Source organism: Pseudomonas sp. ARP3 (assembly GCF_001029595.1).
Lineage (GTDB): Bacteria > Pseudomonadota > Gammaproteobacteria > Pseudomonadales > Pseudomonadaceae > Aquipseudomonas > Aquipseudomonas rhodesiae.
Genome location: NZ_LEKF01000007.1, coordinates 57,460 through 224,145 on the forward strand (window position 1 = coordinate 57,460; position 166,686 = coordinate 224,145).

Consider the following 166,686-nt stretch of genomic DNA (forward strand, 5'->3'; position numbering starts at 1 on the left):
GGGCCTTGAGTTCCTGAAGGTACAGCAAGCCATCCACATTCAACCCGGTTTCTTCTTCCAGTTCGCGTTCGGCGGCGCCCACCGGGCGTTCGTCGCGTTCGACCTTGCCGCCGGGCAAGGCCCATTTTGATCGGGCTTTGCGCACGAAGAGGATATGCCCCTCGTGTTCACAAATGACCGTTGCCCGGATTTTCATGGTCTGTGCCTCATAAGAACCAACTGTCACAAAAGTGTAATGCAATTGTCATGCTAAGTGGTTATGGCGCGTGGCCGTGGGTATGTGGATACTGCCCGATTGATCAGAACGCACGAGGTAAACCATGACGACCGTACGCTGGGGCATGATCGGCTGTGGCAGTGTCACTGAAGTAAAGAGTGGACCCGCCTTTTACAAAGCGCCAGGTTCGGCCCTGGTCGCGGTGATGGGGCGCCGTGAGGAGGCCGTGCGCGATTATGCGGCACGTCATCAGATTGACCGCTTCTACACCGATGCCCAGGCGCTGATCAACGACCCCGACGTGGACGCCGTGTACATTGCCACGCCCCCCGACAGCCACTTGGAATACAGCCTGATGGTAGCCGCCGCCGGCAAGCACTGCTGCGTCGAAAAACCCATGGCCCTGAATGCCGAGCAAAGCGCGCTGATGCAACGCACCTTCGAGCGCGCCGGGCTGCACCTGTTTGTGTCCTACTACCGGCGTTCCCTGCCGCGTTTCCAGCAGGTGCGGCAGTGGCTACAGGAGGGGCGTATTGGTGAGCTGCGTCACCTCACCTGGACCCTATGCAAGCCACCGGGTGCCGAGGATGCCAGCGCCGCCAACTGGCGCACCGATCCGCTGATCGCCGGCGGTGGCTACTTTGCCGACCTGGCCAGCCATGGGTTTGATCTGTTTCAGTACCTGGCTGGGGATATCGTCGAAGTGTCCGGTTTTACCGCGCGTCAGGCCGGGCGCTATGCAGCGGAAGATGCTGTGACGGCCTGCTGGACTTTCGACTCGGGCGCGCTGGGCATGGGCTGCTGGAACTTTGTCGCGGATCGCAAGGAAGACCGGGTCGAACTGATCGGCAGTCGTGGGCGCATTGTGTTCTCGGTGTTCGAGGAGCAACCGCTGCGCCTGGAAGGCGAATTCAACGAAGTGCTGGACGTGCCGTGCCACGCGCATATCCAGTGGCACCATGTGCTGGCCATGAATGCCCATATTCGCGGCGAGGCCGAGCACCCTTCGTTGGCCATCGAGGCGCTGAAGACCGATCGAATCCTGGATAAGGTGTTGCAACGTAACCCCAATCACCCTGGCTGAACGCGGTACACCTGGTTTTTTTCAAGGAATCGGTAGATGAAATACTGGATGTTGATTTGGCTGGTGCTCTCCACGGGCGCATCGGCGGCACCGCGTGATCAAGGCACGCCGGGGCAGTTTGATTTTTATGTGCTGTCGTTATCGTGGTCGCCGACGTTTTGCCTGACCCACCCGGACAACGAACAGTGCTCGGGCAAGGGCTATGGTTTTGTGCTGCACGGGCTGTGGCCGCAATACGCAAGGGGCGGTTGGCCGGCGTCGTGTGCGCCGCAGTCGCAACTGAGCCGTGAGGCGCTGGACAAGGGTGCCACGTTGTTTCCGACCCTTGCGCTGCTCAAGCACGAATGGGCCAAGCATGGCACCTGCAGCGGCCTGGAACCGTTGGCGTATCTGGACAAAACCGACGCGGCATTAGGGGCAGTGGTGATCCCCGAGCAATTGCAGCCCTTCAACACGCCGCCGACGCTGCAGGCCCGCGATATCGAGGCGCTGTTTCGCGAAAGCAATCCACGCATGGGTAATCACGGGCTGGCAGTGATTTGCAAAGGTAAGGTGCTGTCGGAGGTGCGCGTGTGCCTGACCAAGGACCTGGCCTTCGCCGGCTGCCCACGCAGTGTGAAAAGCCAATGTCGCGGGGGCGATATCCGCATTCCGGCGCAACGCTAGAATGTCTAGGGTTCACTGGCTGGAAGTGATACAGGCGCTAAACTTTCAAAGACTGCCTTCAGGCAAAAGGAACATCGCTTGGACACTGACTTTGAAAGTAAGACAACCTTTCAGGGACTGACCTTCAAGTTGTATCGCGCAGAGGGTAGCGCACTACTGGCATTCGACTTGGCGCCAGACCTCGCTACCCGTGATTTTGTCGGCTTCAGCATCGAAGTGCGCTACCCCGGTGCCGACCACTGGGGTGCACTGCACAATCGCCTGCATTTCGACTACCCACCCACGCCGGAGCGGCCGCGCAGCTTTGCTTCAACCGAGGCGCCGTTCCAGAAATTCCGCTGGATTCACGTGCCCAGCCAGATCCTGCCGGGTGTGTATCGGTACCGGGTCACCGCCTGCTACATGGGCGCCGACGGCGCGTTGCGCAAGGGCGTGGCGGTGGAAAACCAGATTTGCCTTGAGGCCCAGACGATCAGTGGTTTCCTGAATGTCGGGTTTACCCGCGGTTTCGCCTCGTCCCAAGCCTACGGTGATCGGTTCGACAATGAGACCCGCATCCTGCCGCCGGCAGGGGCCGCCCCCAGGGCGTATCTGGATCTGGATATGGCGCCCTTCGAAGCCCATTACCAATGGCTGGGTTTCGAGGCGCGACGATTGATTTTGCAAGTTCTGGATCAGGTCGCCAACGACCCGCAGTTAACCCTCGATGCGCTGATCTACGAAAGCAAAGAACCCGACATCCTGCGCCGCCTGGAGCAACTCGGCCCGCGCCTGCGCGCGATCATTGACGACCACGGCGAGCAGGGCGCCGCCGACAGCTGTGAAAGCCTCAGCGCTGCGCGCCTCGCCAGCGCGGGGGCCCAGGTCAAGCGCCTGCATTTTTCCAGCCAGCAACACCATAAGGTGTTGATCGTAAGGCGTGACGGGCGGGCGATACGGGTGCTCGGCGGCTCCACCAACTTTGCGCTGCGTGGCTTGTATATCCAGGCCAACAACGTGTTGCTGTTCGACGATGAGCGCGTGGCCGGCAAGTTCTCCGAGGTATTCGAAGCTTACTGGGCCGCGCCCATGGCCTTTCGCAAGAACCCGCTGTCGCAACGCTGGTGGGTGGTGCGCGACCGGCCGGGCTCCAAGGTCTCGCTGTGTTTTGCGCCCCACGCCGACAGTGGCTTGTCCCTGGACGCGATTGCCGCCAGCATTGAGCAGGCCAGCAGTTCGGTACTGTACTCGGTGGTGTTTCTCAACCTGATCAGCGGCAATGTGCGCCATTCGCTGGATGAGTTGATGCAGCGCGCGCTGTTCTCCTACGGTGTTGCCCAGCGTAAGGGCCAGTTGGCTGTGCGTAAGCCGGATGGCTCAGTGGGCCTGCTGCCGTTCGCTTATCTGGCCAGCAATGCCCCGGCACCGTTCAAGGCCGAGTGGTCAGGCAATGCCGGGAACATGGTGCACAGCAAGTTCGTGGTCACGGATTTCAATGGCGTAAATCCCACGGTGTACACCGGTTCTTCCAACCTCGCCGAGGGAGGGGAGAAAAACAACGGCGACCACCTGATCCGCATCGAAGACCGCAGGATCGCCGTGGCCTACGCGGTTGAAGCGTTGCGCCTGTTCGACCATTTCCACTTCCGAGTCAATGCCAGTCAACCTGGCGCGCTGGATACCTTGCGCCTGGCCAAACCACCGGCACCCGGGGACAAACCCTGGTTCGATGCCTATTACCGCACCGGTCATGTGAAGATGCGGGACCGTGAGTTATTCGTGAAATAGCGCTTTACGGGGGGCATTTTCTTCAATACCAGAGGCGTTCGTCCCTTTACCGTGACGTTATCTTCACTGTCACAGGGATTCGTCATGAGCTTGATTCTTTCCATGGCCGCTTTCGCGCTGGCCACCTCCATCACCCCCGGCCCGGTCAATGTGGTGGCGCTCAGTTCGGGCGCGCGCTTCGGTTTTGCCGCCAGCCAGAAACATGTATTCGGCGCCGCCGTGGGCTTTACCGTGCTGTTGGTGCTGATTGGCCTGGGCCTGCATGAGGTGCTGCTGCGCTGGCCGATCCTGACTCAGCTGATTCAGTGGGGCGGGGTGGCCTTCCTGCTGTACATGGCTTGGAAACTGGCGGTGGATGATGGGCGCTTGGACGCCCAAGGCCGCGCAACCGCGCCATCGATGCTCTACGGCGCAATCATGCAATGGCTCAACCCCAAAGCCTGGCTGGCTTGTGTTGCGGGGATGGGGTTGTTTGTGGCGGACGGCGCCAGGGCGCAGGTCTGGGTGTTTGCCGGCCTCTATCTGGTGATCTGCTACCTGTCGGTGGCGTGCTGGGCCTACGCTGGCACCTTTTTGCGCCGCTACCTGAGCAACCCCCAGGGCGTGCGGGTGTTTAACCGTTCAATGGCCGCGTTGCTGGTGGCCAGTGTGGGTTATTTGCTGATGGCTTGAGGCGGTCGCGGTATTGCCCCGGCGTGGCGGCGAAGTGCTGCTTGAACGCGCGCTGGAAATGCGCCTGGTCGGCAAACCCGGCGGCCAGGGCCACATCGGCGATCAGCTCGCCCTGGCGCAATTGGGCGCGGGCAAACTGGATGCGTTGGTTAACCAAAAAGGCATGGGGCGTCAGCCCGTAATACTGCTTGAACGCACGGATCAAGTAAGAAGGCGACAGCTCGGCCGCCTGGCAGATATCTTCGAGCTTCAACGCTTGAGTGCAGTGTTCCCGGATGTATTCGGCTGCCCGTTCCAGCTTGTGGTTCACCTCACGCACCGGCGTCGGCGACGGGTTCAGGCGTTGCTGCACGTCGCTGAAGTAACTCACCAGCGCGCTCTGCTTTTGCAGGTGTTCGGCCTGCTCATCCACCACGATGCGGTACAGCTCCAGCAAGCCACGGTACAGCAGTGGGTCGCGGGTATACGGTGTGTCGAATGGCCGGTAGCCCTGATCGGTGCTGAAACCCAACTGATATTGCAGTTCGGTGAGCCAGGGCGTGTCGATATACAGCATCTGGTAGGACCACTGCTCGTTGGCGATGGGGTTGCAGGCATGGACATCGCCGGGGTTCATCAACACCACGGTGCCAGCGCTGATTTCAAACGTGTCGGCACCGTAGTGGTAATAGCTGCGTCCGGTGGTGATCGCACCTATGGAAAAGTGCTCGTGGGCGTGCCGTGCATAAGTGACTTTGCGCCCGTCGGCGATGGTACGCGCTTCGATAAACGCCAGCGCTGGGTCGCGCCAGAAAACAGGGGCGGTCGCGGTGGTCATGGGCAGGGCTCCTGGCGCAGATCGAGTGAGCAACTTTATATCAAAGCGCCGACTGTTCAAGCGTCAGTCTGCCTTGAGCGCCATTTCCAGCAAAAAGTCGGCCCACGGGTCGGTGCCGCTTGCGGCTTCAAGCAGCGTCAGTGGTCGCTTGGCTTTTTCGCGCAAGGCCAGGCCATCGTGCAATGGGTGCTCCAGGATAACGTCGGCCACTGCATGGCTGCGCGGTGAGTCCAGCGTGCGTGGCACGCGTCTGCCCAGGCTATCCAGTGGCGGCACTTCGGGCGCCTGGGGCAGGTTATTGCCGAGCGGGGTGAGGAGCAAATCAGTGGTCGCTGTCGACGACCCTGGGTCCTGTGGCCACGCACCCTGTGCATAGGCTGCCCAGTCGAAGTGGCTGGCGGTGTCGACGCCCTGCGGCAATTGCCGGGCATCGAGGTCGAGGCGAGGGCGTATAAGCAGTTGCCTGGGGAAGCATTCGTAGACATACGTGGTGCTGACATAGGTGACGGCCATCAGCACACCGAATCGTCCCACTTGGGCGGCGGCACTGCTTGAGGCGCTGGGGCGGCTGAGCTGGAAAAATCGCACCTGACCGTATTCCAGCGCCTCTCGGCGCGGCAGGGTCAGTTGCGACAACCCAAAACAGATGGACTCGCGATAAGCCGCCTTGAGCTGTTGCAACTTGTGATCGAAGGCTTGGAAAAATACCTGGCTGACCGACCCCAGCAAATGAAAGCGCTTGGCCATCTGTCGATATTTGACGGCTGGCTGGGACGAGTGCCAATGCTGGGAGGTGGCGTCCAGGTCGCCGGCCATATGCAGATCGGTGAACGAATATTTAGGGCCGGTATGGATACCTTCGAAGCGCTTGTCTTCAGAAAATGGCGAGTCAAGCGGCAGCCACATCAGGATGCGCGCCTCCAGCCAGCCGTTGTCGGGATACACGCGGCGCAGGTCGTTCAGGGCGGTCTGGCGCAGCCATACCACGGGTTCGGCGAACGCTTCCAGGGTGCTGCGCAGGCGTGTCCGCTGGGCATTGATCGCATCGACCGCGTTTTTCACGGACTGTGTGCCATAGCGCCGTTGAGGCGCCAGCACGCCGTTGACCACGGCCCACTCCAGCACCGCCGTGGTGGCCTGAGGGCTGTCAAGAAAGGTCTGCCAGCGATCTTCGGGTGGCAGGTACGCGAGGGCCATGATCTGCGCGTGGGTGAATTGACGGGACGAGCCCGGCAGGCTTTTTTCCAGGTACATAACGTACTGACAGAACAGCGTCCAGGTATGTGAGCCCAGGTAGGGCTCGTCTTCGGGGATGTCGCGCACCAGCAACTGCGGGCCTTTTTCACTGAGGATCAAGTGCGCCGCCAGGGCCGCCGTGGGTCTGTCCAACACGCCCATAGCGGTTTCGATGTCCCGGCGCACGAACGGTATGGACTCGCCCCAATAGAAGTCGCCGTGCCAGTCCAGCACCTGGATACCCGTGGGATGTGCCTCGAACCTTGGGTCCAGGCTCAGGATCAGCGCGGCCAGTATCAGCGCGTTGCGGCTGCCGCTTTCGCCCCGTTCGCTGGCGTGGCCGCCATGCCAGTGCAGGGTGTTGGACAGCACTTCGCCCAGTTGTTGGGCCAGGGGCGATGCGAGCAGGCACGGGATCAGGTAATCGGCTTCGGCTCTGACGTCAGCCACAGTCTTGCCGGTCAGGAGGGGCTGGCTCAGGTATTCGAACAGCGTGTCGGGCCGGCCCTGCATAAAGTCGAGGCTGAGCGCGACGAGCTGTTCACGCTCCTGCGGGGACAGGGTCCAGGCCGAAGGGCGCGCGTCGCGCGGCTTGAGTGCACGCCAATACGATCCCTGGCTTGACCGTTGTGGCAGGCTGACCTCCAGGCGTTGCAGCACCCGCCGAGCATCCGCCAGGCTTTGCGGCACACGAAAACCGTACAACCGCAACGCCTGCTGCACGCTCACCGTGTCGTTGGTGCGCAACTGGCCACCCGTTCGGGCGGCCAGCGGCCGCAATTGCGATACCCGCTCCAGCAGGTGGTCATGCTCGGCCACGGCATCGTTCAGGGACTTCCAGACGCCGTCCAAGTCGCGGGCCTCGATGTTGCCGGATTCGCTCAGCAGCACGTGGCTGGCGGGATCGATGCGCAGGCGGCTACGCAGGGCCAGAAAGGCCGGATCGTCGGTCACCAGGCGTAAGTGGCGGTAGGCACTCTTCACTGTGGCCCGGAGCGCGTCCGGGTCGCCACTGATCACCTGGTCCAGGCCGTCGGGCCCTTGTAACAGGCCGCTGCCGATCATTTGCGTCAGCACGGTACGCAGGCGGTGGCGGTCATTCATCATGCCCACATAATGGCGAAAGCGTCTGAGTGTTGCCGCGGTGCGCACAGCCTTGAGCACCACCGGTTGCGCGGGCGTCGGCCATTGGCGCAAGCGCTGGATCAACGCACCGATATGTGCGGGCCCTTGCACAGGTTCGAAGCCGTAGGCCGTCAGGGCGTCGGTGAGGTCGACGGAGTGATCGGGGTAGATGCGCACCCCCAGTTGCGAACCCAGCAGCACCAACCGTTCCCAATGTGGCGTCGGTGAGGGCAGCAGCGTGCGTTGTTCCTGGGCCGTATCGCGCTCGGTCACACAGATCAACTGGCGCGCGAAATCATAGTGGGCCTGGGCATCGACGAGGTGGTGCTCATCCAGGATCAAGTACAACAGCAGCGCGGCTTCCTTGACGCTTTTGGCCAGCGTCGAGTGGGAGGTCAGGTCGACGCGGGTGTGGCTGAGCTCGGAAGGTGTTCCGTCACATTGCTCCAGGGCAGTGGCCAATCGCTGAAAATCGAGCCGCTGTTGCGTCAGTTCCGCGTGGATGATCGATTTGCTGCGGCCGTTATCGTCAAACGCCGGGAAGGCTTGCAGCGCACGCAATTCCTCAATGATCGCCAGTGCCGCGAGGCGATTGGTTGGCATAGGGTAGCCATGGAACGCCAGTACGAGGTTCAGCGTCAGTGTGGTGATGCCGTCATTCGATTTGGTGCCGATGTATGGCATGCCCAGCGCGAGCGGGTCGAGCAGTTGGCTGATGAAAATGATGGGTTTGGCCAACGTCCACCATTTGGACGTGCCTGCCAGGGTAAACACCTTGGGCACGCCGTGTGCGGTGACGTGAAGGTTGCTGTCATGTACCCGCAGCGTGCTCAGCACCATGCCTTCTGTAGTGGCCCAGGCGATAAAGTCCTTGCTGTTGACGGCCTTGCTGAACGCCGCGCTCCACTGACCCAGCAGGGATGGTTCGGGGATGGGTACCGGCGTGGTTGCGGCGGGCAAGGCTGCGTCTGTCGTGCCGGAGAGCAGGCTGATCAACCGCGCGATCAAGGCGGCGTCGCCGCTGGGGTGTGTGTGGGGCTCAAGCGGCGTGGCGCTGGAGGGACCGACGGTGACTGACATCGCAATGCCATCGTGCGGGTCGGCCCCGCTCAGGGCCAGGCTGGGGAAATCGTCCATGAAGAGGGCTCCGGGTGGCTAAACCCGGATCATCCCTCCGTTGGCGGTCGCTTCAGTAGCAGGGCTTTCCGCACCGGTTGTGGTGTGGTTCCGCCAGGGCAGTCAGGGAGCGCTATGCGTCGGGCAGTCGTCGGGCGCCGCCAGAAACGCGGCTTTGAGCAATTGCTGGGTATAGGCATGTTGTGGATCGGCAAAGATCGCCTGCGCATCACCTTGCTCCACCACTTGGCCCTGCTTGATCACCATCAATTGGTGACTCAGCGCCTTGACTACCGCCAAGTCGTGGCTGATGAACAGGTAGGTGAGGTTGTACTTGGCTTGCAGGTTGCGCAGCAGCTCCACCACTTGGCGCTGCACCGTGCGGTCGAGGGCCGAGGTGGGCTCGTCGAGCAGGATCAAGCGCGGCTTGAGCACCAACGCGCGGGCAATGGCGATGCGCTGGCGCTGACCACCGGAGAATTCGTGGGGGTAGCGATGGCGCGAGTCGGGGTCCAGGCCGACTTCCTTGAGCGCCGCGATAATCGCCGCTTCCTGCTCGGCCGGGGTGCCCATCTTATGGATGCGCAATCCTTCGCCGACGATCTCGCTGACGCACATGCGTGGGCTCAGGCTGCCGAACGGGTCCTGGAACACTACCTGCATTTCCCGGCGCAGCGGGCGCACCTGCTGCTGGTTGAGGGCGTCCATTTGCTGGCCTTCGAAACGAATGCCGCCGCGGCTGCCGATCAAGCGCAGAATCGCCAGGCCCAGGGTGGATTTGCCCGAGCCGCTTTCGCCGACGATGCCCAGGGTTTGGCCCTGGGGCAGGCTGAAGTGGATGCCGTCCACCGCTTTGACGTAATCGACGGTGCTGCGCAAAAAGCCCTTCTTGATGGGGAACCACACTTTGAGGTCATCCACCACCAGCAACGGCGGCCCGACGGCATTGGTCGCCGGCCCGCCGCTGGGCTCGGCGGCCAGCAGTTCCTGGGTATAGGGGTGCTGCGGGGCCTGGAACAGCGTCTGGCAATCGGCCTGCTCAACGATGCAACCTTGCTGCATCACGCACACGCGATGAGCGATGCGTCGCACCAGGTTCAGGTCGTGGCTGATCAGCAGCAAGGCCATGCCCAGGCGCGCCTGGAGTTCCTTGAGCAGTTCGAGGATTTTCAACTGCACGGTGACGTCCAGAGCGGTGGTGGGCTCGTCGGCGATCAGCAGTTCCGGCTCGTTGGCCAGGGCCATGGCGATCATCACGCGCTGCCGCTGGCCGCCGGACAATTCATGGGGCAGGGCCTTGAGGCGCTTGTGCGGTTCAGGGATGCCCACCAGCTCCAGCAGCTCCAGGGTGCGCTGAGTGGCGACCTTGCCGGTGAGGCCCTTGTGCAGGCCAAGGACTTCGTTGATCTGCTTTTCGATGCTGTGCAGTGGGTTCAGCGAGGTCATCGGCTCTTGGAAAATCATCGCGATGCGGTTACCGCGAATGTGCCGCAGGGGCTTTTCCTTGAGGGTCAACAGGTCCTGCCCCGCGTACTGGATGGTGCCGGACGGATGCCGCGCCAGCGGGTAGGGCAGCAGGCGCAGGATCGAGTGGGCGGTCACCGATTTGCCGGAACCGCTTTCGCCCACCAGCGCGAGGGTTTCGCCGCGTTTGATATCGAAGCTGACGTTGCTCACCACCCGGTGATGATGCTCGCCGGTCACAAACTCGACGCTGAGGTCGCGGATTTCGATCAGATTGTCCTGATTCATCTCATTTCCTCGGGTCGAAGGCATCGCGAGCGGACTCGCCGATAAACACCAGCAAACTCAACATGATCGCCAGCACGGCAAAGGCACTCATGCCCAGCCACGGCGCTTGCAGGTTGGATTTGCCCTGGGCCACCAGTTCGCCCAGGGACGGCGAGCCGGCGGGCAGGCCAAAGCCGAGGAAGTCCAGGGCGGTAAGGGTGCCGATGGCGCCGGTGAGAATGAACGGCATAAAGGTCATGGTCGAAACCATGGCATTGGGCAGGATGTGGCGGAACATGATTGCGCCGTTCTGCATACCCAAGGCCCGCGCCGCACGCACGTATTCCAGGTTGCGCCCGCGCAGGAACTCGGCGCGCACCACATCCACCAGGCTCATCCACGAAAACAGCAGCATGATCCCCAGCAGCCACCAGAAGTTAGGCTGCACGAAACTGGCGAGAATGATCAGCAGGTACAGCACCGGCAACCCCGACCAGATCTCCAGAAAGCGTTGCCCGGCCAGATCGACCCAGCCGCCGTAGAAGCCCTGCAACGCGCCAGCGATCACGCCGATGATCGAACTGAGCACGGTCAGCGTCAGCGCGAACAGCACCGACACGCGAAAGCCGTAGATCACCCGCGCCAGCACATCGCGCCCCTGGTCGTCAGTGCCCAGCAGGTTGACGCTTGAGGGCGGAGCCGGCGCCGGCACCTTGAGGTCGTAATTGATGCTCTGGTAGCTGAACGGAATCGGCGCCCACAACGTCCAGGCGTCCTTGGCCTTGAGCAGTTCCTGGATATACGGGCTCTTGTAGTTGGCCTCCAGAGGGAACTCGCCGCCGAACGTGGTCTCCGGGTAACGCTTGAGCGCAGGGAAATACCAGCCGCCGTCGTAATGCACGGCCAAGGGCTTGTCGTTGGCGATCAGCTCGGCGCCCAGGCTGAGCACAAATAGAATCAAGAACAGCCACAGCGACCACCAGCCACGCTTGTTGGCCTTGAAGCGTTCGAACCGACGGCGATTGAGGGGGGACAGGTTCATCTCAATGCTCCCGGCTGGCAAAGTCGATACGCGGATCGACCAGGGTATAGGTGAGGTCGCCGATCAGCTTCACGATCAACCCCAGCAGGGTGAAGATAAACAGCGTGCCGAACACCACCGGATAATCGCGGTTGATGGCGGCTTCGAAGCTCATCAGGCCCAGGCCATCGAGGGAGAAAATCACTTCCACCAGCAACGAGCCGGTGAAGAAAATCCCGATAAACGCCGAGGGGAACCCAGCGATCACCAGCAGCATCGCGTTGCGGAATACGTGGCCGTAGAGCACGCGGTGATTGGTCAGCCCCTTGGCTTTGGCGGTGATCACATACTGCTTGTTGATCTCGTCGAGGAAGCTGTTTTTGGTGAGCAGGGTCATGGTGGCGAAGTTGCCGATCACCAGCGCCGTGATCGGCAACGCCAGGTGCCAGAAATAATCGAGGATCTTGCCGCCCCAGCTCAGCTCGTCGAAGTTGTTGGACGTCAGCCCGCGCAACGGGAACCAGTCGAAATAGCTGCCGCCGGCGAACACCACGATCAGCAGGATCGCAAACAGAAACGCCGGGATCGCGTAGCCGACGATGATCGCCGAGCTGGTCCACACATCGAAATGGCTGCCGTGCCGCGTGGCTTTGGCGATCCCCAGCGGGATCGACACCAGGTACATGATCAGCGTGCTCCATAAACCGAGGGAGATGGACACCGGCAGTTTTTCCTTGATCAGGTCGATGACCTTGGCGTCGCGGAAAAAGCTGTCGCCGAAATCCAGGCGCGCGTAGTTCTTGACCATGATCCACAAGCGTTCCGGCGCCGATTTGTCGAAGCCGTACATCTTCTCGATTTCCTTGACCAGCGCCGGGTCCAGGCCCTGGGCGCCGCGGTAGCTGGAGCCGGCCACGGAGACTTCGGCACCGCCGCCGGCAATTCGGCTGGTGGCGCCTTCGAAGCCTTCGAGCTTGGCGATCATCTGCTCCACCGGGCCACCGGGAGCCGCCTGGATGATGACGAAGTTGATCAGCAGAATTCCGAACAGCGTCGGGATAATCAGCAACAGGCGGCGAACAATATAGGCCAGCATTCAATCGCCTCCGCTTGCCGAGTCGGCGCTGGGGGTGGTGTTGTCGAGGGTTACCGGTTGGACCTCGGGTTTGGCCCACCAGGTGGCGGTGCCGACGTCGTAGCGCGGCGGTGTTTTTGGATGGCCGAGGTGGTCCCAGTACGCCACGCGGAAGGTTTTGATGTGCCAGTTGGGGATCACGTAGTAACCGAACTGCAGCACCCGATCCAGGGCCTTGGCATGGGCCACCAGGCTTTTGCGCGAATCGGCGTCGATCAACGCTTCCACCAGTTGGTCGATGGCCGGGTCCTTGAGGCCCATGTAGTTACGGCTGCCAGGCTTGTCCGCGCTGGATGACTTCCAGAACTCGCGTTGTTCGTTCCCCGGCGAGGTCGATTGCGGGAAGCTGCCCACCAACATGTCGAAGTCTCGCGAGCGCAGGCGGTTGATGTATTGCGACACATCGACGCGACGAATCACCAGGTCGATACCGAGGTCCGCCAGGTTGCGTTTGAATGGCAACAGCACGCGCTCGAACTCGGTCTGGGCCAGCAGGAACTCAATGGTCACCGGTTTGCCTTGGGCGTCGACCATCTTGTCGTCGACGATGCGCCAACCGGCCTCTTGCAATAGCTGATAGGCCTCGCGTTGCTGTGCGCGGATCATGCCGCTGCCGTCGGTCTTGGCCGGTTCGAAGGCTTGGGTAAAGACTTCGGGAGGGATTTTGTCCCGCAACGGCTCAAGGATGGCCAGTTCATCCGGGCCCGGCAGGCCGGTGGCGGCCATTTCCGAGTTTTCAAAATAACTACGGGTGCGGGTGTAGGCGCCGTTGAACAGCTGTTTGTTGCTCCATTCAAAATCCAGCAGCAGGCTGATGGCCTTGCGCACCCGCACATCTTGGAACATCGGTCTGCGCGTATTGAACACAAAGCCCTGCATGCCGGTTGGGTTGCCGTTGGGGATCTCTTCCTTGATCAGCCGGCCCTGGGTGACCGCCGGAATGTTGTAAGCGTTGGCCCAGTTCTTGGCACTCATCTCTTGCCAATAGTCGAACTGCCCGGCCTTCAGCGCTTCCAGTGCCACCGTGTTGTCGCGGTAATAGTCGGTGACACGGTAATCGAAGTTGTAAAAGCCCTTGGCCACCGGCAGGTCCTTGGCCCAATAGTCCTTGACCCGCTCGTAGCGAATCATGCGTCCGGCCTTGACCTCGGCGACCTTGTACGGTCCGCTGCCCAGGGGTATTTCCAGGTTGCCCCGGGAAAAGTCGCGAGTAGCCCACCAGTGCTTGGGCAATACCGGTAGTTGGCCGAGGATCAGCGGTAATTCGCGGTTATTGGTCCGTTTGAACTTGAACAGCACCCGCAGCGGGTCTTCGGCCACCACGTCGTCGACATCGGCGTAGTAGGTGCGGTAGATCGGTGCGCCGTCCTTGATCAGGGTCTGGAAGGTAAACACCACGTCTTCGGCACGGATAGGGTGGCCATCATGGAAGCGCGCTTCGGGGCGCAGGTAGAAGCGTACCCAGCTGTTGTCCGGGGCTTTTTCGATCTTGCCGGCCACCAGGCCGTACTCGGTGATCGGTTCGTCCAGGCTTTGCATGGCCAGGGTGTCGTAGATCAGGCTGATATTGTCGGCGGGCACGCCCTTGCTGATGTACGGGTTGAGACTGTCGAAGCCGCCCATGCTCGATTCGCGGAAAGTGCCGCCCTTGGGCGCATCCGGGTTCACGTAATCGAAGTGTTTGAAATCGTGGGGGTATTTCGGCGGTTCGTTATACAGCGTCAACGCATGTTGTGGCGCGGCGTGGGCCGCGGTGCACAGCAACAGGCTGACGAGTGCAGTACGCAAATACATCATTGGGCTTTCTCCGAAGCTTTCAGCCACCACGCGCTCAGACCCAGGCTATAGGGCGGCGTGGTGACAAAGGCGAACCGGTTGCGGTAGGCCAGGCGATGATAGTTGAGGTACCAGTTGGGAATGCTGTAGTGCTGCCACAGCAGCACCCGGTCCAGGGCGCGCCCCGCGGCCAGTTGTTCTTCGCGGGTCTGGGCCGCCAGCAGCTGTTCCAGCAGATGGTCGACCACCGGGTTGGCGATGCCCGCGTAGTTCTTGCTGCCCTTGATCGCGGCTTGGCTGGAGTGGAAGTACTGCCATTGCTCCAGGCCCGGGCTGAGGGTCTGGTTGAGGGTGATCAGGATCATGTCGAAGTCAAACTGATCCAGGCGTTGCTTGTATTGCGCACGGTCGACGGTACGCAGGCGCGCATCGACGCCGATGCTGATCAGGTTCTCGACGTAGGGCTGCAGAATCCGCTCCAGGTTCGGGTTGACCAGCAGGATCTCGAAGCGTAGCGGCTGCCCGTCCTTGTTCAGCAGACGCTGCCCCGACAATGTCCACCCAGCTTCACCGAGCAGGGCCAGGGCATGGCGCAAGGTCTCGCGCGGGATACCGCGTCCGTCGGTTTGGGGCAGGCTGAAGGCTTGGGTGAACAGGTTAGGCGGCAGTTGATCGCGATAGGGCGACAGCATCAGCCATTCATGCCCGACCGGCAGGCCGGTCGCGGCGAACTCGCTGTTAGGGTAGTAACTCAAGGTGCGTTTATAGGCGTTGCTGAACAGCGTGCGGTTGGTCCACTCGAAGTCGAACATCAGGCCCAGGGCTTCGCGCACTTTGATCTGGCTGAAGGTCGGGCGCCGCGTGTTCATGAACAGGCCTTGGCTCTGGGTCGGGATCTGGTGGGCAATCTGTGCCTTGATCACCTCACCACGGTTGACTGCCGGGAAGTTGTATCCATTGGCCCAGTTTTTGGCCTGGTGTTCGATATAAATGTCGAACTCGCCGGCCTTGAAGGCTTCGAAGGCCACGTCGCTGTCGCGGTAGAACTCTACGTCGACCTTGTCGTAGTTGTAGAACCCCCGGTTGACCGGCAGATCCTTGCCCCAGTAGTCCTTGACCCGTTCGAACACCAGTTGCCGGCCCGGCGTGACCTTGCTGATACGGTACGGGCCACTGCCCAGCGGCGGCTCGAAGGTGGTGGCCTTGAAATCGCGATTTTTCCAATAGTGCTGGGGCAGCACCGGTAACTCCCCCAGGCGCAGGATCAGCAACGGGTTGCCGGCGCGCTTGAACACAAAGCGGATTCGATGGGGGTTGAGCACATCCACACGCGCCACTTCCTGCAGATTGGTGCGGTATTGCGGGTGGCCTTCGGTCAGCAGGGTGCGATAGGAAAACGCCACATCGTCGGCGGTGATCGGCTTGCCGTCATGGAAGCGCGCTTGCGGACGCAGATTGAACACCACCCAACTGCGGTCATCGCTGTATTCCACCGACTGCGCAATCAGGCCGTAGCTGGATGTGGGTTCATCGCCGGACGGCGCATATTCGCCAGTGCCGACCATCAGCGGCTCGTTCAGCTCATTGATGCCGTATTGCGAGAAGTTGGGCGTGGAAACCGGGCTTGAGCCCTTGAAAGTATAGGGGTTGAGAGTATCGAAGGTGCCAAACCCCATCACCCGCAAAGTGCCGCCTTTAGGCGCCGCAGGGTTTACCCAGTCGAAGTGGGTGAATTTGGCCGGGTACTTGAGCGTGCCGAACTGCGCATAACCGTGGCTTTCGGTAATCGTCGCGTTCGCAGCGAAGCTCAAGGCCAGACTTATTAGTAGAAGGAGGGGACGCTTCAAGTCAGAGATCCGATCCAGGCGGCTTGGGCTTTATGGTCGGTACAGTAACAGCTTGTTCCGGTTGGAAAAAGGCAGTCGCAAACACTGGAGAGCAATGTGGGAGGGGGCTTGCCCCCGATGACAGTGTGCCAGTCACCAGATTCACTGGCTGACACACTAATATCGGGGGCAAGCCCCCTCCCACATGGTTTCTGCGGCGTTCTTCAGGCGTTAGCGCGGCCCAGACACCACCAGCATTTGCCCTGGCTTCAGTGCCTGGCCGGTGCGCGGGTTCCAGCGCTTGAGATGCTGCATCTCGACGTTGAAGCGCTTGGCGACGATGTACAGCGAATCACCTTTCTTGACCTTGTACTGCACCGGTTTCTTGCTGTCGGCCTTGGCCACCACCTTGCGGGTGTCCTGCATCACCAGGGTCTGGCCGACTTTTAGGGCCTGGCCGTTGAGCTGGTTCCAGCGCTGCAGGTCGTGCACATCGACTTTATTGGCTTTGGCGATCAGCGTCAGGTTATCGCCACTGCGCACTTTATAGGTGCGGGTGCGGCCGGCCACCCGCGCGGTCTCGACTTCGTCGAATACCTGTTTTTTCGGACGCATCGCCAGCAATTCTTCAGGCTTCATCGTCGACAGGGTGCTGGTGAGCAGTTGCGCCTTGGAACTGGGCACCAGCAAATGCTGCGGCCCGTCCAGGGTGGTTCGTTGTTTCAACGCCGGGTTGAGCTGGAACAGCTCGTCTTCGTCGATTTCAGCCAGCGCGGCGACCCGGGACAGGTCCATGCTTTGCTTGACTTCCACCACTTCGAAGTACGGCGTGTTGGCAATCGGGTTCAGGTTGACGCCGTAGGCTTCGGGCGCCAGCACCACTTGGGACAGCGCCAGGAACTTGGGCACGTAGTCCTTGGTTTCCTGGGGCAGCGGCAGGTTCCAGTAATCGGTTGGCAGGCCGAGCTTTTCGTTGCGTTCGATGGCGCGGCTGACGGTGCCTTCGCCGGCGTTATACGCGGCAAGGGCCAGCAGCCAATCGCCGTTGAACATGTCGTGCAGACGGGTCAGGTAGTCCAAGGCGGCGGTGGTGGAGGCGGTGATGTCGCGACGGCCGTCGTAGGCGCGGGTTTGGCGCAGGTTGAAGTAGCGCCCGGTGGAGGGGATGAACTGCCACAGGCCGACCGCGTCACTGCGCGAATAGGCCATTGGGTTGTAGGCACTTTCGATCACTGGCAGCAGTGCCAGCTCCAGGGGCATGTTGCGTTCTTCAAGACGTTCGACAATGTAATGAATGTAGAGGCTGCCGCGCTCACCGGCGTTTTCGAGAAAGGAAGGGTTGCTCGCGAACCACAGACGCTGTTGCTCGATGCGCGGGTTGACGCCTACACCCTCCTGCAATTGGAAGCCTCGGCGCATGCGCTCCCAGACGTCCTGGGGTACTTCAGGGCTGGGCTTCTCGGAGAGCCAGATAGGTTTCTGTTTGATTTTGGCGGCAAGATTGGGTTTGGGTTGCACGGTGGATTGTGCGGCGAAATTCGTCGATTGGCAGCCCGCCAGTGTGGCGGACACGGCCACCGCCACAGCTTGAGCCAGGCGGGTCAATGCGTCTGAATGGTTGGATTTACGAATAGATGACGACATTGGCTGGAAGTAAGTTCCGGGCAAAAATGTCGGGCGATTCTAGAAAGCACTTAGGTTCCGGTCAACCATTCAGAAATTGCGTATCAGATTGCATCGACTTAGAACTTATCTTTCCATGCCCTCAAGCTGGCAAACACCTCGGCCCCAGAGCGGTTGTCGCGTCCGTTCCGTTCGTCCGCTTTTTGTTTAACGGATGTTTCAGCGGTGCGCAAAAAGGGGTTTGTACGCTTTTCCAGGGCCAGATTGGACGGCAGCGTCATTTCATTGCGAGACCGTAGCTGGCGCACATGCTCCACTCGTTCGGCAATGTCGGTGTTGTCCGGCTCCACCGCCGCGGCAAACTTGAGGTTGCTCTGGGTGTACTCATGAGTGCAATACACCTGCGTGTCGTCGGGCAAGGCGGCCAGGCGTTGTAGCGAGGCGTGCATTTGCTCGGGGGTGCCTTCGAACAGACGCCCGCAACCGGCGGCAAACAGGGTATCGCCACAGAACAGCACGCCCTCATGGTAGTAGGCGATATGGCCGAGGGTATGGCCGGGTACGGTATATACGTCGAAATCCCAGCCCAGCACGCTGACGCGGTCGTTGTCGCGCAAAGCCACATCCCGCGCCGGGATGTTTTCATCTGCCGGGCCGTAGACGGTGGCCTCTGTTGCACTTTTCAAACGCTCGACACCGCCGACATGGTCGTGGTGGTGGTGAGTGATGAGGATATCGGTGAGGGACCAACCTGGATGCTGCTGCAACCAAGCCAGTACCGGCGCGGCATCGCCGGGGTCGACCACCGCGCAGCGCTGGGTGCCGGGGTCTTGTAACAACCAGATGTAGTTATCGGTGAAGGCGGGCAGGGCACTGATCTGTATCATTCTTCGATTCGCCAAGCTGAACACATTGGTGCATCTTAGAACGTCTAGGCAAGTTGGAGAATGCAATGACTGATAAAGCGTTCGCCCAGGCCGATCCTGAGTGGCTGGCTCTGATCAGCGCGGCCCGTGAATGGTTGTCCGGACCGGTCGGGCAATTTTTGCTGGATGAAGAGCGGCGCATGCTCGAAGACGAGTTGGGCCGGTTTTTCGGTGGTTATCTGGTGCATTACGGCCCCTCGGCCCAAACACCGCCCGCCGCGCCGCAGGTGCAGCGCAATGTGCGTCTTGGCGCGCCATTGCCGGGCGTGGAAATTGTCTGCGAGGAACAAGCCTGGCCGTTGAGCGAGCACGCCGCCGATGTGGTGGTGTTGCAGCATGGCCTGGATTTCTGCCTGTCACCCCATGGCTTGCTGCGCGAAGCGGCGAGCAGCGTCCGCCCTGGCGGGCATCTGCTGATTGTCGGCATCAACCCCTGGAGCAGTTGGGGCCTGCGCCATGTGTTCGCTCACGATGCCCTGCGCCAGGCGCGCTGCATCTCCCCCTCGCGGGTGGGGGACTGGCTCAACCTGCTGGGCTTCGCGCTGGAGAAACGCCGCTTCGGGTGCTATCGTCCGCCGCTTGCCTCGGCCAAGTGGCAGGCTCGCCTGGCGGGCTGGGAGCGCAGGGCGGGTGCCTGGCAGTTGTCGGGCGGCGGCTTCTATTTATTGGTGGCGCGCAAGATCGCGGTCGGGTTGCGACCGGTACGCCAGGCGCGACGCGAACCCCTAGGCAAGCTGGTGCCAATGCCGATGGCCAAGGTCAACCGCAAGCAAAGCCAATCGTAAAATTTCTTTTGATTTCAGACCGAGCAACCGATGACCGATAGCGTAGAACTCTTCACCGATGGCGCCTGCAAAGGCAATCCCGGCCCAGGCGGCTGGGGCGCCTTACTGGTTTGCAAGGGTGTCGAGAAGGAATTGTGGGGCGGCGAAGCCAACACCACCAACAACCGCATGGAACTGATGGGCGCCATTCGTGGCCTCGAAGAACTCAAGCGTCGCTGCAACGTGTTGCTGGTGACCGACTCGCAGTACGTGATGAAGGGCATCAACGAGTGGATGGTCAACTGGAAGAAGCGCGGTTGGAAAACCGCCGCTAAGGAGCCAGTAAAAAATGCTGACTTGTGGCAATTGCTCGATGAGCAATGCAATCGCCATGACATCACCTGGAAATGGGTGCGCGGGCACATCGGCCATCCTGGTAACGAACGCGCCGACCAACTGGCCAACCGGGGTGTCGATGAAGTGCGTGGCTACAAGCAGGGCTGATGCCGGTCGACATGTTAATATCGCGCGCTTTGAACCACCCCACACCGTTGAGAGCTGAACCCTGATGGCCATTCGATCTGTTGTACTCGATACCGAAACCACCGGCATGCCGGTGACCGACGGCCACCGGATCATTGAAATCGGCTGCGTCGAACTGATGGGGCGCCGCCTTACCGGTCGTCATTTTCACGTCTACCTGCAACCGGATCGCGACAGCGACGAAGGCGCGATTGCCGTTCACGGCATCACCGACGAATTCCTCAAAGGCAAACCGCGTTTTGCCGAAGTGGCCGATGAATTTTTCGAATTCATCAACGGCGCCCAGTTGATCATCCATAACGCGGCGTTCGACGTAGGCTTCATCAATAACGAGTTCGCCCTGATGGGGCAGACCGACCGCGCTGACATCTCCCAGCACTGTTCGATCCTCGACACCCTGATGATGGCCCGTGAACGGCATCCGGGGCAGCGCAACAGCCTGGATGCCCTGTGCAAACGCTATGGCGTCGACAACTCCGGCCGTGAACTCCACGGCGCCTTGCTCGACTCGGAAATCCTCGCCGACGTTTACCTGACCATGACCGGCGGGCAGACCAGCCTGTCCCTGGCCGGTAACGCGTCCGATGGCGCCGGCTCGGCCGAAGGTTCAGGCAATCGCCCTTCGGAGATTCGCCGCCTGCCAGCCGACCGCAAGCCCACTACCATCATTCGCGCCAGCGAGCAGGACCTGGCAGAGCACGCGGCACGCCTGGAAGCCATTGCCAAGTCGGCCGGGGCGCCGGCGTTGTGGACCCAACTGACCCAACAGTAATGCGCAAGGGGGCCTCGCTCCCTTCCATCGCTGGCCGTCAAAATCTTCATTCGCCACATCCGCTCCCAGCTTCTACCCTTGAGTGCATAGCCCTCAGGACTACAAGCTCTCATGTACAAAGACCTGAAATTCCCCGTCCTTATCGTGCATCGCGACATCAAGGCCGACACCGTTGCCGGTGACCGGGTAAGGGGGATTGCCCAGGAGTTGGAACAAGAGGGCTTCAGTATCTTCTCCGCCGTGGACTACGCCGAAGGTCGGCTGGTGGCGTCTACCCATCACGGGCTGGCGTGCATGCTGATCGCCGCCGAAGGTGCCGGTGAAAACACCCATCTGCTGCAAAACATGGTGGAGCTGATCCGTCTGGCCAGGTTGCGTGCGCCGAACTTGCCGATCTTCGCCTTGGGTGAGCAGGTCACTCTGGAGAACGCCCCGGCCGATGCCATGAGCGAACTCAACCAATTGCGTGGCATTCTCTATCTGTTCGAAGACACCGTGCCGTTCCTGGCCCGGCAAGTGGCCCGTGCGGCGCGCACCTACCTGGATGGCTTGTTGCCGCCGTTTTTCAAGGCGCTGGTGCAGCACACCGCCGACTCCAATTATTCCTGGCACACCCCCGGCCATGGCGGCGGCGTGGCCTATCGCAAAAGCCCGGTGGGGCAGGCGTTCCATCAATTTTTCGGGGAAAACACCCTGCGCTCGGACTTGTCGGTCTCGGTGCCCGAACTCGGGTCGTTGCTGGACCACACCGGCCCTCTGGCCGAAGCCGAGGCCCGTGCTGCGCGCAATTTCGGCGCCGACCATACCTTTTTCGTGATCAACGGCACCTCCACCGCCAACAAGATCGTCTGGCATTCCATGGTCGGTCGCGATGATCTGGTGCTGGTGGATCGCAATTGCCATAAATCGGTACTGCATTCGATCATCATGACCGGCGCCATTCCCCTGTACCTGTGCCCGGAGCGCAATGAGCTGGGGATCATCGGCCCCATCCCGCTCAGCGAGTTCAGCCCCGAGTCGATCCGCGCCAAGATCGATGCCAGCCCGTTGACCCGAGGTCGGCCACCCAAGGTGAAGTTGGCGGTGGTGACCAATTCCACTTACGACGGCCTGTGTTACAACGCCGAACTGATCAAGCAGCAACTGGGCAGCAGCGTCGAGGTGCTGCATTTCGATGAAGCCTGGTACGCCTATGCGGCGTTTCACGAGTTCTTCGCCGGACGTTACGGCATGGGCACCTCGCGCACCGTAGACAGCCCGCTGGTGTTCACCACCCATTCCACCCACAAGTTGCTGGCGGCCTTCAGCCAGGCGTCGATGATCCATGTACAGGACGGCGGTGCGCGCCAGCTGGACCGCGATCGATTCAACGAAGCGTTCATGATGCATATCTCCACCTCGCCGCAATACAGCATCATCGCCTCGCTGGATGTCGCCTCGGCCATGATGGAAGGCCCGGCCGGCCGCTCGCTGTTGCAGGAAATGTTCGATGAGGCCCTGAGTTTCCGCCGGGCCCTGGCCAATCTGCGTCAGCATCTGCCGGCCGAGGATTGGTGGTTTTCCATCTGGCAACCGCCCTCGGTGGCCGGCATCGACCGTGTTGCCACGGCGGATTGGCTGTTGCATCCAGAAGATGACTGGCATGGCTTCGGCGACGTGGCCGAAGACTACGTATTGCTCGATCCGATCAAAGTCACCCTGGTTATGCCCGGTCTCACGGCCGGCGGTGCGTTGAGCGATTGCGGGATTCCCGCCGCAGTGGTCAGCAAGTTCCTCTGGGAGCGTGGGCTGGTAGTGGAAAAGACTGGGCTGTATTCCTTCCTCGTGCTGTTTTCCATGGGCATCACCAAAGGCAAATGGAGTACCTTGCTCACCGAGTTGCTGGAGTTCAAACGCAACTACGACGCCAATGTCAGCCTGGCCAGTTGCCTGCCTTCGGTATTTGCCCAGGGGCCGGTGCGTTATCAGGGGCTGGGGTTGCGCGACCTCTGCAACCAATTGCACAGTTGCTACCGCAGCAACGCCACGGCCAAGCATCTCAAGCGCATGTACACGGTGTTGCCGGAGATCGCCATGAAACCAGCCGACGCCTACGACCAGTTGGTCCGGGGCGAAGTCGAGGCCGTTTCCATCGATGCCTTGCCAGGGCGCGTCGCAGCGGTGATGCTGGTGCCGTACCCGCCGGGCATCCCATTGATCATGCCGGGCGAACGCTTTACCGAGTCCACCCGGTCGATCATCGACTACCTGGCATTTGCCCGCACGTTCGATAGCAGTTTCCCTGGGTTTGTCGCGGATGTTCACGGGTTACAACACGAAGACGGCGGCAGTGGTCGTTGTTACACCGTCGATTGCATCAAAGGTTAAGGATGTCTATGCAAGCTGTAACGAACCCGAAGTATCCAGGGCTCAGTGTGCGGGTCGCCGATGCAGGCTTTGACGCTTATGTCTGGGGCAATGATTTCAGCTTCGAAGTCAGTGGCTATGGCGTGCCGCAGATGGGTAAGCGGGTCGATCAATGGCCGGTGGAGCGCATCCTGCCGTACCGCAAGTGCTATGGCATCGACCCGGAGGAGTTCGCCAGTTTCCGCGACGCCCCCGACAGCGCCATCTTTATGGCCTACCTGGATGACGAGCCGGTGGGGCACATCGTCGTCAGCACCAATTGGAACGGCTTTGCCCATGTCGACGAGCTGGCGGTGGCGCTGCAAGCACGCCGGCACGGGGTGGCCAAGGCGCTCCTGGATGTGGCGCAGTTCTGGAGCCGCAAGAAAAGCCTGCCGGGCATGGTGCTGGAAACCCAGAACAACAACCTCGGCGCGTGCCGCCTGTATGAGCGCTGCGGCTATGTGATGGGCGGGATCGACCACCTGCGCTATCGCGGCATCGACCCGCAGACCCGCGAAGTGGCGATTTTCTGGTATCGGCTGTTCAAAAGCGAAGTCGACAAGGCTTAGTCAGCCCAGCAGGGCTTGGGCCTTGTGCGTGACGATCTCCAGCAACGCATTCAAGGCCGGGGAGGGCGTGGCGTCCTTGAGTGTCAACGCATACAGACTGACCATGATCGGCGGCGACACCGGGCACGCGTCCAACCCGGCCTCCCGGGCGCCGTATGCGGTGAAGGGGTCGACGATCGCCAAGCCTTCACCCGCCTCTACCATGCTGCGCATCATCTGATAGGTCTGGACCCGCGTCTGCACCACGGGCAACGGGCGCAGGGCTTGCAGCTTGGCGTCCAGCAGACGACTGAGCGGGTCTTGCCCTTCAAGGCCAATCATTGACTGGCCGGCCAGTTCCTGCAGTGCGATGTATTTCTGCTTGGGCTTGAGCCAGCCATGGGGCGCGAGCAGTTGCAGCTTGCCTTGGGCCAGCACGCTGCATTGGATCTGCGGGTGCTCGGGGTCGTGCAGGCTCAGGCCGACTTCGGCCTCGCGCAGCAACAGGCTTTTGACGATCTCCCGCGTCGGCTGGCTGGACAGATTGCACGGCGTGTCCTGAAAACGCCGGCGCAATGCGGCAATGCTTTGCGGCAGTAGTTGATTGGCCAGGGGCGGAGTGCACAGGGCGCGCAGGGTGGGTGCGTGATGGAGTTTGAGGCGGCTGGCCAGGCGTTGCACCGGCTCCAGGGCTTCGTAGAGCAAGGCGATGTCGGCTTGCAACTCCAGGGTTTCGCGCGTGGCCTGTAGGCGCCCGCGCACGCTGGCAAACAACATGAAGCCCAGTTGATGCTCGGCATCCTTGAGCGTTGCGTCCACATCGCCCACGGGGAGTTGCAACCACTCGGCGGCCGTGCCGAGGTGTCCGGTCTGCAAAATGGCCTGAATCACTTCGATATGACGTAAACGCATCGCCGGAGTCTATGTGCAGCGCCGTGGGGTTTCAATGGCGCGGGCCTCGATGCGCAAAAAAGACTGCGCGGGTCGCTCACACCTATGGCTTTCGGCCATGACCCCACTAGAATGGCGCGTCCGAAAATCGATGACCAAAGCCGCCAACGGCACTTACAACAAAAACAGGTCGGGTCTCACATGCCAATCCCCTCGCGCTTTTTTGGGGTAACGGCCAAGCAACTCCTGGTGCTTCTGACCGTGGGGTGCACGGCTGCTTATCTCTTGAGTAATCACGACGAACCCTTGCCGGAGAGTCTGGCGCTGGAAACCTTTATCCGTTCCCAGGAGCAGGTGAGCGAGCAGGTGGGGGCGGTGCTGGGCATTGCCCTGGTGCGTCAGGTGCAGGCGTATCCGGCTTATGGCGCGCCGGGTTACACGCGTTCACTGTATGCGGTCGAAGGGGAGCGAGGGCAATTGATGGTCACGCTCAAACAGGTCGAGGGTGAAGCTGATGCCGAAGTGACGGAGATCCGCCGACCGTGATCGCCCAGCCCAGTCAATGCCATCAATGGCCAGGACTGAGCAGGCAGAAACGGCGCGATCTTAAGAAGCGAGGGTGGTTTGCGACTCGCGGACCAGAATCGTCCCCGATTGAATCAGTTTGAATTCGTCGCCTTCCAGTTTTTCTACACGATCGCCAATGGCCAGCTTGTAGGTGGTGGTAGGCGCCGAGCCAGCCAGGTCGCCTTGGGCCGGGTTGGATTCCTGGAACTCATGCACCGAATACACGCGTCCTTCTGCATCTCTGGCATGGAACTGTCCGACAAGTACTGCTGCCATCTGTTTAGAACCTCTGGAGATAAACACTCGATTTACGGTTGTGTAGACCGTCAGGGAGCGGGGTAGTTTACCTATAAGAAAAAAATACTATTCGTAGGCTTTCTCAGAAGCTTCCTACGCTGTGTGGCGCCATACAAACCTCTAGAAACACTGCAAAACCTGCTGGTTAACGCGCGGCGAAGACTCTATAACTACAAGCTCCTTTAGTCAGACGTCGGGAAACCTCAATGAGCAAGGTCTACACGATTGCCGTCCTGGTTGGCAGCTTGAGAAAAGACTCCATCAACCGCAAAGTCGCGTTGGCGTTGGCCGAACTGGCCCCTGCCAATCTGAAGTTGAACATCGTGGAAATCGGCGATCTGCCGCTCTACAACGAGGACATCGATGGTGCTTCACCGCCGGCAGCCTACAGCACTTTCCGTCAGCAGGTGAGTTCATCCGACGCGGTGCTGTTCGTGACCCCCGAATACAACCGCTCAGTGCCGGCGCCGTTGAAGAACGCGATTGACGTGGGTTCGCGCCCTTACGGTAAAAGCGCCTGGAGCGGCAAGCCAGGGGCGATTATCAGTGTGTCGCCGGGGGCGATTGGCGGGTTTGGCGCCAACCACCATTTGCGCCAGTCGTTGGTGTTCCTGGATGTGTGGTGCATGCAGCAGCCGGAAGCCTACCTGGGCGGCGCGGGCAGCGTGTTTGACGACAGCGGCAAGGTGTCGGAAAAGACCAAGCCATTCTTGCAGGCGTTTATCGATGCCTACGGCCAGTGGGTAGAAAAACAGCGGGGCTGAATTACGCGCCTGAGGGGTGTGCGGGATTGCTCCCACACGCCCCTACAGATACGGCTTATCGTAGCCAGTTGGTGCGCGCCAACTCGATCACCTCATCGCCACGCCCGCTCATCACCGCCTTGAGCATGTACAGGCTGAACCCTTTGGCCTGTTCCAGCTTGATGCTGGGCGGCATCACCAGTTCCTGGGTCGCGGTGACCACATCCACCAGCACCGGGCCATCATGGGCCAGGGCACGGCGCAACGCCGGCTCCAGGTCTTCGGATTGCTCCACGCGAATACCGAGAATGCCCATGGCATTGGACATGGCGGCAAAGTCCGGGTTTTTGAGATCGGTGCCGGCCTCCAGGTAACCGGCGGCCTTCATCTCCATGGCGACAAACCCCAGCGACGCGTTATCGAACACGATGACTTTGACCGGCAGCTTCAATTGCGCCAGTGAAATGAAATCCCCCATCAACATGGCAAAGCCACCGTCGCCGGACATTGAGATCACTTGGCGTGCAGGGAACGCTGCCTGTGCGCCGATGGCCTGGGGCATGGCATTGGCCATTGAGCCGTGGTTGAACGAGCCGATCAGGCGGCGCTTGCCGTTCATCTTCAGGTAACGCGCGGCCCACACGGTGGGCGAACCGACGTCAGCGGTGAAGATGGCATCGTCGTCCGCCAGTTCGCTGAGCAGGCGTGCGACGTATTGCGGGTGAATCGGCCGATTGGCTTTGGACGGCTGCGCCAGATCGTCCAGACCCTGGCGGGCTTTTGCATAGTGCTTCAACGACGTGTCGAGAAAGCTGCGGTCGGTTTTGCGGGTCAGGTGCGGCAGCAGGGCGTCCAGGGTCTCGCTGACGTCGGCGGCGATGCCCAAGTCCAGGGTGGCGCGTCGGCCGAGGGCCTGGGGGTCGCGGTCGATCTGGATGATCGTAGCGTCAGTGGGGTAGAACTGGCGATAGGGGAAGTCGGTGCCGAGCATGATCAGCGTGTCGCAGTCGAGCATGGCGTGGTAGCCGGAGCTGAAGCCGATCAGGCCGGTCATGCCCACGTCGAACGGGTTGTCCCACTCCACATGCTCCTTGCCCCGCAACGCATGCACCACCGGCGCACCGAGGGTGTCGGCCAGGGCGACGACTTGGTCGTGGGCGCCGGCGCAGCCACTGCCGCACAGCAGGGTGACTTTCTGGCTGCTTTGCAGGATCTCGACCAGGCGTTGCAGGTCCTGCTCCGCCGGCAAGGTGCGCGGCGCGTGCAGGGCGGGCCAGGGTTTGAGCTTGTCCTCGACTTCCAGCAGCGACACATCCCCCGGAATCACCACCACCGCCACGCCGCGATTGAGAATCGCCGAACGCATGGCGCGGTGCAGCACTTGGGGCATCTGCTCAGGGTTGCTGACCAGCTCGATAAAGTGGCTGCATTCCTTGAACAGCTCTTGGGGATGGGTTTCCTGGAAGTAATTCAGGCCGATCTCGGACGATGGGATCTGCGCGGCAATCGCCAGCACCGGTACGTGGTTGCGATGGCAGTCGAACAGACCGTTAATCAAATGCAGGTTGCCCGGCCCGCAACTGCCGGCGCATACGGTCAGCTCCCCGGTGGCGGCCGCTTCGGCGCCCGCAGCGAACGCGGCCACTTCTTCGTGACGTACGTGCATCCACTCAATGCTGTCCATGCTGCGCAAGGCGTCGGTCAGCCCATTGAGGCTGTCACCGGTCAAACCCCAGATGCGCTTGATGCCCGCCTTTTCCAGGGTGGTCGCCAATTGCTGGGCCAGGTTGATTTTCGCCATGAAGAACTCCAATCGTCAGTGAGGTTAAAAGCTGCTGATCAATAGGGGACAGTTCGATCACGGCGAATGCTCCGCCTTTAATGTGAAGATTGCGTCATGCTTGCGCGGTACTGCCGAGTGCGCCGAGCGATAAACCACTGATCACGCACCAGCGCCAGGCACGGTGCAACCTTGGGCTTGGGCTGGTGGCCGCGGCTCAGGCGGCGCATCTGGTCGCGTACCACGGCCAGGGTGGCGAGGGCGGCAAGCGGCTTGCGCTGCCACTGGATCGGTTTGAGTTGCGGGTTGGGGTCGCGGCCTTCGCGCCAGTGCTTGAGCAGCTGCGGCTCCAGGGTCAGCGCGGTGGCGATGCCCGCCATGGCGATGCCGCTGTCGAGCACTTGCTGCACGATGGGCAGGCGACGAATGCCGCCGGTCACCATCAACGGCATGGTGGCGATGCTTGCCAGTTCCTTGGCAAATTCCAGGAAGTACGCTTCGCGCGCCAGGGTACGCCCATCCCGCGCTTCGCCCTGCATGGCCGGCGCTTCATAGCTGCCGCCGGACAATTCGAGCAAGTCGATGGGCAGCGGGTTGAGCATCTCCACCACGGCGCGCGCATCCGCCGCATCGAAGCCGCCGCGCTGGAAGTCCGCCGAGTTGAGCTTGACTGCCACGCAGAACGACGGGCTGACACTGGCGCGCACGGCGTGGATCACTTCCAGCAGCAGGCGTGCGCGGTTTTCCAGGGAGCCACCCCAGCGGTCGGTGCGGTGGTTGCTCAGAGGCGAGAGAAATTGGCTGATCAGGTAACCGTGTGCGCCGTGGATCTGCACGCCGCTGAACCCGGCTTTCTCAGCCAGGCGCGCGCTGGTGGCGAAGCGCTGGATCACGTCCTGGATATCCTCCTCGGTCATGGCCCGAGGGGTGGCGAACATCTTCGAGAAACTGCCCAAGTCCATCGCGATGGCCGACGGCGCCAGGGCTTGCTGGCCGAGGTTGGCCATGGTCTGGCGGCCCGGGTGGCTGAGTTGAACCCAGAAATGCACGCCCTTGGCCCGTGCCACATCGGCCCACTCGCGGAAGCTGTCCAGGTGTTCTTCGTTTTCCAGCGCGACGCCGCCAGGGCCGGTCATGGCGCGGCGATCAATCATCACGTTGCCGGTCAGCAACAGGCCCGGCTCGCCGTCCGCCCAGGCTTTGTACAGTTGCTTGAGCGCACGGGAGGGTGCTTGGTTGAGATCGGCCATGTTTTCTTCCATCGCGGCTTTGGCGATGCGGTTGGCGATGATTTGGCCGTTGGGCAGGTGCAAGGGTTCAAACGGTGACATGGGTTGACTCCTGAGCGGGGGAGGCCTCAGGCTAAGCTTAAAGTTAACTTTAATGTCAAGCAGGCATCGCAATGAATATCGGAGAACTGGCAAAACAGAGTGGATTAGCCGCGTCGCGCATTCGTTTTTACGAAGCCGAAGGGCTGATCAGCCAGGTCGGGCGTCAGGCCAACGGCTATCGGCGCTATGCACCGGAAGCCTTACAGACCTTGCAGTTGATTCAGAGCGCGCAACAGGCCGGGTTTACCTTGCAGGAGCTCAAGGCACTGATGCCGGCGCCGGGGGAACACAAGCGCGAAGAGTTGATCGAGGCGCTGGAACGCAAGGTGCAACAGATCGAAGAGATGCAGGCCCATTTGGCCCACAGCAAGACGCAGTTGTTGGGGGTGATCGAAGCGGTACGGGCGCAGCCGGAAGGCGTGCCGTGTTCGATGGGGCAGAAGCAGGTGCTGGCGTCGATCAACCTCAACCGATAAAAAAGCCCTGGCATGCCAGGGCTTTTTTATGTGCGCCAACTCAGCGGCGACGGAACAGCGGCAGCGGCTCGTCAGTGGCGGCCTGGTAGGTCACTGAGAAGTCCTTGAGGCTTTCCAGCGCTTCGTACGGGTCTTTGTCGGCGCGCAAGGCGAAGGCATCGAAGCCGCAACGGTGCAGGTAGAACAGCTGATCGCGCAGTACATCGCCAATCGCTCGCAGTTCGCCCTTGTAACCGTAGCGGTCACGCAGCAGGCGGGCGTTGGAGTAGTTGCGGCCATCGGTGAAGGCCGGGAAATTCAGGGCGATGACCTGGAAGTGTTGCACGTCCGCGCCGATCTCTTCGGCTTCTTCATCGGCGTCCAGCCATACGCCCAGGCCGCCGTCGCGAGCCTTGAGGGCGTGGCCGTGTTCGCGCCACAGCGCCAATGGCACGATCAGGTCGTCGCAGTTGGAAATGCCGTCGAAGCTCGCGTCCTTGGGCAGCAGGTGCCAGGTTTCGTCGACGACTTCGTTGTTCTTAATGATTCGCTGCATAGACGCGCTCCTTGAACAGGTCGATGCCGATACGCTGATAGGTGTCGATGAAACGCTCATCTTCGGTGCGCTGTTCGATGTATACGTCGATCAGTTTGCCGATCACGTCAGGCATGGCTTCCTGGGCGAAGGACGGGCCGAGGATCTTGCCCAGGCTCGCATCGCGGCTGGCGCTGCCACCCAGGGACACTTGGTAGAATTCTTCGCCTTTCTTGTCCACGCCCAGGATGCCGATATGGCCGACGTGGTGGTGACCACAGGCGTTCATACAGCCGGAGATGTTCAGGTCAAGCTCACCGATGTCGAACAGGTAGTCCAGGTCGTCGAAACGGCGCTGGATCGATTCGGCGATTGGGATCGACTTGGCGTTGGCCAGGGAGCAGAAATCCCCGCCCGGGCAGCAGATGATGTCAGTCAGCAGGCCGATGTTCGGCGTGGCGAAACCGCTCTCGCGTAGCTCGCCCCACAGGGTGAACAATTGGCTCTGCTCAACGTCCGCCAGGATGATGTTCTGCTCGTGGGAGGTGCGCAGCTGGCCGAAGCTGTAGCGCTCGGCCAGGTCGGCAACGGCGTCCAGCTGTTTGTCGGTGATGTCGCCTGGGGCCACGCCGGTCGGCTTGAGCGACAGGGTCACGGCCACATAGCCTGGCTTCTTGTGCGCCAGGGTGTTGCGGGTACGCCAGCGGGCGAAGCCAGGATGCTGCTCGTCGAGGGCGGCGAGTTCGGCGTCCTGATTGCTCAGGGCCTTGTACTCGGGGTCGACGAAATGTTTGGCGACGCGGTGCACTTCGGCGTCGGTCAAGGTGGTCTGGCCGCCGCGCAGGTGTTCCATCTCGGCGTCGACCTTTTGGGCGAACACCTCAGGGGTCAGCGCCTTGACCAGGATCTTGATCCGGGCCTTGTACTTGTTGTCGCGACGGCCGTAGCGGTTGTAGACGCGCAGGATGGCGTCCAGGTAGCTCAACAGGTCCCGCCACGGCAGGAACTCGTTGATAAACGCGCCGACGACCGGGGTACGGCCCAGTCCGCCACCCACCAGTACGCGGAAACCCAGCTCGCCAGCGGCGTTGTACACCGGCTCCAGGCCGATATCGTGAACTTCGATGGCGGCACGGTCCGAGGTCGAGCCATTGACGGCGATCTTGAACTTGCGCGGCAGGTAGGCGAATTCGGGGTGGAAGGTGGTCCACTGGCGAATGATTTCACACCAGGGGCGCGGGTCGATCAGCTCATCGGCGGCTACCCCGGCGAACTGGTCAGTAGTGACGTTGCGCAAGCAGTTACCGCTGGTCTGAATCGCGTGCATCTGCACGGTGGCCAGTTCCGCCAGGATGTCCGGAACATCTTCCAGGGCCGGCCAGTTGAACTGAACGTTCTGGCGGGTACTGATGTGGGCATAGCCTTTGTCATAGTCGCGGGCAATCTTGGCCATCATGCGGGTCTGGCGCGAGGTCAGTTGGCCGTAAGGCACGGCCACGCGGAGCATCGGCGCAAAGCGCTGAACATAAAGGCCATTTTGCAGGCGCAGAGGGCGGAACTCTTCTTCGCTCAGTTCACCTGCCAGATAGCGTCGGGTCTGATCACGGAACTGCTTGACGCGGTCCTCGATGATGCGCTGATCGTATTCGTCGTATACGTACATATAGGTCCTGTTCTCGGCAAATCTGCGCGCACGGCCGCGCACTCCCAACGGAGCCGGCGCACGATACCAGTTTGCGTTTATGCGCAAAAGTGATGTTTGAGTATATGCACATAACCAAAATGACTAATGAGACGGGTTATCACGATATCCATATTTGTCATGCGGGCAATCATCGACTTTACTGTCGTCGAGTCTTAATGCAATCACCTATAAAACCGACAAGAGGCGATGCGATGAGCAATCCTACAAAAGCCCGTAAACCCGACAGCACCGTGGATGCCTGGGCCATTCTGTTCCTGATCATCCTGGTGGTTGGCACTGCGGTATTCTGGGTCAGCCACCAATAAACCCTGTTGATTGAGCCTCGATTGTCGGGCGCATCGCCTTTATCCTAGGCGGCTTATTTTCAAGGCTCAAATCACCATGTTGAAGGTTTTGCTGGCGTGTGTGTACTTGCTGGGTTCTGCGTATGCGGCGACGGCTCAAGCCACGTCCGTGGTGTTCCTCAACCCTGGCAAGTCGACGGAAACCTTCTGGGTCGATTACGCGCAATTCATGCAGGCCGCCGCCAAGGATCTCGGCCTGGAGTTGCGCGTGCGTTATGCCGAGCGCGAAATCCAGAACACCCTCGTGCAGGCCCGTGAGGCACTGCAAGGCGACAAGCGCCCGGATTATCTAGTGCTGGTCAACGAGCAGTACGTCGCCCCGCAGATCATGCGTATGGCCCAGGGCAGTGGGGTCAAGCTGCTGCTGGTGAATAACGCGCTGACCGCCAGTCAAGCACAATGGCTGGAGGCTCAGACCGATGTCGATGAGATCGGCACCCTGGTAGCCGAAGACGATACCGCCGGCTACTTGATGCTCATCGACTTGCTGCGCCAGCACGGCCCCGTCGCGCCGGGACATACCCTCGATCTGCTGGCCTTCTCCGGCGCCCAGCACACCCCGGCCGCACAGTTGCGCGAGCAAGGCTTGCACCGTGCGCTGGCCGAGCATCCCGAAGTACGTCTGCGTCAGTTGGTCTACGGCGAGTGGAGCCGCGAACGTGCGTTTGAGCAAGCTACGCAGTTGTTCAAGCGTTATCCGCGCACGGCCTTGGTGTGGTCGGCTAACGACGAGATGGCGTTGGGCGCCATGCGCGCCCTTCAGAACAGCGGACGAACACCAGGCAAGGATGTGCTGTTCAGCGCTGTCAATAGCTCACCGCAAATCCTTCGGGCGCGCCTGGACGGGCGACTGAGCACGCTGGTGGCCGGGCATTTCACCCTGGGTGGATGGGCGATGGTGCTGATCCATGACGATGCCAACGGCGTCGACATCCGCGCCCACGGCGGGCTTGAGCGTCAGAAAGCACTGTTCCAGTTGATCGACGCGCAGCAGGCGCAACGCTTGCTGCGGCCTGTGCCTGCGGTGGATTTTCGTGCGCTGTCCGCCCAGGGCAAACCGGCGTCCTACCGTTACCCGTTCAGCCTGCAATGGCTGCTGCGTTAAACACCGGCCAGGTGCAGCACCAGCTTGACGATACCGAACAGGGTCAAGGCAAATACCACCGTGAACAGGATGCCCAGGACCACAAAGTGGCTGGGCTTGCCGTGGGTGAAGTCACGGGCGCGGTTCTTACCGCTTTGTACGCCAAAAGCGGCGGCCACCACGCTGTGCAGCATTTGCCAGAAGGTCGGCGGTTTGTGCTCGTCCATAGGTCCCTCGACACTCAGTGTGTGAGGGACAGCATAGACAATCGGCCAAATTTGAAAGCACGCCAGGTTTAGCTGTCGTAGCCCAGGTTCGGCGCCAGCCAGCGTTCGGTCACGGTCAGATCCTGGCCCTTGCGTGCGGTATAGCTGGCGACTTGGTCTTTATCGATCTTGCCCACGGCAAAGTATTGCGCCTGGGGATGGGCGAAATACCAGCCGCTGACGGCCGCTGCCGGGAACATCGCATAGTGCTCGGTAAGGAACACACCGCTGCGCCCGGCGTGCATTTCGCGGGCTTCGGGGTCCAACAGTTGGAACAGTTGGGCTTTCTCGGTGTGGTCCGGGCACGCAGGGTAGCCGGGGGCAGGGCGGATGCCGCTGTACTGCTCTTTGATCAGCGCCTCGTTGTCCAGTTGTTCATCCTTGGCGTAACCCCAGTGCTCCTTGCGCACCTGCTGGTGCAGCCACTCGGCGCAGGCTTCGGCCAAGCGGTCGGCGAGGGCTTTGACCATGATTGAGTTGTAGTCGTCGCCTGCGTCCTGGTACGCCTTGGCCACTTCTTCGGCGCCGATGCCAGCGGTAGTAATAAAGCCACCGATGTAGTCGGTCACGCCGCTGTTCTTGGGGGCGACGAAGTCGGCCAGGGAGAAGTTCGGCTTGCCGTCGGTCTTGATGATCTGTTGGCGCAGGTGATGCAGCTTGGCGAGGGGCTGACCATCGTCGCCGTAGACCTCCAGGTCATCCTCGTCGACCTGGTTGGCCGGCCAGAAACCGAACACCGCACGGGCGCTGATGAGTTTTTCGTTGATCAACTTATCGAGCATGGCCTGGGCATCGGCGTACAGCGCGGTCGCCGCTTCGCCCACCACTTCATCGGTGAGGATGCGCGGGAATTTGCCCGCCAGGTCCCAGGAAATAAAGAACGGCGTCCAGTCGATGTATTCGGCCAGCACCCTCAGGTCGATATTGTCCAGGACCTTGGCGCCAGTGAAAGTCGGCGTCACTGGGGTGTAGTTGGCCCAGTCGAACTGCGGCTTCTTGGCGATGGCGGCCGCGTAGCTCAGGCGCTCGGTGCGCGCACTGCGGTTGGAGGTGCGTTCGCGCACTTCGATGTAGTCCTGGCGGGTTTTCTCGACAAAACCAGCCTTCAATTCCTTGGACAGCAGTTGCGTAGCCACGCCCACGGCGCGAGAGGCGTCGGTCACATAGATCACTGCATCGTTGCTGTACTTGGGTTCGATCTTCACCGCCGTGTGTGCCTTGGAGGTGGTGGCGCCGCCGATCATCAGCGGCAGGTGGAAGTCCTGGCGCTGCATTTCGCGCGCCACATGCACCATCTCGTCCAGGGACGGCGTGATCAGCCCCGACAGCCCGATGATGTCGCACTTCTGTTCCTTGGCCACTTGCAGGATTTTCTCCGCCGGCACCATCACACCCAGGTCGACGATGTCATAGCCGTTGCAACCCAATACCACACCGACAATGTTCTTGCCGATGTCGTGCACGTCGCCTTTGACGGTAGCCATCAGGATTTTGCCCTTGGCTTCCGGCTTATCGCCTTTTTCCAGCTCGATAAAGGGGATCAAGTGGGCCACGGCCTGTTTCATCACCCGGGCGGATTTCACCACCTGGGGCAGGAACATTTTGCCGGCGCCGAACAGGTCGCCGACGATGTTCATGCCGGACATCAGCGGGCCCTCGATCACTTCGATCGGGCGCGCGAACGACAGCCGCGATTCCTCGGTGTCTTCGACGATATGGGTGGTGATGCCCTTGACCAGCGCATGCTCCAGACGCTTGTTGACGTCCCAGCCGCGCCATTCTTCGGTCTCGGCTTCCTTGACGCTCCCGTCGCCCTTGTATTTGTCGGCAATGGCAAGGAGGGCGTCGGTGCCGTCCGGGGTGCGGTTAAGGACCACGTCTTCCACCGCGTCGCGCAGCTCGGCGGGGATCTGATCGTAGATCTCCAACTGGCCGGCGTTGACGATGCCCATGGTCAAGCCATTGCGGATCGCATGCAGCAGGAACACCGAGTGGATCGCCTCGCGCACCGGGTTGTTGCCGCGGAACGAAAACGACACGTTGGACACACCGCCGGAACTCAGCGCATACGGCAACTCATCGCGGATGTAGGCGCAGGCGTTGATAAAGTCGACCGCGTAGTTGTTGTGCTCCTCGATACCGGTGGCGACCGCAAAGATGTTCGGGTCGAAGATGATGTCTTCCGGCGGGAAACCCACTTCATTGACCAGAATGTCGTAGGAGCGTTTGCAGATTTCTTTCTTGCGCGCTTCGGTGTCGGCCTGGCCGGCCTCGTCGAACGCCATCACCACCACCGCCGCGCCGTAGCGCTTGCACAGTTTGGCGTGGTGGATGAACTGCTCGACGCCTTCCTTCATGCTGATGGAGTTGACGATGCCCTTGCCCTGGATGCACTTGAGGCCGGCCTCGATCACTTCCCACTTGGAGGAGTCGATCATGATCGGGACGCGGGAAATGTCCGGCTCGCCGGCAATCAGATTGAGGAAGGTCACCATGGCCTTCTTCGAATCGAGCATGCCCTCGTCCATGTTGATGTCGATCACCTGGGCGCCGGCTTCCACCTGCTGCAGGGCGACTTCCAGGGCTTCGGTGTAGTTGTCCTCACGGATCAGCCGGGCGAACTTGGCGGAACCGGTGATGTTGGTGCGTTCGCCGACGTTGACGAACAGCGAGTTGCGATCGATGGTGAACGGCTCCAGCCCCGACAGGCGGCATGCCTTGGGAATGTCCGGGATCACGCGCGGCGCATAACCGGCCACGGCCTTGGCGATGGCTTCGATATGGCCCGGCGTGGTGCCGCAGCAACCGCCGACGATATTGAGAAAGCCGCTCTGGGCGAATTCTTCGATGACCTTGGCGGTCTGCGCCGGCAACTCGTCGTACTCGCCGAATTCGTTGGGCAGGCCGGCGTTGGGGTGCGCGGACACATGGGTGTTGGCCTTGTTGGACAACTCTTCCAGGTACGGGCGCAGTTCGCTGGCCCCGAGGGCGCAGTTCAGGCCCACGGAAATCGGCTTGGCGTGGGCTACCGAGTTCCAGAACGCTTCGGTGGTCTGGCCCGACAGAGTCCGGCCGGAAGCGTCGGTGATGGTGCCGGATATCATGATCGGCAGCTCAAGGCCCAGTTCCTCGAACACCCCTTGCACGGCGAAGATCGCGGCTTTGGCGTTGAGGGTGTCGAAGATGGTTTCGATCAGAATCAGGTCGGCGCCGCCTTCGATCAAGCCCTTGGTGGCCTCGGTGTAGTTCTCCACCAGTTCATCGAAGGTTACGTTGCGGTAGCCGGGGTTGTTCACGTCGGGCGACAGCGAGCACGTGCGGCTGGTCGGGCCCAGTACACCGGCGACAAAACGCGGCTTGTCCGGGTTCTCGGCGGTCTTGGCATCGGCAATCTTGCGCGCCAGGCGTGCGCCTTCGACGTTCAGCTCATAGGCCAGTTCTTCCATGCCGTAGTCGGCCATGGAAATCCGCGTGGCATTGAAGGTGTTGGTTTCGAGGATGTCGGCGCCGGCATCCAGATAAGCCTTTTCGATCCCGCCGATCACGTCGGGGCGGGTGATCACCAGCAGGTCGTTGTTGCCCTTGACGTCGCTGGGCCAGTCGGCGAAACGTTTGCCACGGTAGTCGTGTTCTTCCAGTTTATAGCTCTGGATCATCGTGCCCATGCCGCCGTCGAGGATCAGGATGCGTTCCTTGAGGGCGTGGTGAAGAGCTTGCAGACGAGCGCTACGATCGGACATGGGACTACTCTGGTCAGGCATTACGGAGGGCGTGGATCATAGCAAACCTGTGCGGATTTGGAGCATGCCTGGGTTTTGCATGAATATCGTTCATGTTGCCAGCAGGCATGGCCCGGTAGAATCACCGGCAATTTTTCAGCGTACCCCTTGAATCGGGACCGATCCATGTTACTTCGTTCACTCGTCTGCGCCGCATTGGCCTTGCTCGCCAGCACCGTCCACGCCCAGAGTCCCGTTCCGGCAATCTCCTACACCCGCGATATCCAACCGATTTTCACCGAGAAGTGCGTGGCCTGCCATGCGTGCTACGACTCCGCCTGCCAGTTGAACCTGGGCAGTGGCGAAGGTGCGGCGCGGGGCGCGAGCAAAGTACCGGTCTACGATGGCGAACGCAGCCAGGCAACTAAGCCGACCCGTTTGTTCTATGACGCCTTCGGCAAAGCCGCCTGGCAGCGCGAAGGGTTCAGTTCGGTGCTGGATGCCCAGGGCAGTCAGGCTGCCTTGATGGCGCGCATGCTGGAGCTGGGACATCGTCGTACGCCCTTGCACCCCAATGGCAAGCTGCCCGACGACATTGTGCTGGGCCTCAATCGTGAAAACATGTGCCCCTTGCCGGGGGAGTTCGACGCCTATGCCGGCGCCCATCCCAATGAAGGCATGCCGCTGGCGGTCACCGGGCTGACCGACCAGCAATACCAGACACTGCAACGCTGGCTGGCCTCCGGGGCGCCCATCGACGAGCAAGGCGTGGCACCCAGTGCCCGCGAAGCGGCGCAGGTGCTGCAATGGGAAAACCTGCTCAACGCCCCCGGCGCCCGCGAAAGCCTGGTGGCGCGCTGGCTGTTCGAGCACCTGTTTATCGCCCATCTGTACTTCGAGGGCGGTGAGCCGGGGCATTTCTTTCAGTGGGTGCGCTCGCGCACGCCCAGCGGCCAACCGATTGACCTGATCAACACCCGTCGCCCCAACGACGACCCGGGCACGCGGATTTACTACCGTTTGTGGCCGATCCAGGGCGTGATCGTGCATAAAACCCACATCACCTATCCGCTCAGTGCGCAGAAAATGGCGCGGATCAAAGCCTTGTTTTATGGCAGCGACTGGCAGGTCAGCGCGTTACCGGGCTACGGCCCAGGGCGGCGTGCCAACCCGTTCGAGACCTTTGAGGCGATCCCGGCCCAGGCGCGCTATCAGTTCATGTTGGATAACGCCGAATACTTCGTGCGTACCTTTATTCGCGGGCCGGTGTGCCGTGGGCAGATCGCCACGGACGTGATCCGCGATAACTTCTGGGCTTTGTTCCAGGCCCCGGACCATGACCTGTACATCACCGATGCGCGCTATCGCGGCCAAGCCACACCGTTGCTGGCGATGCCGGGGCAGAACGATGACGTGGGCAGCGTGCTTAGCCTGTGGCTCAAATACCGCGACAAACGCAACCAGTACGAAGCCCTGCGCCGCGACAACTACGCAGACCTGCCGGCGCCCAGTTGGTCGACCCTGTGGGCCGGCAATGACAACGCGCTGTTGAGCATCTTCCGGCACTTCGACAGTGCGTCGGTCAATAAGGGCCTGATCGGCGAGGTGCCGCAGACGATGTGGCTGTTCGATTACCCGTTGCTGGAGCGCACCTATTACCAGTTGGTGGTCAATTTCGATGTGTTCGGCAACGTCTCGCACCAAGCCCAGACTCGCCTGTATTTCGACCTGATCCGCAATGGCGCCGAGCAGAACTTCCTGCGCTTGATGCCGGCGGACTCACGCGAGGACTACCTCGACGACTGGTACCAGAACAGCGGCAAGCTCAAGCTGTGGCTGGACTACGAAGCCATCGACGACGATAAGCCCACTGGCCTGCACCTGGCTAAGAAGGACCCGAAACGCGATTTCGCCCAGCAGTTGCTCGCCCGCTACGGCGACTTGAACGTCAGCCCCGACCCGATCAACCGTTGTACCGGTGCGTACTGCTCGCGTGAGGGCATCGATCCGGCGCTGCAGGACGTCGACCAGGCCCTGAGCCGCCTTGCATCGCGCCCGGCGGCTGGGCTCAAAGTGATCAATCAATTGCCCGAAGCCACGATGCTGCGCGTGGAAACCCCAAGCGGCAAACGTGAGGTCTACAGCCTGTTGCGCAACCGTGCCCACAGTAACGTAGCGTTCCTGCTAGGGGAGGCGTACCGCTACCAGCCGGGGCTGGACACGCTGACGGTCTACCCTGGGGTGATGAGCAGCTACCCGAACTTTATGTTCAATATTCCCGCCGGAGACGTGCCGGAGTTCGTCTCCCGCATGGAGCAGGCCCAGGACGCCGAGAGCTTTGAGAAGATCGTCGATCGCTGGGGCGTGCGTCGCAGCCATCCGCAGTTCTGGGCGTATTTTCACGACCTGTCGCGCTACCTCCACGAGACCACTCCACTGGAAGAGGGCGTGCTGGACATGAATCGTTATCAAAACCTCTGACCTGCGTGACCGGCTTTTCCGACAAAAATACTGGGACTTTGTAACTCTGTAATGATTTGGCGTAAACTGCCGGCAAGCCTGTGAGGAGTTTCCATGACTGCCATAACCATTACCGACGCCGCCCACGATTACCTGGCCGACCTGCTGTCCAAGCAGAACACCCCAGGCATCGGCATCCGCGTCTTTATCACCCAGCCCGGCACCCAATACGCCGAGACGTGCATTGCCTACTGCAAGCCCGGTGAAGAGAAACCTGAAGACACTGCCCTGGGGCTGAAAAGCTTCACCGCATACATCGATAGCTTCAGCGAAGCGTTTCTCGACGACGCGGTGGTGGACTACGCCACCGACCGTATGGGCGGCCAGTTGACCATCAAGGCGCCGAACGCCAAGGTGCCGAACGTCAACGCCGACAGCCCGGTGAACGAGCGCATCAACTACTACTTGCAAACCGAGATCAACCCAGGACTGGCCAGCCACGGCGGTCAGGTGAGCCTGATCGACGTGGTCGAAGATGGCATCGCTGTGTTGAAGTTCGGCGGCGGCTGCCAAGGCTGCGGCCAGGCCGACGTAACCTTGAAGGAAGGCATCGAGCGCACCTTGCTGGAGCGTATACCGGAGCTCAAGGGTGTGCGTGACGTGACCGACCATACGCAGAAAGAAAACGCCTACTACTGAGTAAGGCGTTCGCTGCGAACAAAAAAACGGCGCCCCGTGAGCGCCGTTTTTTTTTGATTTAAATTCAGTTGGTTGAGATATTTATCTCATAAATCAGATTAAGTGATGAAAAGGCTTGCCTAAGATTGTAGTGAGTCAGCGTGGCCTTCAACTACTGGAAGTCCCTATCGGGGGCAAGCCCCCTCCCACAGTAGACCGCGTTCACTGGACGCTGCGAGGTTGCTTCATGTGGGAGGGGGCTTGCCCCCGATAGCGCCGGATCAGCAACTAAGCCGCCAACTGATACGCCTCTATAAAAATAAACTAAATCAAAAGCTTATATCTAATTGATAAAGTTATTTATAAAGTTCGATAAAGGTGCGCATGCCCCGCCCGATACAACGAGGATTCACTGAAACCGTCACTGGCCAACACCCGACCCACTAAAATCAACGCCGTGCGCCGAAACCCTTTGGCGACGACTTTCTCGGCAATATCCCCCAGCGTCCCTGTCACCCAATCCTGATCCGGCCAGGTTGCGCGATGCACCACGGCGATCGGGCAATCCGCACCGTAGTGTGGAAGCAGTTCGGCGACGATCTTTTCCAGATGGTTGACCCCCAGGTGAATCGCCATGGTGGTGCCATGTCGAGCCAGGCTGGCGAAGTCTTCGCCGGCGGGCATGGGGGTCTTGTCGGCGTAGCGCGTCAGGATCACGCTCTGGGCGATGTCCGGCAGGGTCAGTTCGGTTTCCAGCAAGGCCGCGCAAGCGGCAACGGCGGTGACGCCGGGGATGATCTGGAATGGGATGCCCAACGCACGCAAGCAGCGAATCTGCTCGCCAATGGCGCCATACAGGCTCGGGTCGCCGGAGTGGACTCGCGCCACATCGAAGCCATTGGCGTGGGCGGTCTGGATCAACTCAATGATCTGCTCCAGGTGCAGCTCAGCGCTGTTGACCACCTGTGAGGCCTGATGACCCTCCAGCACCGCCGCGGGCACCAGTGACCCCGCGTAGATAATCACCGGGCAACTGCGGATCAACCGCTGGCCTTTGACAGTGATCAATTCCGGGTCGCCGGGGCCAGCGCCGATAAAGTAGACGGTCATGGAGCGTTCCTGTGAAAAAACGGACGAGCATGAAGATTGTTCATGATCGGGGAAGGCGATTATCGGGTTTTTAACCCGTGCAGGCCAACGCCACCGTGGCATGGGCGTTTTTGCGGCGGGTGATCAGCAGTCTTGCAGGGGCTGCGTCGAGCTGTTCGGCCGCTGCCAGCGCGGCGCTTTCGGCAATGCCGTAACAGCCGGTGTGGGCAAAAGCCACGGCAGATTTGTGGCTCAGCCGACCTTCATATGCCGCCAGGTGCTGGGCGTTAAAGCAGCACAAGGGCAGGTCCAAGGCTGTGGCCAACGCCAGCAGCCCTGGTTCAGCGTGTTTCAGATCGATACTCGCCAGTGCAGTGAGCTGCCGGCGCTCGACGCCTGCTTCGGCCAATGCCTCATCCAGCAGCGCCAACAGGCTGTGAACCTCACAACCTCGCTGGCAGCCCAGACCGGCGACGAGGCTCATGCCGCGTAATGACTGTCGCGGTTACGCCGGAACAACCACGCGCTGATCAGGCCCAACGCCAGCCAGAACGCCATGTTGGTCAGCTGTGAAGCAATTTTGAACTGCGCTTCCAGCGCCTCCGGCGCCAGCATCGAATGCACTGCCGGCTGTGGCGCGCCAATCACATGGGGCACTACCAGGATCGCCACGCCCAGGACCTTGAGCAGCGCGTTGCGACCGAACACCAGCAGGGCGATACCGGCCGCGGTGGACGCGGCGGTGCCGATCCACCAGGTCTGACGCAGCGCCAGGTCAGCCGCTGCGGTGCCCGGCAGTTCCGGCGGCAGGCCCAGGGTGGGTGCCAGCACGAAAGTCGCATAACCGGCCAAGCCCCACAGCAGGCCCTGAGCCGTGCGGGTCGGGGCGCGCAGGGTGTAGAGACCGGCCAGCATCAAGGCAAAACCGACGGCCACCACCAGGTTGCCGGCGGTGGTCGACAGCACGCGCTGCCAGCCATCTTCCGGCTCCCAGGCTTCTGCGTCGTGGGTGTGCGCGGCGGTGCCGGCGGCGTGTTCATGGGCTGCCGGTGCCTGCTCGAAGGTCTCGGCCTGCAAAATCAGCGGAGCCACCCAGAAGCTTTGCAGCAGGGTCAGCAGCAGGGCGGCCAGCAGGCCGGTGAATCCTGCGGTTTGCGCAATACGCTTAATCATCTCGGCAGGTCTCAGTGGCACGGGAACGCGGCGCTGTGGCGGGTATCGTGGGCGGCGTTATGCACCGCCTCGATGTGGGAAAAGCCGGCGAAGTACACCAGGCACGCGCCGAGGATCGACGCACCGATGGCGGCGGTCAGGCGTTGGCTCAGGGTAGTGGTGCCGCTGGTGGCGGGCGAAGTGCTGCTGATGATCGACATGGCGCGTCCCTTTCAGGTGTCTGGGGTGGGGACGTGCGCATAAAAACCCCGCGAGCCGGACCCGCAGGGTTTGAACAGCGCCCGCCCACCGCGGGTTTGTTATCTGATTTTTTCGGGCCGGTCTCCGGGCTTGCGAGGGGGCTCTGCCAAGAACCCTTAAAGCGTCGCCTTCCCATGCTCAAGCACAGTGGCCGTGACGCTTCGCTCGCTTACCGTTGCGGGGGCAGCACCGGACTGACCATCGCAAGATGGCGCACCGGTTTCCCGTTTCACCCTGTGAAGGGCACCCGAAACAAGGCCTGTAGGAAAGCATGCAGAGCAGCGGTAGTCAAATTCACCATCCCCCTGTAGCCTTGCACCTTCGAGGTTCTTCGGCCCAGGTCGAAGCTAAGAAGGGAACGCGGTCCAAGCCGCGGCTGCCCCCGCAACTGTGAAGGGTTCAGTTGACTGCCACGCCACTGCCATCAGGCGGGAAGGCGCAGTCAGCGCCGGTCTTGCGACCCGAACGCCCCAAGCCAGGAGACCTGCCTCGTCACCGATTTTTTAATTCAACCGGGCGGGGTGATCCGGTGACGAAATCCGCTGCTGCGCGCCTGCGCAGGGCCTATCGTCCCGTATGCCCGCCCCCAAGGGCATCCGATGAAAACACTGGCCAAACTTCCCGTCACAATCGTTACCGGCTTCCTCGGCTCGGGCAAAACCACGTTGCTGCGCCATATGCTCGACAACGCTCAGGGCCGTCGCATTGCGGTGATCGTCAACGAGTTCGGTGAGTTGGGCATCGACGGCGAGATCCTCAAACAGTGCTCCATCGGCTGCACCGAGGAAGAAGCCAACGGCCGCGTGTATGAGCTGGCCAACGGCTGCCTGTGCTGCACCGTGCAGGAAGAGTTCTTTCCGGTGATGCGCGAATTGGTGGCGCGCCGTGGCGACCTCGACCATATCCTGATCGAAACCTCGGGCCTGGCCCTGCCAAAACCCTTGGTCCAAGCCTTCCAGTGGCCGGAAATCCGCAGCGCCTGCACGGTTGACGCGGTAATCACCGTGGTCGACAGCCCAGCCGTGGCCGCCGGCACTTTCGCTGCGTTCCCGGATCAGGTCGACGCCCAGCGCAAGCTCGACCCGAACCTGGACCACGAATCGCCGCTGCACGAACTATTTGCCGACCAACTGGCCAGCGCCGACCTGGTGATCCTCAACAAGTGCGACCTGATCAGCCCCGATGACCTGGCCCGTGTGCGCCTGGAAGTCGCCGAAGAACTGCCGCCGGCGGTGAAGATCGTCGAAGCCAGCAGCGGTCGCTTGCCCCTGGAGGTGCTGATCGGCCTGGGCGCAGGCTCTGAGGAACACATCGACGCGCGTCACAGCCATCACGACCACCACCACGAAGGTGAAGACGATCACGACCACGACGCGTTCGACTCCATCTCCATCGATCTGCCACAGGCAGATGAAGCGCTGCTGCTCGACGCCCTGACGCAATTGGTGGTGCAGCACGGCATCCTGCGCGTCAAAGGTTTTGCCGCTATCCCCAACAAACCGATGCGCCTGCTGATTCAGGGCGTGGGCACCCGTTTCGACAAACACTTCGACCGCGCCTGGACGGCCGACGAGCCGCGCACCACGCGCCTGGTGCTGATCGGTCAGGACCTGGACGCCGCCGGCCTCGAAGCGCAACTGCGCGCCGCGCTCAGCGTTTAACCCATGCACCTGCTCAGGACTCAGCCCGGCGGTTTTGTCGCGGACGACAATATCGCCGACCTTGGCCAGACGCCCGCCGAACTGGTGGTCCTGTGCAGCGGCGATTCCAGCTTGGCGCTACTGGCCGAAGCAGCCCGGCAACTGCCCGACGACTACCCCAGTCTGCGCCTGGCCAACCCCATGCAGGTGCAGAACCATGCCTCGGTGGACCTGTACGTCGACGAGGTGCTGCGCCACGCGAAAGTCATTCTGATTTCGCTGCACGGCGGTATCGGTTACTGGCGCTATGGCGTCGAGCGCCTGGTGGAGCTGGCCGAGCGTGGGGTGACGTTGATTCTGGTGCCGGGGGATGATCGCCCGGACCCGGAACTCAGCGGCCTGAGCACGGTTAACGCCGAACAGCGCGACCGCCTGTGGCAGTTCCTGCGCCAGGGCGGGTTGGGCAATGCGCTGGGTTTCTATCGCTGCCTGGCCAGCGCTCACCTGGGCCGTGACTATGTCTGGGCCGAGCCGCACACCTTGCCGCGCACGGCGATTTATCACCCGCGCCACGCCAACCCGCGCTTGAGCGATTGGCAGGCGGATTGGCGCGCCGAGCGGCCGGTGGCGGCGGTGCTGTTCTATCGCTCCCATCTGCAGGCGGCCAATACCTGCTTTATCGATGTGTTCTGCCAGCGTCTGCAGGCGGCGGGGCTTAACCCGTTGCCGATGGCGGTGGCGAGTTTGAAAGAGCCTGGCTGCCTGACGGTGGTCGAGGATCTGCTGGACGAGGTCGGCGCGGCGGTCATTCTCAACACCACCGGCTTTGCTCAATCCAGTCCGGAGGCGCCGCATTTACGCCCGTTTCGGCGCAATATCCCGGTGATCCAGGCGATCTGCGCCCAGGACAACCAGCCCGGCTGGGAGGCCAGCGAACAGGGCCTGGGGCCCCGTGACCTGGCCATGCACATTGCCTTGCCGGAGCTGGACGGGCGCATCATCAGCCGGCCGATCAGCTTCAAGGATTTGGCCTGGCGCAGCGAGCGCAGCCAGTCCGACGTGGTGTGCTATCGCGCCGCGCCCGAGCGCATGGATTTCGTCGCCGAACTGGCGCGGCGCTGGGTCGAGCTGGCGCGGGTGCCGAATGGGGAAAAACGCATCGCCCTGGTGCTGGCCAACTACCCGACCCGTGACGGTCGCATCGGCAACGGCGTCGGCCTGGACACTCCGGCGGCGGCGCTGAATATCCTGCGCGCGCTGCAAACCGAGGGCTATCCGCTGCCGGATCGACTGCCCGACAGCGGCACGGCGTTGATCCATGAACTGCTCGGTGGCGTGACCAACGACCTCGACAGCCTGGACCTGCGCCCTTGCCACCAGAGCCTGGGCCTGGACGAGTACGAGGCGTTGTTCTTGCGCTTGCCCGAAGCCAACCGCCAAGCCGTGTTGCAGCGTTGGGGCGCGCCGCAGCAAGACCCGATGTGCCGCGATGGCCGCCTGATGATTGCCGGCTTGCGCCTGGGCCTGACCTTTGTCGGTATCCAGCCGGCGCGCGGCTATCAGGTGGACGCCAGCGCGGTGTACCACGACCCGGACCTGGTGCCGCCCCATGGCTACCTGGCGTTCTACTTCTGGTTGCGCCATACCTATGGCGCCCATGGCGTGATCCACGTCGGCAAGCACGGCAACCTGGAATGGCTGCCGGGCAAGGGCGTGGGCCTCTCGGAGCACTGCTGGCCGGATGCGTTGCTGGGGCCGCTGCCGAACATCTATCCGTTTATCGTCAACGACCCGGGCGAGGGCGCCCAGGCCAAACGTCGTACCCAGGCGGTGATCATCGATCACCTGATGCCACCGCTGACCCGCGCCGAAACCTACGGTCCGCTGCGCGACCTGGAGCTGCTGGCGGACGAGTATTACGAAGCGCAATTGCTCGACCCACGCCGCGCCCGCGAGTTGCAGAAAGACATTCTCAAACTGGTGCGCGAAACCCGCATCGACCAGGAACTGCAGCTGGACGGCGATGCCGATGCCGCGATTTGGCTACCGCGCCTGGACACCTACTTGTGCGACCTCAAGGAATCTCAGATTCGCGACGGCCTGCACATCTTCGGCGAATCGCCCCAGGGCCGTTTGCGCATCGACACATTGCTGGCCTTGCTGCGCATTCCGCGCGGCGACGGGCGTGGCGCGCAATCGAGCCTGCTGCGCGTGTTGGCCAAGGCCTTCGCGCTGGGCTTCGACCCGCTGGACTGCGCCCTGGCCGAACCCTGGACCGGCCGGCGCCCCGAGGTGTTGCAAGGCATTGATAGTCAGCCTTGGCGCACCGCTGGCGATACCCGCGAGCGCCTGGAGCTGTATGCGGCGCAGTTGATTGAGCAAGCCTTGAACGGTCCGCTGGCGGTATTGCAGGCACCGGGCTGGGAAGAGGTGAGTGCAGTGATCGACAACCTGCGCAGTGTCGTCGCGCCGCGCCTGGACGCCTGCGGCCCGGCGGAAATGCGCGGCTTGCTGGATGCGCTGAGCGGTCGCTTCGTGCCGGCGGGGCCCAGCGGTGCGCCGAGTCGCGGGCGCCTGGATGTGCTGCCCACCGGGCGCAATTTCTTCAGCGTGGATGTGCGCAACCTGCCCACCACCACGGCCTGGCGTATCGGCTTCCAGTCGGCCAATCTGATTCTGGAGCGGCACTTGCAGGATCATGGCGATCACCTGCGTCAGCTCGGCCTGTCGGTATGGGGCACCGCCACGATGCGTACCGGCGGCGACGATATCGCCCAGGCCATGGCGCTCATGGGCGTGCGCCCGGTCTGGGCCACCGGCAGCCAGCGGGTGGACGACTTCGAGATCCTGCCGATCAGCCTGCTGGATCGCCCGCGCGTCGATGTGACCTTGCGCGTGTCGGGATTCTTCCGTGATGCCTTCGCCAACCTGATCCGCCTGTTCGACGCGGCGGTGCAGGCGGTGGCAGCGCTGGACGAACCGGACGATATGAACCCGCTTGCCGCCAAGGTGCGCAGCGAGCGCGAGGCATTGCGTCAATCCGGGCTGGACGACGACGCGGCAGCGAAACAGGCCGGTTGGCGCATCTTCGGTGCCAAGCCGGGGGCCTATGGCGCTGGGGTGCAGGGCGCGATTGATGGGCGTTTGTGGCAAAGCCGTGCGGACCTCGCCGAGGTCTACCTGAACTGGGGTGGCTACGCCTATGGCGGGTCCGACGAGGGCACCGCCGCCCGTGAGCAGTTTGCCCAGCGCCTGAGCCAGGTGCAGGCGGTGGTGCAGAATCAGGACAATCGCGAACACGACCTGCTTGATTCCAACGACTATTACCAGTTCCAGGGCGGCATGCTCGCCGCCGTGGAAACCCTGAGCGGCGACAAAGCCGCCAGCTACCACGGTGACCACAGCCAGCCGGACCTGCCGAAGATTCGCACCTTGAAGGAAGAGCTGAACCGGGTGATCCGCGCCCGCGCCGCCAACCCCAAGTGGATCGAAGGGGTGAAGCGTCACGGCTATAAAGGCGCGTTCGAGATGGCGGCCACCGTGGACAATCTGTTCGCCTTCGACGCCACCACGGCGCTGATTGACGATCATCAATATGCCTTGCTCGCCGATGCCTACCTGCTCGACCCCGACACCCGGGCGTTCGTGCAGCAACACAACCCCGACGCATTGCGCGACATGACCGAGCGCATGCTCGAAGCCCAGCAGCGCGGCCTCTGGCAGGCGCCAGGTGCTTACCGTGACGCCTTGGAAAACCTGTTGCTGGATATAGAAGAAGACAGTCAATGACCGATATTCCCCATTTCCCGCTGTCCGCCGTGGTCGGCGCCGATGACCTGAAACTGGCGCTGTGTCTGGCGGCTATCGATCCCAAGATCGGCGGCGTGCTGATCGAAGGTCCGCGCGGCATGGCCAAGTCCACCCTGGCCCGTGGCCTGGCCGATCTGTTGGCCAGCGGTCAATTCGTGACGTTGCCGCTGGGGGCCACCGAAGAACGCTTGGTGGGCACTCTGGATCTGGACGCCGCGCTGGGCGAGGGGCGTGCGCAGTTTTCCCCGGGCGTGCTGGCCAAGGCCGATGGCGGTGTGCTGTATGTGGATGAAGTGAATTTGCTGCCCGATCATCTGGTGGATCTGCTGCTGGACGTGGCCGCCAGTGGCACCAACCTGATCGAGCGCGACGGCATTTCCCACCGCCATTCGGCGCGCTTTGTACTGGTTGGCACCATGAACCCGGAGGAGGGCGAGTTGCGCCCTCAACTGCTGGACCGCTTCGGCTTCAATGTGGCGTTAAGCGGGCAGACCTTGCCGGTCGAGCGCGGGCAGATCCTCCGGCGCCGCCTGGATTTCGACAGCGATCCCGCCGCCTTTTGCACCGAGTGGGCCGAACAGCAGGCAGCGTTGCGCGAGCGCTGCACTCAGGCGCGGGCGCGGTTGGACAGTATCGAGCTGGATGATCAGGCCCTGGCGCAGATTACCGAGCGCTGCTTTGCCGCCGGTGTCGATGGTTTGCGTGCTGACCTGGTCTGGCTGCGCGGCGCCCGGGCCCATGCGGCGTGGCGGGGCGCGGATGAGATTGCCGAAGAGGACATCGAAGCCGTCGCGGAACTTGCCTTGCGCCATCGTCGCCAGGAGCCATCTCCACCGGCCAGCCCACCCAGCCAGGCACAGTCGCCGAAGCCTTCGGACAGCTCGCCCGCTCAAGGCCAATGGGGCGATATGCCCGCGCCGGCCCTGCCTACCGGCACTCGCCGAGACGTGCCCACCTGGCCAAAAAAGCCCTAGGCATCCGCCCCCGACCTGACGCGGGGACGGATGCCCGCCCCAAGGTCGGGCGACTGGACAATGGCAGGCAAGGCAAGGCGCGCAGTGCCCGGCAGGGTTCGATCAACTGGCCCGGTACTTTGCTCGGCGGCCGGCCGCATTCCCGTGAAGACCTGTGCTACCACCTGCGCAGCCGCGCGGCCCACGAGTTGTGGCTGGTGATCGTCGATGCGTCGGCGTCCACCCGGCGGCATCGTGCATTAACCGACGCTAAGGGGTTGCTCGCCCAGCTCTTTGACGACGCCTACCGGCAACGCGCACGCATGGCCTTGTTGACCGCCAGCGGCCAGGCGCCGAAGTGGCAGGTTCAAGGGTTGAAAGCTGCCAGAAGCCTGACCGGCTGGCTGGATCAGCTGGGTGCGGGCGGTGGCACGCCGTTGCTGGCGGCACTGACCGAGGCGCAGCATTGGATGGTGGCGCGACGCAAGCGGTATCCGGCTGAGCAGCAGCGTGTGTTGGTGATTACGGATGGGCGGCTCAAGGACATCGGCGGGTTGCCGTTATTGGCGTGTGCGGGGTTGCTGGTGGATATCGAGCGCGGGCCGATCAGGCTGGGGCGGGCCCAGGAGTTGGCGGCTGGGTTGCAGTTGGATTACCGGCATATCGATGAGGTGTAGTGGCGGTACCACCGCCATCGGGGGCGAGCCCCCTCCCACATTTGATCGAGTACACCCTTTGGAATGCGGTCAGTGTGGGAGGGGGCTTGCCCCCGATGACGCACTCACATACACCACACCCGCCATCAACCAGCCCCCGGCACATTCGGCCAAAGATCGGCCACCAGAAACAAGCGCTCGGCTTCCTCCCAATCCCCGCCGTTCTGCACCATGCGCACGAGCAACTGCGCAGGCGCCAGCGGATCAAGGTCGGCCAGCCACGCCCGCAGCTGTTCCTCACTCCACACTTCATCCGCCGGGTAATGCGCCGGCGCCAGCCAGGCATGGCGGGGCAGGGGTTGCCAGCGTCCGGGCGCGCTGACCGCGACAAAATCCCGCCAGTCGCGCTGATGCAACCAACGCCCGCGCAGGTGCTGAGGGTGCGCGCCCGTCGGTGGTTCGGCCAGGCCGGGCCAGGGGTAGAGCAAATACCCGCCCAGCCACAAGTGCGCGTCGAACTGCTGAATATCCAGCGCCGCCAAAGCTTCGCGGCTCTCGGCCCGTGCTGAAATCGGCAGTTGATGCTGGGCCAGGTGCGCCAGTTTGCGGTCGAGGCGGTCGTGACAGCCGGGGCCCAGCCATTGCGCGGTGTCCTGGCCGTTGCCGTGCTGCGGGCCGAGATAGAGCTTGATCGCCAATTCCAGGTGATGCACGCCGTCGCGGTCGCGCAGCAGCATGTCCAGTTCACCGAGGGTATGCCCGGCGCGGCGGATCGGCAGGTTGGCGGCCAGCAGTTCCACGCCCGGCGCATGCTGCACGGCAAATTGCCACAAGCGTTCGTAGTACAGCCCCAAGCGCCGCGTGCGCGACAGGCTCAACCAGTGCTGCAAGGTCCGGCTGTCTTGGTCGAGGCTGCGCAGCCAGTGGGCGAGCCGATCCGGTGCTTGCACCCAGTCACTGCCGGCCAGCGGGTGACGCTGCGGCCAGGGCGCGCGGGCTAGCATCGGCGGGGCGAGGATCACCCACGCCAAGTCGCGCACCTCCGGGTGGCGCAGTTGGCGGGGCAGGTTGAGTAGATCGGGGAACACAGTCATGTGTCCGAGCATAGCCGTTTAACCGCGCAGAAGGGGGCTGAGAACCGTTGTCATCAAGGCTTCGCGGCGACAAAGGATTTTGCCTGGCGCGGCCTTTCGCCCATAATCGGGGTTTTTCGCCACACCCCAATCCCGCAGGAGCCCCATGGAGCAATTTCGCAATATCGGCATTATCGGTCGCCTGGGCAGTACCCAGGTGCTGGACACCGTCCGCCGGCTTAAGAAGTTTCTGCTCGAGCGCCACCTGCATGTGATCCTCGAAGACACCATCGCCGAAATCCTTCCCGGCCACGGCCTGCAGACTTCGTCACGCAAGATGCTCGGCGAAGTCTGTGACATGGTGATTGTGGTCGGCGGCGACGGTAGCCTGCTGGGCGCGGCCCGGGCGCTGGCGCGGCATAACGTGCCGGTGCTGGGGATCAACCGGGGCAGTCTGGGGTTTCTCACCGATATCCGCCCCGATGAGCTGGAAGTCGAAGTGGCCAAGGTGCTCGACGGCCAATACCTGGTGGAAAACCGTTTCCTGCTGCAAGCCGAAGTGCGTCGCCATGGCGAAGCCATCGGTCAGGGTGATGCGCTCAACGATGTGGTGCTGCACCCTGGCAAGTCCACACGCATGATCGAATTCGAGTTGTATATCGACGGCCAGTTCGTGTGCAGCCAGAAAGCCGACGGCCTGATCGTCGCCACGCCCACCGGCTCCACCGCGTATGCGCTGTCCGCCGGCGGCCCGATCATGCACCCCAAGCTCGATGCCATTGTGATCGTGCCGATGTATCCCCATATGTTGTCCAGCCGACCGATTGTGGTCGATGGCAACAGTGAGCTGAAAATCGTGGTGTCCAAAGACATGCAGATCTACCCGCAAGTCTCCTGCGACGGGCAGAACCATTTCACCTGCGCCCCCGGTGACACCATCACCGTGAGCAAAAAGGCACAGAAGTTGCGCTTGATCCACCCGCTGGATCACAACTACTACGAAGTGTGCCGCACCAAGTTGGGCTGGGGCAGCCGCTTGGGGGGTGGAGGCGACTGATGCTCGATCCCGCGCGTAGCTACGACCTGATTGGAGACGTGCACGGATGCGCGCATACCCTTGAGCACTTGCTCGACCAGATGGGTTATCACAAGCAGGCCGGCACCTGGCGCCATCCGTCGCGCATGGCGGTGTTCCTCGGCGATATCATCGACCGTGGCCCACGCATCCGCGAAGCGCTGCATATCGTCCACGACATGGCCGAAGCCGGCCAGGCGCTGTGCATCATGGGCAATCACGAGTTCAATGCCCTGGGCTGGGCCACGCCGGCGCCGCCGGGCAGTGGCAAGCAGTACGTGCGCGAGCACACCCCACGGCATGAGCGCTTGATCCACGAAACCCTGACCCAGTTCGAGCAGCATCCGGCCGACTGGCACGACTTCCTCGGCTGGTTCTACGACATGCCGCTGTTTGTCGATGCCGGGCGTTTCCGCGTGGTGCATGCGTGCTGGGACGACAGCTTTATCCAGCCGCTGCGCGCCACATTCCCGGATGGTTGCATCGACCCGCACTTCCTGCAGGCCGCCGCCGTGCCTGGCAGTTTTGCCTGCAATGCCTTTGACCGCCTGTTGCGCGGCACCGATATGCGCCTGCCCGACGGCCTGACGCTGACCGGCGGCGACGGCCTGACGCGCTCGTTCTTCCGCACCAAGTTCTGGGAAGACGACCCCAAGACCTACGGCGACATCGTGTTCCAACCCGATGCGCTGCCCGAGCCGGTGGCGCGCACGCCGTTATCGCCCCATGAAAAGAACTCCCTGCTGCGCTATGGCGCCGACGAGCCGTTGCTGTTCGTCGGCCACTACTGGCGCAGTGGCAAACCGGCGCCGATTCGCCCCAACTTGGCCTGTCTGGATTACAGCGCGGTGCTGTATGGCAAGTTGGTGGCCTATCGATTGGACCAGGAAACTCGCTTGGACCCGCATAAGTTCGTGTGGGTCGATGTCGAGCGGCCGGAGGTGATCCTATGAGTACCGTGGCTGTATTACGATTGCCGCTGAGCGTCGACCTGGGTGGTTTCGTCAAATTGCTGCAACGCATGCAAGTGCCCCATCGCGTCAGCGAAGAGGCCGGTGAGCAAGTGTTATGGGTGCCGGAAAGCATCAGCGATGACGTGCGCGTGTTGTATCAACGCTTCCCGGCCGGCGATCCAGACCAGCAGTTGGACATTCCCGAACAGGCTCCCGTGACCCGTCCCGGTTTCCTCCAGCAGGTGCGGCATAGCCCAGTGACCGCGTTGGTGCTGCTGGCGAGCTTGGTGGTGGGGGCGCTGACTCTGCTGGGCGACAACCTGCAGGCCATGAGCTGGCTGAGCTTTCTGCCGTTCCGAGTACTGGGCGACTACATTCAGTTCACCCCTTTGGCCGACAGCCTGGCATCGGGGCAGTGGTGGCGGTTGGTCACGCCGATGCTGTTGCACTTCGGCATTCTGCACCTGGCCATGAATGGCATGTGGTACTGGGAACTGGGCCGGCGCATCGAAGCGCGCCAGGGCAGTATCAACCTGCTTGGGCTGACTCTGCTGTTCAGCCTGGTTTCCAACTACGCGCAATACGCCTACGGCGGCCCGGGCCTGTTCGGCGGGTTGTCCGGCGTGTTGTATGGCCTGCTCGGGCATTGCTGGATCTATCAACTGTTGTCGCCCAACCCGGCCTATCGCCTGCCCCGTGGGGTGCTGGCGATGATGCTGGTGTGGCTGGTGTTGTGCCTGTCGGGGTTGGTCTCGATGATCGGCTTCGGCGAAATCGCCAACGCGGCCCATGTGGGCGGGCTTGTGATCGGTTGCTTCACCGGCCTGCTGGGCGGGCTCTATAGCCGTCGTAAAACGCCAATTAATTAAAGGAAGAGTCTCCATGTCCTCTTTTGCTGAAATGATCGAAAACATCACCCCGGACATCTACCAGAGCCTCAAGCTCGCGGTGGAAATCGGCAAGTGGTCCGACGGCCGCAAACTCACCGCCGAGCAGCGCGAGTTGTCGTTGCAGGCGATGATCGCCTGGGAGATCCAGAACCTGCCGGAAGACCAGCGCACCGGCTACATGGGCCCGCAGGAATGCCAGTCGAAGTCGACCACCGTGCCGAATATCCTGTTCAAGTCGGACGCGATCCATTGATTGAAATCGGTCGCGGTGCAGTCAGCAAAATGTCGGCGAAACTCGGTGAGCCGACCGTTCAATATGCGTTTCGTCTGGGCGATACCGAAGTGCCGGTCAACCCGTTGATTGGCACCCACGTGCGCCTGGAATACCTCGGCGCCATTCATTGCAGCCATTGCGGGCGCAAGACCAAGACCAGTTTCAGCCAAGGTTATTGCTACCCGTGCATGACCAAACTGGCCCAGTGCGACCTGTGCATCATGAGCCCCGAGCGCTGCCATTACGACGCTGGCACTTGCCGCGATCCGAGCTGGGGCGAGCAGTTCTGCATGACCGACCACGTGGTGTACCTGGCCAATTCCTCCGGGATCAAGGTCGGCATCACCCGCGCCACCCAGCTGCCGACGCGTTGGCTCGATCAGGGCGCCAGTCAAGCGTTACCGATCATGCGCGTGGCCACGCGCCAGCAGTCCGGTTTTGTCGAAGACTTGTTTCGCAGCCAGGTGGCCGATAAGACCAATTGGCGGGCATTGCTCAAGGGCGACGCGGTCAGCGTGAACCTCAAGCAAGTGCGTGACGAGTTGTTCGCCGCCTGTGCCGAGGGCTTGCAGGGGTTGCAGGAACGCTTTGGCCTACAGGCCATCCAAACCATTGCCGACATCGAACCGATTGAAATCCGCTACCCGGTCGAGCAGTATCCGGCCAAGATTGTCAGCTTCAACCTGGACAAGAACCCAATTGCCGAAGGCACGCTGCTGGGGATCAAAGGCCAATACCTGATCTTCGACACAGGCGTTATCAATATTCGCAAGTACACGGCCTACCAGCTCGCCGTGCATCAGTAGAAGGATGCCCACCATGCGCACCGAACAACCCAAGATGATCTACCTCAAGGACTATCAGGCGCCGGACTACCTGATCGACGAGACGCACCTGACCTTCGAGTTGTTCGAGGACCACAGCCTGGTCCACGCGCAGTTGGTGATGCGCCGCAATCCCGAGCGCGGCGCCGGCCTGCCGCCGCTGGTGTTGGATGGGCAGCAACTGGAGCTGCTGAGCGTCAACCTGGGCGACAAGGAACTGACCGAGGCTGACTACCAGTTGACCGACAGCCACCTGACCCTGCACCCGACCCACGACAGCTTCACGCTCGACACCAGCGTGCGCATCCACCCGGAAACCAATACCGCGTTGGAAGGCCTGTACAAATCCGGCGGCATGTTCTGCACCCAATGCGAAGCCGAGGGCTTTCGTAAGATCACCTATTACCTCGACCGCCCGGACGTGATGAGCCGGTTCACCACCACGGTGATCGCCGAACAGCACAGCTACCCGGTGCTGCTCTCCAACGGCAACCCGATCGCCAGCGGCCCCGGTGAAGACGGCCGTCACTGGGCGACCTGGGAAGACCCATTCAAGAAACCTGCGTACCTGTTCGCCCTGGTGGCCGGCGACCTGTGGTGCGTCGAAGACAGCTTCACCACCATGACCCAGCGTGAAGTGGCGCTGCGCATCTACGTCGAGCCGGAAAACATCGACAAGTGCCAGCACGCCATGACCAGCCTGAAAAAATCCATGCGCTGGGACGAAGAAACCTACGGCCGCGAGTACGACCTCGACATCTTTATGATCGTGGCGGTCAATGACTTCAACATGGGCGCCATGGAGAACAAGGGCCTCAATATCTTCAACTCCAGCGCCGTGCTGGCCCGCGCCGAGACCGCTACCGACGCCGCGCACCAGCGGGTCGAAGCGATTGTCGCCCACGAGTATTTCCACAACTGGTCGGGCAACCGCGTGACCTGCCGCGACTGGTTCCAGCTGTCGCTCAAGGAAGGTTTCACGGTGTTCCGTGACTCGGGCTTCTCCGCCGATATGAACTCGGCCACGGTCAAGCGCATCCAGGATGTGGCCTACCTGCGTACTCACCAGTTCGCCGAAGACGCCGGCCCCATGGCTCACGCCGTGCGCCCGGACAGCTTTATCGAAATCTCCAACTTCTACACCCTGACCGTGTATGAAAAGGGTTCGGAAGTAGTCGGCATGATCCACACCTTGCTCGGGGCCGAAGGCTTCCGTAAGGGCAGCGACCTGTACTTCGAACGCCACGACGGCCAGGCCGTGACCTGCGATGACTTCATCAAGGCCATGGAAGACGCCAACAACGTGGATCTCAGCCAGTTCAAACGCTGGTACAGCCAGGCCGGCACGCCGCGCCTGGCGGTGAGCGAGTCCTACGATGCTGCCGCCCACACCTACAGCCTGACGTTCCGCCAGAGCTGCCCGCCGACTCCGGACAAGATGGAAAAACTTCCCTTCGTGATCCCGGTGGCACTGGGCTTGCTGGACGGCGAGGGCGCCGACCTGCCGCTGCGCCTGGCAGGCGAGGCCGCAGCCGCTGGCACCTCCCGCGTGCTGTCGGTGACGCAAGCCGAGCAGACCTTCACCTTCGTCGATATCCCAGAGCAGCCATTGCCGTCGCTGCTGCGCGGCTTCTCGGCGCCGGTGAAGCTGAGCTTCCCCTACAGCCGTGATCAGCTGATGTTCCTGATGCAGCACGACAGCGACGGCTTCAACCGTTGGGATGCCGGGCAGCAACTGTCGGTGCAGGTGTTGCAGGAGCTGATCGGCCAGCATCAGGCCGGTCAGCCGCTGCAGTTGGATCAGCGTCTGATTGACGCGCTGCGCACGGTGCTGACGGACGAAACCCTCGACCAGGCCATGGTCGCGGAAATGCTCTCGTTGCCGAGCGAAGCCTATCTCACCGAGATCAGCGACGTGGCGGACGTGGACGCCATCCATGCCGCCCGCGAATTTGCGCGCAAGCAGCTGGCCGACCACTTGTTCGACACCCTGTGGCTGCGTTATCAGGCCAATCGCGAATTGTCGCGCCAGACCCCTTATGTGGCCTCGGCCGAACACTTTGCGCGACGTGCCTTGCAGAACATTGCGCTGTCCTACCTGATGCTCAGCGCCAAGTCCGAAGTGCTGGCGGCGACCCTGGAACAGTTCGACGCCTGCGACAACATGACTGAGCGGCTGACGGCGCTGGCGGTGCTGGTCAACTCGCCGTTCGAGGCGGAAAAAGCCCAGGCGCTGGCGGTGTTCGCCGAGAACTTCAAGGACAACCCGCTGGTCATGGACCAGTGGTTCAGCGTGCAGGCGGGCAGCACACTGCCGGGCGGCCTGGCGCGGGTCAAGGCGTTGATGGAGCACCCGGCGTTCACGATCAAGAACCCGAACAAGGTGCGTGCGCTGATCGGCGCCTTTGCCGGGCAGAACCTGATCAACTTCCACGCCGCGGACGGTTCCGGTTACCGCTTCCTGGCGGACCTGGTGATCCAGTTGAACGTCCTCAACCCTCAAATCGCGTCGCGCCAATTGGCACCGCTGACCCGCTGGCGCAAGTACGACAGCGCGCGCCAGGCGCTGATGAAGGCCGAGCTGGAGCGCATCCTCGCGTCCGGCGAGTTGTCCAGCGATGTGTACGAAGTGGTCAGCAAGAGCCTGGCGTAAGGGACCGGTGCGTTGTCATCCCCGTTCGCTCACCCCTTACTGAGATGAGCGGGCTTTTTTTGTGGTGAGCGGGCTTGCCCCGCGCCGGGCTGCGAAGCAGCCCTATCAAAACACCGCAACACCTCAGCAAACCGCAGGCATTTGCTACTGACAAGTTCTGTCAGTAGCAGGTGCTAAACTGCGGCATCTTTTCCCCCTGAGCCATCAACGTGTCCCGCACCACTCGTTTACTGACCTTGCTGCAGGCCCTGCGTGGGCGCAAGCGCCCGGTCACGGCGGCCGCGCTGGCGGCGCAGCTGGAGGTGTCCGAGCGCACGCTGTACCGCGACATCGCTGAGTTGACCGCGCTGGGCGCGCCGATTTTCGGCGAGGCCGGGGTAGGGTACGTGTTGCGCAGCGGCCTGTTCTTGCCGCCCTTGATGCTCAACGCCGAGGAAACCGAGGCGATCGTGCTGGGTTTGCGCTATGTGGATCAGCGTGGCGATGACGTGCTCAGTCGTGCCGCCGCCAACGCCTTGGCGAAAATCGCCGATGTGCTGGACCCTGCCGCTCAAGAAGCCTTGCGCAACCCGACCCTGTTGCCGGGTCCGCCGGGGTTCGGCTATCCGGAAAACCGCGTGCCGCTCAATGTGTTTCGCGAGGCGATCAGCCAGCAGAGCAAGCTGCACATCGATTACGCGGACGCCAGTCAAACCCAAAGCCAGCGCCTGATCTGGCCGCTGGCCCTGGGCTTTCTGAATGAGGTGCGGGTGGTCGTCGCCTGGTGCGAGTTACGCGGCGCCTATCGCACTTTTCGCACCGACCGCGTGGCCAGCGCCGACGCCCGTGGAGAACGCTATCCGGGCCGCCGCAGTGACTGGTTGCGGGCCTGGCGCAAGCTGATGGAACAGGATGACAGCGGCCGTTTCACTCCTGACAAAAACTGACACAACGCTGGCTTAGCATGGCCTTACAAAATCAACCGACAGGAGTTGTGCCATGCCCCTTAACGAACTGGCCCCGGCCATCGCCACCTATATCGAAGCGATCAATAGCCGCGACATCTCGGTGGTGGCCCAATGTTTTGCCGAAGACGCCAACGTGTTCGATGAAGGCCAGCATCAGGTCGGCACCGCCGCCATTGCGCGCTGGATGGAGGACACGGCCCAGCGCTACCAGCCGCGGGTCGAAGTGCTTAAGGTGCAGCATCGCACGGGTAAGGTGCTGGTCAGCAACGTGGTAACCGGTAATTTTCCGGGCAGCCCGCTGGAGTTGCGCTACACCTTTCGCTTGAATGAGCAGGGAAAGATTTCACGCCTGGATATTTCCGTGTAGGTCATACTGGCGGGCATGACTTTCGACTCGCCTCTAGCGGCCTACCAACACGCCATCACCCAGCAGGGCTTTGTGACCGACGCCGCCCAGCGCCGCGCGGTCGAGGCCCTGCAAGCCTGCCATCAGGCCCTGCATCAGGGCTGCGCGCCGATCAACGGGGTTTACTTATGGGGCCCGGTGGGGCGCGGTAAAACCTGGCTGATGGACCAGTTCTATCAAAGCCTGCGTGTCCCCGCGCGGCGCCAGCATTTTCATCACTTTATGGGCTGGGTGCATCAGCGTCTGTTCCAATTGAGTGGCACACCCGACCCGTTGCAGGCTCTGGCGCATGAGCTGAGTCGTGAGGTGCGAGTGCTGTGCTTCGATGAATTGTTCGTCAACGATATCGGCGATGCGATCATCCTGGGCCGTTTGTTCCAGGTCATGTTCGAGGCGGGTGTGGTGATGGTCTGCACCTCCAACCAGCCGCCCGATCAGTTGTATGCCGAGGGTTTCAACCGCGAGCGCTTCCTGCCGGGCATCGCCGCACTCAAGCGGCATATGCAGGTGTTGGCGGTGGACGGTGACGAGGATCACCGTCTGCACCCCGGAATCGGCCTGCAGCGTTACTGGGTCAACCAGCCGGAGGCGTTGGCCGAGGTATTTGGGCGTCTGGCCGAAGGGCAGCCGGTGGTCAGTGGGCCGATTGACGTCGGGCATCGCCGCATCGTCGCGGCGCGCGCCAGCGACCTTGTGCTGTGGTGCCGTTACGCCGATCTGTGTGAACAACCCTTGGCGGCGATGGACTTTATGCTGCTGTGCGATCGCTACCGCGCGATCCTGCTCGGCGAAGTCCCTGAGTTGAGCGCCCGCAAGCGGCCTGGCCGGATTGCCCGTGGCACCGAAGATGCGGCCCAGCGCGTGCTGGCCGGTGATCGCGAACTGCCGGCGTTGTCGGTGCACGATGACAGCGTGCGGCGTTTTATCGCCCTGGTGGATGAATGCTACGACCGCAAGGTGCCGCTGTTCATCGAGGCCCGCGTCCCGTTGGAGCGCCTTTACACCGAGGGCTACCTGGAATTTCCGTTCCGTCGAACCTTGAGTCGCTTACGGGAAATGCAGCTACAGCGTTTCGGCGCGACCCCGTAGGAAAAGCCACCGAAACCGTCCGGCAGACGCTTTTGATGGGTAAAACCTTCGCGCTTTCATGCGCGGATTTGTAGTTAATCTCCTTCATCTGCGGCTGACGCCGTGCGTACAATCGTGCCTCTCAAAGGGAGCTGATTCCCTTGTTGTTGCTATCGAGGACGGAAATGGACACCCCTGACATCCTGGTGCTGCAAGCCAGCTACACCAATCCCGTGCATGCCGAGGCGATCGCCACGTTACTCAACCATTACGCTGAAGACCCCATGGGTGGCGGCCATGGCCTGCCCGCTGACTTGCTGGAGCAACTGCCGGCGGAACTGGCCAAGCGGCCCCATGCATTCAGCGTGCTGGCATTTGTCGGCGGCGAGCCCGCAGGGTTGATCAACTGTTTTGAAGGGTTCTCCACGTTTGCCTGCCGACCGTTGGTCAATGTGCATGATGTGGCGGTGATGGAGCGTTTTCGCGGGTTGGGGTTGAGTCAGAAAATGCTGCAGAAGGTCGAGGAAATCGCCCGCCAGCGTGGCTGCTGCAAGATCACCCTGGAAGTACTTGAAGGCAATGCCGTGGCGCAGGCGGCTTATCGCAAGTTCGGCTTTGATGATGCGGTGTTTGATCCGGCCCATGGCCGCATGCTTTTTTGGAATAAACCGCTGTAATAAAAAAGGCGCCATTGAATGGCGCCAAGTTAACCATTGCCAAAGGAGCGAAATGACAAAGGGAGCTGCGGATTAACACCCGATTAAATTAACCCTTGGGTTGCTGTTCAATGCCAGATTGTTCGACAGGCGTGTTCTTCAAGTCTCTACCGTCAGCAGCTGCGGTTTGCTGTTGCAGAGGGCCGTGAGTCTGCTCCTGAATAAAGGCGAAGTTGTTGTAGAACTCCTTCGAGCGCTCTGAACCGCCCTCGGCAAAGGCTGCGGCGGAGGTCAACGTCATCAGGCTGGCGAGGATTAGGGTGGAAAGTTTCATGGTGGTGTTCCCATTAAGTGTGATCGGTATTCGCTCGCTCCCTGATCGAATGGATGGGGCAACTATGGGGGCGGGTCATTAAGTGGGAATTAACCTGAGGCACACCCGAAGTTAACTTTTTTTATTAACTTCGGGTGTCGAGATTAAAGCTTCCAGTCCAGGGCCAAGGTAACCGCGCGGGGGTCGCCCCAGTACACGCCGTTATAGAAACCGACGCGTTCGTAGTACTTCTGATCGAATAGATTGTTGATGTTCAACGATGCCGATAGATGCTCGTCGACTTGGTAGCGCGACATCAGGTTGACCACGGTGTAAGCCTGCTGCGTGATCTTGTCGCGGGTAGTGATCAGCTCGCCGTCGGCATTCCGTTCCCCCGTGGGCCGATTACCGAAATCGTAAATGTCGCTCTGCCAATTCACCGCGCCGCCCACGGTAAGCTTGCGCCATGCGCCTGGCAGGCGATAAGCGCTGGACACCTTCAGCAGGTTCAGGGGCTGGCCGGTGTTGTTGCGTGTGCCCGCGCCGTTCACCGAGTGGCTGTAGGTGTAACCCGCCGTAAGGTTCCAGTCCGGCATGATCTCGCCGGCAACCTCCAGCTCGAAGCCGTTGACCTTGTTGCCTTTGCCGCCGGACTTATAGTACTCCTCGCCGGTGGCCGGGTTCGGCGCCACCGAGTAGTCGCGTTCCGCGACGTTGTCCTGGGTGCTCCAGAAGTACGCGGCGGCCAGGTTCACGCGCTCATTGAGCACGCTGCCCTTGAGGCCGACTTCATAGTTGCTGCCCACCACCGGCTCCAGGTATTTCTTGTTGGCATCCCGCAGGCTTTGCGGTTTGAAGATATCGGTGTAGCTCGCGTAGACGGTGTACTCCGGCGTCAAGTCATAGAGCAGCCCGGCGTAGGGCGTCCACATATCGTTGTGGGTCTGGCGGGTCTTGTCGTTGGCGGTCAGTTGGTTGTTGGCATCGTAGCTCGGGGCCGCGCTTTCCAACTCCCAACTGCCGTAGCGACTGCCCAGTACGGCGTGCAGGCGCTCGGTCAGGCTCAGGCGGGTGGCCAGGTAACCGGCCTTTTGCTGTTTGCTGCTGTGTTCGCCCTTGAGGTCGGTGACCGTGTCGGTGAACTTGGGGATGCCGCCCATGTATTTCCAATCTTCAATGGTGTAGTAGCTGTCATCCAGGCGGCTGCGCATAAACGGCGACACGTCGCGTTGGGCCGCTTCGCCGTAGCCCATCATCAGTGCATGTTCGCGCCCCAGCAGCGCATAACTGCCGGCCAGATTCAGGTCAACGGCTTCCATTCTCGAAGTGCCGCGCATATGGCTGGCCCAGGCGCTCATGCCGCTGCGGTCGTCGTTGGGGAAGCCCGCGCCGCCGTAGTACACCTTGCCGTCCGTGTCGCTTTGCCGATGGGTATAGGCGGCTTTCAGGTGCCAGTCGCCTGCCAGGCGATGATCCAGGGTCGCGAAAGTGGTTTTGTCGGTCAGCGGCCAGGAGCTCCAGTGCGCCGCCATATTGGTCGAGCGCGGCAGCCTGGCCTTTTCGCCCCGGCTGTTCCAGTATGGTACGGTGCCCCAGGAGGTGCCTTGAACCTGCTTGTCCTGGTAATCGAACCCCACGGCCAGCACGGTATCGTCTGACAGGTCACCTTCAAGAATGCCGTAGCCGACCGAGCGCTGCAGCGCATAGTTATCTCGGAACGACTGGCTGTCGCGGTAAGCCAGCACCGTGCGCCCGCGTAGCCGACCGTCGAACGCCAGCGGACCGCCGACGTCCAGGTAGCTGTAGTAATTGTCATGGCTGGCACCGCTGACGCCGGTTTTTGCCTGCCATTGGGCGGTAGGGCGCTTGCGCACCATGTTCACGGTGGCCGAAGGATCGCCCGCACCGGTGGTCAAGCCCGTCGCACCGCGCACCACTTCGATACGGTCGTAGATGATGGTGTCGGCGTCGGACTTCATATAGCCGAACGTATTGAGCATTCCGTCGATCTGGAAATTGCTGATGCCATAGCCACGGGAAGAATAGGCCACGCGTTCGGAGTCGTTGTGCTGCACGTTGATGCCGGTGGTCTGGCGCAGCACGTCGGTCAAGGTATTGAGGTTGAAGTCGTCCATCTGCTGGCGGGTGATTACCGAGATCGACTGCGGAGTGTCCTTGACGGACAGGTTCAGGCGCGTGGCGGTGTTCATCGAACCGGTTGTGTAGGACCCGGTGTGCTCGGTGGTGGCGCCGAGGCCATCCGCGGTGATGCTGGTGGCTTGCAACTCCAGCGGTGTTGGGTCGCTATCGGTTTCAGCCAGCAAGTCAGGACTCAGCAACAGGCCAAACACGCTGAGCGAAAAGGACATGGAACGGGTGAAGGGCGCGATCATCGCGGAAGACTCCTTGTCGTCTTTGCGGCCTTTTCGGTATGAAAAGGCCATGGCTCAAAGACGAAAGGAGCAGGGCAACTTTAGGCTTAAACGAGAATGATTGTTATCTTTCTGTTACAAGGCCGGTGTTTCCTGTAGCACCACTTCGGTGGTGGCGGCTTTCTTCGGCTTGATGAGGCTGAAGTCGATCAGCGGCTTTTGCTGGCGCTGATAGGGGTCGCCAATCAGCAGCGGGCGCGGTTTGAAGCTGTCACTCACCAGGCTTTTGCTGCGGTCCAGCTCAGTGGAGCTCAACCCGGCCAGATCGGCCCAGGTGTGAATCAACTGTGAGCTGCTGTAGGGCCGCTGCAGGTCGCCGGCAAAATTCCAGCTGTGGCTTTCGCGCCATTTCGGCGAGGCGTAGGCCATGAACGGAATGGTGTACATCGGCGCCGTCGGCTTGCCTTCATTGCGGCCCAAAGTGCTGTGGCCGGCGGAGTCGAATACGTCTTCGCCATGGTCCGACAGGTACAGCAGGAAGCCGTTGGGGTCGGTCTTGGCGTAGTCCTTGATCAGGCTCGACACCACGAAGTCGTTGTACAGCACCGCATTGTCGTAGCTGTTGTAGGTCGGCAACTGATCGTCGCTGATGCTCGCAGGCACACCTTCACGGTCGGTGAACTTGTCGAAGCTGGGCGGGTAACGGTACTGGTAGCTCATGTGCGTGCCCAGCAGGTGCACCACGATGAACTTGCGCTCGGCCGGATCGGCCAGGGCCTTGGAAAACGGTGCCAATACATCGCCGTCGTACTGACGGGCGTTCTGGTTGCGGTTGTTGTTCAGGTACACCTGCTCGTCGGCCTGTTCGGAAAAGGTCGTGAGCATGGTGTTGCGCTTGGTCATGGTCTGCTGGTTGGTGATCCAGTAAGTCTTGTAGCCGGCCTGTTTCATCATGCTGACGATGGATGGCGTCTTGAGGTACAGGTCGGGGTTTTCTTCGTCGGCGAAGGTCAGGACCTGCTGCAACGCCTCGATGGTGTAGGGGCGTGGGGTGATGACATTGTCGAACACGGCCAATTGGTCGCGCAGCTTGTCCAGCTCTGGTGTGGTTGCGCGTGGATAGCCGTACAGGCTCATGCGCTGGCGGTTGGTCGATTCGCCGATGACGAGCACCAGTGTCGACGGCTGGCCGGCGGCGGCGTCCTTGAGGTTGGTCAGCGGCGGGATCTGGCTGGCGCTGTGCAGCATGCCCTGCATGTTGTCCAGTTGTTCGGTGTAACGGCGGTAGGCCACGATCATCTGCCAAGGTACGGCCGGCTCGATGCGGGTTTCGAAGCGGTCGATGCCGTCGGCCAAGGTCTCGCTACGGGCAATCTGCTTGACCAGCGGGTAGCCGACAATGGCCACCAGGATCGCGGTTGCCGCCAGTAACGCCTGGCCGCGCGGCAGGTAGACCGGGCGCACGCGGGTCCATAGGAAGATGGCTAAGGCAGTGTGGGCAATGAACGCCAGTACGATCCACCAGGCGAAGTACTGGGTGAGGTATTCACCGGCTTCGGAGATGTTCGACTCGAACATGATAAAGATGACGCTCTGGGAAAATTCCTGCTGATAAACGAAGAAATATCCCAGGCTGGCCATGGAACAGGCCCACAGCACCACGCCGATCACGGCGGCGAGTACACGGGTCTGGCGTGGAAAGACCAGCATCGGCGCGAGCCACAGGGCGCTCATGAAAAAGGCTTGGCGAAACCCGCTGAAACCCGAGGTGCCGCTGAGTTGGATCAGCAGTTGGGTAATACCCGAGAAATACCAGAAAAACAGGAACAGCCAGCCAAGGCCAGCCCAATCAAAGCCTTTCGCAGACTTAGTGCTGCGTTTGAACATTGCCATCCGGCGCTCCAACCCAAGAGTTTTCCAGTTGACGCGCAGGGCTGCACGCAACACCGGCCACCCTGGTTTTAAGGGGCGGCCTTTGGGGGCGGGAGTATCGGGATGGGCGTGTGAAAACTTTGTGAGATTTTTGTAGGGGTTATCTTACAAAGCGGTGACAGGGCTCAGCAGAGTGCAGGTTGCGCGCCGGCCGGCTGATCCAGTTGAGCCTGGATGATGTACGAGCGCAGGCGCATGACTTCCTGCTGCAATTGTTCGCGCTCGTCTTTCAACTGACGCAACTCATCGCGACGGATATTGACGTAGAGAGTCTGGGGAGGGCGGGTCATCTGTGCTGTGCTCATTGCTTGCCTCGCAAATAGCCGGTGTGTCGCGGTGTGCCAGAACGCTTGAGTCGAGGTTCTCGGCATCAGTCGGAAGCAATTCTGAATTCTTTTTCACAGCAATGGAACTTTTTTATTTTTGGTGGTCGTGTGACTTTTGCCGCGGTGATGGTGAAACGATGGCATCTTTTTTGGCATGAAACTACACCGATCCGCTCTGGACTAACCCTCATTAGCCTCATTGCGCTATAAACTATGTCACACATTTTTTAGTAGTTAGGAGCATCAGCACATGCAACTGGGGATTATCGGACTAGGCCGCATGGGCGGGAATATTGCACGGCGCCTGATGCTCAATGGGCATACCACCGTTGTTTACGACCGTAACGAAGCATTTGTCAAAGGCTTGAGCGAAGAGGGCGCCACCGGCGTCGCCGACCTCAAAGCCCTGGTCGCCGGGCTGCAGCAGCCTCGCGCCGTGTGGGTCATGTTGCCGGCGGGCGACCCCACCGAGAACACCATTCAAGAACTCAGTGAACTGCTGGACAGCGGCGACGTAATCATCGATGGCGGCAACACCAACTACAAGGATGACGTACGCCGCGCCAAGGCCCTGGCGAAAAAAGGTCTGCACTATGTCGACGTCGGCACTTCCGGCGGTGTCTGGGGCCTGGAACGCGGCTATTGCATGATGATTGGCGGCGATACCGAAACCGTGCAGCGTCTGGACCCGATCTTCGCCAGCCTGGCGCCAGGCCTGGGCACCATTCCGCGCACCAAGGACCGTTCCGCCGCCGCCGACCCGCGCGCCGAACACGGTTATATCCACGCTGGGCCGGCCGGTTCCGGGCACTTCGTCAAGATGATCCATAACGGCATCGAATACGGAATGATGCAGGCGTTCGCCGAGGGTTTCGACATTCTCAAAACCAAGAACTCGGAGAACTTGCCCGAAGATCAGCGTTTCGACCTGAATGTGGCCGATATCGCCGAAGTGTGGCGCCGTGGCAGCGTGGTGTCGTCGTGGTTGCTGGACTTGACCGCCGATGCCCTGGCCACCGACCCGAAACTCGACGGCTATTCCGGCTCCGTGGCCGACAGTGGCGAAGGCCGCTGGACTATCGAAGCGGCCATGGAACAAGCCGTGCCGGTGCCGGTGCTGTCCACCTCGTTGTTCGCCCGTTTCCGCTCGCGCCAGCAGAGCACTTACGGTGACAAGATGCTGTCGGCGATGCGCTTCGGCTTCGGTGGTCACGTGGAGACTTCCAAAAAATGACGGCTAACGGCAAAAAACTGAAGGCCGAACCCGCTCCACCTACCACTTTGTTCCTGTTTGGTGCCCATGGCGACTTGGTCAAGCGCCTGCTGATGCCGGCGCTGTACAACCTCAGTCGCGACGGGTTGCTGGGCGACGGCTTGCGCATCGTCGGGGTGGATCACAACGCCATCAGCGATGCCGACTTCGCCAAGAAACTCGAAGATTTCATTCGCACCGAAGCCGCGAGCAAGGTCAAAGGCAATGCCGAGAACGCGCTGGACCCGCAGTTGTGGGCTCAGTTGGCCAAAGGCATCAGCTACGTCGAGGGCGACTTCCTCGACGACAGCACCTACACCGACATCGGCAAGAAAATCGCCGAGAGCGGCACCGGCAATGCGGTGTTCTATTTGGCCACCGCGCCGCGTTTTTTCAGCGAGGTGGTGCAGCGGTTGGGCAGCGCCGGCTTGTTGACGGAAACTGACCACGGTTTCCGTCGCGTGGTCATCGAAAAACCGTTCGGTTCCGATCTGGCCACCGCCGAAGCGTTGAACGCGTGCCTGCTCAAGGTGATGAGCGAGAAGCAGATCTACCGCATCGACCATTACCTGGGCAAAGAAACGGTACAGAACATCCTGATCAGCCGTTTCTCCAACGTGCTGTTCGAAGCGTTCTGGAACAATCACTACATCGATCACGTGCAAATCACCGCCGCCGAAACCGTCGGCGTGGAGACGCGGGGTAACTTCTTCGAAAAAACTGGCACGTTGCGGGATATGGTGCCCAACCACCTGTTCCAGCTGTTGGCCATGGTCGCCATGGAGCCGCCAGCGGCGTTCGGCGCCGACGCGGTGCGCGGGGAAAAGGCCAAGGTGATTGGCGCGGTGCGCCCCTGGTCCCTGGAAGATGCACGGGCCAACTCGGTACGGGGCCAGTACACCGCTGGCGAGATCGGCGGCAAGGCATTGCCGGGTTACCGCGAAGAGGCCAACGTCGCGCCGGACAGCAGCACCGAGACCTTCGTGGCGCTCAAGGTGATGATCGACAACTGGCGCTGGGTCGGCGTGCCGTTCTACCTGCGCACCGGCAAGCGCATGAGTGTGCGCGATACCGAAATCGTGATCTGCTTCAAGCCGGCCCCCTATGCGCAGTTCCGCGATACCGACGTGGATGAACTCAAGCCTACCTACCTGAAAATCCAGATCCAGCCGAATGAAGGCATGTGGTTCGACCTGTTGGCGAAAAAGCCTGGGCCGACCCTGGATATGGCCAATATCCAATTGGGTTTCGCCTACAAGGACTTTTTCCAGATGCAACCGTCGACGGGGTACGAAACCCTGATCTACGACTGCATGACCGGCGACCAGACCTTGTTTCAGCGCGCCGACAACATTGAGAACGGCTGGCGCGCGGTGCAGCCATTCCTCGATGCGTGGAAGGAAGATGATGGCATCCAGACTTACAAGGCAGGTGAAGATGGTCCGGCGGCGGCTGACACGCTGCTGGCCCGGGATGGTCGTACCTGGCACACACTCGGATGAGTGATGCCGCGATCCAACCCATCCGTTTTATCCTCAGCGACGTGGATGGCACGTTGCTGCATCCCGACCACAGCCTCAGCCAACGCACGGCCGATGCGGTTCGTGCCTTGCGTGACGCCGGTGTGCTGTTCAGCCTGGCCAGCGGGCGACCGCCCAAGGCCATGTTGCACCTGATTGAAACGTTCGGTATCGATGTTCCGGTGGCGGGCTTCAATGGCGGTACGTTGATCCATCCGGACGGCAGGGTTTTGATGGCTCACCACCTGCCTGCTGAAGCCGCGCTGATCGCCTTGGCGCTGTTTTCGGCCGAGTCGGAGGTGGAAGTCTGGATGTTTGCCGATGGCGATTGGCTGCGCCGTGGTTCGCCCGGCCCGATGGAACCGCGGGAAACCGCTGGGCTGGGTTATGGGCCGCAGGTGGTGGAGAGTTTTGAACCCTATCTGGATCGGGTCGACAAGATTGTCGCTGCCAGCCTTAACACGCAACTGCTGGTTGAACTGGAGGCGCGTTTGCACCCCAAGGTCGAGGGGCTGGCGCAGGTTTCGCGGTCGCAGCCGGTTTATCTGGATGTGACGGCCATGCTGGCCAATAAAGGCGAGGCGTTAAAAACGTTGGCCGAGCATCTGGGCGTGGCGCTTGAGCACACTGCGGCCATCGGTGATGGCGGCAATGACCCGGCGATGTTTGAGGTGGCCGGGCTGGCGATTGCCATGGGCCAGGCGGAAGAAACCGTCAAACGTCGCGCCAATGTAGTGACGGGCACTAATATTGACGACGGTGCCGCAGAAGCTTTCGAGCGGTTTATTCTGCCGTCACACTCAATACGCTAAGTTCAACGGCACAACTTACGATCACGGTTTGTATGGATCGAAAGTTGTGCCGTCGATTTATTTACTTAGGCATTGCCCAGGATTGTAACTGATAGCCGCTTTTATCCAGTTCGGCACGCGCCTGCAACAGCAGGTTTTCCAATTGCGCGGGATCGGTGTAGGCACTCGACGAGAGTTGCTTGCGGCCGATGCGGTTGTTGGTGCGGTCGACGACGCTGAGGCTGAGGGCGCCATTGCCATCGTGCCAGGCCACGCACTGAAAGGGCTGGAAGGCACGGTCTGCGATCAAAAGAGCTTCGTTGATGCGGAGCGGGGCGTTCATTGGGGTCTCTCTCTAAATGCCCAATCAAATGAGTGCCGTCGGTTGGGCGAGCCAGGCGGCGAGTTACTTGTACTGATGCGCGATGGCGGGGTGCGGGTCACATGTTAGAGCAACAAATTTCAACTTTCCGTGATTGAGGTCATGTAAGCGCCTGTTTTGAAAGCTGATTGAAAGTTTCCACAGTCGGCAACTTTTTAATCGCTGAAGCAAGAAGATGGCTTTTTGCCCCGACTTATAGCGAAACGGTACAAGGCGCGCGTCAATATCTTGCTAGGGTTAGCACCAGTCGTTACAACTGGTTGTTTCTAAATAACTTTAACGATTTTTGACGCCAAGGATCAGTCATGGGTGTGCCTCTCGTCCAACGCCGTTTGCTTGTGGTCGATCCGTGCGATGACTGCCATGGACTGTTGCCCGGGCTGCGTACGGCGGGGTGGGAAGTGGACAGCTGTGCGCTGGAGGACGTGGGGGATCGCTCCTGCGATGTCGGCCTGCTGCGCTTGCAGCCCGAACACCTGAAGAGGCCCGAAGCGGTCAAGGAGCTGATCGGCCGCAGCGGCACTGAATGGATTGCCGTGCTCAGCCAGGATGTACTGCGCTTGCAGAATGTCGGCGACTTCGTTTGCGAGTGGTTTTTCGACTTCCATACGTTGCCGTTCGACGTCTCGCGGGTGCAGGTCACTCTGGGACGCGCATTCGGCATGGCGCGCTTGCGCGGTAAAGGCCACACACCGGTGGATGAGGGGCATGAACTGCTGGGCGATAGCCGGCCCATTCGTGAACTGCGCAAACTCTTATCCAAGCTGGCGCCCACGGAGTCCCCCGTCTTGATTCGCGGTGACAGCGGCACTGGCAAGGAGCTAGTGGCCAAAACCCTGCATCGTCAGTCCCAGCGCCATGCCAAGCCTTTCGTGGCGATCAACTGCGGTGCCATCCCTGAACACCTGATCCAGTCCGAACTGTTCGGCCATGAGAAAGGTGCGTTTACCGGCGCGCACCAGCGCAAGATCGGGCGTATCGAAGCGGCAAACGGCGGCACGCTGTTTCTCGATGAAATCGGCGACCTGCCGATGGAGCTGCAGGCCAACCTGCTGCGGTTTTTGCAGGAGAAGCACATCGAGCGCGTCGGCGGCAGCCAGCCGATCCCGGTGGATGTGCGTGTGCTGGCGGCGACCCACGTCAATCTTGAAGCGGCGGTGGCCAAGGGCGCCTTCCGCGAGGATTTGTACTACCGCCTCAATGTGCTGCAGGTGGTCACCGCGCCGTTGCGCGAGCGCCATGGTGACGTGGCGATGTTGGCCAACCACTTTGCGCGTTTCTACAGCCAGGAAACCGGACGCCGCCCGCGCAGTTTCAGCGAAGATGCCCTGGCGGCCATGGCGCAGCATCCGTGGCCCGGCAATGTGCGCGAGTTGGCCAACCGCGTGCGCCGTGGCCTGGTGCTCGCCGAAGGGCGCCAGATCGAAGCCGTTGATCTGGGATTGCAGAGCGAGCAGGCAATCGCGCCACCCTTGGCTACACTCGAAGACTACAAGCACCGCGCCGAACGTCAGGCGCTGTGCGATGTGCTCAACCGTCATAGCGACAACTTGAGTGTCGCTGCCCGTGTGCTTGGCGTGTCCCGGCCTACGTTCTATCGGTTGCTGCACAAACACCAGATCCGCTAGGGCGGGTAAACCGAAAAGCCCCGCAACGACCCTTATCGTTGCGGGGCTTTTCCTTGTGCGTCTGGTTAGAAGTAGTACGGGAATTTCAGGCTGAAGGTGAAGTCCGGCGCGTCGTCGGTCATACCGATCGCCAGGTTCGGCACGATCGTCAGGTTATCCGAGGCGGCAATGGTCATGCCCACGTTGAAGTAGCCGGCGTTGGCATCGCTGGAGACCACCGATTGCCAGTCCCCGCCATTGGGTTTGAGGCGACTTTTACGCTGGACCAGGTCAGACACCGAAAACGACATGCTCATTTTCTCATTCAGCGCGAACGCTACGCCCATGCCGACCTGGAAGCTGTCACCCAGGCTGACCTTGCCGCCGACCTTCTGGTTGACGTCGCTGCTGATGTCGTCGAACGAATCTTCGAAGTTGTGGGTGTAGGACAACGAGCCAAACAGCACGGCCGGATCGAAGGTCTTGACCAGGGAGATGCCCGGCGTGATCGACCAGACCCCGTTGCCGGTGGGCAGGCTTTCAGGTACGAACAAGTTGTCGTTGCCGGGTTGGTTGATGAGCTTGATGCCGAACGGTTCCTTGCCCGTCGGCGCCTTGACCCGTACCGACACCACCGCATCCGGCAGGGTGGGGGTCTCGTCGAGGAACTTGTAGGCCACACCGAAGTTGACGTCGCCGATGGTCGGGTCGCGGGTCACCGATGCTTCCGATGTTGCCGTGCCGTTGTTGCCTGCACCGGCCGATTGGTACGTCGATTCGCGGTACACCACCGGCACGTTAACGTCGAACTGCCAGCGGTTGTCGAGGTTGTAGCGGCCGGTGAGGTCCAGGGTCCAGTTGTCCGACTTGATGCGGTCGAGGTTGATATTGCCGAGGAAAATCGAGTCCAGGGCCAGGAACCCATTGAGGGTCAGTTGGCGCGCGTCGTAGCGAGCGTAGGTCACGCCGGTTTCGAAGCTGAACTTGCCATTGCCGAAGAAGCCACTAGCTTCGTTATAAAGGTTGCTGACACTTTGCGCAGGCGCCGAGTCGTCCTTGAGGGACTGCCCATAGGAACTGCCGCCGCCCGCGCCACCGGAGGCCGCAGCGGCGCCAGTGCCGGCCACGGTGGTGCCGCCTTTCTGGAAGTCGGCGGGGGATTTGGCCAGGCGTTTGGGCGCCGGCGTCGCCGGTTGGTCTTCGACCTGACGCACTCGCTGTTCCAGCACCGCCAGGGCCTTTTGCTGCACTTCGTAACGTTGCTTGAGTTCCAGGAGTTCTTGCTTGAGTGTTTCGATATCGGCATCTGGCGCGGCATACAACACGGATGCGGGCAAGAGCGTACTTAAACAGACCACCGCACGAAGCGATAACGATCGATGCATGAAATAAGCCGTCCTTTTTTAATGCGTAAGTGTCGAGGGTCAGCGTAGTTCAATAACCGAGCGTACGTAGGCCTTTGAGTTGGTCCAGGTTGCAATTCAACGCCGGGTTGTTCAGCCCGTTATTGCCCATCACGACGTTAAGTTGAGTCATGTTGTTGACGAAGTTGGTATTGCCGGTCAAGACAGTACCTTGCAGCACCGTGCCGCCGCCAATCTGCTGCAGGCTGTTGCCTTGGTTATGGTTGGCCTGGATCGCCATTTGCAGTCCGCCGTTATTGGCCGACACGCTCACTTTGCCGGCCGCGCTGTCACCGGTCACGGTGCCGCCGGCCACCAGCACTTGCCCCGATTGCGCGAGATTGGCCGGCGCCAGGCCGTCCTGACTCACGGTGATCCCGACATTGTTGTTCGCGGTGTTGCCATCGCCGGCTGCGCGCACGCTTTGCGTCACACCCTGGCCGCTGCCCAGACCGGCGCCGCCGACGACATTGCCGGTACCGGTGCTCTGGCCGGTGCCGCTGCCCGCCGAGCCGGTGGTCTGCACATAAAATTGCGGGGTGATCGTGGTTTTATCGACCTGCATGCTGGCCTTGCCGGTGATGCTGTCGCCCGTGGCGTTGGTCCAGGTGCTGCTCATCACGATACCGAAGCTGATGATGCGCCCCGGCATTACATAACGACCGCGCAGGTCGGCCATTTCCGAGTCTTTCAATTCGATCGGTTTGAAACCCGATGACGCATAAGCGGGCATTGCGGCTGCCAGCCACACAACTGTCAGCCAACGGGAAGTGTTCATCTTCTGCTCCTGGAGCATCCTGGTCCCTTATGGCGCTTCTTATTAAAAGAAGTCGCTCTGGATAAAACCGAAATCCATCAATTCGGCGTCGCCCACGGGCCTGAACTCATTCAACTGGTTCTTGGCGGTCAGGGGGGTAGGGGGCGCGAGCAAGGCGTTGGTCTTGTCGTAACCTTCACCCAGTACGGCGAATACGATGCCATTCCAGCCTTTGACGAAGTCGTCGCGGGTGTAGCGCTTATGGCCCAGCACCGGGTCGCCGATGTAGACCCAGTCTTTGTCGGCACGCTGCATCACCACGAAGTGCTTGTAACCACGGATTTCCAGCAGCACCACGACCGGAATCTTCACGGTCAGCAGGGATTCCGGCGAGATCTTGTAGCCCCGCGCCCGCATGCCGATGCTTTCCAGGTAGCGCTTCATGTCCAGCATGGAAAAGCCCTGGGTGCGCACCAGGTCCTGATCGGCGTTGATCAGCATGCCTTTGATCACATGGTCTTCGTCGACGTCCAGCCAATAGCCCTGACGCAGGATGGTGGCGAGGGCGGCGGCGCCGCAGCTGAAATCGGTTTTCTGTTCCACCAGGTTGGCGAACCGGCGCTCGCGGATACTCTCGACCTTCTTGTAGATCACTGCACCGCCAGGCATGGCGGAGATCGCCATGGTGCCTGCCCAGGTCGGGCCGGTGAGGAGCATCAGCAGGGTGAGGGTCGCGAGGCGCATGATCGAAGGCCGGATGGACACTGGAATAGGAAAGGGCCTTGTTGCCAAGGCCCCATTGGATCAGAAGCGCACGCCGCTGGCGCAGACGGTGCAACCTTGACCGATTGCCAGGCTGTTGCTGCCCTGGTTGCCGGAGCCGGATTGCAGGTTCACGCCCATGTTGCCGGAGTTGCGGTTGACCGAGTTGTCCAGGCTGGCGTTGTTGGACACATACTGAGGCTTGCCGCCATAGCCATAACCGTGGCTGGTGGCGGCAGCGTTGAGGTAGCTGTTACCGAGGGAGTTTTGCTCGGTATTGGCGGCAGCTGCGATGTTTTTGCCGTCGGCAGTGACGATCGCCAGGTTGTTTTTACCCTGGTTGCCCTGACCCGCTTGACCGTTGTAACCCACGTTGCCGGAGTTACCGTTGATGGCGTTATCCAGAGACGCGTTGTTCTGGGTGCCTTTGTTGACGTAGGTGTTCAGCACGCTGTTCTGATTCACGTCGACCACACCGAACACGGTGGCCGCATCGCCTTTGGCGCTGGAGATAGCGGCAGAGTTGTCAGCCTGGTTAGCGCTGCCAGCTTGCACGTTGACACCCGCGTTACCGCTGTTGCCGTTGACCGCATTATCGGCAGAGGCGTTATTTTCGGTCTTGGTGTCGTCAAACTTGTTGCCGGCGCTGTTTTGAACGTCAGTGACCACAGCGGCAATAGTGCCGGTAGGTTGAGGCGCAGGGTGCCAGCCACCTGCTTGAGCAGCAGCAGCCATGAGCGCGGCGAGAGCGAAAACCAGAGGTTTCAGAGCCATTTGAGGTTTCATGGTGTTTCTCCTTGCTTCTATTAGTTGGTTAAGTGTTGGTACGGTCTTGCGAGTACTACCAAGTCGTTACTTGATAGTGATGCCCAGGGTGTTAGCCAATCGGTTCCCCACCCCGGCACTCTGGTTCACCTGAATCACTCCTCGGCTGCCTGTGAAGGCCTGGTCGCTGGTAACGACCAGGCGGCTGCCAGTGGTGGGGGTGAGCCCTGAGTCGGTTAATTGCGTCGTGTTCTGTTGCAACAAGACGCTGTCGTCGATGCTTTGCGGGCCAGGGTTGACGCTGATCCGCACGGCGTTGACGGTTTGGTTGTTGGCCCCGGCCGCCTGGTTGACGCCCAACATGCCGTTGCCATTGGTAAAAGAAGCGCCCTGAATCGCAGCCTTGGCGTTCAGAGACGGATCGACCTGACCGTCGAGCCGTTGGATATTCACGGTGGTGGCCTGGCCGCCGAGCGTGACGGCACGGTTATTGGCCTGTTGCTGCTGATTGCCCGCCGCTTGGTTGATCGAAAAGTTACCGCGGTAGTCTTTGCCGCTGTTGTTGATCACAGCGTTGTTGTCGGCCATGGCCGAGGCACTGCCCAGCAGGGCGAGCAAGAGCAAGGTACGGTTCATTATTTGCCCCCCATCATGTTGCCGAGGTTATTCAGAGGGGCCATGCCGCGTTGGATCGAGTCACTGATCTGTCCGCCCATGCTGCTGCCGCTGCCATGCCCGGCGGTGGCGCCGGTGCCGAGGGTCGACATGCTGTTCTGCGTGGCATGCACGCCGGTCAACGTGCTATCGATCTGGCTGGCGCGGGCGAAACTTGAACCGCTGCTGACACCGCTGATAGCCAGGTCACTGAGCTCGCCGGTGGCGCCAAGAACCTCTTGGGTGGGATTGGCATTGGCGGTGGTGGGGTAGGGGTCTTTACCGAAAGCGGCGCGACCGTACATGTGTGCCTGTACGTTGCGGCCCGTCACGATCACACCATCACCGGCAAAGGCTGGTGCACTGATGCCGAGGCTGAGTACACAGCTGGTCAGCAGTACCTTCATCGAGTGTTGTGTGAGTGTGTTCACGGCGGCATGTCCTTATTCTCAGCACTGACCCTAAACAGTGCTATGAGGAATAGAGCAGATGCCGTGCCGCTTTTTGAATTGTCTTGATATTCAATGGTTTGTGAATAACTAGAGGCGCGTCGACGCTGCCGGTGTCTCAGCGCTGAAACACCTGCCCTTCAAGCGCGTGTAGCCCGCTGTGCCACAAACGATTCACCCCTGTGTATCAGCGGCGTAACACCGCACATGACAAAAGCATGAACCCACGCTGTACAAGGGCTTCAGGGCAGGCAGGTGTTTCAAAAATGGACACTGCGGGCGCGAACAGGCCCGCACGAATCGGCCGGGCTCAGCCTTTAGGGTTTTTACGCGGGATGGAATTGAGAACGGGGTTGCCGTCCTGGTTCTGCGTCAGATAGACCGGCAGTACCTTTGGCAGCGAGGGGATGAGGTTGTTGACCTCGGTGAGGTTGTAGATGCCGCCTATTCGAATCGCCCCGGTGCTGGCGTCGGCCAGCATCACCGGTTTGCTCAAGTAGCGGTTGATCAGCGGTAACGCGTCGACCAAGGCCAGGTTATCGAGGATCAGCTTGCCCTGGCGCCAGGCCAGTGCGCTGTCATTCGGGCTGAACGGCCTCACGCGCGGAGTGGCATCGCCCGCTTGGTAGCTGGCCTGCATGCCCGGAGTCAGGGGCACGCTACCATGCGTGGCATCGCTGGCGATCTGCACCGAGCCTTCGAGCAGCATCACGCGGACCTGATCGCCATATTTCCATACATTGAATTGGGTGCCTGTCACGCGCACCTGGCCTTCACCGGCGCGCACCACAAACGGATGGGTGCTGTCGTGGCTGACATTGAAAAACGCCTCGCCTTTCTTCAGCGTGACCCGGCGCTGATCCTTGTAGTTGCTATAGACCAGTTCGGTGCCCAGGTTCAGCTCTACCTGGCTGCCATCGCTCAAGGTCACCTGACGCAAGCCCTGGGTCGCCTCGAAACGTTCATAGGAATTGGGCAGCCACCCGGCCTGCCACCCGGTGAACGCCGCCAGCGGCAGGGCCGCCAGGCATAGCGCCGCCGCCACGGCATAACGACGTACGCGGCTGCGCGATTTGAACGCCAATACCGGTGCGGTGGGCGCGGTGCGCGGCAAGTGATCGGCGACGTCCCAGATTTCCAGCATCGCGGCGTATTCAAAGGCATGCAGGGGATGGGCGTCATGCCATTGTTGAAAAGCCTGACGTTCAGCCGGTGTGCAATCACCTGCATGCATGCGCATGCACCAGTGCGCTGCGGCATCGGTGATGGTGTCGTATTCGGCTTCTGAAACAGACTTTTCGGTCATTTACGCATCCTGATTTCCCACATTCTAACCTCCGCGGGCCGATGGGGAGAACAGCCATCATGGCGATTGCACATCAATTGGAACTTATTCTTATTTGCCAGTACCTAAAAATTTCAGGACACGCGTCCGTTATTCCCACTATGGAGTTCCGTTATGTTGAAGAAAACCTTAGTCGCCCTGTGTGCAACCTCCGCGCTGCTCAGTGCCGGTGCCGCCCTGGCCGATAAGCCGGGCGCAGGCTGGATCACCATCGAAAAGGCCATTGAAGTGGCCAAGACCAAGGCCGGCTACGTTGAAGTCTATGCCGCCGAAGCCGACGATAACGGCTACTGGGAAGTCAAAGGGCGCAAGTCTGACGGCACCGTGTATGAAGCGCGCATCGACGGCGCCTCGGGCAATATCCTGCGTGACCAGAAAGACTGACGTCTCGCGCCGGGAGCCGGTTCAGGCTCCCGCATCCAATTCCCTGCCGAGCTGGCTGATCAGGTAAGTCACCGAATCGGCGTTGGCCAAAATCGTATCGATTCGCCTGTTGGCGTCACTCATAAACACCGCCCGCGCATCGTCCAGGGTTCGCGTCCCGGTAGTACTCAACACCTTGTCCTTTTGCGGCGAAGTCCCACGACTGGCTCCAAAGTCTTCCCATTGCTGGGTGAACTCGTCCCACGTTCTGAACAGCATGGTGGCCGGGGTGAGTGTGGAGAGCGCGGTATCGCGCAAGTCGGCCAGATCCGTGTGCATTCGCCTGGCGCCACTGACGTTGAGGTTAATCAGGTCGTGGAACGGCCGCATGCTGTCGAGGTACGCCAGGTCTTCGGTCAAGGACTTGAGGTGGGTGATCTCGTGAATCAACGTGGTGGCGCGGGCATGGGCAGAGATGTTGAAGGGTGTCGTGAGGCGATTCTGATAGATGTCCAGCGGCGGATCGAAAAAGCGGTCGACCAGGTAGATTTTCTGTTCCCGGTCCTCGGGTAGCACAAAAGCGAAAGTGTTTTGCGGGCTGTAGCGATGGGTGCCGCAGACGAAGCGCTGGGAGTCCGGGCCGACCAGGGTATGGTTGATCAGCTCATCGAGCACTTCGTCGACGCGTCGCTCAATTCGTTGCACCTGCTCGCCGGTCAGCGTAACCACGCCGAACAACTCACTGAAGAACCGTCCCAGCCGGCTGCCGGGTTCGCGCAGCGGTGCAAAGTGCAGCAGGTTGCGTTTGCACGTCACCGCGTAATAGGTCGCGACGTTGAGCGCTTCGTCGATGCACTGGGCCTTCCAGCTCGACAGGGCGGCAATTTCGCGCATGCCCACCGCCTCGATATTGATAGCGTCGCGCTCCGCCGCCCAGGTTTGCATTTTGCCCGCGTAGCGGCTCAGGGTTTTGCCGTAGCGCGGGTGATGGCGGTCCAGGTCCAGGGTCCATTCGCCCTGGGCGTTGGCTCGCACATAAGGGCCGTGCTGCTCGTCGCGGCTCAGGCGCCAGCGTTCCCCGGCTTTTCTCACCGAATACACCTTTCCCGCCAATGGCACGAAATGCGTGCGCGTGTCGTTGTCGGTGTACACGAAGGGTGGCGCGCTGCGCTCCAGGTCGCTCAGGGCAACCTGGTGATTTTCGAAGGCTTGCAGGGCGGTTCGCCCAGGTGCGGTCAGGTCCAGCTCGTCCAGGCTGGCGGCCACGGGGGCAGGGGCATCTAGCCAGTCGTCAAAGGGCAGCGGTTGTTCGCTGGGTGGAGTTGGCGGCAGCCACTGGTCCAGCGCTTTGCGTAAAGAGGCAAGCTCGGCCACGCCCGCGACAAAGGTTTTGAGCGAGTGCTGCCAGCGGTGTTCCTGTAAGTCCTCGGCCGATGTTTTGAACAGTTGGTAGCTGCGCCACACCGTCAGCGGGTAGGTCAGTTTGCCCGCCATAAATTGCAGGCTCTTGGGAATGCCCTTGCTCAACAGGCTGGTCACCGCGTCCCAATGGGTCTTGCCTGACGCGCAAAACTGGCCGGCCAGCATCTGCAGCAGCATCTGGGTATTGTCGTCGAACAGTCGGTTGAGCAGATTGCCGGCGATGGGCGAGTCACCCAGGCGGATGTCCGAGAGATCCGGGCGCCAGCGCTCACTCAGCAGATTGCGGTAAGTGGCTTGATGGGGCGCTTGCAACTGCCCGATCACCCATTCCTGTAGCGCCCCGGGGCTGGTGAATTCGTGCAGGAGCGCCGCCTCGCTGGGGAACTCTTTCAACAAATGTTTAGGGCTGTACGGTGCATACAGCACCAACGGCCCGGACGCGCCGGGCTTGGGGCCGATCAGGTAACAGCCCAATGCCTTGGCCTGACTGGCGCCGGCGGTGGCGATCAGCTCCAGCGGGCGGATCATCGCCGTGACCCCATGCACCGCTGCGCGGGCCACGGCGTCGGGCATGTCGAAGACTTGCCGGATAAAGCCCCAGGCCGTGGCGGACAGCCGTTCAGTGAGGGTTTGTTCATGGGCGTACTGCAACAATTGCCACGGCAGCTGCCGGCAGAATAGGCGGCGCCGCTCACGCGCGTCGTCGCTCTGCCCCTGGAGCAGGCCGCTCAACACTTGGCGGTACAGCGTTTTCAAATCCAGTTGTCGCACCAATTGCACGATGGCCGCGCCGTCGAGTGTCTCCGGCAGTGGGATGCTGGTGCGCGAGCGCGGGCGGATCGTCTCGGCGCGCAGATCGGGCAGGTGCCGCAACGCGAAGTCCGTCAGGGTCTGGGTGTGGCCTTCGAGGTCGATACGTCCGGGAATCAGCACGTTATCCGGGTTGTACACCTGGCCTGGGAACCGCGCGCCGAGCAGGGTTGAGAGGGTACTGAAGATGTGTTCGCGCATCGGCACGATGCTGTGCAGATAGTCCCGTTCGTCAGGCGCACTGACGCGATATTGCTCAAGCAGCTCGGCCTGCAGGATCTGTTCGTGGGGCCGCGCCATGCCCAGCCAGACTGGCAGCGCTTGTTGGTGGATCAGGGCGCGCGCCAGGGTGATCGACCTGGGCAGATTGGACGGGGTTTGACGCCGGATCAGGCGGTCCATGCAGTCCTGGAAGCGCGTGGCGCTGAGCCCCATCGCCAGCACCTGGTCGATTTCGTCGCGGGTGAAGTCGCTGTAGCTCTGCTGACGGTTGTGCAGCAGGTGTTCGTCGATTCGCTGCAAGGGCCCCAGGCGACAGGCATGGTGAGGGATGCGCCGCGACACCGGCAGGTTCTCCAGCAGGGGCAGACGCTGCACGGGGTTTTGCAAGCGCTGTTCGAGCTTGTCGCGCAGGGCCTGGATCGACGCAAACGCCTCATAGCCACCCCGTGGGGTCCACAGCAGGGCGGTGCCCGAGTGGATGGGGTCGATGCCACCGCGCTCGGTCAGTACAAAGGCATTGGCCAGGGGCTGAGGCTCGGTAGCGGTGCCCAGGAACAGGCTCAGGCTGAACGCATCCGGAATAAACCCATTCAGGCCATGGCGGGTCAGCCGGCTCATGCCGTCGGCATTGAGGGCGCTATCGAGTAACGCCAGGGCAGGGGGCGGCAGGCTATGGTCCAGGCGCCTCAATTCGGTTTCGCCGCGCAGCCCCTGCAACATGCCCTGGCTCAGGTGCGCCCGGTTATTCTCCAGCAGCAAGTGGGGCAGGGTACGCAGGTCCCGTTGCGCGAACGTGCTGAGCACCTGTTCGATGACGGCGTTGAAACTGTCGATGGTCAGGTTGTGCAACTGGTAGGCCACGCCGGCGCTCTGTTCTGTGTAGAACCAGGTCAGGGCCGACTCGGTGAGCCGATCGGCTTGCCCGGCCAGACGCGCGATAAAGTACTCGACCATGCTCAATGACCTATGGGGCGCACGCTCTTCGCGCTCTGCGGCGGGGGTGGCATAGGTGTTGATATAGACGTGCTCGGCCTTGAGATCGAGCAGACGCTTGGCCAATTCGGTGTCCAGTGCATGGGCGACCAGGCTGCGCAAGGTCGGCTGCCGGTTACGTTCCAGCGCCATGGCCGCGTCCACCGCCTGCAAACGTTCCAGGTGCACCTTTGCCTTCTCCGATTGCACGGTAGTAGGGCGGCCATTGCCGCTGGTGATGGGGTGAAGGGTCCAGCGCCCATCGGCCTCCTGCTCCAGCAGCCGCGTGTCGAGCATGCTGCGCACGTCCAGAGCAGTGTCGAGCAGCGCGGCCAGGTCGATCACGCCGTTGCTGCGCCGATAGAGCCCCAAGGCATAGTCCAGATTGTCGGACTGCTTGGTGACAATGTCCTCGATCATTGCCTGGAACACATCGCCCGCGATGGGCTTGCCGGTCACTTGGATATGTTCCATGCCCACGAACGCACTGCGTTCATCTACCGACAGAAAGTGCAGCAGTTCGTCCTCGTGGCCCGCCGTTCTGAGCATCTGCAACAAGGCATCTTTGAGGTCGCTCAGGTTTTTGAGTACCTGCAACCCCCGCGATTGGGTGTAGAGGTAGGCCTGGCTATCGCTGATCATCAGCGTGCTGGCCAGCTCCACATAGTGTTGGAACGGGGCATGCACACGGACCTTTTCTATTCTCAGATGGCTGGCATAGGCGCTACGCGCCGCCTGGTCGGGAAGGAACAGCGCACGCAGGTCCAGGCTTTCCTGGCTGGACAGGACCAGGCCCTGCTGCTTGAACAACAGATCGGCGCGAAACTTGTCGCTCATGACCCGGGCAAAAAAACGCAGGCGCGACTGACCGCGGTTGAAATCTTCATTCCAGTAGGTTTGCAGCAGGCTGTTCAACAGCTTCGAGAGGATGCCGCTGGTCTGTTCGACCACACTGTCCCAGCGCTGGTGGTCCTGGGCCCTCTGTTGCGCGGTGTGTGCGCTGTCGTCATGGCCCACATTGAAATACGTGTGAGTCTGGTTCGCCGGCCAGGCTTGCTTGACGTAAAACTGCAGCAGCGCATCGCGCAATGACTCGGAGGCCACCCAGCGACTCTCCTCCACAGGCGTGGGCTGGGTAAAAAAATTCACCCGCGTGTCGCGCTGGTCCAGGCCCGGAAAGTACGAGCGGGCCATGATGCCCAGCAGGGTGTCGAGCATGCCGCGCAGGTCGGGGAGCTTGCGCAGTTCCTCCAGCATCGCAGAGACGTTGTGTTGCTGGCCGGCCAGGATGGTTTGTTCCTGGTCTTGCATCACCGCGCCTGGAATCACCGCGCCCGTTGTCTTCAGCGGTTCTGTGCTGGGCAAGCCGTCGCGTTCCACAATCGCCAGAAATTGCAGGAGTTCGGCGCGCCGGCTTGGCTGCGTCAGGCGTTCATCCACCTCATGGAGCAGCGCGGCGCGGCTGTCGAACAGTTCCAGGCCGCCGTAGGGGGTAAACAGCACGGCTTTGTGGTCATCGGGTGTCGGACTCATCATGAACACACCCGCCAGGGGCACGGGGGCGTGGTCGGGCCGGTTGACCGACAAGCGTTCGACGTGCATCGGGTAACGCTGCACGCTGGGGTCGATACGCGCGGTGTGGGTGGCGTAGTACAGCGTGTGCAGCCAATCGAGGTCCCTGACCGAGAACCCGAGCGCGCGCTCGCGGGGCGTGGGGGTCTTGCGTTTGACGTTTTGCAGGAACTCATCGAAGAAATACGGGGGCGTGAGGTTCGCCATGGTGCGCTCTCCAGCAAGGCGGCGGGATAAGGCTTCACGGTAGGCGGCGCGGCGGCGCGGATGGCGGTAGATAACTGGGGGCGCCCGTTGACAGCAGGCACATGGGGCGTTGTTTAATCGGAGGGCTGGATTCTTGTTGTCTCTTCCAATTATAAAATCGGAGCTACAGATGTCTGCCCAGTCCCCGATCGTCGACAGTCCCCATACCCTTATCGGCTTCACCGAACTGGTGGCGTTGCTGCACAGGGTGTTCGTCCAGCACGGCACGTCGCCGGAAGTGGCCGCGATCCTTGCGCACAATTGCGCCAGTGCCGAACGCGACGGCGCCCATAGCCACGGCATCTTCCGTATCCCCGGTTACCTCAGCACCCTGGCCAGCGGCTGGGTCGACGGCAAGGCCATTCCGGTGGTCACGGACGTGGCGTCCGGGTTTGTGCGGGTGGATGCCGGCAATGGGTTCGCCCAGCCGGCACTGGCGGCGGCCCGGCCACTGCTGGTGAGCAAGGCGCGCAGTGCCGGCATCGCCTTGCTGGCGATTCACAATTCCCATCACTTCGCGGCGCTGTGGCCGGACGTTGAGCCGTTCGCCGAAGAGGGGTTGGTGGCGCTGAGCGTGGTCAACAGCATGACCTGCGTGGTGCCCCACGGCGCCGATCGCCCGTTGTTCGGCACCAACCCTATTGCGTTCGCGGCGCCGCGCGCCGACGGCCCGCCGATTGTCTTCGACCTGGCCACCAGCGCCATCGCCCATGGCGACGTGCAGATCGCTGCGCGCAAGGGCGAACGTTTGCCGCCTGGCATGGGGGTGGACAGCCTCGGTCAGCCCACCACCGATCCCAAGGCCGTGCTGGAGGGCGGTGCGCTGTTGCCGTTCGGCGGGCACAAGGGCTCGGCCCTGTCGATGATGGTCGAGCTGCTGGCGGCTGCCCTGACCGGCGGGCACTTTTCCTTCGAATTCAACTGGGCCGATCACCCTGGCGCGCGTACGCCGTGGACCGGGCAACTGTTGATTGTTATCGACCCGAGCAAAACCGCCGGGCAAAGCTTTGCCGAGCGCAGCCAGGAACTGGTGCGGCAGATGCATGCCGTAGGGTTGCGGCGGTTACCGGGGGATCGGCGCCATCGCACACGGGCGAAGTCGCTGGGGCAGGGGGTTGAAGTGGAACTTCAGGCGTTGAATCAGTTGCGTGACTGGGCCAACTGACATTGAAACGCCGCTGCGTGGCAGCGGCGCGACGGGCGACGTTTAGTTGCGACGACCCAGCAACAGGCCAACCACCAGGCCAAAGCCCGCCGAGATGGCGACGGTCTGCCACGGGTGGCCACCAATATAGGTTTCGGTCGCGTCGACCATCGGTTGGGTGCGCTCACGTACGTTGGTCACGGAGTCCATGGCTTGTTTGAGCTTTAGGGCGACCTGCTCACGCAGGGTCTCTCCTTCTTCGCCCACCAGGTTGGCGCTGCTCTTGAGCAACTTGTCGGACTCTTCGATCAGCGCGGCGAGCTCACTGAAAGCTTGGTCCTTGATTTGGTCGGCGGCGGTTTGCGCGGCGGTTTTGCGGGCCATGGGGTGACTCCTTGCAAGTGAATGTAACAGTGAACAATGGAGTACCCGGCGCCCTTAAAAGTTGCTTTTTTTTTGCTGGGGCGCAGTGCCGGGCAAAATCCGAATCAGGAAATTTCGACCTACAGTGTAAGATGCCACCTATTTGTGCAGCAGGTAATTCAACATGAGCTTCAATCTCGCCAACAAGACCCTCGCCGAACGCGCCGAGCTGGAAGATGAAAAGTCGCGCCTCTACGACCTGTGGCAAACCAATCTGGGCAAGGCCAAGGGCGAAGCCGCGCGGTTGTTCGGCGAGCGCGCCAAGCGCAAGGGCAAATGGGCCGAGTGGGTCCGTGCGGAACTGGACGGCATGTCGCCGCCGGAGTTTTCCAACATGGTGCGCAGCGAAGTCAACAAACTGATGGCGGCGGCTAAGTAAAGCTCGCCACAATCGCTTCGCGGACTTTCAGCAACATCGGATCGAGCTGAGCCTGGGTGCGCCATCCCAGTTCCACCGGGTAGCGCGGCAGCGCCAACGGGCAGGTCAGCACGCGCAGGCCGGTCATCTCGGCGATGGCCTGCGCCGCATGCCCGGGGATGGTGGCAACGGCCTGGCTGCCCTTGAGCAAAAACGGCAGCGCGGCGAAGTGGCTGGTGGAGGCGCACACATGGCGGCTCAGCCCCTGCGCCGCCAGCCCCTCGTCGGTGATCCCGATAAACCCGCCGGACGACACCAGCACATGGGCGCGGCGCACAAACTCGTCCAGGTCGATGCCTTGCTGTCCGGGCGCCAGGCTGTCCGGGTCCACCAGGCAGCGGTAATCCCCTTCGCCCAACACCTGTCGGCTCAACCGGCCCTGGGCAAAACCGCCGGCGGTGATTGCCAGGTCCAGTGTGCGGTCGAGCAGCGCGCCGGCGACAATCTGGCTATGGGTCTGGCGAAAGATCACGCGCAATTGCGGCAGGCGTTGTGCGATCTGCGTCATCAACCGACGACCGTAGGCGATTTCAAAGTCATCGGACAAACCCACCACCACCGAACGCCCCTGGTACTGCTGATTGACCGGGTCGACCATGGCGAGGCTCTGGCGGCAACGGTCCAGCGCTTCACTGATCACTGGTTTGAGTTGATTGGCCCGCAACGTCGGCGCCAGGCCGCGGCCGGTGCGCACAAACAACGGGTCGCCGTACACCTGGCGCAAGCGCCGCAGCCCAGCGCTGATGGCCGATTGGGTCACGCCCAGGCGCAAGGCGGCGCGGCTGGCGCTGGACTCGTCATGGAGTGCTTCGAAGGTTTTGAGCAGGTTCAGATCGACCTGGGCGATATTCATTTGGCTCATATCATTCAGTACTGAAGTGGGCTTTATTCATGATCCGGGCTGGCAGGAGAATGGGCAACCCCCAGCCAATCATCGGAGTGAACGTTATGCCTATTTCTACCGTCGCGGCCTTGCAAATCGGCTCCCTACCGGGCGGCAAGGCCGACACCCTGGAACAGATCCTCGGTTATGAAGACCAGATCCGCCGCAGCGGCGCGCAATTGGTAGTGATGCCCGAGGCGCTGCTCGGTGGCTACCCCAAAGGCGAAGGGTTCGGCACGCAACTGGGTTATCGCCTGCCAGAAGGCCGCGAAGCCTTTGCCCGTTACTTTGCCAATGCCATCGATGTACCTGGCGCGGAAACCGACGCCCTGGCCGGGTTGTCGGCGCGCACGGGCGCCAGCCTGGTGCTGGGCGTGATCGAGCGCAGCGGCAATACCTTGTACTGCACGGTGCTGTATTTCGAACCCGCCGGCGGCCTGGTGGCCAAGCACCGCAAACTGATGCCTACCGGCACTGAGCGGCTGATCTGGGGCAAGGGCGATGGCTCCACCTTGCCGGTGATCGATGCCGCGGTGGGCCGTATCGGCGGCGCGGTGTGCTGGGAAAACATGATGCCGCTGCTGCGCACCGCGATGTACGCCAAGGGCGTGGAAGTCTGGTGCGCGCCCACCGTGGACGAGCGCGAGATGTGGCAGGTGAGCATGCGCCATGTAGCCCATGAAGGCCGCTGCTTCGTGGTCAGCGCCTGCCAGGTGCAGGCGTCGCCCGAAGCCCTTGGCGTGGAGATTGCCAACTGGCCTTCGGACCGCCCGTTGATCGCAGGCGGCAGCGTGATTGTCGGCCCCATGGGCGACATCCTGGCCGGGCCGCTGGTGGGCGAAGCGGGGCTGCTGACGGCGCAGATCGATACCGACGACCTGGTGCGCGCGCGGTATGACTACGACGTGGTGGGGCATTACGCACGGCCGGATGTGTTCGAGCTGGTGGTGGATGAACGCGCCAAACCCGGCGTGCGCTATATCACGGACTGAAGCAGTGGCGGGAAGGCTGGGGGGCTCGTCCCGATGGCGCAGAGCCAGCCAGTCGATATGTTGACTGCGCCACTGCCATCGGGAGCAAGCCCCCTCTCACAGGGGGGGCTGTGTGCGTCCAAATTTGCCCATGGGCCAACATGTGGGAGGGGGCTTGCCCCCGATGGCGGGGTATCGGTCGGTTGCGCAGGCTTTACCACGTCGCGCCGTTAGGCATGTCCAACGTACCCCGGTCAACGAAGCGCATGGTGCCGAACAGCCCCCCGGCCAGTTTGCCCCGCAGCACATAGGGCAGGTTGTTCAAACTCTGGGTCTGGCTCAGGCCCAGGGTTTGACGCAACACCGAAAATGCCGAGACGCTGACCGGCACCGTCAGAACGGTCTCGGAGAAGCGTGGGATGCTGCCGGCCTGGTCGCTCACACCTGAGGCCAACGGTCGGCCGTTGACTTCCAGATCGAGAGCCACACCGTTGTAGTCAATCGCCGTTTCGTTGGGGTTCTGCACCCGCAGTTTGACGGCGAAGCGCACTTCCAGGTCCTGGCTTTGCAGCGGTTCGATGCCCACCACGTTGATGTTCACCGGGTCGCGGTTCGGAAACAGCGCGCAGGCGCTCAGGGTCAGTAGCAGCAGCGATAGCACCATGAGCTTGCGCATGTGAGGTCTCCTAGTTCGTGACGTCCGGGTCTTGCATCACCTTGAGGGTAGAGGACTCCGGATCGAATTCATCTTCTTCCAGCTCTATGAACTCTTCGGGCAGGAAAATGTTCAGCAGGATGGCACAGAACGCTCCTACGGTGATCGGCGACTCGAAGATGTTATGCAGCGCCTTGGGCAACTCGCGCAGCACTTCCGGCACGGCGGCGACGCCCAGGCCCATGCCCAGGGAAATCGCCACGATCAGTACGTTGCGCCGGTGCAGGCCGGCTTCGGCGAGGATCTTGATACCGGCCACCGCCACGGTGCCGAACATGATCAGCGTGGCGCCGCCCAGCACCGGTTTGGGCATCAGTTGCAGCACCGCGCCGATCATGGGGAACAGCCCCAGCAGCACCAGCAGGCCGGCGATGAAGTACGCCACATAGCGGCTGGCCACGCCGGTCAGTTGGATCACCCCATTGTTCTGGGCAAAGGTCACCATCGGCAGGCTGTTGAACGTGGCGGCCATCGCCGAGTTGAGGCCGTCGGCCAGCAGGCCGGACTTGATGCGTTTGATATACAGCGGGCCCTTTACCGGCTGCTGGGAAATCATCGAGTTGGCGGTCAGGTCGCCGGCGGCTTCCAACGGCGAAATCAGGAAGATCACCGCCACTGGAATAAACGCCACCCAGTCGAACGAAAACCCGTACTTGAACGGCACCGGTACGCTGATCAACGGCACCTGGGGCAGCGCTGCCATATCGACGCGGCCCAGCCACCAGGCCACCACAAAGCCCAGGGTCAGCCCGATCACGATCGAACCCAGGCGCAGGAACGGGTTATTGAAGCGGTTGAGCACCACGATGGTCAGCAACACCAGGGCCGCCAGGCCCATATTGCCGGCCGCGCCGAGGTCGCTGGCGCCGAAGCCGCCGGCCATGTCGGTGACGGCCACCTTGATCAAGGACAGGCCCATCAAGGTGATGATGGTGCCGGTCACCACCGGGGTGATGAGTTTGCGCAGTTTGCCGATGAACTGGCTGAGCACCACTTCGATAAACGCTGCAAAGAAGCAGATGCCGAAGATCGTCGAGAGAATTTCATCGGTGCCGCCGCCGCGGGCCTTGACCATAAAACCGGCGCTGAGAATCACGCTGATAAACGAAAAACTGGTGCCTTGCAGGCACAGCAAGCCCGAGCCGATGGGGCCGAACGTACGCGCCTGGACAAAGGTGCCCAGGCCCGAGACGAACAGCGCCATGCTCACCAAGTACGGCACTTCGCTTTCCAGGCCGAGTACGCCGCCGACGATCAGGGTCGGGGTGATGATGCCGACAAAACTGGCCAGCACATGCTGCAGCGCAGCGAAGATCGCCGCACTGAAGTGCGGACGGTCTTCCAGGCCGTAGATCAGGTCGGATTTATAGCGGGGGCGGGGGGCTTGAGCGTCAGACAAAATATGGGCTCGGGTCGGAAAAGGGAGGCGCAGGATGCCAGAAAGCGCCGATGCTCAGAAGTGTAAAAAAATATTTATAAGCGCCCTGCATAAAATCCGAATCCTTGCCGATACTGCTTACAGGCCCACCTATTAAAAACAACAGTGGCGTCCAAGGTCAGGCAGCGCGTTGCCGCTGATTGATCGTTTCGCGGCAGGGATTGCGCGCAGGCACTCACTTCGGGAACACGTCTATGTCGCTTCGTCATTTGAATATCGCCCCTCGCGCTTCGCTGGGTTTCGCCTTTATTGCGTTGTTAGTGGTGCTGTTGGGTGGGTTCGCGGCCAACCGTATGACCTTGATTCGTCAAGCATCGGTGGACATGAACACCAATCAACTGCCCAGTGTGACGTTCCTGGGGCAGGTGACCGAGAACGTGTTGCGCATGCGCATTCTGTCATTTCGCGTATTGGTCAACCGCGAACCTGCGGCGCTCAAGGAAGCCGAAACCCGCATTGGAGTGTTGGTCGACAAGGCCAAAACGGCCCAGGCCGCCTACGCGGCTTTGCCTGCAGGGCCGGATGAAGCGGCGCTGTTCAAGACGTTCTCCAGCACGCTGGACACCTATCTGAAAGCCCAGGCCGATATGCTCAGCCTGTCCCGGGACGGCAAGGTCGAAGAAATGCGCACCCTGATCAACACCCGGATCAAGGACGGCACCGACCAGATGGGCGAGCAACTGAACAAACTGATTGCGATGAACGGCGCGGCGGCCAAGCAAGCCAATGATGTAGCGGGCCAGAGCTATAACAGCGCCATCACCGGCATCGTGGTGGTGTCGGTCGCCGCCGCACTGTTGACGGTGCTGCTGGCCTGGCTGTTGACCCGCAGCATCGTCACGCCGCTGCGCAAAGCCGTGCAGGTGGCCGAGACCATCGCCGGCGGCAACCTCAGCAGCGTGATCGAGGACGACGGCAGGGACGAGCCGGCACGCCTGCTCGGCGCGTTGTCCACCATGCAGACCAACCTGCGCCAGACCATCCGCCATATCGCCGGTTCGGCCACTCAATTGGCCTCGGCGGCTGAAGAGTTGAGCGCGGTCACCGAAGAAGCCTCCCGCGGCCTGCAGCAACAGAACGACGAAATCGACCAGGCCGCCACGGCGGTCAATGAGATGACCGCCGCGGTGGAAGAAGTGGCGCGCAACGCGGTTTCTACTTCCGAAGCCTCGCGCCAGTCCAACCAGGCTGCGCGCGAAGGCCGCGATCGCGTGGTGCAAACCGTCGACGCGATCCAGACCATGACCCACGACGTGCAAAGCACCGCTGTGATGATCGAAGGTCTGGCCACCCAGGGGCGTGACATCGGTAAGGTGCTCGACGTGATCCGCGCGATTGCCGAGCAGACCAACCTGCTGGCCCTTAACGCCGCGATCGAAGCGGCCCGCGCCGGTGAGGCCGGGCGCGGTTTTGCGGTGGTGGCTGACGAAGTTCGGGCCTTGGCCCATCGCACCGCGCAGTCGACCCAGGAGATCGAGAAAATGGTCGCCGGCATCCAGAATGGCACCGGCGAGGCCGTGCAATCGATGCAGCAGAGCAATCAACGCACCCAGGACACCCTGGAAATGGCCCGCGCCGCCGGTGTTGCGCTGGAGCAGATCACCCAGTCCATCAGCCTGATCAACGAGCGCAATCTGGTAATCGCCAGCGCTTCGGAAGAACAGGCCCAGGTGTCCCGCGAAGTGGACCGCAACCTGGTCAATATCCGCGACCTGGCGTCGCAGTCCACCTCCGGCGCCAACCAGACCAGCGCCGCCAGCCATGAACTGTCGCGCCTGGCCGTGGACTTGAACGCGATGGTGGCCAAGTTCGTGATCTGACGCCGCTCTGTGGGAGGTGGCAAGCCCCCTCTCACAGGTGATCTGTGTTTGCCTTCGGTGTGGCTATTGCTTCCAGGCGGTCGGGTTGACCAGGTTTTTCGGCTTCTCGCCCGCCAGAGCGGCCAACAGATTATCCACCGCACAGGTGGCCATGGCCTCGCGCGTTTCGTGGGTCGCCGAGCCGATGTGGGGCGTGGCTACTACGTTGTTCAGCCGCAGCAGCGGCGAGCTGTGATCCAGCGGTTCCTTCTCGAACACATCCAGCCCCGCCGCGCGGATCGTGCGTTGCTGCAACGCCTCGATCAGCGCCGCTTCGTCCACCACTTTGCCGCGGGAAATATTGATAAAGATCGTGTCCGGGCCCATCAACGCGAACTGCTCGGCGCCGATCAGCTTTTCGGTCTCGGCGGTCAGCGGCAGGGTCAGGCAGACAAAATCGGCCTGTTGCAGCAAGTCTTCAAGGCTGCGGTACTGCGCGCCGAAGCGCTCTTCGACCCGTGGCTTGGGCGAGTGGCTGTGGTAGAGCACCGGCATGCCGAAGCCGAAATGCCCGCGCTGGGCCAGGGCTTCGCCGATGCGGCCCATGCCGATGATGCCAAGGGTCTTGCCGTGCACATCGCTGCCGAAATGCGCCGGGCCAATGTTCTTATGCCATTGCCCGGCGCGGACCATATCGGCCAGTTCCACCACGCGGCGGGCACTGGCCAGGATCAGCGCGAAGCCGGTGTCGGCGGTGGTTTCGGTGAGTACGTCCGGGGTGTTGCTGAGCAGGATGCCGCGTCGGGTGAGGTAGTCGATGTCGTAGTTGTCGACCCCCACCGAAACGCTGGCCACCGCTTCCAGTTGCGGCGCCAGGTCCAGCAACTGCGCGTCCAGGCGCAGGCTGGCACCGAGCAGGCCATTGGCGTTCGGCAGGGCGTCGCGCAGCTTGGCCAGGCCGGTGTCATCCAGAGCTTCGATCAGTGTGACGTCCACCTGCTCGTGCAGGCGCGCCATCAGCGGCGCGGAGAGTTTTTTGTACAGCACCACAGACTTTTTCATTGGGCTTTTACCTTCAATTCAAGGGGTGGCAATGGCGCGCGTTGACGGTCGCTGGCGCCGGGCTTGAGGAAAATCGTCAGTACCACCGACAGCATCAGCGCGCCGCTCATCAACAGGTACGAGGCGCCGGGCGAGCCGGTGCTGCTGTTGAGGTAACCCACCAGGTACGAGCCGCCGAACGAGCCGAGGGCGCCCATGCTGTTGATCAGCGCCATGGCGCCGCCGGCGACGTTGGCCGGCAGGATTTCCGGCACGATAGCGAAGAACGGACCGTAAGGCGCATACATGCACGCCCCGGCAATTACCAGCAGGGTGTAGGACCACCAGAAATGTTCGGCACCGAGCACGTAGGAGGCATAGAAGGCAATGGAGGCGATCAGCAGCGGTGGCCACACAAAGCGTTTACGTTTTTGCAGCTTGTCCGAGCCCCAGCTCACCAGCAGCATGCCGATCACCGCCGCCAGGTAAGGCAATGCCGACAGCCAGCCGGCCTCGACCATGTCCATCTGCAGACCTTTTTTGAGGATCGACGGCAGCCACAGCACAAACCCGTACACCCCGATGCTCCAGCAAAAGAACTGCAAGGCCAGGATGATCACCTTGGGCGAGCGGAAGGCTTCGGCGTAATTCTTCACTGCCTTGATGCCGACCTGTTCGGCGGCCAGGGCAGTTTCCAGTTCCTGCTTTTGCCCGTCGCTCAGCCAGTTGGCGTCCTTGGGACGTTCATCGGCCAGCTTCCACCAGATAAACGCCCACAGCACCGCCGGCAGGCCCTCGATGATAAACATCCAGCGCCAGCTGAAATGTTGAACCAGGTAGCCCGACACCACCGACATCCACAACATGGTCACCGGGTTGCCGAGGATCAGAAAGGTATTGGCCCGCGAGCGTTCGGCGCGGGTGAACCAGTGGCACAGGTACACCAGCATTGCCGGCATCACCGCCGCTTCCACCACGCCGAGCAGAAAGCGGATGGCGATCAGCATATAGGCGTTGGACACCACGCCGGTGAGGGTGGCAAGGCCGCCCCACAGGATCAGGCTGACAAAAATCAGTTTCTTGACGCTGCGCTTTTGCGCATAGATCGCCCCCGGCACCTGGAAGAAAAAGTAGCCGAGGAAGAACAGCGCTCCCAGCAGTGACGACATGCCGGGGGTGATCATCAGGTCTTCGGCCATCCCGGAGGCGGCGGCGAAGCCGTAGTTGGCGCGGTCCAGGTACGCCAGGCTGTAGGTGATAAACACGATAGGCATGATGTACCACCAGCGGCGGGTGGCGAGTTTCACGGTTTCCATGGGCTTGCTCCTGAGCTTGTTGTAGTTGTGGCAACAGGTCGTTGGGGGTCAGGCGACGGATCGACCGAGCAGTTCGGCGCGGGTGGGCAGGCCTTCCATGTCGCCGCGACTTTGCACGGCGCGGCTGCCGACCCAATTGCCGCGACGCACGGCTTCGGGGAAGCTGAGTTTTTCCAGCAGGGCACTGATCATGCCCACGGCAAAACCGTCGCCGGCACCCACGGTGTCGACGACTTTTTCCACCGGCACGGCGGCGATAAAGCCCTGGTCCAGCTGGGTGCGGTAGTAGGCACCGTCCGCACCGAGCTTGATCGCCACGGCTTCGGCACCCTGGTCGAGGTAGAACGCGGCAATGTCGGCCGGGTCATCGAAACCGGTGAGCAGACGACCTTCGCCCAGGCCCGGCAAAACCCAGTCGGCCAGGCCGGCGAGGGCGTTGATCTCGGCAATCATCTGCGCCTGGCTGGCCCACAGCGACGGGCGCAGGTTGGGATCGAACGACACGCTGTGCCCGGCTTGGCGCATTTGCGTCATTAGCGCGCGGGACAGCTCGCCGGTGGCTGCGGATAACGCTGGCGGGATCCCGGTGGCATGCAGATGGCGGGCCTGTAGCAGCGCGGGGCCGATGTCGGCGACGGACAGATGGCTGGCGGCGGAGCCCTTGCGGAAATATTCCACCTGGGGATCGGCACCGGCTTCTTCGCGGGATTTGAATTGAAACCCGGTGGGGTGCAGCGGGTCGACGGCCACGTGCCGGCAGTCCAAGCCTTCGCGGCTGAGGGTATCCACCACAAAGCGGCCCAGGGAATCGTCGCCCACCCGGCTCAGCCAGGCCACGTTGAAGCCCAGCCGCGACAGGCCGATGGCGACGTTGCTGTCGGCCCCGGCGATGCGTTTGTGAAACTGGCTGACCTGGGCCAGGTCGCCGGTCTGTTCGGCGACGAACATCGCCATGGTTTCTCCAAACGACAACACATCGATCTCAGACATGGGCGTTCTCCGCGAGAGGTTGGCCAAGCACGGCGAGGCTGGCGACCTGACGTGCGGTGACATCGAGCAGGTCGTCGCCGTGCAGCGGAAATTCCACTGCCCGTGTAATGCCTTGAGTCATGTGGGAGAGCAGTTGTTCCCACTGATGCAAATCGGTGGCGCCAGGCGGCAGCGCCACCAGCTTGCCGTCCGCGCGACGGCTCACGGCCTTGCAGTGCAGGTAGTCCACATGCCGGCCCAGCAGGCGCGCGGCGGTGAGGGCGGACTGGTCCTGCCATTGCCAGTTGCCGATATCGAAGGTCATTTTGATTGGCAGACCCAAGCGTTCGACTTCGCTGAAAAAGCGTTGCATGGGTTCGATACGGCCGCCGTGCAAGGTCTGGTCGTTTTCCACCAGCAAGCGCACCGGATGACGCCGCAGCAGTGCGTGCAGGCTTTCCAGGTCGTTAGTGTCGGTGAAGTAGCCCAAGGAGACTTTCAGCCAGCGCGCGCCGAAGGCCTGGGCGCGATCCAGCGTCGCGCTCAGTTCAGCATTCGGCTGGGCGCGACCGGCGACCCACAGTTCCAGCGGCGATGAAAACACCGCTTCCAGGCCCTGTGCCGCGACGGCCTGGGCCAGCTCAGCGGGTTGCTCGACGGTCAGCAGTTCTTCACGCCACTCGATGCGCTGGGCACCGGCCTGGGCCAGTAATTGGACGAAACTCAACTGGCCTTGCTGGCGCACCAGCTCAGCGCCGTAGCTGGAGAGGCTGATGGAAACGGGGTATGTGTGCATTGTTTTTGTCCCTCTGAAACCGGTTTCATTTTTGTTCAAAAAAACACTCATCCCTGCCGGCGCGTGGTGGAGCCGCGGATGATGAGTTGGGGCAGGAAATCCAGGGTGCGGGTCGGCTCGGTGTCGCCGCGCAAGCGCTTGAGCAGGCAGTCGAACGCGCTGGCGCCGATGGCCTCGGTGGGTTGGGCGAGGGCGGTGATGCCGTTGCCTACCAGCGGGTACCAGTCCAGGTCATCCAGGGCGATCAGGCCGATGTCGTCAAATAGGTGGCAGCGCAAATTCTTGAGCGCGCGGGTGCAGGCCAGCGCGGCAACGCCGTTGGCGCAGAACAACGCCTTGGGGCCCGGCGTGGCGAGAAAATTGCGCAGGTGGGTTTCAAGGGCGTCGTCCAGCTCCAGCACGGCGCCACTCAACGCCGGGCGGCGAGCGATCTCGGCTTTGAAACTGGCCAGGCGCTCCAGGCGCGAGCTGGTGCCGTCGGTGGCTTCGCTGACCAGCAGCAAGTCGCGGTAGCCCTGTTGTTCCAGGTGTTCCACCGCCATGCGCACCGCCGCCGGGTTGTCCAGCCCCACCAGGTCGCTGTGCAGCGGCTCGACCTTGCGGTCCACCAGCACCAGGGGCATTTCCCGTTGCAATTCCAGCAGTTGGTCGAGGTGATGGCCGAGGGTGTTCACGATCAGGCCTTCGATGTTGTACGAGCGTAGGGCCGCCAGGTGCTGGCGTTCCTGTTCATCGTCGCGGCCGGTGTTGCACACCACCAGGCTGTAGCCGTGCTGGCGGCAGGCGGTTTCGACGCCGTGCATCACCGCAATGGAATAGGGGTTACGGATATCCGCCACCAGCATACCGATCAGGCGCGTGCGGCCACGTTTAAGGCCACGGGCCATCTGGTTGGGACGGTAACCGAGTTGTTCGATGGCTTGCTCGATGCGCAGGGCGATCGCATCGGAGAGCAGGGCGCGGTCTTCGCCGATAAAACGCGAGACGCTGGCTTTGGACACGCCGGCGTGCCGGGCAACATCAAGCATGGTCACGCGGCTGCGTTGGGCGGCGGAAAAAGTGTTCACGGTCATCGACCTTCTATTTTTATTGGAATGACTGAAACCGGTTTCAGGAAACCACTAAAGTACGAAAGTCGTCAAGAAGTTGTAGGACACCGTCGGATGGCCGGCGTGCTCACACCCACACACTCAGCCAAGTCGCACTCAACAATAACAACGCCATGCCACGGTTGAGCCGCTGCATCGCCAGCCCCGAACCGAGCACCCGCGCAGAACCAGCGCCCAGTAAGGCCCAGACACCGAGGCAGGGGATCGAGATCAGAAAAAACACCAGAGACAGGTAGATCACCTGGCTCTGGCGCTCAACGCCATTACCGGCGAACACGCTGACCACCGCCAGGGCCATCATCCAGGTTTTGGGGTTGACCACTTGCAGGCCGGCGGCGCCCATCAGGCCCAAGGGTTTCTGGCTGGCGTCCACTTCGACCCCTTGGGGCGGTGCGCGGTAAATTTTCCAGGCCAGGTAGCTCAGCCACGCCACCCCGGCCCATTGCATGACGGCTTGCAGCTTGGGGGCCTGTGTCAGCGACTGGCCGACCCCCGAACCCACCACCAGCACAAGCCCCGCCGCGCCGGCGCATGCGCCGAGAATGATCGGCAGCGCGGCTTTGATGCCGTAACGGGCGCTGTTGCTCAGCACCAGGATATTGGTGGGCCCTGGGGTGATTGACGCGACAAAGGCAAACAGCATGAACGGCAGCAAGGTGGACAACATGGCGAGTGACTCCGATAAACCCGATAAAGGCATCGATGTTCACCAGTTGGGGCGTTATCTGTCTGGAAGAATTGTGCAGCGCTTGCGGTACGCCGCCGGTGTCAGGCCATAGGCGCGCACAAACCAGCGGCCCAGGTGGCTTTGGTCGGCAAAGCCCAGGGTAATCGCCACATCGGCCGGCAGTTCACCCTTGGCCAACAAGTGCCGCGCACGCGCCAGGCGCAGTTGTACCAGGTAAGCATGGGGCGGCAGGCCGAACGCGCTCTTGAAGGCGCGGCTCAAGCGAAAGCGGTCAACGCCGCAGGCCAGTGCCAGCTCGTCCATGCCCACGTCGTGGTGCAGATGGGCATGCAGGTATTCCCGGGCCTTGTGTGCCACCCATGGCAGGCGCGGGTCCTCGCCATAGCGTCGGCGCCAGTGCAATTGGCCGGTGAGGCGTTCGAGCAATTGATCCATAGCGCGCTGACGCACGATGCGCAGTTCGCCGCTATGCAGGGTGCGGAAGGCCTGGCTGGTGGCGAGGGCCAGGCGCGGATCGTCGGCCAAGGTGCTGGCAAACCCCAGCTGGCTGTTGATCGGTGCTTCTTCGAACACCGCGCTGACTTCCCGTGTCAGCCATTGCGGGTCGAGGTAGAGCATGTGGTAGGTGAACCCGTCCGCCGTGGGCGCGTCGCCGTCATGCAGCTCGCCGGGCTCCACCAGGAACACCTGGCCCGGCACGCTGTTGTGACGGGCGCGGCGGCAATTGAATTGCTGCACGCCTTGCTCGGTGACGCCGATCAAGTAGCTGTCATGCCAGTGGGGGTCATAGGCGTGGCCCTCGAAATGCGCGCGCAGCGTTTCGATGCCGGTGTCGGCGTCCTGGGCCAGGTCGATCCAATTGTGCGCGGCCATATCCCCCTCGGCGACGATAAAACCCCATTAGCGCCCCTCGCGGTGTGAGCGTCTAGAAGGTTTGTGCAGCCTAGCCGAAGAGGCCGGCGGCGATGTTGATCGAAAACCCCAGGATCGCCGTGTTGAACAAGAAACCGATCAGCGATTGCCCCAACACCACTTTGCGCATGGCTCGGGTCGCCACGCCCACGTCGGAGGTTTGTACGGCCACGCCGATGGTGAAGGAGAAGTACAGAAAGTCCCAGTAGTTGGGCGTGAGCAAGCCCTCGGCAAAGCGCAACGCCGGCTCCTTGCCGGTCCAGGTGTAATACAGGCGGGCGTAATGCACGCTGAAAATCACCCCGATCAGCAACCACGAGCCGATCACTGTCAACCCGGTAAACCCGTAGTGCAGCAGGCGCTCCGAGGTGGCCAGGTCTTTGCTGCCTACCAGCTCGAACGTGATGGTGGCCAGACTGGCGATGGCGGCGATGCACACCGTGAACAGCACCAGCCCGGCGTTCTCGTCCTCAACCTCGGCGATGCGCTTGACGTCCTCGGCCTTGGCTCGGCTGGTCAACCACAGCATCAGCAGCAGGTAGGTCCACACCCCGGCGTTCCAGCCAATCAGGATTTTGCTGACCAGGCTGTCGGCTGGCGCCAGGATGCCTACGGCAAGGCCAAGGACGGCGGCGGCGGAGAGACGCGGATGGGTGCGGGCAAGGAAGGGCATGGCGCTCACGATTCGGGGGAATAGTGAGCAACATAGGTTGAGCAGCTGCAGGCTGCAAGCTTCAAGCGGCAAGCTGAAGCAAGGGCGCTCTGGCTGGCCGCTTGAAGCTGACAGTCAGCGACTGCGCTTGCGCACCAGCTTCATCACCACCACAAAGAACACCGGCACAAACACCACCGCCAATGTCGCAGTGATCATGCCGCCGATCACCCCTGTACCAATCGCCTGCTGGCTCGCCGAGCTGGCCCCGGTGGCAATCGCCAGCGGCACCACGCCGAGGATGAAGGCCAGCGAGGTCATGATGATCGGCCGCAACCGCAGGCGCGCGGCCTTGAGGGTGGCGTCGATCAGGTCTTCGCCCTGGTCATACAGGTCCTTGGCGAATTCGATGATCAGGATCGCGTTCTTCGCCGACAGGCCGATGATGGTGATCAGGCCCACCTTGAAAAACACATCGTTGGGCATGCCGCGCAAGCTCACCGCCAGTACCGCGCCGAGCACGCCCAGCGGCACGACCAGCAATACCGAGGTCGGGATCGACCAGCTTTCATACAGCGCCGCCAGGCACAGGAACACGATCAGCAGCGACAGCCCCAGCAGTATCGGCGCTTGTGAGCCGGACAGGCGTTCCTGCAGCGACAGGCCGGTCCATTCCTGGCCCAGGCCCGCCGGGAGTTGGCCGACCAGGCGCTGGATCTCGGTCATCGCTTCACCGGTGCTGTAGCCTGGCGCCGCCTCGCCGGAAATCGCGATGGCCGGGTAGCCGTTGTAGCGCGTCAACTGCGCCGGGCCTTGGGTCCATTTGGCCTGCACGAAGGCGGACAGTGGCACCATCTTGCCGGCGTCGTTGCGTACGTGGATCTTCAGCAGGTCCTCGACCTGGCTGCGCCGGTCGCCTTCGGCTTGCACCACTACGCGCTGCATGCGGCCTTGGTTGGGGAAGTCGTTGACATAGGCCGAGCCAATCGCCGACGACAGCACATTGCCCACCTCGGCGAAGGACACCCCCAGCGCGTTGGCTTGTTTGCGGTCGACTTCCAACTGCACTTGGGGCGCCTCGGCCAGGGCGCTTTCGCGCACATTGGCCAGGATCGGGCTTTTCTCCGCCAGGGCCAGCAGTTCGGTGCGCGCCGCCATCAATGCCGCATGGCCGACGCCGCCGCGATCCTGCAGGCGGAACTCGAAACCGCTGGAGGTGCCCAGGCCATCCACGGGCGGCGGCAGGACCGAGTAGGCAATCGCATCTTTAAGCTCGCTGAACGCGCCATTGGCACGCTCGGCAATCGCGGCGGCGGCATCCTCGCTGCTGCGCTCCGACCAGTCCTTGAGCGTGGTAAACGCCAGCGCTGCGTTCTGCCCGGAGCCGGAGAAACTGAAGCCCATAATCATGGTGGTGTCGCCCACCCCCGGCTCGCCGGCGTTGTGCGCTTCGATCTGCTCGGCCACCTGCACCGTGCGGTTCTTGCTGGCGCCCGGCGGCAGTTGGATATCGGTGATGGTGTAACCCTGGTCTTCCACCGGTAGGAACGAGGAGGGCAGCCGCGTGAACAACAGCCCCAGGCCCACCAGCAGCACCAGATAGATCAGCAGGTAACGGCCGCTACGCTTGAGGGCGTAGGCCACCCAGCCGGTATAGCGCTCGGTGAGCCGCTCGAAACGCTGGTTGAACCAACCGAAGAAGCCGCCTTTGGCATGGTGCTCGCCCTTGGCGATCGGCTTGAGCAAGGTGGCGCACAGGGCCGGGGTCAAGGTCAGGGCGAGAAACGCCGAGAACAGAATCGAGGTGGCCATCGCCAGTGAAAACTGCTGGTAGATCACCCCCACGGACCCGGCCATGAACGCCATCGGCAGGAACACCGCCACCAGCACCAGGGTAATGCCGATGATCGCGCCGGTGATCTGCCCCATGGCCTTGCGCGTCGCTTCCTTGGGCGGCAGGCCCTCGGTGACCATGATCCGTTCGACGTTCTCCACCACCACGATGGCGTCGTCCACCAGGATACCGATGGCCAACACCATGCCGAACATGGTCAGCACGTTGATGGAGAAACCCAGCAGCAACATGGTGGCGAAGGTGCCCATCAGCGCGATCGGCACCACCAGGGTCGGGATCAGCGTGTAGCGCACGTTCTGCAGGAACAGGAACATCACCGCGAACACCAGCGCCATGGCCTCCAGCAGGGTGTAGACCACCTTGGTGATCGAGACTTTGACGAAAGGCGAGGTGTCGTACGGGATCTTGTATTCCACATTGGCCGGGAAATAGCGCGACAGCTCGTCCATCTTCGCCCGCACCAGGGTCGCGGTATTCAGCGCATTGGCGCCCGGTGACAGTTGCACACTCACGGCGGTGGAGGGCTTGCCGTTCAGGCGCGTGGAGAACTGGTATTCCTGGCTGCCGATTTCCACCCGCGCCACATCGCCGATGCGCACGGTGGAACCGTCCGGGTTGGCCTTGAGCACGATGTCGGCGAATTCCGCCGGGGTCGACAACTGGCCTTTGACCAGGATCGCGGCGGTGATTTCCTGGGTATTGGTGCCCGGCAAGTCACCGATGCTGCCGGCCGAGACCTGGGCGTTCTGCGCAGCAATGGCGGCATTCACGTCGGCAGGGGTGAGGTTGAAACCGATCAGCTTCTGCGGGTCGATCCAGATGCGCATGGCGCGCTCGGCCCCGTACAGCTGGGCCTTGCCCACCCCGTCCAGGCGCTTGAGTTCGTTCATCACGTTGCGCGCCAGGTAATCGCTGAGCGCAACGTCATCGAGCTTGCCGTCGTTGGAGGTGAGGGTCACCAGCAGCAGGAAGCCCGCGGAGACTTTTTCCACCTGCAGGCCCTGCTGAGTCACGGCCTGGGGCAAGCGCGGCTCCACGGCTTTGAGGCGGTTCTGCACATCCACCTGGGCCATCTCCGGGTTGGTGCCGGGTTGGAAGGTGGCCGTGATCGTCGCCGACCCCAGGCTGCTCTGGGACTCGAAATACAACAGGTGATCGGCGCCGTTGAGTTCCTGCTCGATCAGGCTTACGACGCTCTCATCCAGGGTCTGCGCCGAGGCACCGGGGTACACCGCGTAAATTTCGACTTTCGGCGGCGCAACGTTCGGGTATTGCGCCACTGGCAGCTGGGGGATGGCCAACAGGCCGGCCAACAGAATGAACAGCGCTACCACCCAGGCGAAGATCGGGCGGTCGATAAAGAACTGCGGCATGCTCAGGAATCCTTGTTGGTCAGCTTGGCTGGGCTGTCGTCCACCTGGACTTTCTCACCGGGCCGCGCGTGTTGCAGGCCTTCCACGATGATGCGGTCACCGGGTTTGAGGCCTTGGCTGACCACCCAGCGATCACCGATCACCGCGCCCAGCTCCACCGGTTGCTGGCTGACGGTCTGTTCGGCGTCCAGCAGTAGCACCATGGGGACGCCGGCGCTGTCGCGGGTGATGGCGCGCTGCGGCACGCTCAGGCCCTGGGTATCGACCGCTTGCTCCAGGCGTACGCGCACGAAGCTGCCGGGCAGCAGGTCGAGGTCCGGGTTGGGGAACTCGCTGCGCAGAACGATTTGCCCGGTGCCTGGGTCGACGCTGATTTCAGCGAACAGTAATTTGCCTGGCAGCGGGTAGAGGCTGCCGTCGTCCTGGATCAACGTGGCCTTGGCCTGGTCCTGACCGACCTGCTTCAGGCTGCCGGCGCGGAAGGCGCGGCGCAGGTCGTTCAGCTCGCGGGTGGATTGGGTGAGGTCGGCGTGGATCGGGTCCAGTTGCTGGATGATCGCCAGCGGTGTGGCCTCGTTCTGGCCGACCAGGGCGCCTTCGGTGACCAACGCCCGGCCGATGCGCCCTGAAATCGGCGCGGTGACGGTGGCGTAGCCGAGGTTGAGCTTGGCGCGTTCAACGGCGGCTTTATTGGCGGCGACTTCGGCGTTGGTCTGGCGCACGGCGGCGCGGGCGTTGTCGTAGTCCTGGCCGCTGATGGCGTTGCCTTCCACCAACTGGCTGTAGCGCTGCTCTTGCAGGCGCGCCTGGAACGCGTTGGCCTCGGCCTTGCTCAGGTTGGCCTTGGCGCTGTCCAGGTCGGCCTTGAAAGGGGCCGGGTCGATGCGAAACAACACGTCGCCCTGTTTGACGTCATGGCCTTCCTTGAACACCCGCTGCAGCACCACGCCGGCTACCCGCGCGCGCACTTCGGCAATGCGTGGCGCGGCGATGCGCCCGCTCAATTCGCTGCTGATGGACAGGGGCTTGGCTTGCAAGGTCTCGATGCGAACCTTGGCCAGGGGCATTTCCGGCGCTTCGACGGCCGACTGGTCACAGGCACTCAGTGCCAGCGTCAGGGCCAGCAGGCAAAACGGCGCAAACAGATTCTTCGACATGCTCTTATCCCAATAATGACTGGCGCATCCTAAAGTCACCGGCGCCTCGGTGCTGTGAAGCTGTGTAGCAGGTGTGTGAAGAAATGTAAGGTGCGGCGCGCGAGGCACCGAGGGCGTATATCCTTGCACAATCTTGCAACACTCAGTATCCAATGCCGGAGGGCGTTTGCACCCTCCGGCATTGGGTGTGTGTACGACACATCACTGTATTTTCTGGAAACACCTTCATGCCCAACATCCTCCTGGTCGAAGACGACGCCGCGCTCTCCGAGCTGATTGCCAGCTACCTGGAGCGCAACGGCTACCACGTCAACGTGCTCAGCCGTGGCGATCTGGTGCAGGAACGCGCGCGTCGTGATCCCCCGGACCTGGTAATCCTCGACCTGATGCTGCCCGGGCTTGATGGCCTGCAGGTGTGCCGCCTGCTGCGCGCCGACTCGGCCTGTCTGCCGATCCTGATGCTCACCGCCCGCGACGACAGCCACGATCAGGTACTTGGCCTGGAAATGGGCGCCGATGACTATGTCACCAAACCCTGCGAACCCCGCGTGCTGTTGGCACGTGTGCGCACCTTGTTGCGCCGCAGCAGTTTGTCCGAACCCCAGGTGGCCAACGATCAGATCCTGATGGGCAACCTGTGCATCGACCTGTCGGAGCGCACCGTGACCTGGCGCGACCAGGCCGTGGAGCTGTCCAGCGGCGAATACAACCTGCTGGTGGTGCTGGCGCGGCACGCCGGCGAAGTGCTCAGCCGCGACCAGATCCTGCAACGCCTGCGCGGTATCGAGTTCAACGGCACCGATCGCTCGGTGGACGTGGCCATCTCCAAACTGCGGCGCAAGTTCGACGACCATGCCGGCGAAGCGCGCAAGATCAAAACGGTATGGGGCAAGGGTTACTTGTTCAGCCGTTCCGAGTGGGAATGCTGACCCATGCTGCGCGTGCTGATTCGCCTCTTTCTGATCACTATCGTCACCTATAGCGCTGCGATCTACCTGATTCCCAAGCTGGTGATCCAGCTGTTTGAACACCGCTACCTGAATTACAACATCGAGCAGACCCGCGGCCAGCAACACCTGATCGTCAAGCAATACCAGCGCGCGCCGGTGGAGCGCTGGTCCCAGGTAACCGAGCAACTGGGGCGGGAGTTCGCGCCGCTGCATGTGCAACTGCTGCTGCGTCAGGATGCCAGTTATACCCTCGAAGAAGCGCGCTTGCTGGAGCAGGGCAAACCGGTGGTGCGCCTGGGCGAGTGGGGCTGGATGGAAGAGATCAGCTCGCCGATCAACGATCAGTTTGTGGTCAAGCTGACCATCCCGCCGGACCCGCTGGACATGAACTTGCTGTACTGGGCCATCAACGTGTTGATTGTCGCCGCGCTGCTGGTGTGCCTGCTGACCTGGCTGCGCCCGCACTGGCGCGACCTTGAGCGCTTGAAAAGCACCGCCGCGCAGTTGGGCCAGGGCAATCTGACAGAGCGCACGGGAATCTCGGCCCGTTCCAGTATCGGCAGCCTGGCCGCGGTGTTCGACACCATGGCCGACGACATCGAGCACCTGCTCAACCAGCAGCGCGACCTGCTCAACGCGGTCTCCCATGAACTGCGCACCCCCCTCACGCGTCTGGACTTCGGCCTGGCCCTGGCACTGTCCGAAGACCTGCCCCATGCCAGCCGCGAACGTCTGCAGGGCCTGGTGGCGCATATCCGTGAGCTGGACGAGTTGGTGCTGGAGTTGTTGTCCTACAGCCGTTTGCAGAACCCGTCGCAACTGCCGGAGCGGGTGGACGTGGTGCTCGATGAATTTATCGACAGCGTGCTAGGCAGCGTCGATGACGAACTGGAAAACCCCGAGATCGTGATCGATGTGGCGCTCGATTGTGCCGTCGAGCGCTTCAGTCTCGACCCACGCCTCACCGCCCGCGCGTTGCAGAACCTGCTGCGCAACGCCACGCGCTACTGCGAAAAACGCATCCAGGTGGGCGTCAAGGTATGCCCCAAGGGCTGTGAGATCTGGGTAGACGATGACGGCATCGGCATTCCGCTGGAGCAGCGCGAGCGCATCTTCGAACCCTTCTACCGTCTCGACCGCAGCCGCGACCGTGCCACTGGCGGCTTTGGTCTGGGCCTGGCGATCAGCCGGCGTGCGCTGGAGGCTCAGGGCGGGACGTTGACCGCCCAGGCTTCACCGCTGGGCGGCGCGCGGTTTCGGGTGTGGTTGCCCAGCAGCGCGAGCTGATCGGCCTGCAAGCAGGCGGGCAAAAGAGCATACTGTGGCCCCGTTTTACCCGAGGAGAGATTGACCATGACCGCCGTTCACGCGTCTGCTCAACTAGGTTTCTCAACCCAGGCCGCCACTTACGCCCAGGGGCGGCCGGATTACCCCCGCCAGCTCACGGGCTGGCTCAGCGAGACGCTGGGGGTTACCGGCCAGTCGACGGTGGTCGACCTAGGCGCCGGCACCGGCAAGTTCACCCGCTTGCTCAGTAGCCTGGCGCCGACGCTTATCGCCGTGGAACCCGTGGCGCAGATGGGCGAGCAACTGCTCAAGGCATTGCCCGGTGTACGTCTGGTTTCCGGTACCGCCGACGCCATGCCCCTGGACACTGCAAGTGCCGACGTCGTCGTGTGCGCGCAGGCCTTCCACTGGTTCGCCACACAGGCGGCATTGGCGCAAGTTCACCGTGTTCTCAAGCCCGATGGGCGCCTGGGCCTGGTGTGGAATGTGCGCGACGAGTCGGTGGACTGGGTGGCGGCGATCACCGAGATCATCACGCCTTATGAAGGCGACACACCACGGTTCCATACCGGCCGTTGGCGTGATGCCTTTCGCGGCGAGTATTTTTCCATGCCCGAACTGACCTGTTTTGCCTACCAGCACGTAGGCAGCCCCCAGGAAGTGATCATTGATCGCTTCCTCTCGGTGAGTTTCATTGCGGCGCTGCCGGACCCGCAAAAGGCCAGCGTCACCGCGCAACTGCGCACCCTGATCGACACCCATCCCGACCTGCGCGGGCGTGAGACCGTAGCGTTTCCTTACCAGACGCAGGCTTGCGTGTGTCACCGGCTGGCGTAAAAGGCATAAAGTCAGATCATATTGGTATAAGTGGTTATAAGAAAAATCGCTATCCTGCGGCCAGTAATTTATATGGCCGCAGGTAGCTGTTAATGGAAGTGGGTAACTTTGGTTTTGTCATTGCCGGCCTGATCGTGGGTTTTATCGTCGGTATGACCGGCGTCGGCGGCGGTTCGTTGATGACGCCGATCCTGTTGTGGTTCGGTATCAACCCGGCCACGGCCGTGGGCACCGACCTGCTGTACGCCGCTATTACCAAGTCCGGCGGCGTGCTGGTGCACAGCAAGAACAAGAACATCGACTGGACCATCACCGGCTGGCTCACCCTCGGCAGTGTGCCCGCCGTGCTCCTGACCCTGTGGTTCCTGGCCACCCTGCACACCGACCCCAGCGCAATGAACGCGGTGATCAAGCAGGCCCTCGGCGTGGTGCTGCTGCTGACCGCTTTGGCGATTCTGTTCAAGAAAACCCTGTTGGCTTTCGCCCAGCGTCATGCCGGCGACAGCTACCACATGAACCCGCGCAACCTGAATGCCTTGACCGTGCTTACCGGCGCGATCCTCGGCACCATGGTCGCCCTGACCTCCATTGGCGCCGGCGCCCTGGGCACCGTGGCGCTGTTTATCCTCTATCCGTTCCTGGCCACGCGCCGGCTGGTGGGCACCGAAATCGCCCACGCCGTGCCGCTGACCCTGGTGGCGGGCCTGGGTCATGCCGGTATGGGCAATATGGACTGGCACCTGCTGGGCTTTCTGCTGATGGGCTCGCTGCCGGGGATTTATATCGGCAGCCACATGACCGGCAAGATCCCGGACGGTGTATTGCGCCCGTGCCTGGCGGTTATGTTGATGGCCGTCGGTTACAAATTGGCGTTCTGAGGTGGGAGGGGCAAGCGCCTCCCACAGGGTTCGCCCCATTCTGTTTTAGTCTTTCGCCGGGCCATTGCCGATCTGCCAAACGAACGGCGGTTCGGTGCCATTGATCACCCAATCCCCCACGATCCGCGCCTTGTAGATCACCGGGTTGTGCGAGGACACGGTCCGCGCATTGCGCCAATGCCGGTCCAAACCCTTGCCTTGGCGCACATCCGAAGCCCCCAGCGCATTAAACAGTTCGCTGGTGGCCCGTTGAATCAATTCCGACACCACCACCTGCGCCGTGGCCGATTCGATTTCGGCCGCCACATTGGCCTCGCGCTCGGCCACTTCATCCCCGCCGAACCGCGCCAGGTACGCTCGTTGCGCCGGCTCCGCAGCCTTCAACGCGCTGGCTTCGGCGGCATACACCAGGGCGGCGACTTCGCCCACCACCTGCTGAATCTGCGCGTCCTGGCTGACATGGGCGGCATTGCCGTGGCTGTAGATGCGCTTGCGGCTGCGTACGTGCTGCGCCACGTCCTTGAGCGCGGCGCGGCCGATCCCGGCGAGACTGGCCAGCAACACCAGTTGATAGAACGCCGTCTGGTATTTGAAGCGGGTGGCAAAGTCGATGAGGTTTTCCGTCTCCACCACGGCATTGGTAAAGCGCGACGTGCCGCTGCCGGTGGTGCGTTGGCCAAAGCCGTCCCAGTCATCGCTGTGCACCACCCCAGGCTGGCGCGCGCGGGTGGCGGCAATCACGTCGCCGCCGGTGTCGCTGCGTTGGGCGTACACGTCAATCCAGTCGGCGAAAATGCTGCCGGTGCTGTAGAACTTTTCGCCGTTGAGCGCCCACTGATCACCGTTCGGTGTGACTTGGGTGACCACCTCGCCGATAGCCACTGCGCCGATTTCGGTCCAGGCGCAGCCGACGATGTCGCCGTCGACGAAGCGCTTGAACCACAGGTCACGGCCGGCGCCGGGCGCGGCATTCAGGCGGTCTTCGACAAAGGCAAAGTGCCCGCGCAGGGCCTGGGGCACGTTGGAGTCGGCTTCGGCCAGTTCGATCAGCAGCGCGAACAACTGCGGCAGCGAGGCGCCGCCACCCCCGTATTCCACCGGCACGCGTACGGCGCCAAAACCGGCCTCTTTGAGCCATTGGATCGGCGCGTGGGGCAGGGTGCGGGTGTTTTCCCGTTCCAGCGCGCCCTCGGCGATGCGTTGGAAAATCGGGCGAAAGCGCGCCGCCAGGGCGGCATAGTCGGCGCCGGTAGCCAGCGGATTGATGATGTGGTGTTCGGTCATGGGACGGTCCTGGGCAGTGATCGGTGCAAGGGCAATTGCACACTCCGTGCCGGGCGCCGAGCCCAGTGTTTACGGGGTTTGGAGGGTTAGAACTGTTGCCCTGGCAACAGCGATCCGACAAAGCGGCGCGAAGCCCGACACTGGCCGCCAAGGGGGCCCCGCCCGTAATATCCCGCGCAACCGCCCTGGCTCGGGGGCTTTGCCCAGGCTGGCACGCTTGCTGCTCAACCCTTCGGTACATCCCTTTTGTGCGAGGTACCGTTCGATGAGTCAGCAAGCCGTGAAATTTGCCTATTGGGTGCCCAACGTCAGCGGTGGGCTGGTGGTCAGCAAGATCGAGCAACGCACCCACTGGGGCATCGACTACAACCGCAAACTGGCGCAACTGGCCGAGGCGGCCGGCTTCGAGTACGGCCTGACCCAGATCCGCTTCACCGCCGGTTACGGCGCCGAGAACCAGCATGAGTCCGTGGCGTTCAGCCATGCCCTGTTGGCCGCGACCACCCAACTCAAGGTTATCGCCGCGATCCTGCCCGGGCCCTGGCAGCCGGCGCTGGCGGCCAAGCAGCTGGCGACCATCGACCAACTCACCAACGGCCGCATCGCGGTGAATATCGTCAGCGGCTGGTTCAAGGGCGAGTTTCAGGCCATCGGCGAGCCTTGGCTGGAGCACGATGAGCGCTATCGCCGCTCCGAAGAATTCATCCGTGCGCTCAAAGGCATCTGGACCCAGGACGATTTCACCTTCAAGGGCGACTTCTACCGCTTCAACAACTACACCCTCAAACCCAAGCCGCTGGGCCGGCCGGAAGTGTTCCAGGGCGGCAGCTCGCGGGCCGCGCGGGATATGGCCGCGCGGGTGTCGGATTGGTATTTCACCAATGGCAACACCCCGGAAGGTATCAAGGCCCAGGTCGATGACATCCGCGCCAAGGCTGCGGCGAACAACCATTCGGTCAAGATCGGCGTGAATGCCTTTGTGATTGCCCGCGACACAGAGGAAGAAGCCCGCGCCGTGCTGGCCGAAATCATCGACAAAGCCGACCCGCAAGCGGTGAACGCCTTCGGTGACGCCGCCAAACAAGCCGGCAAGGCCTCGCCCGAAGGCGAGGGCAACTGGGCCAAGTCCAGTTTTGAAGACCTGGTGCAGTATAACGACGGCTTCAAGACCAACCTGATCGGCACGCCGCAACAAATCGCCGAACGCATCGTCGCCCTCAAGGCCGTGGGCGTGGACCTGGTGCTGGCGGGCTTTCTGCACTTCCAGGAAGAAGTGGAGTACTTCGGCAAGCGGGTATTGCCGCTGGTGCGCGAATTGGAGGCCAAGGCAGGGATCAGGCAGGTGGCGTGAGGACCAACGGGGCCGCTTTGCAGCCCAGCGCAGGGCAAGCCTACTCACCACGTGGCTGGGTGTCAGCCTCTGAGAGTTGTGTAGGCATCCCCGATGAGCATCGGTATCTACATATCTCCGGTAGAAACATCACCTGAGCACATGAGCTTTTTGTGGTGAGCGGGCTTGCCCCGCGCCGGGACGCGCAGCGGTCCTTTCTCCAGTCGCTGCGGTGTGCCTGGAATAAACGGGCGTCAGGTTTTGGGGCCGCTTCGCAGCCCAGCGCAGGGCAAGCCTGCTCAACACAGGGTGGGTGTCAGCCTCTGAGAGTTGTGTAGGCATCCCCAATGAGCATCGGTATCTACATATCTCCGGTAGAAACATAACCTGAGCATATGAGCTTTTTGTGGTGAGCGGGCTGGCCCCGCGCCGGGCCGCGCAGCGGCCCTTTCTCCAGACGCTGCGGTGTGCCTGGCATAAACGGTTGTCAGGTCTTGGGGCCGCTTCGCAGCCCAGCGCAGGGCAAGCCCGCTCACCACATGGCTGGGTGTCAGCCTCTGAGAGTTGTGTAGGCATCGCCGATGAGCATCGGTATCTACACATCTCCGGTAGAAACATCACCTGAGCACATGAGCTTTTTGTGGTGAGCGGGCTTGCCCCGCGCCGGGGCGCGCAGCGGCCCTTTCTCCAGTCACTGCGGTGTGCCTGGCATGAACGGTCGTCAGGTTTGGGGCCGCTTCGCAGCCCAGCGCGGGGCAAGCCTGCTCAACACTGGTTGGGTTTCAGCCTCTGAGAGTGGGCGGTCGCTGGAGGGTCAGGACTTCGTAGCCGTCGGCCGTCACCGCCACGGTGTGTTCCCATTGCGCCGACAGGCTGTTGTCTTTGGTGACGACCGTCCAGCCGTCCTTGAGGCTGCGCACTTTGGCGCTGCCCTGGTTGAGCATCGGTTCGACGGTAAACACCATACCTTCGCGTAGCTCCAGCCCGGTGCCGGGGCGGCCGAAGTGCAGAATCTGTGGTTCTTCGTGCATCTGCCGGCCGATGCCATGGCCGCAGTATTCGCGCACCACACTGTAGCCATTGGCTTGGGCGTGGCTTTGGATGGCATGGCCGATATCGCCCAGGCGCGCCCCAGGTTTGACCTGGCGGATACCGGCCCACATTGCCTCGAAGGTCATCTCCACCAGGCGCTGGGCTTTGGGCGCGACAGTGCCGATCATATACATCTTGCTGGCGTCGGCGATAAAGCCGCCTTTTTCCAGGGTGATGTCGATATTGACGATGTCGCCGTCCTTGAGCACGTCCTTGGCGCTGGGCATGCCGTGGCACACCACTTCGTTGATTGAGGTGTTGATGCTGAACGGGTAGTCGTACTGGCCGAGGCTGGCGGGGCGGGCCTGCAAGTCGTTGCGGATAAACGCTTCTACGGCGGCGTCCAGCTCCAGGGTCGAGCGACCGGCGGCGACGAAACCGTCGAGCATGTCGAACACTTGGGCCAGCAGGCGACCGGATTCGCGCATCACGGCCAGTTGGGCGGCGGTCTTGATCATCATTCACGCCCTCGGATCAATTCGGGTTTGTCCAGCAACAGTTTGTTGATTAAGTCGTTGTAGGTCAGGGTGGGGTTCAGTTCGGCGAGCAGGCCGACTTTGATCCAGAATTCGGCCTGAGCGTTGATGGAGCGGTCCATCCTCGCGCTGGCTAGGCGTAATTGTTCGTGCAGTTGGTCGGTGATCTTGACGATGCCCATGGTGTTCACTGTGTAGGGTGGATATACAAAGCGTATATGTTTCGTATATTCGGCGTAAACCCCAGCTGCAAAATCCCACAAGCCGATTGACGGGTCACACGGTAGGCGGTTAGTTTCGTTTCATGACATTTCATACCTGCCTTCGCCAGCCAAGCATTATTACCGCCATTCCTCAGTTGGCGGGATAGCGCACGGCTGTACCCAAACCCGCCCTAGAGGCGGGTTTTGTTTTTCCGTCTCCTGGGCCCTACACACACCGCCAGGAGACACCGATGAGTACCCCCACAGCCCCCGCGACGTCCGATACACGTTTGCTTGAGCACTATGTAAAAAAGATCCTCGCCGCGCCGGTCTATGACTTGGCCGTGCGCACGCCGTTACAAGCGGCCCCGGCGCTGTCGGCGTTGCTCGGCAACCAAGTGCTGCTCAAGCGCGAAGACCTGCAGCCGACCTTTTCCTTCAAGGTGCGCGGTGCCTACAACAAATTGGTGCAACTTTGCGACGCGCAACGCGCTCAAGGGGTGATCACCGCTTCAGCGGGCAACCACGCCCAGGGCGTAGCACTGGCGGCGCGGGAACTGGGGATCAAGGCGCGGATCGTGATGCCTTGCAGCACGCCGGATTTAAAGGTGCAGGGCGTGCGCTCCCGAGGCGCCGAGGCGGTGCTGCATGGGCCGAGTTTTCCGTTTGCCCTGGCCCATGCGCTGGCCTTGGCCGAGGCCAGCGGTGGCACCTTTGTCTCGCCCTTCGACGACCCGGATGTGATCGCCGGTCAAGGCACGGTAGGGATGGAGATCCTGCGCCAGCAACAGGGCCCGCTACACGCGATCTTCGTGCCGGTGGGTGGCGGCGGGCTGATCGCGGGCATCGCGGCGTATGTCAAATACCTGCGGCCCGAGGTGCGCATCATCGGGGTCGAAGCCGAAGGCTCCAGTTGTTTGCTGGCGGCGTTACGTGCCGGCGAACGGGTGGTATTGCCCAGCGTCGATGGGTTTGCCGACGGCACCGCGGTGGCGCAGATCGGCGCCTACGGTTTTGAAATATGCCGCGACTGGGTGGACGACGTCATCACTGTGAGCAACGACGAACTGTGCAGCGCCATCAAACTGATCTACGACGATACCCGCTCCATCACCGAGCCATCCGGTGCGTTGGCGGTGGCGGGAATGCGCAGGTTTGTCGGCCAACGTCGAGTGCAGGGGCAGACTCTGGTAGCGGTCAATTCCGGGGCGAATATCAACTTTGATAGTTTGCGATATGTTGCTGACAGAGTCGGTGCCCAGTTAGCCGTTTAAGCGTAAACCGCCGGTTAAACGTTTAATCGATGCTATTCGCCGATATTTTAAACAACGGCGAAAAGTTCAAGTTTTAGTTATATAAAACCCAGGGTTGCTTATGAGGAAAGGTTACAACGCAACTCGATTTTGCCGGGTACGCTTGCTCAGTGAAGGCGTCTTCCAAGGCTGGTAAGGCGTCACAGGCGTATGCCTGGCATAAACACAACAATCTGTTGGCAGTCTATAAAAAGGAGAGGTTGACCATGCTTTCGGAACTTGAATTACGCAGCATTATTGAAGGAAGTTTCCTGCCTAAACGGTGCGAATGCACCAAAGCCGAAGATGCTTCGCTGACGATCAAGGTGTATGACGACCGCGACCGTGACCGGGTGGACTTGGAAGTCAAAGGCATCAATGCAGACAAGCTCGACAGCAGTCGCGCCATTTGCAATCTGATCACCGGGTTGCGTGAAGACCTCAAGCACACCCATGCACCTGTACTGCAACGCGCCGGAGCGCGCGGCTACTACTAAGCCGTCGTCTGCGGTTGAACCACCGAAGACCTCTGGGCCTGGATTAACGCCAGGCCCAAAACGGTGGTATGTCCTTGCGCAATTCCCCCTATGCTTTCAACCCAATTGTTGGCGATACGGTAGATCCGGACCGGTCTTGGTACAGGTCAATGCCGCTGCGCGAATGGCAAAGCCGAGCATGGCGTTAATCTGCTCGCGGCAGAGCTGTTGCAGACCCGCCACCGAATCCAATTGATGCTCCGTCAGCCAGGCGATCAATGCCGCCTGGAAGGTGTCGCCAGCGCCCACCGTGTCGGCCATCACAATGTCCACCGCCGGTTGCGACCAGTTGCCATGCTGGCGACTGAATACACTGGCGCCATCGCCGCCGCGGGTGAGGAACACCAACTGGCAACGGTGCTGCAACCAGCCCTGCAGAACGCTTTCTGGTGATTGGCCGGGGTAGAGCAGGTGCAGGTCTTCGTCGCTGACCTTGATCAAGTCGGCATGCTTGACCAGTTCCGCTACGCGGTCGCGCCACAGTTGGATATCCGGCTGCGGGTTGAGGCGCACGTTGGGGTCGAGGCTGATCAGGCGCTTGCCGCTTTCACGCTGGACCAGGCTCAGCAGGGTGTCGCCAATCGGTTGCACCACCAGCGAGAACGAACCCACATGCAGCCCGCGCACGTTATCGCCCAGCTGCGGCAGGTGACTCACCTGCAATTGGCGGTCGGCGCAGCCTTCGCCGCGAAAGCTGTACTGCGGTGAGCCGTTGGCGCCCACGGCGACCATCGCCAGGGTGGTCGGCGCGGCGAATTCCACCAGGTAATCCTCGCTGACGCCTTCATCCCGCAGCACTTGCAGCAGGCGCCGACCAAGAAAATCGCTGGACAGCCCCCCGAACAGGCCTGCCTCGATGCCCAGGCGCCGCAGGCCCACGGCTACGTTGAACGGCGAACCGCCGGCAATCGCCGTGTAATTGACCTTCGACGCCTTGCCGCCGGCGTCTTCCTCGCTGAAGAAATCGAACAGCGCTTCACCACACACCAGATACATAATCGCTCGCTCTTAAAGGGTTGCCACGAGCTGCTGATAGCGCTCGTAAGCCTGTTGATAGGCGCTGACATGGGCTGCCACCGGCACGGTACGGCTGGCCGGGTCGACGCTCACGCATCTGTCGCAGAGGCTGGCCAGGGATTCGCCGGTCTGGCTCCACGCCGCCTGGATCGCCGCGCCCAGGGCGGCGGCTTCGCTTTGTTCGGTGCAGACCACTTCGGTGTGCATGATATCCGCGACCATCTGCCGCCACACCGGGCTTTTCGAACCGCCGCCGATCAAGCGGATGCTCTGGCTTTGTAGGCCGGTCTGGCGCAGCAGGTCGAGGCCGTAGCGCAGGCCGAAGGTCGTGCCCTCGACCACCGCGCGGCACAGGTTGGCGCGGGTCAGGTTGGTCATGGTCAGCCCATGCAGGCTGCCGGTGGCGTGGGGCAGGGCGGGTACGCGTTCGCCGTTGAGAAACGGCAGCATGCTCACGCCGTCGGCGCCGATGGGCGCGCGTTCGACCAAGGCATTGAAGGCAGGCAGGTCCAGCTCGAACAGCTCGCGGATCACCCCGGTGGCGTTGGTCAGGTTCATGGTGCAGATCAACGGCAACCAGCCGCCGCTGGACGAGCAGAACGTCGCCACCGAGGCCTGGGGGCTGACGTTGGGCTGGTCGGCAAAGGCATACACGGTGCCGGACGAGCCCAGGCTCATGGTTATCACCCCCGGCGCGATATTGCCGGTGCCGATGGCGCCCATCATATTGTCGCCGCCGCCGCTGGAGACCACGGCGTTGGGGTTGATGCCCAGGCGTTCGGCGATGGCCGGCAGGATAGTGCCCACGCTTTGATCGGCCTCGATCAGCGGCGGCAGGGCCCGCTCCAGGCGGCCGCTCGGGTCGATGTGCCGTAGCAGAGCCGTATCCCATTCACGATTGCGCACATTGAAGTAACCGGTGCCCGACGCATCGCCATACTCGGCGACGGCGCGGCCGGTGAGCCAGTAGTTGAGGTAATCGTGGGGCAGCAGGATATGGGCGATGCGGGCGAAGAGGTCCGGGTGTTGTTCGCGGGTCCACAGCAGTTTGGAGACGGTGTAGCCGGGTGCAATGGCCACGCCCAGGCGTTCCAGGGAGCCACGCTCGCCGCCGAGGTGGGCCAACAAGCGGTCGTTCTCGGCGGCGGTTTCGGTATCGCACCATAGCTTGGCCGGGCGCAGCACCTGGCCGTGCTCATCCAGCAGCACCAGCCCATGCTGCTGGCCGGATACGCCAATGCCGAGGATGTCCTGGCCGTCGACGCCGGCCTGTTGCAGGGCGCGATGGGTGGCTTCGGTGAACGCGTCCAGCCATTCCTGGGTGTGCTGTTCGCGGCGGCCATTGGCAGCGCTGATCAGGGTGTGGGCCGCAGCACCGAGGCCCAGTACCTTGCCGCTGCTTGCGTCGAGGACGATAGCCTTGGTGCCCTGGGTGCCGCAGTCGATGCCGAGGAACAGGTTTTGCTGGGTCATGAGGGGGTGCTCAGCATTATTGTTGGAAGTTAAATGCTATCCCAATGTGGGAGGTGGCTTGCCCCCGATAAGGGGAGGTCAGTTGATGAATTAGTTGACTGACCCAGCGCCATCGGGGGCAAGCTCCCTTCCACATTTCAAGCCGGTTTTTTCAGTAACTGCTGCAGGGTTTTGGTCACGCCGTTATCCCGCAAGCTGACAAAACACCGTTCGAACGCTGCCACAAACGCAGGCGAATTGGGAATAGCCGTGCCGAAAATCTCTTCCACCCCCAGCAGGCGCACGCTGATCAGCGCATCGTCAGTTACCAGGCTCTGACAGAACGCTGCGCGCGGGTCGGGAATGTTGTAGCGTGCGCCGTTCTCATCCACACCTTTGAGATACAGGGCCCAGGCGGCCACTACCAGCGCCGCGCGCTCGGTCTCGCGGCCATCGGCAATCAGACGGTTGACGGTCGGCACAGTGAACTTGGGAAACTTCGACGAGCCATCCGAACAGACCCGTTCCAACTGGTCGGCGATGGCCTGGTTGGAGAAGCGATCCACCAGGGTCTGCTTGTATTCGGTCAGGTCGATGCCCGGCACCGGCGCCAGGTTCGGTGTGACGTCCAGGTCCATATAGGCGCGCATATAGGCCACGAACAACGGGTCGTTCATGGTTTCGTGGACAAACCGGTGGCCCTTGAGAAAGCCCAGGTAGGTCAGGGCCAGGTGGCTGCCGTTGAGCAGGCCGATTTTCATTTCTTCGTAAGGGGTAACGTCATCGGTGAACTGCACGCCGACCTTTTCCCAGGCCGGTCGGCCGTTGACGAACTTGTCCTCCAGCACCCACTGCACAAACGGCTCGCACACTACCGGCCAGGCATCGTCGATGCCGTGTTCGTCATGCAGTTGCAGACGGTGCGCGGTGCTGGTCATGGGGGTGATGCGGTCGACCATGGCATTGGGGAAGCTCACATTGGCGGCGATCCAGTCATGCAGCTCGGCATCGCGCAGGGCGGCGAAGGCCAGCAGCGCCTTGCGTGTGACCGCGCCGTTGTGCGGCAGGTTATCGCAGGACATCACCGTGAAGGCGGGCGTGCCGGCGGCGCGGCGCTGGGTCAGCGCGGCGCAGATAAAGCCGAACACGGTTGTCGGCGCTTGCGGGTGTGCCAGGTCATGCTGGATCTGCGGCAGGTGCGCCATGAATTCGCCGGTGCTGTCGTCGATGCAATAGCCGCCTTCGGTGATGGTCAGCGAAACGATGCGAATCGCGGGCTCGGCCAATTTGTCGATCAGCGCCTGGGCGCCGTCTTCGGCCAGCAGCATGTCGCTGATCGAACCGATCACGCGCACTTCGGTGTCGTCGGTGTCGCCCAGTTCGTACAGGGTGAATAGAAAGTCCTGGCCGGCCAGGTCGTCGCGGGCCTTGCGGTCTTCGGCGCGCAGGCCGACGCCGCAGATGCTCCAGTCCAGGCCCTCGCCGGTGTTCATCAGCGCATCGGTGTAATACGCCTGGTGTGCGCGATGAAAGCCGCCGACGCCGATATGGGCAATACCCTGGGAGGTGCTGGCAATGGCGTAGGCCGGCACTTGGATCTCACGCGGCAGTTGGGTGAGGTTCTGTTTATTCAGCTTCATAGCGTAATACTCGCGAAATCAGGCGGCGGCGCGCAGTGGGCGGGCCACGGCGTTGCCATCGGTGTCGAACAGGTGGCAGTGCGTCGGGTCCAGGTGCAGTTGCAGCGTCTCGCCGTACTGGCTGGCCATATCGCCACGGATACGCATGGTCAACGGCTCGCCGTTGGCGGTGATGACGTGGCAGAACGTGTCGCTGCCCAGGCGCTCGCCAGCATCGGCGGTCACCGTCAGGCTGGTTTGCCCCGGCGTGGCGATTTCCAGGTGCTCCGGGCGAATGCCCAGGGTCACCGCGCTGCCGACGCTCAGGCTGGCGCCGCTCAACGGCAACGTGACCAATGTCCCGGCGTCCAGCTGCACGTCGCAGTCCTGGCCGCTGACCCGGCTGACCTGGCCTTTGAGGAAGCCCATCTTCGGCGTACCCAAAAAGCCCGCCACGAACAGGTTGGCCGGCTGGTGATACAGCTCCAGGGGCGAGCCGACCTGTTCGATGCGGCCACTGTTAAGCACCACGACTTTGTCGGCCAGGGTCATTGCTTCGACCTGGTCGTGGGTCACGTAGATCATGGTCGCTTGCAGCTCTTTATGCAGGCGCGCCAGTTCCAGGCGCATCTGCACGCGCAGGGCGGCGTCGAGGTTGGACAGCGGTTCGTCGAACAGGAAGATCTTGGGGTTGCGCACAATGGCCCGGCCGATGGCCACACGCTGGCGCTGGCCGCCGGAGAGTTGCTTGGGCTTGCGCTCCAGCAGCGGGCCCAGTTCGAGGATGCGCGCCGCTTCGCTGACTTTGCTCTCCACCAGTTTCTTATCGACACCGGCCAGGTCGAGGGCGAACGACATGTTCTTGCGCACGCTCATGTGCGGGTACAAAGCATAGGTCTGGAACACCATCGCCAGGTCGCGCTTGGCCGGGGTCACTTCGGTGATGTCGCGCCCGTCCAGTTCGATGGTGCCGTCGCTCACCTCTTCCAGGCCGGCGATCAGGCGCAGCAAGGTGGATTTGCCGCAGCCTGATGGGCCGACGAAGACTACGAACTCTTTGTCATTCACTTCCAGGTCGATGCCTTTGATGATCGAGAAACCTTCGAAGCCTTTTTGCAGATTCTTGATTTTCAGGTTGGCCATGACGGGCCTCCGCTAGGAATTATTATTTAACTGCACCGAAGGACAGACCGCGCACCAGCTGTTTCTGGCTGATCCAACCAAAGATCAGGATCGGCGCGCAGGCCAGGGTCGAAACGGCGGACAATTTGGCCCAGAACAAGCCTTCGGGGCTGGAGTAAGAGGCGATCAGCGCGGTCAATGGCGCGGCGCTGGACGAGGTCAGGTTCAGCGACCAGAACGCTTCGTTCCAGCACAGGATCAGCGACAGCAGCACGGTGGAGGCCAGGCCGCCCTTGGCAATCGGCAGCAGCACGCGGACCATTTCCTGCCACAGGCTGGCACCGTCCAAGCGCGCGGCTTCGAGGATGTCCTTGGGGATGTCTTTGAAGTAGGTGTAGACCATCCACACCACGATCGGCAGGTTGATCAGGGTGTAGATAATGATCAGCGCGATGCGCGTATCCAGCAGGCCGAAGCTTTTGGCCAGCAGGTAGATAGGCATCAGTACGCCCACCGGCGGCAGCATCTTGGTCGACAGCATCCACAGCAGCGTGCGTTTGGTGCGCTGGGTTTCGTAGAACGCCATGGAGTAGGCCGCGGGCACCGAGATCAGCAGGCACAGCGCGGTGGCGCTGAAGGAAATCAGCACCGAGTTCCATGCATAGCTGAAGTAGTTGCTGCGCTCGTTGATGTGCAGGTAGTTCTCCAGGGTCGGCGTGAAGATGAACTGCGGTGGCGTGGCGAACGCGTCGATTTCGGTCTTGAAGCTGGTGAGCACCATCCAGAAGATCGGGAAGAAAATCAGGATCGCGATGGCCCAGGCCAGGGTGCCGAGCAGCAGGCTTTGCAGGCGACGGGATTGTTGAAGCGTCATGGCGCGGCCCTCAAGGCTTGTCAGTCAGGTTTTTGCCGATCATCCGCACCAGGATGATCGCCGCGATATTGGCGATGACCACGGCGATCAAGCCGCCGGCCGAGGCCATGCCCACGTCGAACTGCACCAGTGCCTGGTTGTAGATCAGGTACGCGAGGTTGGTCGAGGCGTAGCCCGGGCCACCGTTGGTGGTGGTGAAGATTTCCGCGAACACCGACAGCAAAAAGATGGTTTCGATCATCACCACTACGGCAATCGGCCGCGCCAGGTGCGGCAGGGTCAGGTGCCAGAAGATCGCGATGGCGCCGGCACCGTCCAGGCGCGCGGCTTCCTTTTGTTCCTGGTCGAGGGACTGCATGGCGGTCATCAGCAACAGGATCGCGAAGGGCAGCCATTGCCACGACACAATGATGATGATCGACAGCAACGGGTAGTGCGCCAGCCAGTCCACCGGCTCGGCGCCGAACAGTTTCCAGACGGCGGCGAGCACCCCGGACACCGGGTGGAAAATCAGGTTTTTCCAGATCAGCGCGCCGACGGTGGGCATGATGAAAAACGGTGAAATCAGCAACACCCGCACCAGGCCGCGACCGAAGAACTCACTGGCCTCCAGCAGCGCACTGATCAACACGCCGAACACCACGCTGATCAACAGCACACTGCCGACCAGCAGCAGGGTATTGGTGGCGCCGGGCAGGAAGCCGGAGTCGGTGATGAAGTAGGTGAAATTCTCCAGCCCCACGAATTCATTCTCGCCGGGGTAGAGCAGGTTGTAGCGAATCAGCGAAAAGTACAGGGTCATGCCCAGCGGCACGATCATCCATAGCAACAGTAGGACAACCGAGGGGCTGACGAGAAACCAGCCGGGGTTGGCCAGGCGGTTTTTGGCAGGTGTATTCATGGTAATTAACGCCAGTGCGGAGCAAGGATCGGAGTGCGGTCAGTGTGGGAGGGGGCTTGCTCCCGATAGCGGAGTGTCAGTCGATGAATCAGTTGGCTGATCCACTGCTATCGGGGGCAAGCCCTCTCCCACCTTGACGGTGGTGAGGCTCAGGTTACTTGGGGTAACCGGCCCGCTTCATTTCCCGCTCGGTGGTGGTCTGCGCCGCAGTCAATGCTGCATCAACCGTCTGCTGACCGGTCAGCGCACCGGAGAAGAACTTACCGACCTGGGTACCAATCGCCTGGAACTCAGGAATGGTCACCAGCTGGATCCCGATATACGGCACCGGTTTGAGCGTCGGCTTGGTCGGATCGGCAACTTTCAACGATTCCAGCGTGACCTTGGCGAACGGCGCAGCCTTCATGTACTCATCGCTGTAGGTCGATGTGCGCGTACCTGGCGGTACGTTGGCGATGCCATCGGTCTTGGCCACCAACTGGCTGTATTCCTTGGACGTGGCCCAACTGGTGAATACTTTGGCGGCGTCCTTGGCCTTGGAACTGGTCGGGATCGCCAGGGACCAGGAGTACAGCCACGACGTGCCTTTGTCCGTGGTTTCATGGGGCGCGAAGGTGAAACCGACGTGGTCGGCCACTTTGCTTTGGGTTTTGTCGGTGACGAACGAGCCGGCGACGCTGGCGTCGACCCAGATCGCGCACTTGCCGCTGTTGAATAGCGCAAGGTTTTCGTTGAAGCCGTTGCTGGACGCCCCCGGCGGACCGGATTTCTTCATGTTGTCGACGTAGAAATTCAGCGCGTTCTTCCATTCCGGGCCATTGAATTCAGGCTGCCATTTTTCATCGAACCAGCGCGCACCGTAGCCGTTGGCCAGGGTGGTGATCAGCGCCATATTCTCGCCCCAACCGGCTTTGCCGCGCAGGCACAGGCCGTATTGCTCTTTGCTCTTGTCGGTGAGTTTGCTGGCGAATTCGCCGATCTGGCTCCAGGTCGGGTGCTCAGGCATGGTCAGCCCGGCATCCTTGAACAGGTCGGTGCGGTAATAGGTGATCGAGCTCTCGGCATAGAACGGCAGGGCGTACAGCGAACCCTTGACGGACAAACCGTCACGCACCGAAGGGAACACATCGTCGAGGTCGTAGGACGCCGGCAAGTCCTTCATCGGCTCCAGCCAACCCTTGGCGCCCCAGAGTGCGGCTTCGTACATGCCGATGGTCAAGACATCGAACTGCCCACCCTGGGTGGCGATGTCGGTGGTCAGGCGTTGGCGCAGCACGTTTTCTTCGAGCACCACCCAGTTCAGCTTGATCTCCGGATGCTCGGCCTCGAAGGTCTTCGAGAGCTTCTGCATACGGATCATGTCGCTGTTATTGACGGTGGCAATGGTCAGGGTCTGCGCGCCAAGGCTGACGGCGCTGAGGGTCATACATGCAGTCATACACGTAGAGGCAAGCAGAGCTTTTGCTGGGAACTTCATCGCGCACTCCATTTCCGCGCCCAGGGGCTACGGAAGGACAGTTATTGTTGTTGTGTCTTCCTACAGAGAGTCAGGAAGAGTGTGCGTTGATTACAGCCTTCAATTGGCGGTGTGACAAATCCTTGGGAACACTGGGACTGATACTTTTTTGCACTCAGCAAGATCGTTCCACGCCCCGCGTGGGAACGATCAGTGCAGTACTTAACCTCTATATCAGCCAGTGAAAAATCACTCTCAGGCCAGGTTCTGCTCGGTCAAGCGTTGTACCGCCAGTCGCCGGTAATGGGACGGGGTCATGCCCTTGAGCTGTTGAAAGCGTCGATTGAAGTTGGAGATGTTATTGAAGCCCGACTCAAAGCACACATCCGTCACGGCCTTATCGCCATCGGCCAGCAGCTCGCAGGACTTGCTGATGCGCAACCGATTGACGAATTCGATAAACGTGCGCCCGGTGGCCTGTTTGAACACGCGGGAAAAGTAAGTGGGTTTCATGCCCAGGTGTTCGGCCACTTCTTCCAGCGGCAACTCCCGTGCGTAGTGGGCGAAGATGTAGTCCACCGCGCGGTTGGTGCGGTCGATGCTGTGCTCGTCGGCCGTTTGCGGTGCTGTCACCCCCGACAGCAGTTGGTAGTCGTCACACGCGCTCAACACGTCCAGCAGGATAAAGAAATGCCCCAGGCGCGCCATGCCCTGGGCGTCCTCGATGCGCTGCATCAAGGTCACGGCCTGGGCGATGGTGTGCTTGCAGCGAAACTCGATACCCGACTGCGCGCGCTCCAGCAGCGGCGCGAGGTTTTTGAGTTCGGCGAAAATGTGGCTGCCCTGTTCAAGCAGTTCATCGGTGAAGTTCACCAACATGTCGCGCTTGGGCACCACTTCGTCTTCCTCCACCTGGCTGATCCAGTTGTGGGGCAGATTGGGGCCGGTGAGGAACAGGCTTTCCGGGTAGAAGTTGCCGATGTAGTCGCCGATAAACACCTTGCCGGAGCTGGCGACGATCAGGTGCAGTTCGTATTCCTTGTGGAAATGCCAGCGCACCAGCGGGCAGGGGAAGCCATGCTGGCGATAGATGATGGACAGACCGTTGTGATCGTCCATCAACTCGTAGGAAGGGTCGGTGATGCGCGTTGCTCGGGTCATGCTGCCGTCGCTTTATTGTGGTTGCTGCGTAGGATAATGCCCCCTGGCGCACCTCCTCGCCAACGTCTGTGTTTACCCGTTGCGGTTTTTCGCCTCGATCCACTGCGCCATGTACTGGGTACTCTTGTGGGCGTGGTGGCGCAACATGCTGCCGGTGAAGTTATCCCGGCGATGGGCCGTGAGGCGGCTGCGGCACTGTTGCAGGCACTCGATCAGCGCCGGGCCGTGGATCTGTTGGGCGTAACGCCGAGCCAGCAGGTGGCGCCCGTGTTCCTGTGCCTTCGTCCAACTGTCGCGGTCCTGATACAACGCCACGGCGGCAGCGGCCAGAGCCTCGGCATCGGCCGCGATGGCTCCCGGCCAGGGCTGTTCATCGCCCATGGCTTCGGCGCCGATTGGTGTGGTGACATTCGGCGTGCCGCACAGCATGGCATCGGCCAGCTTGCCCTTGATTCCGGCGCCAAAGCGCAACGGCGCCAAGCAGATACGCGCGGCGCTCATCACGCGCAGGGCATCCTCGGCCCAGTTCATGACATGAAAGCCCTGAGCCGGGTTGTGCAGGGCAGTGGCCTTGGGCGGCGTATAGGCCCCGTAGATATGCAGCTGGGCCCCTGGCAATTGCTGGCGGATGCGTGGCCACAGGCTGTTCTTCATCCACAGCACCGCATCCCAGTTGGGCGCATGGCGGAAGTTGCCGATGCTGAGGAAGTGTGCACGCTCCTCAAACGACGCGAACGCCTCGCTCGGCGGCGTCAGCATCAGCGGGCACCAGTGGAGCAGGGCGGCCGGCACCTTGAATTGTTCGGTGAGCAGGCGGATTTCCACATCGGAAATCATCAGGCTGATATCACAACGGTAAATTGCTGCGATCTCGCGCTTGGCCAGGTCGGTGTTGGCCATGTGCTGGAATTCTTCGGTCAAGGCCGGGGCGAACAGCGCGGTGAAGTCATCGCTATCGGGCTCGATTTTGAGGTGTTCCTTTAGGCGCTGATGGCGGGCGTCGCGCAGGCTTTGCAGGTCGGAGGTTTCCAGCACGCGCAGGGCATTCGGGCAGTGCTTTTCGACGCGCCAACCGAACTGTTCTTCCATCATGAAACGGTCGAACAGCACGATATCCGGGGCCAGTTCGCGGACAAAGTCATCGAAACTGCTGTTATTCAGCTCGATGGCGCACTCGGCGATACCCAGCGCCGCCAGGTCGGCCTTATGTTCGCCGAGCGCGGCGGGGCTGCTGAAGGTGATGTCCCAACCTTGTGTCAGAAAAGTTTCGAGAATCTGCATCATATGCCCGCCCGCGGCCGAGGAGCGCGGCTCCGGCCAGACATAACCAATGACCAGGACTCGGGTAGCAGGCGGCTTCATCGACAACGGTTTCCTTGCAGGGCAGGGCGAAAGGCGCGCAATTAAACCACAACCGGCGACATGACAATTTGTGTCTGGCGGTAGGTGGTCATCGTACTTTGTGGTTAACTTCCGCCTCTCGCATTCGTTTAAACCAAACCCAGCATAAGGATTCCGTTCATGGCTCAAGTCACCCTCAAAGGCAACCCTGTCCAGGTTGAAGGCGAACTGCCGAAAGTTGGCGCCAAGGCCCACGACTTCACCCTGACCGCCGGCGATCTGTCGGACGCAACCCTGGCGACCTTCGCCGGCAAGCGCAAAGTGCTGAATATCTTCCCAAGCGTCGACACCCCGACCTGCGCCACTTCGGTGCGTAAGTTCAACGATCAGGCCAGTTCGCTGAACAATGCCGTGGTGCTGTGCATCTCCACCGACCTGCCATTCGCCCAGGCGCGCTTCTGCGGTGCCGAAGGCCTGGAAAACGTGAAAAGCCTGTCGGATTTCCGTGATTCGGATTTCGCGGTTGATTACGGTGTTTCCATCGCCGACGGCCCGCTCAAAGGCTTGACCGCCCGCGCGGTGGTCGTGCTGGACGAGAACGACACCGTGCTGCACAGCGAGCTGGTATCGGAAATCGGCCAGGAGCCGAACTACGAAGCTGCCCTGGCAGTATTGAAGTAACTGTTTCGGCGCATTGCTGTCGTTTTGCAGTAACACGCTTGATACATGATTGCGGCCTGGCCTAGTCCAGGCCGTTTTCATTTGTGCTTCAAATGCTTAGCTGGAATAGGCCGATGGACTAAGATCCTCAAGTCACATGTTGTAAGCCCAAGGTAAATAGCCGGTAAAGGCGCTTTTCTAAATGCGCCCCAGTGCTTATCTTTCAGCCTCCCAAAGAAGAAGCTCTCGCGCCCAATGGTTGATCACTCCATGCAATCCTCCCCCCGTCACTCCCGTCGCTGGCTGTTTGGCCTGCTTGTGCTGCTGGTTATCGCCGGCCTGTGCTGGAAATTCTGGCCAAGCGGCGCGGCCCATAAAGACGCACCGGCCGGGCACACCGGCAAAACCGGTATGGCGCGCCCGGGCTTCGGCGGCTCTACCGGTCCGGTGCCGGTGCGTGTGGCGCCGGTGGTGCAGGGGGAATTCCCGGTCTACTACAAGGCGCTGGGCACGGTTACCGCGCTCAATACCATCAATGTGCGCAGCCGAGTGGGCGGGGAGCTGGTGAAAATAGCCTTTGAAGAAGGGCAAATGGTCAAGGCCGGCGATCTGCTCGCCGAGATCGACCCGCGCAGCTACCAGAACGCCTTGCTCCAAGCCCAGGGCACCTTGCTGCAGAACCAGGCCCAGTTGAAGAACGCCCAGGTCGACGTGCAGCGCTATCGTGACCTGTATGCCCAGGACAGCATCGCCAAACAGATCCTGGACACCGCCGAAGCGCTGGTCCTGCAATACCAGGGCACGGTCAAGACAAACCAGGGTGCGGTGGATGACGCCAAGCTCAACCTCGAATTCACCAAGATCCGCGCGCCCATCAGTGGCCGTGTGGGCTTGCGCCAGCTTGATGTGGGTAACCTGGTGGCGGCCAACGACACCACCGCCCTGGCTGTGATCACCCAGACCCAGCCGATCAGCGTGGCCTTCACCTTGCCGGAAAACACCCTGGACACGGTCCTGACCCGTTACCACGCCGGCAATAAATTGCCTGTGGAAGCCTGGGACCGTGGCGATGCGAAAATTCAGGCCACCGGCGTACTGCAAAGCCTGGATAACCAGATCGACGTCACCACGGGCACCCTGAAATTCAAGGCGCGCTTCGATAACAAGGACCAGGCGCTGTTCCCCAACCAGTTCGTCAATGTGCACCTGCTGGCCGACACTTTGCACAACGTGGTGCTCGCGCCCTCGGCGGCCATTCAGTTCGGCAACAATGGCACCTTCGTCTACAAGCTCGATGGCGACAAGAAGGTCAAGGTCCAGCCGTTGGTGGTGGGCGACTCCGACGGCGACAACACTGTGATCAAGCAGGGCCTGGTCGCCGGCGACCGGGTGGTGCTGGAAGGCACCGACCGCCTCAAGGACGGCAGTGAAGTGGACGTGGTCAACGACAGCAGCGAAGTGCCGACCACGCCGACCGAACACCTGCAAGGCAAGCCTGCGGCCAAAGGGGAGACCGGCAGCACCGCCGGCAAGGCGCAAAAGGTCGGTTCATGAACCTGTCGCGGCTGTTTATTCTTCGCCCGGTCGCTACCACCCTGAGCATGCTGGCCATTGTCCTGGCCGGCATCATTGCGTACCGCTTGCTGCCGGTGTCGGCCTTGCCCCAGGTGGACTACCCGACCATCCGCGTAATGACCCTGTACCCCGGCGCCAGCCCGGATGTGATGACCAGCGCGGTCACCGCGCCCCTGGAGCGCCAGTTCGGGCAAATGCCCGGCCTGACCCAGATGGCCTCCACCAGCTCCGGCGGCGCCTCGGTGCTGACCCTGCGCTTCAACCTCGACATCAATATGGACGTGGCCGAGCAACAGGTGCAGGCCGCGATCAACGCCGCCACCAACCTGCTGCCCAAGGACCTGCCGGCGCCGCCGGTGTACAACAAGGTCAACCCGGCGGACACCCCGGTACTGACCCTGGCCATCACCTCCAAGACCATGCTGCTGCCCAAGCTCAATGACCTGGTCGATACGCGCATGGCGCAGAAAATCGCGCAGATCAGCGGCGTCGGCATGGTCAGCATCGCCGGCGGTCAGCGCCAGGCCGTGCGCATCAAGGTCAACCCCGAGGCCCTGGCGGCAAATGGTTTGAACCTCTCGGACGTGCGCACCTTGATCGCCGCGTCCAACGTCAACCAGCCCAAGGGCAACTTCGACGGCCCCACGCGGGTTTCGATGCTCGATGCCAACGACCAGTTAGTCTCGCCCCAGCAATACGCCGAACTGATCCTGGCCTACAACAATGGCGCGCCGCTGCGTCTCAAGGACGTCGCGCAGATCGTCGACGGCGCCGAGAACGAGCGCCTGGCCGCCTGGGCCAACCAGAACCAGGCCGTGCTGCTCAATATCCAGCGCCAGCCGGGTGCCAACGTGATCGAGGTGGTCGACCGCATCAAGGCGCTGCTGCCGAGTATCACCGATAACCTACCGGCCGGCCTCGACGTCACCGTGCTCACCGACCGCACCCAGACCATCCGCGCGTCGGTCAAAGACGTGCAGCACGAACTGCTGATCGCCATTGCCCTGGTGGTGATGGTGACATTCCTGTTCCTGCGGCGTGTCAGTGCTACGATCATCCCGTCCATCGCCGTGCCGCTGTCCCTGGTGGGCACCTTCGGCGTGATGTACCTGGCGGGCTTCTCCATCAACAACCTGACGCTGATGGCCCTGACCATTGCCACCGGCTTCGTGGTGGACGATGCCATCGTGATGCTGGAGAACATTTCCCGCTATATCGAGGAGGGCGAAACGCCCCTGGCTGCCGCGCTCAAGGGCGCCAAGCAGATCGGTTTCACTCTGATTTCCCTGACGCTGTCGCTGATCGCGGTGCTGATCCCGCTGCTGTTCATGGCCGATGTGGTTGGGCGCTTGTTCCGCGAGTTCGCCATCACCCTGGCGGTAGCGATCCTGATTTCCCTGGTGGTGTCCCTGACTCTCACGCCGATGATGTGCGCGCGCCTGCTCAAGCGTGAGCCCAAGGAAGAAGAACAGGGCCGTTTCTATAAGGCCAGCGGCGCCTGGCTCGACTGGTTGATCGAAGGCTACGGGCGCAAGTTGCAATGGGTGCTCAAGCACCAACCGCTGACCCTGCTGGTGGCCATCGCCACCCTCGGCCTGACCGTGGTGCTGTACCTGGTGGTGCCCAAAGGGTTTTTCCCGGTGCAGGACACCGGCGTGATCCAGGGCATTTCCGAAGCGCCGCAGTCGATTTCCTTTGCGGCGATGAGCCAGCGTCAGCAGGAGTTGGCCAAGATCATCCTCGCCGACCCGGCGGTGGAAAGCCTGTCGTCCTATATCGGCGTGGATGGCGACAACGCCACACTCAACAGCGGCCGCTTGCTGATCAACCTCAAGCCCCACGGCCTGCGCGACCTCAGCGCGGCCCAAGTGATTACGCGCCTGCAACCGCAAATCGACAAGCTGGTGGGCATTCGCTTGTTTATGCAGCCGGTGCAGGACCTGACCATCGAAGACCGCGTCAGTCGCACCCAGTATCAGTTCAGCATGTCATCGCCGGATGCCGAGTTGCTGGCGTTGTGGAGCGACAAACTGGTACACGCCCTCAGCCAGTTGCCGGAACTCACCGATGTGGCCAGCGACCTGCAGGACAAGGGCCTGCAGGTATACCTGGTGATCGACCGCGATGCCGCCTCGCGCCTGGGCGTCAGCGTCTCGAACATCACCGATGCGCTGTATGACGCCTTCGGCCAGCGGCAGATCTCGACCATCTACACCCAGGCCAGCCAGTACCGCGTGGTGTTGCAGGCCCAATCCGGCGAAACCCTCGGGCCGGACGCGCTGAACCAGATCTACGTCAAAACCACCGACGGCGGCCAAGTGCGCTTGTCGAGCCTGGCCAAGGTGGAACAGCGCCAGGCCCAGTTGGCCGTGGCGCACATCGGCCAGTTCCCGGCGGTGATGATGTCGTTCAACCTCGCACCCGGCGTGGCGTTGGGCAAAGGCGTGGAGCTGATCAACCAGACGCAGAAAGACATCGGCATGCCGGTGGGCGTGCAGACCCAGTTCCAGGGCGCGGCCCAGGCGTTTGAAGCCTCGTTGTCGAGTACCTTGCTGCTGATCCTGGCGGCGGTGGTCACCATGTACATCGTGTTGGGGGTGCTCTACGAGAGCTACATCCACCCGATCACCATTCTGTCCACCTTGCCCTCGGCGGCGGTGGGGGCTTTGTTGGCGTTGCTGCTCAGCGGCAATGACCTGGGCATGATCGCGATCATCGGCATCATTTTGTTGATCGGTATCGTCAAAAAGAACGCGATCATGATGATCGACTTCGCCCTCGACGCCGAACGCAATCAGGGCCTGGACCCGCAGACCGCGATCTATCAGGCGGCGCTGCTGCGTTTCCGGCCGATCCTGATGACCACCCTGGCCGCGCTGTTCGGCGCCGTGCCGTTGATGCTGGCCAGCGGTTCCGGCGCGGAGCTGCGCCAACCCTTGGGCTTGGTAATGGTCGGCGGGCTGCTGGTCAGCCAGGTGTTGACGCTGTTCACCACCCCGGTGATCTACCTGTATTTCGATCGCCTGGGCCGCCGCTGGCGCAAAGAACCCCAGAGCCTGGAGCCGGTTGAGTCATGAACCTGTCCGGACCGTTCATTCGCCGGCCGGTAGCCACCATGCTGCTGAGCCTGGCGATCATGTTGCTCGGCGGAGTGAGCTTCAACCTGCTGCCGGTATCGCCGTTGCCGCAGATCGACTTCCCGGTGATCGTGGTGTCGGCCAGCCTGCCTGGCGCGAGCCCCGAGGTGATGGCGTCCACCGTGGCCACGCCCTTGGAGCGTTCGTTCGGCTCGATTGCCGGCATCACCACCATGAGCAGCAGTTCCAGTCAGGGCTCGACCCGGGTGATTCTGGCCTTCGACTCCGACCGCGATATCAACGGCGCGGCGCGTGAAGTGCAGGCGGCCATCAACGCCTCGCGTAATCTGCTGCCCAGCGGCATGCGCAGCATGCCCACCTACAAGAAGATCAACCCGTCCCAAGCGCCGATCATGGTGCTGTCGCTGACCTCGGACGTGTTGCAGAAGGGCCAGCTCTACGATCTGGCCTCCACCATCCTGTCCCAGAGCCTGTCCCAGGTGCCGGGCGTGGGTGAAGTGCAGATCGGCGGCAGCTCCTTGCCGGCGGTGCGCATCGAACTCGAACCCAAGGCTCTCGATCAGTACGGCGTGGCCCTGGACGATGTGCGCAACACCATCGCCAATGCCAACCAGCGCCGGCCCAAGGGCTCGCTGGAAGACAGCGAGCGCAACTGGCAGATCCAAGCCAACGACCAATTGGAAAAGGCCAAGGACTACGAGCCGCTGCTGATTCGCTACCAGAACGGCGCAGCCTTGCGTCTTGGCGATGTGGCCAAGATCAGCGACGGCGTGGAAGACCGCTACAACAGCGGTTTCTTCAACAACGATGCGGCGGTGTTGCTGGTGATCAACCGCCAGTCCGGCGCCAACATTATCGAGACCGTGCGCCAGATCAAGGCGCAATTGCCGGCGTTGCAGGCGGTGCTGCCGTCCAGCGTCAAGCTCAGCCTGGCCATGGACCGCTCGCCGGTGATCACCGCCACCCTGCACGAAGCGGAGATGACCCTGTTGATCGCGGTGGGGCTGGTGATCCTGGTGGTGTACCTGTTCCTCGGCAATTTCCGCGCCTCGCTGATCCCGACCCTGGCGGTGCCGGTGTCGCTGGTGGGCACCTTTGCGGTGATGTACCTGTACGGGTTCTCGTTGAACAACTTCTCGTTGATGGCGTTGATCCTGGCCACTGGCCTGGTGGTGGACGATGCCATCGTGGTGCTGGAGAACATCTCCCGGCACATCGATGACGGCGTGCCGCCGATGAAGGCGGCGTACCTGGGGGCCCAGGAAGTCGGGTTTACCTTGTTGTCGATGAACGTGTCGCTGGTGGCGGTGTTCCTGTCGATCCTGTTTATGGGCGGGATCGTCACCAACCTGTTCCGCGAGTTTTCCATCACCTTGTCGGCGGCGATCATCGTCTCGCTGGTGGTGTCGTTGACCCTGACGCCGATGCTCTGCGCCCGTTGGCTCAAGCCCCATGTCAAAGGCCATATGACCGGTTTGCAACGCTGGAGCCACAGGATCAACGAGCGCATGGTCGCCGGCTACGCCCGCAGCCTGGACTGGGTGCTGCGCCACCGGCGCCTGACCTTGCTCAGCCTGTTGCTGACCATCGGCGTCAACGTGGCGTTGTATATCGTGGTGCCGAAAACCTTTATGCCGCAGCAGGACACCGGGCAGTTGATCGGCTTTGTGCGCGGCGATGACGGCCTGTCGTTCAGCGTGATGCAGCCGAAGATGGAAATTTTCCGTCAGGCGGTGCTCAAGGACCCGGCGGTGCTCAGCGTCGCCGGCTTTATCGGTGGCAACAACGGCACCAACAACGCGGTGATGCTGGTGCGGCTCAAACCCATCAAAGAGCGCAAAGTCTCGGCCCAGGCGGTGATCGAGCGTCTGCGCAAGAACGTGCCACCGGTGCCGGGCGGGCGCCTGTTCCTGATGGCCGACCAGGACCTGCAATTCGGCGGCAGCCGCGACCAGACCAGCGCACAGTATTCCTACATCCTGCAAAGCGGCGACCTGGCCGCGTTGCGTCTGTGGTACCCGAAAGTGGTTGCCGCATTGCGTGAATTACCGGAGCTGACCGCCATCGACGCGCGCGAAGGCCGTGGTGCGGCGCAAGTGACACTGATCGTCGACCGTGATCAGGCCAAGCGTCTGGGCATCGACATGAACATGGTCACAGGGGTGCTGAACAACGCCTACAGTCAGCGGCAGATTTCCACGATCTACGACAGCCTCAACCAGTACCAGGTGGTGATGGAGGTCAACCCCAAATATGCCCAAGATCCGATCACCCTGAACCAGATGCAGGTGATTACGGCCGACGGTGCGCGGGTGCCGTTGTCCACCATCGCCCATTACGAAAATAGCCTGGCGGACGACCGCGTCAGTCATGAGGGCCAGTTCGCCTCGGAAAACATTGCGTTCGACATCGCCCCCGGGTTCACGGTGGAGCAGGGCACGGCCGCCATTGAACGGGCGATCGCCAAGGTGGGGCTGCCGGAAGATGTGATTGCCAAAATGGCCGGCACCGCCGATGCCTTTGCGGCGACGCAGAAGGGTCAACCCTTCATGATTCTTGGCGCGCTGGTGGCGGTCTATTTGGTGCTGGGGATTCTGTACGAAAGCTATATTCACCCGTTGACCATCCTGTCGACCTTGCCCTCGGCTGGCGTCGGCGCGCTGCTGTCGATCTACCTGCTGGGCGGCGAATTCAGCCTCATCTCGTTATTGGGGCTGTTTCTGCTGATCGGGGTGGTGAAGAAAAATGCGATCCTGATGATCGACCTGGCGCTGCAACTGGAACGCCATGACGGCATGAGCCCGCTGGAATCGATCCGCAGCGCCTGCCTGTTGCGCCTGCGGCCGATCCTGATGACCACCCTGGCGGCGATTCTCGGTGCTTTGCCATTGCTGCTCGGCGCCGGCGACGGTGCGGAAATGCGCCAACCGTTGGGCCTTACCATCATTGGCGGCCTGGTGTTCAGCCAGATCCTGACTCTTTACACCACCCCGGTGGTTTACCTTTACCTCGACCGCGCGCGCCATCGCTTCAATGCCTGGCGCGGCGTGCGGACCGATGCCGCCCTGGACACTGCGCTATGACCGATTCAATCCACGCCCCCCAAAAACTGTTGGCAGCGGCACTCTGCGGTCTGATGCTCAGCGCTTGCGCCATTGGCCCGGATTACCAGCGCCCGGAGGTCATCGAGCCCGCGCAGTTCAAGCAAGCCCAAGGCTGGCGTCAGGCCACGCCGAGCGACGCGCTGGCCCGCGGCGCCTGGTGGGAATTGTATGGCGACCGTCAGCTCAACGACTTGGTCGCGCGGCTCAATAATGCCAACCAGACCGTGGCTCAGGCCGAGGCACGTTTTCGCCAGGCCCAGGCGTTGGTGCGCAGCTCGCGCGGTGCGTTCTACCCCAGCGTCGACCTCAGCGTGGGCAAGACCCGCGCCAGCCAGGGCACCGGCAGCAGCAGCGCCAGCCTCAGCAGTTCCAGCAGCGGCATCCGCGACACCCTCAACGCGCAATTGGGCGTGAGCTGGGAGGCGGATGTCTGGGGCAAGTTGCGCCGTGGCCTGGAGGCCAACGAGGCCAGCGCCGAAGCCAGCTCGGCGGACCTGGCCGCGATGCGCCTGAGCCAGCAATCGGAACTGGTACAAAGCTACCTGCAACTGCGGGTGATGGATGAACAGACGCGGCTGTTGCAAGCCACCCTGGACACCTATCAACGCTCCCTGCAAATGACCGAAAACCAGTATCGCGCTGGCGTGTCCGGCAAGGACGCGGTGGCCCAGGCGCAAACCCAGCTCAAGACCACCCAGGCCAGCCTGATCGATCTGATCTGGCAGCGCGCCCAACTGGAAAACGCCATTGCGGTGCTGATCGGCGAGGCGCCGGCCAACTTCAGCCTGGCGGTGAGCAAGGACATTCCGCAGCTGCCACAGATCCCGGTAGGCCTGCCGTCGCAGCTGTTGGAGCGCCGCCCGGACATAGCTTCGGCCGAGCGCGCGGTGATCGCCGCCAATGCCAATATCGGCGTGGCCAAGGCCGCGTACTACCCGGACCTGACCCTGAGCCTGGCCGGTGGCTATTCCAGCAGCACTTATGCCGACTGGATCAGCCTGCCCAACCGCTTCTGGTCAGTGGGGCCGAAACTGGCCATGACCCTGTTCGACGGTGGCCAGCGCTCGGCGGAAGTCGACCGCACCGTGGCGTCCTACGACGAAACCGTGGCCAAGTACCGCCAGACCGTACTGGACGGTTTCCGTGAAGTGGAAAACTACATGGTGCAACTCAAGGTGCTGGAAGACGAAGCAGCGGTCAGCAACGAAGCGTTGGCGGCGGCGCGCGAGTCGCTGCGCCTGACCGAGAACCAGTACAAAGCGGGGCTGATTGCCTACCTGGACGTGGTCACCGTACAGGCCACCGCCCTGAGCAACGAACGCAGCGTGTTGACCTTGCTGCAATCGCGCCTGGTCGCCAGTGTGCAACTGATCGCCGCCTTGGGCGGGGGCTGGGACGGGCAAACCCAAATTAGCGCCAACGACTAGAAGAGTGCGGGCGTGCAAGCGCTCGATGGCGATGTTGAGCCGGTGGATTGACGTCAAAAGCCCATGATGGCCTTGTGATAATTATTCAACTGCCGCCGAATATTTATCGCTACAATCCGCCGCTTTGCCACTCGGTACGGGCGTTCCAGCTCGTAGCTCGCGAGACTCAGCATGCTTATCGGTAGCTATACCCCTTCGTTGGTCGTGATCTCGCTGTTCGTTGCGATTCTGGCTTCCTACACCGCACTCGACCTGGCCGGCCGCATCGCGACCGCCCAGGGACGGGCCGTCTACCTGTGGATAGTCGGCGGCGCGTTGGCGATGGGGGTGGGGGTGTGGTCGATGCACTTTATCGGCATGCTCGCGTTGCGCTTGCCGTTTGCCCTGGGGTTCGACGTGGGCATCACTGCGTTGTCGCTGTTGATCGCTGTATTGTCCAGTGGCTTTGCCTTGTGGCTGGTCAGCCAGGCCCGCTTGCCCGCCTGGCAACTGCTATTCGGCGCGTTGGTGATGGGGGCCGGTATCAGCTGCATGCACTACACCGGCATGGCGGCCATGCGTATGACCCCCGACATCGACTACGACCCCACGTTGTTCGGTGCCTCGTTGATGATCGCCGTGGCGGCGTCGGGCGCGGCCTTGCTGATTGCGTTCAACCTGCGGCGTAACACCCCGCGTGTACGCCTGCTTCGAGGTGGTGCCGCGGTGGTGATGGGCGTTGCCATTGTCGGCATGCACTACACCGCAATGGCGGCCGCCAGCTTTGCCGATGACAGCTACTGCGGCGCCGCCCTGGACGGGTTGAGCGGCAATGGCCTGGATAACCTGGTGCTGGTCACCACCCTGGCAGTGCTGGCCATCGCTTTGCTGACTTCGTTGCTCGACGCGCGCCTGGAAGCCCGCACCGCGGTGCTCGCCGATTCGCTCACCCAGGCCAACCAGGAACTGTCCCACCTGGCCTTGCATGACATGCTCACCGGTCTGCCCAATCGCAGCCTGCTCGCCGACCGCATTCAGCAGGCCATGCAGGCGGTGCAGGAGCAGGGCGGTTGCTTTGCGCTGATGTTTATCGACCTGGATGGCTTCAAGCCGGTCAACGATGCCTTTGGTCATCATCTGGGCGACCAATTGCTGCGCGAAGTGGGCTTGCGCCTGCGCGAGGATCTGCGCAGCCACGACACCCTGGCGCGTATCGGTGGTGACGAGTTTGTACTGTTGGTGCAACTGAACCAGCCGGACGATGCCCTCGGCCTGGCCGAGCGCCAGGTACAACTGACCAACAGGGCGTTCCTGGTGGCCGAGCATGAGCTGAAAATCTCCGCCAGCGTCGGTATCGCACTGTTCCCCGGCAACGGCGCCACGCCCCAGGAATTGTTGATGAACGCCGACGCCGCCATGTACCACGCCAAGGGCTTGGGCAAGAACGGCTACAGCTTTTTCGATGTGTCGATGAACACCAACGCGCGCAAGCAACTGCAACTGTTGCAGGACTTGCGCAATGCCGTGGAGCAACAGCAGTTTCGCTTGTACTACCAGCCTAAGTTCGATGCGGCCAGCGGCATTGCGGTGGGCGCCGAGGCGCTATTGCGCTGGGAGCATCCGCAGCAGGGCCTGTTGATGCCGGCGACGTTTATTGAACTGGCGGAGAAAACCGGGCTGATCATCCCCATCGGCGAATGGGTGCTCAATGAAGCTTGCCGCCAGATGCGCCTGTGGTACGTGCAGGGGTATGAAGAATGGCGCATCGCCGTGAATCTTTCTGCGTTGCAGTTCTGCCATGCCGGGCTGGTCAACAGCGTCGCCGCCGCGCTTGAACGCCACCAGTTGCCGGCTAACAGCCTGACCCTGGAAATCACCGAAACCACGGCCATGCGCGATGCCGACGCGAGCATGAAGGTGTTGCAGCAGCTATCGGACATGGGCGTGGACCTGTCCATCGATGATTTCGGTACCGGTTACTCCAGCTTGATGTACCTCAAGCGCTTGCCGGCCAACGAACTTAAAATCGACCGTGGCTTCGTGCGCGATCTGGAGCACGATGGCGACGATGCCGCTATCGTGTCGGCCATCGTCGCCCTCGGCCAGGCCCTTGGGCTGCGCATTGTGGCCGAAGGCGTGGAAACCGATAAACAGCAGGATTTTCTAACGCGCCTGGGTTGTAACTCGCTGCAAGGTTATCTGTTGGGTCTTCCACTGCCGGCCGAGGGTTTTATGGCTAATATCCGCCGCGCCGAAGAGGCGGCCGCTCCTGACAAGGTCAGTGAGTGACGGTTATTCTTGACGCGACCCATTAAACCTACAGGTAGAAACAGGAGACACCAGGCATGGACAAAGTCGTCATCATCACCGGGGGCAGTCGCGGGATTGGCGCCGAGACGGCCTTGCTGGCTGCGCGTCAGGGCTACCGTATTTGCATCAATTATCAGGCCGACGACGAGGCCGCCCACCGCGTGCTGGAACAGGTACGCGCCCTCGGCGCCGAGGCGATTGCGGTGCGCGCTGACGTAAGTATCGAAGACGAAGTGATCGCGCTGTTCCACCGTGTCGACACCGAATTGGGCCGGGTCACTGCGCTGGTGAACAACGCCGGCACCGTGGGGCATAAATCCCGGGTGGATGAGATGTCGGAGTTTCGCATCCTGAAAATGCTCAAGACCAACGTGCTCGGCCCGATTCTGTGTGCCAAGCATGCGCTGTTGCGCATGTCGCCCCGGCATGGCGGGCAGGGCGGCAGTATCGTCAATGTGTCATCGGTGGCGGCACGCCTGGGTTCGCCAGGTGAGTATGTCGACTATGCCGCCTCCAAGGGCGCGCTCGACACCTTCACCATTGGCCTGTCGAAAGAGGTTGCCGGCGAAGGTATCCGCGTCAATGCGGTGCGCCCGGGTTATATCTACACCGACTTTCATGCCCTGAGCGGCGATCCGGACCGGGTCAGCAAACTGGAGTCTGGCATCCCCATGGCCCGTGGCGGCCGTCCGGATGAAGTGGCCGAAGCGATTATCTGGTTGCTGTCGGACAAGGCGTCCTATGCCACCGGCACGTTTCTGGATTTGGGCGGCGGGCGCTAGGGATGCAGTGCCCGCACCGACGCCATCGGGGGCGAGCCCCCTCCCACACTTGAGAGTACTCACAGCTCAAAATGTGGGAGGGGGCTTGCCCCCGATGGCGTCAGAAAGCGCAACACCATCACTTAGAACGACCGCACAATCCGCCCCAACGTTTCCATAGCTTTCTCGGACGCCTCGGTCCACGGGCTGCCGTAGTTCAGGCGAATACAATTTCTGAAACGTTGAGTCGCCGAGAAAATCGGCCCCGGCGCAATGCTGATGCCTTGGGCCAGGGCCATCTGGAATAGCTTCAGCGAATCGGTCTGCTCGGGCAGTTCCAGCCACAGGAAATACCCGCCGGCGGGTTGGCTGACGCGGGTTTGCGCGGGGAAGTAGCGGCCAATGGCGGCCAGCATGGCGCTTTGCTGTTCTTCCAAAGCATAGCGCAATTTGCGTAGGTGCCGGTCGTAGCCGCCGTGTTGCAGGTAGTCGGCAATTGCCGCCTGGGCCGGCATCGACGGGCACAACGAGGTCATCAGCTTCAAACGTTCGACTTTCTGCGCATAGCGCCCTGCCGCGACCCAGCCCACGCGATAACCCGGTGCAAGGCTCTTGGCGAACGAGCCGCAGTGCATCACCAGGCCCTCGGTGTCGAACGCCTTGGCCGGTTTGGGCGCGTGCTGCCCGTAGTACAACTCGGCGTACACATCGTCTTCGATCAAGGGCACCTGATGGCCGCGCAACAGTTCCACCAGCGCTTGTTTCTTGGCTTCAGGCAGGGTGGCGCCCATGGGGTTCTGGAAGCTGGTCATGGTCCAACAGGCCTTGATCGGGTAGCGCTCCAGGCTTTGCGCCAGGGCATTGAGATCGATGCCGTCGCGTGGGTGCACCGGGATCTCCACCGCCTTGAGTTTTAAACGTTCCAAGACCTGCAAGCAGGCATAAAACGCCGGAGCCTCGATGGCCACCAAATCGCCTGGCTCGGTCACGGCCTGCAGGCACAGGTTCAGCGCTTCCAGGGCGCCGTTGGTGATCAGCAACTCTTCCATAGGCAGCATCAGGCCGCCGACCATATAGCGCAGGGCAATTTGCCGGCGCAGTTGTGGGTTGCCCGGCGACATGTCGGTGACCACCATGCGCGGGTCCATCTCACGGCTGGCGCTGGCCAGGGAACGGGCCAGACGCGGCAACGGGAACAGCATCGGGCTGGGGAACGCCGAACCGAAGGGCACGGTGGTGGGGTCCTTGATCGAGTCGAGCACCGAAAACACCAGCTCGCTCACATCCACCTCGGTGGATTCGTGTACCTGTTCGCTCACCACCGGCTCGGAAAACGGGCTCGGCGCATGGGTGTTGACGAAGTAACCGGAGCGCGGCCGCGCGCGGATCAGCCCGCGGCGCTCCAGCAGGTAATACGCCTGGAACACCGTGGAGGGGCTGACACCGTAGGTCTGGCTCGCGTAGCGCACCGACGGCACGCGTTGGCCGGGGCCGAGGACGCCGGAGCGGATCAGTTCAGCGATGTCGTCGGCGAATTTTTCGTAGCGTTTCATGGCGGCCTTAAACACAGGTTTTTGTATGAGAGATACCATCGGGGGCAAGCCCCCTCACACATTGGGCTTTCATCGTTTTCGATAGCCAGGTATCAGCGGTTGAGCGGTGCGACGAAGCGGCTCTCGGCCTCGCTGTACACCCACGGCTCGTCCACATCCGTCACTTTGAAGCGCAGTGTCTGCGAACTGCTCGCCGGTTTATCCGCCAGCAGTGCCACCGACACCGGTACATCCACGATTTCCCCCGGCGCCAGGCTGATCCCGGTCTTGCCTTGCAATTGGAAACCCTCGGCCTCTACCAGCTCCAGCCGATAATCCTGGCGCTGCTGGGTCTTGTTGATGACCTTGAGACTGTAGATGTTTTCAATCAAGCCCTGGCTGTTTTCGCGAAACATGCCCCGGTCCTTGGTCACGTCCAGCGACACCATCGGCCGTTGCACCAAGGCCACCACCAGCGCGGCGATCATCACCAACAGCACGGCACTGTAGCCGATCAGTCGCGGCCTTAGCAGGTGAGTCTTGCCGCCTTGCAGTTGATGTTCGCTGGTGTAGCGCACCAAACCGCGCGCGTAGCCCATCTTGTCCATGATCGAATCGCAGGCATCGACACACGCCGCGCAGCCGATGCACTCCATTTGCAGGCCGTCGCGGATGTCGATGCCGGTCGGGCACACCTGCACGCACAGCTGGCAATCGATGCAATCACCCAGGCCGACATCGGCGGGTTTGACCTCGCGTTTGCGCGGGCCACGATGTTCGCCACGGGCGGCGTCGTAAGAGATGGTGAGGGTGTCTTTATCGAACATCACACTCTGGAACCGTGCGTAAGGGCACATGTGCATGCACACCGCTTCGCGCAACCAACCGGCATTGAGGTAGGTGGCGGCGGTGAAAAACAGCACCCAGAACAGGCTGACGCCGCCCATTTGCCAGGTCAGCAGTTCCGCCGCGAGGGGGCGAATGGGGGTGAAGTAACCGACAAATGTCAGCCCGGTCAGCACGCTGATGCCCAGCCACAGCGTGTGCTTGGCCGAGCGCCGCGCCAGCTTGTTGAGGCTCCATGGCGCCGCTTGCAGCTTGATGCGTTGGTTGCGTTCGCCCTCGGTGACCTTTTCACACCACATAAACAGCCAGGTGAACGAGCTTTGCGGGCAGGTGTAGCCGCACCAGACGCGGCCGGCGAAGACCGTAATGGCAAACAGGCCGAAGGCACAGATGATCAACAGCGCCGACAACAGGATGAAGTCCTGGGGCCAGAACGTCGCGCCGAAGATGTGGAACTTGCTTTCAGCCAAGTCCCACAGCACGGCTTGCCGACCGCCCCAGTTCAGCCACACGGTGCCGAAAAAGGCCAGGAACAGAAAGCCTGCGCCTAGCACACGCAAGGTGCGGAACAAGCCGGTGAAACTGCGGGTATGGATCAGGGTGTCGCTGGATTTGGCCTTCACCTTCTTTGGGTGCACGGGCTCAAAGATTTCCACGGTGGGGATTCGTTCGCTCATGGTCGTTCGCTCATCAGCCTCCATCAGGCCAATGGACTATGCGCGGCGAGCTGTTTGCATAACAGACTCAGCTATGACGATAAAAACCGGATCAGATTGTTTGCAGCCGTGGCCCTGCGACATTGTGCTGCACCCCGTCGCCTTCGGGGTGCAGGCTTGTGCTGCGTCAATAGATACAGATCAGTCAAATCGCCGAATCCGGCGTGGTGACCTTCTTGTGCTGACGCCCATCGATGGCGCCGGCCACGGTGAGGGCATCGGCTTCCTGCTCGGTGATGTAGACACGCTCGGCGCCCACGTCCACATAGGACATGGCTCTGGGGACGTCAGTGCTGACGGTGACTTCAGCGGCGGGCAGGCTGTATTCCCGGCCCTCATCGTTGACCTTGAAGAAACAGGTGCGGTTTTCGATACGGATTGGCATGGCGCTCTCCTTTTTATCAGGCTGATAAACGTTAGGGCGCATGCACAGGCGCGGTGTTCCAGGCAACTGACTGACGGTCGCCGTTGTCAACCCATTATCCATCTCAACAAAGGACAGGGTTTATGGACGCTTGGTGGCACGAAGTATGGGTGACCCTGCAGGCCGAATTCGCCGATCTCGGCGATGCCAGACAGCTCACGCAGATCACCGTGCGTCTGCTGATCGCTGCGCTGCTGGGCGGGATCCTCGGTTTTGAACGGGAGCACAAGGGCAAGGCCGCCGGGGTGCGCACCCATATGCTGGTGGCGATGGGCGCGGCGCTGTTTGTATTGGTGCCGCAGATGTCCGGCAACCAGGCCGATGCCATGAGCCGGGTGGTGCAGGGGGTGATTGCCGGGATTGGTTTCCTCGGCGCCGGCACTATTCTTAAAGGTAAGGAAGACGAAGAGGGTCAGCACGTCAAAGGCTTGACCACCGCCGCCGGGCTATGGATGACCGCCGCCATCGGTGTGGCGGCGGGCATGGGGCGTGAATCCACGGCGGTGTTGAGTACGTTGCTGGCGCTGGTGGTGTTCAGCGTAATGCCTAGGATCATCAAGTGGTTGGATAAGGATGCCTGACCCTATGCCGCGTCTCAGGACACGATATCGCTGTACCGCACCTGACCGAAAACCTTAAGCACAAACGGCGGCTCGCCCGGGTTTCCGGAAACGGCGATCACGCTGGTGCCGGTGCTGGGCAGGTAGTGGATCTGCATTTCTGCGCTGGCCCCGGAGAAACGTTCGACCCTTTGCAGCGGTTTGTTCAATTGGTTGCGAATACCCGACAGGTCCAGTTTGTCGCCGGCCATGAATCCTGAGATCTCGCGAGGCGCATCAAGTCGCGAATCACTGAGCGCATTGAAGCGATAGGTGTTGCGCTGGCGAGTGAGACGCTCGGCTACCTGCGCAGTGGCGGACGCAGGTTCGGGGGTGCGCAACGCGGAGAGCTTTTCTTTGCTCAGAGAGCCGCCGATATCGTACAGCGTGCGGACGCTGGCTTCCCTGGCGGACTGGTCGCGTTTCATGGCGTCTATGTGCTTGCGCGACATGTTGTAGTCCTTGAGGATTTCGTCAGTCCCGAGGCCGCCTTCGTAGATTTTTCCAAGGTTTTCCAGAAGATGCAGCTTCATTTGGTCGATCAATGCCTGTTCCGCATCGTTGCTGGCTGACTGCTGGGTCTCGGTGAGGACTTGTTTGCCGAGGCGTTGCCTGAGGCCTTCAAGGGTGGCGGCGTTCGTTGAGGCATTAGGGCCGCCCAACATCGTGCGCATATTGGCCGGTGTCAACAGCGCGCGGGTGCGCGCGATGAGGGCGCGGGAGGACTCTGCATCGGGATCGCGCACCATCTGGTTGATGTTGTCTTGGGTCAACGCGGTGTTGAGGTCACTGAGGTCTTCAGTGAGCTTTGCCTCCGGCGCCGAGGGCAATGCAGGGCCGGGTGCGGTCGCCGCCGGGGAGGGGCGTGTTGGTTCCGGTGGCTTGGCCGAGGCGGACCACCTCGGGCCTGACCTGAGTAACGCATTCAGGCGCTCGGGCGTGAGCTGGGCGGGCGAGGCGCTGGCGTGCGCGGGTTGGGAGGCAGTAGGGCGGTTAGCCCATTGTGGGGGGATGGTCAACATAAGGTGTCCTCGCGTGAGAGGTTTAAGGGCCCTATTCCAAGGAACTGGATTGGGCGCCTGCGCGCGAACGAGTTTAGGTATGAACCCCGCAGTCGGTTTTAGGCTTTTTTTCTAGGATATGTAGGACGTATCAGAGATATGTGTGGTCCGCTCAAGGGGCTGGGCGCCTCTTGAGCGAACCTCAAAACCTGCTCGTGGTTTAGACGATGACCGGTGGCATGGTCTTTGGCGGTTCTTCGACCGCGGGTGGCTCGTTATCCGGCGGTTCCTGCTCCGGAACCGTTGGCGGTTCCGTAGGGGGCAGGGTCGGCTGGTCGATATTCGGGTCCGGGGTTTCCGCCGGGATCGGGATATTCATCGGTGTGGCCTCCTTTGTGCTTTGCTCTAGCGGTGGACATTCCCACGGGGCATTTGATTCCCGCTCAATGGCGGCATATCCACCTGAACTTTTAACCCAGGCACAGGCTCGGACCTTATGCGTCGTCGCTCAGGGAGAGTGCTGGCGTATTGGATTCGGATCTAGCAAAGGGCGTCCACTGGGCGTAAGGGGAAGATGCTCGATGACTGCTGAAACACAGGTTCCAGACACTGCCGTACTGCCGCTGTCCCAGGCACTGCTATTGCCCCGGATCGCGATCGAAAGCACCAGCCCCGTGATTGACGGCGGCGAATTCGCGGTCAAGGCGGTGATAGGCCAGCGCATTAATGTCACCAGCAAAGTGTTTGCCGATGGCCATGACAAATTGGCCGTATTGATCCGCTGGCGCCCGCTGCGCGACGAAAGCTGGCACAGCGTGGTCATGACCGATGTTGGCAACAACGGTTGGGAAGGCGCGTTCACGGTGGCCCATCAGGGGCCTCATGAATACTGCATCGAAGCCTGGATCGATACCTTCGCCAGCTTCTGCTACGAATTGCGCAAAAAACACGAAGCCGGCGTTCCGGTCAGCCTGGAGTTGCAGGAAGGTCGCAGCCTGGTGCTGCAAGCCGCCGAGCGTAGCGACAACGAGCTGCGCGACCGCCTGATGTTGTTGCACCACGAACTGTCCGGCCTGCTGGAAACCGAGCAGGTGGCGTTGTTTCTGCACGAAGACAGTGCGCATCTGATGACCCAGGCCGACCACCGCGCCTACCTGAGCATCAGCACGGTGTACCCGATTGACGTCGAGCGCGAACGTGCGCAGTTCGCCAGCTGGTACGAGTTGTTTCCCCGTTCGATCACCGATGATCCGGCACGCCACGGCACCTTTAACGATGTACACGCGCGGCTGTCGATGATCCACGACATGGGCTTCGATGTGCTGTACTTCCCGCCGATCCACCCCATCGGCCGTAGCCATCGCAAAGGCCGGAACAACTCGCTCACCGCCGGCCCGGACGACCCCGGCAGCCCGTACGCCATCGGCAGCGAGGAGGGCGGTCACGAAGCCATTCACCCGCAGTTGGGCAGCCGCGATGACTTCCGCCGCCTGGTCAAGGCCGCCGCCGACCATGGCTTGGAGATCGCGCTGGACTTTGCCATTCAATGTTCCCAGGACCATCCGTGGCTCAAGGAGCATCCGGGCTGGTTCAACTGGCGCCCGGACGGCACGATCAAATACGCGGAAAACCCGCCGAAGAAATATCAGGACATCGTCAACGTCGACTTTTATGCCGCCGATGCGATCCCTGGCCTGTGGACCGAGCTGCGCGACATCGTGGTTGGCTGGGTGGAAGAGGGCGTGAAGACCTTTCGCGTCGACAACCCCCACACCAAACCGCTGCCTTTCTGGCAATGGCTGATCAGCGATGTGCGTTCCAAGTACCCTGAGGTGATCTTCCTCGCCGAAGCCTTTACCACTCCGGCAATGATGGCGCGCCTGGGCAAGGTCGGCTATTCCCAGAGCTACACCTACTTCACCTGGCGCAATACCAAGGCTGAGTTGAGCGAGTATTTCACCCAGCTCAACCAGTCACCGTGGCGCGAGTGCTACCGCCCGAACTTTTTCGTCAACACGCCGGACATCAACCCCGCGTTCCTGCATCAATCCGGGCGCCCGGGCTTTTTGATCCGTGCCGCGCTGGCGACCATGGGCTCGGGCCTGTGGGGTATGTATTCCGGGTTTGAACTGTGCGAAGCCGCGCCGGTGCCGGGCAAAGAGGAATACCTGGACTCGGAGAAATACGAGATCCGCCCTCGCGACTTCACTGCGCCCGGCAACATCATTGCCGAGATCGCCCAGCTCAACCGCATCCGCCGCCAGAACCCGGCGCTGCATACGCACTTGGGCTTGAAGATCTACAACGCGTGGAACGACAACATCCTCTACTTCGGCAAGCGCAGCGAGGACGGCAGCAACTTCATTCTGGTGGCGGTCAACCTGGACCCTTTTAACGCCCAGGAAGCTCATTTCGAACTGCCCTTGTGGGAGATGGGCCTGCCGGACGATGCCCAAACCCAGGGCGAAGACCTGATGAACGGCCATCGTTGGACCTGGTACGGCAAGACCCAGTGGACGCGCTTGGAACCGCAGATGCCGTTCGGGATCTGGCGCATTACCACCTGATGGGGAAGAGGGGGCACCCCCCCTCCGACATTGAGTCTGCACGATTTATCGAGTGTTTCAGGAGTGTCCAATGGCGAAGAAACCCAAGGCTGCCATCTTTATCAAAGACCCGCTCTGGTACAAGGACGCGGTGATCTATCAGGTTCACGTCAAATCCTTTTTCGACTCCAATAATGACGGTATCGGCGATTTTCCTGGGTTGATCGCCAAGCTCGACTACATCGCCGACCTGGGCGTGAACACCATCTGGCTGCTGCCGTTCTACCCGTCACCACGCCGCGACGACGGCTATGACATCGCCGACTATCGCGGCGTCCACAGCGACTACGGCACCATGGCCGACGCCAAGCGCTTTATCGCCGAAGCACACAAACGTGGCCTGCGAGTGATCACCGAACTGGTGATCAACCATACATCCGACCAGCACCCCTGGTTCCAGCGCGCACGCAAGGCCAAGCCCGGTTCGGCGGCGCGGGATTTCTATGTGTGGTCCGATGACGACCAGAAGTACGACGGCACCCGCATCATTTTCCTCGACACCGAAAAATCCAACTGGACCTGGGACCCGGTCGCCGGCCAATACTTCTGGCATCGCTTCTATTCCCACCAGCCCGATCTCAACTTCGACAACCCGCAAGTCATGAAAGCGGTGCTCGAAGTGATGCGCTACTGGCTGGACATGGGCATCGACGGCCTGCGCCTGGACGCCATCCCGTACCTGATCGAGCGCGACGGCACCAACAACGAGAACCTTGAAGAAACCCACGGGGTACTCAAGCAAATCCGTGCCGAGATTGACGCCAATTACCCCGACCGCATGCTGCTGGCCGAAGCCAACCAGTGGCCGGAAGACACCCAACTGTATTTCGGTGACAAGAAGGGCGATGACGGCGACGAATGCCATATGGCCTTTCACTTCCCGTTGATGCCGCGCATGTACATGGCCCTGGCCCAGGAAGATCGCTTTCCCATCACCGATATCTTGCGCCAGACCCCGGAGATCCCCGCCAATTGCCAATGGGCGATCTTCCTGCGCAACCACGATGAATTGACCTTGGAAATGGTTACCGACAAAGAGCGCGACTACCTGTGGAATTACTACGCCGCCGACCGTCGCGCGCGGATCAACCTGGGTATCCGCCGCCGTCTGGCGCCGCTGCTGGAGCGTGACCGTCGCCGCGTAGAGTTGCTTAACAGCCTGCTGCTGTCGATGCCGGGCACGCCCACCTTGTACTACGGCGATGAAATCGGCATGGGCGACAACATCTACCTGGGCGACCGCGATGGCGTGCGCACACCGATGCAGTGGTCCATCGACCGCAACGGCGGTTTCTCCCGCGCCGATCCGGCCAGCCTGGTGCTGCCGCCGATCATGGACCCGCTCTACGGCTACCAGTCGGTGAATGTGGAAACCCAGACCCAGGACCCGCACTCATTGCTCAACTGGACCCGGCGCATGCTCGCAGTGCGCAAGCAGTCCAAAGCGTTCGGTCGCGGCAGCCTGAAAATGCTCTCGCCGGCCAATCGGCGCATTCTGGCTTATACCCGCGAATACACCGGTGCCGATGGCCGCACGGAGATCATTTTGTGCGTGGCCAACGTGTCGCGTAGCGCCCAGGCGGCCGAGCTGGACCTTTCGTCCTTTGCCGGCATGGTTCCCGTGGAGATGCTCGGCGGCAATGCCTTCCCGCCTATTGGTCAGCTGAATTTCCTGCTGACCCTGGCGCCTTACGGTTTCTATTGGTTTGTGCTGGCGACGGAAAACCAGATGCCCAGCTGGCATGTGGAACCGGCGCAAAGCATGCCCGACTTCACCACATTGGTATTGAAAAAACGCATGGAAGAACTGCTCGAAGCACCTTGCCGCACCACCCTGGAACAAACCTCACTGCCGGCCTGGCTGCCCAAGCGGCGCTGGTTCGCCGGCAAGGACACAGCCATCGACAGCGTGCGGATTGCTTATGGCGTGCGGTTCGGCGACGCCGAGCATCCAGTGTTGCTCAGCGAACTGGAAGTGAGTGCCGGTGGGCAGGTCAGTCGTTATCAGTTGCCGTTCGGCTTCCTCGGCGAAGACCAGTTCACCAGCGCCTTGCCCCAGCAACTGGCCATGGCCCGCGTACGCCGAGCGCGCCAGGTGGGTTTGGTGACTGACGCGTTCAGCCTTGAGCCTTTTATTCGCGCGGTGATCCAGGGCCTGCAAGCCGGCACGCGTTTGGCCAGCAGCGACGGCGAGTTGCGCTTCGACGCCACCGAACACTTGGCTGCGTTGCAACTGAACGACGAGTCCCCGGTGCGTTATCTGTCCGCCGAGCAGTCCAACAGCTCGGTGGTGGTGGGTGAGAGCCTGGTGCTCAAGTTGATCCGTAAAGTCAGCGCCGGTGTGCATCCGGAACTGGAGATGAGCGCGTACCTCACCGCAGCCGGTTACGCCAATATCTCGCCGTTGATGGGCGCAGTGGTGCGTCATGACAGCGAGGGCCAGGACAATCTGCTGATGATAGCCCAGGGCTACCTGAGCAATCAGGGCGATGCCTGGACGTGGACCCAGAACAATCTGGAACGGGCAATCCGCGACGAACTGGCCGAAGCCCTGTCCGAACAGGAACAGCACTACAACGCCTTGGGTGAGCTGGCCGATTTCGCCGCGCTGCTCGGCCAGCGCCTGGGGGAAATGCACCAAGTGCTGGGTGCCACCACCGCCAATAAAGACTTCAAGCCCGAAGTCACCGGTGTCAAAGACACCCAGGCTTGGGCCAAGGATGTGGGCGCGCAGATCACCCGCGCGCTGCAACTGCTGGAACTGCATCAAACCCAATTGAACCCTGCCGATCAGGCGCTGGTCAGTGAATTGCTGGCGCAGAAAAAAGCCATTGCCGCCCATGTGAACGGCCTGGCGAAGGCCACCTTGGGCGGCTTGCGCATTCGCGTCCATGGCGATCTGCACCTTGGGCAGGTTCTGGTGGTCAAGGGCGATGCCTATTTGATCGACTTCGAAGGCGAGCCGGCGCGACCGCTGCATGAGCGACGGGGCAAGCACAGCCCGTACAAAGATGTCAGCGGGGTGCTGCGTTCTTTCGACTATGCAGCGGCCATGGCCTTGAATCTGCAAGGCGTGGATCAGTCGCCGCAAGCCGAGCAGGCACGCCGACGCGTTACCGAGCGCTATGTGAAGGAGGCGCGCCAGGCATTTATCCAGGCTTATCAGCAAGCTACGTCTACACTGGCGCATGACTGGCAGGACGCCAACGGCCAGGACGCCGCGCTGACGTTGTTCAGCCTGGAGAAGGCTGCGTATGAAGTGGCCTACGAAGCGGAAAACCGCCCGACCTGGTTGCCGGTGCCCCTGCAAGGGCTGCACGGCCTGCTGAGCGGGCTTACACCTATATCCAAAACTGCACGCGGTGGGGAGACGTCATGAGCTATACACATAAAGAACCGCTGCAGCCTAAGTTGACTGCAATGCCGGCGTCCAAGGACGTCGAAGCGCTGGTGCGCGCCGAGCACCACGACCCGTTTTCGATTCTCGGGCCCCATGACGACGAGCAGGGCGGCCAATTCATTCGCGCGTTCCTGCCCGAGGCGTTGAGCGTGCAGGTGTTGAGCCGCGATGGCGGCGAAACCCTCGGTAGCCTCGACGCTACCCAAGTGCCGGGTTTGTTTGTCGGGCACTTTGCGACGCGCCAGCCTTACTTATTGAAGATCCAGTGGGCCGGCGGTGAGCAGATCACCGAAGATCCCTACAGCTTTAGCCAATTGCTGCTGGGCGAGATGGATCTGTACCTGTTCGCCGAGGGCAATCACCGCGACCTGGGCAGTTGCCTGGGCGCTCAGGTCACCAGCGTCGACGGCGTGCAGGGCGTGCGTTTTGCCGTGTGGGCGCCAAACGCACGGCGTGTGTCGGTGGTGGGCGACTTCAATATTTGGGACGGCCGTCGGCATCCGATGCGCCTGCGCCATCCTTCCGGTGTGTGGGAGATCTTTATCCCACGCCTGCAACCGGGTGCCGCTTACAAATACGAGATTCTCGGCGCCCACGGCATTTTGCCGCTCAAGGCCGACCCTATGGCGCTGGCCACCCAACTGCCACCGGACACCGCCTCGAAAGTCGCTGCGCCGTTGCAAGTGGACTGGCAGGACCACGATTGGATGCAGGCTCGCGCCGACAAGCAGAAGTCCACCGCGCCGCTGTCGATCTATGAACTGCACGTCGGCTCCTGGCAATGCGAGCTGGACGAGGCGGGTGAAGTGGCCCGCCAGTACGGTTGGCGCGAATTGGCCGAGTGCTTGATTCCCTATGTGCAGCAACTGGGCTTCACTCATATCGAGCTGATGCCGATCATGGAACACCCATTTGGAGGGTCCTGGGGGTATCAGGCCCTGTCGCAGTTCGCCCCAAGTGCGCGCTTCGGCTCGCCCGAAGACTTTGCCTATTTCGTCAACGCCTGCCATCAGGCCGATATCGGTGTGATCCTCGACTGGGTGCCGGCGCACTTTCCCACGGATACTCACGGCCTGGCCCAGTTCGACGGCACCGCGCTGTACGAATACGCCAACCCGCTGGAAGGCTTCCACCAGGACTGGGATACGCTGATCTACAACCTGGGCCGCACCGAGGTGCACGGCTTTATGCTGGCCTCAGCACTGCACTGGCTCAAGCACTTCCATGTCGATGGCCTGCGGGTGGATGCGGTGGCATCGATGCTCTACCGCGACTATTCGCGCAAAGCCGGCGAATGGGTGCCTAACCGCCATGGCGGTCGCGAGAACTTGGAAGCCATCGATTTTCTGCGCCATTTGAACGATGTGGTGGCGCTGGAGGCGCCGGGCGCCCTAGTGATCGCTGAAGAATCCACCGCCTGGCCCGGCGTCAGCCAGCCAACCCAGCAAGGCGGCCTGGGCTTCAACTACAAATGGAACATGGGCTGGATGCACGATTCGCTGCATTACATCCAGCAGGACCCGGTGTACCGCGCCCATCACCACAATGAGCTGAGTTTCGGCCTGGTGTATGCCTGGTCCGAGCGATTTATCCTGCCGATCTCCCATGATGAAGTAGTGCACGGCAAGCATTCGTTGATCGACAAAATGCCCGGCGACCGTTGGCAGAAGTTCGCCAACCTGCGCGCCTACCTGGCGTTTATGTGGATGCACCCCGGTAAGAAATTGCTGTTTATGGGCTGCGAATTCGGCCAGTGGCGCGAGTGGAACCACGACCAGCAATTGGATTGGTACCTGCTGCAATACCAGGAACACCAAGGTGTGCAAAAACTGGTGGGCGACCTGAACCGCCTGTACCGCGAAGAGCCGGCCCTGCATGAACAGGACGACGCGCCCCAGGGCTTCCAGTGGCTGATCGGTGACGATGCGATCAACAGCGTCTACGCCTGGCTGCGCTGGAGCAAGGACGGCAAACCGGTGCTGGTGGTGGCCAACTTTACCCCGGTGCCTCGCGAACAATACGCCGTGGGTGTGCCGTTTGCCGGGCGCTGGAGCGAGGTGATCAACACTGACGCCGACACTTACGCCGGCTCCAACTTCGGCAACGGTGGTGAAGTGTTCACCCAGGAGGAGCCGCGTCACGGGCAGCCGGTGTCGCTGTCGTTGAATCTGCCGCCGCTGGGCGTGCTGATTCTGCGCCCGGACTGAGCATAAGCTGCTGGCGAGTGGGGGGCGATCTGCAATGATCGCCCTTTGCCGTTATGTCTGGCGTGGTTTGGCATCGCCCCTCAAACAACCGCTCTAACTAGGCCGATTCAGTTGTTCAGATTGCTGGCAGGATGCCACAATGGCGCCTTTGTCGCGGCAGTCGGATCAGGCGAATTTCATGAATGGCCTTGGGCGTGGGCAGGACCGGGATGACACTATCGAAGAGCAGGTGCGCACGGATCGTCTGCACCAGCTGTTCCGGCAGTCATTCGCGGCGATTTTGGGCAGTTACCTGGCCGCCACCATGCTCTGCTGGCTGTGCTGGGACCGTCTTGATCAGCGCATCATGCTGGTCTGGCTGGTGACCCTTGGCGTTTCGTCACTGCTGCGCATCAAGATGTTCATGGAATGGTTCCGTTGCCCCTACAGCGAGCGCACGCCGGAGCGCTGGGAACGGCGTTACTGGATTACGCTGGTGCTCTCGGCCAGCATCTGGGGAGGCGGCGCATTTGCGCTGATTCCCACCGATGACCGGCTGTCCCAGGTGTTGGTCATGCTATTTACCGTGGGCATGTCAGTCAGCGCGGTGTCGTGTTATTCGGCTTATCGCGCCATGACCGTGGCGTCCATCAGCCTGGTGCTGATGCCGTGCACCCTCTGGCTATTGTGGCAGCCCTCGTCAATGCAAGTGGGGATTGCTATCGCGGTCCTGGTGTTTTCCACCTTTGTGTTCAGCGCCACGCGCAAATTGTCCGGGGCCCTGGAGAAGGCCTTTCGCCTGACCCGGCAAATGGAGCGTGCCCACTCCATCTCTACCCGCGCCGCACAAACCGATGAATTGACCGGGCTGATGAACCGCCGTGCATTTTTCGAGCGTGCCCAGGTGCTGTACGCGCAATGCCGACACAACCAGCAACCGTTGTGTGCGCTGATGATGGACATGGATCACTTCAAACAGATCAACGACACCTACGGCCACCAGGCCGGCGATCAGGTGTTGCGCCAGATCGGCGGGGTGATCAGTGCCTCGTTCCGGCAGGCCGACGTGTATGGCCGGCTGGGCGGCGAAGAATTCGCGGTGTTGCTGCCCAATACGTCCTTGGAAACCGCGCGTGCGATTGCCGAACAACTGATCAAGGCGATTTCCGGGTTGGCCGCCGAGCCGGTCAAGGGCTTGTCGGCCAGTCTCGGTGTAGCCTCCATCCATGATCACGACCAAGACCTGCACGGCCTGATGAACATGGCGGATAAAGCGCTGTATCGGGCCAAGGCCCAGGGTCGTAACCAGGTGGCGCTGGCGGAGTAAGGCGCCGCTCAGTCCCGGAGTATCGCCTTGATCAGCACCCGCGAGACCTGATCGGCCGAGTAGGGCTTGGGCAGGAACTCAAAGCCTTCGTAGCCGCTGTCAGCCAGCTCCTCGCTGTAGCCGGAGGTCAATACCACCGGCAAGTCGGCACGACGTTGGCGCAGCTCCTTGGCCATGGCCACGCCGGTCATGCCAGGCATCACCACGTCCGAAAAAACCGCATCGAAGGCCAACGCCTGCGGACCCGCCAGGCGCAGGGCGTGTTCGGCATCGGTAGCCCACGTGGTCTGGTAGCCCAGATCCTGCAGGATCTGGCTGGCAAAGCGCCCCACCTCCAGATTGTCTTCCACGATCAGCACATGGCACTGCGTGGTGTCATGGACAGGCGTCGGTTCGTCCTGTGGGCGGTGTTGTGTCGAGTCCTGGGCCGCGACCTGCGGCAGGTACAGGGTAAACACCGAGCCCTGGCCCAGGGTGCTGGCTACATCGATATTGCCTCCCGACTGCTTGGCGAAGCCGAATACTTGGGACAGCCCCAGCCCCGTGCCTTTGCCCACGGCTTTGGTGGTAAAAAACGGTTCGAAAATGCGCTCGACGGTGTCGCCGGGAATGCCGGGGCCGGTGTCGGCCAGGGCAATGGCGATATGCGGCTGGCGCGAACCGGCCTCGCCGCGTATGCGCGGCAGGGGCTGTTGACCGGTCAGGCGCAAGGTGAGGGTGCCGTGACCGTCCATGGCGTCCCGCGCATTGAGGGCGATGTTGATCAGTGCGGTTTCGAACTGGCTTGAATCTATCCGCGCAAAACACGGCTGCGTCGGTAACTCCACCCGTACCTGGATGCGCGCACCGGTGACGCTTTCGAGCATTTCGCCGATATTTTGCACGCGCTGGCCGACGTCGAAGACTTCCGGGTTCAGCGGCTGGCGCCGGGCGAAGGCGAGCAACTGGCTGGTCAACTTGCTGGCGCGCTCGACGGTGTCCGAGACCGCGCTCATGTAACGCTGGCGGCGTTCTTCAGAGAGCCCTGGCTGGCGCAGAAAATCCACCGAGGAACGGATGATGGTCAGCAGGTTATTGAAGTCGTGGGCCACGCCCCCGGTTAATTGGCCGATGGCTTCCAGCTTCTGCGATTGGCGCAGGGCGGCTTCGGTCTGGGCCAGCGCCAGGGTGCGCTCTTCGACGCGCTGCTCCAGGGTGGTGTTGAGTTCGGCGTAGGCGGCCAGGCCGGCGCGCACATCGGCGTCGGCACGCACGCGCTCGATATAGGCCCAGGAGCGCTCGGTGACTTCCCGCAGCACCGCCAGGTCGTAGTGCGACCACGGCCGCGCAACTTTGTCATGCACGGCCATCAGGGCGGTAAGACGGCCGTTGCGGATCAGCGGCATGCAGATGGTGGCGGTCACCCCCAGCGTCTGGAATTGCTCGGCCTCGTGGGGCGGCAGTTCGCGCAAGTTGTTGTGGATCACCAGCGGCTCACCGGCGCGTAGGCACTTAACCGCGCGTTCGCCAAACGCCGCTAGGCTATAACGACCGATAATGCTCGGCGAGCCGGGGACGGTCCAGTTGTCGCGGATGGTGAAGCCGTCTTCATCGGCATCCATATCGGCGTAGGCGCAATTGCTCACCTGCAAGTGCTCGGCCAGCAGGCGAGTGGTGTCAGTCATGATCGCCTGGGCGTCGTTGGCGTTGGCCACCGCGTTGCCGATGGCGTCCAGCAACGCCAGGCGGCGCGCGTGAAACACGGTGGCGGTGGTTTCGGTGACGGTATCGAGCATGCCGACCACTTTGCCTCGCGGATCGCGGATCGGGCTGTAGCAGAATGTGAAGTACGCCTGTTCCGGTGCGGGCCCGCGTTCGATTACCAGCGGGAAATTCTCGATATAGGTGGCGTGCCCTTCGAAGGCCGCGCTGGCGATGGGACGCACTTCGTCCCACACCTCGCTCCAGATTTCGCTGAAAGGACGGCCCAGAGCGTAGGGCTTGTTACCCAGGATCGGAATAAACGCATCGTTGTAGAGCGTGATCAGTTGTGGCCCCCAGACGATTGCCTGAGGGAAACTCGACGCGAAACACAGCGCAACGGTGGTCTTCAAGACATCTGGCCACTGCTCCAATGGCCCCAGGGGCGTACTTGCCCAATCATGCTGACGAACCTGTTCGGCCATGTCGCTGCTGCTTTGCAGCCAATTCATCATTGGGGTCACACCTTGTTTGCCACAGTCTGTCGTCGCCTGGAGTGCCCAGGCTGCCAAGCTACAGACCGGAATGCCCGCCGCCAGTTCAGCGGATTATCCACGAGATGGCATTTTGATGCTCTATTCGTTTGAGGGGCGACGAGGGCGGTCAACCACCCTCTATTGCTGCGGAGTGCCGAACATGGCGGTCCAATAGATGCCCGCATCGCTCTTGGGGTCCATGGCATAGGCCGCGCCCAGTTCGCGAAACTGCGGGTTCATCAGGTTGGCGCAATGGCCGGGGCTGGCGAGCCAGCCGTCCACCACCTTGCGCGGAGTATCCAGGCCGGCGGCGATGTTTTCCCCAATGGATTTGGCGGTATAGCCGGCCAGTTCCGCACGGTCACCTGGGGTTCTGCCCTCATGGTCCAGATGATCGAAGAAGTTGCCGTTGGCCATGTTGCGCGTGTGGCCGTTGGCTGCGGCGGCCAGGGTGTCGTTCCAGGCCAGCGGGGTGGTGGCGGTAAACGCTTGGGTGCCGCACTGGTGCGCTTGAGCGCGGGCGGCATTGACCAGACTGAGCAATTGCTTGCCTTCGGTCTGCCAGTCGCCCCGGCCGCTGGACAGCAGCGGGCGCGCCAGCACGATGCGCCAGTCCTGGCCCGTGTTGCTCACGCCGATGTCGACGTATTGCGGGTCCAGCACCACCCGGCAGAAGCTCTCGCTTACTGCCTTCATGGCCGCAGCGGCATCCTTGGGCCCGGACAGGCTGATGGCCTGCACATTCACCATCGGGTACGCAGCCCGCGCCAGCGCCTGCTGCAGGTCGCCGGCGTTATTGGCTGGCAGCACCAGGCGCGCGTCGCTGGTCAGCGGCGGCAACTCCTGGGAACCCTGATCGCCGCAGCGTTGCACCTGGCTGCGGTAGGCATTGATCTGTTGTACCAACTGACTTTCTTCATTCGCCATCGCGCTGGCGCAGAACACCGTACTGGCGGCCAGCGTCGTAAGACCCATCATCAATGACAGAACGCGCATGGACGTTACCCTTGAGCTTGAAAGTGCCCATGATGCGCGAAGTAACCCGGTCCGGCGCAACGCCTTTTTTGTTTTTTTGCCTCAACGGGTGTTCAGCGGCGGCGTAACGCTGGCAATGCGGCAAACTGCCATCGCAGCGGCCAGAACGATCAGCCCCACCGCGACGCGGAACGTGACGTGCAGTCCATGGGTGACAGATTCAGGCGTGGCGTGGATGACATCCGGACTGGCCCAGGTGAATACCGCGCCCAATGCTGAGGTGCCGAGGATCAGGCCCAGGTTGCGTGACAGGTTGAGCAGGCCCGAGACCGTGCCGCGGCGGGAGGCGTCCACGTCGCTCATCACCGCGGTGTTGTTGGCGGCTTGGAACAGGCTGTAGCCGCAGGTCAGAATCACCAGCGCGCCCAGATAAGCCATCAGCCCCGACGCCAGGGACAGCAGCAGCGCGCCGCCCAGCAATGTGCTTAGCCCGACCAGTGTGACGCGGCGGCTGCCCAGGCGGTCGGTCAGGCGTCCGGCCGGCACGCCGGTGAGCGCGGCGACACCCGGCCCTACAGCCATTGCCAGGCCCATCCATTCAGGCGCGAGGCCCAGGCCGCGAGACAGGTAAAACGGCCCGACCACGAAGGTGGCCATGATCACCGCCGACACCAGCGCGCTCATGGCCAGGCCGGCGCGTAATGGCGCGGCTTTCAAGGGCGACCACAGGCTGCCGGGTACGCGTGCGTGCGGCAGATCCACCGGCAGATAGCGCCAGGCCAGGGCGGCGGCCAATACCCCCAGGGGCGTGCCCACCATAAACAACGCGTGCCAACCCCATAGGCTGAGCAACACGCCGCCGACACTGGGGCCCATCGCCGTACCGAGTGCCGACATGGTGCCCAGCAGGCCCATGACTCGGCCGATACGCTCCTTGGATACGGTATCGCCCACCAGACCCATGGCCATGGCCATCATGCTTGCCGCGCCGAGGCCTTGCAGCACACGCGCGGCGATCAAGCCATTCAATGAGGGGGCAACGCCGCACACGGTGCTCGCCACCGCGAACAGCAACAGCCCAGCAATCAACACCCGACGGCGCCCCAGGCGATCACCCAAACGACCCGCACTGACGATCACCGCCGTGATGCCCAGCAGGTACGCCAGCACCACCCACTGCACCGCCGGGAACGCTGCATTGAAGGACTGTGCCAGCGTCGGCAGGCCGACGTTGGCGATGCTGGTGCCCAGCGAGGCCAGCAGCATGGACAAGCACAGGCTGACTAGAGCACCGCGCGAAGAGATGGGCATGGGGAACTCCTTGACTGAAGGTGACTGACAGAACTCTACGGCCTGGCCTAACATGGCGGAAGACACATGGATTGCATTAAATACCTGCATAAAACGCCTGCTTGGGAGCGCTGATGCCTGATCTGAACCTGTTGATCACCCTGGATGTGCTGCTCGCCGAGGGTAGCGTGGAACGTGCGGCCAAGCGCCTGCACTTGAGCCCTTCGGCCATGAGCCGGGCCTTGGCGCGTCTGCGGCACACCACGGGCGATCCGTTGTTGGTGCGTGCCGGTCGTGGCTTGGTGCCGACGCCTCATGCGTTGGCGTTGCGCGAGCAGGTCAGCCGCTTGGTGCAGGAGGCCCAGGCGGCCCTGCGCCCGGCGCAAGCGGTGGACATGGCCCACGTCGAGCGCACCTTTACGTTGCGCACCAGCGAAGAGTTCATCGAGTGTTTCGGCGCCGCGTTGCTCCGGCGTATCGCTCAAGAAGCGCCGGACGTGCGTCTGCGTCTGCTGAGTAAAACCGACAAGGACACCGCACCGCTGCGCGACGCCCGTGTGGATCTGGACATCGGCGTGGTCGACCCCAGCGCCGGCCCCGAGGTGCTGACCCAGGCGCTGTTCCGCGATCGCTTGGTGGGCGTGGTGCGCAACGGCCATCCCCTCAGTCGCGGCACGGTCAGCCTGCAACGCTACGCCGAAGGCCAACACCTCTATGTGTCGCGGCGAGGCCAGGACCGTGGCCAGATCGACGATGCCCTGCAAGCCCTGGGCGTTACGCGGCAGATCCACACCATAGTCGCCGGGTTCGCCACTGCCATCGCCCTGGCACGGGACACCGACCTGATAGCCAGCGTCCCCGAACGCTATATTGCCCAGCGCAACGAGCTGTTCTGCTTTGAACTGCCGCTGAGCCTGCCCACCTTCAGCGTAGCCATGCTTTGGCACCCGCGACTGGACGCGGACCCGGCCCACCGCTGGCTGCGCGGCTGCCTGCGTGAGGTGTGCGGGCCATGAACCGGGTGTAACAGGTACAATCGCCGCTGCCTTGAAGCCCAACCCCCAGGAATGTGCATGTTCAGCCTTACCCGTTACACCACGCCGTGCCCCGAGCCTATCAATGGTCAGATCCTGCAGATGGTGGTGGACAACCTCACCGATATCAGCAGCGTCGCGTTGCCCCCCAGCAACCTGCTGTACAACATCTACCAATACGCCATCGGCTTCGAGGTGCACTTGTATCTGGAGGCGTTGAGCGGTGAGAAGGGCATTGCGGTCGAGCTGGTGGTGGCGACGGATGCCCAGGACCCGGAACAGGTCATTGGGTTTCTGTTGTGTTTACCGGTCAAGGATGACCCCGAGGCCTGCGGCATTCCCTTTATGGCCGTGCAGGCCGGTTCGCGGCGCCACGGGGTAGGGCGCGCCATGATGCAGGACGTGCTGGCTCGCTACCCCCATGCGGAGCTGGCTTGCTCGGTGGAAAAGGTGCCGGCCTTCGAGGCCATGGGGTTCCAGGTGCGCGGCGCACGCGATACCCAGGTGCTGATGAACACGCGTAACTACGGCACCGACGGGCTGATGGGCGTGCTGGACGTGGCCGCGATCTACCGCTCCCTTGAGGTGCAGCAGATCCATACCTACCTGCTGCAACGGCACGGCAAACGCGCGATGGTCGACGCCGAGCGCCAGCGCGACCGCCACTTGGATCAGCTGGCGCGCAAGGTGCAGGCGTTCGTCACGGGCGAGCGCGGTTAATCATCGCTGCAATGATCGCCTGCAATTCCTGCTGTGCTTCTTCACGGCTGACCTCGCCATTGGCCGCTGCGTGGGACAACGCTTCGGCCGCCCCGAGCATGGCCCTCAAGCCGGCTTGAGGCACTGTGCCGGAGGGGGCGAAGGGCGCCAGAGCATCGCGGCATTTGTCGAGGAAGATCGCTTCGTACTTGCGCTTGAGGGTTTCCAGTTCCGGGGAACTGTTCAAGGCCGCGATCACGCCTGGGATTTCCCGCCCCTGCAATAGCACACAATCGATGTAGCACGCGGCAATCACCCCAGCGCGGCCTTCCAGGGTGGCGTCGCTGGTGTCGAGTGCGTCGACAAACGCCTGGTTCTGGCGCGCGTCGAAATCTTCGTACAGCGCCGCCAGTAACCCCGCACGGGTGACAAAATGGTCGTAGACCACCGGCTTGGTGACGCCGGCCAGTTCTGCCACACGGCCCAGGGTCAGGGCATCGGTGCCTTCATCGCGCACCAGCTGCCAGGCCACCTCCAATAATTGTTGCAGGCGATCTTCACGGGACAGACGACGGCGGGGTGCAGGAGATTCTTGGCTTGACATGCTTATATACCAAAAGTAACTTACTGTTCGTAACTTAAGCCCAGAGCCTAAACTGAACCGGAGTGAATGTCATGCACGCACTGATCGTTGTCGCCCATCACGACCCACAATCCCTGACCCACAGCATTGCCGCCCAGGTTGCCCATGGCCTGCGCCTATCGGATCACACCTCTGAAATCGCCGACCTCGCCGCCGAGGGCTTCGACCCGCGTTACAGCGCTGCCGACCATCGGGTGCATCGCGAACGCGCCGCACCACCGGCCGATGTGCTGGCCGAACAGGCCCGCATCGACCGCGCCGATGCGTTGGTTCTGGTGTTTCCCATTTATTGGTGGTCGATGCCCGGCCTGCTCAAGGGTTGGATTGACCGTGTATTCGTCAACGGTTGGGCCATCGACTACGGCCCGGACACCCCGGTGGTGAAAAAACTCGGGCATTTACACGTGCACCTGCTGGCGCTTGGCGCGGCGGACTTCAGCGCGTACGAACGGCATGGTTATGCCCAATCGATGCACACGCAGATTGACTACGGCATCTTTGATTACTGTGGCGCGAAGGTGCTCACGTCCGACCTGCTACTGGACTCGGAAAGCGGCAGCGCAGAGGCCCATTTGAGCACCGCGAGAACCGTGGGCCAGGGGCTGTTCAAGGCCGAAACGGTGGCGGGCTGACTTACCCGTCGCGAAACAGGTCGTGGGCGTCCAGCAGGCGGTAGGCGATCTCCGGGCGTTTTTCCATGCCCCGGCGAATCGCCGCCGGAATCGCTTGGCGGGTTTTGCGACATAGCCCGGGCAGGTCGTCGATGACGATCTGAATGCCGCGCATGCTTTTGACTTCGGTGTGGCCCGGCGCGATGTGTACGCGGATGCCCAGCAGTTCGTACATGCGTTGTTGCATGCGTTCCAGGTCTTGCAGGTTTTGCAGGTTTTCCAGGCGTTCGAGCAGGCGTTTCTCTTCCTGGCGGGTCAGGCCGAGGATGCGCAAGTCCGCCTCGGGCGCTTGCAGCAATTGCTCGCGCTCGCATACGCAGGCGCCGGGTGGGCAGGGTTGGCGAATGTTCATGTTCAGTCCTCCCCATTCCGGCGCGCCGGGCTCAATAGGTCAGCGCGACACCCAGGCTGCTCAAGGCCTTCCAGTAGTCGGGATAGGTCTTGGCCACGCAGTCCGGGTCCTGGATGCGAATGCCCGCCACCTTCAAGCCGGCCAGGGCAAAGCACATGGCGATGCGATGGTCGGCGTGGGTGTCGATCAGCGCGGTGCAGGCGGTGCCGGCCAACGCCGGGTCGCTGGCCACCAGCAGGTCGTCGCCTTCGATGGTCGCCAGGCCGGGGCGGATTTGATTCAGGCCGTCATGCAGCGCCTGCACCCGGTCACATTCCTTGACGCGCAGGTTGGCCAGTTCGGTAAAGCGTACCGGGGTGTTGTTGAACGCCGCCAGCACTGCCAGGGTGGGGATCGCGTCCTGCATCTGCGAGCCCACTACCGTGGCCTGCATATCCGGGAACTGGGCGATCACCGCCTGCGCCTTGGCGTCCGGCTGGGTGAAATCCTGGGCCGCTACACCGATGTCGATACGCCCGCCAGTCAACACTTCGGCGGCCCACAGGTAGGTGGCGGCGGAGGCGTCGGGTTCGATCAGGTAATCATGGGCGGTGTAGCCAGTGGGGGCGACGCGCCAGGTGGTGTCGTCGACGGCATCGACCTGCGCTCCGAAGGCGCGCATGCAGTCCAGGGTCAGGTCCACATAGCCACGGGCGCCGATGTCCTTGCCGGTCAGCGCCACTTCAATCGGCGCTTCACCGCAGGCGGCAAGCATCAGCAGGGCCGATACGTATTGGCTGGACAACCCGCCGTCGATCTCGAAGCGCTTGGCCTGCACCTTGCCCGTGCCGTGCACGGTGACTGGCGGGCAGCCGCTCGGGCTGTCGACCTGGATGCCGTTCTGCCCGAGGGTGGCCAGCAGCGGGCCAATGGGGCGCTTGCGCATGTAGTCGTCGCCATCGAGCACCACGGTGCCTTGCACGGTGGCCACGGCGGCGGTGAGAAAGCGCATGGCGGTGCCGGCGTTGCCGAGGAACAGCGGTTGCGCCGGCAACTGCAACTTGCCCTGACCGGTGACCACGAACGTGGTGTCGTCCGGCTCCTCAATGGTCACGCCCATCTGGCGCAGGGCCACCGACATGTGGCGGGTATCGTCGCTTTTCAGTGCACCACTCAAACGGCTGGTGCCCTTGGCCAGGGCCGCCAGCAGCAATGCACGGTTGGTAATGGATTTGGAGCCGGGGGGCGCGACCTTGCCGATGAGCGGGGCGTTGGGCGGTGTAACGGTCACGGTTTTCTGCGAACTCAAGGTACAAGGCTCCTGATTCAAGGCAAGGTGGCACGGAGTGGCCGACGGGGCGGACCCGAATAATCGGGCATTGATGCCGTGCTGTCGAGGCTTAGCGCTGGCTCGACCAGTAATCATGCAATGCCTGCGCCGCCGGTTCGATCTGGCCGGCGCGCTGCTGGTGGGCCTGGATATCCAGGTCGGCGGGCAATTCAAAGTTGTCCTGTTCGGCGCACCAGGAGATTTTCTCCAGGTTCGCTGCCTGTTCCGTCGGCAGCGGCGGCCAGTTACCGATGGCAGCACCACGGATGTAGCCGAAGCACCATTCTTCAGCCAGGGTTACCGTCTGTGCCCGATGCTCGGTTTCGTCGAAGCGCGGCGTGAAGCCCGGGGCGTCGCCGGCCAGTTGCGCCGCCAGGGTGTTGAGGTGGCGCACGCACAGGTCCAGAAACTGCTGCGCCTCGTCGGCGCTTTCCCACTCGGGGTTCTGGCCGCCCCAGATCGCCGGGAACCACTCGGCGATGTCTACCGGCGCCGGGCCGGAGACCAGCGCGGTGAAGTAGCCGTCGAGTTCGGCCACGTTCAACACGGAGTGGTCATCGCCGTACTTGAGCAGGGTGTCTTCCAGGGCGGCGAAATCGGCGGGGGCGAGGGGCTGGGCGTGCATGGGCATATCCTTTAAACGTCGAACGCCACGCACTGCGCGGCTCAAAGCACGAAGGATGGCGTGTGCGCGGGGTTTTATCCAGCCTCTTTTCCATCCCGCTGGCCAGTCCCGCTTTTGGCCGATGCGCCGTCGCGCACCCTTGTTATAGTCTGGGCCTTCTCCTTCGCCAGTCAGGGATCATGGCCATGTCCGAATACCAAGCCTTTGTCGTCGAACTCAACGGCAACGTTGCCCATGTGCAGATCAACCGCCCGGAAAAAATCAACGCGATGAACGCCGCGTTCTGGACCGAGATCATCGACATTTTCCAATGGATCGACGACACCGATGCCGTGCGCGCCGTGGTGCTCAGCGGTGCCGGCAAGCATTTTTCCTCCGGTATCGACCTGATGATGCTGGCCTCGGTGGCCAATGACCTGGGCAAAGACGTGGGCCGCAACGCGCGCTTGCTGCGGCGCAAGATTCTCGAACTGCAAGCTTCATTCAATGCCGTGGACAATTGCCGCAAGCCAGTGCTGGCGGCGATCCAGGGCTATTGCATCGGTGGCGCCATCGACCTGATCAGTGCCTGTGACATGCGCTATGCCGCCGAAGATGCGCAGTTCTCTATCAAGGAAATCGATATCGGCATGGCCGCCGACGTCGGCACGCTGCAACGCCTGCCGCGCATCATCGGCGACGGTATGCTGCGCGAACTGGCTTACACCGGGCGCATGTTCGGCGCAGAAGAGGCGCGAAGCATCGGCCTGGTCAACCGTGTGTATGCCGATCACGACAGCCTGTTGGCCGGCGTGCTGGAGATCGCTCGGGACATCGCGGCCAAATCGCCGATTGCCGTGACCGGCACCAAGGCAATGATCAGCTATATGCGTGACCATACGGTCAATGACGGGCTGGAATACGTTGCCACCTGGAACTCGGCTATGTTGCAATCCAACGACCTGCGTGTGGCCATCGCGGCCCATATGAGCAAGCAGACACCCGAATTCGTGGATTGATAGACATGACCCCAGGCTGGATTACCACAACGCTTCTGGACAACGACACCCCTGGCGGCTGGGCTGTCGCCCGCAGCTGCGAAGGCTTTTTACATGACGCCAATGGCCCGCTGTTTCCGCGGGAGTGGCTCAAGCGTCAGGACCTTTCGGTGTTCGCCGAACACGGTATCGGCCACCTCGACGGCGAGCCGGTGTACCTGCTGGAGCTAAACGCCCCCAGCGATGTGCTCGGCTGCAGTTGGCAGGGCTTGCGCGGTTTTATGCTGCAAGGCGATCACACCCTGTACAAAGTGCTGGGTTACGCCGCGCAGATCGGCACTTGGGCCCGCGAGCACCGCTTTTGCGGCAGCTGCGGCCTGGCCATGGTGCAAGTGCCACGCGAACGCGCAATGTATTGCCAGGCGTGCGACCTACGCAGTTACCCGCGCATCTCGCCGAGCATGATCGTGCTGGTGACCCGTGGCGACGAAATCCTGCTGGCCCGTTCGCCGCGCTTTGTGACCGGGGTCTACAGCACGTTGGCCGGGTTTGCCGAGCCGGGGGAGTCGGCCGAAGACTGCCTGATTCGCGAGGTGCGCGAGGAAGTGCAGGTGGAGGTACAGAATATCCAGTACATGGGCAGCCAGTGCTGGCCGTTCCCCCATTCGATGATGCTCGGCTTCCATGCCGAATATGCCGGTGGCGACATCGTGCCCCAGGCCGACGAGATCGAGGACGCGCAGTGGTTCAACATCCATGACCTGCCGCCGTTGCCGGCGTCGCGTTCGATTGCGCGCTACCTGATCGACCTCTATGTGGCGCGCCGCTTAGGCCACGCTGAACCAGTGCTGCCAGGCTAAGCGCACGGTCAGGCCGAGGACCACGGTGATAAACACCGGACGAATGAATTTGGCGCCGCCGCTGATCGCGCTGCGAGCGCCAAAGAAGGCCCCGCCCATCACCGAAATCCCCATCGCCAGGCCGACTATCCAGTCCACCGAACCGTTGAAGATAAACACCGACAGCGCTGCCGCGTTGCTGACGAAGTTCATGCTGCGCGCCACACCGCTGGCCTTGACCAGGTCGATGGGGTGCAGCAGCAGGGTGCTGACGGTCCAGAACGCCCCGGTGCCCGGGCCTGCTACGCCATCGTAGAAGCCCAGGCCGAAGCCTTGGGTGGCCTGCCACTTTTTCTTGATCGGCGCGTCGACGTCCAGCGGCGCCTTGGGCGTGCCGCCGAACAGCAGGTAAAGGCCGCAGGCGAATACGATCACCGGCAGCATTTTGTTCAAGGCCTCGGCTGGCAGGTAGTGGGCGACCACCGCACCGGCCAGCGCGCCCACCAGCGTGCCGACGATGGCGTGCATCCATTGACGCGGGTGAAACAGCTTGCGGCGGTAAAACGTGAAACTGGCGGTGGCCGAGCCGAACGTGGAACTGAGCTTGTTGGTGCCCAGCACCAAGTGCGGCGGCATGCCGGCGGTGAGCAGCGCCGGGGTGGTCAACAGCCCGCCACCGCCGGCGATGGCATCAATAAAACCGGCAATAAAGGCCACGATGGCGAGGATGGCGAGGGTGGTGAGGTCAACGCTGAGTTCGAAGGGCATGGGCAGGGCTTATGGTTGGCAGGGCGCTATGCGGAAGGTCGCCATCTTACCTGCCGAATGTATGCAGAACCAACTGTGGGAGGGTGCCTACCCCCCGATTGCGGTGTATCAGTGACAGATAAGCTGACTGACACATCGCCATCGGGGGGCAGCCCCATCCCACCTATTTGGCTATTTGTGGGTGCCCAGCCACTCCAGCGCGGTGCGCCAGATGCAAATCCCCAGAAAGTACGCCGACATCAGCGACCACAAGCCGAATGTCCACGGATTGGTGTTGGGATAATCCACGACCATCAAAAAGCTGCACAGCAACCAGATGGTGGTCACCGCGATATTGATCGGCATAAAGCGCTTGACCCGAAACGGGTGCAGAAACTTCATCGGCGTGACGGTCAGCAGGGCCAAACCGATGACCGTCAGCAAGGTGACCCACGCGTCCGGCTGGATGATGTACACGCACAGGGCTACCACGTTCCAGGCGGCGGGGAAGCCGACGAAGTAGTTGTCCTTGCTTTTCATATTGACGTTGCAGAAGCAGAACAAGGACGACACCAGGATCACCGACACGGTAAACAGATGGGTGAACTCCGGCAGGTCGATGTAGCGGTAGATAAACAGCGCGGGGATAAACACGTAGGTGAGGTAATCGATCACCAAATCCAGCACCGAACCGTCGAAGCTCGGCAGCACCGTGCTGACATTGACGCGCCGCGCCAGGGAGCCATCGAGGCCATCCACCACCAGCGCCAGGCCCAGCCACAGCAGGCAAGCCTTAGGCGAGTTTTCCAGCAGGGCCAGGGTGGCCAGGAAGGCCAGGACCACACCGGTGGCGGTAAAGCCGTGGGCGCCCCAGGCTTTGATTCTGGCTACATGCAGGGTCGATATCACGGGCGGTTCTCCAAAGGTGGAACGGGGCAGCCGACAACGTGACGCGGTCGAGTCTGGCCGGGGAATGCAGGTATCGACCGGGAAGGGGGGGATAAGGTTCACCGCCCGGCGTCTTGCTTAGGGTAGCAAGCGTAGGACGTTTCGGCATCAGCCCTGGCGAAACACCAGGGCTTTGAGGCCACTTTGTGGGTCGACGTCGGGAAATTCCGGCGGGTTCGCCAGGCGCTGTACGAAATGCAGCCCCGGCGCTTCGCGGGTCACGCCATCGATCAGGAAGTCTTCGCCGAAGGCCGGATCGTTCATGCACGCCAGCACCGTGCCCTGAGCGGTCAGCAGTTCCGGCAGGCGTCGCAGCACGCGCTGATAGTCCTTGGTCAGCAGAAAACTGCCTTTCTGGAACGATGGCGGGTCGATGATCACCAGATCATAGGGGCCGTTGTTGATCACTTTTGCCCAGGATTTGAACAGGTCATGGCCAAGAAACGTGACGCCGCTCAGGTCATGGCCGTTGAGCCGATGATTATCGCGGCCACGGCTCAGGGCGCCGCGCGCCATGTCCAGATTCACCACATGCTCGGCACCGCCTTCGATGGCCGCCACGGAAAAGCCGCAGGTGTAGGCAAACAGATTGAGCACGCGCTGGCCCTTGGCCTGTTCGCGCACCCATTGGCGCCCGTAGCGCATATCGAGGAACAACCCGGTGTTCTGCTTTTTACCCAGGTCGATCAGGTAACGCAGGCCGCCCTCGGTGATGATCCGCTCGTCGATCGCTTGCCCCACCAGCCATTCGGTGGTGCTTTGTGGCAAGTAACGGTGTTGCAGGGCAACCGTGTGCGCGCTGAACTCGCTTTGCAGCAGCTGTTTCAGGGCTTCCAGCTGTGCCGCCTGCGGCTCCTTGAATAACGAGACCAGCAGCACGCCTTGCAACCAATCCACCGTCAGTTGCTCCAGGCCCGGCCAGCAACGGCCACGGCCGTGGAACAGGCGTCGGGTTTCACTGGGCGGGTTGGCCAGGGCCGTCAGCAGGTGAGCGTGGAGGGTAGCGAGTGCGTCTGGGGTCATCGTTGAGCATCGGGTTGTTGAGCGGGCGGCATTTTAACCACACGCGAGGATTGGAGCGGTATGAAGTGACACACAACGGCCTGAATTTGAGCGCTACAAGGCGGCAATCAGAGCAGGCCCAAAGGCGTCCTTGAGGAAATTCGGCGCGATATATCGCTGGTAATGCGCCTCGGACAACAGGAAAAACTCCCGATCAATGGCATCGCGCAAATCCGCCAGATGGCGTTCGCGAAACTCCGGCAACAGCGCCAGACCGTAAGCATCCAGGCGGGAGATCACCCGCGCACCGCGCGCGATCAACTGATACGCCCAGCAATATGGCGACTGCTGGGGCATAAAACGGATCTGGCGGTCCTGCAACTGCTGACGCAAGCGTTCGGGGTCGAACACTTCCAACTTGCTGGCCATCACCTGCACCAGCAACTGCTCCAGACGCTGCCACACCGCGCGCTTTTCCTCGGCGTTGTAGCCATTCCACTGGATCACTTCATGGTGATAACGCTTGCAACCCCGGCAGACCAGGTCACCGTACACGGTGGAGCACAGGCCGACGCAGGGGGTCTTGATGGTTTGGTTAGGCATAAAAGGCTATTAGCAAAGTCTGTAGCGCCCCGCGGCGCCCATGTTGGGGCGGGCAAGCCCGCTCCCACATTGATGCGTGTTCGTGGATCAATCCCAGCTCAGCGCACCGCCGGTCTGGTACTCGATCACGCGGGTTTCGAAGAAGTTTTTCTCTTTCTTCAAGTCCATGATCTCGCTCATCCATGGGAACGGGTTGGTGGTCCCCGGATACTC

At 61.9% G+C, this 166,686-nt stretch carries 140 protein-coding genes, 1 pseudogene and 2 riboswitches (1 of these 143 only partly in view); of the genes and pseudogenes, 62 read left to right on the forward strand and 79 right to left on the reverse strand.

Features of this window, described 5'->3' with window-relative positions:
* Positions 1-196 carry the 5' portion of an NUDIX hydrolase gene (locus tag ABX75_RS10685; RefSeq protein ID WP_034097015.1) on the reverse strand. 167 nt of this gene lie to the left of the window's left edge, so only the first 196 of its 363 coding nucleotides appear in the window; its start codon is at positions 194-196; its stop codon lies beyond the left edge, outside the window.
* Between the two features lie 124 nt (positions 197-320).
* Between ABX75_RS10685 and ABX75_RS10690 the strand changes: the two genes are divergently transcribed.
* From ABX75_RS10690 to ABX75_RS10705, 4 genes are all read left to right on the forward strand, one after another.
* Positions 321-1,301, forward strand: a complete 981-nt coding sequence (locus ABX75_RS10690; protein WP_034113145.1) for a Gfo/Idh/MocA family protein — start codon at positions 321-323, stop codon at positions 1,299-1,301.
* Between the two features lie 36 nt (positions 1,302-1,337).
* Positions 1,338-1,967: a ribonuclease T2 gene (locus tag ABX75_RS10695; RefSeq protein ID WP_047881906.1), complete on the forward strand. Its 630-nt coding sequence runs from the start codon at positions 1,338-1,340 to the stop codon at positions 1,965-1,967.
* 78 nt (positions 1,968-2,045) lie between these two features.
* Entirely contained in the window at positions 2,046-3,734 is a 1,689-nt protein-coding gene (locus tag ABX75_RS10700) for a phospholipase D-like domain-containing protein (protein ID WP_047881907.1), read from the forward strand.
* An 84-nt stretch (positions 3,735-3,818) separates the two neighbouring features.
* Entirely contained in the window at positions 3,819-4,406 is a 588-nt protein-coding gene (locus ABX75_RS10705) for a LysE family translocator (protein WP_040268046.1), read from the forward strand.
* Here the strand turns inward: ABX75_RS10705 and ABX75_RS10710 are convergent.
* From ABX75_RS10710 to gloB, 9 genes are all read right to left on the reverse strand, one after another.
* A complete protein-coding gene (locus ABX75_RS10710) occupies positions 4,348-5,223 on the reverse strand; it encodes an AraC family transcriptional regulator (RefSeq protein WP_034097020.1) in 876 nt (291 codons plus the stop codon). The genes ABX75_RS10705 and ABX75_RS10710 overlap by 59 nt on opposite strands.
* A 63-nt stretch (positions 5,224-5,286) precedes the next feature.
* Positions 5,287-8,721 carry a hypothetical protein gene (locus ABX75_RS10715; RefSeq protein ID WP_047881908.1) on the reverse strand — a complete coding sequence of 1,145 codons (3,435 nt, stop codon included), beginning with the start codon at positions 8,719-8,721 and terminating at the stop codon, positions 5,287-5,289.
* A 102-nt stretch (positions 8,722-8,823) separates the two neighbouring features.
* On the reverse strand, positions 8,824-10,452 hold the full coding sequence (locus ABX75_RS10720; RefSeq protein ID WP_047881909.1) for an ABC transporter ATP-binding protein: 1,629 nt from the start codon (positions 10,450-10,452) through the stop codon (positions 8,824-8,826).
* A gap of 1 nt (position 10,453) precedes the next feature.
* Positions 10,454-11,473 carry an ABC transporter permease gene (locus ABX75_RS10725; protein WP_012723835.1) on the reverse strand — a complete coding sequence of 340 codons (1,020 nt, stop codon included), beginning with the start codon at positions 11,471-11,473 and terminating at the stop codon, positions 10,454-10,456.
* Between the two features lies 1 nt (position 11,474).
* Entirely contained in the window at positions 11,475-12,548 is a 1,074-nt protein-coding gene (locus ABX75_RS10730; RefSeq protein WP_034097024.1) for a microcin C ABC transporter permease YejB, read from the reverse strand.
* Entirely contained in the window at positions 12,549-14,384 is a 1,836-nt protein-coding gene (locus ABX75_RS10735; protein WP_047881910.1) for an extracellular solute-binding protein, read from the reverse strand.
* Positions 14,381-16,210 (reverse strand): extracellular solute-binding protein, encoded by a 1,830-nt coding sequence (locus ABX75_RS10740; RefSeq protein WP_047881911.1) that lies wholly within the window; start codon positions 16,208-16,210, stop codon positions 14,381-14,383. Before ABX75_RS10740 ends, ABX75_RS10735 begins: the two co-directional genes overlap by 4 nt.
* A 210-nt stretch (positions 16,211-16,420) precedes the next feature.
* Entirely contained in the window at positions 16,421-17,833 is a 1,413-nt protein-coding gene (locus ABX75_RS10745; RefSeq protein ID WP_034097027.1) for a lytic transglycosylase domain-containing protein, read from the reverse strand.
* Between the two features lie 98 nt (positions 17,834-17,931).
* Positions 17,932-18,699 carry a hydroxyacylglutathione hydrolase gene (gene gloB / locus ABX75_RS10750; protein WP_047881912.1) on the reverse strand — a complete coding sequence of 256 codons (768 nt, stop codon included), beginning with the start codon at positions 18,697-18,699 and terminating at the stop codon, positions 17,932-17,934.
* 65 nt (positions 18,700-18,764) lie between these two features.
* Between gloB and ABX75_RS10755 the strand changes: the two genes are divergently transcribed.
* From ABX75_RS10755 to ABX75_RS10775, 5 genes are all read left to right on the forward strand, one after another.
* Positions 18,765-19,523 (forward strand): methyltransferase domain-containing protein, encoded by a 759-nt coding sequence (locus tag ABX75_RS10755; RefSeq protein ID WP_034097029.1) that lies wholly within the window; start codon positions 18,765-18,767, stop codon positions 19,521-19,523.
* A gap of 30 nt (positions 19,524-19,553) precedes the next feature.
* A complete protein-coding gene (gene rnhA, locus ABX75_RS10760; RefSeq protein ID WP_034097030.1) occupies positions 19,554-20,006 on the forward strand; it encodes a ribonuclease HI in 453 nt (150 codons plus the stop codon).
* Positions 20,007-20,076: 70 nt separating this feature from the next.
* The gene (gene dnaQ / locus ABX75_RS10765; protein ID WP_167389906.1) at positions 20,077-20,817 is read left to right on the forward strand and encodes a DNA polymerase III subunit epsilon; all 741 of its coding nucleotides are present in this window, start codon (positions 20,077-20,079) and stop codon (positions 20,815-20,817) included.
* A 111-nt stretch (positions 20,818-20,928) separates the two neighbouring features.
* Positions 20,929-23,184 carry an arginine/lysine/ornithine decarboxylase gene (locus tag ABX75_RS10770; protein ID WP_047881913.1) on the forward strand — a complete coding sequence of 752 codons (2,256 nt, stop codon included), beginning with the start codon at positions 20,929-20,931 and terminating at the stop codon, positions 23,182-23,184.
* Positions 23,185-23,192: 8 nt separating this feature from the next.
* Positions 23,193-23,774, forward strand: a complete 582-nt coding sequence (locus ABX75_RS10775; RefSeq protein WP_034097033.1) for a GNAT family N-acetyltransferase — start codon at positions 23,193-23,195, stop codon at positions 23,772-23,774.
* Here ABX75_RS10775 and ABX75_RS10780 read toward each other — a convergent pair whose 3' ends face one another.
* Entirely contained in the window at positions 23,775-24,665 is an 891-nt protein-coding gene (locus tag ABX75_RS10780; RefSeq protein WP_047881914.1) for a LysR substrate-binding domain-containing protein, read from the reverse strand.
* A 180-nt stretch (positions 24,666-24,845) separates the two neighbouring features.
* Between ABX75_RS10780 and ABX75_RS10785 the strand changes: the two genes are divergently transcribed.
* Positions 24,846-25,190, forward strand: a complete 345-nt coding sequence (locus ABX75_RS10785) for a hypothetical protein (RefSeq protein ID WP_034097361.1) — start codon at positions 24,846-24,848, stop codon at positions 25,188-25,190.
* 60 nt (positions 25,191-25,250) lie between these two features.
* Here ABX75_RS10785 and ABX75_RS10790 read toward each other — a convergent pair whose 3' ends face one another.
* Positions 25,251-25,487, reverse strand: coding sequence for a hypothetical protein (locus tag ABX75_RS10790; protein WP_016979714.1), 237 nt, complete (start codon positions 25,485-25,487; stop codon positions 25,251-25,253).
* A gap of 227 nt (positions 25,488-25,714) precedes the next feature.
* Here ABX75_RS10790 and ABX75_RS10795 point away from each other — a divergent pair, with 227 nt between their 5' ends.
* The gene (locus ABX75_RS10795; RefSeq protein ID WP_034097035.1) at positions 25,715-26,272 is read left to right on the forward strand and encodes an NADPH-dependent FMN reductase; all 558 of its coding nucleotides are present in this window, start codon (positions 25,715-25,717) and stop codon (positions 26,270-26,272) included.
* A 55-nt stretch (positions 26,273-26,327) separates the two neighbouring features.
* Here the strand turns inward: ABX75_RS10795 and poxB are convergent, their stop codons facing one another.
* Positions 26,328-28,052 carry a ubiquinone-dependent pyruvate dehydrogenase gene (gene poxB, locus ABX75_RS10800; protein WP_047881915.1) on the reverse strand — a complete coding sequence of 575 codons (1,725 nt, stop codon included), beginning with the start codon at positions 28,050-28,052 and terminating at the stop codon, positions 26,328-26,330.
* A 77-nt stretch (positions 28,053-28,129) separates the two neighbouring features.
* Positions 28,130-29,362 (reverse strand): NADH:flavin oxidoreductase/NADH oxidase family protein, encoded by a 1,233-nt coding sequence (locus tag ABX75_RS10805; protein WP_047881916.1) that lies wholly within the window; start codon positions 29,360-29,362, stop codon positions 28,130-28,132.
* Positions 29,363-29,433: 71 nt separating this feature from the next.
* Here ABX75_RS10805 and ABX75_RS10810 point away from each other — a divergent pair, with 71 nt between their 5' ends.
* Positions 29,434-29,838, forward strand: coding sequence for a MerR family transcriptional regulator (locus ABX75_RS10810; protein ID WP_034097038.1), 405 nt, complete (start codon positions 29,434-29,436; stop codon positions 29,836-29,838).
* Between the two features lie 40 nt (positions 29,839-29,878).
* On the opposite strand, the gene ABX75_RS10815 is transcribed toward ABX75_RS10810, so the two are convergent.
* Together ABX75_RS10815 and ABX75_RS10820 are read right to left on the reverse strand one after the other, a co-directional pair.
* Positions 29,879-30,373, reverse strand: a complete 495-nt coding sequence (locus tag ABX75_RS10815) for a DUF934 domain-containing protein (protein WP_034097039.1) — start codon at positions 30,371-30,373, stop codon at positions 29,879-29,881.
* On the reverse strand, positions 30,357-32,015 hold the full coding sequence (locus ABX75_RS10820; protein WP_034097040.1) for a nitrite/sulfite reductase: 1,659 nt from the start codon (positions 32,013-32,015) through the stop codon (positions 30,357-30,359). Before ABX75_RS10820 ends, ABX75_RS10815 begins: the two co-directional genes overlap by 17 nt.
* 423 nt (positions 32,016-32,438) lie before the next feature.
* Here ABX75_RS10820 and ABX75_RS10825 point away from each other — a divergent pair, with 423 nt between their 5' ends.
* A complete protein-coding gene (locus tag ABX75_RS10825) occupies positions 32,439-33,506 on the forward strand; it encodes an ABC transporter substrate-binding protein (RefSeq protein WP_034097041.1) in 1,068 nt (355 codons plus the stop codon).
* Here ABX75_RS10825 and ABX75_RS10830 read toward each other — a convergent pair.
* Complete coding sequence (locus tag ABX75_RS10830) at positions 33,503-33,712, reverse strand: DUF2970 domain-containing protein (protein WP_034097042.1); 210 nt, start codon at positions 33,710-33,712, stop codon at positions 33,503-33,505. The genes ABX75_RS10825 and ABX75_RS10830 overlap by 4 nt on opposite strands.
* Positions 33,713-33,780: 68 nt before the next feature.
* The gene (gene metH / locus ABX75_RS10835; RefSeq protein ID WP_034097043.1) at positions 33,781-37,491 is read right to left on the reverse strand and encodes a methionine synthase; all 3,711 of its coding nucleotides are present in this window, start codon (positions 37,489-37,491) and stop codon (positions 33,781-33,783) included.
* A gap of 165 nt (positions 37,492-37,656) precedes the next feature.
* Between metH and ABX75_RS10840 the strand changes: the two genes are divergently transcribed.
* Entirely contained in the window at positions 37,657-39,951 is a 2,295-nt protein-coding gene (locus ABX75_RS10840) for a fatty acid cis/trans isomerase (protein WP_047881917.1), read from the forward strand.
* Between the two features lie 93 nt (positions 39,952-40,044).
* The gene (gene nfuA, locus ABX75_RS10845; protein ID WP_034097045.1) at positions 40,045-40,629 is read left to right on the forward strand and encodes a Fe-S biogenesis protein NfuA; all 585 of its coding nucleotides are present in this window, start codon (positions 40,045-40,047) and stop codon (positions 40,627-40,629) included.
* Positions 40,630-40,968: 339 nt separating this feature from the next.
* Here the strand turns inward: nfuA and cobM are convergent, their stop codons facing one another.
* The 4 genes from cobM to ABX75_RS10865 form a co-directional block, all read right to left on the reverse strand.
* A complete protein-coding gene (gene cobM, locus ABX75_RS10850; protein ID WP_034113179.1) occupies positions 40,969-41,718 on the reverse strand; it encodes a precorrin-4 C(11)-methyltransferase in 750 nt (249 codons plus the stop codon).
* A gap of 70 nt (positions 41,719-41,788) precedes the next feature.
* On the reverse strand, positions 41,789-42,181 hold the full coding sequence (locus ABX75_RS10855; RefSeq protein WP_047881918.1) for a cobalamin biosynthesis protein: 393 nt from the start codon (positions 42,179-42,181) through the stop codon (positions 41,789-41,791).
* Positions 42,178-42,870 (reverse strand): CbtA family protein, encoded by a 693-nt coding sequence (locus ABX75_RS10860; RefSeq protein ID WP_034137919.1) that lies wholly within the window; start codon positions 42,868-42,870, stop codon positions 42,178-42,180. Before ABX75_RS10860 ends, ABX75_RS10855 begins: the two co-directional genes overlap by 4 nt.
* Positions 42,871-42,881: 11 nt before the next feature.
* Positions 42,882-43,070: a CbtB domain-containing protein gene (locus ABX75_RS10865; protein ID WP_034097049.1), complete on the reverse strand. Its 189-nt coding sequence runs from the start codon at positions 43,068-43,070 to the stop codon at positions 42,882-42,884.
* A 97-nt stretch (positions 43,071-43,167) separates the two neighbouring features.
* Positions 43,168-43,376: riboswitch (cobalamin riboswitch) on the reverse strand.
* A 41-nt stretch (positions 43,377-43,417) separates the two neighbouring features.
* Positions 43,418-43,617: riboswitch (cobalamin riboswitch) on the forward strand.
* Between the two features lie 92 nt (positions 43,618-43,709).
* On the opposite strand from ABX75_RS10865, the gene cobW reads away from it, so the two are divergent.
* The 4 genes from cobW to ABX75_RS10885 are packed head-to-tail and all read left to right on the forward strand — an operon-like array spanning position 43,710 to position 50,190.
* Positions 43,710-44,771, forward strand: coding sequence for a cobalamin biosynthesis protein CobW (gene cobW, locus ABX75_RS10870; RefSeq protein WP_034097050.1), 1,062 nt, complete (start codon positions 43,710-43,712; stop codon positions 44,769-44,771).
* A 3-nt stretch (positions 44,772-44,774) separates the two neighbouring features.
* A complete protein-coding gene (gene cobN / locus ABX75_RS10875; RefSeq protein WP_047881919.1) occupies positions 44,775-48,539 on the forward strand; it encodes a cobaltochelatase subunit CobN in 3,765 nt (1,254 codons plus the stop codon).
* Entirely contained in the window at positions 48,536-49,534 is a 999-nt protein-coding gene (locus ABX75_RS10880) for an ATP-binding protein (protein WP_034097052.1), read from the forward strand. The genes cobN and ABX75_RS10880 overlap by 4 nt, the downstream gene beginning before the upstream one ends.
* Positions 49,535-49,587: 53 nt before the next feature.
* On the forward strand, positions 49,588-50,190 hold the full coding sequence (locus ABX75_RS10885; RefSeq protein WP_034097363.1) for a VWA domain-containing protein: 603 nt from the start codon (positions 49,588-49,590) through the stop codon (positions 50,188-50,190).
* A gap of 125 nt (positions 50,191-50,315) precedes the next feature.
* Here the strand turns inward: ABX75_RS10885 and ABX75_RS10890 are convergent, their stop codons facing one another.
* A complete protein-coding gene (locus ABX75_RS10890; RefSeq protein WP_047881920.1) occupies positions 50,316-51,263 on the reverse strand; it encodes a DUF1853 family protein in 948 nt (315 codons plus the stop codon).
* 145 nt (positions 51,264-51,408) lie between these two features.
* Between ABX75_RS10890 and ABX75_RS10895 the strand changes: the two genes are divergently transcribed.
* From ABX75_RS10895 to ABX75_RS10940, 10 genes are all read left to right on the forward strand, one after another.
* Complete coding sequence (locus ABX75_RS10895) at positions 51,409-52,299, forward strand: NAD(+) kinase (protein ID WP_034097054.1); 891 nt, start codon at positions 51,409-51,411, stop codon at positions 52,297-52,299.
* Positions 52,296-53,270 carry a metallophosphoesterase gene (locus tag ABX75_RS10900; protein WP_162276718.1) on the forward strand — a complete coding sequence of 325 codons (975 nt, stop codon included), beginning with the start codon at positions 52,296-52,298 and terminating at the stop codon, positions 53,268-53,270. The genes ABX75_RS10895 and ABX75_RS10900 overlap by 4 nt, the downstream gene beginning before the upstream one ends.
* Positions 53,267-54,139, forward strand: a complete 873-nt coding sequence (locus tag ABX75_RS10905; RefSeq protein WP_034113188.1) for a rhomboid family intramembrane serine protease — start codon at positions 53,267-53,269, stop codon at positions 54,137-54,139. The genes ABX75_RS10900 and ABX75_RS10905 overlap by 4 nt, the downstream gene beginning before the upstream one ends.
* A 13-nt stretch (positions 54,140-54,152) precedes the next feature.
* Positions 54,153-54,413, forward strand: a complete 261-nt coding sequence (locus ABX75_RS10910; protein WP_034097057.1) for a YeaC family protein — start codon at positions 54,153-54,155, stop codon at positions 54,411-54,413.
* Positions 54,410-55,240 (forward strand): DUF2797 domain-containing protein, encoded by an 831-nt coding sequence (locus ABX75_RS10915; RefSeq protein ID WP_034113190.1) that lies wholly within the window; start codon positions 54,410-54,412, stop codon positions 55,238-55,240. Before ABX75_RS10910 ends, ABX75_RS10915 begins: the two co-directional genes overlap by 4 nt.
* Before the next feature lie 13 nt (positions 55,241-55,253).
* A complete protein-coding gene (gene pepN, locus ABX75_RS10920; protein ID WP_047881921.1) occupies positions 55,254-57,911 on the forward strand; it encodes an aminopeptidase N in 2,658 nt (885 codons plus the stop codon).
* A 209-nt stretch (positions 57,912-58,120) separates the two neighbouring features.
* Positions 58,121-58,837, forward strand: a complete 717-nt coding sequence (locus tag ABX75_RS10925) for a YafY family protein (RefSeq protein WP_047881922.1) — start codon at positions 58,121-58,123, stop codon at positions 58,835-58,837.
* A gap of 52 nt (positions 58,838-58,889) precedes the next feature.
* Positions 58,890-59,225, forward strand: coding sequence for a nuclear transport factor 2 family protein (locus tag ABX75_RS10930; RefSeq protein WP_047881923.1), 336 nt, complete (start codon positions 58,890-58,892; stop codon positions 59,223-59,225).
* Positions 59,226-59,240: 15 nt separating this feature from the next.
* Positions 59,241-60,353, forward strand: coding sequence for a cell division protein ZapE (zapE, locus tag ABX75_RS10935; protein WP_047881924.1), 1,113 nt, complete (start codon positions 59,241-59,243; stop codon positions 60,351-60,353).
* 164 nt (positions 60,354-60,517) lie between these two features.
* Positions 60,518-61,009, forward strand: coding sequence for a GNAT family N-acetyltransferase (locus ABX75_RS10940; RefSeq protein WP_034097063.1), 492 nt, complete (start codon positions 60,518-60,520; stop codon positions 61,007-61,009).
* A gap of 88 nt (positions 61,010-61,097) precedes the next feature.
* On the opposite strand, the gene ABX75_RS10945 is transcribed toward ABX75_RS10940, so the two are convergent.
* The 4 genes from ABX75_RS10945 to ABX75_RS29370 form a co-directional block, all read right to left on the reverse strand.
* A complete protein-coding gene (locus ABX75_RS10945) occupies positions 61,098-61,322 on the reverse strand; it encodes a hypothetical protein (RefSeq protein WP_034097064.1) in 225 nt (74 codons plus the stop codon).
* A 143-nt stretch (positions 61,323-61,465) separates the two neighbouring features.
* Positions 61,466-63,694: a TonB-dependent siderophore receptor gene (locus ABX75_RS10950; RefSeq protein WP_047881925.1), complete on the reverse strand. Its 2,229-nt coding sequence runs from the start codon at positions 63,692-63,694 to the stop codon at positions 61,466-61,468.
* A gap of 114 nt (positions 63,695-63,808) precedes the next feature.
* A complete protein-coding gene (locus tag ABX75_RS10955) occupies positions 63,809-65,566 on the reverse strand; it encodes a phosphoethanolamine transferase CptA (RefSeq protein ID WP_034097066.1) in 1,758 nt (585 codons plus the stop codon).
* A gap of 164 nt (positions 65,567-65,730) precedes the next feature.
* Positions 65,731-65,910, reverse strand: coding sequence for a DUF6026 family protein (locus ABX75_RS29370; protein ID WP_256203854.1), 180 nt, complete (start codon positions 65,908-65,910; stop codon positions 65,731-65,733).
* Positions 65,911-66,181: 271 nt separating this feature from the next.
* On the opposite strand from ABX75_RS29370, the gene gnd reads away from it, so the two are divergent.
* The 3 genes from gnd to ABX75_RS10970 are packed head-to-tail and all read left to right on the forward strand — an operon-like array spanning position 66,182 to position 69,515.
* Positions 66,182-67,165, forward strand: coding sequence for a phosphogluconate dehydrogenase (NAD(+)-dependent, decarboxylating) (gene gnd / locus ABX75_RS10960; protein ID WP_047881926.1), 984 nt, complete (start codon positions 66,182-66,184; stop codon positions 67,163-67,165).
* Positions 67,162-68,685, forward strand: coding sequence for a glucose-6-phosphate dehydrogenase (gene zwf / locus ABX75_RS10965; RefSeq protein ID WP_034097068.1), 1,524 nt, complete (start codon positions 67,162-67,164; stop codon positions 68,683-68,685). Before gnd ends, zwf begins: the two co-directional genes overlap by 4 nt.
* Complete coding sequence (locus ABX75_RS10970) at positions 68,682-69,515, forward strand: Cof-type HAD-IIB family hydrolase (protein WP_034097069.1); 834 nt, start codon at positions 68,682-68,684, stop codon at positions 69,513-69,515. The genes zwf and ABX75_RS10970 overlap by 4 nt, the downstream gene beginning before the upstream one ends.
* A gap of 61 nt (positions 69,516-69,576) precedes the next feature.
* Here ABX75_RS10970 and ABX75_RS10975 read toward each other — a convergent pair whose 3' ends face one another.
* Positions 69,577-69,837 (reverse strand): hypothetical protein, encoded by a 261-nt coding sequence (locus tag ABX75_RS10975; protein ID WP_034097070.1) that lies wholly within the window; start codon positions 69,835-69,837, stop codon positions 69,577-69,579.
* A 344-nt stretch (positions 69,838-70,181) separates the two neighbouring features.
* On the opposite strand from ABX75_RS10975, the gene ABX75_RS10980 reads away from it, so the two are divergent.
* Positions 70,182-71,504 (forward strand): sigma-54 dependent transcriptional regulator, encoded by a 1,323-nt coding sequence (locus ABX75_RS10980; RefSeq protein ID WP_034097071.1) that lies wholly within the window; start codon positions 70,182-70,184, stop codon positions 71,502-71,504.
* Between the two features lie 65 nt (positions 71,505-71,569).
* On the opposite strand, the gene ABX75_RS10985 is transcribed toward ABX75_RS10980, so the two are convergent.
* The 7 genes from ABX75_RS10985 to ABX75_RS11015 all read right to left on the reverse strand — a co-directional run bounded on the left by ABX75_RS10985 (position 71,570) and on the right by ABX75_RS11015 (position 77,579).
* Positions 71,570-72,868 (reverse strand): hypothetical protein, encoded by a 1,299-nt coding sequence (locus ABX75_RS10985; protein ID WP_034097072.1) that lies wholly within the window; start codon positions 72,866-72,868, stop codon positions 71,570-71,572.
* 49 nt (positions 72,869-72,917) lie between these two features.
* Positions 72,918-73,664 carry a hypothetical protein gene (locus ABX75_RS10990; RefSeq protein WP_047881927.1) on the reverse strand — a complete coding sequence of 249 codons (747 nt, stop codon included), beginning with the start codon at positions 73,662-73,664 and terminating at the stop codon, positions 72,918-72,920.
* A 42-nt stretch (positions 73,665-73,706) separates the two neighbouring features.
* Positions 73,707-74,387, reverse strand: coding sequence for a C39 family peptidase (locus tag ABX75_RS10995; protein ID WP_034097074.1), 681 nt, complete (start codon positions 74,385-74,387; stop codon positions 73,707-73,709).
* A gap of 60 nt (positions 74,388-74,447) precedes the next feature.
* Positions 74,448-75,191, reverse strand: coding sequence for a hypothetical protein (locus ABX75_RS11000; RefSeq protein WP_047881928.1), 744 nt, complete (start codon positions 75,189-75,191; stop codon positions 74,448-74,450).
* Positions 75,192-75,257: 66 nt separating this feature from the next.
* The gene (locus ABX75_RS11005; RefSeq protein WP_047881929.1) at positions 75,258-75,806 is read right to left on the reverse strand and encodes a hypothetical protein; all 549 of its coding nucleotides are present in this window, start codon (positions 75,804-75,806) and stop codon (positions 75,258-75,260) included.
* Positions 75,806-76,255 (reverse strand): hypothetical protein, encoded by a 450-nt coding sequence (locus ABX75_RS11010; RefSeq protein ID WP_034097078.1) that lies wholly within the window; start codon positions 76,253-76,255, stop codon positions 75,806-75,808. Before ABX75_RS11010 ends, ABX75_RS11005 begins: the two co-directional genes overlap by 1 nt.
* Positions 76,256-76,583: 328 nt before the next feature.
* Positions 76,584-77,579 carry a FecR family protein gene (locus ABX75_RS11015; RefSeq protein WP_047881930.1) on the reverse strand — a complete coding sequence of 332 codons (996 nt, stop codon included), beginning with the start codon at positions 77,577-77,579 and terminating at the stop codon, positions 76,584-76,586.
* 153 nt (positions 77,580-77,732) lie between these two features.
* On the opposite strand from ABX75_RS11015, the gene ABX75_RS11020 reads away from it, so the two are divergent.
* Positions 77,733-78,002 (forward strand): PepSY domain-containing protein, encoded by a 270-nt coding sequence (locus tag ABX75_RS11020; protein ID WP_034097081.1) that lies wholly within the window; start codon positions 77,733-77,735, stop codon positions 78,000-78,002.
* A gap of 21 nt (positions 78,003-78,023) precedes the next feature.
* Here the strand turns inward: ABX75_RS11020 and ABX75_RS11025 are convergent, their stop codons facing one another.
* A complete protein-coding gene (locus ABX75_RS11025) occupies positions 78,024-83,186 on the reverse strand; it encodes a dermonecrotic toxin domain-containing protein (protein WP_047881931.1) in 5,163 nt (1,720 codons plus the stop codon).
* Positions 83,187-83,355: 169 nt separating this feature from the next.
* Between ABX75_RS11025 and ABX75_RS11030 the strand changes: the two genes are divergently transcribed.
* Positions 83,356-84,390 carry an Ldh family oxidoreductase gene (locus tag ABX75_RS11030; RefSeq protein ID WP_034113212.1) on the forward strand — a complete coding sequence of 345 codons (1,035 nt, stop codon included), beginning with the start codon at positions 83,356-83,358 and terminating at the stop codon, positions 84,388-84,390.
* A gap of 42 nt (positions 84,391-84,432) precedes the next feature.
* Here ABX75_RS11030 and ABX75_RS11035 read toward each other — a convergent pair whose 3' ends face one another.
* Positions 84,433-84,753, reverse strand: coding sequence for a YqjD family protein (locus tag ABX75_RS11035; RefSeq protein WP_034097086.1), 321 nt, complete (start codon positions 84,751-84,753; stop codon positions 84,433-84,435).
* A 163-nt stretch (positions 84,754-84,916) separates the two neighbouring features.
* Here ABX75_RS11035 and ABX75_RS11040 point away from each other — a divergent pair, with 163 nt between their 5' ends.
* Positions 84,917-85,171, forward strand: coding sequence for a hypothetical protein (locus tag ABX75_RS11040; protein ID WP_003190904.1), 255 nt, complete (start codon positions 84,917-84,919; stop codon positions 85,169-85,171).
* Here ABX75_RS11040 and ABX75_RS11045 read toward each other — a convergent pair.
* Positions 85,164-86,072, reverse strand: coding sequence for a LysR family transcriptional regulator (locus ABX75_RS11045; protein ID WP_040268096.1), 909 nt, complete (start codon positions 86,070-86,072; stop codon positions 85,164-85,166). The genes ABX75_RS11040 and ABX75_RS11045 overlap by 8 nt on opposite strands.
* Positions 86,073-86,158: 86 nt before the next feature.
* Here ABX75_RS11045 and ABX75_RS11050 point away from each other — a divergent pair, with 86 nt between their 5' ends.
* A complete protein-coding gene (locus tag ABX75_RS11050; protein ID WP_034097090.1) occupies positions 86,159-87,085 on the forward strand; it encodes a carbon-nitrogen hydrolase family protein in 927 nt (308 codons plus the stop codon).
* A 193-nt stretch (positions 87,086-87,278) separates the two neighbouring features.
* On the opposite strand, the gene ABX75_RS11055 is transcribed toward ABX75_RS11050, so the two are convergent.
* Both ABX75_RS11055 and ABX75_RS11060 read right to left on the reverse strand, forming a co-directional pair.
* Positions 87,279-87,740 (reverse strand): LEA type 2 family protein, encoded by a 462-nt coding sequence (locus tag ABX75_RS11055; protein ID WP_034137945.1) that lies wholly within the window; start codon positions 87,738-87,740, stop codon positions 87,279-87,281.
* 10 nt (positions 87,741-87,750) lie between these two features.
* Positions 87,751-89,178 carry a nucleobase:cation symporter-2 family protein gene (locus ABX75_RS11060; protein WP_034097093.1) on the reverse strand — a complete coding sequence of 476 codons (1,428 nt, stop codon included), beginning with the start codon at positions 89,176-89,178 and terminating at the stop codon, positions 87,751-87,753.
* A 233-nt stretch (positions 89,179-89,411) separates the two neighbouring features.
* On the opposite strand from ABX75_RS11060, the gene ABX75_RS11065 reads away from it, so the two are divergent.
* Positions 89,412-91,037 (forward strand): methyl-accepting chemotaxis protein, encoded by a 1,626-nt coding sequence (locus tag ABX75_RS11065; protein WP_034113216.1) that lies wholly within the window; start codon positions 89,412-89,414, stop codon positions 91,035-91,037.
* A 63-nt stretch (positions 91,038-91,100) separates the two neighbouring features.
* Here ABX75_RS11065 and ABX75_RS11070 read toward each other — a convergent pair whose 3' ends face one another.
* From ABX75_RS11070 to ABX75_RS11115, 10 genes are all read right to left on the reverse strand, one after another.
* Entirely contained in the window at positions 91,101-92,078 is a 978-nt protein-coding gene (locus tag ABX75_RS11070; protein ID WP_047881932.1) for a D-glycerate dehydrogenase, read from the reverse strand.
* Positions 92,075-93,373 (reverse strand): MFS transporter, encoded by a 1,299-nt coding sequence (locus tag ABX75_RS11075; RefSeq protein WP_034097098.1) that lies wholly within the window; start codon positions 93,371-93,373, stop codon positions 92,075-92,077. Before ABX75_RS11075 ends, ABX75_RS11070 begins: the two co-directional genes overlap by 4 nt.
* Positions 93,374-93,421: 48 nt before the next feature.
* Positions 93,422-94,363 (reverse strand): sugar kinase, encoded by a 942-nt coding sequence (locus ABX75_RS11080; RefSeq protein WP_034097100.1) that lies wholly within the window; start codon positions 94,361-94,363, stop codon positions 93,422-93,424.
* Positions 94,356-95,138 (reverse strand): sugar phosphate isomerase/epimerase, encoded by a 783-nt coding sequence (locus tag ABX75_RS11085; RefSeq protein ID WP_040268102.1) that lies wholly within the window; start codon positions 95,136-95,138, stop codon positions 94,356-94,358. Before ABX75_RS11085 ends, ABX75_RS11080 begins: the two co-directional genes overlap by 8 nt.
* 47 nt (positions 95,139-95,185) lie before the next feature.
* Complete coding sequence (locus tag ABX75_RS11090; RefSeq protein ID WP_144419294.1) at positions 95,186-96,205, reverse strand: LacI family DNA-binding transcriptional regulator; 1,020 nt, start codon at positions 96,203-96,205, stop codon at positions 95,186-95,188.
* 109 nt (positions 96,206-96,314) lie between these two features.
* A complete protein-coding gene (locus ABX75_RS11095; protein WP_034097103.1) occupies positions 96,315-96,914 on the reverse strand; it encodes a LysE family translocator in 600 nt (199 codons plus the stop codon).
* 54 nt (positions 96,915-96,968) lie between these two features.
* Positions 96,969-97,808 carry an AraC family transcriptional regulator gene (locus ABX75_RS11100; protein WP_034097104.1) on the reverse strand — a complete coding sequence of 280 codons (840 nt, stop codon included), beginning with the start codon at positions 97,806-97,808 and terminating at the stop codon, positions 96,969-96,971.
* Between the two features lie 70 nt (positions 97,809-97,878).
* Positions 97,879-98,520: a DUF1345 domain-containing protein gene (locus ABX75_RS11105; RefSeq protein WP_034113225.1), complete on the reverse strand. Its 642-nt coding sequence runs from the start codon at positions 98,518-98,520 to the stop codon at positions 97,879-97,881.
* Between the two features lie 114 nt (positions 98,521-98,634).
* Complete coding sequence (locus tag ABX75_RS11110; protein WP_047881934.1) at positions 98,635-101,727, reverse strand: efflux RND transporter permease subunit; 3,093 nt, start codon at positions 101,725-101,727, stop codon at positions 98,635-98,637.
* A gap of 2 nt (positions 101,728-101,729) precedes the next feature.
* Positions 101,730-102,884, reverse strand: a complete 1,155-nt coding sequence (locus ABX75_RS11115; protein WP_047881935.1) for an efflux RND transporter periplasmic adaptor subunit — start codon at positions 102,882-102,884, stop codon at positions 101,730-101,732.
* Between the two features lie 227 nt (positions 102,885-103,111).
* On the opposite strand from ABX75_RS11115, the gene ABX75_RS11120 reads away from it, so the two are divergent.
* The 4 genes from ABX75_RS11120 (at position 103,112) to ABX75_RS11135 (ending at position 106,836) form a co-directional block, all read left to right on the forward strand.
* Positions 103,112-103,813: a response regulator transcription factor gene (locus ABX75_RS11120; protein WP_034097114.1), complete on the forward strand. Its 702-nt coding sequence runs from the start codon at positions 103,112-103,114 to the stop codon at positions 103,811-103,813.
* A 3-nt stretch (positions 103,814-103,816) separates the two neighbouring features.
* The gene (locus ABX75_RS11125; RefSeq protein WP_047881936.1) at positions 103,817-105,121 is read left to right on the forward strand and encodes an ATP-binding protein; all 1,305 of its coding nucleotides are present in this window, start codon (positions 103,817-103,819) and stop codon (positions 105,119-105,121) included.
* Between the two features lie 66 nt (positions 105,122-105,187).
* Positions 105,188-105,958 (forward strand): class I SAM-dependent methyltransferase, encoded by a 771-nt coding sequence (locus ABX75_RS11130; protein WP_047881937.1) that lies wholly within the window; start codon positions 105,188-105,190, stop codon positions 105,956-105,958.
* 92 nt (positions 105,959-106,050) lie between these two features.
* Positions 106,051-106,836: a sulfite exporter TauE/SafE family protein gene (locus ABX75_RS11135; RefSeq protein WP_034097119.1), complete on the forward strand. Its 786-nt coding sequence runs from the start codon at positions 106,051-106,053 to the stop codon at positions 106,834-106,836.
* Positions 106,837-106,881: 45 nt separating this feature from the next.
* On the opposite strand, the gene ABX75_RS11140 is transcribed toward ABX75_RS11135, so the two are convergent.
* Complete coding sequence (locus ABX75_RS11140) at positions 106,882-108,120, reverse strand: acyl-CoA dehydrogenase family protein (RefSeq protein WP_047881938.1); 1,239 nt, start codon at positions 108,118-108,120, stop codon at positions 106,882-106,884.
* Positions 108,121-108,385: 265 nt separating this feature from the next.
* Here ABX75_RS11140 and sfnG point away from each other — a divergent pair, with 265 nt between their 5' ends.
* Complete coding sequence (sfnG, locus tag ABX75_RS11145) at positions 108,386-109,471, forward strand: dimethylsulfone monooxygenase SfnG (RefSeq protein ID WP_047881939.1); 1,086 nt, start codon at positions 108,386-108,388, stop codon at positions 109,469-109,471.
* A 761-nt stretch (positions 109,472-110,232) separates the two neighbouring features.
* On the opposite strand, the gene map is transcribed toward sfnG, so the two are convergent.
* Together map and ABX75_RS11155 are read right to left on the reverse strand one after the other, a co-directional pair.
* Entirely contained in the window at positions 110,233-111,000 is a 768-nt protein-coding gene (gene map / locus ABX75_RS11150) for a type I methionyl aminopeptidase (protein WP_034097365.1), read from the reverse strand.
* On the reverse strand, positions 111,000-111,200 hold the full coding sequence (locus ABX75_RS11155; protein WP_034097124.1) for a ParD-like family protein: 201 nt from the start codon (positions 111,198-111,200) through the stop codon (positions 111,000-111,002). The genes map and ABX75_RS11155 overlap by 1 nt, the downstream gene beginning before the upstream one ends.
* 272 nt (positions 111,201-111,472) lie before the next feature.
* Between ABX75_RS11155 and ilvA the strand changes: the two genes are divergently transcribed.
* Complete coding sequence (gene ilvA, locus ABX75_RS11160) at positions 111,473-112,495, forward strand: threonine ammonia-lyase, biosynthetic (RefSeq protein ID WP_082136145.1); 1,023 nt, start codon at positions 111,473-111,475, stop codon at positions 112,493-112,495.
* Between the two features lie 245 nt (positions 112,496-112,740).
* Positions 112,741-113,010 (forward strand): DUF1652 domain-containing protein, encoded by a 270-nt coding sequence (locus ABX75_RS11165; RefSeq protein WP_047881940.1) that lies wholly within the window; start codon positions 112,741-112,743, stop codon positions 113,008-113,010.
* Between the two features lie 96 nt (positions 113,011-113,106).
* Here ABX75_RS11165 and ABX75_RS11170 read toward each other — a convergent pair whose 3' ends face one another.
* The 9 genes from ABX75_RS11170 to ABX75_RS11210 all read right to left on the reverse strand — a co-directional run bounded on the left by ABX75_RS11170 (position 113,107) and on the right by ABX75_RS11210 (position 124,013).
* Positions 113,107-114,045 (reverse strand): carbohydrate kinase, encoded by a 939-nt coding sequence (locus ABX75_RS11170; RefSeq protein WP_047881941.1) that lies wholly within the window; start codon positions 114,043-114,045, stop codon positions 113,107-113,109.
* A 12-nt stretch (positions 114,046-114,057) separates the two neighbouring features.
* Positions 114,058-115,539, reverse strand: a complete 1,482-nt coding sequence (xylB, locus tag ABX75_RS11175; protein WP_034097128.1) for a xylulokinase — start codon at positions 115,537-115,539, stop codon at positions 114,058-114,060.
* A gap of 137 nt (positions 115,540-115,676) precedes the next feature.
* Positions 115,677-117,158, reverse strand: a complete 1,482-nt coding sequence (locus ABX75_RS11180; protein WP_047881942.1) for a mannitol dehydrogenase family protein — start codon at positions 117,156-117,158, stop codon at positions 115,677-115,679.
* Between the two features lie 18 nt (positions 117,159-117,176).
* The gene (locus tag ABX75_RS11185) at positions 117,177-118,280 is read right to left on the reverse strand and encodes an ABC transporter ATP-binding protein (RefSeq protein WP_047881943.1); all 1,104 of its coding nucleotides are present in this window, start codon (positions 118,278-118,280) and stop codon (positions 117,177-117,179) included.
* A 22-nt stretch (positions 118,281-118,302) separates the two neighbouring features.
* A complete protein-coding gene (locus ABX75_RS11190; protein WP_034137967.1) occupies positions 118,303-119,133 on the reverse strand; it encodes a carbohydrate ABC transporter permease in 831 nt (276 codons plus the stop codon).
* Between the two features lie 10 nt (positions 119,134-119,143).
* On the reverse strand, positions 119,144-120,034 hold the full coding sequence (locus ABX75_RS11195; protein WP_034113238.1) for a carbohydrate ABC transporter permease: 891 nt from the start codon (positions 120,032-120,034) through the stop codon (positions 119,144-119,146).
* A gap of 154 nt (positions 120,035-120,188) precedes the next feature.
* Positions 120,189-121,511, reverse strand: coding sequence for a sugar ABC transporter substrate-binding protein (locus tag ABX75_RS11200; RefSeq protein ID WP_034097138.1), 1,323 nt, complete (start codon positions 121,509-121,511; stop codon positions 120,189-120,191).
* A gap of 234 nt (positions 121,512-121,745) precedes the next feature.
* Entirely contained in the window at positions 121,746-122,651 is a 906-nt protein-coding gene (locus ABX75_RS11205) for an AraC family transcriptional regulator (protein ID WP_034097140.1), read from the reverse strand.
* Between the two features lie 72 nt (positions 122,652-122,723).
* Positions 122,724-124,013: a glycosyltransferase gene (locus tag ABX75_RS11210; RefSeq protein ID WP_047881944.1), complete on the reverse strand. Its 1,290-nt coding sequence runs from the start codon at positions 124,011-124,013 to the stop codon at positions 122,724-122,726.
* Positions 124,014-124,172: 159 nt separating this feature from the next.
* Between ABX75_RS11210 and tpx the strand changes: the two genes are divergently transcribed.
* The 7 genes from tpx (at position 124,173) to ABX75_RS11245 (ending at position 136,927) form a co-directional block, all read left to right on the forward strand.
* Entirely contained in the window at positions 124,173-124,673 is a 501-nt protein-coding gene (gene tpx, locus ABX75_RS11215; protein WP_047881945.1) for a thiol peroxidase, read from the forward strand.
* Positions 124,674-124,907: 234 nt separating this feature from the next.
* The gene (locus ABX75_RS11220) at positions 124,908-126,206 is read left to right on the forward strand and encodes an MdtA/MuxA family multidrug efflux RND transporter periplasmic adaptor subunit (RefSeq protein ID WP_047881946.1); all 1,299 of its coding nucleotides are present in this window, start codon (positions 124,908-124,910) and stop codon (positions 126,204-126,206) included.
* Positions 126,203-129,304 carry an MdtB/MuxB family multidrug efflux RND transporter permease subunit gene (locus ABX75_RS11225; protein ID WP_034097146.1) on the forward strand — a complete coding sequence of 1,034 codons (3,102 nt, stop codon included), beginning with the start codon at positions 126,203-126,205 and terminating at the stop codon, positions 129,302-129,304. Before ABX75_RS11220 ends, ABX75_RS11225 begins: the two co-directional genes overlap by 4 nt.
* Positions 129,301-132,408 (forward strand): efflux RND transporter permease subunit, encoded by a 3,108-nt coding sequence (locus ABX75_RS11230; protein ID WP_047881947.1) that lies wholly within the window; start codon positions 129,301-129,303, stop codon positions 132,406-132,408. The genes ABX75_RS11225 and ABX75_RS11230 overlap by 4 nt, the downstream gene beginning before the upstream one ends.
* The gene (locus ABX75_RS11235) at positions 132,405-133,856 is read left to right on the forward strand and encodes an efflux transporter outer membrane subunit (protein ID WP_047881948.1); all 1,452 of its coding nucleotides are present in this window, start codon (positions 132,405-132,407) and stop codon (positions 133,854-133,856) included. Before ABX75_RS11230 ends, ABX75_RS11235 begins: the two co-directional genes overlap by 4 nt.
* 171 nt (positions 133,857-134,027) lie before the next feature.
* Positions 134,028-136,124 (forward strand): bifunctional diguanylate cyclase/phosphodiesterase, encoded by a 2,097-nt coding sequence (locus ABX75_RS11240; RefSeq protein WP_047881949.1) that lies wholly within the window; start codon positions 134,028-134,030, stop codon positions 136,122-136,124.
* 56 nt (positions 136,125-136,180) lie between these two features.
* Positions 136,181-136,927 (forward strand): SDR family oxidoreductase, encoded by a 747-nt coding sequence (locus tag ABX75_RS11245; RefSeq protein ID WP_034113253.1) that lies wholly within the window; start codon positions 136,181-136,183, stop codon positions 136,925-136,927.
* Between the two features lie 122 nt (positions 136,928-137,049).
* Here the strand turns inward: ABX75_RS11245 and mapR are convergent, their stop codons facing one another.
* From mapR to ABX75_RS11260, 3 genes are all read right to left on the reverse strand, one after another.
* A complete protein-coding gene (gene mapR / locus ABX75_RS11250; RefSeq protein ID WP_034097154.1) occupies positions 137,050-138,459 on the reverse strand; it encodes a GntR family transcriptional regulator MpaR in 1,410 nt (469 codons plus the stop codon).
* A gap of 92 nt (positions 138,460-138,551) precedes the next feature.
* The gene (gene ccoG / locus ABX75_RS11255) at positions 138,552-139,961 is read right to left on the reverse strand and encodes a cytochrome c oxidase accessory protein CcoG (RefSeq protein WP_040268121.1); all 1,410 of its coding nucleotides are present in this window, start codon (positions 139,959-139,961) and stop codon (positions 138,552-138,554) included.
* A 184-nt stretch (positions 139,962-140,145) separates the two neighbouring features.
* Complete coding sequence (locus ABX75_RS11260; RefSeq protein ID WP_034097156.1) at positions 140,146-140,385, reverse strand: DUF3203 family protein; 240 nt, start codon at positions 140,383-140,385, stop codon at positions 140,146-140,148.
* 122 nt (positions 140,386-140,507) lie between these two features.
* Here ABX75_RS11260 and ABX75_RS11265 point away from each other — a divergent pair, with 122 nt between their 5' ends.
* On the forward strand, positions 140,508-141,005 hold the full coding sequence (locus ABX75_RS11265) for an MgtC/SapB family protein (RefSeq protein WP_034097158.1): 498 nt from the start codon (positions 140,508-140,510) through the stop codon (positions 141,003-141,005).
* A 14-nt stretch (positions 141,006-141,019) separates the two neighbouring features.
* On the opposite strand, the gene ABX75_RS11270 is transcribed toward ABX75_RS11265, so the two are convergent.
* The gene (locus ABX75_RS11270; protein ID WP_082136146.1) at positions 141,020-142,045 is read right to left on the reverse strand and encodes a M10 family metallopeptidase C-terminal domain-containing protein; all 1,026 of its coding nucleotides are present in this window, start codon (positions 142,043-142,045) and stop codon (positions 141,020-141,022) included.
* A gap of 199 nt (positions 142,046-142,244) precedes the next feature.
* Positions 142,245-142,403 carry a hypothetical protein gene (locus ABX75_RS29375; RefSeq protein WP_167389888.1) on the reverse strand — a complete coding sequence of 53 codons (159 nt, stop codon included), beginning with the start codon at positions 142,401-142,403 and terminating at the stop codon, positions 142,245-142,247.
* A gap of 202 nt (positions 142,404-142,605) precedes the next feature.
* On the opposite strand from ABX75_RS29375, the gene ABX75_RS11275 reads away from it, so the two are divergent.
* The 4 genes from ABX75_RS11275 (at position 142,606) to ABX75_RS11290 (ending at position 151,543) form a co-directional block, all read left to right on the forward strand.
* Positions 142,606-144,591: an alpha-1,4-glucan--maltose-1-phosphate maltosyltransferase gene (locus ABX75_RS11275; protein WP_034097159.1), complete on the forward strand. Its 1,986-nt coding sequence runs from the start codon at positions 142,606-142,608 to the stop codon at positions 144,589-144,591.
* A 70-nt stretch (positions 144,592-144,661) separates the two neighbouring features.
* Positions 144,662-148,009, forward strand: coding sequence for a maltose alpha-D-glucosyltransferase (gene treS, locus ABX75_RS11280; protein WP_047881950.1), 3,348 nt, complete (start codon positions 144,662-144,664; stop codon positions 148,007-148,009).
* Positions 148,006-150,237, forward strand: coding sequence for a 1,4-alpha-glucan branching protein GlgB (gene glgB, locus ABX75_RS11285; protein WP_047881951.1), 2,232 nt, complete (start codon positions 148,006-148,008; stop codon positions 150,235-150,237). Before treS ends, glgB begins: the two co-directional genes overlap by 4 nt.
* 139 nt (positions 150,238-150,376) lie before the next feature.
* A complete protein-coding gene (locus ABX75_RS11290; protein ID WP_047881952.1) occupies positions 150,377-151,543 on the forward strand; it encodes a diguanylate cyclase in 1,167 nt (388 codons plus the stop codon).
* Positions 151,544-151,551: 8 nt separating this feature from the next.
* On the opposite strand, the gene ABX75_RS11295 is transcribed toward ABX75_RS11290, so the two are convergent.
* The 3 genes from ABX75_RS11295 to ABX75_RS11305 all read right to left on the reverse strand — a co-directional run bounded on the left by ABX75_RS11295 (position 151,552) and on the right by ABX75_RS11305 (position 156,045).
* A complete protein-coding gene (locus ABX75_RS11295) occupies positions 151,552-153,738 on the reverse strand; it encodes a GAF domain-containing protein (RefSeq protein WP_047881953.1) in 2,187 nt (728 codons plus the stop codon).
* A gap of 159 nt (positions 153,739-153,897) precedes the next feature.
* Positions 153,898-154,755, reverse strand: coding sequence for a CAP domain-containing protein (locus ABX75_RS11300; protein WP_034097167.1), 858 nt, complete (start codon positions 154,753-154,755; stop codon positions 153,898-153,900).
* Between the two features lie 81 nt (positions 154,756-154,836).
* Entirely contained in the window at positions 154,837-156,045 is a 1,209-nt protein-coding gene (locus tag ABX75_RS11305) for an MFS transporter (RefSeq protein WP_047881954.1), read from the reverse strand.
* A gap of 113 nt (positions 156,046-156,158) precedes the next feature.
* Here ABX75_RS11305 and ABX75_RS11310 point away from each other — a divergent pair, with 113 nt between their 5' ends.
* Together ABX75_RS11310 and ABX75_RS11315 are read left to right on the forward strand one after the other, a co-directional pair.
* Positions 156,159-157,040, forward strand: coding sequence for a LysR family transcriptional regulator (locus ABX75_RS11310; RefSeq protein WP_047881955.1), 882 nt, complete (start codon positions 156,159-156,161; stop codon positions 157,038-157,040).
* Between the two features lie 57 nt (positions 157,041-157,097).
* On the forward strand, positions 157,098-157,778 hold the full coding sequence (locus tag ABX75_RS11315; RefSeq protein ID WP_047881956.1) for a GNAT family N-acetyltransferase: 681 nt from the start codon (positions 157,098-157,100) through the stop codon (positions 157,776-157,778).
* Here the strand turns inward: ABX75_RS11315 and ABX75_RS11320 are convergent.
* Positions 157,759-158,361: a TetR/AcrR family transcriptional regulator gene (locus tag ABX75_RS11320; protein WP_047881957.1), complete on the reverse strand. Its 603-nt coding sequence runs from the start codon at positions 158,359-158,361 to the stop codon at positions 157,759-157,761. The genes ABX75_RS11315 and ABX75_RS11320 overlap by 20 nt on opposite strands.
* 71 nt (positions 158,362-158,432) lie before the next feature.
* On the opposite strand from ABX75_RS11320, the gene ABX75_RS11325 reads away from it, so the two are divergent.
* The gene (locus ABX75_RS11325; RefSeq protein ID WP_047881958.1) at positions 158,433-159,032 is read left to right on the forward strand and encodes an NAD(P)H-dependent oxidoreductase; all 600 of its coding nucleotides are present in this window, start codon (positions 158,433-158,435) and stop codon (positions 159,030-159,032) included.
* A gap of 1 nt (position 159,033) precedes the next feature.
* Here ABX75_RS11325 and ABX75_RS11330 read toward each other — a convergent pair whose 3' ends face one another.
* The 3 genes from ABX75_RS11330 to ABX75_RS11340 form a co-directional block, all read right to left on the reverse strand.
* A complete protein-coding gene (locus ABX75_RS11330) occupies positions 159,034-159,423 on the reverse strand; it encodes a hypothetical protein (RefSeq protein WP_034097177.1) in 390 nt (129 codons plus the stop codon).
* Between the two features lie 31 nt (positions 159,424-159,454).
* Positions 159,455-160,711 (reverse strand): 3-phosphoshikimate 1-carboxyvinyltransferase, encoded by a 1,257-nt coding sequence (locus tag ABX75_RS11335; protein WP_047881959.1) that lies wholly within the window; start codon positions 160,709-160,711, stop codon positions 159,455-159,457.
* A 91-nt stretch (positions 160,712-160,802) separates the two neighbouring features.
* A complete protein-coding gene (locus ABX75_RS11340; RefSeq protein WP_034097180.1) occupies positions 160,803-161,357 on the reverse strand; it encodes a UPF0149 family protein in 555 nt (184 codons plus the stop codon).
* Positions 161,358-161,542: 185 nt separating this feature from the next.
* On the opposite strand from ABX75_RS11340, the gene ABX75_RS11345 reads away from it, so the two are divergent.
* Positions 161,543-162,355: a crotonase/enoyl-CoA hydratase family protein gene (locus tag ABX75_RS11345; protein ID WP_034097182.1), complete on the forward strand. Its 813-nt coding sequence runs from the start codon at positions 161,543-161,545 to the stop codon at positions 162,353-162,355.
* Between the two features lie 5 nt (positions 162,356-162,360).
* Positions 162,361-163,194 carry an NAD(+) diphosphatase gene (nudC, locus tag ABX75_RS11350; protein ID WP_047881960.1) on the forward strand — a complete coding sequence of 278 codons (834 nt, stop codon included), beginning with the start codon at positions 162,361-162,363 and terminating at the stop codon, positions 163,192-163,194.
* Here nudC and ABX75_RS11355 read toward each other — a convergent pair.
* The 5 genes and pseudogenes from ABX75_RS11355 to ABX75_RS29380 all read right to left on the reverse strand — a co-directional run.
* Positions 163,162-163,941 (reverse strand): TSUP family transporter, encoded by a 780-nt coding sequence (locus tag ABX75_RS11355; protein WP_034097184.1) that lies wholly within the window; start codon positions 163,939-163,941, stop codon positions 163,162-163,164. The genes nudC and ABX75_RS11355 overlap by 33 nt on opposite strands.
* 171 nt (positions 163,942-164,112) lie before the next feature.
* Positions 164,113-164,829 carry a phosphatidylcholine synthase gene (pcsA, locus tag ABX75_RS11360; RefSeq protein WP_034097185.1) on the reverse strand — a complete coding sequence of 239 codons (717 nt, stop codon included), beginning with the start codon at positions 164,827-164,829 and terminating at the stop codon, positions 164,113-164,115.
* Between the two features lie 147 nt (positions 164,830-164,976).
* Entirely contained in the window at positions 164,977-165,891 is a 915-nt protein-coding gene (locus tag ABX75_RS11365; RefSeq protein WP_034097186.1) for a class I SAM-dependent methyltransferase, read from the reverse strand.
* Positions 165,892-165,984: 93 nt separating this feature from the next.
* Positions 165,985-166,473 (reverse strand): DUF1289 domain-containing protein, encoded by a 489-nt coding sequence (locus ABX75_RS11370; RefSeq protein ID WP_034097187.1) that lies wholly within the window; start codon positions 166,471-166,473, stop codon positions 165,985-165,987.
* 87 nt (positions 166,474-166,560) lie between these two features.
* A pseudogene (locus tag ABX75_RS29380) lies at positions 166,561-166,686 on the reverse strand (ribonucleotide-diphosphate reductase subunit beta); the annotation flags it as partial.

Excerpts from the sequence above, each read along its gene's own strand:
- ABX75_RS10690 (WP_034113145.1), top strand. The coding sequence starts at position 321 with ATGACGACCGTACGCTGGGGCATGATCGGCTGTGGCAGTGTCACTGAA.
- ABX75_RS10695 (WP_047881906.1), top strand. The coding sequence starts at position 1,338 with ATGAAATACTGGATGTTGATTTGGCTGGTGCTCTCCACGGGCGCATCG.
- ABX75_RS10705 (WP_040268046.1), top strand. The coding sequence starts at position 3,819 with ATGAGCTTGATTCTTTCCATGGCCGCTTTCGCGCTGGCCACCTCCATC.
- ABX75_RS10710 (WP_034097020.1), bottom strand. The coding sequence starts at position 5,223 with ATGACCACCGCGACCGCCCCTGTTTTCTGGCGCGACCCAGCGCTGGCG.
- ABX75_RS10715 (WP_047881908.1), bottom strand. The coding sequence starts at position 8,721 with ATGGACGATTTCCCCAGCCTGGCCCTGAGCGGGGCCGACCCGCACGAT.
- ABX75_RS10720 (WP_047881909.1), bottom strand. The coding sequence starts at position 10,452 with ATGAATCAGGACAATCTGATCGAAATCCGCGACCTCAGCGTCGAGTTT.
- ABX75_RS10725 (WP_012723835.1), bottom strand. The coding sequence starts at position 11,473 with ATGAACCTGTCCCCCCTCAATCGCCGTCGGTTCGAACGCTTCAAGGCC.
- ABX75_RS10730 (WP_034097024.1), bottom strand. The coding sequence starts at position 12,548 with ATGCTGGCCTATATTGTTCGCCGCCTGTTGCTGATTATCCCGACGCTG.
- ABX75_RS10735 (WP_047881910.1), bottom strand. The coding sequence starts at position 14,384 with ATGATGTATTTGCGTACTGCACTCGTCAGCCTGTTGCTGTGCACCGCG.
- ABX75_RS10745 (WP_034097027.1), bottom strand. The coding sequence starts at position 17,833 with ATGTCGTCATCTATTCGTAAATCCAACCATTCAGACGCATTGACCCGC.
- gloB (WP_047881912.1), bottom strand. The coding sequence starts at position 18,699 with ATGATACAGATCAGTGCCCTGCCCGCCTTCACCGATAACTACATCTGG.
- ABX75_RS10755 (WP_034097029.1), top strand. The coding sequence starts at position 18,765 with ATGACTGATAAAGCGTTCGCCCAGGCCGATCCTGAGTGGCTGGCTCTG.
- rnhA (WP_034097030.1), top strand. The coding sequence starts at position 19,554 with ATGACCGATAGCGTAGAACTCTTCACCGATGGCGCCTGCAAAGGCAAT.
- ABX75_RS10770 (WP_047881913.1), top strand. The coding sequence starts at position 20,929 with ATGTACAAAGACCTGAAATTCCCCGTCCTTATCGTGCATCGCGACATC.
- ABX75_RS10775 (WP_034097033.1), top strand. The coding sequence starts at position 23,193 with ATGCAAGCTGTAACGAACCCGAAGTATCCAGGGCTCAGTGTGCGGGTC.
- ABX75_RS10780 (WP_047881914.1), bottom strand. The coding sequence starts at position 24,665 with ATGCGTTTACGTCATATCGAAGTGATTCAGGCCATTTTGCAGACCGGA.
- ABX75_RS10785 (WP_034097361.1), top strand. The coding sequence starts at position 24,846 with ATGCCAATCCCCTCGCGCTTTTTTGGGGTAACGGCCAAGCAACTCCTG.
- ABX75_RS10790 (WP_016979714.1), bottom strand. The coding sequence starts at position 25,487 with ATGGCAGCAGTACTTGTCGGACAGTTCCATGCCAGAGATGCAGAAGGA.
- ABX75_RS10795 (WP_034097035.1), top strand. The coding sequence starts at position 25,715 with ATGAGCAAGGTCTACACGATTGCCGTCCTGGTTGGCAGCTTGAGAAAA.
- poxB (WP_047881915.1), bottom strand. The coding sequence starts at position 28,052 with ATGGCGAAAATCAACCTGGCCCAGCAATTGGCGACCACCCTGGAAAAG.
- ABX75_RS10805 (WP_047881916.1), bottom strand. The coding sequence starts at position 29,362 with ATGTCACCGTTTGAACCCTTGCACCTGCCCAACGGCCAAATCATCGCC.
- ABX75_RS10810 (WP_034097038.1), top strand. The coding sequence starts at position 29,434 with ATGAATATCGGAGAACTGGCAAAACAGAGTGGATTAGCCGCGTCGCGC.
- ABX75_RS10815 (WP_034097039.1), bottom strand. The coding sequence starts at position 30,373 with ATGCAGCGAATCATTAAGAACAACGAAGTCGTCGACGAAACCTGGCAC.
- ABX75_RS10820 (WP_034097040.1), bottom strand. The coding sequence starts at position 32,015 with ATGTACGTATACGACGAATACGATCAGCGCATCATCGAGGACCGCGTC.
- ABX75_RS10825 (WP_034097041.1), top strand. The coding sequence starts at position 32,439 with ATGTTGAAGGTTTTGCTGGCGTGTGTGTACTTGCTGGGTTCTGCGTAT.
- ABX75_RS10830 (WP_034097042.1), bottom strand. The coding sequence starts at position 33,712 with ATGGACGAGCACAAACCGCCGACCTTCTGGCAAATGCTGCACAGCGTG.
- metH (WP_034097043.1), bottom strand. The coding sequence starts at position 37,491 with ATGTCCGATCGTAGCGCTCGTCTGCAAGCTCTTCACCACGCCCTCAAG.
- ABX75_RS10840 (WP_047881917.1), top strand. The coding sequence starts at position 37,657 with ATGTTACTTCGTTCACTCGTCTGCGCCGCATTGGCCTTGCTCGCCAGC.
- nfuA (WP_034097045.1), top strand. The coding sequence starts at position 40,045 with ATGACTGCCATAACCATTACCGACGCCGCCCACGATTACCTGGCCGAC.
- cobM (WP_034113179.1), bottom strand. The coding sequence starts at position 41,718 with ATGACCGTCTACTTTATCGGCGCTGGCCCCGGCGACCCGGAATTGATC.
- ABX75_RS10855 (WP_047881918.1), bottom strand. The coding sequence starts at position 42,181 with ATGAGCCTCGTCGCCGGTCTGGGCTGCCAGCGAGGTTGTGAGGTTCAC.
- ABX75_RS10860 (WP_034137919.1), bottom strand. The coding sequence starts at position 42,870 with ATGATTAAGCGTATTGCGCAAACCGCAGGATTCACCGGCCTGCTGGCC.
- ABX75_RS10865 (WP_034097049.1), bottom strand. The coding sequence starts at position 43,070 with ATGTCGATCATCAGCAGCACTTCGCCCGCCACCAGCGGCACCACTACC.
- cobW (WP_034097050.1), top strand. The coding sequence starts at position 43,710 with ATGAAAACACTGGCCAAACTTCCCGTCACAATCGTTACCGGCTTCCTC.
- cobN (WP_047881919.1), top strand. The coding sequence starts at position 44,775 with ATGCACCTGCTCAGGACTCAGCCCGGCGGTTTTGTCGCGGACGACAAT.
- ABX75_RS10880 (WP_034097052.1), top strand. The coding sequence starts at position 48,536 with ATGACCGATATTCCCCATTTCCCGCTGTCCGCCGTGGTCGGCGCCGAT.
- ABX75_RS10890 (WP_047881920.1), bottom strand. The coding sequence starts at position 51,263 with ATGACTGTGTTCCCCGATCTACTCAACCTGCCCCGCCAACTGCGCCAC.
- ABX75_RS10895 (WP_034097054.1), top strand. The coding sequence starts at position 51,409 with ATGGAGCAATTTCGCAATATCGGCATTATCGGTCGCCTGGGCAGTACC.
- ABX75_RS10905 (WP_034113188.1), top strand. The coding sequence starts at position 53,267 with ATGAGTACCGTGGCTGTATTACGATTGCCGCTGAGCGTCGACCTGGGT.
- ABX75_RS10910 (WP_034097057.1), top strand. The coding sequence starts at position 54,153 with ATGTCCTCTTTTGCTGAAATGATCGAAAACATCACCCCGGACATCTAC.
- pepN (WP_047881921.1), top strand. The coding sequence starts at position 55,254 with ATGCGCACCGAACAACCCAAGATGATCTACCTCAAGGACTATCAGGCG.
- ABX75_RS10930 (WP_047881923.1), top strand. The coding sequence starts at position 58,890 with ATGCCCCTTAACGAACTGGCCCCGGCCATCGCCACCTATATCGAAGCG.
- zapE (WP_047881924.1), top strand. The coding sequence starts at position 59,241 with ATGACTTTCGACTCGCCTCTAGCGGCCTACCAACACGCCATCACCCAG.
- ABX75_RS10940 (WP_034097063.1), top strand. The coding sequence starts at position 60,518 with ATGGACACCCCTGACATCCTGGTGCTGCAAGCCAGCTACACCAATCCC.
- ABX75_RS10945 (WP_034097064.1), bottom strand. The coding sequence starts at position 61,322 with ATGAAACTTTCCACCCTAATCCTCGCCAGCCTGATGACGTTGACCTCC.
- ABX75_RS10950 (WP_047881925.1), bottom strand. The coding sequence starts at position 63,694 with ATGATCGCGCCCTTCACCCGTTCCATGTCCTTTTCGCTCAGCGTGTTT.
- ABX75_RS10955 (WP_034097066.1), bottom strand. The coding sequence starts at position 65,566 with ATGGCAATGTTCAAACGCAGCACTAAGTCTGCGAAAGGCTTTGATTGG.
- ABX75_RS29370 (WP_256203854.1), bottom strand. The coding sequence starts at position 65,910 with ATGAGCACAGCACAGATGACCCGCCCTCCCCAGACTCTCTACGTCAAT.
- gnd (WP_047881926.1), top strand. The coding sequence starts at position 66,182 with ATGCAACTGGGGATTATCGGACTAGGCCGCATGGGCGGGAATATTGCA.
- zwf (WP_034097068.1), top strand. The coding sequence starts at position 67,162 with ATGACGGCTAACGGCAAAAAACTGAAGGCCGAACCCGCTCCACCTACC.
- ABX75_RS10970 (WP_034097069.1), top strand. The coding sequence starts at position 68,682 with ATGAGTGATGCCGCGATCCAACCCATCCGTTTTATCCTCAGCGACGTG.
- ABX75_RS10975 (WP_034097070.1), bottom strand. The coding sequence starts at position 69,837 with ATGAACGCCCCGCTCCGCATCAACGAAGCTCTTTTGATCGCAGACCGT.
- ABX75_RS10980 (WP_034097071.1), top strand. The coding sequence starts at position 70,182 with ATGGGTGTGCCTCTCGTCCAACGCCGTTTGCTTGTGGTCGATCCGTGC.
- ABX75_RS10985 (WP_034097072.1), bottom strand. The coding sequence starts at position 72,868 with ATGCATCGATCGTTATCGCTTCGTGCGGTGGTCTGTTTAAGTACGCTC.
- ABX75_RS10990 (WP_047881927.1), bottom strand. The coding sequence starts at position 73,664 with ATGAACACTTCCCGTTGGCTGACAGTTGTGTGGCTGGCAGCCGCAATG.
- ABX75_RS10995 (WP_034097074.1), bottom strand. The coding sequence starts at position 74,387 with ATGCGCCTCGCGACCCTCACCCTGCTGATGCTCCTCACCGGCCCGACC.
- ABX75_RS11000 (WP_047881928.1), bottom strand. The coding sequence starts at position 75,191 with ATGAAACCTCAAATGGCTCTGAAACCTCTGGTTTTCGCTCTCGCCGCG.
- ABX75_RS11005 (WP_047881929.1), bottom strand. The coding sequence starts at position 75,806 with ATGAACCGTACCTTGCTCTTGCTCGCCCTGCTGGGCAGTGCCTCGGCC.
- ABX75_RS11015 (WP_047881930.1), bottom strand. The coding sequence starts at position 77,579 with ATGACCGAAAAGTCTGTTTCAGAAGCCGAATACGACACCATCACCGAT.
- ABX75_RS11020 (WP_034097081.1), top strand. The coding sequence starts at position 77,733 with ATGTTGAAGAAAACCTTAGTCGCCCTGTGTGCAACCTCCGCGCTGCTC.
- ABX75_RS11025 (WP_047881931.1), bottom strand. The coding sequence starts at position 83,186 with ATGGCGAACCTCACGCCCCCGTATTTCTTCGATGAGTTCCTGCAAAAC.
- ABX75_RS11030 (WP_034113212.1), top strand. The coding sequence starts at position 83,356 with ATGTCTGCCCAGTCCCCGATCGTCGACAGTCCCCATACCCTTATCGGC.
- ABX75_RS11035 (WP_034097086.1), bottom strand. The coding sequence starts at position 84,753 with ATGGCCCGCAAAACCGCCGCGCAAACCGCCGCCGACCAAATCAAGGAC.
- ABX75_RS11040 (WP_003190904.1), top strand. The coding sequence starts at position 84,917 with ATGAGCTTCAATCTCGCCAACAAGACCCTCGCCGAACGCGCCGAGCTG.
- ABX75_RS11045 (WP_040268096.1), bottom strand. The coding sequence starts at position 86,072 with ATGAGCCAAATGAATATCGCCCAGGTCGATCTGAACCTGCTCAAAACC.
- ABX75_RS11050 (WP_034097090.1), top strand. The coding sequence starts at position 86,159 with ATGCCTATTTCTACCGTCGCGGCCTTGCAAATCGGCTCCCTACCGGGC.
- ABX75_RS11055 (WP_034137945.1), bottom strand. The coding sequence starts at position 87,740 with ATGCGCAAGCTCATGGTGCTATCGCTGCTGCTACTGACCCTGAGCGCC.
- ABX75_RS11065 (WP_034113216.1), top strand. The coding sequence starts at position 89,412 with ATGTCGCTTCGTCATTTGAATATCGCCCCTCGCGCTTCGCTGGGTTTC.
- ABX75_RS11070 (WP_047881932.1), bottom strand. The coding sequence starts at position 92,078 with ATGAAAAAGTCTGTGGTGCTGTACAAAAAACTCTCCGCGCCGCTGATG.
- ABX75_RS11075 (WP_034097098.1), bottom strand. The coding sequence starts at position 93,373 with ATGGAAACCGTGAAACTCGCCACCCGCCGCTGGTGGTACATCATGCCT.
- ABX75_RS11080 (WP_034097100.1), bottom strand. The coding sequence starts at position 94,363 with ATGTCTGAGATCGATGTGTTGTCGTTTGGAGAAACCATGGCGATGTTC.
- ABX75_RS11085 (WP_040268102.1), bottom strand. The coding sequence starts at position 95,138 with ATGCACACATACCCCGTTTCCATCAGCCTCTCCAGCTACGGCGCTGAG.
- ABX75_RS11095 (WP_034097103.1), bottom strand. The coding sequence starts at position 96,914 with ATGTTGTCCACCTTGCTGCCGTTCATGCTGTTTGCCTTTGTCGCGTCA.
- ABX75_RS11100 (WP_034097104.1), bottom strand. The coding sequence starts at position 97,808 with ATGGCCGCGCACAATTGGATCGACCTGGCCCAGGACGCCGACACCGGC.
- ABX75_RS11105 (WP_034113225.1), bottom strand. The coding sequence starts at position 98,520 with ATGCCCTTCCTTGCCCGCACCCATCCGCGTCTCTCCGCCGCCGCCGTC.
- ABX75_RS11110 (WP_047881934.1), bottom strand. The coding sequence starts at position 101,727 with ATGCCGCAGTTCTTTATCGACCGCCCGATCTTCGCCTGGGTGGTAGCG.
- ABX75_RS11115 (WP_047881935.1), bottom strand. The coding sequence starts at position 102,884 with ATGTCGAAGAATCTGTTTGCGCCGTTTTGCCTGCTGGCCCTGACGCTG.
- ABX75_RS11120 (WP_034097114.1), top strand. The coding sequence starts at position 103,112 with ATGCCCAACATCCTCCTGGTCGAAGACGACGCCGCGCTCTCCGAGCTG.
- ABX75_RS11125 (WP_047881936.1), top strand. The coding sequence starts at position 103,817 with ATGCTGCGCGTGCTGATTCGCCTCTTTCTGATCACTATCGTCACCTAT.
- ABX75_RS11130 (WP_047881937.1), top strand. The coding sequence starts at position 105,188 with ATGACCGCCGTTCACGCGTCTGCTCAACTAGGTTTCTCAACCCAGGCC.
- ABX75_RS11135 (WP_034097119.1), top strand. The coding sequence starts at position 106,051 with ATGGAAGTGGGTAACTTTGGTTTTGTCATTGCCGGCCTGATCGTGGGT.
- ABX75_RS11140 (WP_047881938.1), bottom strand. The coding sequence starts at position 108,120 with ATGACCGAACACCACATCATCAATCCGCTGGCTACCGGCGCCGACTAT.
- sfnG (WP_047881939.1), top strand. The coding sequence starts at position 108,386 with ATGAGTCAGCAAGCCGTGAAATTTGCCTATTGGGTGCCCAACGTCAGC.
- map (WP_034097365.1), bottom strand. The coding sequence starts at position 111,000 with ATGATCAAGACCGCCGCCCAACTGGCCGTGATGCGCGAATCCGGTCGC.
- ABX75_RS11155 (WP_034097124.1), bottom strand. The coding sequence starts at position 111,200 with ATGGGCATCGTCAAGATCACCGACCAACTGCACGAACAATTACGCCTA.
- ilvA (WP_082136145.1), top strand. The coding sequence starts at position 111,473 with ATGAGTACCCCCACAGCCCCCGCGACGTCCGATACACGTTTGCTTGAG.
- ABX75_RS11165 (WP_047881940.1), top strand. The coding sequence starts at position 112,741 with ATGCTTTCGGAACTTGAATTACGCAGCATTATTGAAGGAAGTTTCCTG.
- ABX75_RS11170 (WP_047881941.1), bottom strand. The coding sequence starts at position 114,045 with ATGTATCTGGTGTGTGGTGAAGCGCTGTTCGATTTCTTCAGCGAGGAA.
- xylB (WP_034097128.1), bottom strand. The coding sequence starts at position 115,539 with ATGACCCAGCAAAACCTGTTCCTCGGCATCGACTGCGGCACCCAGGGC.
- ABX75_RS11180 (WP_047881942.1), bottom strand. The coding sequence starts at position 117,158 with ATGAAGCTGAATAAACAGAACCTCACCCAACTGCCGCGTGAGATCCAA.
- ABX75_RS11185 (WP_047881943.1), bottom strand. The coding sequence starts at position 118,280 with ATGGCCAACCTGAAAATCAAGAATCTGCAAAAAGGCTTCGAAGGTTTC.
- ABX75_RS11190 (WP_034137967.1), bottom strand. The coding sequence starts at position 119,133 with ATGACGCTTCAACAATCCCGTCGCCTGCAAAGCCTGCTGCTCGGCACC.
- ABX75_RS11195 (WP_034113238.1), bottom strand. The coding sequence starts at position 120,034 with ATGAATACACCTGCCAAAAACCGCCTGGCCAACCCCGGCTGGTTTCTC.
- ABX75_RS11200 (WP_034097138.1), bottom strand. The coding sequence starts at position 121,511 with ATGAAGTTCCCAGCAAAAGCTCTGCTTGCCTCTACGTGTATGACTGCA.
- ABX75_RS11205 (WP_034097140.1), bottom strand. The coding sequence starts at position 122,651 with ATGACCCGAGCAACGCGCATCACCGACCCTTCCTACGAGTTGATGGAC.
- ABX75_RS11210 (WP_047881944.1), bottom strand. The coding sequence starts at position 124,013 with ATGAAGCCGCCTGCTACCCGAGTCCTGGTCATTGGTTATGTCTGGCCG.
- tpx (WP_047881945.1), top strand. The coding sequence starts at position 124,173 with ATGGCTCAAGTCACCCTCAAAGGCAACCCTGTCCAGGTTGAAGGCGAA.
- ABX75_RS11220 (WP_047881946.1), top strand. The coding sequence starts at position 124,908 with ATGGTTGATCACTCCATGCAATCCTCCCCCCGTCACTCCCGTCGCTGG.
- ABX75_RS11225 (WP_034097146.1), top strand. The coding sequence starts at position 126,203 with ATGAACCTGTCGCGGCTGTTTATTCTTCGCCCGGTCGCTACCACCCTG.
- ABX75_RS11230 (WP_047881947.1), top strand. The coding sequence starts at position 129,301 with ATGAACCTGTCCGGACCGTTCATTCGCCGGCCGGTAGCCACCATGCTG.
- ABX75_RS11235 (WP_047881948.1), top strand. The coding sequence starts at position 132,405 with ATGACCGATTCAATCCACGCCCCCCAAAAACTGTTGGCAGCGGCACTC.
- ABX75_RS11240 (WP_047881949.1), top strand. The coding sequence starts at position 134,028 with ATGCTTATCGGTAGCTATACCCCTTCGTTGGTCGTGATCTCGCTGTTC.
- ABX75_RS11245 (WP_034113253.1), top strand. The coding sequence starts at position 136,181 with ATGGACAAAGTCGTCATCATCACCGGGGGCAGTCGCGGGATTGGCGCC.
- mapR (WP_034097154.1), bottom strand. The coding sequence starts at position 138,459 with ATGAAACGCTACGAAAAATTCGCCGACGACATCGCTGAACTGATCCGC.
- ccoG (WP_040268121.1), bottom strand. The coding sequence starts at position 139,961 with ATGAGCGAACGAATCCCCACCGTGGAAATCTTTGAGCCCGTGCACCCA.
- ABX75_RS11260 (WP_034097156.1), bottom strand. The coding sequence starts at position 140,385 with ATGCCAATCCGTATCGAAAACCGCACCTGTTTCTTCAAGGTCAACGAT.
- ABX75_RS11265 (WP_034097158.1), top strand. The coding sequence starts at position 140,508 with ATGGACGCTTGGTGGCACGAAGTATGGGTGACCCTGCAGGCCGAATTC.
- ABX75_RS11270 (WP_082136146.1), bottom strand. The coding sequence starts at position 142,045 with ATGTTGACCATCCCCCCACAATGGGCTAACCGCCCTACTGCCTCCCAA.
- ABX75_RS29375 (WP_167389888.1), bottom strand. The coding sequence starts at position 142,403 with ATGAATATCCCGATCCCGGCGGAAACCCCGGACCCGAATATCGACCAG.
- ABX75_RS11275 (WP_034097159.1), top strand. The coding sequence starts at position 142,606 with ATGACTGCTGAAACACAGGTTCCAGACACTGCCGTACTGCCGCTGTCC.
- treS (WP_047881950.1), top strand. The coding sequence starts at position 144,662 with ATGGCGAAGAAACCCAAGGCTGCCATCTTTATCAAAGACCCGCTCTGG.
- glgB (WP_047881951.1), top strand. The coding sequence starts at position 148,006 with ATGAGCTATACACATAAAGAACCGCTGCAGCCTAAGTTGACTGCAATG.
- ABX75_RS11290 (WP_047881952.1), top strand. The coding sequence starts at position 150,377 with ATGGCGCCTTTGTCGCGGCAGTCGGATCAGGCGAATTTCATGAATGGC.
- ABX75_RS11295 (WP_047881953.1), bottom strand. The coding sequence starts at position 153,738 with ATGATGAATTGGCTGCAAAGCAGCAGCGACATGGCCGAACAGGTTCGT.
- ABX75_RS11300 (WP_034097167.1), bottom strand. The coding sequence starts at position 154,755 with ATGCGCGTTCTGTCATTGATGATGGGTCTTACGACGCTGGCCGCCAGT.
- ABX75_RS11305 (WP_047881954.1), bottom strand. The coding sequence starts at position 156,045 with ATGCCCATCTCTTCGCGCGGTGCTCTAGTCAGCCTGTGCTTGTCCATG.
- ABX75_RS11310 (WP_047881955.1), top strand. The coding sequence starts at position 156,159 with ATGCCTGATCTGAACCTGTTGATCACCCTGGATGTGCTGCTCGCCGAG.
- ABX75_RS11315 (WP_047881956.1), top strand. The coding sequence starts at position 157,098 with ATGTTCAGCCTTACCCGTTACACCACGCCGTGCCCCGAGCCTATCAAT.
- ABX75_RS11320 (WP_047881957.1), bottom strand. The coding sequence starts at position 158,361 with ATGTCAAGCCAAGAATCTCCTGCACCCCGCCGTCGTCTGTCCCGTGAA.
- ABX75_RS11325 (WP_047881958.1), top strand. The coding sequence starts at position 158,433 with ATGCACGCACTGATCGTTGTCGCCCATCACGACCCACAATCCCTGACC.
- ABX75_RS11330 (WP_034097177.1), bottom strand. The coding sequence starts at position 159,423 with ATGAACATTCGCCAACCCTGCCCACCCGGCGCCTGCGTATGCGAGCGC.
- ABX75_RS11340 (WP_034097180.1), bottom strand. The coding sequence starts at position 161,357 with ATGCACGCCCAGCCCCTCGCCCCCGCCGATTTCGCCGCCCTGGAAGAC.
- ABX75_RS11345 (WP_034097182.1), top strand. The coding sequence starts at position 161,543 with ATGTCCGAATACCAAGCCTTTGTCGTCGAACTCAACGGCAACGTTGCC.
- nudC (WP_047881960.1), top strand. The coding sequence starts at position 162,361 with ATGACCCCAGGCTGGATTACCACAACGCTTCTGGACAACGACACCCCT.
- ABX75_RS11355 (WP_034097184.1), bottom strand. The coding sequence starts at position 163,941 with ATGCCCTTCGAACTCAGCGTTGACCTCACCACCCTCGCCATCCTCGCC.
- ABX75_RS11365 (WP_034097186.1), bottom strand. The coding sequence starts at position 165,891 with ATGACCCCAGACGCACTCGCTACCCTCCACGCTCACCTGCTGACGGCC.
- ABX75_RS11370 (WP_034097187.1), bottom strand. The coding sequence starts at position 166,473 with ATGCCTAACCAAACCATCAAGACCCCCTGCGTCGGCCTGTGCTCCACC.